Consider the following 230,686-nt stretch of genomic DNA (forward strand, 5'->3'; position numbering starts at 1 on the left):
AACGCTGGCCGCGATGGCCTGGATGCCGGTGGTGATCTCCACGGCCCCCAAAAGCGCCGGGCGCATGAGGGGCAGCTCAAAGGGCAGGTTTGCCAGGTACATGGCCAGGATGGAGAACAGCATGATGTAGCCGCCGATCTTCACCATGGTCTCAAAACAGCCCATCATGTGTACGTCAAATGAGAAGGGCGCGGCGGATGTTCCGGCTGCGGCCGGGGTGGGATCCTCCTCGCCGTGATAGCCGTAGATACGCCGTGCCAGCCGGGCGACGGGAATCACGGGCAGGTACAGGGCCAGGGCGACGGCCCAGAGGGGACAGCCGGAGCCGCCCTGGACCAGGGCCAGGCGGTCCGCCACGTAGCCCAGCACGAACATGGGGCTGGGATGGTTGACGATGGCCAGGAGATAGCGGGCCTGGGCCGGCGAGATGCGCCTGCTGTCTAAAAATTCGCTGTCGGTTTTGGCACCCATGGGATAACCGCAGAGAAGGCCGCTCATGAGCACGAAGCAGCCGTTTGGGGAGAGCTTCAGCAGTCCGCTGAAAAAAGGGGCGAAGGGCCTGGTGAGGAGGCCCACGCCGTCCAGGGCCACGATCACGCCGGAGCAGATCATGAAGGGCAGCAGGGTGGGCAGCACCACGGTTGCCCAGAGCACGAGCCCGTCCCGGGCGCCGGTGAATGCCAGGGCGGGGCGGGCTAGAAGCAGTATGAGGCAGAGGACGGGCAGCAGCCGTCCGATGGATTTTTTCATAGACACCTGAATACAATGGTTTATACAATATATTGTAGAGGCGGTGCCTGTATGATTTTGTTTCTCATTTTACTGCTCGCCGTGTTTCAGTGCACCATCACCCAGTACCTGGTGGAGAACCCGGATTATTACCAGCTGGGGGCTTATACCTGCGAGACTGAGGATTTCCGCTCCATGCGCCTGGGACAGCTGATCGCCGGGGAGAAGGAGCTGGATTTTGATATGCTCACCGCGCTGATGATCCAGAACGACTACGATTTGCGGGAGCTGAAATCCACGGACTACAGCTCCCGCCTGCTGCAGGCCAGACGGCCCGCGGACTACCGGAAGCTCAAACAGGCCTACGAGACGGTGTTGGGAGATTTACAGTATTTCCCAGTCCCCCGAAGCGGCGACCCTTCGGTGCCGGACGTGCAGTTTGAGGACGGCTGGATGGACAAACGGACCTATAAGAGCGGGACCGGGCAAAGCGGTTCGGGCGGCGCAGACGGGACCGGGGCGGCGGACGGACGGGAGAACAAGGGCCGGGGCCACGAGGGCTGCGACATTATGGGGGCGAAGGAGCCAAGGGGATTTTATCCCGTGGTCAGCATGAGCGACGGGGTGGTGGAGAAGGTGGGATGGCTGGAACTCGGCGGCTGGCGGCTGGGAATCCGCTCGCCCAGGGGCGCTTATCTGTATTACGCCCATCTGTACGGCTACAGCCGGGACTGGAAGGAAGGGGATGTGGTGAAGGCGGGGGAACTGCTGGGGTATATGGGAGATACCGGATACAGCAAAGTGGAGGGGACGACCGGGAATTTCGACGTCCACCTCCACGTGGGAATTTACTTTAAGACGGACCATTTCGACGAGCTGAGCGTGGATCCGTACTGGATTTTAAAATATCTGGAAAAATACCGCTTTACATACCGCTATTGAGCGCTGCCTGCCCGGGAACTCAGTGGGAGCGCTCTCCCATGAGAAATGTGATCACCGCTCCGGCGACGGCCGCTCCAACGCCCAGAATCACGGTCAGGGGCGTCAGGCTGCCGAGCTGGGCGAACAGCCCGGTGTTGTAGAAGATCGCAAAGGGCGAGGCCGCGATCAGGCCCAGGATGGCGCAGTAGGTGTGGATGGCGTAGCGCTTAAAAAGGAAGGTGATCAGCTTGGCGATGAGAAAGATCCCAAGCAGCACGCCAAAGCCAAAGGGGGTCAGCAGGAGCACGCCGTGGAGTACGCCCGGCATGTCCAGGACCTTTAGGGCGTCCAGGAAATTTTTGATGGTTTCGATGATGCCGTAGTAGTAGCCAAGAATCATCATCACCAGGGAGCCGCTGACCCCGGGCACCACCATGGTGGCGGAGGCGATCACGCCCACCAGAAACAGGGAGATCAACGTTCCAGGGGTGGGGGAAAATATCTTTAACACTTCCTCGCCGGAGCTCAACATGGGCAGGAAGGCCGCCAGCGCAAACAGCGCGAGAAAGGCAATAATTCCGCCGAAGCCGATGGAACGGCGGCGGTGGCGCAGTTCCCGGCGCAGGGTGCCCACCAGCACGGGGACGCCGCCCAGAATCAGTCCTACAAAGGCCATGCAGGTCACAAAGGTGTGTTTGCTGAGCAGGTACTCGATGGCGTAGGTGAAGCCCACGATGCCGATTCCACAGCCCAGGATGATGGGCAGCAGGGTGAGAAGGCTTTTCTTCCAGTTGGAGAGCAGGCTTGAGACCGCCCCGATCAGCTTATCGTAGATTCCCAGGGAGACCGCCATGGTCCCTCCGCTGACGCCGGGGATGATGTTGGCGATGCCGATGAAAATCCCCTTGATCATATCCATAACAAATGTCATAATGTCCATTCCTCTTTTCTACTATATTGCGGCAGAGTCTGCAAGGTTTATTATAGGAGAGCGGGACATGCCTGTCAAGAAAACTTTCATCGTGGTAATTTTGGGCGTTTTTGAAAAAATATCTGTAATTTTTGGCGGAAGTATGCTAAACTGAACCGAACGTTAAATACCCTGCGGGCCTTTGCGGGGCCGGGTCTGACCGGCCTGTTGCACGCCGCCGGGGAATTGATATGGTACTGCCGGACGGTACGGACCGGCTGGGGAAAGGAACATTCAGAACCATGAGATCAGAACTGCTGCCGGCAGCCTTCGCGGATTCCATGCGGGCGCTGCTGGGCGACGAGGAATATACATCTTATATCAGGAGCTTTGGGGAGGACTGGAAGCCGGGGCTGCGGGCCAACGGGCTGAAAATCCGGCCGGAGCAGTTAAAGGCTATGCTTCCCTGGCAGCTGGAGCCGGTGCCCTGGGTGGAAACGGGATTCTACTATGACGCAGATCAGGCCAGGCCCTCCAGGCATCCGGCCTACTATGCGGGCCTCTACTATCTCCAGGAGCCCAGCGCCATGACGCCCGGGGAGCTGCTGCCCGTGAAGCCGGGGGACCGGGTGCTGGACCTGTGCGCAGCTCCGGGGGGCAAGAGTACCCAGCTGGGAGCCAGACTTTTGGGGGAAGGACTGCTGGTGTCCAACGATATCAGCAATTCCCGGGCCAGGGCGCTGCTTAAGAATCTGGAGCTGGCCGGGATCCCCAATATCTGCGTGACCAGCGAGAGCCCGGAACGGCTCTCACAGGTGTTTCCGCTGTTTTTTGACAAGATTCTGGTGGACGCGCCTTGCTCCGGCGAGGGGATGTTCCGCCGGGACGGCGAGATGGTGAAGGACTGGGCTCTAAAAGGACCGGCTTACTATGCGCCCCTGCAGCGGGAGATTTTAGCCGCCGCCGTGACCATGCTGCGGCCCGGGGGAACTATTCTGTACTCCACCTGCACCTTCTCGCGGGAGGAGGACGAGGGAACCGTGGAGTACGTGTTGAGCCGCTTCCCGGACCTGGAGCTTAAGCCCCTTGATACTAGGCTGGTGCCCGGGGCCTGCGGGGGGATCGGGCTGGACGGCTGCATGAGGCTGTTTCCACATAGAATCAAGGGGGAAGGGCATTTTCTTGCGCTGTTGCGGAAGAAGAGCAGTGGAGAAAGCGGGACAGCCGGGGATGGCGGCCTGGAGGCGGGCAGCGCGGGCAAGGTTGCCGGGGACAACGTCCGGACGGGAACCGAGGACCTTCGCGGGCGCCGCAGGGAGAAGGCGGAAGCGCGGGAGACGGCGAAGGGCAGAGGCGCGGTCCGCAATTTTCCGGGGCAGGCAAAAAAGGGGCGGAACACTCCTGCGGCGGCGTATACCGGAGAGCTGGAGGCATTTTTGGAACAGCTCTCCCTTCCGGTCCCACGGGAGCGCCTGTCGGTGCGGCCGGAGGGTGTGTACCTTCTGCCCGCCGGAATGGAACAACCGCCGTCCCTGCGTTTTCTGCGGACGGGCCTGTTGCTAGGGGAGCTGAAAAAGGGGCGGTTTGAGCCTTCCCAGGCCCTGGCAATGGTTTTGAAAAAAGAACAATATCCGGTCACGGTGGATTTTCCCATGGAGGATGAGCGGGCGGTCCGCTATCTCAAGGGGGAGACCATAGCCCTGGCCGAGGGGGAGGGACCGGTGAAGGGCTGGTGCCTGGTCTGCGCCGGCGGTTATCCGCTGGGCTGGGCCAAGGGCGCCGGTCCGGTCCTGAAAAATAAATACTATCCGGGATGGCGGTGGATGTAGAATTACCGCGCCGGGAAAGGAGCGAATTCAGATGGCGGAGCGCAAGAAGGCAATGATCCGGCTTGATAAATTTTTGACGGAAATGGGGCAGGGCACCCGCAGCCAGGTCAAGGAGATGGCCCGTAAGGGCAGAATAATGGTGAATGGTCAGGTGGCCCGCCAGGCGGATTTGAAAATCAACCCCGAGGCGGACCAAATCTGCCTGGACGGGGTGGAGGTAGCTTACGCCCGCACGGAGTATTACATGCTCAACAAACCCCAGGGAGTGGTTTCCGCCACCGAGGACGGGCGCTACCAGACCGTGACCCAGCTGATCACCGGGGCGCTGCGGGGAGACTTATTCCCGGTGGGGCGGCTGGATATCGACACCGAGGGGCTGCTGCTTCTGACCAATGACGGGGCCCTGGCCCACAATCTGCTGTCACCCAGGAAGCATGTGGACAAGGTGTATTTTGCCCGCATTGAGGGGAAGCTTCCAGGGGACGCCGTCGGGCGGGCGGCAGCCGGCCTGGTGCTGGAGGACGGCACGAAAACCCTTCCGGCCCGTCTGGAAATCCTGGAGCCCGGCCAGGTGCGCCTGACCATACGGGAGGGTAAATTCCATCAGGTCAAGCGCATGTTCGAAGCCATGGGCTGCCGCGTGACCTATCTAAAACGTTTGTCCATGGGGCCGCTGGTTCTGGACCCGGCGCTGGCTCCGGGGGAGTACCGGCCGCTTACAGAGCAGGAAATCCAGGATCTTCAGGGTTGTCAGACGGGGCAAAAGCAAGTATAACAATAGAGAGGGCGGTTTTGCCCCTGAAACAGACGGACAGAATAAAAAGGATGAGGACAAATGGGATTAAAACATAAAAAAGCGGTTATCTTTGATTTAGACGGAACTCTGGTGGACTCCATGTGGATGTGGAAGAGCATCGACGTCGAATACCTGGACCGCTACGGGTACGACTGCCCGGAGGACCTGCAGAAGTCCATCGAGGGCATGAGCTTTTCGGAGACAGCCGCCTATTTCAAGGAGCGGTTTGAGCTGCCGGATTCCCTGGAGGAAATCAAAGCGGCCTGGACGGAAATGTCCATTGAAAAATACCGGAACGAAGTGCCCTTGAAACCGGGGGTTCGGGATTTCCTGGACCGCACGGCGGGTCTGGGCATGAAGGCGGGCATCGCCACCAGCAACGGCCGGGCGATGGTGGATGCGGTGCTGGATTCCCTGGGAATCCGGCGGTATTTTCAGGTGGTGGCAACGGCCTGCGAGGTGGCGGCCGGCAAGCCTGCGCCCGATATCTATTTGAATGTGGCCGGGCGGCTGGGCGTAAGCCCGGAGGAATGTCTGGTGTTCGAGGACATTCCGGCGGGCATCCAGGCCGGAAAACGGGCAGGTATGACCGTGTTCGCGGTGGAGGACGAGTTTTCCCGGCATATGCGGGAGGAGAAGGCCGCGTTGGCGGATTATTATATCAATGATTATTATGAGATGCTGGATTATCTGAAGGAAGCATAAGGAGGCGTTTTTAATGAAGATTGCGGTGATTACGGGCGCGTCCTCAGGCATGGGGCGCGAGACGGTGCTGCAGCTGTCGGACCATTTTCCGGGCTTTGACGAGATGTGGGTCATTGCCAGGCGGGAGGAGCGGCTGAAGGAGCTTGCCGCCCAGTGCCCGGTACGGCTGAGATGTTTTGAGCTGGATTTGTCGGAGGCGGGGGATTTGGGCGTGTTGGAGTCCGCGCTGAGGGCCTGCTCGCCGGATGTGAAGTACCTGGTAAATGCAGCCGGTTTCGGCAAGATCGGCCCGGTTGGCTCCATCGCGTCCGGCGATGAGACGGGGATGGTGCGGGTAAACTGCGAGGCCCTGGTGGCCGTGACCCATCTGGTGCTGCCCTACATGACCCACAACAGCCGGATCCTCATGTTCGCCTCTGCGGCGTCTTTCTTGCCCCAGCCGGATTTCGCCGTGTACGCAGCCACCAAATCCTTTGTGCTCAGCTACTCCCGGGCATTAAACGAGGAGCTTAAAGACCGGGATATTGCGGTCACGGCGGTGTGCCCCGGGCCGGTCAGGACGGAGTTTTTCGACATTGCGGAGACCACGGGTCAGATTCCGCTTTACAAGATGCTGGTGATGGCCAATCCCCGGCATGTGGTCCGCAAGGCCATAAAGGACAGCATTGTGAAGCGGGACGTGTCGGTGTACGGCCTGACCATGAAGGTGTTTCACCTCCTGACCAAGGTTGTGCCTCACCGGCTGCTTTTGTACGTGATGAGAAAATTTTGAGAGACAGGAGATAAAAGGGCCTATGCAGACTCTGATTGTCACCCCCAACGAAGCCGGACAGCGTCTGGACAAGCTGTTGGCAAAATATATGAATCAGGCCGGAAAAGGTTTCCTGTACAAGATGATGCGCAAGAAGAACATCACTCTGAACGGAAAAAAATGCGACGGCTCGGAGCGACTGGGCGAGGGCGATGAGATCCGGCTGTTTCTGGCCGACGAGACCATCGCGAAATTCACCGACGGCGGGGCGGCCAAGCCAACTTCCGGATATTATCCAAAACCGGATATTATTTATGAGGACAGCCACATTTTGGTGGTGAACAAACCGGCCGGGCTTTTGAGCCAGAAGGCGCGGGAGGACGACACTTCCCTGAACGAGGCGATCCTGAATTACCTCATCGATTCCGGCCACATGCCGGTGGAGCAGCTGCGCACCTTCCGCCCGTCCATCTGCAACCGGCTGGACCGCAACACCAGCGGGCTGGTGGTGGCGGGGCGGTCTTTAGCCGGGCTTCAGGTCATGAACGCGGTGTTCAAGGACCGGAGCATCCACAAATACTACCAGTGTATTGTGAAGGGCAGACTGAAGGAGAAGCAGCTGATCGCCGGGTTCCTGCGCAAGGATGAGGCCACCAACACGGTGGACATCTACCCGCTAGAGGTGGAGAACAGCGTTCCCATCATGACCGAATACCTTCCGCTGGCCTGGGGCGGCGGCTTTACCCTGCTTCAGGTGACGCTGATCACCGGGCGCAGCCATCAGATCCGCGCCCATTTAGCCTCCATCGGCCACCCCATTCTGGGAGATTTCAAGTACGGGGACCGGTCCGTGAATGAGGAGATGAAAAAGCGCTACGGGTTGCGGGCCCAGCTTTTGCATTCCTGGAAGCTGGTGATGCCGGAGGATTTGGCCGCCCCGCTTGATTACCTGGCCGGGCGGGAGTTTTTCGCCCCGCTGCCTGAGAAGTTCAGCCGGGTGCTGGAGGGGGAAGGGATACATTCGTTATAACATTTCCCAGGAAATTCCACCGGTTCTTGACAGACCGGCGGTTTGCGGGTTATGATAATACAAGCTGACAAAAGGGCGTAAGCGGCAGGACCGCGGCGCCTGAGAAGATAGAGAGGGCATGATAGATATGGGAAAAATCATACTGACAGGTGACCGCCCAACGGGACGGCTTCACGTAGGACATTATGTGGGTTCTTTGAAGCGCAGAGTGGAGCTTCAGAACTCGGGAGAATTCGATGAGATTTACATCATGATCGCGGATGCGCAGGCCCTGACGGACAATGCGGACAACCCCGAGAAGGTGCGCCAGAATATCATCGAGGTGGCGCTGGATTACCTGGCCTGCGGCCTGGACCCGGAGAAATCCGTGCTGTTTATCCAGTCCCAGATTCCCGAGCTCTGTGAGATGACGTTCTACTATATGGACCTGGTGACGGTTTCACGCCTGCAGCGCAACCCTACCGTAAAGTCCGAGATTCAGATGCGCAATTTTGAGGCCAGCATCCCGGTGGGCTTCTTCACATACCCCATCAGCCAGGCGGCGGATATCACGGCTTTTAAGGCCACCACCGTGCCGGTGGGAGAGGATCAGGCGCCCATGATCGAGCAGACCCGCGAGATCGTCCATAAGTTTAACAGCGTGTACGGCGAGACTCTGGTGGAGCCGGACATCCTGCTGCCGGACAACAAGGCCTGCCTGCGCCTGCCCGGAATCGACGGCAAGGCCAAGATGAGTAAGTCCTTAGGCAACTGCATTTACCTGTCTGACACGGAGGACGAGGTGAAGAAAAAGATCATGTCCATGTTCACAGACCCCAACCACCTGCGGGTGGAGGATCCCGGGCGTGTAGAGGGCAATCCGGTGTTTATTTATCTGGATGCGTTCTGCCGCGATGAACATTTTGCCAAGTATCTGCCGGATTACCGGAATCTGGACGAGCTGAAGGCGCATTACACCAGAGGCGGTCTGGGCGATGTAAAGGTGAAGCGTTTCTTAAACAGCGTTCTCCAGGAGGAGCTGGAGCCGATCCGTCAGCGCCGCAAGGAGATCGCCAAGGATATTCCGGCGGTATACCGGATTCTCGAGGAGGGCAGCAAGAAGGCGCGGGCCAAGGCCTCCGAGACTCTGGCGGATATGAAGCGCGCTATGAAGATCAACTATTTCGAAGATATGGAGCTGATCGAGGAGCAGGCCAGGCGGTTTAACGCCGAAGCCTGAGAGGGATTGGCACAGGAGGGCGATAAGTCCGGCCGGCGAGCATGAAAATGACGCCGGCCGTTTTTTGGATGCGGTGGGGCGCGCGCCTGGCCTGTGAGCAATTTTATCAAATACCGCTTGACTCTTCCCTAAGGGCAGAGCCTATACTTTCAATAGATTCGAATCGGAAATGACTGTGACGGAGGTAAGGATACTATGTTAAGCATCGGACAGATGTCAAAGACCTGTGGGGTCAGCGTCAAGACCTTGCGACATTATGACAAAATCGGGCTGCTGCGGCCGGAACAGACGGATGTGTTCACCGGCTACCGCTACTACGATGAGTCCCAAATCGGGATTATGCTGCTGATCGCCCGCTACAAGCGGTACGGCCTTTCTCTGTCACAGATCCAGGAGCTTCTGGGGATTGAAGACCAGCACATTTTAATGAAAAAGCTGAGGCAGCAGCGCTTCCGCCTGGAGCGGGAGATGGAACATATTTCCATCACCATCCGGGAGATGGAGCAGCACCTCGGCCAGTTTGAAAGGACAGGCGATATTATGAGTTATCAGAATAATTATGAGGTTGAGATCGTTGACAGCAGGGAGCAGGTGCTTCTGACCTGCCGCGCGACCATGTCGGTGGAGGATTTTGGGCGCTATTACGGGAAAATTTATGAGAAGGTGGCCAGGGAGCATCTGGAAGTGAACGGGGTGGTGCTGGCGATCTATCACGACAAGGAGTTCGATCCGGCTTTCAGCGACATTGAGCTGGGGGTGGGAATCTGCGACCGGGATCAGGCGAACTGTGTGCTGCCGGTGCAGACCTGCGCGAAAACGACACATGTGGGACCTTATTCTGGGCTGCCGGATGCGTATGGGGCGATTGTGAGCTGGATTAACGCCAATGGGTATGAGATGAATGGGATGCCCTATGAGATTTATGTTAAGACGCAGTTTGATAAGGTGGCGGCGGAGGAGTGGGTGACGGATATTTATTTTCCGGTGAAGAGACAGGGATAAAAGGGGGGGCGGACGTGGGGGATGCATCCGTTCGTGAGCGTCAGGGGCGCGGGGCTTGAGGTTCCGGTCTCCGCGGTTTGAGGGACTAAGATCCCAGAACCCGGAAAAGCCGGGCACTGCTCCGAGCTCCGGCGCCGGCCTGATGCCGGCCCCTCCGCCTCCGCTTTCTCCGGGCGTTGAACGCCCTGCGAAATCCCGGCTTTTCCGGGTCCTGGGACCTAAGTCCCTCTAAACCGCTCCGAAGTCACCTCAATCCCCGCGCCCCTGACGCTCACCCGCTGCCTGGTTGGGGCGGCCGCTGGATTTTATGGGGAGAGAGTAGAAAAAAGATGGGTGGAGAAATGTTTTTTATGCAGACAGAGTGAAATATGGAGATCGTTGCGAGGGCGCCGGAAGGCGCCCTTTGGTGGTTGCGGGGGTTGTGATTCAGGGGGGAATCTGGTATACTGGTTTTCAGCGAATGAACGGGATGAAAGGATGATGTGGGTATGGGAACCTGGAATAGCAGGGGGTTGAGAGGATCTACGCTGGAGGATTTGATCAATCATACCAATGAGAGCTACCGGGAAAAGGGATTGGCGTTGATTCAGAAGATTCCGACGCCCATTACGCCCATTGAGATTGATAAACAGAACCGGCATATTACCCTGGCTTATTTTGATCAGAAGAGTACGGTGGATTATATTGGGGCGGTTCAGGGGATTCCGGTGTGTTTTGACGCTAAGGAGTGCGCGGCGTCTACATTTCCGTTGCAGAATATACATCCTCACCAGATGCAGTTTATGAGGGAGTTTGAGAGGCAGGGGGGGATCTCCTTTATTATTTTGTCGTATACGGCCAGGGATGAGATTTTTTATCTGCCGCTGGCGGAGGTGGAAGCGTTTTGGAAGCGGATGGAGGATGGGGGGCGTAAGAGCTTTACCTACGACGAGGTGGACAAGCGGTTCCGCGTCAGAGGGTGCCGGGATATGCTGGTCCATTATCTGGAACAGATTCAGATGGACCTGGATGGCCGGGAAGAGGCGGATGGGAGCAAAAATGATTGACAAGCGCGGGATTGTCCCCTATAATGAAACGCATACGTTATTGAATTATCACTTTACCATGTGAAAGCAGCGGGGTGAGAGAGATCGGGAGAGATTATGGCGGAGAAAAATTATTTGATTCATACACCGGAGGGTGTCCGGGACATTTATGGGGCGGAGTGCAGGCGCAAGCTGGCGGTGCAGGAGAAGATTCTGCAGGTGCTCTATTCCTACGGATACGAACATATTCAGACGCCCAGCTTTGAGTATTTTGATATTTTCAGCAAGGACCGGGGCAGCGTGGGGCAGAGGGAACTGTTCAAGTTTTTTGACCGGGACAACGAGACGCTGGTGCTGCGTCCGGATATGACCCCGGCGGTGGCGCGGTTTGTGGCAAAGTATCACTGTGACGACCCCATGCCTCTGAGGCTGTGTTATCTGGAGCGGACGTTTAAGAATAATTCCAGCTACCAGGGACGGCTTAAGGAGCGGACGGAGACCGGGGCGGAGATGATCGGGGACGACTGCGCGGACGCGGATGCGGAGATGATCGCCATGGTCATTGACAGCCTGAGGGCCGCGGGGCTGAAGGAGTTTCAGGTGGAGCTGGGCCAGGTGGAGTTTTACCGCAGCCTGGTGGACGAGGCGGGGCTGGACGAGGAGACCCAGGAGGCCTTAAACCACCTGATCGAGAACAAAAACAATTTCGGCGTGGAGGAGCTTTTGAAGGATATTCCCATGGACGAGGGCTTGAAGGAGCTGTTTTTGCGGCTTCCGGGGTTGTTCGGCTCCGTGGAGCAGATTCGCGGGGCGGCGGAGCTCACCGGCAATCCCCGGGCCTTAAATGCCATCGGGCGGCTGGAGGAGGTTCACGCCATTCTGGCGGAGCGGGGGCTGGCGGACTATGTGACCTATGACCTGGGGATGCTCAGCAATTACCGGTATTACACGGGGATCATTTTCAAGGCGTATACTTACGGGACCGGGGATTATATTGTCACAGGAGGGCGCTATGACAAGCTGCTCATGCAGTTCGGCAAGGACGCCCCTGCGGTGGGATTTGTGATCGTGGTGGACCAGCTGATGGCGGCCCTGTCCAGACAGCAGATCGACGTGCCGGTGGTACTGCCGGGCACCGTGATTTTATATGAGCAGGAGGCCAGAACCGGGGCCCTGTGGCTGGCGGAGCATTTCCGGCGGCAGAATCTGGCGGTGCAGTCCATGAAACGGAAGGCGGACCGGGCGTTGGAGGATTACCAGGATATGGTGAGGCGGCGCGGACAGCGCAATCTTTTGTACCTGGAAGGGGACGGCCGGACGGTGCGGGTCATGGACATGGTGAAGGGCAGCGAGGACATAATTCCGCTGTCGGAATATGAGTGAGGAGCAGGGGGCGGGCGCTTGCTGCCCCGCGATCATAGAGAGATAGGACGGTTGAGATCATGAGATATCTGACAGTAGCGCTGGCCAAGGGACGGCTGGCGAACAAGGCCATGGAGCTGTTCGGCCGCATCGGCATCTCCTGCGAGGAGATGAAGGACAAGGGCTCCCGCAAGCTGATTTTTGTCAACGAGGAGCTGGGAATCCGCTTTTTCCTGGCAAAAGCCAGCGACGTGCCCACCTATGTGGAGTACGGGGCCGCGGACATCGGCATCGTGGGCAAGGACACGATCCTGGAGGAGGGGCGCAAGCTCTACGAGGTCATGGACCTGGGAATCGGAAAATGCCGCATGTGCGTGTGCGGGCCGGAGTCGGCCAGAGAGCGCTTAAACCACCACGAACTGATCCGGGTGGCCACCAAGTACCCGGGCATCGCTAAGGACTATTTTTACAACCGGAAATACCAGACCGTGGAGATCATCAAGCTCAACGGTTCCATCGAGCTGGCGCCCATTGTGGGCCTGTCCGAGGTGATCGTGGACATTGTGGAGACCGGTTCCACCCTGCGGGAAAACGGACTTCTGGTGCTGGAGGAGATCTGCACCCTGTCCGCCAGGATGGTGGTGAACCAGGTGAGCATGAAGACGGAAAATGAGCGCATCACGTCCATTATCCGGGGATTCCAGGACTTGCTTCGGGAGGAGAATTCCCAGGGACAGCAGGCGTAAATACAGGAGGGTAAAGACCATGAGAATCGTAAAGCTGGACGAGAAGTCCATGGAAAATATTCTGGCGGACATGTTAAAGCGTGACCCCAACAACTATGACAGCTATACCGAGACCGTCCAGGCCATTGTGGAGGACGTGAAGGAGCGGGGAGACGAGGCGCTGTTTGAGTATACCCGCAGGTTCGACGGGGCAGAGCTTGACGCGGACAATGTCCGGGTGACGGAGGCGGAGATTCGGGAAGCCATGGAGCAGGTGGAGCCGGGGCTTTTAGCGGTGATGAAAACGTCCATGGAGAACATCCGCCGCTACCATGAGAAGCAGTGCCGCAACAGCTGGTTCGACGCCCAGCCGGACGGCACCATCCTGGGCCAGAAGGTGACGGCTCTGGAGAGCGTGGGCGTGTACGTGCCGGGCGGGAAGGCTGCCTACCCCTCCTCCGTGCTGATGAATATTGTGCCCGCCGAAGTGGCGGGGGTGAAGCGCATCGTGATGGTGACGCCGCCCGGAAAGGACGGAAAGGTGAACCCGGTGACCCTGACCGCGGCCTATCTGGCGGGAGCCACGGAGGTCTACAAGGCGGGCGGCGCCCAGGCGGTGGCGGCCCTGGCCTTCGGCACCCGGTCCATTCCAAGGGTGAACAAGATCGTGGGCCCGGGAAATATTTTCGTGGCCCTGGCGAAAAAGGCCGTGTACGGCCATGTGAGCATCGACAGTATCGCGGGGCCAAGTGAGATTCTGGTGATCGCGGATGAGGGGGACAACGCCCGGTTTGTGGCGGCCGACCTGTTGAGCCAGGCGGAGCACGACGAGCTGGCCAGCGCGATTTTAGTGACCACCAGCATGGAGCTGGCAGAGCAGGTGTCCCGGGAGGTGGACGGCTTTGTGCGGGAGCTTTCCAGAGGGGAGATCATTCAGAAATCCCTGGACAATTACGGTTACATTCTGGTGGTGGACACCCTGGAGGAAGCGGTGAAAACGGCCAATTCCATTGCGCCGGAGCATTTGGAGATCGTCACGGCCAATCCTTTTGAGGTGATGACAAAGATTCAGAACGCCGGGGCCATTTTCATTGGGGAATACAGCTCCGAGCCGCTGGGGGACTATTACGCGGGACCCAACCACATTCTGCCAACCAACGGCACGGCCAAATTCTTCTCTCCCCTGGGCGTGGACGATTTTATCAAGAAGTCCAGCATCATCTACTATTCCCGGGAAGCTCTGGAGAAGGCCCACAGGGACATCGAGGCCTTCGCGGAGTCCGAGCATCTGACGGCCCACGCCAATTCCATCCGCGTGCGGTTTGAGTAAACAGTAGGAGGGAGCCATAGAATGGAACGAATTGCCACAATCGAGCGCTATACCAGCGAGACGAAGATCAAATGCACCCTGAACCTGGACGGGAGCGGAAAGGCCGATATCCACACGGGAATCGGATTTTTCGATCACATGATGAACAGCTTTGCCCGCCACGGCTTTTTTGATCTGAGCCTTCAGGTGGAGGGGGATCTGGAGGTGGACACCCACCACACCGTGGAGGACACAGGCATCGTATTGGGCCAGGCCATCGCTCAGGCGGTAGGGGACAAGAAGGGGATCACCCGCTATGGCAGCCAGATTCTGCCCATGGACGAGGCTCTGGTGATGTGCGCCCTGGATCTCTGCGGACGTCCCTACCTGGTCTGCGACCTGACCCTGGACCGGGAGAAGGTGGGGGACCTGGAGACGGAGATGGTGCGGGAGTTCTTTTACGCCGTGTCCTACGGCGCGGCCATGAATTTGCATATCCGCCAGATGTCCGGCGCCAACAACCACCATATTATCGAGGCGGCCTTCAAGGCCTTTGCCAGAGCGCTGGACGCCGCCTGCGCAATGGACCCCAGAGTGAGCGGCGTGCTGTCCACCAAGGGCGCGCTGTAAGGGGACCCGGCCATGAAATATACGTGTTCAAATAAGATGAAACGATTGCAGAAGCGGGAGCTCAGCCTGTATGTGGCGGTGGGGCTGATTGGTGCGGCCTGCCTTCTGTTTTTAGGTACGCCCGCCCTGGTGTCCGCCGTGGGCGGAGTGACCGGGGCTGCGGCCTCGGCGGCCTACTATCTGCCGAGGCTGGTGCTTGCCGCTGGATTGATGGCGCTGTTTTTCTTCATCCGCCGGGTGGCGGAGCGCAGGGCCAGGCTGGAGGGCCTGGACGAGGAGCGGCTGCGCCGGGCGGACGAGGAGCTGGCCGGGGCAGAGCCCTTTGCGCCGGGGACCGCGGTCTATCTGACGGAGCATTTTCTGATCACCGGGGATTACCAGTTCGACGTGGTGCCCTGGGAGGACATTGAGCGCACCTACTACGCGGGCGATCTGCTGGCGGTGGCCACCACCGGCCAGAAGGCCCATGTGATTGCGGCCCACGCGGAGCAGAAAGCCTGGGTGAAGGAGCTGGAGGCGGAGATTGAGTCCAGGATCGCCCGGGCTGCTGCTGATCGCACCCGGAACAAGAAGGCTGCTTCGGGAAAAGCCGGGGCAGGCAAGTCCGGGGACAAGGCGGAGTCTTTAAGCGATTCCAAAAAGCGGAAGGAACGCCGGCAGAATCTTAAAAAACTTCCGAAGCCCAGCACAGGGGAAGCGCTGGCAGGCAGCCTGGTGCTGGCCGTGCCGGGCATCGCCATCTGGATGCTGTTCAGCGGGTTTGCCGTATGGGGACCGCTTTTGGGCGCTATGGCTATGTTTTACCTGATCTCCATCGGTTACGGCTTTGGAATCAGGGGATTGTTCACGCGGCATAAGGATTTAAGCCAGTGGAACCCGGAACAGGAGGTGCGGCCGGTGCTGGGAGTGTCCCTGGTCCTGCTTCTGGTCTCGGTGGTGGCTTACCACGTGATTTTACTGGCGACGGGATACCGGGAGTTCGGCTATACCTTCGGGTACGCGGCCGCCCATCTGGTGACGCTTTTGAAAACCCACAATCTGTGGCGGCTGTTCTGCAGCAGGGCTGTTTTGGGCCTGCTTATGATGGTGGTTCTGGGCCTGCGATATGGAGCGGCCAGGGGAGAGGCCGCCGGATCCGGCAGCAGGGGCAAAAGGCGGTAACAGGTAATACCCTGTGATTTCATTTTCTAAGGAGGAACCTATGCAGTTATATCCGGCAATCGACATCAAGGGTGGGCAGTGCGTCCGCCTGACCCAGGGACTTTTTGACAATGTGAAGGTGTATTCAGACACTCCGGCGGACATGGCGCGGATGTGGCGGGATCAGGGAGCCACCTTTCTGCACCTGGTGGACTTAGACGGAGCCCTGGCCGGGCGTTCCGTAAACGAGGCGGTGATCCGCTCCATCGTGGAGGCGGTAGACATTCCCGTGGAGATCGGCGGCGGCATCCGCACAGCGGAGGCGGTCCGAAACATGCTGGACCTGGGCGTGGCCCGGGTGATCATCGGAACCAAGGCCGTGGAACGGCCGGAGTTTATGGGCGAGCTGGTTGCGGCCTTCGGGCCAGAGCGCATCGTGGCCGGGGTGGACGCCCGGGACGGCCTGGTGGCGATCCAGGGCTGGGAGGAGTTGAGCTCTGTGACGGCCCGGGAGCTGTGCCTGAAAATGAAGGAACTGGGTGTCCTGCATATTGTATACACAGATATCGCCCGGGACGGGATGTTGAACGGGCCGAATGTGGAGGCAACCAGAGAGCTGACAATGGACACGGGTCTGGATATTATCGCCTCCGGCGGCGTTTCCTCCATGGAGGATCTGCGACGGCTTTACGACGCCGGAATTCAGGGCGCGATTATCGGCAAGGCGCTGTACGAGAATCGGGTGGACCTGCGGGAAGCGGTCCGGGCATTTCAGACAGATAGGACGGGGAATGGATTATGACGGAATATAAAAAGCTGATTGTTGGATTTCAGGTGAAGGAGGGCCGTGCAGGGGCTGCGGACGGGAGCGGTCTCTACGGTGGAACGCTCACAGCGCTTGCCGCGGCGGCCTGCGACAATGGGGCGGACGAGGTGTGGATCCGGGACTGCTCAGAGACGGATGACGACCACGAGGCGGTGATCGGCCTGATCAAGGAGACGGCACGGGCGGTGGATGCGCCCATTCTGGCGGGCGGACGGGTCCATCGTCTCGAGGATGTGAAGAAGTATCTTTACGCCGGAGCCAGCGCCGTATGTTTGGATGTGGGCGTGCAGGAGAACGTGGACCTGATGAAGGAAGCGGCCGACCGTTTCGGCCATGAGAAGATTTACGCGTTCCTGCCCGACGCCGGTTATCTGGACAGGGCGGAGGAGTACGCCCAGCTGGGAGCCAGCGCCCTGGCGCTGGAATATGGGGGCGGGGATATTTCAGGCGCCCTGAAGGCACGTCTGGAACGCGCGTGTCTGCCCTGCCTGCTGCTGTCCGGAACCGCCCCGGAAGACAGTCTGGCTCCAAACTTGTCCATCCCGACTGTTTCCGGCGCGGTTTTGTCGCCGGCGGAGCCGGATATGGATCTCTTTATGGAGCTGAAACAGCAGCTGAAGGGCAGAGGTCTCCCAATGGACACCTTTGAGAGCGCCGTGGCCTGGGAGGATTTCAAGCTGAACGGCGACGGCCTGGTGCCGGTGATTGTGCAGGACTACAAGACATCCCAGGTGCTGATGCTGGCCTACATGAACGAGGAGGCATTTGCGTGCACGCTGCGCACCGGAAAGATGACCTATTACAGCAGGAGCCGGAAATGCCTGTGGCTTAAAGGCGAGACCAGCGGCCATTTCCAGTATGTGAAGTCCCTTCGCCTGGACTGCGACAACGACACGGTGCTGGCCCTGGTCCATCAGATTGGAGCAGCCTGCCACACCGGCAGCCGGACCTGCTTCTTCCAGACCCTGGCTGAGAAGGAGTATAAGGAGACCAATCCCCTGAAGGTGTTCGAGGATGTGTATGGTGTGATTCTTGACCGCAAGGAGCACCCCAAGGAGGGTTCCTACACCAACTACCTGTTCGACAAGGGGATTGACAAGATATTAAAGAAGCTGGGCGAGGAGGCCACGGAGATCGTGATCGCGGCCAAGAATCCCAACCCGGAGGAAGTGAAGTATGAGATTTCCGATTTCCTGTACCACATGATGGTGCTGATGGCCGAGAAGGGCGTCACCTGGGAGGAAATCACCGAGGAGCTGGCCAACCGCTGAGCAACCGCCTGACGGCCATGCCAGGAGTCTATTACAGTTGTCAAAAAAGGACGGCGCACGCCGGGATACGCGGTTTTGCAGGTTATGGCAGAACCGGGATCGCGGCGTAGGGCCGTTTTTTGTTGAATGCATGGGCCGCGGACCGCCGAAGGGCGAAAGCGGGTCCAGGGCACAGCTGTGGTAGCAGTTTCCAAAGAAAGGTTGACAAAGGCGGAATTCTGCGGTACTATGTTATTAACAATATGATAATAACTAAATGATATTAACAATTAGGGAGGCAGGATGATGAGATACAACCGCAGCGATCTGATCGCGGAGACAAAGCGTGGGAAACGGTATAAATATATATTTTTCTGGGGGCATACCCCGGCTGCGGACGGACAGATCGGGCCGTCCTGCCTGAGCCAGTGGTGGAGCTGCCGTTTTGCGGTAGATGGGGTGGAATACTCCTGTGCCGAGCAGTATATGATGGCGGAGAAGGCCCGGATGTTCGGGGACAGGGAGATGCTTGCAAGGATTCTGGAGGCGGGTCACCCCAAGGAGATGAAAGCCTATGGCCGGGCGGTCCGAAACTTCGACCCGGACCGGTGGGATGCAGCCTGCTACGATATCGTGAAGGCGGGCAATCTGGCGAAATTTTCCCAGAACCCGGAGCTGTGGGATTACCTTAAGTCCACCGGGACCAGGATTCTGGTGGAGGCCAGCCCCCGGGACCGCATCTGGGGCATCGGTATGGGAAAGAGCAATCCCGACGCCGCAGACCCGGCCAAGTGGCGGGGCACCAACCTGTTGGGCTTTGCCCTCACCGAGGTGCGCGACATTCTGTTGGAGAAGGAGAGCGGAGGGAGCGGGAGATGAGGAACCTTGAGCTGCGGGATAAAAGCGGTCTGACGGAGGCGGAATTTCTCGCCCGGTACAACGCGGGGGATTACGAGCGCCCCTCCGTGGCTGCGGATATGGTGATTTTTACGGTGCTGGAGGAGGAAGAGGAGAATTACCGGAAGCTGCCGGAGTGCTCCCTGTGCCTGCTCCTCATCCAGCGGGGCGGCCACCCCTATCTGGGGGACTGGGCGCTGCCCGGAGGTTTTGTGCGGCCAGGTGAGACCACAAAGGCCGCTGCCAAGCGGGAGCTGCGGGAGGAGACCGGCCTGGATCAGGTGTATCTGGAACAGCTTTACACCTTCAGCGATCCCGGACGCGATCCGCGCACCTGGGTTATGAGCTGCGCCCACATGGCGCTGATCGACGGTACCAAGATCCGCCTGAAGGCGGGGGACGACGCGGACAACGCCCAGTGGTTCAAGGTTTCCCTGCGGCTTCTGGACGAGCACGTGGAATACTGCAGGGACGCGGGTTTTGGCCAGGTGAAACTGATCCGAACCCAGCATCTGGAACTGGAGCTGGTCCGGGGGGAGATCCGGCTTAAGTGCAGGCTTGAGAAGCGGATCCGCAAGTCGGAATACGAGGAGGCGGCGGAGTGCCGGATTTGTGAGAACGACGGTCTGGCCTTTGATCACGCCAAAATTATCGTGGCCGCGCTGGAACGGCTGCGCGGCAAACTGGAATATACGGACCTTGCGCTGCATCTCATGCCGGAGGAATTTACCCTCACGCAGCTGCAGCAGGTCTACGAGGTGATTTGGGATAAGAGCCTGTTAAAGGCGGCCTTCCGCCGCAAGGTGGCTTCCATGGTGCAGGAGACGGATTCCTACACCAAAAACGAGGGGCACAGGCCGTCCAGGCTCTACCGGAGAAGATGGGAGGAATAGAAATGGACCGAAAAGCGGTTGCGCGGCAAACGCTGGAGATTTTAAAGAGAGGGAGCTATGAACAGGGAGGCCGGACGGTGGAGCTTGCGGCCGTCCACAAGCGCTCCGTGGAGGGCAGCCGCCTGTTTACACCCGAGGAGGGGGAGCGGATTCTGCGCTCCTTTGAGGGACGGCAGGTGCAGCAGATTCCCACCTGGGGATACAAGAACTGTTCCACCGTGGATGCGGTGCTGGAATTTGCCCGGCGGGGCGACCGGCACATCGGCGTGCTGAATTTTGCCAGCGCCAAGAATCCGGGCGGCGGGTTCTTAAACGGGGCCATGGCCCAGGAGGAGAGCCTGGCAGCTTCCAGCGGCCTGTATGAGACCCTGGTGGCTAACGAGCGCTATTACCAGGTGAACCGTGGCTGCCAGACCATGATGTACACGGACCACGCCATCTACTCGCCGGACGTGGTATTCTTCCGGGACGGCCGCTTTGAGCTGCTGGCTGAGCCTGTGACCGCCTCGGTGCTGACGCTGCCCGCGGTCAATATGGGGCAGGTTGTGCTGAAGGGCGAGGACGTCCGGGAGGCGGAGCAGGTGATGCGGCATCGGATGAAACTGGCCCTGGCGCTGTTTGCCAACCAGGGCGACCGGAGCCTGATTCTGGGCGCTTACGGCTGCGGTGTGTTCCGCAACGATCCGGTCAGGATCGCCGGATGGTGGAAAGAGCTTCTGAGCGGCGGTTTTGGGGGCTGCTTTGACCAGGTATTGTTCGCGGTTCTGGACCGGTCCGCCGGGCAGGCCTGCATCCGGGCATTTGAGGCGGTATTTTAGTGAAACGGCCACGGCCGGTATAAGAACAGGTATGCGGCGCGGCGCTCTTCGGGGCAGCCGCGCCGTTTTTGAATAGGGTGCCTCATTTGTTTGCTGGAAAATGGGAAAAGCACGGATACGGCCTTGGATTTATTTCCTGATTATGGTATACTAAGGAAACGTATTACTTGTCATCAGCCCTGGGGCTGGCGACAGGATCTACTGGACCCATTGAGTCTAAAAACAGGAGGGATTTTGTATGTCTGAAGTGATTGACCGTTTTATGCGCTATATTTCCGTTGATACCATGTCCGCGGAGGACGCGGATCAGGTTCCCAGCACGCCGGGTCAGATGACGTTGGCCGGACAGCTGGCAGACGATCTTAGATCCATCGGAGCCCAGGACGTAAGCCTCAGCGAGCACGGCTACGTGTTCGCCGTCATTCCCGCCACCGCGGGCTGTGAGAATGCCCCGGCCCTGGGGCTGATCGCCCATATGGACACCTCGCCCGCCATTTCCGGGGCGGACATCCATCCCCAGCTGGTGAAGGACTACGACGGAACGGACATCTGCCTGAACCGGGAGCTGGATATCTGGCTGCGCGTCTCGGAGTTCCCGGACCTGGCCCGCTACAAAGGGCAGGACCTGATCACAACGGACGGCACCACCCTGTTGGGGGCCGACGACAAGGCCGGAGTGGCGGAGATCATGACCGCGGCGGCCTGGCTGACTGCCCATCCGGAGGTGGCTCACGGAAAGATCTGCATCGGCTTCACCCCCGACGAGGAGGTGGGCTGCGGCACCAAATGCTTCGATCTGAAGGCCTTCGGCGCGGATATCGCTTACACGGTGGACGGCGGCAGCCTGGGAGAGCTGGAGTATGAGAATTTTAACGCCGCTTCCGGCAAGGTTTCCATCCACGGAGCCAGCATTCACCCCGGCACCGCCAAGGGAAAGATGAAAAACGCCCTGCTTTTGGGTATGGAGTTCCAGTCGCTCCTGCCCGTATTTGACAACCCCATGTACACGGAAGGCTACGAGGGCTTTATCCATCTGGATCAGATGTCCGGCACCGTGGAGGAAGCGGCCCTGGATTACATCATCCGGGATCACGACCGCGCCAAATTTGAGGAGAAGAAGAAAACTTTTGCGCTCTGCGCCGACTTCATGAACCGGAAATACGGCGAGGGCACGGTGGAGTACACGGTAAAGGATTCCTATTTCAATATGCGCGAGGTGATCGAGTCCCACATGTACCTGATCGACAACGCCAGGGAGGCCATGGAGGAGCTGGGCATCACCCCCATCATCACCCCCATCCGGGGCGGCACCGATGGAGCCAGACTGTCCTTTATGGGGCTGCCCTGCCCGAATCTGTGCACCGGCGGACACAATTTCCACGGTAAATATGAATTTACCTGCGTTCAGTCCATGGAGAAGATTGCGGAGCTTTTGGTGCAGATTGTCCGGAAATATGCAAATTGAGCATGAATTTGAAGAAAAGTATTCCTTGGTCCCCAATAGGCCGGGGAATGCTTTTCCCTTATTGAATGCAATGGTGCAGTCCTGAGGTGAGTGTTTTTACAAAAAAACCCAAAGGTTGCATAATGAGCTTGAATCTACACGGAAAATTCATTATAATAACTAGCATAGATAAAATTTTAAAAAAAATTATTAAAAAAATAAAACCAAAGGCCGACGAAGGGCGTCTTATCAGTATAGCACCTAAAAAATGTGCTTGCGGGAGGCCCGGATTCATAGGATAAAAGGAAGAAATGTACGGGATATCCTGGGTTTTACAGAGGGAGGCGAGGAATCGCCCCGCTTATGTTAAATAAATCAATGAATGTGAAACTGGAGGAGTAGGAGATGAAGTGTAAGAATTGTATGGCTGAACTGGAGGAAGGAACGCTGTTCTGCCCGGAATGCGGGGCGAGGGTCGACAACGATTCGGATAAAACGGTTGTTCTGCAGGAGGATCTGGATGCCGCGGAGGAAGCTGTCAACGAGCAGCCGGCAGCCGGACACAAAATTTATGAAGATCCGGTCCGCCAGGGTCAGGCGGATCAGGCGCAGCAGCCGGTTTACGAGCAGCCGGTGAGCCGGGAAGAGCCGGTCAGGCAGGAGGAGCCGGTGCAGGAACCGGTTCAGGAGAGCGCGCCGGCGGGCGGCAGTGAGGAGCCTGAGCTCTGTTTCTGCCCCAACTGCGGCAACAAGATTGAGAGCAGTTCCGTATTCTGCGAGTTCTGCGGTTACCGCATGGACGGTTCCCAGGAGGCGCCCCAAAGTTATGCGGAGGAGGAGGCTCCTGCCGGAAAGAAGAAATCCAAGCTCCCGCTGGTCATCGGCGGGGTTGCGGCGGTTGCGGTGGTGGCCGCGGCCGGCATTTTCGCACTGCCCAAGGTCATGGACATGGTGGGCGGCAAAGGAAAATCCGATATTCCCACCGAGCTGATGTACATAAAGGACAAGGGAATCTACGGCGTGAGCCTGAAAAACTCCAAGAAAAAGCCGGTGGAGTACACCGACAAGTTTACGGATTCCGATTCCCTGTACAACGCAATCGATGATTTCGACACTGGCTTCAAACTGATCAGCGACGACGGGAAGTACCACTTCATCATCGAGGATGTGGACTACAGCGGCACGCCCACCTATACCTTGTCCTATAAGAAGGGCAAAAAGGAGTCGGTGAAAATCGACAGCGGCATCCAGGGCTATTACCGGGTGACGGAGGACAACAAGATCGTTTATATGAAGAACGATAACCTCTACGTCAGCGATCTCAAGGATAAGACCAAGCTGGCTTCCGATATCGACTATTTCTATTTAGATAAGGCCGGCAAGAACGTGATGTGGGAAGTGAGCAACAGCGACGGCACCGATGATATTTATTATCAGGATTTGGCACAGAAAAAGGATAAGATCAAGATTGACAGCGATTCCAGCGTAATCGGAATGTCCGATGATTTGAGCAAGATCATGCTGCGCAAGGAGGATTCCATCTATCTGGTGAAGAATCAGGGGGATAAGGAAAAGCTGGTAGGCGATGTGGATGACGTCATGGCGCTGGATATCGAGAAGGGAACCTTCTTCTACACCGCGTCCGTTGACAGCAAGGTGAAGGCTATGGACTTTGTGGACGACGATATGGCGGCAGCCGACGCGCAGCTCAAAGAGCCGGTGCGTTCCGACTACGAGCGCACGGAGACCGTAGGCAGCGGATATTTCACCTATGAGAGAACCGTTGTGGACGACAAATATTACGAGGATATGAGCAAGTACCAGGAAAAGCAGGAGCGCGACCGCCTGCGCGAACAGCTGAAGGAAGAGGAGATCGCTTCCCCTTACACAGAGCTGTACTATTACGCTAACGGTGAGAAAAACCTGGTGACCAGCGAGTTTATGAACTCTATCTCCTATTTTTACATCACGCAGGCAGACCGGGAAGCCAATAAGGATTTTGGTTCCTACCTGATGTATACAAAGACAAACTCTGAGGAGATGAAAAAAGTAAAGCTGTCCGAGATCAACTATGCCAGCGATGTCTCTTATCTGTTGAGCGAATCCAGAGACAAGTCCGTCACCTACTGCGTATACGCCGCAGGCAAGGAAGCGGAGATCGATCTGGACGGCAAGCGCGTGGGCAGTACCATGAAGGACGCCAAGAACAATCTGGTGTATATGCTGCTGAGAGACGAGGATGCCGACTACGACGACAGCGGCGATCTGTACTCTATGAGCCTTAACGCCTCCGATCTGGGCAAGATGGAGGAGCGCGACAGCGATGTGGACTATCTGGAACTGGTTTCCAAGGGGAATGTGTACTATCTGAAGGATACCAACGACAAGAACGTGGGAGATCTGTACTGCAACGGTGATTCCATTCTGTCCGACGTCTCCGTTTACAGCGTGCAGTCTGTGCCGGGCAGCAGCGCGGTGATCTGTATTTCCGATCCCAACCGGGATAAGGACCGCGGCACCCTGACCATGATCAAGGGCAAAAAGGCTGAGAAACTGAGCGATGATGTAAACGACTACTATGCTTTCGGGGAGAACTCCGTGGCTATGCTGACCGAGTACAACTACGACCGGATGAAGGGCGATCTGAGATACTATAACGGCAAGGAAACCTATATGGTTGACACGGATGTCCGCAACTTCTTCCGCACCTATTAATAGCGGAAAAACGGACCAGAACGGGAGGGACGAGAGTTTATGAATTGTCCATCGTGTGGAGCAAACGTATCAGATGGGGCGAAATTCTGCCCCAAGTGCGGAACCAGGATCAACGTCGCCGGACCCCCCGGCGGCCCGGCCGGCCGGAAGCAGCCGCCGAAGCCGGTTCCCACAAAGCAGCCGCCGAAGCCGGCCCCTCAGGGAAAGCCGCCGAAGCAGAAAAAATCGAAAAACGGCCTGATCGCTGTCCTGGTGACCGTTCTGGTGTTGGCGCTCTGCGCCTGCGGCGGTTACGTCGGCTACCGGCTGTATCAGAAGCTTGCAGGCCAGACCACCATGAGCCGGAATGAGGACCGGGAGGATAAGGACTGGGAAGAGGATGAGAAGCCCCGGGAGAAGAAAACCACTGAGGAGGAGACGGCTGAGGAAGAAACCACGGCTGAGGAGACTTCGGCGGAGGAAACGCTTCCGGCCCAGACCACGTCCGCAGCGCCGGAATCGACCGCCTACGGCGAGGGGGCGGCCGCCACGACGGCCTGGAATGCGAATGAGAGCCAAACTACAGCGGCCTGGGATATCAATGCGGCGCAAACCACCGCGGCCTGGGATATCAATCAGGCGCAGACCACCGCAGCCTGGGACATCAACAGCGCCTCCCCCACTGCGGACGAGTACATCCTTCCGGACAGCAGTACCCGGTATCTGACCGGCACGGATATCGCCGGTCTCACCTCCGAGGAACTGCGCCTGGCGCGCAACGAGATTTACGCCAGACACGGCAGAAAGTTCAAGGACGAGGCGCTGCAGGCCTATTTCAACAGCAAGTCCTGGTACGCGGGTACGATTGAACCGGAACGGTTTAGCGACGACGCGCTGCTCAATGATGTGGAGCGGAAGAACCTGGAGTTAATCAAGGCCCGGGAGGCGGTTTTAAACTGACCGGAATTACGAAAGAATACGACAGATGTGGAGGGTAAAATCATGGCGGATATCAAGGGATCATTTTCAAAGGGTCTTACCGCAATCAATGTTAAAACTTCTTCCTTTCTGGAAGCCAAGAAAATTCAGACATACATTGCGACGCTGAATGCGGAGATCGAGGCGCTGCAGAAGGAGATCGGCACCATTGTCTATGAGCAGTGGAACGCCACCGGGGATGTGCCCCTTCAGCTGATCGGCGAACAGCTGCTGAGCATCAGCCAGAAAAAGCAGATCATTCAGGAGCAGACGAAGGCGGCCGAGGAGCTGGCGAGAAAAGAAAAAGAAATTCTGGGCACCGGGGACAGCGTGAAGCCGGAGCGGATTTTTTGCCCCAACTGCGGCCAGCCTTACGATACGCCGGTGAAGTTCTGCAAAAAGTGCGGGACAAAGTTACAGTAAGAGAAACAGCAGAATCCGCGGTGTCCGGCCGGTGGCCGCAGCCCGCGGTTGGGGGAAATGCGTATGAAGTGCAGATATTGCGGCGCAGATTTAAAGGAAAACAGCAAATTCTGTCCAAAATGCGGCAAGATGGCGGCCCAGGGCGGTTCCGGTCCGGCCGGGCGGCCTTCCCCGGCCAGCCCGGCCCACGGTTCGGGGCAGCGTCCCGGTCAGGAGGAAAAGCCCAGGAAAAAGGGGTGCCTCACCGCTGCGATTCTCTTTCTGATCGTGGTCCTGGCCGGCGGGGCTGTGGGCGGCTTCGCCTACTATAAGCTGGTATGGCAGAGGGACCATAAGGAGGCCCCGGCGCGGGATGAGGACAGCTGGGACGGCGGTCGGTCCGGGGAGGACGAGCGCTCAAAACAGGACGGGGATGAGGACGGAGAGGACGAAAAAGACCGGAACACGGCTGACAAGACAGTCAGGGAGACTATGGCGGAATCCATTCCGGAGTCCGGTTCAGGGGAATTCCAGGCGGATCAGGAGACCACCGGGGCGCAGAGCACGGACAATGAGACGGAGCCGGCCACCGAGACCGCTGTGGCTCCCCAGCGCGATGATACGCCCCACCGCTATGAAATCATCCTGAAGGACTGTACCTGGACGGAAGCCTTTGAGGAGGCCAAGGCAAACGGCGGCTATCTGGTTCACATCGACAGCATGGAGGAGTACGATTACATCCGCTCCAATCTGCTGAATACGGAGGCCAGCCGGAAACTGAAGCTATGGATCGGCGGCGCCCGGGTGGCGGGTTCCTACGAATACCACTGGGCCAATGTGGACGGTACTCTGGGCCAGGAAGTCTTAAACAGCGACGCCTATCCCGGCGTGTGGATGGCCGGAGAGCCAAGCTTCCGCGACGACAGCATCAGCCAGGATGAGTTTTACCTGAATCTGTTCTATTACAACAAGGAAAACCGCTGGGTGTGGAACGATGTGCCAAACGACATAATCGCCGTGGTGGACAGCTACAAGGGGTCGGTGGGTTACATCTGCGAGTACGACCAGTGACAGGAAATGCGGTATTTTGCAGCGGAATGCAAAGCCGGTATCAAAATAAGCTGTAGGCGGCGGAGACGGATCTTCGCCGCCCCGGCGAAAATAATGTGAAGTAAGGGTAACTCAGGTGGAAAATAGAGGGCGTTCAAGAAAAAGGCAGAGAAAATATCACAGAAGAAAGCCTGTCTGGCTGATGGGCATAGCGCTGGTGGCAGTAGCTGTTTTGGCAGGGACCGGCATCTATGCGCTGGCCGGCAGGCTTTCCTTAAATATGGAAAAAAATGGGAACAAAGCCGGGGTTTCGGGGCAGGAATCGCCGCCCGCAGCGGCCTCAGCCCGGGAAGAACGGCCTCAGGTGACGGAGACGCCGCCAAAGCCGCCTGTCCCAGCGGGAGAACCATCTGCGGATGCTGCACAGAAAGCGGCGGGATCCGGTCCGTCCGTTTCGGAATCTGCCTCCCCTGCCGGGGACAATCTGCTGGAGGAACGGCTGGACCGGATTCTGGACGGTATGACAACGGAGGAGAAGGTGGCCCAGCTGTTTATCGTGACGCCGGAAGCGCTCACGGGTGTGGATTCGGTGACGCAGGCCGGGGATAGCACGCGGAAAGCTCTGGAGAGCCGTCCGGTGGGGGGCCTGATCTATTTCCGCAACAATCTGCAGAATCCGGAGCAGGTGAGGGCTCTCACGGAGAATACCGCCTACATCGGCCGTGAGGTATGCAGTCTGCCGTTAATCCTGTCCGTGGACGAGGAGGGAGGTAAGGTTACCCGCATCGGCGGACGTCCCGGGTTCGATGTGCCGGTGTTTCCCAACATGTGGGAGATCGGTGCGCAGAATGACCCCGGAAAGGCTTATGAGGTGGGCAGCGCCATCGGCTCCTACCTTTCTAGGTACGGCTTTAACCTGGATTTCGCTCCGAACGCGGACGTGCTGACCAACCCCGACAACCAGGTGATCGGGAACCGTTCCTTCGGGTCGGACCCGGAGCTGGTCTGGTCCATGGCCAGCCAGGTGGCGAAGGGCTTGAAGGATCAGGGAATCCAGCCGGTATACAAGCATTTTCCCGATCACGGCGCAACGCTGGGCGATATCCACGACGGCTTTTCCTACACGGAAAAGACACTGGATCAGTTGTTGGAAGCCGAGCTGGTTCCCTTTGCCAATGCGGTGAAAAACGGGGAGAGCTGCATCATGGCCGCCCACATCGCGGCCCCCGGCGTGACCGGGGACGAGACTCCGGCCTCCCTGTCCCACGCCCTGATCACCGGGGTTTTGCGGGAAAAACTGGGATTTGACGGCGTGGTGGTGACGGATGCGCTGAATATGGGTGCGATCCAGAATCTGTATTCCTCGGGCGAAGCGGCTGTGGCGGCCGTGGAGGCAGGGGTGGACCTGCTTCTGATGCCTGCCGATTTTAACGCGGCCTATGAGGCGGTGCTCGCGGCCGTGAAGGACGGCACGATCACCCAGGAGCGGCTGGACCTTTCAGTCCGGCGGATCGGCCGGATGAAGCTTGCATGGGATCAACAATAACAGGAGGAAGGGTATGAACAAAATTCACGTGGTAATCGGAGAGCAGGACGAACAGTTCCTGGTTCATCTGGTCAATATTATGGAAAACGGCTTCAAAGAGTACATTGAGGCCCACTGCTTCTCAAAGCCGGAGTTTTATCTCAAATACGTGCGGAACAACGGCGGGGATGTGTTTTTGGTGGATGAAAATTTCGGTGTGGGCGCAGGGGAGCTGGGGCAGGAAAACTGCGGTTATCTCTGTGACAGCAACGATGAGCCGGTGCTGAAGGGCTATAAGACGGTGGGGAAATACCAGCGTCCCGACGCCATCTATGCCCAGATCATGGACATCTACGCCAACGGCGGACTCGCTCCGGTGCCGGAGACGGAGCCGGAACCGGAATTTCAGCCGGAGCCCGCGGGGCCCTGCGAGGTGATTCTGGTTCAGAGCTTTTCCGGCGGCACAGGGGCTTCCACCTTCGCAGCGGCGGCTTCCATGTACAGCGCTTCCCAGGAAACGCGCACATTCTACCTGAACCTGGAAGATTCCGGAAGTTCTGAGGACTTTTTCACCGCCCAGGGATCGGAGCGGATTGACGGCGTGCTGGCTGAGATGCAGAAGGGAACCGGGAACTTTGCCGGTTTTGCGGCCAGCCACGCGCAAACGGATGCCGGAACCGGCGTGTCCTATTTTCTGCCCAGCACCAACGCGCTGGCCATGGCGCGGCTGACGGCGGAGGACTGGCTGCGGCTTCTGAACGCGTTAAAGCAGTCCGGCTCCTATGAGCGCATCTTTGTGGACTGCGGCTTCGGCCTGGACGAGCGCCATCTGGCGATGATGGATGCGGCGGACAAGATCGTGGTGGTGACGGACGGAAGCGAGCCGGCCAACACCAAATTTTACCGCGCCTTCGACGCGGTGCTGGAGCTTCAGGAACAGAATCAGATGAACCTGACCGCCAGGATGGTTCTGCTCTACAACTGCTTCAGCAGCAGCAAATCCAGCAGCCGCCTGGAGTACGTGGAGCTCCCCGTGGTGGGCACCATTCCTCCGGTCAAGCACGCGCTGGTGCGGGAGATCATCCAGGTGATGCTGGAGCGGCAGAATATATTTGAGCGGATGCTGCAGTTGTAGTCCGGGGGAGACAAAGGATGAGTGAGATAGAGATGAGCTGCTACTGCCTGACCAACAAGGGCGGGCGGGAAGTGAATGAGGATTCCACCGCGGTGGCCAGAACGCCGGAGGGCGCCTGCTGCATCCTGGCGGACGGGCTGGGCGGCCACGGTATGGGCGAGGTGGCTTCCCGTCTGGTCTGCGACGAGGCGGCCCGCATTTTCAGGGAGCGAAGCGGCGGGACCGTGGAGGAGTATCTGCGGACCGCCTTTGAGACCGCCCAGGCCAGCCTGATGGCCGCCCAGGAGGAGCGGGGGGCCCAGGATAAGATGAAAACCACCATGGTGGTGCTGGCAACCGACGAATCCACAGTCCAGTGGGGGCACATCGGGGACTCCAGGCTGTACTATTTTAAAAATAACCGCCTGGTTTCCAGAACCCTGGACCACAGCGTGCCGCAGATGCTGGTGGCCTCCGGTGAGATCCGGGAGAAGGACATCCGGCATCACGAGGACCGCAACCGCCTGCTGCGGGTGATGGGAATCCCTTGGCGCAAAAAAAACTACGAGATCGCTCCGCCGATCCCATTCGACGAGAATCAGGCGTTTCTGCTCTGCTCCGACGGCTTTTGGGAGTACATCGAGGAGGAGGAGATGGCCGCGTTTCTCGCCCGTTCCGCAACCCCAAGGCAGTGGCTGGAACGCATGGAGCAGGAAGTGCAGAAAAACGGCATCGGAAAGAATATGGACAATTATTCCGCCGTCGGGCTGTTTACGGGAGGAACGAGACAGCCGAAAAAATGGTTTGAATTCTGGAAATAAAGGGGAGCAGCTATGAAAGTCCGTTGTATGAACTGCATGAAGGAGTATGAGGAGGGACAGGCCAAATGCCCCAGATGCGGCTATGTCCGGGGCACGCGGCCCAGAGAGATCTATCACCTGTATCCGGAGATGGAGCTGGCGGACCGGTACATCATCGGCACGGTGGTGGGCTTCGGCGGCTTCGGCGTGCTGTACCGGGCCTGGGACCGGAAGCTGGAGCACATGGTGGCGATCAAGGAGTATTATCCCGCCGGCATGGTGACCCGCATCCCTGGGCAGAAGGAGGTCATTCTCTATACCGGCAAGAAACATGACGAGTACAAGAACGGCCTGACCCGTTTCCTGGACGAAGCCAGGAACACGGCCAGGTTCAGCAGCAACCCCAATATTGTCAATGTGTTCGACTTTTTTGAGGAGAACGGCACCGCCTACATGGTGATGGAGTTTTTGGAAGGTGTTTCCCTGAAGGAATACATTTCAAGAGCAGGCGGCAGATTACCCTGGCAGCAGGCGGTGGAGATTGGCCTGCGCATCATCGACGCGCTGAAGGATGTGCATGGGGCGAAAATCCTTCACCGGGACTTAAGCCCGGACAACGTGTTCATGTGCGACGACGGCAAGATCAAGCTTCTGGACTTCGGTGCGGCCCGGTTTACGGGGCTGGACGACGAGAAAACCAGGACTATTGTGCTCAAGATGGGCTTTGCGCCGCCGGAGCAGTACCGCAGCAAAAGCCAGCAGGGCCCTTACACCGATATTTACGCCCTGGGCGCCACCCTGTACCGGGCGATCACCGGTCAGACGCCGGACGAGTCGGTCAACCGCCAGGATTCCATAAACCACAACGAGGGGGACACGCTAAAGCCCATGTCCCAATTTGTGGAGGGAATTCCCGGCTATCTGGATAACGCGGTGCTCAGAGCCATGGCGCTGGAGCCAACCCTGCGATTCCAGAATGTCCAGCAGATGGCGGACGCCCTGCAGAACAAAAAGAGCTACGCGGACCTTGCCAGAGAGATCCGGCGCAGAAAGCGCAGACGGGCGGTGGGAATCGCCGCTTCCCTGGTGATCCTTGCGGCCGGCGCTGCGGCGGGACTTCTGTATTCCCGGCAGCAGAAGCTTATCCGGGATCTGGACCAGGTGGAGCTGTCGGTCTGGATGCCGGTGAAGGACGGTATGGATTCCAGCCAGACAGAACAGCTGTTTTTGGATATGTCGGCGGAATTTCTGGAACATTATCCCGGCGTGCAGCTGGATATCACCTGCATTTCCCGGGAAAATTACCGCGACCGGCTTGAGGAAGCGGCCGGCACGGAGGAGTTTCCGGCCCTTTTTGAGAGCACCGGTCTGGAGGACGAGCTGGGCGGCCGGATGGCCAGCCTGGAACAGGAGGTCTATGAGCGCCTGGAACAGGATGGGGCGGCGGCTCCGGTCGCGGGAGTGCTGGACCGGGAGTCCAGGGAGGTTCTGAACCCGAATCAGGTACCGCTGGGATTTAAAGCTTCCGTGCTCTATGTGAATACGGAGCTCGAGAAGTCCGGCGCGGAATTTGAGGCGGACAACAGCGGCCAGGACTTCCTGGAAGCCGGTTCCAGGGCCTGGGTGTCCGATACCGGTGAATTTACGCAGGTGCAGGCCCACATTGCCGGCCGTTACGCCGTGCGCCCCCTGGAGAGCGGGGAGGTTCCGGCGGGATACACCGATGTATGGTCCGTGGACAGTGAGGCCGGGACGGTGGAGCGGGCTGCCGCGGGACGGCTGCTGTATTTCCTGCTGCGCCAGCCGGCCCAGGATATCCTGCATCTGCGCCACGACACGGCGCTGCCGGTGAACGAACAGGTCTACCGCATTTACCTGGAGGTCAACCGGGAGCTGGAGTTTGTGGACGGCCAGCTGGGAGAACTGGAATTTATGAGCGATCAGGGCGCGGAAAAAGCCCGGGCGCGGATCTATCAGGAAATAGCACAGCAAGAGCAATGAGGAGGTGACGGCCATGGAACGCCGCTGTATGGGTTGTATGGAACTTTATGAGGAGACCCTGGAGAGCTGCCCGCACTGCGGGTACGTGCACGGGACTCCGGCAAAGGAGGCGTACCACATTCTGCCCGGGTCGCTCCTTGCCGGGCGCTATATTGTGGGTCAGGTCCTGGGCTTCGGCGGGTTCGGCGTGACTTATATCGGTTACGACCAGGTGCTGCAGCAGAAGGTGGCCATCAAGGAATATCTGCCCAGCGATTTCGCCACCCGGATGCCGAAACAGGAGGATGTGACCATCTATTCCGGCGAGAAGGAGGAGCAGTTTCTGGCCGGCAGGGAGAAGTTCGTGGAGGAGGCCAGACGTCTGGCCAAGTTCCAGTCCCAGCCGGGCATCGTGCAGATTTACGACTGCTTTGAGACCAACCGGACGGCATATATTATCATGGAATACCTGGACGGTATTTCCCTGAAGGAAAAACTGGAGCGGGACGGCGCCATGACCGTGGAGGAGTCTATGCCCGTAATTATGGCGGTGATCGGGGCGTTAAAGTCCGTCCACGCCGCGGGTATCCTGCACCGGGACATCTCGCCGGACAATATTTATCTGTTGAAAAACGGCCGGACCAAGCTGCTGGATTTTGGCGCGGCCCGTTTCGCCACCACCAAACACAGCCGCAGCCTGTCCGTGATCATCAAGCCGGGCTTTGCTCCGGTGGAGCAGTACCGCAGCCGCGGGGATCAGGGGCCGTGGACCGACGTCTACGCGCTGGCGGCCACATTTTACAACATGCTGACCGGGCAGGTGCCAGAGGACGCCATGGAGCGGGCGGCCCAGGATACCTTGAAGGAGCCGTCTAAGCTGGGGGTGAAGATTTCTCCCAGCCTGGAGGCGGCTCTGATGAATGCTTTAAATGTGCAGATTGAGAACAGAACCAAGACCATCAACCGGTTTGAGCAGGACCTGGCCGCCTCCAACGTCAAGCGGGTGGCTGAGAAAAAGCGCAGGGAGGACCTGGGAAAATGGCCGGTTTGGGTCAAGGTGCTCATCGGAGTGGGGATTGCCGCGGTCACGGGCCTTGCGGTGGCCCTGGTGGCGCTGCCCCAGCGGGTCCTGACCCCTTCGGCTCCCACCACCGAGGCGGGCAAGTCGCGGGTTCCCAATCTGGTGAATTTAAGCTTTGACGATGCCAGGAAGCTGGCGGAGGAGGCCGGTCTGGCGGTGCTCATCGGGGATAAGGACTACGACGACCAGGTCCCGGAGAACAAGGTGCTGCGCCAGGAGATCAAGCACGGGGAGCTGGCGGAGGCGGGAACCACGGTTCATCTGACCATCAGCGCGGGTATCCGGAAAACTTACGTGCCCAACGTGATCGGAATGGAGGCCGGGGCGGCGAAGGCGCTGTTGGACGAGGCCGGACTGATCCCGGTGGAGGAGGAGCAGGAATACCGGGCGGCCCCGGGAACGGTGGCGGAACAGTCCATGGAGCCGGAGACGGAGTGCACCACCGGCACGGAGATCAAAATTCTCATCTCCAAGGGCATTGGGGGCGGGGACGCTTCCAAAACGGTGGCGATGGCGGACCTGACGGGCAGGGATTACGAAGAGGCGGCCCAGCTGCTGTTGCAGGATTATCTATATCTTGTCAAGGGGGAAGCGCGCTACGACGACAGCGTGCCCGAGGGCGGTATCATCAGCCAGGAGATTCCCGCAGGCGCCATGGTGAATCAGAATTCCAACGTCCGGGTGGCGGTCAGCCTCGGCAAAGAACTGATCCGCGTTCCGGATTTACAGTATAAAACCGAGGCGGAGGCTATGGAGCTGCTGAGCGCGGCCGGGCTGCAGGGAAGCGCGGTCCGGGAAACCAGCAGGGACGTGGCGGCGGGCAGCGTGATCCGGCAGGAACAGGAGGCCGGAAGCCAGGTGGAAAAAGGATCAGCGGTAGCGTTTGTGGTCAGCACCGGTGCGCCTAAGGAGACACAGTCTGCAACCACGGCTGCCAGACAGACTCCGGCCAGACCGCCCGAAACCGCTGCGCAGACCCCGGCAGCCACGGCGGCTCCGGTTGAAACCACGGCGGCGCCCACGACGACCGCTGCGCAGACGACCACGGCGGACAACGGAAATGATGATTTGCTGCGGCTGCTGGAGGAGCACGACCAGCACAACCGCTGATGATAAACATTTAAGGAGGGTAAAGCAATGAGAAAAAGCGTAGGAATTGCATTATTGTCACTGATGATCTCCGCTGCGGGGGCTGCCACGGTTTACGCGGCCGGGTGGCAGCAGGGAGCGGGCGGCTGGTGGTATGAGTACGAGGACGGCAGCTACGCCAAGTCCGGAATCCGCCAGATCGGAGACCAGCAGTATGCATTTGACCAGAACGGTTACATGCTGCAGGGCTGGCAGTACATCGGCTTTAAATGGTACTATTTCGAGCCGGAGGGCGGAGCCATGGCCATGGGTTGGAAGCAGGTGGGAGACAAATGGTATTATCTGGATCCCAATGACAACGGAGCCATGTACACCTATTGGCTGGACATTGGGAAGGACCGCTATTATCTGGATGAAAACGGCGTGCTGCAGACCGGCCTGTTCTATTTGAGCGACTCCACCTCGGGGTCCAAGTACGCTTATCAGGCGGACGCCAACGGCGTGCTGATCCGCAACAAGACCGTGGAGCTGGGGGACCGCACCGTGCGGTATGATTCCAACGGCATCATGATGTACAAGAGCGAGGCCACCAAGCTGAAAGCCAAAATCGACGGATCCGACCCGTGGCAGTACGTGCTCAGCGAGAAAGAGCTGAAGGAGGAGAGCACGGACAACACGATCTCCGAGGCGGTGGACGATCTGAAGTCGGATCTGTCCGACGAGTACCGGGAGAAGATCCGCGGTTTGTCCAGGGGCACGACAAAGGACCGCAAGGTCGCCAGCTGGGAGAGCAAGGTGAGAAAGAAACTGGGCGACTACCTGGTGGACAGCTGGGAGATCGAGGAGTTTATTTACGATGTGGAGCACGGCACCTACTATTGACGGACCGGTGCCGGACGGACAGGGCGGGCAGCCGTGGTACGGCGTCCCGCCCGCGGTCTGTTTGCGGAGAGTGAAAAGAAGTTTTGATGGAGCGGAGGAAAAGGATCATGAAATACTGTAAGAAATGCGGCGCCCAGATGAAGGACAATGCCAAATTCTGCCCGTCCTGCGGGGCGGCTGGCGAGGCCGGATGGACGGCGGGGCAGGCGCCGCAGGGGGCGGCAGGGCAGCGGCCGCAGAAGCCGGTGGGGCAGCGGCCGCCAAAACCGGCGGCACAGCCCGGCGGCGCGTCCCCTGTGGAGAAGAAAAAGAAGAGCGCGGCGCCCTTTATTATCATCTGTCTGCTGCTGGTGGCAGCCATGGCCGGAGGAACCGCTTATTTTGTGTGGAGCAAGGGTAAGGACAAGGGCGCAGCGGCCCAGGTTGCGGACGGCGGCAGCGACGGATGGGGTTCTTCGGACGGCGACCGGAAGAAGCAGACGGAGGAGGAAGCGGACGGGAAGGAAACAACCGCCGCGGAGCAGGAAACCTCGGCGGCGGAGGCTGAAACGGAGCCGGAAACCACCGCGGCTGCTGTGGAGACCACGGTTTCCGATCAGACTCAGCCCGCGTCCACGGAGCAGCCGGAAGAAAATTCCCAGACAGCGCCGGAAACTCAGAGCACGGTCCCGGCCCAGGATCCGGGCGGCAATGGGGCGACGTATAAGACGATGTATGTGGTGAACTGCAACGAGTTTATCACCCTGCGGCCCGGCGATTTCACCACCTCCGGGGAAATCTGCAAAATTCCACTTGGAGCCAGCGTGAGCTATGTATCCACTGCCGGAAACGGATTTTATCAGGTGATTTACAACGGCCAGACCGGGTATGCCCTCGCCTCCTACCTCAGCGAGACTCCGGGAAGCGCTGTCGCCGGAGAAGCAGTGTATGACACGATGTATGTGGTAAACTGCAACGAGTTCATCACCCTGCGGACCAGCGATTCCACCAGCGCCGGTGAGATCTGCAAGATCCCCCTTGGAGCTGCCGTGAGCTACGTGTCCACAGCCGGAAACGGATTTTACAAGATCACCTATAACGGTTACACGGGTTATGCCCTGGCTTCATACTTAAGTTACTAGGAGGAAGCCATGTCTAAAACCGTATGGATCGCAGGAATCACCGCCGTCGTCCTGACAGCGGCGGTCTGCGCAGGAATCATTTTCGCAGCCTCCGCCGAATCTTCCGGCCGGACGGCGGTTTCCGGAGGGGAAGGGAAGGTGGAAATGGAGACGGAAATTCAACTGGCTGCCGCGGACCGGGAAACCCTGCAGGCCAGTGCGCCCGGGGAGAAGGCGGAGGGCCGGGCCGGGAATGCCGGACAAACGCCGGTCGAAGGCCAGAATGGGGGTATGGGACAGACAGACGGTGTAAACCAGGCCGGGAGCGCGGACCAAATGTCCGGCGCGGCCCAGACCGGAAACACCGGTCTGCCGGAAGGAATTTCGCAGGCCGGAGCAGAACAGGAGAGCGCCACGGCGCAGTCTGCCCCCGGTCCGGAAAATCAGGCGGAGCCGCCCGCGAAGTCGGCCCGGCCACAGGAGCTGATCGTGGATTCCGATCCGCAGATGTACACTTATGACCAGATGACCCGGGACCTTCAGGCCATGGAGGCCGGTTATCCGGACCTGGTCACACTGGAATCCCTGACGGATACGCCGGACGGGCGTTCTCTGTGGCATCTGGTGATCGGGGACCCGGAGAAGGCCGGACGGCACATTCTGGTGACAGCTTCCATCCATGCGCGGGAATACATGACCACCCAGCTGGTGATGAAGCAGACGTCCCAATTTCTGGGAAATATTCAGAATTACCCGGGGATCACGGAGGGAACCACAGCGTTCCATGTGGTGCCCATGATCAACCCGGACGGCGTGTCCATCAGCCAGATGGGGCTGGACGGCTGTCTGACGGAAGAAACCCGGGAACGGGTGCTGGAGATCAGCCGCCTGGACGGCGCCCAGGATATGAACGCTTACCTGCGGCGCTGGAAATCCAACTCCCGCGGCGTGGATTTGAACCGTAACTTCGATGCCCTCTGGGAGAGCTACAACGACGGCCTGGGACGGCCCAGCGCGGACCATTACAAGGGAACCGCTCCCGGAAGCGAGCCGGAAGCGGCAGCCCTGATCGCCCTGACGGAGCGCTATCCATTTGCGCGCACGGTCAGCTATCACACGCAGGGAAATGTGATCTACTGGTATTTCGGCCAGACCGGGGAGTTAAAGGAGGCGACCAGGGCGCTGGCCAATCAGGTGGGCGCGCTGACCGGTTACCCCACGGATGCCAACTACGAGAAGCTGGACCCCGCCGGTTACAAGGATTGGGCGATCTCCAAGAAGGGGATTCCCAGCCTGACCATCGAGGTGGGAACGGAAACGTCGCCGGTGCCGCCATCCCAGTTTCAGGCGGTCTGGCGGGCCAATATAGGTGTGTGGGACGTGCTTCTGCAGGAGTGAGGACCGCGTTATAACACGCCGCAGCGTTTTTTTACGGAAACGGGTGAACCGGCGGCGTAAGCCGCAGGTGGCCATACCATCAGAAAAAGGAGAAAACAGGAATGTTTTGTAAAAATTGCGGAACTCCAATGAAGGACGGAGCGAAATTCTGTCCCAAGTGCGGGGCGAGACAGGAGGCTGCGAACCAGGGGAGAATGGAGCAGGCATCCACAGCGGCTCCTTCCCCCAAAAAGCCGGATAAGCCCAAAAAGAAATTCCCCATTTGGCTGCTAATTATCCCCATCTGCCTTGTGATTGGCATCCTGGCCGCGTTTATGGCGCCGAAGGTGTTGGACGCCATTTCCGGCAAGGGTGGGACCGAGACTGAAATTGCCGAAGATGAGGACAAGAACTGGGATTCCGGCAAGAAGGAGGACGACGAGCCGGAGAAAAAGGAGGAGACCGAAGCCTCTGAGACGGAGACAAGCGCCGAAGAGACGACGCCCGCGCAGACCGAGGAGGAAACCACGGCCGCACAGACCACGGCCGCCGCTCCCGAAACCACCTCAGCGTGGCTGCTGGACGGTTCCCCGGACCTGACCGGTTACGCCAGAGTCGGCATCATCCAGTCCGGCTCCACCTCCAACATTGAGCAGGAGAATAATCAGAACGGGCCGGAGATGGCCGTGGACGGGGATGAGGTCACCTCCTGGCAGGAAGGGGTGGAAGGCCCGGGCATCGGCGAGACGATCTACTACAAGCTGGATCAGGAGCAGCCCATCACCTACCTCACATTTAAGCTGGGCAACTGGCGCAATGACAAGTATTTTTACGGGAACAACCGCCCCAGAACCCTGACCATCACGCTGGACGACTATTCCTTCCAGATTACCTTCCCGGCGGAACAGCGGGAGTATGTGGTGCAGGTGGACCCGCCCTATCCGGCCAGCTATATCGAGTATCGGATCGACGATGTCTACAAGGGTTCCTCCTACGACGATACCTGTATCGCGGAGCTGGGGATGTACTGTAAGGTAGGGGAGTGACCATGAGACAGAGCAGAAGAAGAAACCGGAACCATTTGGTTTCGGGACTCATCGGGGCCGCAGGGGTCGGCCTCCTGGTTTCCGCGATCTTTTTGGGAGCCAGGGTGTCCGCTCTGAACGGACAGATGGAACGTATGAGCGCGGAAAACGCCAGTCTCATGGAAGTCTCCCGGGAGGCGGACGGCATGAGAGCGGAAATGGAATCCAGCCTGGAGGCTGAGCGCCTGGCCGCGGCCAGGGCGTCCTCGGAGGCGGAGACATCGGAGCCGGAGACCACGCAGCCGCCGGAAACCGAGCCGCCCAAGTGGGAGACTCTGGACGGGGTGGCGGCCGGAACTGTGGTGACCAGCCGGGAACTGGACATGGACCATCTGGAGAAATATTTCCAGGCCTATGAGATTAAGACAGAGGGCGCCGTTTACGGCAGGATCAACGGGAAGTCCTACCGGGACAACCCGGATGTGGCTCTGAGCGACCTGCGGTATTTAAAGGTGCTGCATTACAACTTTAACCATGAACTCCAGGTGGGCGAGATCATTGTGAACAAAGGGCTGGCTGACGAGGTGCTGGAGATTTTCCGGGAGTTCTACGACGCGGAGTACGAGATTCAGTCCATGCATCTGGTGGACAACTACTGGACCGGCGACGGGGAGAGCTCCGACTCGGCCTCCATCGACAAGAACAACACCTCGTGCTTCAATTACCGCCCGGTGACGGGAGGAGGGAAGCTCTCCAACCACGCCTACGGCTTTGCCATCGATATCAACCCGCAGCAAAATCCCTACGTCTCCTACCGGGACGGAAAAGCCCGCTGGTCCCACGAGAACGCCAACGATTACATTGACCGGAGCACCGGCCTGCCCCACGTGATTACCCACGAGGACCTGGCCTTCAAGGTCTTTTCGGCCCACGGTTTTTCCTGGGGAGGGGATTGGAACAATCCCAAGGATTACCAGCATTTTGAGAAGAAATTGTACTAAATTAAATTCCGGAAATTTGCCTTTAAAGCCCGGGACATGTGTTGGAATATGCCCCGGGTTGTAATATCGGATGAAATGTTGTATACTGGGACCGTTAAACTCAGTGTGAAAGGAAGAACATTTTGGAGATTATTTTAATTAAGCTTGCGATTATTATCGCGCTCTGGTTTGTGGGCATGCTGGTGCTGAATAAGACGTTCAGCATGATTTTAAAGCGCAACGAGCAGATCCATATCAAATTTCTGCGCAGCATCTCCAAGGCCATCCTGACCATCATCGCGTTTATCTGTGCCAGCGGCCTGTTCAACACCACCAAGACCCTCAGCGCCACCCTGCTGACCAGTTCCTCGCTGCTGGTGGCCATCGTCGGTTTTGCGGCCCAGCAGGTTCTGGCCGACGTGGTAAGCGGCGTCATGCTCAGCTGGTCGCGGCCCTTCAACCTGGGGGAGAAGGTGAACATCAGCAGCCTGGGAATTTCCGGTATCGTGGAGGATATGACGGTGCGCCACACCGTGATCCGCACCTACCACAACAGCCGTATGATCATCCCCAACAGCGTGATCAACAAGGCCATTGTGGAGAACAGCAATTATAATAACGATTACATCGGCAATTACATGGAGATTTCCGTGAGTTACGAGAGCGATCTGGAAAAAGCCATTGAGATTATGCAGCGCACCATCTCCGAACATCCGCTGGTGATGGACGTTCGGGCCAACAAGGAGGAGGGGGATAAAGTCAAGGTGTCCGTGAAGGAACTGGGGGAGGACGGAATCATCCTCAAGTCCACGGTGTGGACCCAGAACATCGACGACAACTTCGCGGCCTGCAGCGACATCCGCAGGCTGATCAAGCAGCACTTTGACGCGGCGGGAATCCAGATCCCCTACCGGCATCTGCAGGTGGTGATGGACCAGACTGCGGAGAACACATCCGGCGAACCATCAGAAGAGGCAGGTCATTGAGACCTGCCTCCGGCTATTTATTGTAGGATCCGCTGTCACCCGCCGTCACCGCTTCAGTTTTAATTTCTCTTCCTCGATGGTGAGGCGGGATTCCTCCAAAGACGTGCCGATCACCTTCATCAGCACATCCTGGTTCATGGTGGGAGCGTAGTAGAAGCCCTGCTGGTATTCGCAGCCGAACTTGTTCAGGGCGTTTAACTGGTTCTCCGTCTCCACGCCCTCTGCGATGATATGCAGTCCAAGATCCCTGGCGATCTGAATCAGTCCGCCGAAAATGCTGGCGGAGCGCGGTTCCGTCTCCAGCTGCCACACGAACATGCGCTCCAGCTTCAGCGTCTGCACCGGCAGGTCCAGGATGCTGGAGATGGGGGTATATCCGGAGCCGAAGCCGTTGAGCACCAGCTCCACGCCCATATCGGAGAGCTCCTGCATGATGATGTTGATATTTAAGTAAGCGGAGCCAAGGGCGCTCTCGTCCAGCTCCAGGGCCAGCTTCCCGGCCGGTATGTGATAGCTCTCCATGATGCGGGACACCTCGTCCAGGAAATTCTCCTGGAGGAACAGAATGGGCGACACCGGCATGCAGATGGAGTCAAATTCCTTTCCGGCTTCCATCAGCTCCGCGATGCAGCGTCCTACCTGCTCCAGGCCGTAATAGCCGATGGCGCGGATCTGCCCGGAGTCCTCCGCGATGGGCAGGAACTCGCCGGCGCCGATGAGACCGATTCCCTGGATGAATACGCGCATGTAAAAGTCCGCTCTGGTAAAGCGGCCGGTATTCAGATTGTAGGTGGGACGGTAGCGCACCTCGATCTCGTGGTTTTCCAGGGCCGTCTGCAGATAATGCGCAATGGCCTGTTTGCGCATGAACTGCGTGTGCAGCACGCTGTCGTAGACCGCCAGCTGGTTGGGGCCGGACTCAGAGGCGCTGGACACCGCGAGATCCAGGCGCTTTAACAGCTCATCCGTCGTCTGAGCGTGTCCCGGATAGGAACAGAGTCCGATCTGAGCGGAGCAGAGGCAGTCGATCCCATTGATGGTCCAGACGTGATCAAAACGTTCCAGAATCTCGTCGCCAAGCTCAGAAGCGCGTCCCTCTGAGAACTGTTCCAACACGAGTATGAACTCCACGCCGATGTGGCGGTAAACATTGCCGCCCGCAGTCCCGCTTAAATAGGCGGTGATTTGACCGAGCAGCTCCTCGCAGTAATCGTATCCGAAAATCTTGTTCAGATGTTTGAAATTTTCCAGATAGAGCTTCATGACGACGCCTTTGGAAGCAGGACCCGCCGACATGATCTCATCCAGCTTGCCGCGGACTCCCCCGGCGGCCTCAGTCCGGGGAACGGCCGCCTCTACCTCCGGCTGTTCAACCGCCTTCTTTTTTTTATTCTGAAACCAATCCACGGAAAATCCTCCTTTGTCTGTTTTGTCTATTAGCCCTATTATATTACATATCTCCCCAAATCTCAAAGAGAAATTGTAAAATGTTTCGACAAATATGAAAAAATAACAGAAAACAATTAAAAGTTTTCTTTTTCTTTGCAAAATGAGGGAGATATGGTATAATGTCCACAGGCATTATACCGCCCAAATCGTGTGCATGACGGCACACGTCTTAAAAACTCAATTACAAGGGAGATTCACATCAGTATGAAAATGAATCGCGTATTTTTGAAATTAAGCGGCGAGGCGCTCGCCGGTCCCAAACACACGGGATTTGACGAGGACACGGTAAAGGAAGTGGCCCGTCAGGTAAAGCTTTCCGTGGACGCGGGCGTACAGGTGGGCATCGTCATCGGCGGAGGCAATTTCTGGCGCGGGCGCACCAGCGAGGCCATCGACCGCACCAAGGCGGACCAGATCGGCATGCTGGCCACGGTGATGAACTGCATCTATGTGTCCGAGATTTTCCGCAATGCGGGGATGAAAACCCAGATTCTGACGCCCTTTGAGTGCGGCTCCATGACCAAGCTGTTCTCCAAGGACCGGGCCAACAAATACTTTGAGCACGGTATGGTCGTGTTCTTTGCCGGGGGCACCGGACATCCCTATTTCTCCACGGATACCGGAATCGCTCTGCGGGCCATTGAGATGGACGCGGACTGTATTCTGTTAGCCAAGGCCATCGACGGCGTTTACGACAGCGATCCCAAGGTAAATCCGGCTGCGAAGAAATACGACACCATCACAATTCAGGAAGTCATCGACAAGCAGCTGGCAGTGGTGGATCTGACCGCCTCCATCATGTGCATGGAGCATCGGATGCCAATGGCGGTGTTCAGTTTAAATGAGCCGGACGGCATCGCCAACGCCATGCAGGGCCGGATTAACGGCACCATCGTGACCGCGTAAATGCAATTTTAAACATCCGAACTTAAACTTAATTCGCGGCTAATACCGCATGAAATCAGGAGGAGCGTATGGAAGAATTAAAAAAATATGAGGAAAAGATGAACAAGACACTGGTCGTGCTGGAAGAAGAGTTCGGCGCCATCCGCGCAGGACGGGCCAACCCCCATGTGCTGGACAAGATCAAGGTGGACTACTACGGCACCCCCACGCCCCTTCAGCAAGTAGGCAATATTTCCGTGCCCGAGGCCAGAATGATTGTGATTCAGCCCTGGGAGAAGAGCCTGATCAAACCCATCGAGAAGGCGATCCTCACCTCTGAGCTGGGAATTAACCCCAACAACGACGGCAACGCGATCCGTCTGATTTTCCCGGAGCTGACCGAGGACCGCAGAAAAGAGCTGGCTAAGGACGTCAAGAAAAAAGGCGACCAGGCCAAGGTAGCCATCCGCAACATCCGCCGGGATGCCATGGACGCGTTCAAGAAGATGGAGAAGAGCGGCGACATGAGCGAGGACGACCGCGATCTGGCGGAGGAGAAGATGCAGAAGCTCACCGACAAGATGGTCGAGAAGGTCGACAAAGCGGTGGAGACAAAAACCAAGGAGATCATGACCGTTTAAGGCGGTCAGGGGACCGATTTCAATCATACAAAAGCGGGGGGCAGGCGGACACCTGCTCCCTTATTGAATGTGATGAGCCGCGGGCGCGGCCCGTGGGTGATCGCGGAATGTGATGAGCTTCGGGTATGGCCCGTGGGTGATCGCGGAATGTGATGAGCTTCGGGCGCGGCCCGTGGGTGATCGCAGAATCTGGCGGGCCGCCGGGGCGGCCTGATAGAAAGGTGAACAGAAGATATGGCATTGGATGAACAAATGGTAATTCCGCAGCATGTGGCCCTGATTCTGGACGGAAATGGTCGCTGGGCAAAAAAACGCGGACTGCCCAGAACCATGGGACACAAGGAGGGCTGCGTTACCGTAGAGAAAACGGTGGAGATCGCGGCCCGAATGGGAATCCGCTATCTGACCGTGTACGGCTTTTCCACAGAGAACTGGAAGCGCTCCTCCGACGAGGTGGGCGCCCTGATGCAGCTGTTTCGTTTTTATATGGTGCGTCTGCTGAAAATTGCCTCCGCCAACAATGTGCGGGTGAAAATGATCGGCGACCGCACCCGTTTTGACCGGGATATCATCGAAGGGATCAACCGCCTGGAGTCCGAGACAAAGGACAATACGGGCCTGACCTTTGTGATCGCGGTCAATTACGGCGGCCGGGACGAGATACGCAGGGCGGCGAAGCGGCTGGCCCAGGACTGCGCGGCCGGGAAGGTGGACGCGGATCAGATCGACGAGGCCACATTTGCTTCCTATTTAGATACGGCGGACATGCCGGACCCGGATCTGCTCATCCGCACCAGCGGCGAGCTGCGCCTGTCCAACTATCTGCTGTGGCAGCTGGCCTACACCGAGATCGTGGTGACCGATTGCCTGTGGCCGGATTTCAATAAAGAGGAATTGGAAAAGGCTATTGTGCAATATAATAGGAGAGAACGGCGGTTCGGCGGCGTAAAGGGCTGACAAGAGATAAAATGGAGGATGCGGAAAGGAGAACACCATGTTTACAACACGGTTAATCAGTGGAATCATACTGGTGGCCATCGCCATCGTGGTGGTGGGGCAGGGCGGCGCGCTGCTCTTTGCCGTCACGGCAGCCATATCCCTGGTAGGACTCTTCGAACTGTACCGCGTACTGGATATACACAAAAAGCCCCTGGCCCTTATCGGCTACGGAACTGCGGTTTCCTACTATGGAATTCTGTGGTTTGAGGGGCAGCAGTACATTACGCTGATGATCATTGCCTCCCTGATGCTATTGATGGCGGTGTATGTGTTTACATTTCCCAAGTACCGGACAGAGGAGATCACAGGCGCGTTTTTCGGCGTCTGTTATGTGCCGGTGATGCTCAGCTTCCTGTATCAGACCCGGGTGATGGACGACGGCGCGTTTCTGGTGTGGCTGATTTTTTTAAGCTCCTGGGGCTGCGATACCTGCGCTTACTGCAGCGGCATGCTTTTGGGAAAACACAAGCTGGCTCCGGTGCTGAGCCCGAAGAAATCCGTGGAGGGAGCGGTGGGCGGCACGCTGGGAGCGGCGGCCCTGGGCCTCATTTTCTCCACCGTATTCGGCGGCCACATGGCGCAGATCGAGAATCCGCAGCTGGCCTGCACGCTGGCCTGCGCCATTGCGGCCGTGATCTCACAGGTTGGGGACCTGGCGGCTTCGGCTGTCAAGCGAAACCACAATGTGAAGGATTACGGGCATCTCATACCGGGCCACGGCGGAATCATGGACCGGTTCGACAGCATGATTTTTACGGCTCCGGCGATCTATTTCGCGCTCACTTTCTTAAAGTGAACGGGAAATGGATTGCCCGGACTTTTTGCGTTTAAGATACCGTTATAACAGGAGATAATAAAACATATGAAGAAGATTGCGATACTGGGTTCCACCGGCTCCATCGGTACCCAGACTCTGGAAATTGTGCGGTACAACCGCGATATTCAGGTGACGGCGCTGGCAGCTGGCAGCAACATCGGCCTGCTGGAAGAGCAGATACGGGAATTTGCGCCCAAGGTGGCCTGCGTTTGGGATGAAGCCAGGGCGGCTGAGCTGCGGGTAAAGGTGGCGGATCTGGAGGTTAAAGTGGTTTCCGGAATGGACGGACTGATCCAGGCGGCCACGGAGCCGGAGGCGGAGATCGTGGTGACGGCCGTGGTGGGTATGATCGGTATCCGCCCCACCATCGCGGCCATGGAGGCGGGCAAGGACATTGCCCTGGCCAACAAGGAGACCCTGGTGACGGCAGGTCATATTATCATGCCCTTAGCTAAGGAAAAAAATGTAAAAATACTGCCGGTGGACTCTGAGCACTCTGCGATTTTTCAGAGTCTCCAGGGGGCGGCGGGCAACCCGGTGGCAAAGATCCTTTTGACCGCCTCCGGCGGCCCCTTCCGGGGGCGCACCAGGGCGGAGCTGGCCGATGTGAAGGTGGAGGACGCCTTAAAGCATCCCAACTGGTCCATGGGCCACAAGATCACCATCGATTCCTCCACCATGGTCAACAAGGGCCTGGAGGTGATGGAGGCCAGATGGCTGTTCGGCGTGGAAATGGATCAGGTACAGGTGGTGATCCAGCCCCAGAGCGTGATTCACTCCATGGTGGAATTTGCGGACGGGGCGGTGATCGCCCAGCTTGGCACGCCGGACATGAAGCTCCCCATCCAGTACGCGCTGTATTATCCTGAACGGCGGTATTTGCCCGGAGGGCGCTTAAACTTCTGGGAGCTGTCTGAGATTACCTTTGAGAAACCGGATTTCGAGAATTTCCGCGGCCTTTCCCTGGCCTTCGAGGCGGGAACCGCGGGCGGATCCCTGCCCACCGTGTTCAACGCGGCCAACGAGCTGGCGGTGAGCCTGTTTCTGGACCGCAGGATCGGTTATCTGACCATCACAGACATGATCGAGAGCGCCATGAGATACCACAAGACGGTGCAGAATCCGGATGTGGACCAGATTCTGGCCGCAGAGCGGGAAACATATGAGTATATCAAAGCGAAGTGGGCTTTAAATTGAAGGAAAGAAAACAGGTGAAAGCAGAATGAGTTTTGTTGCAGCGGTGCTGATATTTGGTATCATCATAATGATTCATGAGTTCGGACATTTTTTGTTCGCCAAGCTGAACGGAATCGGCGTGATTGAGTTCTCCCTGGGCATGGGCCCCAGACTGTACAGTTTTGAGAAGGGCGGAACGCGCTATTCCATCAAAATACTCCCCTTTGGGGGCTCCTGCATGATGCTGGGAGAAGATGAGGAGAATTCGGACCAGTCTGCATTTAATAATAAATCCGTTTGGGCCAGGATTTCCGTGGTGGCCGCCGGTCCTATTTTCAATTTCCTGATGGCCTTTCTTCTGTCCATGGTGATCGTGGGTCTGACCGGCTACCAGCCGGCCACGGTGATGGAGGTGATGGACGGATATCCGGCCAAGGAAGCGGGGCTTTTACCCGGAGATTTGATCACGGAGATCAACGGCCGTAATATACACTCCAAGGATGACATCACGCTCTACATTCAGACGCACGCGGGCAAGACCATAACGGTGGAATACAAGCGCGCGGACGGAAACGGCGGAGTGGAGCGCCGCAGCGCGGTGATCGTTCCCCAATATTCTGAGGAGGACGGGGGATACCTTATGGGCGTGCGCTTCGACGGCGTAGCCAAGCCGGTCAGCGGCCTGGGCCAGCTGCTGGTGCACAGCGCGTATGAGGTAAAATATTGGATTCAGTACGTGTTTGACGCTTTTTATATGATGTTCCACGGGGAGGTGTCACTGAACGACCTCAGCGGACCGGTGGGAATCGTGACCACCATCGACGACACAGTGGACCAGGTGATCCCATACGGGAGAACCGTAGTGATTTTGACGCTGATCAATTTCTGCATCCTGCTCAGCGCTAACTTAGGCGTCATGAACCTGCTGCCCATCCCGGCACTGGACGGAGGACGCCTGGTGTTCCTGTTCATCGAGGCAGTGCGCGGAAAACCCATCGACAAGGAGAAAGAGGGCATGGTTCATATGGCGGGGATGATGCTTCTCATGGCGCTGATGGTGTTGGTTCTGTTCAATGATGTGAGAAAGCTGTTTTAGACCTTGTCCTAAGGGGTACCGGGCAGAGCCCGGTGGATTCCTTAGGACGGCCAGCGAATCCCTGGAAGTTTGAGAATAAAGGGGTACCAGGCAGAGCCTGGTGGATTCCTTAGGACGGCCAGCGAATCCCAGCAATTAGAATGTCAGGGGTACCAGACAAATCCTGCCAGGAACTTCACCGTTTCCAGATCAATTCGAAACAAGGAGACTACAACATGACAAGAGAACACACAAAGACTGTAAAAATCGGTAACCGCCTCATCGGTGGCGGCAACCCGGTGCTGATCCAGTCCATGTGCAATACAAAGACGGAGGATGTAAAGGCCACGGTCGCCCAGATCCTGCGCCTGGAACAGGCGGGCTGCGAGATCATCCGGGTGGCGGTGCCCACCATGGAGGCTGCGGCCGCGCTGAAGGAGATCAAGGAGCAGATCCACATCCCGCTGGTGGCGGATATCCATTTCGACTACCGGCTGGCTGTGGCCGCCATTGAGAACGGCGCGGATAAAATCCGCATCAACCCCGGAAATATCGGCTCCAGAGAGCGCATCAAAGCCGTGGTCGATAAAGCCGCGGAGCGGGGAATCCCTATCCGGGTGGGCGTGAACTCCGGCTCTCTCGAAAAGGAGATTCTGGCCAAATACGGCGGCGTCACCGCCGAGGGCCTGGTGGAAAGCGCCCTTGACAAGGTCGCCGTCATCGAGGACCTGGGATACCGCAATCTGGTGATCAGCATCAAGTCCTCAGATGTGATAATGTGCGTGAAAGCCCACGAACTGATCGCCCAAAAGACCGATTATCCCCTCCACGTGGGCATCACCGAGGCGGGCACTCTGACCAGCGGGAATATCAAGTCCTCCGTGGGCCTGGGGATCATTCTCTACCAGGGCATAGGCGACACCATCCGCGTGTCCCTCACCGGGGATCCGGTGGAGGAGGTGAAATCCGCCAAACTGATTTTAAAGACCCTTGGGCTGAGAACGGGCGGCATCGAGGTGGTGTCCTGTCCCACCTGCGGCCGCACCCGCATCGACTTGATCTCACTGGCAAACCAGGTAGAGACCATGGCGGCGGAATTTGACGAGTTAAACATCAAGCTGGCGGTTATGGGCTGCGTGGTCAACGGGCCGGGCGAGGCCAGAGAAGCGGATCTGGGCATCGCGGGCGGCGTGGGCGAGGGCCTTTTGATCCGCAGGGGCGAGATTATCCGCAAAGTGCCGGAGAACGAGCTTTTAAACGCCTTGCGGGCGGAGCTTTGCGCTCTTGCCGGGCGGAACGTCAACGAATAGGAGGAATATACAGATGTTGTTGATCGAATATCCCAAGTGCTCCACCTGCCAGAAGGCGAAGAAGTGGCTGGACGCCAAAGGCGCGGTATATGAGGACCGCCACATTGTGGAGCAGAACCCCACGGCTGAGGAACTGGCCCGCTGGTCCAAAGAGGGCGGTCTGCCTTTAAAGAAATTTTTCAATACCAGCGGTTTGAAATATAAGTCCCTGGGCCTTAAGGACAAGCTGGCGGACATGAGCGAGGAGGAGCAGTTAAAGCTGCTGGCCTCCGACGGGATGCTGGTAAAGCGCCCGATCCTGGTGGATGGGACCAGGGTGATTACCGGATTTAAGCCCGAGGCCTGGGAAGAATTTTTGGGTTGACGGAACGGACCGGATATAACAGGAGACGAGCGCAACAGACCGCCCGGGCATCGGCAGGCGACCCGTATTTACGACGGGACGGCAACCCGGACCGGACGGCTGTTTTGACTGAATAGAAAGAAGCATAAGCATGGCAAAACCGTTTTTTGAAGTATTTCCGGAGTTAAAGGTAACGGATCAGCTGCGCGGGCTCCTGAATCTGGTGCAGGTGGACAAAGTGACCAGCACCAGGGACAGAAGTCAGATCCGCGTGTATTTGAAGAGCCCCCGTCTGATTCACAAGAAAAATATCTACGATCTGGAAAAAGGTATCAAGGACCAGCTTTTTCCGGACAAACAGCTGGAGATCAAGGTCCTGGAAAAATATAATCTGTCGGAACAGTATACCCCCAGAAAGCTGCTGGAGATATACAAGGACAGCCTGCTTCTGGAGCTGAAGCACTACAGCATTGTGGAGTACAACATTTTCCGCAAGGCGGAGATTGAGTTCGAGGGCCAGGACCGGATGACGCTGACGGTGGAGGACACCATGGTGAACCGGGACCGGATCGGCGAATTAAAGCGCGTGCTGGAAAAGGTTTTCGCCGAGCGCTGCGGCCTGCCCATGGAGGTGAGCTACCGCTATGTGCCCGCCCAGGGCAGCAAGCTGCGAAAGCAGCTGGAAGAGCGGATGGAGGAGGAAGCCAGGGCCATTTACTGGAAGAACCACCGGGACGAGCTGGAAGCCATGGGCGAAGGCGGCCAGGCAGGCGCGCCCGCCGCTGTGGCGCTGGCTCAGTCCCCCACCGGCGGAGGCCAGGACTTTGTGGGCGGCGGCAACGATGCGGCTCCCTGGGACATGCTGCTCCAGCAGGCTGCCTCCGGCGATGTTGGCGGAGAGGGCTTAGAGACCATGGGCGCCAACCTGCCGGGCGTGCCGGGCGCTTCGCCCGCAGCGGCAGGCTCCGGGGCGGCGCCGGGGAATGCCAAGGCGGGAAATGGAAACGGCGGCATCTCCCAGGGCAAGGGCCGGGAGGGCCAGCTAAACAAAGGAGGACGCCAGCAGAAGGGCAGTTGGGGAAAGGACCGTGGAGGCTTCGGGGACCGGGGCTTTACGGTCAAAAAATCCAACAACCCGGAGGTGCTCTACGGCCGCGATTTCGAGGACGACTTCCTGGATATCGAGAAGATCGACGGGGAGATGGGCGAGGTGACCCTGCGGGGCAAGATCCTCACCTGCGAGAGCCGGGAGCTGCGCAGCGGCAAATTCATCCTGACCTTCGACATCTCGGACTTCACGGACACCATCAGCGTGAAAATGTTTGTGCGGCCGGAGCTGTTCGAGGAGGTCAAGGGCGTGATCAACGTGGGCTCCTTCATCCGCATCAAGGGCGTGACCACCATTGACAAGTTCGACGGAGAGCTGACCCTCGGCTCCATCGTGGGCATCAAGAAGTGCGATGATTTCACCAGCAAGCGCATGGACGGAAGTCTGGAGAAGCGGGTGGAGCTGCACTGCCATACCAAGATGAGCGACATGGACGGCGTCTCCGAGGTGAAGGATATCATCAAGCGGGCCAAGAAATGGGGAATGTCTGCCATCGCGGTGACGGACCACGGTTGTGTGCAGTCCTTTCCGGACGCCAACCACGCCCTGGACAAGGGAGATACCTTCAAGGTCATCTACGGCGTGGAGGGGTATCTGGTGGACGATACCAAGCAGCTGGTGGAGAATTCCAGGAACCAGAGTTTCGCCGATACATATGTGGTTTTTGACATCGAGACCACGGGCTTCAGCCCGGAGAAGAACCGGATCATTGAGATCGGGGCGGTGAAGGTGACGGACGGGAAGATCACGGATAAATTTTCAACCTTTGTGAACCCGGACGTGCCCATTCCATTTGACATTGAGAAACTGACCAGCATCAACGACGCCATGGTGCTGCCGTACCCCAAGATCGACGTGATTCTTCCCCAGTTTCTGGAATTTGTTGGGGACGCGGCGCTGGTGGCCCACAACGCCTCCTTTGACGTGGGATTTATCGGCCATTATGCGGAGAAGCAGGGCCTTGCGTTTAACCCCACGGTGCTTGACACTGTGACTATGGCCAGGCTGCTGCTGCCCAATTTAAACCGTTTTAAGCTGGACACGGTGGCGAAGGCCCTGAACATTTCCCTGGCCAACCATCACCGGGCGGTGGACGACGCTGGGTGTACGGCGGAAATATTCGCGGCTTTTGTGAAGATGCTGCGGGACCGGGACGTGGAGACCCTGGACCAGTTAAACTCCTTAAACGCCATGAACGAGGACACCATCCGCAAGCTGCCGACCTACCACGTGATCATTTTGGCGAAAAATGACATTGGCCGCATCAATCTCTACCGGCTGGTGAGCTGGTCCCACCTGACCTATTACGCCAGGCGGCCCAGGATTCCCAAGAGCGTGTTAAGCCAGTACCGGGAAGGGCTTCTCATCGGCTCGGCCTGCGAGGCGGGAGAACTGTACCAGGCCATGCTGCGGGGCGCTCCGGCCTCGGAGGTGGCGAGACTGGTGCATTTTTACGACTATCTGGAGATTCAGCCTCTGGGGAACAACTCCTTTATGCTGCGGGATGAGAAGAGTACGGTGAAAACCGAGGAGGATTTAAAAGAAATCAACCGCCGCATCGTGAACCTGGGGGAGCATTTCGGAAAGCCGGTCTGCGCCACCTGCGACGTGCATTTCCTGGATCCCCAGGACGAGGTGTACCGCCGGATTATCATGGCGGGACAGGGGTTTAAGGACTCCGACGACCAGGCGCCCCTTTACCTGCGCACCACCGAGGAGATGCTGGCGGAGTTCGACTACCTGGGACCGGATAAGGCCCAGGAGGTGGTGGTGACCAATACCCGGAAGATCGCGGATATGTGCGAGAAGATTTCCCCGGTGCGGCCGGACAAATGCCCGCCTGTGATCCCGGACTCGGACAAGACGCTGACCAAGATCTGCTACGACAGGGCCCACGAGATGTACGGCGAGGACCTGCCGAAGATCGTGGTGGACCGGCTGGAGCGGGAATTGCACTCCATCATCACCAACGGCTTCGCGGTTATGTACATTATCGCCCAGAAGCTGGTGTGGAAGTCCAACGAGGACGGTTACCTGGTGGGTTCCCGGGGATCGGTGGGCTCCTCCTTTGTGGCCACCATGTCCGGCATCACGGAGGTAAACCCTTTAAGCCCCCATTACCACTGTCCCAAATGCCGGTACTATGACTTTGACTCTGAGGAAGTGAAGAAGTTCTCCGGTATGGCCGGCTGCGATATGCCAGACAAGGCCTGCCCGGTGTGCGGGACGCCTCTTGAGAAGGACGGGTTCGATATTCCCTTTGAGACCTTCCTGGGATTCAAGGGGGACAAGGAGCCGGATATCGACTTAAACTTCTCCGGTGAGTATCAGAGTAAGGCCCACGACTACACGGAGGTTATTTTCGGCAAGGGCCAGACCTTCCGGGCGGGCACCATCGGCACCCTGGCGGACAAGACGGCCTACGGTTACGTGAAGAAATATTACGAGGAGCGGGGCAGCCGCAAGCGCAACTGCGAGATCAACCGCATCGTCCAGGGCTGTGTGGGCGTGCGCAGGACCACGGGACAGCACCCGGGCGGAATCATCGTGCTTCCCCTGGGGGAGGAGATCTACTCCTTCACGCCGGTCCAGCACCCGGCCAACGACATGACCACCTCCACGGTTACGACGCACTTTGACTATCACTCCATTGACCACAACCTGCTGAAGCTGGACATCCTGGGACACGATGATCCCACCATGATCCGAATGTTACAGGACCTGACGGGCATCGACCCGGTTAAGGATATCCCTCTGGACAGCCGGGAGGTCATGAGCCTGTTCCAGAGCACCGCGGCCCTGGGAATCACGCCGGACGACATCGGCGGGTGTCCCTTGGGAGCCCTTGGCGTGCCGGAGTTCGGTACGGATTTCGCCATGCAGATGCTCATCGACACCAAGCCAAAGTATTTCTCCGACCTGGTGCGGATCGCTGGACTGGCCCACGGAACAGACGTGTGGCTGGGAAATGCCCAGACTTTGATTCAGGAGGGCAAGGCCACCATTCAGACCGCTATCTGTACCCGAGACGACATCATGATCTATCTGATCGCCCAGGGGATGGACGAGGGCCTTTCCTTCACCATCATGGAGAGCGTGCGTAAGGGTAAGGGCTTAAAGGACGACTGGATCACCGAGATGACGGCCCACGGGGTGCCGGAATGGTATATCTGGTCCTGTAAAAAGATCAAATACATGTTCCCCAAGGCCCACGCGGCGGCCTATGTTATGATGGCCTGGCGTATCGCCTACTGCAAGATATTTTATCCCCTGGCCTACTACGCGGCATTTTTCAGCATCCGCGCCAGCGCATTTTCCTACGAGATTATGTGCCAGGGACGGGATAAGCTGGAATATTATCTGGCGGACTACAAGAAGCGGGCCGACACCCTGTCCAAGAAGGAGCAGGATACCCTGCGCGACATGAGGATCGTACAGGAAATGTACGCCCGCGGGTTCGATTTCATGCCCCTGGATATCTACCGGGCCAAGGCCAGGGATTTCCAGGTCATCGACGGCAAGATCATGCCCTCCTTAAGCAGCATCGACGGTCTTGGCGACAAGGCGGCGGAGGCGGTGGTGGACGCGGTGAAGGACGGAGCGTTCCTTTCCATCGAGGATTTCAGCAACCGCAGCAAGGTCAACGGCACCATCTGTACGCTGATGGCGGATCTGGGTTTGCTGCCGGACCTGCCCAAATCCAACCAGCTGTCCCTGTTCGACCTATAAAGGCCATGTACATTTATAGACAATTCTGGCAAAATATACGAAAATTCGGCTTATAGGTTGTAATAAAGTGGAATTTGTGGTAAATTAAAACCGTACTTACAACAGTATTTTAACAATCCAAAAGGAGGAAACGAGCTTATGAAGAAAACAGTATTGGCTCTGGCACTGGCAGCAGCAATGGTCGGTTCTCTGACTGCCTGCGGCGGCGGATCGAAGACGGAGTCCACGGCAGCCCCCACGGAGGCGCAGACCACCGCGGCTGAGAGCAAGGCAGAGGAGGCTACGACCGAGGCGGCCGCTTCGGAGCCTGCATCCGGCGGCTACGAGCTGGCGCTGGTGACGGACCTGGGAACCATCGACGACAAGTCGTTCAACCAGGGCGCCTGGGAGGGCTTAAAGAAATACGCGGAGGAGAACGGAATCTCCTATAAATATTACCAGCCCCAGGAGGGCACTACGGACTCTTACTTAGAGACCATCGGCCTGGCCATCGAGGGCGGAGCGAAGTTAGTAGTTTGTCCTGGATTCCTGTTTGAGGAGCCCATTTATATGGCCCAGGACAAGTATCCGGACGTGCACTTTATCCTGCTGGACGGCGAGCCCCACGACGCGGCCTACACCTACAAGACAAACGACAATGTGATGCCCATCCTGTTCCAGGAGGACCAGGCCGGTTTCCTGGCCGGATATGCGGCGGTAAAGGACGGTTATACCAAGCTGGGATTCATGGGCGGTATGGCGGTTCCGGCGGTTATCCGCTACGGTTACGGCTTTGTGCAGGGCGCGGAGTACGCGGCTGTTGAGGACGGCGTCACCGGCATAGAGATTATCTACAACTACACCGGCGCGTTTGCGGCTACCCCGGAGGCTCAGTCCATGGCGGCTTCCTGGTACCAGAACGGCACACAGGTGGTATTCGGCTGCGGCGGCGCGGTAGGCAACTCCGTGATGGCGGCTGCCCAGGAGAAGGGGGCCAAGGTGATCGGCGTGGACGTGGATCAGAGCAGTGAGTCCGATACTGTGATCACCTCCGCTATGAAGCTGCTCTCCAACTCTGTTTACGACGGCGTGAAGGATTTCTATGACGGCAGCTTCCCGGGCGGCAAGACCTCCGTGTTTACGGTAGCCAACAGCGGCGTGGGACTTCCGATGGAAACCTCCAAGTTTGAGAAGTTCAATCAGGAACAGTATGACGCCATCTACAAGAAGCTGGCGGACGGCGAGATCACGCTGATTCAGTTCTCCGAGGACAACAATGATCCCACCAAGGATCTGACGGAGCTGGCCAACACAAAGGTGACCTTTGTAGAGTAATCACTTCAATTTCATAATTTGCGGCAGAGATTTAGCAAGTCACACACAGGGTGCCGGCGCGTCCGGCACCCTGTGGTATTTCAGGCGATTTGTCCGGGCGCGGCCCGGGACCGCTCGCCTGCACCCTTCATCCCGCCGGGCGGTGGAGGACAGACAACCGGTTTTACACGAGAGGGGAACCGTATGGACAATTATATTATTGAGATGTTGGGCATCACGAAGGAATTTCCCGGTATCATTGCCAACGACAACATTACTCTTCAGTTAAAAAAAGGGGAGATACACGCGCTGTTGGGAGAAAACGGCGCAGGCAAATCCACCCTGATGAGCGTTCTGTTCGGCCTTTACCAGCCGGAGAAGGGCGTGATCCGGGTGAAGGGACAGGAAGTAAAGATCAAAGGGCCGCTGGACGCCAACGCCCTGGGAATCGGCATGGTTCACCAGCATTTTAAGCTGGTGCACAATTTTACCGTTTTGCAGAACATTGTTCTGGGGATGGAGACCGTAAAGCACGGTCTGCTGAAAATGGACGATGCCCGCAAAAAAGTGATGGAGCTCAGCGAGCGCTACGGGCTTTACATTGATCCGGATGCCCTGATTGAGGACATCACGGTGGGCATGCAGCAGCGGGTGGAGATCTTAAAGATGCTCTACCGCGACAATGAAATCATGATATTCGATGAGCCGACCGCGGTGCTGACGCCCCAGGAGATCGACGAGCTCATGCAGATCATGAGAAATCTGGTGGAGGAAGGGAAATCCATCCTTTTCATCACCCATAAGTTAGACGAAATCAAGGCGGTGGCGGACCGGTGTTCGGTTTTGCGCCGCGGTAAATATATCGGCACCGTGGATGTGGCTTCGGTGAGCAAGGAGGAAATGTCGGAGATGATGGTGGGCCGCAAGGTGAGCCTGACCGTGGAAAAGACTCCGGCGTCCCCCGGCAAGACCATCCTGGAGGTGGATCACATTTCCGTCAAGTCCCATCTGGAGGGACATACCAAGCTTCTGGTCAACGACGTGAGCTTTCAGGTGCGCAGCGGCGAGATTGTCTGCATCGCCGGGATCGACGGCAACGGCCAGACAGAGCTGGTCCACGCCATCACCGGTCTGGGCGCGATGAGCAGCGGTTCCGTCGCGCTGAACGGGGAGGATGTGACGAAAAAGACCATCCGCCACCGCAACACCCACGGCCTCAGCCATGTGCCGGAGGACCGCCACAAGCACGGGCTGGTGCTGGACTATAATCTGGCGTACAATCTGGTGCTGCAGCAGTATTTCGAGCCCAGATTCCAGAAGGCCAGTTTTCTGAAAAACGAAGAGATTTACAAGTACGCGGACCAGCTGATCGAACAGTACGATATCCGCAGCGGAGAGGGCGCGGACACGGTGGTCCGCAGCATGTCCGGCGGTAACCAGCAAAAGGCCATCGTGGCCCGGGAGATTGCCAGGGAGCATGACATTCTGCTGGCGGTCCAGCCGACCCGCGGTCTGGATGTGGGCGCGATTGAGTATATTCACCGGGAGCTGGTGAAGCAGCGGGACGCCGGGGCGGCGATTCTTCTGATTTCCCTGGAGCTGGACGAGGTGATGAATCTCAGCGACCGGATCCTGGTGATGTTTGAGGGCTCCATTGTGGCGGAGCTGGATCCCCAGGAGGTGACTGTCCAGGAGCTGGGACTCTACATGGCCGGATCCAAGCGGCAGGATATGGCGGGAAAGGCAGGTGAGGCTTGATGAGCGGACCAAAAAAGCGGGGTAAGCAAAACTATGTGGGCGTGCTGTCCTCCGTATTTGCCATTGTCATCGGACTTCTGGTGGGACTGGTGATTTTGGTAATCTGTAATCCGGCCCAGGCCCTGCCGGGTTTTGTCACCATTTTGACCGGAGCCCTGACCCACGGCCTCAAGGGAGTGGGGCAGGTGTTCTATTACGCAACCCCCATTATCCTCACCGGTCTGTCGGTCGGGTTTGCCTTCAAGACCGGACTGTTTAACATCGGCACTCCGGGCCAGTTTATTGTGGGAGCCTTTGCCGCCGTCTACGTGGGAATCATGTGGGATGGCCTGGGCAGCGTCCACTGGGCGGTCGCCCTGTTGGCTGCAGTGCTGGGCGGCGCCCTGTGGGGGCTGGTGCCGGGACTTCTGAAGGCGTATTTTAACGTGAACGAGGTGATTGCCTCCATCATGATGAACTACATCGGTATGTACCTGGTCAACTGGATCGTGAAAAGCTATAAACCCATGTTCAACAACATGCGCAATGAGTCGAAAAACGTGGCCGTCACCGCGCAGATTCCCAAGATGGGGATGGACAAGCTGTTCCCCGAATCCAGCGTGAACGGGGGTATCCTGATTGCCATTGTGACAGTGCTTCTGATCTGGGTGATCCTCAATAAGACCACCTTCGGCTATGAGCTGAAAGCCGTGGGACTCAACCGGGACGCCAGCAAATACGCGGGAATCAATGAGAAAAAGAGCATCGTGATGAGTATGGTGATCGCGGGCGCCATCGCGGGAATGGCCGGAGGGCTTTTGTACCTGGCGGGTACCGGAAAGCACATTGAGATCAAGGATGTGCTGGCCAGCGAAGGATTCACGGGAATCTCGGTGGCGCTTTTGGGACTGAGCCATCCCATCGGCGTGCTGTTCTCCGGACTGTTTATCGCTTACCTGACAGCAGGCGGATTTTATCTGCAGCTGTTTGAATTTTCCACGGAAATTATTGATATCATCGTGGCTGTGATTATCTACTTCAGCGCCTTTGCGCTGATTGTAAAGACCATCCTGACCCGGATCCGCAAGAACCGGGAGAAAGGAGGCGGACAGACATGAGTGTGATTTATTTCATATTCCAGCAGACGATGCTGTTCACCATCCCGCTGATGGTGGTGGCTCTTGGCGGCATGTTCTCCGAGCGCAGCGGCGTGGTCAATATCGCGCTGGAGGGAATCATGACCATGGGAGCATTTACGGGTATTCTGTTCCTCAACATGACAGGGGGCAGGATGAGCGGCCAGACCCAGCTGTTTCTGGCTATCCTGATTTCGGCGGCCACGGGCGCGGCCTTCGCCTTTTTCCACGCCTACGCGGCCATCAACATGAAGGCGGACCAGACCATCAGCGGCACGGCCCTCAACATGTTCGCCCCGGCCTTTGCGATCTTTGTGGCCCGTGTGATCCAGGGCGTGCAGCAGATTCAGTTTAACAACACCTTCCGCATTGAGTCGGTGCCGGTTTTGGGGCGGATTCCATTTCTGGGGCCGCTGCTGTTCCAGAACACCTACGTCACCACCTATCTGGGAATTTTGATTCTGATTGTATCCACGGTGGTGCTGTACCGGACCAGATTCGGACTGCGCCTGCGCTCCTGCGGCGAACATCCCCAGGCGGCGGACGCGGCGGGCATCAACGTGTACCGCATGCAGTACGCCGGGGTGCTGATTTCCGGGGTGTTGGGAGGTTTGGGCGGCCTGGTGTTTGTGGTTCCCACCTCCACTAATTTTAACGCGGATGTGGCCGGATACGGCTTCCTGGCCCTGGCGGTGCTGATCTTCGGACAGTGGAAGCCGGTGCGGATCATGTGGGCCTCCCTGTTTTTTGGGCTGATGAAGGCGGTGGCCGCTGCCTACTCCGGGATTCCGTTCCTGGCGGCCACGGGGATTCCCAGCTATGTGTACAAGATGATTCCTTATATTGCAACTTTGATTGTTTTGATCTTTACATCCAAAAATTCCCAGGCGCCCAGGGCGTCGGGCGTACCCTACGACAAGGGGCAGAGATAGGAGAGATCAAGCCGGATCGCAGCGCGCCCGAAGGAGGGCGCGGGGCGATCCGCTTTTTGCGGTCTGTAGGCCGGGGAGTGTGGGCGATCTGCTTTTTACAGCCCGCAGGCCGGAGTGTACGCGGGATTCGCTATTTGAAGCCCGCATACCCGGCAGCGCGCGGCGCAGTTTTTTTGAACTGCCCGGGTCCGCGAAAGGAAGAGAAAGAGGAGGAAAAGAAAATGGATCGGGTTAAAATACGCCCTGCGGTGGCAGCGGACGCTGCGGCGCTTCTGGAAATCTACGCGCCTTACGTCGTAAAAACGACCGTTACATTTGAGTACGAGGTGCCCGGGACGGATACATTTGCCGGGCGTATTGAGGCCATCGCGGCCGAGTATCCTTACCTGGTGTGCGAGATCGACGGCCGCATCGCGGCCTACGCTTACGGCCACCGCCATATGGAGCGGGCAGCTTACCAGTGGAACGCGGAACTCTCCGTGTACGTGGACCAGGGACAGTTCCGGCGGGGCATCGGCCGGGCGCTCTACCAGGCGGTGATGGAGATTTTAAAGCTCCAGAACATTCAAACGGTTTACGGCATCGTTACCTCGCCCAACGAAAACAGCGAGCGGCTCCACGCGGCTATGGGCTTTACAAAGCGCGCCCTGTTCCCGCAAATGGGCTACAAGTTTGGCTGGTGGCTGGACGTAGCCTGGTTTGAAAAGAACCTGGGCGGCCACGGGGAAGAGATGGAGCCTTTTAAGGCCATCGGCCTGGTTGATCCCGAAAACCTCACCCGGATTATGGAAAAATATGCCGGGGAGATCGCAAAATCGCTCTGAGAGCGGAATGGAAAACCGACGCGAAATTTGTCGTCCGGTGATTGACGTTTTCTGCTTTCCGTTATAGAATAACTGTAACTGTTCAGTAGGTCTGCGCACTTGCTGCGCTGACCGTACGAAAAACTAAGCTTGCAGGCAAAAATCCCATCGACGAAGTCGATTTTAAATGGATTTTTGCTCGTATCTGCGAAGGTACTGAACAGATACGAATAACGATAAAAAAAGAACAATGGGGGTTTATGAGTCCAATGGAACGAGAAAAATTTTCATCCAGGCTGGGATTTATTCTGATCTCGGCCGGCTGTGCGATTGGTTTGGGAAACGTGTGGCGTTTCCCATATATTGTGGGTAAATACGGCGGAGCGGCCTTTGTGCTGATCTATCTGCTGTTTCTCGTGGTGCTGGGCCTTCCCATCGTGGTCATGGAGTTCTCCGTGGGCCGGGCCAGCCGCAAAAGCGCGGCACTGTCCTTTGACGTGCTGGAGCCCAAAGGCAGCAAGTGGCATCTCGGGAAGGGAATCGCCATTGCCGGAAACTACATTCTGATGATGTTCTACACCACGGTGGGCGGCTGGATGATCCTGTATTTCTTCAAGATGATCAAGGGCGACTTTACCGGCTTGAGCGCGGAGGCCGTGGCCGGAGAGTTCGGCGGCATGCTGGCCAATCCGGGCCTTATGATGGTGTTTATGGTGATCACCGTGCTGATCTGCTTCGGCGTGTGCGCCCTGGGCCTGCAAAAAGGCGTGGAGCGGATCACCAAGGCTATGATGCTCTGCCTGCTGTGCCTGATGGTGGTATTGGCCGTGCATTCCGTGCTGTTAGAGGGCGGAAGCGAGGGCCTGAAGTTCTATCTGATGCCGGATTTTGGAAAAATGGTGGAGACCGGAATCGGCGAGGCGGTGTTCGCGGCTCTGGGACAATCCTTTTTTACCCTGAGCATCGGCATCGGCGCGCTGGCAATTTTTGGAAGTTATATTGGCAAGGAGCAGCGCCTGACCGGCGAGGCGGTCAATGTGACGGTTCTGGACACGCTGGTGGCGTTTATGGCGGGACTGATCATTTTTCCGGCCTGCTCCGCCTACAACATTGAACCCCAGGCGGGGCCGTCCCTGATTTTTATCACGCTGCCCAATGTGTTCAACCACATGGTCGGCGGCAGACTCTGGGGCACGCTGTTTTTCATGTTTATGTCCTTTGCCGCGTTCTCCACGGTGATTGCGGTGTTCCAGAACATCATTTCCTTTGCCACGGATCTCACCGGCTGCACCATCAAAAAAGCGGTGCTGGTGAACATTGTGCTGATTACCATCCTGTCCATCCCCTGCGTGCTGGGCTTTAACCTGTGGAGCGGTTTTATGCCGCTGGGGCCGGAAAGCACGGTGCTGGACCTGGAGGATTTTGTCCTCAGCAACAACCTGCTGCCCATTGGAAGTATGGTATACCTGGTATTCTGCACCAGCCGTTACGGTTGGGGCTTTAAGAATTTCCTGGCGGAAGCCAACGAGGGTAAGGGCTTAAAATTCCCGGCCTGGGCCAGGATTTATGTGAGCTATATCCTTCCCCTGATCGTGCTTCTGATCTTTATTCAGGGCTATTGGTCAAAATTTGCCGGATAATTGAATTGACTTTTTTGAAGCGATCCCGCTGCCTGCCGTCCAAAAACGGACAGGCCCGGGATCGCTTTTTGCTTGAATGCAATGGGCCGCTGGCGCAGACTCCGGGCGATTGTTGCAAAATGCCGCATCAGCAGACTGGGGATCATTGTTGTGGTGCGGCGCTGATAAAAAGCTCTGTTTCCGGGAATATTACTGACAAAACGGATTGCCGGGAGCAGAAATGCCCCGGAACCGGTTTGCGGGCGTCGATTCCGCAGGTACGCGAAAGGAGCGAAGCACATGACAACACAGCAGTATCACATAGACGGCATGACCTGCGCGGCCTGCAGCAGCGCGGTGGAGCGCGTGACGCGCAAGCTGGCCGGGGTGGAGCGCAGCGACGTCAATCTGACCACCGGCCGGATGACCATCACCTACGACGAGGGCAGGGTGAACCCGGAACTGATTCAGGACCGGGTGTCCAAAGCGGGATTTTCGGCCAGTCTTGTGGAGGAAGTGGGGGAGCAGGAGTCCAGGGCCCGGGACGAGGAGGAGTGGAGACGCCAGGGGGAAGAGTTGGACGAGGTAAAGCGCCGGGTGATCACGGCGGTCCTCTTTGCCTTGCCTCTGCTCTATATTTCCATGGGGCACATGGTTCCCTTTCCCCTGCCCCTTCCGTCTCTGATCGACATGTATGAGAGCCCGCTGGGGTTTGCGCTGGCCCAGTTGATCCTGACGGTGCCCATCCTGATCTTCGGGCGTAAGTTCTACATCGTGGGCCTGCGGACGCTATTTAAGGGACATCCCAACATGGATTCCCTGGTAGCCATCGGTACTGGCAGCGCTTTTATCTACAGCCTGGTGATGACGGCCCGGATTCCTCAAAATCCCATGAACGCCCACCATCTGTACTATGAGTCCGCAGCCGTGGTGGTGACCCTGGTGATGCTGGGGAAATATATGGAGAGCCGCAGTAAGGGTAAGACCTCAGAGGCTATCCGCAAGCTGATGGAGCTGGCGCCGGATACGGCGGTGCTCTATGAAGATGGGATGGAGCGGGAGGTGGAGACGTCCTCCGTGACCCTTGGGCAGCACATTCTGATAAAACCGGGCAGCCGGATTCCGCTGGACGGCATCCTGGTGCAGGGCAGCAGCAGTGTGGACGAATCCATGCTGACCGGGGAGAGCGTACCGGTGGAGAAACAGGTGGGAGACCGGGTGATCGGCGGCAGTATGAACTACAATGGAGCCATGGAGGTGGAGGTCACCCACGTGGGGAGCGATACCATGCTCTCCAAAATTATCCATCTGATCGAGGACGCCCAGGGCCGGAAAGCGCCCATCTCCAAGCTGGCGGATCAGGTGGCGGGTTATTTCGTGCCTGCGGTGATGGCGATCGCTCTGGTGTCAGCCCTGGCCTGGTGGATATTCGGCGGCCGGGACCTGACCTTTGTGCTGACGATTTTCGTTGCGGTGCTGGTGATTGCCTGTCCCTGCGCGCTGGGGCTTGCTACGCCCACCGCCATCATGGTGGGAACCGGCGTGGGGGCCGGCCACGGTATCCTGATCAAGAGCGGCGAGGCATTGGAAATCTGCCACAAGGTGGACGCGGTGATCCTGGACAAGACCGGAACCATCACCGAGGGCAAACCCAGGGTCACGGATGTGGAGGCTGTGGGAAAATGCCCTGAGGGCAGGGAGGAGGAGCTGCTGAAAATGGCGGGCGCATGCGAGCAGATGTCCGAACATCCCCTGGGGCAGGCCATCGTGAATTTTGCCCGGGAAAAGCAGATGGAGCTCCCCATGCCGTCCTCCTTTGAGAGCATCACTGGCGCGGGGATTCTCACCCAGTGGGAGGGCCGGCGCGTAGCGGTGGGAAACAGCCGCCTGCTGGAACAGCTTCACGTCACCGCGTCGGATGAGACCAGAGAGCAGGCGGCCCGGTTTGCCAATGAGGGAAAGACGCCCATGTACGTGGTGGAGGACGGCCGCCTGGCCGGGATAATCTGCGTGGCGGATACCATCAAGGAGACCAGCCTGGAGGCGGTAAAACAGATCCGGGGTCTGGGAATTGCCGTGTATATGGTGACGGGGGACAACCGGAAGACTGCCGAATACATCGGCAGGCAGGCCCACGTGGACCAGGTGGTGGCGGAGGTTCTGCCCGGGGATAAGGCCGACGTGGTCAGCCGTCTCCAGCGGGAGGGAAAGACTGTGATGATGGTGGGAGACGGGATCAACGACGCCCCGGCCCTGGTCCAGGCGGATGTGGGCTGCGCCGTGGGATCAGGCAGCGACATCGCCCTGGAGTCCGGAGATATCGTGCTGATGAAGTCGGATCTGATGGATGTGTACCGGGCTATCCGGCTCAGCAAGGCCACCATCCGCAACATCCGCCAGAACCTGTTCTGGGCCTTTTTCTACAATGTCCTGGGAATACCTGTGGCCGCGGGCGCTCTGTATCTGTTGGGAGGGCCGCTGTTAAGCCCCATGATCGGGGGCCTGGCCATGTCCTTAAGCTCCGTCTGCGTGGTGGGAAACGCGCTGCGGCTGAAAACATTAAAACTGTGAGAAAGAGAGGAACAAGATGAAAACATTTTACTGTGAAGAGATTGCATGCGGGGGCTGCGCGGCCCGGATCGACCGGGCGCTGGACGCGGCCGGAATCCGGCACAGCGTGGATCTGGAGAATAAAACAGTGACGGTGGAGGAAACCGCAGGCGTGGCGCCGGAAATTCTGTCCGACCTGGGATTTACGCCGGTGGAACGATAAAAAAATAAAATTTGTTGCCCAGGGCGCCGGTGGATGATATACTGTGTGAAAGCATTTCTGTGCTCTTAAACACGGGATGAACGGAGAACGTTGGTATGGAGAAAACAAAGGACCAGGGCGGTCATGCACCGGCACAGCCTGCGGCGGCGGAGATTCCCGCTTTTCTGATCAATGGAAAGCGGGTGATTCGGATTGCGACAACGCTATTTTTGATCGCAATCCTGTTTGTGTTTCCCATCTATTATCGGGACTATTATTTCGATATTCCCAAAGTGAAGTACCAGTTCTATTATAGCAGCGTGCTGGCTTTGTTTGCCGGAGTGGCGGTAACGGCGCTGGTAATGATGATTGTGGATTTGACTCGGTATGAGGGGCGCCATACGGCAGCGTTTTTTGAACGTTTCAGCCTCAAAAAGATAGGGCGCACTTTGACGGTTCCGGATGTGGCGCTGATCTGTTTTCTGGCCGTGGCGGCGTTGTCAACCGCGCTGTCGGACTATGTGTTCGAATCTTTTTGGGGAAATGAGGGGCGCTTTTCGGGGCTGTTCCTGCTTCTCCTCTACGGCGTTTCGTTTTGGATAATCAGCAGGCTGTCAGACTTTCGGAATTGGTATCTGGAGCTTTTTCTGGTTTCATCGGTTCTGGTCTGCGCTTTTGGAATTACAGATTATTTTAATCTGAACCTTCTGCATTTTAAGGATCATATCGATCCTAAGCAATACAATATCTTCATGTCGTTTATGGGAAATATCAATACCTATACGGCCTATCTCAGCCTGATGCTGGGCGTGTCCGGTCTGCTGTTCGCCTCCGACCGCAGGAGAGGGAGGTGTGTCTGGCATTATCTATGCCTGGTGCTGGCCTTCTTCGCTATGATCACCGGGCAGAGCGACAACGCTTATCTAGCGATACTGGCGCTGTTTGCGGCGCTCCCTTTTTACATGTTCAAAAGCCGGACCGGAATCAGACGGTACGCGGTGGTGCTGGCAAGCTTTTTCACGGTGGTGCAGCTGGTTGGAGTGATCGGCCGGGCCATGCCGGGGCAGGTTTTGGAAATTCAGGGAATCTTCAGCGTTCTGGCGGATTTTAAGGGGCTGGCATATCTTCTGGCCGCACTGTGGGCTTGGGCTGGTTTCTTATACGCGCAGGCGTATTTGCGGAGCGGGAAGGAAGAAGATCCGTGTGTGTGGCCGCGCCGGATCTGGGGGATTGCCGTCGCGGTCGGAGTTCTGGCGCTGTTATGTGTGCTTTGCGATGCCAATATAGCCGGAAACGGCCAGCGCTACGGGGCGTTGCGAAATTATGTAGTGATTGACGACGACTGGGGAACGCACAGGGGCTATATCTGGCGTCTGGCCATCCGAAATTACAGGGAGTTTACTCCGGTGCAGAAGTGGATCGGCTACGGGCCGGACACCTTTGGCATTCTGACCGTTCAAAACAATTACAGCGAAATGGCGCGGCGTTACGGCGAGACCTTTGACAGCGCACACAATGAGTATCTGCAATATTTTGTCACCATCGGCCCCCTGGGGCTGGCGGCGTATCTGGGCCTGCTGATCTCATCCGCAGTGCGGATGGTGAGGCGTGGATCCGGAAATCCCTACGTGATGGCCGCGCTGTTCGCAATGCTGTGCTACGGCGCCCAGGCCTTTGTCAATATCAATCTGCCCATTGTGACGCCGGTTATGTGGACCCTGATGATAGTGGGGCTGTCGGGTTGTCAGGGGAGCCGCCCGTTTACAGGCGGGGTCTGACCTGCAAAGAGGAGCCAAAAACAACGCAGTTTCAAGGCTTCCCGAAATTGGCAAAATTATTTCAAAAAATTTGAATATTTTCGTTGACAAGTGGTGTTTTTTGTATTATACTACCAAAGGTATCGAGGCGTGGCTCAGTTTGGTAGAGCGCTGCGTTCGGGACGCAGAGGCCGCGTGTTCGAATCACGTCGCCTCGATTCACCTATGGCCTGATGGTCAAGCGGCTAAGACGACGCCCTCTCACGGCGTAAACCCGGGTTCGATTCCCGGTCAGGTCATTGATGAAAAGGCTGTTGCATAAGCGGCAGCCTTTTTCATCCAAAGGTGCCACTGTAGCGCAGTTGGTAGCGCAACGCATTCGTAATGCGTGGGTCGCCGGTTCGAGTCCGGCCAGTGGCTTTACAGAAAATCCCTTGTGTTTACAAGGGATTTTTTGCTGTAAAATGGACAAAAGAAGGAGAAATTGTGAGATGAAAAAGTTGAGAAACCTGCTAGTAGTTGGCATGCTGCTGGCGGCCGCCGCGCTGGGCGGCTGTGGCAGTAAGGATCCGGGAACACCGCCGGAGGTGCTTCTGGACGGCACCCAGGTGGTGGTGGGACAGACCAAACCCTCTGACCTGGCGGGAGAGAACTGGGAACTGGACGATTTGGGGAAGATGATTTTCGAGCTGCCGGACCGGTCCTGGACCTCTTCGATTTTTCTGGGGAAGGATGGGACAAATTACGCCATGCTGGTGCTGGTGAACGACAGCAAGGAGGCGAAACCTGCCAAGAACTGCGTGATCGAGGAGTTGGGTTTCTATGCCCTCGACGGCGCGAACCAGGATTTGAACATCTCCATCAACGGCGTCAATCCCATTGGAAAAACCCAGGAGGAGCTTAAGGAGTTGTTTCCTGATCTGGAGATGGATGAGGACGAGGGCGATTATCTGTTCCACTATCTGAAATCCGGGGATTACACCGTGCGGTTTGAGTACAGCAAGGGCGTGCTGTCGGATGTCGATGTGATGCACAAGTTCGACAAGAGCTACCAGACCAAGTGAGGATTCGGGCTGAGGGCGTGATTCGGATTATGACGGATATCCGCAGGGATGAGGGCATGAAGTATCCGGAGGAAGAGACGTAAACGGAAACGGATACAGAGACGGACGGGAAACAGGAGACCGGAAGGGGAGAAGATCCACCTTCGGCCTCCTGTTTCTGCATCATGAGCGGCCTGCAGGAGCCACGGAACCCATCACAGCCGCAGCCCCTTAATATCCTTAATCCGCGAGAGTATCATATTGCAGCTGCAGTTGATCACCCCCGGCAGGGGATCAATCAGATCGCGGATCAATGCCTCCATTTCCTCGCCCGAGGAGGCCACCGCGTGGACGTGCAGCTTGTGGCGGCCGGTGACCCGGTAGATCTGGGTCACGGTCTCATGTTCCAGGAGAAGTCCGGTTACCTGGGAAAATGTGTCCGGGGCCGTCTCGATCTCAAAATAGCAGGATACCGCGCCGTTTATCTTCTGGGGGTTGATAATTGTGGTGTACTCCTCGATGACACCCTGCTTTTCAAGAGACTGAATCCGCGTTTTCACCGCCACCCGGGATATACCTACCTCCTTGCCGATGTCCGAGTAGGACATGCGGGCGTTCTGGATCAGCAGCCGGACGATTTTCTGATCCAGCTCGTCAAGTCCGTCAAGAAACATGATCGGCGCCTCCTTTTCTGAAATATGTTCATTTCTTTGATTATAGCGGATTTGTATAACAAACGCAATCTGTTAATTGACTTGTGTGGGTTTTCTTGATAAAATGATTACGAAACGTAAGATAAATATTTCGATTCGAAAGTAAAAGGCGAGATGCGGGGAGATTTGACTCAGGGGAATGTGATGAAAACCATGCTGCGGTTTGCGGTTCCGATGATTTTGGGGAACCTTCTGCAGCAGTGCTATAATGTGGCGGATACGCTGATCGTGGGCCGTTTTCTGGGCGCGGGAGCGCTGGCTGCGGTGGGGTCCTCCTTCACGCTGATGACCTTTCTGACCTCCATACTGCTGGGACTCTGTATGGGCAGCGGTGCGGTATTTTCCATCCGGTTCGGGCAGCAGAACCACGAGGGCTTAAAGGAGTGCATGTGCGCCTCCTTTGCCCTGATCGCCGCTCTGACCGTGGCGCTGAACCTGCTGGCATTTGCCGGCACGGACGCCGTCATCGCTTTTTTGAAGGTGCCACAGGAGATTCAGGGGATGATGCGGGAGTATCTGTTGGTGATTTTCTGCGGCATCGCAGCGACCTTTCTGTACAACTATTTTGCTTCCCTGCTGCGGGCGGTGGGCAATTCCCTGGCTCCGCTGATCTTTCTGGCCGTCTCGGCGGTGTTAAACATCGTGCTGGACCTCTGGTTTGTGCTGGGCCTGGGCCACGGTGTGGCGGGGGCGGCTCTGGCGACGGTGATCGCCCAGTATGTCTCAGGCATCGGGATCGCGCTGTACACATGGCGTTTCTGTCCATATCTTCGGGTGAGCCGCAGGCACTGCCGGGTGAAGTGGCGCAGCGTCCGGGAGATTGCCGGATTTTCCATTCTCACCTGCCTTCAGCAGTCGGTGATGAATTTCGGGATCCTGATGGTCCAGGGGCTGGTGAACAGCTTCGGCACCACGGTGATGGCCGCCTTCGCGGCCGCGGTAAAGATCGATTCCTTCGCCTATATGCCGGTGCAGGATTTCGGCAACGCCTTCTCCACCTTTATCGCCCAAAACTACGGAGCCAGGCGGGAGGACCGCATCCGCGCGGGGTTAAAGGGAGCGGTGATCACCGCCTTCGCCTTCTGTTCGCTGGTATCCCTGCTGGTCTGGATCTTCGCCCGTCCGCTTATGCTGCTGTTTGTCCGGGCAGAGGAGACCGCCATCATCGCCGAGGGGGTGCGTTACCTGCGCATCGAGGGCGCGTTTTACTGTGGCATAGGCTGTTTGTTTCTGCTCTACGGCCTGTACCGGGCCCTTGGGAGACCGGGGATGTCGGTGGTGCTCACCATCGCCTCCCTGGGGACCCGGGTGGTCCTGGCTTACGCGCTGTCGGCAGTTCCGGCACTGGGCGTCACCGGAATCTGGTGGTCCGTGCCCATCGGCTGGGCGCTGGCGGATGCAATCGGCCTTCTATATTACCAAAAGCGGAAGAAAATGCTGTTTGACTACTGAGGTCACTCTTTAAACGGCAGCAGGAATTGGGGCATCCCGGTGGAGTAGGGCGCGATGTCGTACTGCTGATAATAGATAACCAGGCCCTCGGGGGTCAGGTAAAAGCTCTCAGCGTTAAAGGTAGTTCGCAGCAGCTCCGGATAATCCTCAAAGTAGGTGGAGGGTTCCTGCTCCAGGCGGCGTCCGATTCCGGACTGGATCTGGTTCTGGATTTCCTCGCGGTAGGAGGGATTGTGGGGGTAAAAATCGGAAAGCTGCATTCGTTTTCCGGTGGAGAAATCCCAGGTCTGTGAAGTGCGCTGGGTGGAGCCGTGGGCGCCGCCCTCAAATTCATACTGGTCCATATACAGGCTGACGACGCATCCGGAATTGTAGGTCACCTGAAAGGTGACAAGAAATTCAAAGCCCAACAGCGGATCCCGGTCTTCCTGAAGCTGTTTTAAGTCCGTTACCGCCTGGGGATACAGGGTGAAGCGGCAGTATGTCTCCAGGGATTTTGCCCGCAGGCGGTAAAAACTGTTGACAGCCGCCGCGGCCCTGCGGCTGCAGGTGCTGGTAAATTGCGGATAGTCGATTTTGTAGTTCAACGCGGGCGTATTTTGAAAATACATGGTATCGGACAGGGTGAGTTTGGAAATAGTTTGCATGGTAAACCTCAAAACGGTATTTTTACAATATATGGCCTGCCTGCCCGGGGTATGATCTCCGTTATGATTCACAGCCCCGCATAAAAGCGCGGTTTTGCGAACCGTAACTGTTTTCCCGCCGTTTTCTGCCCGTAAACGCTTTTAAGCTTTCGGAATATCTGAAAATCGTATATAATAGATGAAAATGAGTCGATTGCTCGCAGGAGGAACCATATGGACACCATGGGGCGGCCCGGTTTGGGACGGTTTAAAAACCGCTTTCCCGGTCTTTCACTAAAACAGAAAATGCGATGGATTTCCGGTCTGGCGGCCGCGGTGGTGGTCCTGTCCATCGCCGGCACGCTGGCGGTATCCAGTTTCGGCCTGTTGGGGTTTGAAAAAATTCTGGACAACAATTCCCGGGGATTGAACCTTTGGAAGGCGGCCGGCGAGGAGATGCGCACCTTTGAGACCTACGCCGCCGACCGCACGGAGCAATCCCGGGCGGCGTACGAGGCGGCCAGGGACCGCACGGAAGAGGCCGTGGCGCAGCTGCCCTTCGACTATCAGAAAATCGGTCCTAAGCGGTACGCCAGGACCTGGTCCATCCGCAACCTGTATGAAAACTACCGGGAACGCCGCGACCGTTTCCTGGCCGCGCCCCGAGGGGGAGAGGGATATTTTGAAGAGCTCTACGCCCTGAACCGGGCCCAGACCTACCTTCAGTCCTACGCCGGAGATTTGGAATTTCTGACGGTTGAGGACGGCACCAGGCGCTACGAGACATTGCGCCCTCTGTTTGCGCTGATCCCTGGGGCGGCCGTCCTGTTCGGGGCGGCCGCCGTGGCCGGGGTGCGCCGCTTAAACCGCACGGCGGACCAAAACCTGGTGCGGCCGGTGGTGGAGCTGGCCCGGGATTCGGCCCGCATCGCGGCGGGCGACTTCGACGGCCCAATGGTTAAGGCTCTGGGCGAGGATGAGATCGCCCAGTTGATCCGGGCTTTCTACCACATGAAGGGCGCCACCAGAGGTTATATCGCCGCGCTCAAGGATAAGCACGAGGCGGAGAAGCAGCTGGATGCGGTCCGCCTGCAGATGTTGAAAAATCAGATCAACCCCCACTTCCTGTTCAACACCCTGAACATGATCGCCTCCATGGCCCAGGTGGAGGATGCCGCAACCACGGAGCAGATGATCACGGCCATGAGCCGCCTGTTCCGCTATAATTTAAAGTCCACGGACAGCGTGATGCCGCTGGAGCGGGAGTTGAAGGTGGTATCCGATTACATGTATCTCCAGCAGATGCGCTTTGGAAAACGCCTGCGCTTTACCTCGGACTGCCCGGCCGATACCCTGGATTACCTGGTTCCGTCGTTTGCGCTTCAGCCCCTGGTGGAGAACGCCATTGTCCACGGCATCTCGGCGCAGAAGGAGGGCGGGAAAATCCACATCCGGGCCAGGCGCGCGGACGGGCGGCTGTGGCTTTGGGTGTCCGACACGGGCTGTGGAATGGCAGAAGAGCGCCTGGTGCAGATTCGCGGCGCGCTGGCCGCAGGGGATGAGAAGGCCACCGGAGTCGGCCTTGGAAATATTTACCGCAGAATCCACGCCATGTACCCGGACGGGGAGATGGAGGTGTTCAGCCGGGCCGGGTGCGGGACGGTGATCCGGCTGGCAGTAGGCGTGGGCCGGTGACACGTTCACTGGCGGTAGGCGTGGGCCGGTGACACGTTCACCGACGGTAGGCGTGGGCCGGTGACCCGTTCACCGGCGGTAGGCGTGGGCCGGTGACACGTTCACTGGCGGTAGGCGTGGGCCGGTGACCCGTTCACCGGCGGCAGGAATAGGTCAGCGACTTGCCCGGTGGCAGGCGTGAGCCGGTGTTCTGCCGGGCGGCAGGCGCGGATCGGTGATCCGGCCAAATGCCCCCGGCCTCGCCCCTGCCTGAAACCGCAAACTCATGATAAGGAGGAGAAAAGTCTATGATTCGTGTTTTGATCGCGGATGACGAGGAAATTGAGCGTATGGCGCTGTGCAGAAGGCTGGAAAAGCATTTCGGCGACACCCTGTGCATCTGCCAGGCGGAGGACGGCGCCGAGGCGGTGGAGCTGTTTAAACGGGAGAAGAGCCAGATCACGATCATGGATATCGCCATGCCGGTACTAAACGGCGTGGAGGCGGCGGAGCAGATCCGCAGGCTGGACGAGGGCTGCGTGATCATTTTCCTCACCGCCTACGACGAGTTCTCCTACGCTAAGCGGGCCCTGGTGATCCGCGCCCTGGATTACCTGCTAAAACCCTGTGAGGAGGACGAGCTGGTGGCGGTCATGGAGGAAGCCGTGCGCCTGGCCGGGCTTTACGCCCAGGGACGGACAGCCGGCTATTTCCGCCCGGCCGGACCGGAAAACGCCCCGGTGCGCGACGGGGAGGAGCGGGGAGAGAGCGGGGAAAACCGGATGACCCAGGTGGCCGCCTCCATTCTGGATTACATCCGCCGCAATTACATGAAAGAAATTTCCATGCAGGACGCCGCCAGAGCCATGAATTACTCGGACGCCTATTTCTGCAAGCTGTTCAAACAGTGTTTTGACCAGAACTTTACCACCTATCTCACGCATTTCCGCATGAACGAGGCCAAACGGCTGCTGCAAAACCAGGAGATGAACGTGAAGGACGTGAGCGCCCTGGTGGGATACTCCGACTCCAACTATTTTTCAAAAGTGTTCAAACGGATCACAGGTATGATTCCGTCCGAGTTTCGGGACAGTCAATTCGCACAAAAATAGCACATCAAAATTGTGCATATTCACATGTCGAACAAACAAATACCGTTTATGTCAAAATCTTCTTCCCGGATGTCAAAATTTTACGGTACACATTTTCATCCCCCCGCTTTATAATTAACATGTTGTTAAGAACGTGACAATAAATCTTAACAGCTCCGGAGCGATTATAGGGCCCGGGGATTTTTTTGCGCAAAAAAGGGAAAACTTCACAAACAGCAATCGCGAGCTGTTGGTGGAATAGGAACGCTGCAAATATGGAACGCTGTAAGGGAAAGGATTGGTTTACATTGAATAATATGTTGAAAAGACTGGCTGTGGCCGCGCTGGCGGCTGTGACGGCGGCAGGTCTTTCCGGCTGTGGGGCGGTGACGTCGGGGAAACGTATCATCCGTATATCCCATGCCCAGTCGGAAACACACCCGGAGCATCTGGGACTGCTGGCATTTAAAGATTACGTGGAGGAGCGCCTGGGGGACAAGTACGAGGTGCAGATTTTCCCCAACGAGATTCTCGGCTCCGCTCAGAAAGCCATTGAGCTGACCCAGACGGGAGCCATCGATTTTGTGGTGGCGGGAACCGCCAACCTGGAAAATTTCGCCGGCGTATACGAAATTTTCAGTATGCCCTACCTCTTTGATTCCGAGGACGTTTACAAATCGGTGATGGAGGACACGGACTACATGGAGAAGATCTATGAGTCCACCGACGAGGCCGGATTCCGGGTGGTGACCTGGTACAACGCGGGAACCCGCAATTTCTACGCCAAAACCCCGATCCGCACCCCTGAGGATTTAAAGGGCAAAAAGATCCGCGTGCAGCAGAGCCCGGCCAGCGTGGCTATGGTTAATGCCTTCGGCGCGGCTGCTGCCCCCATGGGCTTCGGCGAGGTCTACACTGCGATCCAGCAGGGCGTGATCGACGGCGCTGAGAACAATGAGCTGGCGCTGACCAACAACAAGCACGGCGAGGTAGCCAAGTATTATTGTTACAACAAGCACCAGATGGTCCCGGATATGCTGGTGGCCAACCTGAAGTTCTTAAACGGCTTAAGCCCGGAGGAATATCAGATTTTCAAGGACGCGGCGGCCCTTTCCACCCAGGTGGAGATGGAAGAGTGGGACAAGAGCATCGAGGAGGCCAAGCAGATCGCAGCGGATAACATGGGCGTGGAGTTCATCGACGTGGATGTGGACGCCTTCAAGGAGAAGGTGCTGCCCCTTCACCAGCAGATGCTGGACAGTAACCCCAAGATCCGTGATCTCTACGAGCACATCCGCAAGGCTAACGAAAACGCGAAGGGAGGACAGACAAATGCAGACGCTTCATAAGATCCGCACGGGAATCATGAAGGTGCTGGGAGTCCTGATCGTGGCTCTGTTCATCCTGATGACCGTGATCGGCACCTACCAGATTGTAACCCGCTATTTCTTCAAACGGCCCAGCACGGTGTCCGAGGAGCTTTTGACCTACTCCTTCACCTGGATGGCTCTGCTGGCCTCTGCTTACGTGTTCGGCAAGCGCGACCACATGCGCATGGGCTTTTTGGCCGACAAGATCACCGGCAGCGCCCGGAAATGCCTGGAAATCGCCATCGACCTCCTCACCTTCACCTTTGCGGGTGTTGTGATGGTCTACGGCGGCGTCTCCATCACCCGGCTGACCATGATCCAGAACACGGCTTCCCTCCGTGTGCCCATGGGTTACATCTACGTGATCGTGCCGGTGACCGGGGCGTTAATCATGATCTTCAGCCTGATCAACGCCATGGATATGCTGCACAAGGATTTTAATGAGAGAGGGGAGGCCGGATTATGAATATAGCAGTTGTCTGCGGACTGATTATTTTAGTATTGCTGCTGGTGATGCTGCTGGCGGGCGTGCCCATCTCGGTGGCCCTTGCGGTGTCCTCTATCTGCGCCATTCTGCCCGTGCTGGATGTAGGGCGCGGCGTACTGACCGGGGCACAGCGTATTTTCTCCGGAATTTCCGTGTTCAGCCTGCTTGCCATCCCGTTCTTTATTCTGGCCGGAAATATCATGAACAAGGGCGGAATCGCCATCCGGCTGATCAACTTTGCCAAGCTGTTCACCGGGAATATCCCCGGCGCTCTGGCGCACACCAACGCGGTTGCCAACATGCTCTTCGGCGCAATCTCCGGCTCCGGCACGGCGGCCGCCTCGGCCATGGGCTCCATCATCGGACCCATTGAGGAGGAAGAGGGGTATGACCGGGATTTCTCCGCGGCGGCCAATATCGCCACGGCCCCGACGGGACTTCTGATCCCGCCCAGCAATGTGATGATTACTTACTCCCTGGTCAGCGGAGGCACCTCGGTGGCGGCCCTGTTTATGGCCGGATACATCCCGGGCATCCTCTGGGGTCTGGCCTGCATGCTGGTGATCTATTACTTTGCTAAGAAAAAGGGCTACCGCAGCGCCAAAAAGTACGAAAAGAGCGAGCGGGTCAAGGTGTTTTTCCAGGCCATCCCCTGCCTGATGATGATCGTGATCGTAATCGGCGGCATCATCTCCGGTATCTTCACGGCCACCGAGGGCAGCGTGGTGGCGGTGGTGTACAGCCTGATTTTGTCCCTGTTTTTCTACAAGTCCATCAAATTTTCCGAGCTGCCCCGCATTTTCTTGGACAGCGCGGAGATGACGGGAATCATTATTTTCCTCATCGGCGTGTCCAGCATCATGAGCTGGGTGATGGCCTTTACCGGGATTCCCACCGCGGTGTCGGAGGCTATGCTCTCCATCAGCAACAACCGCTATGTGATCCTGTTTATTATCAACATTCTGCTGCTGATCATCGGAACGTTTATGGATATGACGCCGGCCTGCCTGATCTTCACGCCCATTTTTCTGCCCATCTGCCAGGCTTTGGGCATGAACACCGTGCATTTCGGAATCATGATGATTTTCAACCTGTGTATCGGAACCATCACGCCTCCGGTGGGCACTACGCTGTTTGTTGGCGTCAAGGTGGGCAAGACAAAAATCGAGAACGTGATCAAACCTTTGCTGGTATATTTTGCGGCGATTTTCATCGTGCTGCTGCTGGTTTCCTACGTTCCCATTCTCTCTATGTGGCTGCCCGGACTGCTGGGATATGTATAAAATCTGTGATATTAGCAGAAACTGGATAATATCCAGAGGATTGACGGCCTGAACAATTTCCCGTATAATGAACCGGTGTGAGACAAGTGGAAAATTGAGCACAGAGGAAGAGGTTATACGAGCGAGATGAACACCGGACAGTGGAAGATTGGCCTCATAGAGCATATGATCAATTTACGGATAAGGCATGACCTGCGATCCTTTCGGATGGCAGGCACTGCCTTATTTTTGAATGCAATAGTCCGTTAACACAGCCTCTTCAAAAAACACAAGGGAGAAATAAGATGGGAATTGAAGTGATTCTGAGCCTGCTGGGCGGCCTGGCGCTGTTCATGTACGGCATGCAGATGATGAGCAACAATCTGGAAGCGGTGGCAGGCAACCGGATGAAACAGATTTTGGAGCGCCTGACCGCCAACCGTTTTCTGGGCGTGCTGGTGGGAGCGGGCATCACGGCCCTGATCCAGTCCTCCTCCGCAACCACAGTGATGACGGTGGGATTTGTAAACTCCGGACTGATGACCTTAAAGCAGGCCGTGTGGATCATTATGGGCGCCAATGTGGGTACCACCATCACGGGCCAGCTGATCGCCCTGGATATCGGGGCACTGGCGCCGTTAATCGCCTTTGTGGGCGTGATGCTGCTGATTTTTGTGAAGAGCAAGAAGGTGCAGCACGTGGGTGGAATCGTGGCCGGAATCGGCGTGCTGTTCATCGGAATGGGGATGATGAGCGACGCCATGGTGCCGCTGCGGGACAACGAAGCCTTCATCCATCTGATGACCAAGTTCTCCAACCCGGTGATCGGAATCCTGGCGGGCGCGGTGTTTACGGCCATTATCCAGTCCTCCTCCGCCTCTGTGGGTATTTTACAGGCCCTGGCCATGGGCGGGGTAATCGGACTGCACAGCGCGGTGTTCGTGCTGTTCGGCCAGAACATCGGAACCTGTATCACAGCGCTTTTGGCCTCCGTGGGAACGAACCGCAACGCCAAGCGGACCACCATGATCCACCTGATGTTCAACGTCATCGGCACGGTGCTGTTCGTCTCCCTCTGTCTGGTGACGCCGTTCACGGACTGGATGATCGCGCTGACCCCGGATAACCCGGTGGCCCAGATCGCCAACGTGCACACGGTGTTCAACCTGACTACCACATTGCTGCTGTTGCCATTCGGCAGCCTGCTGGTGAAGCTGGCTGTGAAGCTGCTTCCCGACCGGGAAACCCAGGTTATGGATGCGGATCAGTGGTTTGAGGGCCTGATGGCCTCCAAGCATGTGCTGGGCGTCTCCACCCTGGCCATCGCCCAGATAAGCGGGGACATCCGCCAGATGCTGGAGACCGCCGCCCACAACGTGGGAGACAGCTTCCAGGCGGTGGAGGGCAGGCAGAGCGGCATCGAGAAGATCGAGGCCCGGGAGGACGAGCTGGATCTCTGGAATGTGCGGCTGTCCCAGAAGATTTCCAAGGTGCTGGTGCTGGATCAGACGCCTCGGGATATTCTGACCCTCAACAACATGTTCTCCATCATCGGCAACATCGAGCGGATCGGCGACCACGCAATGAACCTGGCGGAGTACGCCCAGACCATCAAGGAAAAGAATCTGGGCTTCTCGGACACGGCCAGGGACGAGATAAAAACCATGGAAGGGATCTGCGGGGAAGCCATGGATATTTTGCTGGCCGCTTCCCGCGGGGAACATATTGACCTCGCCCGGGCGGAGGAGCTGGAGCAGACCATGGACGACACCACCGTGCAGTTCCGGCAGAACCAGATCGCCCGCATGCGGGTGGGACACTGCAATGTGGAGTCCTCCATTCTCTATTCGGAAATGCTCACCGACTACGAGCGTATCGGCGACCATGTGCTCAACATCGCCCAGGCCTTCGCAGCCATCGAGGGCGCTCCGGTGGAGGAGACGGCCGCAGCCGCGCAGGCATAAAAACAGAATATTTGAGCTCCAGGCCCTTTTTGTACACGGAAAAGGACTTGGAGCTTTTTGCATCCCTGTGTTATAGTAGATTTACAGTGAGTATTGAATGGACAGTAAAAAACAGGGAGGAACGAAATGCGGGATTTGGAAACAAGGTATCTGGAACGGCTGGCGGAGCTTTATCCCACCATCGCGGCCGCGTCCACGGAGGTCATCAACCTGGAGGCAATTCTGAACCTGCCCAAGGGCACGGAGCATTTTCTCACGGACATTCACGGGGAGTATGAGGCCTTTGCCCATGTGCTGAAAAACGGCTCCGGCGCGGTGCGGCGCAAGGTGGCCGACGTGTTCGGCAACACGCTGAGCAACCGCGACAAACAGTCTCTGGCCACGCTGATCTACTACCCAAGGGAGAAGATGGCCCAGATTTTAAAGACTGCGAAGAACCCGGAGGACTGGTACAAGATCACTCTTTACCGGCTGATTGAGATCAGCAAACGGGCTTCCAGCAAATACACCCGCTCCAAGGTGCGGAAGGCCCTGCCGCCTGAGTTTGCCTACGTGATCGAGGAGCTGATCACCGAGAAAGTGGATGTCAGGGACAAGGAATCCTACTACAACGCCATCGTGAACACCATCATCCGGGTGGACCGGGCCAGGGAGTGTATTATCGCCATGTGCGAGCTGATCCAGCGCCTGACCGTGGACCATCTGCACATTCTGGGGGATATCTACGACCGGGGGCCGGGCCCCCACATCATTATGGATAAGCTGATGACCTACCACTCCATCGACATCCAGTGGGGGAATCACGATATCCTCTGGATGGGAGCCGCCGCCGGCCAGCGCGGGTGTATCGCCAATGTGATCCGCATCTGCGCCCGGTACGGCAATCTGGATATCCTGGAGGACGGCTACGGGATCAATCTGCTGCCCCTGGCCACCTTTGCCCTGGATACCTACGGGGACGATCCCTGCGCCTGTTTCATATTAAAGGGCGCGGGTGCTGCGGAGGGAGGCGAGGCGGAGCTGAACATGCGCATGCACAAGGCCATTTCCGTGATCCAGTTCAAGGTGGAAGGGCAGCTGATCCGGCGGTACCCGGAGTTCGGCCTGGAATCCCGCATGCTTCTGCACCACATCGATTTTGAACGGGGGGTGTTGGAGTTAGATGGGAAGGAGTATCCGATGCTGGACTGCAATTTCCCGACCGTGGACCCGGCTGATCCCTACCGGCTAAGCGACCAGGAGCAGGAGATTATGGACCGGCTGGAGCGGGCGTTCTGCAACTGTGAGAAGCTACAGCAGCACATGCGTTTTCTGCTGGCAAAGGGCAGCCTTTACAAAGTGTACAACGGAAATCTGCTGTACCACGGCTGCATTCCCTTAAACGAGGACGGGACCTTCCGGAACGTGACGCTCTGGGGCAGAACCTACTGCGGAAAGGAACTATACGAGGTCTTGGACAGCTATGTGCGCAAGGGTTTTGTGGCGGTGGACGAGGCGGAGCGGGAGCGGGGCCGCGTCACCATGTGGTATATCTGGCTCCATGAGAATTCCCCGCTGTTCGGCAAAGACAAGATGGCCACCTTTGAGCGGTATTTCCTGTCCGACCCGGAGACCCACCGGGAGCGAAAAAATCCCTACTACCGGCTTTTGGAGGACGAACAGGTGGCGGACCGCATCCTGGCGGAGTTTGGGCTGCCCTCCCAGGGGAGCCACATTGTCAACGGCCATGTGCCAGTCCGGCAGGGAAGCGGGGAGAGCCCGGTGAAGTGCGGGGGGAAGGTCCTGGTCATCGACGGCGGTTTTTCCAAGGCCTACCAGGGAGAGACGGGCATCGCCGGTTACACGCTGATCTACAACTCCTACGGCCTGATCCTGGCGGCCCACGAGCCCTTTGAGTCCACGGAGGCGGCCATCGAGAAGGAGAGCGATATCCACTCCGACAGCATCGTGGTCAAGCGCGTGGCCGAGCGCAAGCTGGTGGGTGACACGGACGTCGGACGGGAGATCAAAGAGAAAATACAGGATTTGGAAAAGCTGCTGGGCGCATACCGGTCCGGCGCCATCGTAGAACGTTTTCCAATAAAAGGGAAATAACAGAAGTTTCCAGAACTGTCACAATTTTTATGTTGTTGCCTCCACAACTACTTGACTTTAGCTTGATGCTGTGCTATAGTGTAGCAAGTGATTGCGAGGCAGCAACACGATGTCAAGGGGGACGTTAAGTTTATTAAGTCACCCCTATTTTTTATGTTCAGAGGAGGATAAGAATTATGAAAAAGTTCATGGCATTATCACTGGCGGCGATGACGGCATTGGCTCTGGCGGGCTGCGGCTCCGGCACAAGCGCTACCACGGCTGCGGCTACGGAGGCTGCCACAGAGGCGAAGGATACCACGGCGGCGGATACCACGGCAGCGGACACGGCAGCGGCGGACACCACCGCGGCTGAGAAGACGGCTTCCGACAAGACTTACATTATTAACACGGATACAACCTTTGCCCCCTTTGAGTTTGAGAATGAAAAGGGCGATCTGGTGGGAATCGATATGGATATCTTAAAAGCGGTTGCTGAGGATCAGGGCTTTTCCTATGAGGTAGTTCCGGTGGGCTTCTCCGCAGCCACCACGGCTCTGGAGGCGGGCGAGTGCGACGGCGTGATCGCCGGAATGTCCATTACCGACCAGCGCAAGGAAAAATATGATTTCTCCGATCCCTACTTTGATTCCGGCGTAGGTATGGCGGTGCTGGCGGATTCCGACATCGACTCCTACGAAAAGCTGAACGGACAGAATGTGGCTGCCAAGATCGGCACCGAGGGCTGCAAGTTTGCAGAGTCCATCGCAGACAAGTACGGCTTCACCGTAACCCAGTACGAGGACTCCGCCACCATGTACCAGGCGGTTCTGGCCGGGGAGGCAGTGGCCTGCTTCGAGGACTACCCGGTAGTAGGTTACGAGATCAGCCGCGGGCTGGGACTGAAGCTTCTTCCCACCATTGAGGCCGGTAACTCCTACGGTTTCGCAACCATGAAGGGCGAGAACCCCGAGCTGGTGGAGATGTTCAACAAGGGTCTTGCCAACATTAAGGCGAACGGCAAGTATCAGGAGATCCTGGACACCTATATTGCGAAATAATATAACAAAAGAACAAACTGTGCGGCGGCGCTCCACCACAAGGTCAAAGCGCCGCCAGGTCAAAACCCCGCAGCGAGCTACGGGGTATTTTGCCCGCGAAGGAGCCGCCCGGCGTCTATGCCCTCATGGATCGTTACGGTGCGCGGCCCTGGCGAGAATAATGATTAGGTTGGGATGAGCGTATGCAGGTTATTAATGTTTTAGTTCAGTATTATCCGTTGTTTTTCCAGGCTCTGGGTGTGACCCTCAAGATGACCGTGGTATCCTTGATCGCCGCGACGGTTCTCGGTACCATTTTCGGCCTTTTTAAAGTGTCCGGAATGGGGATTCTCAAGGTGATTGCGGATATCTATATCGATATTATCCGCGGAACGCCCCTGATGGTGCAGGTATTCATCATCTACTACGGCCTTGGTTCCGTCTTAAAACCCTACGGCTTCTCCTGGAACGCCATCGGCGGGGCTTCCACCGCGGGTATGGTGGCCCTGAGCTTAAACGCGGGCGCCTACATGGCGGAGATTATCCGCGGCGGCATTGAGGCGGTGGATAAGGGACAGATGGAGGCGGCGCGCAGCCTGGGGCTTCCCTACGGCAAAGCCATGCGCAAGATCATACTGCCTCAGGCGTTCAGAACCATGATGCCCTCTATTATCAACCAGTTTATCATTACGCTCAAGGATACCTCCCTCGTGTCCGTGATCGGCCCCAGGGAGCTGACCCAGAACGGCAAGATCATAGCGGCCAACTCGGCCTCCCTGGTGATGCCCATCTGGCTTTCCGTTGCCCTGTTTTATCTGGTGGTGTGCACCATTCTGTCCAGAGTGGCAAAGATCGTAGAGAGGAAGGTGTCCTATGGAAAGTAAAATCGTTGTCCGGAATCTGAAGAAAAGCTTTGGCAGGCTGGAGGTCCTTAAGGATATCAGCGTGGAGATTGCCGAGGGAGAGGTGGTCTGCATGATCGGTCCCTCCGGCTCGGGAAAGAGCACGTTTCTGCGCTGTCTGAACCGGCTTGAGAGCATCACCGCCGGGGATGTGGTGGTGGACGGACATCCCATGAACGATCCCAATACCAACCTCAACAAGGTGCGGGAGAACATCGGCATGGTGTTCCAGCATTTCAACCTGTTCCCCCATCTGACGGTGCGGGAGAACGTCACCCTGGCCCCGGTGGAGTTGAAGATCCTGGATAAGGAAACGGCCAACCGGAGAGCGGAGGAGCTGCTGGCGCGGGTGGGCCTGGCCGACAAGGCGGACGTGTACCCGGGACAGCTCTCCGGCGGGCAGAAGCAGCGCGTGGCCATCGCCAGGTCCCTGGCAATGAACCCGGATATTATGCTCTTTGACGAGCCCACCTCGGCTCTGGACCCCGAGATGGTGGGGGAGGTGCTGGAGGTTATGAAGCAGCTGGCCGCTGATGGGATGACCATGGTGGTGGTGACCCACGAGATGGGGTTTGCCAGGGAAGTGGCGGACCGGGTGATTTTTATGGACGAGGGATACATTGTGGAGCAGGGAACGCCCCAGGAGGTGTTCGGAAATCCCAAGGAAGAGCGGACCAGAAGCTTTTTGGATAAGGTGCTGTGATTCCCGGCGCGGGGAAGCGCCGCCCTGGTTGCTGGCGGAATGTAACAGTTCAGACGGCTCATCTTCTTGACCGGAAAAGAACGGTCAAGAAGCATCGGATGTCCATCCGATGTGAAAATTGACACGAAAATCCGCTTACAAGCGAGCTTGACGCGGCCTATCGCGCCAATTTTCCCGCCGTCTGAACTGTTACGCCGGAATAAATATACCGGAATAAATTGTAAAAAACCTCTTGATTAATTTTAAAAATATGATATAATATCAGTGTTGTGCAGATGTAGTTCATCGGTAGAATATCAGCTTCCCAAGCTGAGGAGGCGGGTTCGATTCCCGTCATCTGCTTAGACGCGGCCCCTGAGTTTCAGGGGCTTTTTTAATACGCGGCCACTGTCTCAGGGGTTAACGCCCGCAGGTTGTGCCGGGCAGTTTATATGATCCCAAAAAGAAAGAGTCCGGCAAAGCCGGGCTCTTGGGCCGGAATCAGTTGAACAGAGCTTCCACCAGGAGTTCGATCATGGACTGATGGGTGAAGATGTGCAGTTCGTTGCTTCCCACGCAGCGGACGGATGTCTTTAACAAATCTTCCTTGGGAGTGGAGGCGTCGAAAATGGTGACCAGGTTGGCGCTGGACTCCACGATGGCGTCCAGGCAGCCTGCCCGCTCGATGAGGGCGGCGATGTGGGAGTCGTTCAGCTTCAGGCGGATCTCCAGATCCGGGGTGCCGGACAGCTTCTTGTAGTCTGCCTGGTCAAAGGAATATTTTGTTTTAAGTTTACTTAATAAAGTTTCTAGTTCCATACCATTCTCCTTTTGTCGAAAATCAGTTAATAATATATGGCAAAATGGAAAATTTTTCAAGTGAAAAAATAGACAAAATTAAAAGCTCCCCCTTCCCGCGGGAAAAACGCGGTGAAAGCGGAGCTGGAAAACGGAGGGTATACAGATGGTCTATGAATTGACGCTCACATCGGTGCAGCTGAAAACCGGAATTTTTAATCCCCCGGCCAAGCTGATCAACAACAAAGAGCTGACCTGTGCGGCGGGAATGGCTTACCGGAAGGCCGGGCTCCCCATGCCTGCGGTGGAGGTGGGGGAAAACATCGACGTGTTTCGGAAACGCTGCCTGGAGGAATGTGGGGAGATCGATGAGAATCTCCACTATGTTTTGGCGGGCTACACGGCTCCGCCGGACGAGGCGGTCACCGAGGACGCGTTGATCACGCTGAAGCTGGGCTACGAGGCGTGAGGCGTCCCGCCGGAGGGAGCGCCGCTCACATTTCCAGAGTCACCAGAGTCCACCGCTCGTTCTGACGCATGATAAAACAGGGGCGTCCCACCTTGCGGCGGTAGTAGAATTCCGCCAGAGACTGGATTTGTTTGTATTTCATCAGGTTGGTACAGAACGGGTGAATATTCATGATATGGGATCTCCTTTCCGATGGCTTGTATTATATATTTATGCGGCCCGGGAGGAAATTATGAACGTGAAAACGCCGGAAGCTTCTGCATGTGATTTGTGCAGGCTTCCGGCGTTTTTCTTATTGAATGCAATGGTCCTCTGGCGCAGCCTGCGGGTGGTTGCTGGGGGCCACCGCCCCGGCCTCATCCCCCCAGCGTCACGTCCTGCCCGGAGTACCACTCCAGGGCCTGGGTGATGTGGTCGGGGGTGAAGTCCGGCCAGTAATCGTCCACCACGTAAAAATCCGCGTACACGGACTGGACCGGCAGAAAGCCGGAGAGGCGGCGGCGTCCGCCCCAGCGGATGATCAGGTCGATGCGGGAGACGTCCTCCGTTTTGAGGCAGGGCCCCACGGCGCCTTTCTGAAATCCCAGATCCCACTCCCAGCTGTAATTGACCAGAAAATTGATTTTCATGCCTCCGGAGCCGAAGTCGTGGCGCCGGGTGTAGGGCAGGAGCTCGGGCGGGAACATGGGGGACTCGGTGTTTCCCAGCACCAGCAGGCTGGCGTCCTCCCGGGAGATGGCCTCCACGGCGTCCACGCAGGCCGCGGTGAAGGCGTGCCTCTGGGTTCTGGCCCGCTTGGTGTTGTCCACGGTAAAGCCGTAGAAGGACATCTCACGGATTCCCAGATCCCGGCAGGTGCGGTAGAGGGAGAGCCCGGGGGAGATGCCGTGCCGGTAGCCGTCCTGCTTCTCCATGCCATTTTGAACCGCCCAGCGGCGGTTGCCGTCGGGAATGATGCCGATGTGTTGCGGTATTCTCATAATAATCCTCCGTTTGCGTCCGCTGGCATCGGGACGCTTCATTTGATCCATAAAATACAGCGGGCCGCGGTCACGGCTGCAGGCGATTGCGTCATACAGCCGTTTCGTTGCCCGCCGTTTGGAAATTTAAGGATATTATGGACCGCTTTGGCGGGATTATTCAGTTCGGATGGTATTTTCCGGCGTGCCGGCGTGAAGCCGCAGGGTAGCCTCAGTGCTGCGGGCTTCCGGCTCGGTCGTGTAGAGAAAGAGGCGAAACTGCTTTTTGTCCTTCATCGTCAGCGTGAGCACAAAGCAGTTCCCGTAATCCGCCGGATCCGGTTCCAGGCTCACCTGGGCCACCTCGGTCAGTGGATAGAAATACCAAACCACGGTGCGGCGGCGTCCGGCTTGCTCATTGAGCATCAGACAGCGGCGTCCCACAAACTGGGTGAAGGAGGAGTAGATGGGGTGCTTCCAGTCCTCCAGAATCTGCCGCTTTAGGTCCTCAAAAGGTCCGAAGGCGGCGATTCGCCTGCCGATTTTCGTATGTCTCTGGATCAGACTGAAGCCGGGCAGCACCAATATCCAGAACAGCATGACCACAAGAAAGGCCAGGTAGACCGCGTATTTCAGCCAGATTGGCCGGGTATGGGGGCTCATGCGGAAAAAATGGATCTCAAGCGCCTCCTGATCCTCCGGCGGCACGTTTCGCAGAAAGGAATCCGTCAGCTCGCGGCTGAATTTCTCCACATTCACGTACTCGGTTGTGACCGGCTCCTCCGACGGCCCGGCTAAAACCACCAGGGTATCCCTTGCGCCGCTTTCACCGGGGAAATACCGGTAGTAGAGCTGATAGACCCTGTCGTTGGACGAGGTGCCCGCCGGGCCAACGGCCCCGCCGATGGAGATCAGGGTAGTGGAGCTGGTGGTCACCGTGACGGTCTCCCCGAAGGTCTCAAGCTCCCCGGCCTCCATCAGCGCTGTTTTCCCACGGCTGTTGTCAAATACCGCTATCTGCTCCGGGCCGTCCGCGTGATAGTAGGGCATCACCACGGACCAGTCCGTGCGCAGCATGACAAACAGCACAAGCCCGGCCATAAAACCCAGGCTGAAAATCAAAAAGGTGGGGATGATCCCCACCTCCGTGCGCGCTGCCGCTGTGACAGGATCGCCTTTGATCAATGTTTTCATAACTCAATTCCTCCAAAAGACAGTCAGGAGTGGAATTGCGGCAGCCCGGGCAACCGCCTTCCGGCCGGAACAGCCGGCCGGGAAGCGGTTAAACTGCCGCGCGGTATTACTTCGTGTAATTGTCGAAATAGCCCTGAACGTAGATCACGGGGGTGCCCTTGTCGCCGGAGCCGGAGGTCAGGTCGCAGAGGGAACCGATCAGGTCGGTCAGGCGGCGGGGCGTGGTGCCCTGGGAAACCATGCTGCCTACCAGGTTGGCATCCTTGGTGCGGATGCGCTCGGAGATGGCTTCCTTCAGCGCGTCGCCGCTTAAATCCGCAAAATCGTTGTCCGCCAGGTATTTTAACTTGATCTCATTGGGCTGGCCCTCCAGTCCGGAGGTGTAGGCGGGGGATACCACCGGGTCCGCCAGCTCCCAGATCTTTCCAACCGGATCCTTGAAAGCGCCGTCGCCGTAGACCATGACTTCCACATGTCTGCCGGTGCGCTCCAGCATCATGTTCTGGATGCGGTCCACGAAAGGCTGGCAGTCTCTGGGGAACAGCTTTACGCTGTCCTCTGTGGCCTTGTTGGAGCCGAGCAGGCCGTAATTTTCATTGAAGCCGCTTCCGTCCACGGACTGGGTGAGAATCTCGTCCAGGCAGACCACCTTCTTCGCGCCGGCGGCCAGCAGGCGGCGTTTGTTTCTGGCACGGGTATGGATGTCACAGCAGATCACCTGATCGGCGTAATCAAGGATGCTGCGGCAGTCGTTGGCCAGAATGATCTCCACCTCGGCGCCCTCTGCGGTTACCAGCTCCTTGTAGTACTCTACGTAATCCACTCCGGTGAAGGGGTGTTTGGTGTAGCCGAACAGCTGGCGGTATTTCTCCTCGGACAGCACGTCGGTCCAGGGATTCACGCCCTTGGCGTCCAGCTCGTCCTCGTCGATCAGGTGGTTGCCGACCTCATCGGCAGGGAAGGAGAGCATGAGCACCATTTTCTTCACGCCCTTGGCGATGCCCTTTAAGCAGATGGAAAAGCGGTTGCGGCTTAAAATCGGGAAAATTACACCTACGGTTGCATCGCCGAATTTCTCTTTCACGTCCGCAGCGATCTGATCCGTTGTGGCGTAGTTGCCCTGGGCTCTGGCCACCACCGCCTCGGTCACGGCGATCACGTCATGGTCCAGGATGGGGAAGCCGTAGTCCTTACCTGCGGCCGCAGCCAGGACGGAGTCCACCACGATCTGTGGCAGATCGTCACCCTGACGGATGATGGGGCAGCGGATGCCTCGGGATATTGTGCCTACTAAACGTTCTTCCATAATAAAACACTCCTTTACATTTATGGTTCATTTGCAAAATTCTTCTATCAGAACACGCAACTTCTATTATAAGAGAAAACTTCGCAATATACAAATAGATTTTGTAAAGAATTTATAAGATATGGGCGTAAAATGTTTCCCGCGGGCCGCAAAAGCGGGCATGGCCGGGCTCCAGGCGAAATTTGCCTTGCAAAAAGGCGGTTGTGTTGTGTATAATATGCACGACGGGCATATGAAGCGGACATTATCAGGCACAGGTTTCCGGGCGGACGAGGGCAAAGGTTACCTGTGTCTGATAATGTCTGTCAAAACGCGGGCGCCGAGGCTGGCGCTTTTGCCCGCCGACATCAGAACATATCATTGGAGGGAACATTCATCATGGCAAATCAAACATACAATGCCGAGAGCATCACCGTGCTGGAGGGGCTGGAGGCAGTCCGCAAGCGACCGGGCATGTACATCGGCAGCGTGGGAACCAAGGGCTTAAACCACCTGATCTACGAGATCGTGGACAACGCGGTGGACGAGCATCTGGCCGGCTTCTGCAGCAAGGTGTGGGTGACCCTGGAGGCGGACGGCTCCTGCACGGTTCGGGACAACGGCCGCGGTATCCCGGTGGAACTGCATAAAAAGGGCGTTTCCGCGGAGCGGGTGGTGCTTGCCACCCTGCACGCAGGCGGAAAATTCGACAATGAGGCGTACAAGACCAGCGGCGGCCTGCACGGCGTGGGCTCCTCGGTGGTCAACGCGCTCTCCAGCCACATGGACGTGAAGGTGTACCGGGACGGCTGCATCTACCACGACGCCTACGAGAAGGGACTGCCGGTGATTCCGCTGGAAAACGGACTGCTGCCGGTGATCGGCAAGACCCGGGAGACGGGCACCCAGATCAATTTTCTGCCGGACGACGAGATCTTTGAGCGCACCCGCTTCAAGGCCGACTGGCTCAAGAGCCGTCTGCATGAAACCGCCTACTTAAACCCCAACCTGATGATTTTCTACGCCAACAAGCGGTCCGGGGAGTCTGAGCAGATCACCTACCACGAGCCGGAGGGCATCGTGTCCTACGTGAAGGAATTGAACACAGGCAAAACTGCGGTCCACGATCCCATCTATTTCAAGGGTACGGTGGACAAGGTGGAAGTGGAGGTGGCCCTGCAGTTTGTGGACACCTTTGAGGAAAATATTCTTGGCTTCTGCAACAACATTTTCACCCAGGAGGGCGGCACCCACTTGGCCGGCTTCAAGACGAAGTTCACGGCCATGATCAACAGCTATGCCAGGGAGCTTGGCATTTTAAAGGAAAAGGACGCCAACTTTACCGGAGCCGACACCCGCAACGGCATGACCGCCGTGGTGGCCGTCAAGCATCCGGATCCCATATTTGAAGGCCAGACCAAGACCAAGCTGGCCAGCGCAGACGCCACCAAGGCCGTGTTCGCCGTGGCCGGGGACGAGCTGCAGCGGTATTTCGACCGCAACCTGGAGGTTTTAAAGGGCGTGATCGGCTGCGCCGAGAAGTCGGCCAAGATCCGCCGGGCCGAGGAGAAGGCCAAGACCAACATGCTGACCAGGTCCAAATTCTCCTTTGACAGCAACGGCAAGCTTGCCAACTGCGAGAGCCGCGACGCTGAGAAGTGCGAGATCTTCATCGTGGAGGGAGATTCCGCCGGCGGCTCCGCCAAGACCGCGAGAAACCGCATGTACCAGGCCATTCTGCCCATCCGCGGAAAGATCCTCAACGTGGAGAAGGCTTCCATGGACAAAGTGCTGGCAAACGCGGAGATCAAGACCATGATTAACGCCTTCGGCTGCGGCTTTTCCGAGGGTTACGGAAATGATTTTGACATCACAAAGCTGCGCTACAACAAGATCATACTGATGACGGATGCCGACGTGGACGGAAGCCATATCGACACCCTGCTTTTGACGTTTTTGTACCGCTTTATGCCGGAACTGATCTACGACGGCCACGTGTACATCGCCATGCCGCCTCTGTTTAAGGTGATCCCCAAGAAGGGGGAAGAGCAGTACCTCTACGACGAGAAGGAGCTGGAGCGCTACCGCAGAACCCACACCGGGTATTTCACCCTTCAGCGATACAAAGGTCTGGGCGAGATGGACGCCGGACAGCTGTGGGAGACGACCCTGGACCCGGAGCGCCGGGTGCTCAAGCAGGTGGAGATCGAGGACGCCAGAATGGCCTCTGAGATCACGGAGATGCTCATGGGCAGCGAGGTTGCGCCCAGGAGAGAGTTTATCTACGAGCACGCCGACGAGGCGGAGATCGACGCCTAGTCTGCGGGAGGCGGGCGCGTCCGCCGGCGGAGCAGAAGGCCGGTGACGGCGCAGGAGCCGATGATGGCCGCGCGTGGCGTAAACATTTGAGAATGAACAAACCAGGAGATTGTGAGCGATATGGCAGAAAAGATACTGAAAACCGAATACAGCGAGGAAATGCAGCGCAGCTACATGAACTATTCCATGAGCGTTATCACGGCGAGGGCCATCCCGGACGCCCGGGACGGCTTAAAGCCGGTGCAGCGCCGGGTCCTCTACGATATGAGCGAGCTGCGCTTAAACCACGATAAGCCCCACCGGAAGTCGGCGCGTATCGTGGGCGATACCATGGGTAAATACCACCCCCACGGCGACAGCTCCATCTACGAAACCCTGGTGGTGTTGAGCCAGGAATTCAAGAAGGGCATGACCCTGGTGGACGGACACGGGAACTTCGGCTCCATCGAGGGGGATGGGGCGGCCGCCATGCGATACACCGAGGCAAGGCTGGAAAAGTTTGCGGAGGAGGTCTACTTAAAGGACCTGGACAAGACCGTGAATTTTGTGCCCAACTATGATGAGACGGAGAAGGAGCCGGAGGTGCTGCCCGTGCGGGTGCCCAACCTGCTGATCAACGGCGCGGAGGGTATTGCCGTGGGCATGAGCACCAGCATCCCGCCCCACAACCTGGGCGAGGTGGTGGACGCGGTGGACGCATACATCGACGACCCGGACATCAGCACACAGAAGCTGATGGAACTCATGCCCGGGCCGGATTTTCCCACCGGCGGCATTATCGCCAACAAGAGCGATTTGCCGGCCATCTATGAGACCGGCTGCGGCAAGATCAAGCTGCGGGGTAAAATGGAGGTGGAGCTGGGCAAGCGCAAGGCCGACAAGGACAAACTGGTGATCACCGAGATCCCCTACACCATGATCGGAGCGGGCATCAACAAGTTTCTGATGGACGTTGCCGACCTGGTGGAGAGCAAGAAGCTCACCGATGTGGTGGACATTTCCAACCAGTCCAATAAAGAGGGCATCCGCATCGTGCTGGAGCTGCGCAAGGACGCGGACATTGAGAAAATCCGCAACATTCTCTATAAAAAGACGAAGCTGGAGGACACCTTCGGCGTGAACATGCTGGCCATCGCCGGCGGCCGCCCCGAAACCTTAAGCCTGCGCGGCATCCTGAAGAATTTCCTGGATTTCCAGTACCAGAACACGGAGAAAAAATACCAGGTTCTGCTGCAGAAGGAGCGGGAGCGGCAGGAGGTCCAGGAGGGACTGATCGCGGCCTGCGACTGCATCGATCTGATCATCGCCGTGCTCAGAGGGTCAAAGAACTTAAAGGACGCCCGGGCCTGCCTGACCACGGGGGACATCTCCAATATCAAGTTTAAGACGCCCGGCTTTGAGGCGGACGCAAAGAAGCTGCATTTCACCGAGCGGCAGGCCTCCGCGATTCTGGAGATGCGCCTGTACAAGCTGATCGGCCTGGAAATTCTGGCCCTGGAAAAGGAACACAAGGAGACGCTGCGCAAGATCGCGCGCTACGAAAAAATCCTTGGCAGCCGCGCCACCATGAACCAGGTGATCAAGGACGATCTGGAAGCCATCAAAAAGGAGTTCGCCCTGCCCAGGAAAACCCAGATCGAGGACGGGCCGGAGGCGGTCTACGACGAGACCGCGGTGCAGGTGCAGGAGGTGGTCTTCGTCATGGACCGGTTCGGATACTGCAAGCTGTTAGACAAGGCTACCTACGAGCGCAACCGGGAGACGGTGGACACGGAGCAGGTTCACGTGGTGCGCTGTCTGAATACGGACAAGATTCTGCTGTTCACGGACACGGGCAACCTGCATCAGCTGAAGGTGATGGACGTGCCGGCCGGAAAGCTGCGGGACAAGGGCACGCCCATCGACAATCTGAGCAAATTTGACGGAGGGAAGGAGACCATTGTCTATCTGGCTGGCTCCCGGGAGCTCAAGGGTAAGATTCTGGTGTTTGCCACCAAGACGGCCATGGTGAAGCAGGTACCGGCGGAGGAGTTTGAGACCAATAACCGCACAGTGGCTGCCACCAAGCTTCAGGACGGGGATGCGCTGGTGTCCGTTACCCCGGTGGAGGGGCAGACCGAGGTGGTGCTCAGGACAAGCAACGGCGTGTTCCTGCGCTTTATGCTGGAGGAGATTTCCGTGATGAAGAAAAATGCCCGTGGCGTCCGCGGTATCAAGCTGGCCCGGGGCGAGGAACTGGAGGCGCTCTACCTGCTGGGCGAGGACCCGGTTGTGGACTACAAGGGCAAGGAGGTCCACATGAACCGCCTGAAGCTGGCCAAACGGGACGGCAAAGGCAGCAAGGTGAGACTGTAAGGGGCTGTTCAAAGCAGGCCGGATATGGTACAATAATGTGAGCAATGGTAATTGTTCAGTAGGTCTGCGCACTTGCTGCGCTGACCGTATGAAAACCTAAGCTTGCAGGCAAAAATCCCATCGACGAAGTCGATTTTAAATGGATTTTTGCCCGTATCTGTGAAGGTACTGAACAGATACGAGCAATGGTAACTGTTCAGTAGGTCTGCGCACTTGCTGCGCTGACCGTATGAAAACCTAAGCTTGCAGGCAAAAATCCCATCGACGAAGTCGATTTTAAATGGATTTTTTCCCGTATCTGTGAAGGTACTGAACAGATACGAGCAATGTAACTACTGTCAATAACCGCTGCAGATGTGGCGGCGCGGGGTCTGCCGTCGGCAGGCCCCGTTGTGCAATAGAAAGGAGAATTCACTATGGCAACATCCAACACACCCACACCGCACATTGAGGCCAGGGAGGGCGAGATCGCCCGGACCATTCTGCTGCCCGGAGACCCGCTGCGGGCCAAGTATATTGCGGACAACTTTATGGAGGACGTGAAGCAGTTTAACGGCACCCGGAACATGCTGGGCTACACGGGGACCTATCAGGGACGCCCGGTGTCCGTCATGGGAACCGGGATGGGCTGTCCGTCCATCGGAATCTATTCCTACGAGCTGATCCATTTCTACGGTTGCAAAAACCTGATCCGCGTGGGGACGGCGGGGGCGCTTTTGGAATCCGTTCACGTGCGGGACCTGGTATTTGCCATGGGAGCCTGCACCACCAGCAATTTTGTGCGCCTGATGGGGCTGCCCGGGGACTACGCGCCGGTCTGCAGCTTTGAGCTGCTTGAGAAGGCCGTGGCCGCGGCACGGGAGAAGGGCCTGAACTTCCACGTGGGTAATGTGCTCAGCTCTGACATGTTCTACGCGCCGGAAAAACAGGTTAAGGGTGGCATGACATGGGCCGACATGGGCGTGCTGGCCGTGGAGATGGAGGCGGCCGCCCTGTACGCCAACGCGGCCGCCGCAGGGGCCAACGCGCTGACGATCCTGACCATATCGGACTCCATGGTCACAGGGGAGGCCACGGGCGCCCAGGAGCGGCAGACCTCCTTCACCCAGATGATGGAGGTGGCGCTGTCCCTGGCATAGGGCGCGTTTCGGCACGAAAAAATGCCGGTTTCACAAACAAAAAAACGGGACTGTTTGTGTGACACGTACAAATGTATTTTTCTCGCGAATAAACCTTGATTTTTTCCTGACTTTGGTATAGGATAGGGAAAGATTCGCCGCTGTACCGCAGAAAAGCGGATGTCCCGGCGGAACAAAATAGGACGATGAGGAGAATGATGTTATGGAAAAGAAGTTAAAGGTCGGCGTTTTAGGCGCAACGGGCATGGTAGGCCAGCGCTTTATTTCCCTGTTGGAGAATCATCCCTGGTTCGAGGTAGTAACTGTGGCTGCCAGCCCCCGTTCCGCCGGAAAAACCTACGAGGAAGCGGTGGGAGGACGCTGGAAGATGTCCGCCCCCATGCCCGAGGCGGTGAAGCAGATGGTGGTGATGAACGTAAACGAGGTGGAGAAGGTGGCCGCGGGCGTGGACTTCGTGTTCAGCGCGGTGGATATGACCAAGGACGAGATCAAGGCCATCGAGGAAGCCTACGCCAGGACGGAGACGCCGGTGGTTTCCAACAACAGCGCTCACCGCTGGACTTCCGACGTGCCCATGGTGGTGCCGGAGATCAACCCCGAACACTTTGAGGTGATCCGCTACCAGAGAGAGCGGCTTGGCACAAAGCGCGGATTTATCGCGGTGAAGCCCAACTGCTCCATCCAGAGCTACGCCCCGGTGTTGACCGCCTGGAAGGAATTCGAACCCTACGAGGTGGTGGCAACTACATATCAGGCGATTTCCGGAGCCGGAAAGACCTTTAAGGACTGGCCGGAGATGGTGGAGAACATCATTCCCTACATCGGCGGCGAGGAGGAGAAGAGCGAGCAGGAACCCTTGCGGCTGTGGGGCAAGGTGGAGGACGGCCGGATCGTCAAGGCCGAGAGCCCGGTGATCACCTGCCAGTGCATCCGCGTGCCCGTGCTGGACGGCCACACGGCGGCCGTGTTCGTGAAGTTTAGAAAGAAGCCCACCAAGGAACAGCTGATCGAAAAGCTGGTGAGCTTTAAGGGCCTTCCCCAGGAGCTTGAGCTGCCCAGCGCGCCGAAGCAGTTTATCCAGTATCTGGAAGAAGATAATCGTCCCCAGGTCTCCCTGGACGTGAATTTTGAGCGGGGTATGGGTATTTCCGTGGGCCGTCTGAGAGAGGATACGGTTTACGATTTCAAGTTCGTGGGACTGTCCCACAATACGCTGCGCGGCGCTGCGGGAGGCGCTCTGCTCTGTGCGGAGCTGCTCACCGCAAAGGGGTACATCCAGGCTAAGTAAATACGCAGCCGCCCCTCTTTGAGGGCGCGGATCAGAGAGAATATCGGAGAAGGAGCGTTTACCGCTATGGCAATTTTAAAGGAATTATTCGGGAATATGCCCGATAAAACGGAAGTGTACAAGTATACTTTGACCAACGGTCACGGGGTTTCGGCATCCTTTATCACCCTGGGCGCGGTGTGGGTTTCCATGCTGGTGCCCGGCCGGGACGGACAGATGGCGGACGTGGTGCTGGGCTATGACGATCTGGACAGCTACCTTAAAAATCCGCCCCATTTCGGAGCGCCCATCGGCCGCAACGCCAACCGCATCGGCGGAGCGGTGATCACCATCGACGGGAAGGATTATCCTCTGGAGGCCAACAACGGCCCCAACAATCTTCACAGCGGCCCGGATTTCTACCACAGCCGCCTGTGGGACTGTCAGGCGTCTGAGACGGTCGAGGGGAGCCGCCTGGACTTTTCTCTGGAAAGCCCGGACGGGGACCAGGGATACCCGGGAAACGCCAGGATCACGGTGAGCTACCTCCTGACGGAGGACGACAGTTTGAAGCTGGAGTACCGCATGGTCAGCGACGCGGACACGGTGGCCAATTTTACCAACCACAGCTACTTCAACCTTGCGGGGCACGGCCGCCCGGACATTTTAAAGCAGCAGGTCTGGATTAACGCCTCCCACTACACCCCGGCGGACGAGGTTTCCATTCCCACCGGAGAGATCGCGCCGGTGGCCGGAACGCCCATGGACTTCACGGAGATGAAGGAGATCGGAAGGGACATCGGCGAGCCCTTTGAGGCGTTGGTGCTGGGAAAGGGTTATGACCACAACTGGGTTCTGGACCACCCGGAGGGGGAACTGTCCCTGGCCGCGAAGGCCTATGACCCGGAGAGCGGCCGGATGATGGAGGTCTACACGGATCTGCCGGGAATGCAGTTCTACACGGCCAACTTCCTCACGGACGAGCTGCCCGGAAAGGGCGGCGCGGTCTACGGTTACCGCCATGCGTACTGTTTTGAGACGCAGTATTATCCGGATGCGGTGCACAAGCCCCAGTTTCCGTCCCCGCTGCTGAAAGCGGGCGATACCTGCCACACGGTGACGGTATATAAATTTACCATAGAATAACGTTCGGGAAAGGTCCCGCCTGCGCGGCTTAAAAGCCGCGGGGCGGGACCTTTGCGCCGTGGTTCAGACAATCGTAAAACAATTTTTCGTTGTCAGCCGGGAGGTTTGATGGTATACTGATAGATACGTGTCCGGCCTTCGGGGGCCGGAACCTGCAGAAAATGAGGGATTCGATGTCAAAAGCATTATACATAGCGGAAAAACCCAGCGTAGCCCAGCAGTTTGCGGAAGCCCTAAAGATCCGCGGACGGCGGGGCGACGGCTATATTGAGTCGGAGGAGGCCATCGTCACCTGGTGCGTGGGCCACTTGGTAACCATGAGTTACCCGGAGGCCTATGATCCCAAGTACAAGCGGTGGAGCATCGGCACGCTGCCGTTTTTGCCCAGGGAATTCAAGTATGAGGTGATCGGAAACGTCTCCAAACAGTTTCAGATCGTCAAAGGGTTATTAAACCGGCCGGATGTGGATACAATCTATGTATGTACGGACTCCGGGCGGGAGGGAGAATACATCTACCGGCTGGTGGCCCAGTTAGCCGGGGTAAAGGATAAGAAACAGAAGCGGGTGTGGATCGACTCCCAGACCGAGGAGGAGATTCTGCGGGGAATCCGGGAGGCAAAGGACGAGGCAGAGTACGACAACCTGTCCGCCTCCGCCTATCTGCGGGCCAAGGAGGACTACCTGATGGGGATCAATTTCTCACGGGCCCTCACCCTGAAATACGGCCCGGTTATGGCCAATTATTTGCGGGAGCGCTACACCGTGCTGTCCGTGGGCCGGGTGATGACCTGCGTGCTGGGCATGGTGGTGCGGCGGGAGCGGGAGATTCGCGATTTCGTGAAAACGCCGTTTTACCGGGTGATCGGAGCCTTTGAGGCCCCCGCCCAGCCGGAGCCGGTGCCCTTTGAGGCGGAGTGGAAGGCGGTGGAGGGATCAGCCTACTTCGGCACGCCCTTCCTCTACAAGGAGAACGGCTTCAAGGAGCGGAAAACCGCTGAGGAGCTGATCGCCAAACTGAGAGCCAACCCGCCCATGACAGCCGCGGTGGCCGCCAAGGAGAAAAAGAAGGAAAACAAGAACCCGCCCCTGCTCTACAACCTGGCGGAGCTGCAGAACGACTGCTCCAAGATGTTCAAGATTAGCCCGGACGAGGCTTTGAAGGTGGTTCAGGAGCTCTACGAGCGCAAGATGGTGACCTACCCCAGAACCGACGCCAGGGTGCTATCCACGGCCGTGGCCAAGGAGATCCACAAGAACATCGGGGGCCTGAAAAATTACGGACCCATGGCGGAATACGCGGCCGAGATACTGGCTTCGGGCAGCTATAAGGGCATCGCAAAGACCCGCTATGTCAACGATAAACAGATCACGGACCATTATGCCATCGTGCCCACCGGGCAGGGACTCGGCAATTTGAGAAGTCTGCCGCCGCTGTCGGAGAAGGTCTATCAGGTGATCTGCCGCCGCTTTTTGAGTATCTTTTACCCTGCGGCCATTTACCAGAAGTACAGCCTGGAGCTGGAGCGGGAGAAGGAGCATTTCTTCGCCAACTTTAAGGTTTTAGACCAGCCCGGATATCTGAAGGTGGCGGATGTGAATCTGGCCAAAAAGTCCGCCGTGGAGGAGACTCTGGCCGAGGAGCCTCCGGCAGGAGAGAAGGATAGCGGGGAGGGCGGGGGAGAACCCGGCGGACCGGCCGTAGGTAACGCGCCCAAAAAGGCGGTCAGCCAGGAAGCGCTGCTTCAGATGCTTGCGAAATTGAAAAAAGGTGATATACTAACCTTGGCGGATTTGTTCATCAAAGAGGGCGAGACCTCGCCGCCCAAGCGCTACACCTCCGGTTCCATGATTCTGGCCATGGAGAACGCGGGCCAGCTGATCGAGGACGAGGAGCTGCGGGCCCAGATCAAGGGCAGCGGCATCGGCACCAGCGCTACCAGGGCGGAGATTTTGAAAAAGCTGTTCAACATCAACTACCTGTCCCTGAACAAGAAAACCCAGGTAATCACGCCCGCGCTGCTGGGCGAGATGGTTTTCGACGTGGTGGACAATTCCATCCGCCAGCTGCTGAACCCGGATTTGACGGCCAGCTGGGAGAAGGGCCTGACCTACGTGGCGGAGGGGACCATCACCCCGGACGAGTACATGCAGAAGCTGGAACGCTTTGTGGCGGGGCGAACCGTCAATGTGATCCGGATGGATAATCAGTACCATATGCGTCAGTTTTTTGACCGGGCGGCGGCCTACTACAATCCCAAAGCCGGAAAGTCCAGGACAAGTACCTCAAAACAGGAATAACAGCGGCGCGGTTATCCGCCCGCCAGTATTTATAAAAAAGGAGAACCATCATGAAATTAGAAGAGATGAAGATTACAGAGCTGTTTGATACCAGCCACACCATTGCGGCCCGTCTGTTTGAGGGCAAAACCTATCCGTGGGAAGTTCTGGCCGACTTAGGCAGCTTTATCGAGCAGCTGGGCGCCACCCTGCCGGAGAAGGAGTACCGCAAGATCGGAAAGAATATCTGGGTACACAGAACCGCCAGAATGGCTCCCACCATCGCGCTGGGCGGACCGGCCATCATCTGCGCCGGAGCCGACATCCGTCAGGCGGCGTTCCTGCGCGGCCGCATCATCGTGGGCGAGCGCTGCGTTGTGGGCAACTCCTGCGAGTTAAAGAACGTGATTCTCTTTGACGGCGTTCAGGTTCCCCACTACAACTACGTGGGCGACTCCATTCTGGGCTACAAGGCTCACATGGGAGCCGGTTCCATCACGTCCAACGTGAAGTCCGACAAGACCCTGGTGATGGTTCACGCCGAGGAAGGCGACCAGGAGACCGGCTTGAAGAAGTTCGGCGCCATGCTGGGCGACGGCGTGGAGGTGGGCTGCAACAGCGTGCTCAATCCCGGCACCGTGATCGGCCGCAACACCAATGTATATCCCTTATCCAGCGTGCGCGGCTGCGTTCCGGCGAATTCCATTTATAAGGCCAAGGACGACATCGTGACCAAGGAAGTGCGCGAGGTGGAGGAAGCTCCTGCTCCGGAGATTCCGGAGGCTGAGAAGGGCAAGAAGGGCTTAAAGGTTGTAAAGTAAAATGTGATAAAATCCCCCGGGAGCGGCCGTGTCAGGCGGTTCCCGGGGGATTTTGACTTGTATATAAGTTTGCCGGATAAAGCGGGCCGCGGGTACATCCCGCGGCCCGATGGCTGTATGCCCGGCTTTTGACAGCCTGGGCTTCAATTTATTTCGTGCCGAAAATGCGGTCGCCGGCATCGCCCAGACCAGGGCAGATGTAAGCGTTCTCGTTCAGGCAGCGGTCCAGATGGCCGATGTAAATCTGCACGTCCGGATGAGCCTCGTGGAGCCGTTTTAAGCCTTCGGGAGCAGCGATGATGGACATGAACTTGATCCGCTTACCGCCGTGCTCCTTGATGAAATCCACGGCAGCCACGCCGGACCCGCCCGTAGCCAGCATGGGATCGGTGACGATGATGGTGCGCTGCTCGATGGGATTGGGAAGCTTGCAGTAATACTCGTGGGGCTCGTGGGTTACCTCATCGCGGTAAAGTCCGATGTGTCCGACCTTGGCGCTGGGAACCAGGGCCAGGATACCGTTCACCATGCCCAGGCCTGCGCGGAGGATGGGCACCACGGCAAGCTTGCGGCCGGCGATCATGGGAGTCTCACAGGTCTCAATGGGGGTTTCCACGGTTACGTCCTCCACCGGGAGATCGCGCAGGGCCTCGTAGCCCATCAGCATGGCGATCTCCTCGATCAGGGCGCGGAACTCGTTGGTGCCGGTGTTCTTGTTGCGCAGAATGGAAATCTTGTGCTGGATTAACGGGTGGTCAAAGATCATTACGTTTTCCATGATAATAACTGCTCCTTTGTCTGTTAGAATTATAACTATTATAGCTCAGGCATAATCAGATGGCAACCTATTTGGTGGAAGGATCAAAGGTTACAATGACATAATCGCCCAGGGCGTGGGGAACCGGGAGAGAAAAGCAGACGGTTCCGCGCTTTTCATAGCTGAAGGACTCCGGCCACTTGTCCGCCGAGGCCAGGGGGAAGTCCGCGTTGTTGAAGATTTCGGTCAGCTGTTCCAGGGTCAGGGTGCTGCGGTACTCCAGCACCGCCTTGGCCTCCTCGGCCGACAGCCCGGCGAACTCCACGTCGTCGCTAAGCACGTAACCCGCCATGGTGTAGGCGTCGGTGAAATCACTGAAGCCCAGATCCAGCGCCTGGCTCAAATTCACGGTGTTGGCGTAAAACACGTTCACGGGGTGGGCCGCTCCCTCCGCCGAATAGGTTCCGGTGTAGGTGGCGGTCAGACGCTTGCGGTCTACTGAGATAACCTCGCACTTGACGGACAGAGCATCCTTGCTCTCGTCCACACCCACGGCCTTGATATAGGAGAGGGCGTTGTTTTTGAGAAGCTCGTTGACCTTGGCCTGCATATTGGCATCGTCCATCTTATCCACGACCGGATATTGGATCGACACCTTGCCGTTTGTGTAGGTCTCCAGGGTGGCCGTCACGCTGGTGGCGGTTCCCGCGTCGTCGGGCGCTTTTTCCGCCGCAGTGGGGGCCTCGGTGGTGACCGCCTGGGTGGTGGGAGCCATGGTCTCAGTGGGGGCTTCCGTGTGAATGGTGGAGATATCCAGCTTGTCCGGGGTTTTCTGCAAGGTCAGGCCGATGGCCACGCCTCCGATGACAATGGCAGCCGCAGCTGCTCCGATCAAAACTTTCTGGGGTGTATTCATATGTAATCCTCCTTTTCTTTCGCAGGGCCTGACGCGTACGGCGCAGGGTTTGACTCTATTATTCTATAGTATATTAAACATTCATGGACGGATTTTGAAGAAAAACTTACAAATTCTCTAAGATGTTTTGCCGTCCCCTGTAAGATGATATCATTGTTCCGCCGGAAGATCAAGGAGAACGGCGGACCGGCCTATAAGTTTTCTCCTATGATTTACATAAACATATTTGTAATTGCAATCAATTTGCCCTTATGTTATGATCCCATTAACGGAATATTCACGGCGAATTTACAAAAAATATATAATCTTTATACATATTTTATATTCGCCTGCTATTCTGAACTGCATCTAACGAAAATTATATTTATGGAGGGGAAATTTATGTCTGAAGAAACAAAAGTAGTAAAACCCTATGGACTCCAGTGGTGGCTTTGCGGCGCGATCATGCTCATTGTCATTGCGGCGGCGGCGACCGGCGCACTGTCAACGGATCTGGCCGGTTCCTTTGCACTGATGCTGTCCATCGGTATCCTTTGCAATGAGATCGGCGAGCGCATTCCGTTCTGGAACAGCTATGTGGGCGGCGGCCTGGTGCTGGCATTCCTGGTATCCGCGTTCCTGTTCACCTACAACATAATTCCGCAGAAATACGCGGACGCCATGGTCATGGTGATGGACGAGGCGGACTTCCTGTCCTTCTTTATCATCTTCCTGATCACCGGTTCCATTCTGGCTCTGGACCGCAAGCTCCTGATCCGTTCCTTCGCAGGTTACATCCCCGCGATCTTCGGCGGCCTGCTGGGCGCCGGCGTGTTGGGAATCCTGGCCGGACTGATCTTTGGGGTTTCCCCCACCAACGTTATGTTAAAGTATGTGCTTCCCGTTATGGGCGGCGGAAATGGCGCAGGCGCGGTGCCGTTAAGCCAGATTTATGAGACCGTCACCGGCGACGCGGCGGCCAACTACTATTCCTTTGCCATCACGATTCTGACCATCGCCAACATTTTCGCCATCCTGACCGCCGCTATCCTGCGCAAGGTTGGCGAGATGAAGCCCAGCTGGACCGGCAACGGTACCAATCTGATCCGCAAGGGCGGCGATTTTGCCACTGAGGACAAGAAGGTAAAAGTTTCCATGAAGGATTTGGGCGGCGCATTCTTCCTGGCCGTAGGTTTCTACGCTCTGGGCAGACTGTTTGCCAAGGCTCTGCTTCCCACCATCGGCGGCGTTGCCATCCATCAGTTCGCTTACATGATCATTTTCGTGGCCATCGTTGCTGCTGCCGGCATTGTGCCGGACAACATCCGCGCTGCCGCCAAGAAGCTGCAGTCCTTCTTCACCGCAAACCTGATCCTGATCATCATGGTAGGCGTGGGCGTTGACACCAACATCATTGAGCTGGCCAAGGCCATCACCCCCGGCAACGTGGTTATCGCTCTGGCGATCGTAATCGGCGCCATCATCGGCTCCGCAATCGTAGGTTACCTGGTAGGATTCTTCCCCATCGACTCCGCCATCACCGCAGGCCTCTGCATGGCCAACCGCGGTGGCTCCGGCGACCTGGCTGTTCTGGGCGCTGCCAAGAGAATGGGCCTGATCGCATACGCACAGCTTTCCTCCCGTCTGGGCGGCGGTATCGTGCTGATCATCGGAAGTATCCTCTTTGGGGCTTTCCTGAAATAATAAGACTGAATCATGTTGTAAAAGGCGCTCTGCGGCGGTTATATGCCCCGCGGGGCGCTTCTTTATAGAAGCGGAAGGTGATGCAGGGGGACTGCACTGGAATAAAACCATTGACGAACCGCCCATCTTGTAGTATGCTGATTACCGGAAAATAAAAGGGGTGCTGGAGCGATCCGGCTGAGACGAGGCGAGTCCCCGAACCCTGGAAGCTGATCTGGATAATGCCAGCGTAGTCACTGTTAAGGCCCTGCCTGTAACCGCCTGCCCGGAGATTTATCCGGGCAGGCTTTTTACATTACAATCATCTGAAATAGAAGAGGAGAGTCAACCATGAATGCAAGCGTAGCGATCCAGTCTCTGCCGAAGGCGGACAATAACGAGGAACTGATCCGTATTGTGGACGAGGTCATTGCCTATATTAAGAGTACGGGCCTCAATTATTACGTGGGACCCTTTGAGACCACCATTGAAGGCGATTACGACGAACTGATGGACATTGTGAAGGAATGCCAGCACATTGCCGTGCGGGCTGGCGCGCCGTCCGTGGCCGCCTACATCAAGGTTTCCTATCATCCGGAGGGAGATGTGCTGACCATTGAAAAGAAAGTCACCAAACATCACAAGTAAACTGTGGTCCTGCTCCGCGGTCCTGGCCGTTCTGATTCTGTGGCAGGCCCTGACAGGTTTTGGAATTGTGGAAGGCTTTATGCTGCCCTCGCCGAACGCCGTGGCGAGGGCCTTTGTGCAGGAATTTCCCGCTCTCATGGGACACGCCAGGATCACTCTGTCGGAGGCATTTCTGGGCCTGGCGCTGGGAATTCTGACCGGATTTGTGATGGCGGTGCTGATGGACCGGTTTGACCGGCTCTATCAGGCATTCTATCCGTTAATCGTGCTGACCCAGACCGTCCCGGCGGTGGCTATCGCGCCCCTTCTGGTGCTGTGGTTCGGCTACGAGATGGCCCCAAAGGTGATCCTGATCGTGATCACCACCTTTTTCCCGATCACCGTGGGCCTGCTCACCGGTTTCCGGTCCGCTGACCCGGACGCGGTGAACCTGCTGCGGGCCATGGGGGCGGGGCGGGGACAGATTTTCTTCTACATCAAGCTCCCCGGCGCCCTGGGACAGTTCTTTTCAAGCCTGCGAATCTCCGCCTCCTACGCGGTGGTGGGTGCCGTGATCGCGGAGTGGCTGGGAGGCTTCGGCGGGCTGGGCGTCTACATGACGCGGGTGAAAAAGGCCTTTGCCTTCGATAAAATGTTTGCCGTGATTATTTTGATCTCGGCCATCAGCCTGCTGCTCATGTGGGCGGTGGAGCGTTTACAGAAAAAATGCATGCCCTGGGAGAATTCCAATCGGGATTGACGGCCTGGGACATGGGACTGAGGAGGAAGCAGATGATAAGACAGCGTTGGATTGCCGCCGCTGTGGCCGCTGCGGTCATAGGTATGAACCTGACCGGCTGCAGCGCGGGCGGCAGAGCGAAACAGGATGAGACACAGCCAGGCGGGACAGGTTTAGCCGGCTCTGAGACGGACATGGAGTCCGGAAGCTTAAAGGAGATCACATTTGTGCTGGACTGGACTCCAAATACCAATCACACCGGACTTTATGTGGCCCGGGAGAAGGGGTATTTTAAAGAAGAAGGACTGGATGTGAAGATTGTCCAGCCGCCGGAGGACGGGGCAGTGGTGTTGGTGGCCTCGGGAAAGGCGCAGTTTGGAATGTCCTTCCAGGACAGTCTGGCCCCCGCAGTGGCCGGGGAGAGTGCTATGCCGGTGACTGCGGTAGCCGCCGTGATCCAGCACAATACCTCAGGCATCGTTTCCCGCAAGGGGGAGGGCATGGACCGGCCGAAAGGCATGGAGGGAAAGACCTACGCCACCTGGGAGATGCCCATCGAGAAGGCCATGGTGAAAAATGTGGTGGAGTCCGACGGAGGAGATTTCGGCAAGGTGAAACTGGTGCCCAGCACGGTGACGGACGAGGTCTCCGCCCTGAGAACGAAATCCGTGGATTCCATCTGGATTTTTTATGCCTGGGCCGGCGTGAAGATGGAGCTGGAAGGGCTGGACACCGACTATTTTGCATTTGCGGACTTAAACCCGGCGTTCGACTATTATACGCCGGTGATCATTGCAAACAATCCGTTTTTGGAAACCGACGGCGAAACGGCCAGAGCCTTTTTGCGTGCCGTGAGCCGGGGGTATGAGGATGCGGTCAAAAATCCCCGGGAGGCCGCAGAAATTCTCTTCGCGGCGGCCCCTGAGCTGGATCCCGAGCTGGTGGCGGCCAGCCAGGAATACCTGGCGGACAAGTATCAGGCGGATGCGGCACAGTGGGGTTACATCGATCCGGCCCGCTGGAACGCGTTCTACGGCTGGCTGAATGAGAATCAACTGTTGGATACGCAGATTCCGGAAAACGCCGGTTTTTCCAACGACTATCTGCCGCAGTGAGGGAGGAAACCCAATGGAGAAGCTGAAGGTTCTGGGCGTGAGCAAATCCTTTGACGGAGAGAGCGTGATACAGGACATCCATATAGAACTTCAGGAGGGGGAGCTCGTCTCCCTCCTGGGGATCAGCGGCGGCGGAAAGACCACACTGTTCAATGTAATCGCAGGCTTAAGCCTGCCCGATCAGGGGCAGGTGCTTTTGGACGGAAGGGATATCACCGGCCGCCCGGGAAATGTGAGTTACATGCTTCAGAAGGATCTGCTGCTGCCGTACCGGACCATCGTGGACAATGTGGCCCTTCCACTGCTCATCAAGGGCGCGGGCAAGAAGGAGGCGCGTGAGAAGGCGTCCGCCTATTTCAGTCAGTTTGGACTGGAGGGAACGGAGATGAAGTATCCGGGCCAGCTCTCCGGCGGTATGCGCCAGCGGGCGGCCCTGCTGCGGACTTATCTGTTTTCCGCGGACGTGGCGCTGTTGGACGAGCCATTTTCGGCGCTGGACATGCTGACCAAGGGGGCGGTGCACAGCTGGTATCTGGATGTGATGGAGCGCATCCGCCTGTCCACCCTGTTTATCACCCACGACATTGACGAGGCCATATTGCTGTCGGACCGGATCTATCTGCTCACCGGCAAGCCGGGACGGATCACCGGGGAGCTGGTGATTAAAGAGCCGCGCCCGCGCCGGAAGGATTTCAATTTGACGGAGGAATTTCTCGGTTACAAGCGGGAGATTCTGCGCCGGTTAGGAGGAGAAGATGGGATATCGTAATTTAAAGAGCCTCAGCGTATTTATCAGCCTGGTATTGCGGCACAAGCCCGAGGCGGCCGGGATCAGCCTGGACGAACACGGCTGGGCCGATATTGAGAAGCTGCTGGCGGGAATGAACGCCTCCGGTCACAGAATTGACTGGGAAATGCTGGAGGAGATCGTGAGAACCGACGAAAAGGGCCGCTACAGCCTGAGCGAGGACGGCGCGAAGATCCGGGCCAACCAGGGCCACAGCGTCCCGGTGGACGTGGAGCTAAGCCCCGCCCAGCCGCCGGAGATTCTCTATCACGGGACCGCGGAGCGCTTTGCGTATGCGATCCGCGAGGGCGGCCTGCTGCCCATGGGCCGGCTGTACGTCCACCTCTCAAAGGATGTGGAAACGGCGGTAAAAGTGGGAAGCCGCCACGGAAAGCCGGTGGTGTTCGAGGTGGAATCCGGGCGGATGTACCGGGACGGGATACCGTTTTACCTCTCGTGCAACGGCGTGTGGCTGACGAAGGCCGTGAAGCCGGGGTATTTGAAGGGGCGGGAGTGAGGGGAGCAGTATAAAATACGGAGGCGGCAAAATGCTGAAAACAAAAAAAGATCTGATCGCCCACTGCCTGACGTACCCCGATGTATATGAGGATTACCCCTTCCACGATCACGAGTGGGCGGTGATCCGGCATCGGTCAAACCGGCGGGTGTTCGCCTGGATTTACCGCCGGGAGGGGCAGGTCTGCGTCAATGTGAAGTGCGACCCCCAGTGGGTGGAATTCTGGCGCAAGGCTTATCCGGGCGTGCTTCCGGGCTATCATTTAAACAAGAAATACTGGAACACCGTGCTTCTGGACGGCACGGTGCCGGACAAGGAGATCCGCCGGATGATCGCGGAGAGCTACGATCTGACCCGCTGATCCCATTAAGAAAACGTTAATGGACATTGCTAAGACTGTAAAAGAATGTTAGAATAGAGATGTTTCTTAATTTTGGAAAACAGAGGATAAAGCAATGTCTGGTTTGAATGATGAACTGTGGATGAAGGAACGGTATGAGCAGGTATGCAGAAAGAATCCTGAGGAGTACGCCCTTATCAGCCTGAAAATAAAACGTTTCCGCATTTTCAATCGCCTGTTCGGACGGGAAGCGGGTGACTGGTTGGTCGGACAAGTCTATGAGGCCATCCGCACCTGGATCGGGGAGGCTGAATATGTGGCCCATATTCAGCTGGGGTATTTTAATCTGCTGGTTCATATGCCGGAGGACTACGAGGAGATATTCCAGTACGTCATTAAACTAAACGCCAGGATCAGAGATTGGCCCTACGGCGACGAATATGGGAAGGTTTACAGCGGGATGGGCGTTTACCGCCTGACGGACCGGCCGAAGGACTTTTACACCGCTCAGTACAATGCGGACATCTGCCGGGTGGAGAGCCCGGAGAGCGTGCTGCGCAATTCCCACTTTGAAGTGTACGGTGAAACCCATCACGATACGAACCTGGGCAGTTATAACATGGAGCAGAATATCCGTCCGGCTATGGATCACGGGGATATCAAGCTCTATCTGCAGCCGAAGGTGGATTTAAAAACCGGCGAGGTCACCCAGGCGGAGGCCCTGGTGCGCTGGATCGATCCAAAAAAGGGATTGATCCCGGTGGCGGATTTTCTGCCCGAGTTGGAAAAAAATGGATTGATCGGCGACCTGGATCTGTTTTTGTTTGAGCGGGTCTGTAAGAATATCAGGCGCTGGCTGGAACTGTACGGAAAAAAGATCCGCATTAGCGTGAACCTTTCCAGCGATATGTTTAATTACCGGTATTTTCTCAAGGAATATGCGGCTGTCTATGAAAAGTATCCCTGTCCGAAAGACTGCATTGAGTTTGAACTCCTGGAGAGCATCGTGCTGAATCAGGTGGATCAGGTGCAAAACGTGGTTGGACAGCTTAAAAATTTTGGATTTTCCTGTTCTCTTGACGATTTTGGCAGCGGATACTCCTCTTTCAGCGTACTGACGAACACCGATCTGGTATCTCTGAAGATCGACCGCTCCCTGTTTCAAAATGAGAGCGATCCCAGAGAGCGTGTCCTTGTCCGCCATATTCTGGAATCCGCTAAGGAACTGGGGCTGAAGACCGTGGCAGAGGGCGTGGAGACCAGGGGTTATGTGGAATACCTGAAAAGTCTGGGCTGCGATTATATACAGGGCTATGTGTTTTATCGGCCAATGCCTGTGGAGGAATTTGAGGAACGTTTCTTGAAAAATGGAGAGCGTGCCCAGGTGTGACACTCATCCCGGATGTCTGAAATCACAGGATAACAATGCCGCCGGATAGCGGGCTGCCTGGCATGACTTTAGAAAAAGAGAGTAAAATATTACAAAATTACAGGTTGATAATTGAATAGACTTAATACCCGGATTATGGTATAATCGACCCATATCAATTCTGACTCGGGAAGGTGGTGATAGAATGACGGATAGCGAAAAACTTGATTTATTGATTGTTCAAATGCAGGCTATGAACGGGCAGATGGGCAACCTGGAAAAGCAGATGGGCAACCTGGAAAAGCAAGTGGGCGGCCTGGAAAAGCGCATGGACGGCATGGAAATGCGCATGGGCAGCATGGAAAAGCGTATGGACGGCATGGAAATGCACATGGGCAGCATGGAAAAGCGCATGGATGGCATGGAAAAGCGCATGGATAGCATGGAAATTCGCATGGACGGCATGGAATTACAGATCCGGTCCACAGAACGCAATCTGAAAAATCAGATCATGAGATCGGAATCGCTTATTTTGGACGAGGTAGAACGGGTTCACGTGATTCTTGACGACCACATTCACGACACCAAAAGGCATACCGCATAAGTACATACTACACCACAGGGAGTGTAAAACCGATTGAATGATCAAGGGTTTTACACTCTTTCCTGTTATACAAAAAATGCCCCAAAAGTAACGCAAATACGTCACCTTTCAGGACATTCTTTAAAAATAACGAGTGCCGGCAGTGGGACTTGAACCCACACGGCGTTGCCGCCAACGGATTTTGAGTCCGCATCGTCTGCCATTCCGACATGCCGGCCGGAAATCGTTTACAACGCTAATTATTCTATCACAGGATAATCACTTTGGCAAGTATTTTTTGCATTGAAAAAGAAGATAATTTATTGTATGATGGAGGGAGATTTGAGACAGAGCGAGGAGGAAGGCTTATGACCTGCAGAGAGGCGGAGCGCCTGGTGATGCCCTATATCAATGGGGAACTCACCGACGCAGAGCTGGCGGAATTTTTAAAGCATATCGATACCTGTGAAGACTGCAGGGAAGAGCTGGAGATCTATTTTACCGTGGATGTGGGCATCCGGCAGCTGGACGAGGGCACCGGCACCTACAACATCAAAGGGGCCCTGGAGACGGCCCTGGAGATCTCACGACAGCGGATTCACACCCTCTATCTGCTGCAGACGGCCAGGTACGCGGTGAATACCCTGTGCTTCTGGGCGGTGTTGGTGGTGCTCATATTACAGCTGCGCATCTGGGGACAGCTGGGCTTTTTAGGCTTATAATCTGCGGGCCCGCCCCGCACAAGGCAGAAAGGAAATCAAGATGGACAAACTTGTTTTAATCGACGGACACAGTATCTTAAACCGCGCATTTTACGGGGTACCGGACCTGACCAACTCGGAGGGTCTGCATACCAACGCAGTGTACGGTTTTTTAAATATCATGTTTAAAATTCTCGAGGAGGAGAAAGCGGACCACCTGGCGGTGGCCTTTGACCTGAAGGAGCCCACCTTCCGCCATCAGATGTACGAAGCCTACAAGGGCACGCGTAAGCCCATGCCCGAGGAGCTCCACGAGCAGGTGGCGCTGATGAAGGAGGTGCTTACAGCCATGGGCGTGCCGATTCTGACGCTGCCGGGTTATGAGGCGGACGACATTCTGGGCACCGTGGCCAAGCGCAGCCAGAAGGAGGGCATCGAGGTGTCCGTTGTCTCCGGAGACCGGGACCTGCTGCAGCTGGCGGACGAGCACATCAAAATCCGCATCCCCAAGACCAGCAGGGGCGGCACGGAGGTCCACGACTATTACCCGGAGGACGTGAAACGGGAGTACCAGGTGACGCCCGCAGAGTTCATCGACGTGAAAGCTCTGATGGGGGATTCCTCGGACAATATTCCCGGCGTCCCGTCCATCGGCGAGAAGACGGCCACGGCCATCATAAGCGCTTACGGCAGCATTGAAAATGCTTACGCGCATCTGGAGGAGATCCGTCCGCCCAGGGCGAAAAAGGCTCTGGAGGAGCACTACGACATGGCGCAGATGAGCAAGGAGCTGGCCACCATCTGCCTGGACTGCCCGGTGGAGTTCGAATACGGGAAAACGCAGATCGAAAACCTCTACACGCCGGAGGCGTACCAGTACATGAAGCGGCTGGAGTTTAAGTCCATTCTCACCCGCTTTGACGCCGCTTCCCTGGGCGGCGGGGAGACCTCCAGCCTTGAGGACGGTTTCCGTCTGGTGACGGAGAAGGCGGAGGCGGAAACGCTGTTCGCAAAGGCCGCAAAGCAGCCGGTGGTGGGCGTGCAGCTGATCACCGCCAGCCGCAGCGCAGCCAGGGCGGCGGGAGAGATGGAGCAGCTCTCGTTCTCCTTTGACGAGGGCGGGACGCTGCAGTCCGGTGAAAAGGCAAAGGAAGGTCTTTTACCCGTGGCCGCCGCAGCGCTGTGCGCAGGGGAGGAGGATATCTGCTGTATTGTCACCGGCGGGGAACTGACTGAGGTGTGGCTGTTGGAACGGATATCCGCGCTGCTGCGGGGGAGGAATGGAGGAGCGGGCGCCTGGGTGCTGGATTTAAAGGAACAGCTGCCCTATCTGGATATCCCCTACGACGGCCCGGTGTTTGACGCAGGGGTAGCCGGATACCTGTTAAATCCCCTGAAGGACTCCTACGGGTACGACGATCTTGCAAGGGACTTCCTTGGACTTACCGTGCCCTCCAAGGCGGATCTGTTGGGCAAACAGTCCTTAGGCGACGCCCTGTGGATGAAGGCCCCCAAGGCCGTCAGCTGCGCCTGCTATATGGGATATGTGGCTATGAAGGCGGCCGCGCCTCTGACTGAGCGCCTGAAACAGACCGGCATGTACCAGCTGTTCATCGAGATCGAGATGCCGCTGATTTACAGCCTTTCCAGTATGGAACAGGCCGGTGTGAAGGTGGAGCGGGAGGAGTTAAAGGAGTACGGTAGCCGCCTGAAGGTGCAGATCGACGTGCTGGAGCAGGAGATCTACCGCGACACGGGCAAGGAATTCAACATCAATTCCCCCAAGCAGCTGGGCGAAATCCTATTCGGAGATATGGCGCTGCCCGGCGGCAAAAAGACCAAGACCGGCTATTCCACCGCTGCGGACGTGCTGGAGAAGCTGGCTCCGGACTATCCGGTGGTTCAGAAGATTCTGGACTACCGTCAGCTGACCAAGCTCTACTCCACCTACGCGGAAGGGCTGGCGGCGTTTATCGGCTCGGATGGCCGCATCCACGGCAAATTCAACCAGACCATCACGGCCACCGGCCGCATCAGCAGCACGGAGCCGAATTTACAGAATATTCCAGTGCGTATGGAGCTGGGGCGGGAGATTCGCAAGGTCTTTGTGCCCAGGGAGGGAAGCGTGTTTGTGGACGCGGACTACTCCCAGATCGAGCTGCGCATCCTGGCCCACATGTCGGGGGACGACCGGCTGATCGGGGCCTACCGCTCCGCCCAGGACATCCACGCCATCACGGCTTCGGAGGTGTTCCATATCCCCTTAGACCAGGTGACGCCCCTGCAGCGGCGCAACGCCAAGGCCGTGAACTTCGGTATCGTTTACGGCATCAGCGCCTTCGGACTCAGCGAGGATTTGAGCATTTCCCGCAAGGAGGCAGTGGAGTATATCAACAAATATTTTGAGACCTATCCGGGCGTCAAGACCTTTCTGGACGGACTGGTGACTCAGGGCAAGGAACAGGGGTACGTGACCACACTCTATGGCCGCAGGCGTCCCATTCCGGAACTGAAATCCGCCAACTTCATGCAGCGCCAGTTCGGCGAGCGCGTGGCGATGAATTCCCCCATCCAGGGAACTGCGGCGGACGTGATGAAGATCGCCATGATCCGGGTGGACCGGGAGTTAAAGAAGCGGAACATGAAGTCCAGAATCGTGCTGCAGATCCACGATGAGCTTTTGGTGGAGACCGAGCGCAGCGAGGTGGAGGCTGTGAAAGCCCTGCTGGAGGAACAGATGAAGGGGGCCGCGGATTTGAAGGTGGCCCTGGAGGTGGACGCCAAGGTGGGCGATTCCTGGTTTGCAGCTAAATAAAAATACAGTGAACGCAGGGCCGCAGCCGACAGCTGGGGCCCTGCAAACAGACAGGTGAGCGATATGGAAAAACGGATCATCGGCGTGACCGGGGGCGTGGGCGCCGGCAAGAGCCGGGTGTTAAAAATTCTGGCCGGGGATTTTGGCGCCCATGTTATCCAGGCCGACGAGGTAGCCAAGGCTCTGATGGAGCCGGGGCAGGAGTGCTACCGGCGGGTGGTGGAGTACCTGGGGGATTCCATTCTGGCGGAGGACGGGACCATCGACCGGCAGGCCATGGCCGCCCTGATCTTTGGGGACGGGGAAAAACGGCGTCAGGTGGACCGGCTGACTCACCCCGCGGTGTGGCAGGAGGTATGGCGGGAGGCGGAGACCTCCCCCAACCGCCTGGTGGTGATCGAGGCGGCGATTTTAGGTCAAGAATTTCGTGACAACTGCCAGGAAATGTGGTATGTTTATACATCGAGGGAGAACCGGCTGCTGCGCCTGGCAAAAAACAGGGGCTACAGCGAGGAGAAATCCCGGGCGATTATGGAGAGCCAGGCCGGGGAGGCGGAATTTGAGGCGTTCTGTGACCGCAGGATCGACAACAACGGTACTTTGGAGGAGACCAGGCGGCAGATCGACGGCCTTCTCACGGAAAGAAAAGCAGAGGAACCTACAATATGAGAATGGTAAGCATTGCGAGCGGCAGCAGCGGCAACTGCATTTACATAGGGTCTGACAAGACCCATATTCTGGTGGACGCGGGAATCAGCAACAAGCGCATCCAGCAGGGACTGAACGATATCGGCCTGAAGGGCGGGGATGTGGACGGCATCCTGATCACCCACGAGCATTCGGACCACATCAAGGGCCTGGGCGTGCTGGCCCGCAAGTACCAGGTGCCCATCTACGCCACCCGGGAGACCCTGGACGAGATCCGTTCCAAGAGCAGCCTTGGGGACTATGACAGGGAGCTTTTACACCCCGTGTGCCCGGATGTGGATTTTGTGGTGGGGGATCTGACGGTCAAGCCCTTCAGCATCGACCACGACGCGGCAAACCCGGTGGCCTACCGGGTGCAGTGCGGGGAGCGCTCCGTGGCGGTGGCGACGGACATGGGACATTACGACCAGTATATCATCGACCATTTGCGGGATTTGGACGCTCTGCTGCTGGAATCCAACCACGACGTGCGGATGCTGGAGAGCGGCCCGTATCCCTACTATCTGAAGCGCAGGATTCTGGGGGATCACGGCCATCTGTCCAATGAGAACGCGGGCAGGCTGTTAAACTGCATCCTCCACGACCGCATGAAAAAGATTCTCCTGGGCCATCTGAGCAAGGAAAACAACTATGCGGAGCTGGCCTACGAGACGGTGCGCCTGGAGATCGACGAGGGCGACTGCCCTTACGGCGCGGCGGATTTCTCCATCACCGTGGCGGGCCGGGACCAGATGAGCGAGATTGTCAATCTGTAAGCTGAGACAGCGTTTACATAGATCATACGTATCTGTTCAGTACCTTCACGGATACGAGCAAAAATCCATTTAAAATCGACTTCGTCGATGGGATTTTTGCCAGCAAGCTTAGATTTTCATACGGTCAGCGCAGCAAGCGCGCAGACCTGCTGAACAGTTACGATCATACTATAAAGTAAAAAGAGGAGAGCTGGAATGAGCAAAGCAATTATTACCGTAGTAGGAAAAGACACCGTAGGAATTATCGCAAAAGTATGTACCTATCTGGCGGAAAACCGGATCAACATCCTGGACATTTCCCAGACCATCGTGCAGGACTATTTCAACATGATGATGATCGTGGACGTGACCGCCATTTCCCAGTCCTTCGGCGATGTTGCGGAGGAGCTGGAGCAGGTGGGAGAGGCCATCGGCGTGAAGGTAAAGATTCAGAGAGAGGACATTTTCACCAAAATGCACCGGATCTGATCTCCGGCGGCCCGCCGGGAACCGGCCCGGACAGCGGATGAATCCGCGGGAACCGGCCGCGAAGCGCAACACTGCCTAAACTCAGGACAGAAAGGGACATATGAGCATGATAAACATATACGAGGTAAATGAGACCAACAACATGATTGAGCACGAGAAGCTGGACGTGCGCACCATCACGCTGGGCATCAGCCTGCTTGACTGCGTGGACGGCGATCTGGACGCGGTCAACGAGAAAATCTACCGGAAAATCACCACCATGGCAAAGGATCTGGTGGCCACGGGAAATGATATTGAGCGGGATTTCGGCATCCCTATTGTGAACAAGCGCATTTCCGTTACCCCCATCGCCCTGGTGGGCGGCGCGGCCTGCAAAAAGCCGGAGGACTTTGTGACCATCGCACGGACGCTGGACCGGGCGGCCAAGGAGGTGGGCGTGAACTTCATCGGCGGATACTCCGCCCTGGTGAGCAAGGGTATGACAACGGCGGACCAAAACCTGATCCGTTCCATTCCCCAGGCTCTTGCGCAGACGGAGCGGGTTTGCAGCTCCATAAACGTGGGCTCCACCAAAACCGGCCTGAATATGGACGCGGTGGAGATCATGGGCCACATTGTAAAGGAGACAGCCGAGGCCACGAAGGACAACGACAGTCTGGGCTGCGCCAAGCTGGTGATATTCTGCAATGCCCCGGACGACAATCCCTTCATGGCGGGCGCTTTCCACGGCGTCACCGAGGCGGATGCCGTGATCAACGTGGGCGTCAGCGGCCCCGGAGTGGTGAAGGTGGCGTTGGAGAAGGCCAGAGGAGCCAACTTTGAGGTGCTCTGCGAGACCATCAAGAAAACGGCCTTCAAGATCACCCGCGTGGGCCAGCTGGTAGCCCAGGAGGCTTCCAAGCGCCTGGGGATTCCCTTCGGAATCATCGATCTGTCCCTGGCACCCACCCCGGCGGTGGGCGACAGCGTGGCGGAGATTCTGGAGGAGATCGGCCTGGAGCGGGTGGGAGCCCCCGGAACCACGGCGGCCCTGGCCATGCTCAACGATCAGGTAAAAAAGGGCGGCGTTATGGCTTCCTCCTATGTGGGCGGCTTAAGCGGCGCGTTTATCCCGGTCAGCGAGGACCAGGGGATGATCGACGCGGTGAGCCTGGGAGCGCTCACCATGGAGAAACTGGAGGCTATGACCTGCGTCTGCTCCGTGGGCCTGGATATGATCGCCATCCCCGGCGACACGCCGGCGTCCACCATTTCCGGAATCATTGCCGACGAGGCGGCCATCGGTATGGTGAACCAGAAGACCACGGCGGTGCGCCTGATCCCGGTGATCGGAAAGAGCGTGGGCGACACGGCCCAGTTCGGCGGCCTTTTGGGCTACGCGCCCATTATCCCGGTGAACACCTTCTCCTGCGAGAAGTTTGTCACCCGGGGCGGACGTATCCCGGCGCCGATTCACAGTTTTAAGAACTAGGGGAGAGTGCCATGAAGTTATATCTGATCCGCCATGGGCGGCAGAGCAGCAAGCTCTGCAACGTGGACGTGGATTTGAGCGAGGCGGGCTTTCGGCAGGCGGCCCTGGTGGGGGAGCGGCTGGTGCCGGCGAAGATCGACGCCGTGTATTCCAGCGACCTGCTGCGCGCCGTACAGACCGCCCAGTCGGCCAATATTTACTGGAACGTGGAACATTTCGTGCGCCCGGGCCTTCGGGAGATTTCCTTCGGTGACATGGAGGGAATGACCGACGCGGCCATAGCGGAACAATACAGGGATTTCAAGCGGGAACAGCAGAAGATGGAACGGGATCTGGCCTACCCGGGCGGCGAGTGTGCCGGGGATGTGGTGGCCCGCGCCCTGCCTGTGTTCGAAGAGATGGCGCGCAGCGGCTACCGGCGGGTCGCCGTTGTGACCCACGGCGGCGTGATCCGTTCCCTGATCGCCCATTTTCTGGGTATGGATCTGGCAAAATGGCGGATGCTGGCCGTGGACCTGGAGAACTGCAGCATTTCCGAGCTGGACTACCACGAGGACACGGGGCGGTTTTATGTGGAGCGCTTAAACGACTATGCACACCTGGAGCGTTATCCCGAACTCCTTCGGAGCGGCTGGGTGGATGAGGAGAATTAGATGAAAAAGGGAATTCTGTTTGACGTGGATGGAACCCTGTGGGACTCAGCTCCCCAAGTGACGGAGGCCTGGAACGATATCCTGGCCTCCTGCCCGGATGCAGGGAGAACCATCACGGTGGAGGATATGTACCAATATATGGGGCGGCCTATGGATGAGATCAGCCACATGATGCTGCCTCACCTAGAGGAAAAGCGGCGCTGGGAGATCATGGAGCGCTGTATGGAACATGAGAACGAGTATCTCCTGACCCATCCGGGAGTCCTTTACCCGGGCGTCCGGGAGGCTCTTTGCCGGCTGGCCGGGGAGTACGAGCTGTACATTGTCAGCAACTGCCAGGACGGCTACATCCAGGTGCTGATGAAGGTCTGCGGCCTGGAAGAGCTGATCCGGGATATGGAGTGCTTCGGCCGCACCGGCCGTCCCAAGGGGGACAATATCCGCCTGGTGACAGAGCGAAACCACCTGGACCGGGCGCTCTACGTGGGCGATACGGCCATGGATCAGGAGGCGGCTGACAAGGCGGGGCTCCCCTTCGTGCACGCGTCCTACGGGTTTGGGCAGGCGGTGGAGCCGGCCGGCGTGATCGGGGAGATGGGGGAGTTAACAGAGCTGGCAAAGCGTATTTTGGCGTGACGGCGCAGGCCGGTCCGCTGTGGTGATTGTGTGAGGGCGCGGAACTTTCCGGCGGCATTTACTGCGGCCGGATAGGGGGCCGCGCCTGATGAATGAAACGAGTCAGGAGAATGATCCATGAATCAGACAGAGCGCGAGGAGACCACCCGGGCGGTGGAACAGTTTTTAAATGAATCCCTGGAGCGGATTCTGCTCAGCAATCCGGTCAATCCGCAGCAGCTCTCCCGGGCCAGGCTGCGCCCCCTGCTGATAAAAGGGGAACTGCGTTTCCAGGTGGAGGAGCAGGCGGGAAAACAGGCGTTTCACCGCAATCTGGACGCCGAAGAGGCGGCAGCTTATGTGACGGATCGCCTGGACGGACAGTTCCGGCAGGCGGAGATGACCTCTGCCCTGGGCAGCGGATTGATTCTGGTCAGCAAAAAGGGAAAGGTGACGGTCAAGGTCAAAGGCCGCAGAAAAACCCAGGCCGCGCCCGCGCGGATCACCCCCATGTCCCATAACCGGCAGAAGCGGTATATTCTGGAAGAAGGGATTGCGGTGCCGTTTCTGGTCGATCTTGGCGTGATGACAAAGGAGGGCAGGGTGGTGAACAGCCGGTACGACAAATTCCGGCAGATCAACCGCTTTTTGGAGATGGTCGAGGATGTGCTGCCCGGCCTGGACAAGGGACGGGAGAACACAATCATCGATTTCGGCTGTGGAAAGTCCTACCTGACCTTTGCCATGTACTATTATCTGCGGGAGCTGAGAGGGTATCAGGTGCGGATCATCGGCCTGGATTTAAAGGAGGATGTGATCGCCCACTGTGAGAAGCTGGCGCGGGCCTACGGCTACGAGGGGCTGAGCTTTACCTGCGGGGATATCGCGGGCTACGAGGGCGTGGATCAGGTGGACATGGTGGTGACCCTGCACGCCTGCGATACGGCCACGGATTACGCCCTGGCCAAGGCCGTGGGTTGGGGCGCAAAGGTGATTTTGTCGGTGCCCTGCTGCCAGCACGAGCTGAACGGACAGATGGAGAACCAGTTGATGGGGCCAGTGTTCCAGTATGGGCTGATCAAGGAGCGGATGGCCGCGCTGTACACGGACGCGATCCGGGCCCAGGTGCTGGAGCATATGGGCTATAGGACCCAGATTCTGGAATTTATCGATATGGAACATACGCCTAAGAATATTTTAATCCGGGCGGTGAAGCAGGGGAAGCGCAAGGACAACGAGGCGGAGATCCGGGAACTTGTGAAGTTCCTGAACGTGAGCCCAACCATCGTGCGGGAGCTGATGGGAGAAAACGATGCGGAGTGAGAGGCGGGAGGCTAAAAAGCCTTTTTTGAAAAATGTAAGTATTTGGAAAATGAGTCCGGGCTGCCGGGCTCATTTTTCGGTTCTGCGTTGTGTGGGGGGAAGGGCAAGCGCCTCCGGTGCGGCAAAGGGTTCCGGCCCGGGCGTGGAAACCCGCAGAGAGGCTTCCACGTCAGAGGATGGTCAGTTTCTGTGTGAATTCATTGGGCAGGGAACAGCCGTATTTCGTGCAGTAGACGGACTGCCAGAGGTGGGAGGCGTGGAAGTCCTGGTTCAAAAGCTCCAGCGGGGTGCCGGTGAGCTGCTTTCGGGCATCGGCGGTTTTGGTGATCAGCGGGATGGAGGTCTTTTGCTTGACGGCGGCTAACAGAGGAGCTGCCGAGCGGTTAAATCCCAGCACCCGGGCGTAAGGGGCGTAACCGCAGGTCCGGGCCTTTGCGGTGAGCCGGGCGTCGGCGCCCAGGAGCAGGTGGCAGAGCGCGCGGCTCACCCGGGTGTAGGTGTACTGACGGGTCTTTAACTGGCGGATGCGGCCTTCCCAGCCGGCGGGAGTTAAAGCCATGCGGGCGAGGCGGCGCGCCAGATCATCGCTGATTCCCTCAAAACGGTCAAAAGGGATGCCCTCGTGGATACAGCCGGAGATGGCGAAATTTAAAAGGGCGGAAAAGTCCCCGGCAAAAAGCGGGGCGGAGCCGGCAAATATCTCCCGGGCTTCTTGGGGAATATGGGGTGCAACAGCCGGGTCTGCGAGCCCCAGAGGGGATTGGGACAGGACTTTTCGGAGTGCGGAGGCGGAAGCCTGTCCGTTTTCCAGTCCCTGATCATGGTATGCATTTCCGCGGCGCAGGACAGCCAAAGGCGTGAGAGCGCTGTTTTGGGCCAGAAGGGCGCGGCAGTATTCCAGGCCCAGAAGGTTGTTGGGGCTTTCGAGGAGGCTTATGGTGTCCGGGTCCAGAACGCCCAGAACTTTCAGGGCGCGGCTGCGGGCCGCGGGCCAGGTGAGACCGCTTTTGATGCCCTCCCGCAGCAAATCCTCGTATTCCGCGGAACCGCCGGTCAGATACCGGGCCGCCCTGAGAAGGGGGGCGGTGTCGCCGCACTCGCTGCCGAAACAGAGGGTGTCCACCGCACCCAGGCCGGAGAACAGGGCCACGCCGCAGGAGGCGAAGTCCTCGGCGCTGCCCGTGGCAAACAGGGACGGGATTTCCAGCACCAGATCTGCGCCGCAGGCCAGGGCGGCCCGTGCACGCAGATACTTGGAGTAGACGGCCGGTTCGCCCCGCTGTACAAAGTCGCCGCTCATGGCGACCACGCAGTAATCCGCGCCGGACAGCTCCTTTGCCCGGGCGATCTGATACTGGTGGCCGCCGTGAAATGGATTGTATTCTGCAATGATGCCCGTCACCCTCATGGCAGGCCCTCCTTTTTTCTTTAAGCATTTTGTGATTCTTTGATATTATACCCGCAAACGGACGGCGCGTCCAGACGGGGCCGGGTTTATTTTTATCGTTTGCCGTCATCCTCTCCCAATTTAAAGAGTAAGCCTGATTTTATAGTGCTCCATCCAAAAATTAACCTGCAAAATATACGCCAGCATCTGCGGCCCGGCCATCAGCTGTCCGTACCAGGGCCTCCCGTAATCTGAGGGGCTGAGGAGAAAACGCTCCAGCTTCTTCCGGTCCAGGAACTGCATGACCGGGGCGCAGGAGTCGGCTGCCATTTCACGCACGCGCTCCACCAGCAGGGCCTCGTAGTTGGTGTCGTAGGTCTTGGGATAGGGGGATTTGCGGCGGAAGAGAATCTCGTCCGGCAGATGGCCCCGGCCCGCCTGGCGCAGCAGGTTTTTCACCACGCCGCCCCTGGTTTTCATATCCCAGGGCACGTTCCACACATACTCGATGATCCGGTGGTCGGCAAAGGGCACCCGGGCTTCCAGGCCGGAGTACATGCTGTCCCGGTCCATTCGGTTTAACAGGGTCTGCATGAACCAGCGCAGGTTTAAGTAGGCGATCTCACGCCTGCGGGCCTCCTCGGGGGTGTCCCCGTCCAGCCGGGGCGTCTCGGCCACGGAGCGCTCGTAGGTTTCCCGCACATAGTCCTCCATCCCCAGAAACTGGATAAAATCATCGCTGAGCAGCACCTTGCGGGCGTTCAAATCCATGGTCCAGGGGAAGGTGTGGGCCTCAAAGCACTCCTTGCGGTGAAACCAGGGATATCCCCCGAAAATCTCGTCCGCGCACTCGCCGGTCAGAGCCACCTTATTGTGTTCCTTCACCATGGAACAGAACTGAAGCATGGAGGAATCGATGTCCCCCATGGCGGGCAGATCGTGGGCCAGCACCGAGTCATAGAGCCGGTCCGCCTGGGTGAGATTGTCGCATTCCAGATAGTGGTGGCTGCTGCCCAGAAATTCCACCATTTTGTCCACAAAGGGACGGTCCTGGGAGGGCTGGAAGGAGTTGGCCTTAAAATAGCGGTCATTGTCCACGAAATCAAAGGAAAAGGTGTTGAGCCTCTCCCCGCGCTTCTTTAATTCCGCCGCACAGACCGCGGAGACCAGGCTGGAGTCCACCCCGCCGGACAAAAAGGTGCAGATGGGCACATCGGAAACCATCTGGCGGCGGATGGCATCCGTCACCAGGAAGGAAGTCTGTTCCACCGTGCGCTCATAGCTGTCCGTGTGGGGACGGCTTTCAAGCCGCCAATAGCAGTGGTTTGAGACCCCTTCCGGGGAGCAGCAGAGAAAATGCCCCGGCAGCACCTCCTCCATGCCCTTGAATACGCCGCAGCCCGACGTTCTGGCCGGACCGACGGAGAACACTTCGTTCAATCCCCTGCGGTCCAGCTCCGGTTCCATGCCCGGAAACGCGAAAATCCCCTTCAACTCAGACGAGAATACCACCTCCCCGTCCCGTACTGTGTAGAACAGAGGTTTGACCCCGCTGCGGTCCCGGAACAAAAACAGGCTGTCCTTCACCGGGTCCAGTATGGCGAAGGCAAAGATGCCGTTCAGGCGCTTGACAAACTCCGGCCCGTACTCCATGTAGCCGGCGAGAATGACCTCCGTGTCGCTGGAGGTGAGAAAGGTGTGGCTGCAGTCCCGCAGCTCCTTCCGTAACTCGCCGGTGTTGTACAATTCGCCGTTGTAGACGATGGCAAAGGTCTGACCGGCGTCGGTTTTAGTCATCGGCTGTCTGCCGCCCGCCAGATCGATAATGGACAGGCGGGCGTGGGAAAGTCCCGCGTGCTCCCACAGCCAGATTCCCTCATCGTCCGGCCCCCGGTGGCGTTGCACCGAGGCCATGGACGACAGGATGGACTCATAGCGGGCAGGTTCTTTCAGGTAATGTTTTTTCGCACAGTAAAAGCCAGCGATTCCGCACATGGCAAATCCTCCTTGTCAAGAAACAGTTTACAGCAACAGGCAGGCGGTGAAAAAGGCGCAGATAAAGCCGATCAGCACCGGCAGCAGGTTCTTCCGGGCCAACTCCAGAGGGCTCACGTCGCAGATGGCCGCCACGGGAATCAGCCCCCAGGGGACGATGGTCCCACCGCCCACAAAGATCGCGGTGATCTGTCCCAGAGACGCCAGCACGGGAACCGATGCGCCCACCGCCAGGCCGAAGGTGCGGGCCAGGGAGCCGGTCAGGGGGAGTCCGGAAAAACCGGAGCCGTCTAAGCCGGTCAGAGCGCCTACAACCATCTGAATCAGCGCGGCCATATATTTGTTTAAGGGCGCGTTGTGGGCCAGCCAGACCGCCCAGTCGTTCATGATCCCGCTCTGGAACTGATCGCCCATAATGGTGGTGATCCCGCTGCCGCCCAAAAAGAAAAACGCGCCGATGATAATCACCGGTGCAAAGATGCGGATGGCGAACAGAAAGCCGTCGGTCACATAGTCCGTGACTTTCTCCAGGAAACGCCCCTTAAACCCCAGCGCCGCCCCGGCGCACATCACAAGGGCCGCGGTTCCGGAGACCAGGCTGGTGGCATCCCCGCCTTTTAAATTGAACGCAAACATCATCAGAATATCGGCCAGAAAGGCAAGGGGCGTGAGAATTGCCAGAGTCATGGCCGCTTTGCGGGAAGCTGCGGGTTTGCGGGAGAGACCGCCAGTCCCGGAAACGCCGCCGTCCCCGCCGGACGGCAATTCGCCGGAGTCAGCCCCTTCCCCGCCGCCAAAGAGGTGCGGACCTGCCGGAACAACCGACTGTATCCCCATGGTGCGACGGTTTAAGAGAAAGGCGCTTACCACGGTGGCGATGCCCATGACCCAGAATACCGGAGCGGCCTGGGTGAGAATATCGGCGGAGCTCACCCCTGCGGCTCCAGCCGAGACTCCGGGCGCTCCCTGGATCACAAAGTCGTAGCTCAGAGCAAAGCCGTGGCCGAACAGGTTCATGGCCATGGCCGCAGCCAGAGGGTTTAGGCCGGCCTTCACGGCAAAGGGAAGCATGATGGCTCCCACCAGAGCCACGGAGGGCGACGGCCACAGGAACAGGGAGAACAAGAACATGGTCAGGCCCAGAATCCACCAGGTGAGAGAGGGCGTTTTCATCACCCTGGACATGGGAACCATCATCAGGTAATCGCTGCCCAAATCCTTCAGACATTTGGAGAGCGCCGTGACCAGCGCAATGGTGGCGATCACCTCCATAAATTCCCGCGCCGCGTACAGTACGGCGTTAAATACGGTCATGATGCCTCCGGCCACAGAGCCCAGGCCGATGACTCCCAGTATAAACAGAAAGGCGATGCAGACCGCCGGGGTATCGCGCCGCCGGACCATGACCGCCAGAATCGCGATCACTCCGATCAGATAGGCGTAATGCAGCGGAGTCAGCATTACCGGTGTATCGAACATAAGAATCACTCCTCCTAATTGAACTATAATCTATGGTATGCATCGCTTGCGGGCCAGTGTGAAGAATCTTAATTCGAACACAAATTTTCCATAAACGCTTCACAATTCCACCACAATTCCCGGGTATATTGTTAAATATCAAAAGGAAAGCGAGCCGAAAGGCGAAACTAAATAGAAGAAAAGCGAAAGGAGATCACAATTATGTATGAAAATGGGATGAACAATTTTGAACATATGGAGCAGGGAAATTTAAATGGAAATGGAAACGGCGGCGGGATGAACAACAATCCGTACCGTCCGGGAGTACCTTCAGGAGAACCCCAGAAACCGGGCAAGAAAGGGAAAATGGCCAAGAAGGTGGCCGGAATCACAGCGGCGGCCGTACTCTTTGGCACCGTGTCCGGCGGAGTGATGACCGGCGTGAGCCTGATCGGCAGCCGGGTCACAGGACTCTACGCGGCGAACAATACCCAGAGCGCACCGGCCGAAACCCAGGCGCCCGCACCGGCGCTGACCACTGCCAACAACAATTCCGACCAGACGGCCGCCACGCCGGTCTCCTCGGTAAACGACGTATCGGGAATCGTTGAGAACGCAATGCCCTCCGTGGTGGCGATCAACGATACCATGACGGTTCAGCAGCGGGATTTCTTCGGTATGCCCCAGACCTTTGAGGCCAAATCCAGCGGCTCCGGCATCATCGTAGCCAAGAGCGACAGCGAGCTGCTGATCGCCACCAACAACCACGTGGTAGAGGGAGCCAGCGACTTAAAGGTGACCTTTGTGGACAACAAGGATGTGAGCGCTGCGGTGAAGGGCACCGACTCCGCAACCGATCTGGCCATCGTGGCGGTTCAGCTCTCCGACATCCCGGCGGACACCATGAGCAAGATCAAGGTTGCCACCATGGGCGACTCCGACCAGATCAAGGTAGGGCAGCAGGTCATCGCCATCGGCAACGCGCTGGGCTACGGACAGTCCGTGACCGTGGGTTATGTCAGCGCTCTGGACCGTGAGATCGAGGATGAGAAGGGCATCAGCCGCACCTTTATCCAGACCGACGCGGCCATCAACCCCGGCAACAGCGGCGGCGCTCTGCTGGATTTAAACGGAAATGTAATCGGCATCAACGCGGCCAAGACCGCCTCCACCGAGGTGGAAGGCATGGGCTTTGCGATTCCCATCTCCAAGGCTCAGGATATCTTAAATACCCTGATGACCAAAAAGACCCGGGTAGCCGTGTCTGAGGACGCCCAGGGAACCCTGGGAATCCGCGTGACCAACGTGGACCCCGCCACCTCAAAAGAGCTTGGAATGCCGGTGGGCGTTTACGTGTATCAGATCATGGAGAACGGCGCTGCGGCCAATTCCGAACTGAAAGAAAAGGACATTATCACCAAGTTTGACGGTCAGTCCGTCACCAGCATGGAGGAGCTGACCCGGATGCTGACCTATTACGAGAGCGGTTCCACCGTCACCCTGACCGTCCAGTCCCTGGTAAACGGCACTTACGTGGAGCACGAGGTTCCCATCACCCTTGGCCAGAGACAGAGCGCGGAGTGACCGTTTAAGGGGCTGCGGATGTCCATCCGATGAGAAAATTAATGCAGCACAAATTCATAAATTGTAAATCTTTAAGAAAAATTAACACTTTATTCTCTGAATTGTGGTATAATATATTTCAATCAGAGAGTAGAGGAGGTCATCGATATGAAATTAGTATACGCGATCGTGAGAAATGACAACGAGGACGATGTTGTCAGCCAGCTGACTCAGCACCACTACAGCATCACCCGCCTTTCCACCACCGGCGGATTCCTGAAGAAGGGGAACACCACCCTGATGATCGGCGCTGAAGATGACAAGGTTCAGGAAGTGATCGATATCATCAAACAGGAGTGTGGACAGCACCAGAAGATCACCGTGAACATGCCCTATATTTCCGGTACCACCATGGTCAACTACGCTACCATGCCCATGACGGTGGAGGTGGGCGGCGCCACCATTTTCGTGATCAATGTGGACCGCTACGAGAAGATTTGACCTTTCAAGTAAATCATGTGCGCCGCGGGGCCTTTGGGTTCCCGCGGGCGGGTTCGGAAGCTGCCCCTGGGACAGCTTCCGTTTTTTAGGATGCACCGGAACGCCGGCGATTATGCCCATGGGGCGGGCCGCCGGCCTGTACGGAGCGCGGTTGCCGCAGAAAAAACAGCGATTTTACCGCTATTTGCCAGCGTATTAAAAAAAATGCAAGATATTTCCCGGCGGGGGCTTGCAAAATTTGGGACAAACCAATAGAATAGTATACAGAATACAGAGCTGCGCTTTTTTGCGGGAACTGTGAGTCATTTTAAAATTTACAAGGATAAAAGGAGAGCGTTAATTATGAAATTTTTAGTTGAGACATCCGCACGTCACGTACATCTGAGCCAGGAACATCTGGAGATCCTCTTCGGCGCCGGTTATGAGCTGACCAAGAAGAAAGATCTTTCCCAGCCCGGCCAGTATGCCTGCGAGGAGAGAGTCACCATCGTGGGCGGCAAGAAGGAAATGCCCGGCGTATCCATTTTAGGTCCGGTCAGAAAAGCCACCCAGGTTGAGCTGTCCCTGACCGACGCACGCTCCATCGGCGTAGCGGCTCCCGTCAGAGAGTCCGGCGACATCGCGGGAAGCGGCGCATGCAAGATCATCGGACCCAAGGGCGAGATCGAGATCACCGAGGGCGTGATCGCGGCCAAACGCCACATCCATGCAACCCCCGCCGATGCTGAGGCCCTGGGCGTTGAGAACGGCCAGATCGTAAACGTAAAGATCGACACCGACGGCAGAAGCCTGGTATTCGGCGACGTGGTGCTCCGCGTCAGCGACACCTACGCCCTGGCCATGCACATTGACACCGACGAGTCCAACGCGGCAGGCTGCGGAAGAGAAGTATACGGCGAGATCGTGAAATAAGAAGATTTGAAGGAGAAGGACAAATTATGAAGATTTTAGTTATCAACTGCGGAAGTTCCTCTTTAAAATATCAGCTGATCGATATGGACAATGAGAGCGTGCTGGCCAAGGGCCTGTGCGAGCGCATCGGCATCGAAGGTTCCAAGCTGACCCACCAGCCGGCCGGCAAGGACAAGTATGTGATCGAGAACCCCATGCCCACCCACAAGACTGCCATCGAGATGGTTATGGCAGCTCTGCAGGATCCGGAGCACGGCGTGATCAAGGACACCTCCGAAATCTCCGCCATCGGACACCGCGTGCTGCACGGCGGCACGGTTTACAGCGATTCCATCGTTGTGAACGAGGATGTGAAGCGCGTGATCCGCGAGTGCTTTGACTTAGGCCCGCTGCACAACCCGGCGAACCTGATGGGAATCGAAGCCTGCGAGGCTGCGATGCCCGGCACCCCCAACGTAGCCGTGTTCGACACCGCCTTCGGTATGTCCATGCCGGAGAAAGCGTATACTTACGCCATTCCTCACGAATACTATGAGAAGTACGGCATCCGCCGCTACGGCTTCCACGGAACCAGCCACAAGTTCGTGTCCGCCGAGGCGATCCGGTTCGGCGGCCTGGATCCTGAGACCGCTAAGGTGATCGTCTGCCACCTGGGCAACGGCGCCAGCGTATCCGCCTCCATCGGCGGCAAGTGCGTGGACACCAGCATGGGCCTGACCCCGCTTGAGGGCCTGATCATGGGCACCAGAAGCGGCGATGTGGACCCGGCCGTGCTGCAGTTCATCATGAACAAAGAGGGCCTGGACATCAACCAGATGCTGGATATCCTGAACAAGAAGTCCGGCGTTTACGGCATGACAAACGGTATCTCCAGCGACTTCCGCGATATCGAGAACGCCAAGGCCGACGGCAACCACCTGGCTGAGGTCGCTCTGGATGCCTTTATCTACCGCGTGACGAAGTACATCGGCGCTTACGCGGCAGCCATGAACGGCGTGGACGCCATCGCGTTCACCGCAGGCGTGGGTGAGAACGACAAGACCGGAAGAAAGAACATCTGCTCCAGCCTGGCGTTCATGGGCGTTGAGATCGACGACGAGGCCAACAACGTGCGCGGCGAGGAGCGCGTGATTTCCTCCCCCAACTCCAAGGTTAAGGTGATGTTGATCCCCACCAACGAGGAGCTGGCTATCGCAAGAGAGACCCTGGCGCTGGTTTAATGCGAAACTTGGCGTAATTGCCGGAAAAGTTCGTTAAACTGGAAAAATTATGTTGACAAACCACATGCCTCTATGTATAATGTTATAGGTGCATATGGAGGAATAATCGTATGCTGATTAATTTAACAGAACTGTTTTCCGTAGAAGGTAAAGTGAAGCATTACATCTGTGAACTGGAATTTTCCGAGTTCCGCGTGCCGGAAGGCACCTATGCGGTTGTGGAGAAAACGCCGGTGAATCTGGATATCACCAACAAGGGGAATAAGGTATTTTCTGTGACGGGCTCTGTGGATGTCTCCCTGGAGATGCCGTGCAGCCGCTGCCTGGACCCGGTGAAGGTGGATTTCCATCTGGAGATTGACGACGAGATCGACATGAAGCAGACGGACAAGGAGCGGATGGAAGCGCTTGACGAGCAGTTCTATGTAAATGGTTACAATCTGGATGTAGACCAAATGGTTCGCAATGAGTTGACCTTGAGCCTGCCTATGAAAGTTCTCTGCGACGAAGATTGCAAGGGAATCTGTAATAGATGTGGTACAAATCTCAACCGTGGGACTTGTGACTGCGATACCAGGTCACTTGACCCGAGAATGTCAGTTATCCAGGATATTTTTAAACAGTTGAAGGAGGTGTAAACCATGTCTATCTGTCCTAAGAATAAATCTTCCAAAGCGAGAAGAGACAGCCGCAGAGCAAACTGGAAGATGAGCGCTCCCAACCTGGTAAAGTGCTCCAAGTGCGGTGCTTTAATGATGCCCCACAGAGTGTGCAAGGCTTGCGGATCTTATAACAAGAAAGAAATCATCAGCGTTGAGGACTAATTTCTGATCTGTCGAATAAGAGCAAAAAGTCCGTCATGTTTATCATGGCGGTCTTTTTTTGATGCTGACTCCGGAGAATGAACTGTGTATCCCGGTGATATGGACTATTTTTTGTCCCGGCCGCTTATTCGCAATGAATCGGCGTTTTTTGTGCATATAGCTCAGTTGGAAGAGCAGCCGGCTCTTAACCGGCAGGTTCCGGGTTCGAGGCCCGGTGTGCGCAGTATGCACCGTGCCGGGCGGCGCGGGGCGAACTGGAGTTCGACGCTCCCTGGGATCATACAGACAAATGATTCAGGAAGAGGAGGGAAATTTGATTGTATATCACTGTATTACACCCGCCTTACAAACTCCCCGGCCGCGTTTCCCGCCATGGTTCCCACCTCGTTGTAAGCCGCCTGATAGTAGTGGAAGTCATCCTTCATCAGACCGCGGGCGCGCATGGTGTGGAACGCGTCGCAGACCAGAACCACATCCGGCAGCTCCTTTGGAAGTTCCAGCTGCGTCCGGCGGATGTCTGAGTAGTCAAATCCTTTCTGGCCGTTGTATTCCCCGATGGCAATCAGGAAGCAGGTCTCAATCCCTTTTTCCCTGAGCTGGGAAAACATGTTTGTGAATCGGGCTTTGTAATCCTCAGGAGACGTTCCAAGGTCCCCGTCCGTCTCACCCTGGCACCAGAGCATATAGCGGTGGCGGACAGTGATTTCCTGCTCTTTCAGGAATCTCTCCGTCCGTTCCAGGCGCATGAGCGCATCGGATAAATAGTCCCCGTCCCCCTGCCACTGGCCGATGGCGGAACCGCCCTTGCTCGCCGAGACCCCGATCACCGGGATTTTGGTCCTTGCGTAGTACGCGTTGATGAAAGCGGTGACCATGGAACCGGTTTTCATTCCGGGTTCGCAGATGCCGTCCGGGTTGTTTTCATGGACGCCAAAAGGTTCGCTGGCCGGATACAGCCGCCCCGGATCGGAAACAGCCCGGTATTCATACCCGGCTCCGGGCGTGAGCGCAGGCGCAGTCTCGGGCCATTGAGGGGACGTTACGCCCCTCCCCGCCATATTCGATTGGCCGAGGAACAGAAACAGGTCATATTCTTTTTCCATAGTTACCTCCGTGTATCCATTATTTTCCATTCATTGTTTGTATCGGGAATTAAAATGTTTCCGGCTTCCCGGATTCCCAGCCCCAGCAGCACCTCCACGGCTCTGCGCAGCTCGTGGATCAGCAGGAATTCCAGGGTGTAGGAGAAAACGGCTGTCTCCCGGCGCTCCAGCGAGGCGGTCATACGTTCTAAGCTGGAGACAAAAAACAGTGGATCATTCTCCAGTTTCCCCATCAGCGCCTCAATGGGATTTCCCCAAAAGAGCAGCTGCAGCAGCTCCGAATAGATCGTGCGCAGGGTTTGAGAGGGGGCATCCCGGGAAATCAAGAACAGAGAAGCGTATATCACCCGCTGGCTAAGTCCACGTCTCTTCAAATCCATCAGATATTGTTTCCAGCTGAGCAGCGAGGCCTCGTCCAGGGAGGACAGAGTCAGCTCCGACACGTCCTTTCCCGACAATGCAAATATCTGCAGGCTTTCCGCCACATCCAGCAGACGCCTGCGAAGGTCTGGCTGGGTAAAGTCGCAGTGGTCCGCGCTCTGGGAGGGCGGGAGAACGCGGGCACCCAGCGGCCGGGAGGATTTCACCGCTCCGACGCTGTTGAGCAGGCTGACCGCCCGGCGCACGGTGCTGACAGAAACGCCTTTTTCTGCGGATAGCCGCTCGGCGGAGGGCAGATAGCTCCCAACCGGGTACACGCCGCGTCCGATTTCGGTCAGGAGCTCCATTGCCAGGGAGTAGCGCAGCTGAGAGGATTTTTTGTAGGCATCCCAGGAAAAAGCCACCTGCCGGCAGGCCGGTTCCGGGGGGATATTCTCCCTGTAAAACAAACAAAGGGAGCGGTAAAACTCATCCTGGATCACGCGCAGGACGTCCGGAAGTTCGTCCCACCGCTCTTCCCGGCAGAGGTCCGCGGCGGCCTTAAGCTGCCTGACCGTGATCGCGTGCAGGCGTTCATCCTTTGCCACTCCCCAGAAGGAACCGTAGAAATACAGATACAGGTAACGGATCAGCCGCATGAGGAGTTCATTTCCCAGATCATTGTATTTGTGGTCCAGAACCCTCCAGACCGCCAGGATGGCCGAATGGCTCCCGGCGTCCACAAATTGTTCCAGGTCCGCGGCTTTCAAGGGACCGGTTTTCAGGGCCAAACACTGCGCCTGACCCAGCAACGGCCATATGCAGCGGCTTAGGTCGGTCAGGGATTCCCTGCGCTCGGCGTAAAATGTCTGGATATGCCGCCGGACCTGCTCCGGCCCATAGCGGATGGCTACTTTCGCGCCGGACTTTTTGGAGATCGCAATGTAGCCCTCCTGGCGCAGGCGGTGATACGCGGGGTTCACCGTGTCCAGGGATGTATGAAACCGTTTGCAAGTCTCCTCCAGGGATGGCAGCTTTTCGCCGTACTGGTAAAGACCGAATTGAATCTGAGTCCGGTAAAACTGATAAATCGCCTGATGCAGTTCCATGCCGCTGTCCACTGTCATTTTCTCCCCTTTCACGTGTCTCTGAACACTATACCATCTTACGCGCCTGTTTTCTACAAAATACTCCATTTTGTTGCTATTTTTGCCAACCTTTGCTATACTCTTAATAATATTGGATGTGAACGAATAGAAGCAGTTCGATCGCTCTGAGTGAAACGATACAGGAGATGTGAGTTAACATTATGGAGACAATCTTTTCAGGACAGGAATGTCCAAACCGCGCGGCTGCTACATGCCCGGCGGCAATCAACACGCTGCGCACCAGCGTCATCAGCTGCCGTCTGGATGAGGGGCTGACTTTTTTGTGGGGAAATGCCAGCTTTTTTAAGGCCATCCACTGTCCGGCACAGGATTACCACCGCCTTTACGCGGATCTGAAGCAGTATTATGCCGGATACCCGGAGGACTTCGAGCGGATACGACGGGCCCTGTCAGAGGTTCAGGACGAGACGGAGGCTCAGATCAATCTGACGGTACGGCTGCCTATGAAGGAGGGCGGTTTTTTCTGGGCCCAGCTTTCCGGTTCGGTTTTTGAGGACCGGGATGCAGGCTGCCGCCTGTTCCAGGGGGAGTTTACGGATGTGGACACGCTTGTGGCGGAGAAAGAAGAGCTGGACCGGCTCTACCGTCAGCGGCAGCAGTATTTTAACTGGATGCTTGACACCTATATTGGCAATGTCTACATCAGCGATATGGATACCTATGAGCTATTATATTTAAATGAGAATTCCTGCAAAACGCTGGGAAAAACCTCTGCTCAGGTGTTGGGGCGCAAATGTTATGAAGTCATTCAGGGCAGAACCACTCCCTGTCCCTTCTGTACCAACGACAGGCTGAGGCAGGATGCGGATTATGATTGGGAATTTTACAATCCGCTTATGCAGAAAAACTTCATGATCAAGAACCGGGAGATCAACTGGGCCGGGCGCCGGGCGCGCGTCGAGCTGTCCCACGACGGCCAGAGTCCGGAGTATAAGCTGGCTAAAAAGGACCAGGAGATGAACGCCATTGTCCGGGCCATTCCCGGCGGGTTCGCGCGGGTGGATGCCCAGGATATGAGGACGGTTCTCTGGTACGGCGGCGATTTCCTGAATCTGATCGGTTATACCAAAGAGGAATTTGAGCAGGAGCTCCACGGCAAATGTACCTATGTGCATCCGGACGATATTGAGCGGGCTGCCAAAATTATGGCCGACTCCAGGGAAACCGGCAAAAAAACCGTGGTGGAGGGACGTATTCTCACCCGGGACGGAACCGTAAAGATATTGACCATGACCTACACCTATGTCAGCGCAGAGGACAGCTGGGACGGCATCGCCTCCTTCTACAGTGCCGGTATCGATGTGACCAGGGAGCGGGCGGAGCAGGACCGCCAGCGCCGGGCGCTGGAGGACGCCTATCAGGCGGCCCGGGTGGCAAACGACGCCAAAACCAACTTTCTTTCCTCCATGTCCCACGATATCCGCACCCCCATGAACGCCATCATGGGTATGTCGGTTATCGCCCAGGCGAACCTTGGAAATCCCGAGAAGCTGACGGACTGTCTGGGCAAGATCAGCACTTCCAGCCGGCATCTGCTGGGGCTGATCAACGAGGTTCTCGATATGTCCAGGATTGAGAGCGGGAAAATCGACCTGTCCTCTGAACTGGTCTCCCTGCCGGAGCTGATGGATGAGGTGATCGGCATATGCCGCCCTCTGGCCAGCCAGAAGTGTCACCATCTGTTCATCAGCGCGGACCATGTGCGCCATGAGAAGGTGGTGACGGATCAGAACCGCCTGCAGCAGGTTCTGATGAATCTTTTATCCAATGCGGTGAAATACACTCCGGACGGCGGTACCGTCAGCCTGCGTCTCCGGGAACTCCCGTCCATTGTGCCGGGGCGGGGACAGTATGAATTTATCGTTTCTGACAACGGAATCGGAATGACGGAGGAGTTTGTAGCGCACATCTTTGAGCCTTTTACGCGGGCTGAGGATTCCCGCATCAGCAAAATCCAGGGCACGGGCCTGGGCATGACCATCACGGAGAACATTGTGCGCATGATGAACGGTACCATCGAGGTGAAGAGCCGGTTGGGGGAGGGGAGTCAGTTTATTTTTGCCGTTTCCTTTGAAGTCTGCGAGGAGGAACCGAGCAGCCAGGAGCTGGCGGGGCTTCCGGTATTGGTGGTTGACGATGACCCGGTGGTGTGCGAGAGTGCGGCCGAGTTATTAAAGGATCTGGGCATGCGCGGCGACTGGGTTCTGTCCGGCAGAGAAGCCGTAGTCCGGATTGAAGCCGCCCACAACCGGCGTGAGGATTATTATTTTGTGATCCTGGACTGGCAGATGCCGGATATGGACGGGCTGGATACCGTCCGGGCGATCCGTGAGAAGTTGGGCAGTGATGTGCCCATCATTATCATTTCCGCCTATGATTACTCGGAGATTGAGGAGGAGTTTTTGAAAGCGGGAGCGGATGCGTTTATCGCGAAGCCGCTGTTTAAATCCAGGATGGCGTGCGCCTTCCACAAATTCCGCCGGGACAATCCGGTGGAGCTGTCTTCTCAGAATGAGCAAACGCCATCTGTCCTGGCCGGCAAGCGCATCCTGCTGGTGGAAGACAACGAGCTGAATCTTGAGATTGCGGCCGAGCTGCTTCAGATGCAGGGGATTTTGGTGGACACGGCGGAGAACGGACAGGAGGCGCTGGAGAAGTTTAAGGCCTCCGGCATCCGGGAGTACAGCGGTATCCTGATGGATATCCAGATGCCGGTTATGGACGGCTACCAGGCCACGAAGGCCATCCGGGCTCTTCCGCGTGTGGATGCGCGGGAGATTCCGATCATAGCGCTGACGGCCAATGCCTTTGCGGCGGACCTGGGCAAAGCCCACAGCTCCGGAATGAACCACCATATTGCAAAGCCCATCGATATGCAGGTCCTGCTGGAAGCGCTGGGCCGGTTGATGGCGTGATACGTGCCCGCAGGAGAAGAAGGGGAAAACGATGGATGTCAGGAGGAATGGAGATGCAGGGTGCCATTGATGAACTGAAAGCGTTGGGCCGGATGCCGGACTCGACGGACTGTGAACCGCCGGGAGAAATCGTCGGGCGGTTTGAGGAACTGCTGGCAAAGGTAAAACTTCCGCTTACGGCGGAAGAGGTCGGGGTACTGATGCGGACGTTTCCTGAAAGCACCATGTATGAGGTCGAGTGGGGGCTCCTGCGCTTGGTGGAATCCTACGCTGTTTCAAATCCGGGCTACCGGCAGCTGATTGACATCTGCCCCAGCGGGGAGTGGCGTGAAACAATGACGGTCCGTTTTGAGAATTGGGAGACGAAGAAGTTAATTTAAGTCAAAAAAATTTGATAAATTATTGACTATTTCGATTGAATGTACTAAAGTTAGAACTGACATTCAAATTTTTAAGAAAAGAGAGGTTGAATCAAAGATGGCAAAAATCGATTTAAGTCAGTACGGCATCACCGGAACCACAGAAATTGTCTACAATCCTTCTTATGAGACATTGTTCGAGGAGGAGACCAAACCTACCCTGGAAGGCTATGAAAAGGGACAGGTGAGTGAGCTTGGCGCGGTTAATGTTATGACCGGTATCTATACGGGGCGTTCTCCCAAGGATAAATTCATCGTTATGGACGAGAATTCCAAGGATACCGTATGGTGGACCTCTGATGAATATAAGAACGATAACCACCCGGCCAGTCAGGAAGCATGGGATGCCGTGAAGAAAATCGCGTTGGAAGAGCTTTCCAACAAGAGACTTTTTGTCGTAGATGCGTTCTGTGGGGCCAACAAGGATACCCGCATGGCGATCCGTTTCATCGTTGAAGTGGCTTGGCAGGCCCACTTCGTTAAGAACATGTTTATACAGCCCACCGATGAGGAGCTTGAGAGCTTTACTCCTGATTTTGTTGTATACAACGCTTCCAAGGCGAAGGTTGAAAACTACAAAGAGCTGGGCCTGAATTCCGAGACTGCCGCTATGTTCAACATTACCAGCCGCGAGCAGGTAATCGTGAACACCTGGTACGGCGGTGAGATGAAGAAGGGTATGTTCTCCATGATGAACTACTACCTGCCGCTCAAGGGCATCGCTTCCATGCACTGCTCCGCCAACACCGATATGAACGGCGAGAACACCGCTATCTTCTTCGGCCTTTCCGGAACCGGCAAGACCACTCTGTCCACCGACCCCAAGCGTCTGCTGATCGGCGACGACGAGCACGGCTGGGACGACAACGGCGTGTTCAACTTCGAGGGCGGCTGCTACGCGAAGGTGATCAACCTGGACAAGGAGTCCGAGCCGGATATCTACAACGCTATCAAGCGCGACGCTCTGCTGGAGAACGTTACCCTGGATGCGGACGGCAAGATCGATTTCGATGACAAGAGCGTGACCGAGAACACCCGCGTGTCCTATCCGATCGACCACATCGAGAAGATCGTGCGCCCGGTTTCCGCTGCTCCTGCGGCTAAGGATGTAATTTTCCTGTCCGCGGACGCATTCGGCGTTCTTCCTCCCGTGTCCATCCTGACTCCGGAGCAGACCCAGTATTACTTCCTGTCCGGATTTACGGCAAAGCTGGCTGGTACCGAGCGCGGAATCACCGAGCCCACCCCCACCTTCTCCGCCTGCTTCGGCCAGGCCTTCTTAGAGCTGCATCCGACCAAGTACGCGGAAGAGCTGGTTAAGAGAATGGAGAAGAGCGGCGCCAAGGCATACCTTGTGAACACCGGTTGGAACGGAACCGGCAAGCGTATCTCCATCAAGGACACCCGCGGCATCATCGACGCGATCCTGGACGGCTCCATCGCAAAGGCTCCGACCAAGCAGCTGCCGTTCTTCAACTTTGAGATTCCTACCGAGCTGCCGGGCGTGGATCCCAAGATTCTGGATCCCCGCGATACCTACGCCACCGCTGAGGACTGGGAGGCAAAGGCCAAGGATCTGGCACAGCGCTTCGTGAAGAACTTCTCCAAATATGAGGGCAACGAGGCTGGAAAAGCGTTAGTTTCCGCTGGCCCGCAGTTATAAGTTCCACAGAAATTACATAGAGGGCGCCCCAAACGTCGGAAACCGGCGTGAGGGGCGCCTTTTTGGCTGAATGCAATGGGACGCCGGTGTAGCCTGCGGGCGATTGTTTAGTCGCATTTTGCCGGCGGGGGGAATTTTTTGCGAAGAAATTGTAATTTCCGCGTAGATTTGCTATACTGTCATTATATGGTATCTGAGCACAGAAAATAAAACAGATGCCGTACAATATATTGCCCGGATATTGGCAGGGGGAGAGGTGAGGGTTTGTTATGAACGAACTGGAATACTATAAAATGATGCTTGACGGGACGCCATGCGGCCTTTGCCATGTGGCGTTAGATGAAAAGCTCACCATTCTGTATGCAAATCAATCGTATTACCAGATCTATGGTTATACCGCCGAGAACGCGGAGGCACAGGGGTTTACAAATGCGAAGTTTATTCTGCCGGAGGACGACTATCAATCCATTATGGATACCGTACAAAGCCATATCCGTCGAAAGGACCGGTATTTCCAGCTGGAATTCCGAGCGATTCACAGCTCGGGAAAGCTGATGTGGCTTCTGGTACGGTGCGCGTACGACCCGGACAGGCCGGGAAGCCTGCTCTGTGCGCTGTTTGATATCGCAGACCGCAAACAGATGGAGGAGCAGCTTCGGATGAGCATGCAGGAGAGTAAAATCGCATTTCAGCTCACGGATAAAATGATGTATATTTATGAGCCGGCTTCCCGGCGGCTTAAGCAGCCCAAATCGGCTGCCGATGAATTCGGACTGCCTCCGGTGATGGATGATGTGCCCTACAGCGTTATACGCTCAGGGGCCATCGATGAGGCGTGTGTGAACGACTATGTGGCATTTTACGAATCCATCATCCGCGGAGAGAAGAGCGGCCATTCCGTGGTCAGAAAGCGGCGCAGGGACGGCTCATTCGGCTGGTATGAGGCCAAGTATAGCTCCATCTTCGATGAATATGGGGCCGTAAAACGTGCGGTTATTTCCTGTGAAGACATCACGGAGCAGCGGGAGAAGGAGCTGTCCTACCAGAAATGGAGCAATTACTTCAAGGCCAGGGAAGAAAAGACCTTCGGCGTCTATGAGTACAATCTGACCAAGGACTTGTATGATGATACAAAGGGGGATGTCAAGCCGGATTGTCTGCGTTCTCAGAAAACGTATACCGGCACCGTGCGTTACATTGCCGAGAATTTTGTATATGAGCACGACCTTGAAAAGTTTAATAAATTTTTTGAACGAGATTCGCTTCTGGGCCGCTACTATCACGGACAGACTACCGGGGTTCTCGATTATCGGAGAAAGTGTATAGACGGTGCTTGTGTTGGCACGGATGGTGTTGATGATATAGGTTTTTTTTTTGGTGGGGGGGGGTATTATTTGGGTCCGTGCAGTCCTTCTTTTGCTGGCGGACCCTTACAGCAGCGATGTGAGGCTGTTTATGATGACCCTGGATATTGACCAGGAGAAGAGGACGGAGTTGAAGGTGCGCAGCCGGATGGAACACGACGGGATGACCGGGCTCCTCAACCGGGAGACGTTTATTGCCAGAGTTTCCAGGATTCTAAAAAACAGCACACCACCGAAACGCCATGCTCTGATTATGCTCGATATCGACGAGTTCAAAAAGCACAATGATCAGTATGGGCACCCCTACGGCGATCAGGTTATCCGTGAGACTGCCAGGTTCATAAAGGGATTTCTGCGGAAAACGGATCTTTGCGGCAGAATGGGCGGAGATGAGTTCATGGTCTTTCTGAACGATATCTCCTCAGAGGAGGAAATGATTCCCAGAATTGACATGTTTTGCCAGATTTTGAAGCACCCGGACGGGGAGAATGGAGAGATCACGTGCAGCCTCGGGGTGGTGTTCTATCCCCGGGACGGGCGGACCTTCCAGGAGCTGTATCAGAAGGCCGACACCGCCCTGTATGACGTCAAACGCACCGGGCGCGGCAATTACCGGATCTACAGCCCGGATCTGAAGCGGAAAGGGGAGGAGGAGACCGGCGCCTTTTAGTGGCACCGGTCCTGATACTCCGACGGCGACATGCCCGCCAGTTTCTTAAAGGTGCTGCCGAAATAGGCCACGTCCCGATAGCCCACCATCTCCGCCACCTCGTATACCTTGTACCGGCAGTCCTGCAGAAGCTTCATTGCCATGTGGATGCGGTACTGGGTGAGGTAATTGACGATAGTATAGCTGGTTTCCTTCTTGAATACATGGCTCAGATGGCTCTCGCTGACGCCCAGGGAGCGGGCGATGGGCGTGATGCTGATGTCGCTGTCGCTGTAATGCTCCGCGATATAATTCATGGCCTCCAGCACGTACTTGCTCTTGTCCCCCTTGGCGAGGCTCAGCATGTCCTGGGGGGCCAGGGAGGTCTGCATCTGCTCCCGTTCCCGGACCCGGCCGATGGCGGCCACCAGCTCCTGGTCCCGGAATGGTTTTAACAGATAATCCGCGGCCCCGAACTGGAGCGCGCTGCGGGCGTAGGAAAAATCGCTGTAAGCGGTCAGGAGGATGACGTGAGCCCGGCAGCCCCGGCGGCGCAGCTCCGTCATCATCTCGATGCCGTCCATGTGGGGCATGCGGATGTCGGTGATGATCAGGTTGGGGTTGTACCGCTCCACGGCCGCGATGCCCTCCTCGCCGTTGGTGGCTTCCCCCACCACCACACAGCCCATGGAGGCCCAGTCCACGCCCAGGACAATTCCCCTGCGGACCACGGATTCGTCGTCTACTACGAGCACTTTAAGCATTGTTGTTCTCCTTCTTCTGTATCGGTAAGAGCAGCCGCACACAGCTGCCGTCTCCCGGCGTAGTTTCCGCCGAAATACCATATTTTTCTCCAAAATGCAGCCGGATGATGCTGCTCACATTAAACAGTCCCAAATGTTCGCCCGGAATTTTCTGATCCTTGCTGTTGAGGCGGGCCAGAACATCCGGCGGAATGCCGCAGCCGTTGTCGTAAACGGAGAGCAGGAGATCGCCCTCCTGTTCCTCGGCCTGCAGCTTGATATAGCCGTCCTCCCGGTCCACGACCCCGTGGATAATGGCGTTTTCCACCAGGGGCTGCAAGACCAGCTTGGGCACAAGACAGCTCTGCAGCCGGTCCGGCACGTCGATCTCACAGGTGAAGCGGTCCTCAAACCGGAGAGACTGGATATCGATGTAGCGGTCCACCAGCTCCAGCTCGTCCTCCAGCGTGATAAACTCGCTGCCGGAGATTCCGGCCCGGAGGATGACGGCCAGGTCCGTTGCCAGGGTGGCCACCTGGGGCACGTGGTGGGTTACGCCCAGCCACTTCATGGAATCCAGGGTATTATATAGGAAATGTGGGTTCAGCTGGGCCTGCATCATCCGCAGCTGCGTCTCGTTGAGTTCCCTCTGGCGGGCCACGGAGCGCACCAGGTTCTGCCGGTATTCCTCTGTCATGCGGTTAAAGCTTTCCGTAAGACGCCCCAGCTCGTCCTCACGGTCCGTTTCCATATGGATCTCCAGATTTCCCTTCTTGATCTCCCCCATGGCCTCGTCCAGCTGGTGAACCGGCTGGGACAGGTGGCGGCTCAAGAGCCAGGCGCACCAGAGGCAGAGCAGCAGGCACATAAGCCCCATCAGGATGCTGACCGTGTAGAAGGTATCCATGACCTGGGAGCTGAAGGTTTTCGGCTGCTGTAGAATCAGGGAAAGGCCGGTGCCCTCATTGCGGGTCAAAAAGTAGTAGTATTCCCCGTCCGCCCCGGTGAGCGGTTTGCCTGCGAGGAGCTGGCTCCTCAGCGCAGCCGTGGAGGACTCCGCCTGGGCCGGCTGGGTGTGGTAGATGGTCTGCCAGGTGGGATCCAACAGGATCACCACATGGGTGGCACTGTAAAGCCCGTCAAAGAGACGTTCGAAGTCGGTGCTGGTCATGGTGATCACCACATAGCCCAGGATGCGGCCGCCGTAGCCGCGGACCGCCTGGGCCGCGGTCATGGCCGTCTGGCCGGTCCCCTTGCCGAAGGCCAGCCCGTCGGTCTGCCCCGCGGCGTAGAGAACACCCCAGCGCGGATTGCGCTCCTCCTCCGGCAGGGGGCTGACCGTGCTGTAAAGGCATTTGCCCTCGGAACTGAAGATGTCGAAGCGGGCGTGCTCACGCAGCCGGTCCGTCTCCATGAACAGCAGCTGGTAGACCACCCGGGAATTGGCGGTTTTGCGGTTTAAGGCGTTGCGGATCATAGTGCTGCCGCAGAGCCGTTTGGCCGCCTGGCGGTAGGAGAGGCAGGTGGTGTCCAGAGCCTGCTCCAACCCGTTTAACTGAGCCTGGGCCTGGGTGGCCAGGCTGCTCTCGCTTCTGGCCCTCTGAACCTGCATCACCAGCACGTCGCAGAACAGCAGGGGCAGCAGCGTCACCAGCAGAACCGTGACGAATATCCGGTTTTTGAAGGAATGGCGGATCCAGGATCTCATGGCTGCACCTCCTCCCGCAGACTGTGCCACAGCGCCAGGTAGTCCTCCTGCCGGCTTCCGGCCAGGCCCACATCGTAAGGGAAGGTCAAAAGCTCCCCGGTGACTCCCTCCGGCTGAGGCACGTCGCTTCTCACGGCCCGGAGATTGGAGGAGCGGGAGAGATAGGTCTGCACGTCCCGACTCAGGGCGAAGTCCACAAACAGCCGTGCGTTCTCCTCGTGAGGACAGCCTGCGATCACGGCCAGCCCATCGGGGATGGCGCTGGTGCCCTCCTTCGGGTAGACCATGGCGATGTCGTACCCCTTCTTGATGCTGCGAAGCGCGTTTTCCTCCAGGGTAACTCCGATGTAGCAGCTCCCGTTGGCCACCTCGCCGACCACCTGTCCGGCCCGGTCTATGGTTCGGCCCTCCAGGTTCTCGTAAAACCTGCGGATCAGGTCCTCATCCCTGCCGGGGAGAATCTGCACCATGGTGGACAGCGCCGTGTAGCTGGACCCGGAGGTTTCCGGATCGGCGAAGGCGATTTTCCCTTTCCAGGCCGGGTCCAGAAGGCTGTCCCAGCCTGTGGGCGGATTGGTGCGCACCAGCTTTGGGTTATAGATCAGGACTACGGGAGGGATGGAGAAGGGCGTCCAGAGTCCGTTGGTCTGCACGTATTCAGTGGGCAGACTTTCGGCCTCCGCGCTTTTATAAGGAGAAAAATAGTTTCGGAAGGAATACAGGCTTTCCACGCTGCCGCCCAATATCACGTCGCAGCGGGGATTTTCCGACTCCTCGGCGATCTGTTTTAAAAGGGCGATGGAGCCGCCGTTTTCCACCTGGACCCAGATGCCGGTCCGCTCCTCAAATTCCCGGATAATCGGGGTGTAGACCTCCTCCAGATTGGAGGTGTATATGGTCAGGCGCTTGTCCTCTGCGGGAGCGAAGGCGGAATAGTCCGTCTGCTCCGCGCGGATACAGCCGGACAGGCACAGGCCGCCGGCCAAGGGCAGCAGCGCAAGCATCAGGCAAAGCCGCGCCCTTATGGCACTCAGGTTCATCTCATTTCCTCCCCCATGGACAAAATTCATATCAATGCAACCATTTTACCATAAACAGGGTGGTTTTGTCATCCTAAGTACAGAATCGGTTCCGAATGGCGGATTTGTCTATTATTTTGTAACGTCGGGTCCTTGTCGGAGCAAAAATGTTAAAAATGCATGATTATCGGACGATGCCGCTGGATGAATTATGAAAAATGGCAGAATATTGGGAATTATTGCAGTTTTGTCGGGTTCCTATCCGGGGGCAGAGCCTATATAATAATTGTTATAAGATACTTGGTAACAAAATCTTAGAAAAGGAGAGGTAATATGAAAAAGACATTAGCTGTACTGCTTTCCCTGTCAATGGCCGCCACCGCGCTGGCAGGCTGCGGAAAGAAAGAAGCCCCTGCGGCTCCGGCATCGGAGGCTCAGAAGACGGAGACAAGCGCTGCCGCCGGCACGGAGGCACCGAAGGAAGAGGAGAAGGCGGAAGATAAGGATTATTCCGATTACACCATCCGCATTTATTCCAACTCCAACTCCACCGAGCGCACCACCTGGCTGATCAATGCGGCAAAGGATGCCGGATTCAGCATTTCCATCGATGACAACAGCGTTATTTCCGGCGACACGGCCGCAATTCAGGCCGCCAACGAGAACAAGGACGGCGACATCCTGTTCGGCCTCAACGAGACCCGCTGGAGCCAGCTGGTAAATGGAAAATATGAGAACCTGTCCGTGATCGACTGGACTCCTTCCTGGTCCGGCGAGGTAGGCGAATACGCTTATCCGGGTAAGGCTTACGGCCTGGTAATCCAGAACGTTCTGATGCTTTACCGGAACGACGAGCTGGGGACCAACGGTCAGGAGCTTCACTTCAAACACTGGTCCGATCTGGTTGACTGCGGCTACACCTGGTACCGTCAGAACAAGGTCGGCGGAACCACCAACGCGAATATCAACTCCGCGATGCTTTACTCCTTCATCGATCCGTCTTCACCGGCGGGCGGCGTTTCCGTAGACGGCTGGAAGATGCTGTGGAAATACTGCGAAGAGGGCAAGAGCGGCGGCGACGACTATAAGTACGGCTTTGACCCGTTAAACAAGGGCGAAGTTCAGGTTTCCACCTTCTACTCCTCCTCCCTGTACGGCAAGATCGATGCCGCTGCGGAGAGCTCCGACAAACCGCTGTTAGGAACCATGCAGCCGGAGAACTGGGCGTTAGTGGACATTGACGACGGCACCTATTACATTGCCGAGTACATCGGCATTCTGGATAAAGCGGACCGTACCGAGGAGCAGACCGAGGCGGTTAAGGCATTCGCAGAGTGGTTCGGATCTGCAGACGTTCAGGCGGCATGGGGCGAGGAATTCGACTCCTATCCCTGCAACCAGGCAGCAGCAGCGATTCTGTATCCGGACGGCATTCCGGAAATCTATACCCTGAAAAACTTTGCCCTGTCCAAGGTAGAGGGAACCGATATGACTTACGCTGAGTATGTGGCGGAGCACTCCGGCGAGTGGACCAACATCATGACCAACCTGGGCTTCTACTGGGCCGATGCCAATGGCGCGGCAGCAGAGCCTCAGTGGGACAGCCTCGACTGGGCTACCCTGACACAGGCCGCAGCGCAGTAAGAACGGATAACTGTTACCAGATGACAAATCAGATGGCGAGCCGGGCAACCGGTTCGCTATCCTTCTATCACGAGAAAAGGAGTTGCCACTTATGATCAGGCTCAATGATATCGTAGTCAAGTTTGGGGATTTCACGGCCCTGCACAATATTAATGTACATGTGAAAGAGGGGGAATTCTTCACCTTCCTTGGACCTTCCGGTTGCGGCAAAACCACAACGCTTAGAACTCTGACCGGTTTCATTGAGCCGGTGGAGGGGTCTGTGCTGGCCAACGGGAAGGACATCACCCACGTGCCCATCGAGGAGCGCAACATCGGCATCGTGTTCCAGAGTTACGCCCTGTTCCCGACCATGACCGTGTACGACAACATCGCCTTCGGCCTGAAGGTGAAAAAGATGAAAAAGCCGGAGATCGACAAGAAGGTCCGCAGCATTGCCCAAAAGGTGGATCTGACCGACGAACAGCTGATGAAAGCCGTCTCCCAGCTCTCCGGCGGACAGCAGCAGCGCGTGGCCATCGCCCGGGCGCTGGTGACGGACCCGGCCATCATCTGCATGGATGAACCGTTAAGCAACCTGGACGCCAAGCTTCGCGTCCAGCTGAGAAACGAACTCAAGAAGATGCAGAAGGAGTTCGGAATCACGACCATTTACGTGACCCATGACCAGGAGGAGGCGCTGACGCTGTCCGATCGGATCGCCGTGTTCAACAAGGGCTGCATCGAGCAGATCGGCACCCCCAACGAAATCTACAATCACTCGGACACGGAGTTTGTCTGCAACTTCATTGGGGATATCAACCGCCTGTCGGACGAGGTGGTGAACGAGATGATCGCCCATGGGGCGGATTTAAGCCCGGCCAACCACAACTACATCCGCCTGGAGCGCATCCATGTGAACGTTCCTCCCAAGGCCGGCGACATGACCTTTGAGGGCGTGGTGGAGCAGATGGAATACTACGGCCTGTATATCAAATATTACATCAACCTGGGCTCGGAAGTGATCAAGGTCATTGAGAAAAACGACGGCGTGAATATTTACGAGGCGGGCGAGACCGTGACGGCGGTTATGAATCCGAAGGATATCATGGCGTATCCCGCGGACGGGAAAGAGTAGGGGGTGTGGCTATGAAAAAGAAAGGTTCCAAGGGGTTTGGGCCGGAGACGATCTTCCGGCTGGTGGGCTTTGCATTTTTCGCCTATCTGTTCTTTGGCTTTATGCTCCTGCCCTGTTTAAACACCCTGACCAGCATTTTTACCACCAAAAACGCTGCCGGGGAGATCGATCCCTGGGCGGTGGTCCGGTTTTTCTTTGCCGGTAATATGAGCAAGTATGTGTGGAATTCCCTGAAGCTGGCCGTGCTGCTGGTGATCACGGTCAACGTGGTGGGCGTTTCCATCGTGCTGCTGACCGAATACTTTGATATCAAAGGCGCCAAAATCCTGCGCCTGGGTTATATGACCACGCTGATCTACAGCGGCGTTGCCCTGGTTACCGGCTATCTGTTCCTGTACGACCGGAACGGAATCATCACCAGCGCGCTGGTCAACGCGTTTCCCGGCATTAATCCCAACTGGTTTTCCGGCTTCAACGCGGTGCTGTTCACCATGACCTTTGCCTGTACCAGCAACCACGTGCTGTTCCTCAGAAACGCCATCCGGGGAATCGACTACAACACGGTGGAGGCGGCCCGGAACATGGGCGCGAAGCCCTTTGCGGTGCTGTGGAAGGTGGTTTTCCCCACCCTGATCCCCACCATGTTTTCCCTGACGGTTATGACCTTTATCACCGGTCTGTGCGCTATGTCGGCTCCGACCCTGTTGGGATATGACTCCATCAACCCGGAGATCGTCCGTCTGGCCGGTTCCTCCATCGCCGACGAGGCGTTTCCCCAGGCCCGCGCGGCTCTGCTTTCCATCATTCTGGCCATGTTCACCATCGTGCTGCTGGCTGTTCTGTCAGCCTACGAGCGGAAGGGGCACTACCTGTCCGTTTCCAAGACCAAGGCGAAGCTCCAGAAGCAGAAGATCAGCAGTCCGGTGGGTAATATACTGGCCCATATTTACGCCTATGTGTTGTTCATCATCTACATGACGCCGGTGGTGATGATCGTGGTGTTCGCGTTCCAGACCTACGGGGCGATTCGGATGAAACGCCTGGATCTGTCGGACTGGACGCTGATCAACTTCTTTGGCACCCAGGACTACGAGTATCTGACCTCCCGGGGGACCTACAAGGTGAGAAAGGGATCCATCTCAGGACTGTTCTCCAACGAGGCGACCCTTGGCGGTATCAAACTCAGCTTTATCATGTCCGCCATCGCGGCCCTTCTGGCCTGCCTGATCGTGGTTCTGGCCTGCAACTATATCTTTAAGAACCGGAACAAAAAACGCGGAGTGATCGTGGAATACTGCCTGCTGTTCCCGTGGCTGCTGCCCACCATCCTGATCTGTTATTCCTACCGCACCTTCTTCAACAGCGATACTGTGTGGTATGTGGGAAATAACAACCTGTATTATGCGGACCGGGTCAGGCTGCTGATTATTCTGGCCTACACGGTGGTGAAGCTGCCGTTCTCCATCCGTATGATTAAGGCGGCCTTTTATGCCATCGACGAGGAGTTGGAGGACGCGGCCAAGAATCTTGGCGCCAGCAGTGTTCTGACTTTCTTAAAGGTGAAACTGCCCATTATCCTGCCCAGCGTTCTGGCGGTGTTCGCCCTGAACTTCAACGCTCTGTTTACAGAGTACGACATGTCCGCAACCTTTGCCAGCTCCCACGGCACCACCTATGCCATGATCATCCAGAGCATGTGCGAGGAGGAAGGGCTGTACGGCTATAATGTCAACGCTTCGGGACGCCGCTGCGCTTCCACGGTATTCATCATGCTGGTTTCCGGCCTGATCCTGTATCTGGTTTACGGCGTGGGCGGCCGAGACTTAGGCGAACGGCTGGAACTGAAGGAGAAACGGAAAAAACGGAGGGATAAGCTCCTGAGCCATTTTCACAAAGATTCAGCGGTGAAGGCGGCGGCAGAGTAGCCGCATCAGATATGAGAGCGCGGAGCAGGGCCCGCCCGTCGGGGCGGGCTTTCTCCGGAGAGGATGAAAGGATTGTGAGCGTATGATAAAATTTGGAACCGGTGGCTGGAGAGCTATCATCGGTGATGATTTCACCAGGGAAAATATCTGCATTCTGGCAAAAGCCATGGCAGACAAAATGAAAGCGGAGCAGGTTGCGGACCAGGGGCTGGTGATCGGTTATGACCGCCGTTTCCTGTCCAAGGAAGCGGTGATGTGGAGCTGCGAGGTGTTGACGGCGGAGGGGATCGTCTGCCACTTTGTCAACCGCTCCGTACCCACCCCGCTGATCATGTACTATGTGATGAAGCACGGTTACCCCTACGGCATGATGGTGACGGCCAGCCACAACCCCGCCCTTTATAACGGCATCAAGGTGTTTACCTCCGGGGGCCGGGATGCGGACGAGGTGCAGACTGCGGATATCGAGCGATTTATCGGGCAGGTAAAGCCGGAGGATATTCGGAAGATCGAGTATGGGGAGGCGGTGAGCCGCGGCCTTGTCCGCGAGTTCTATCCCATGAACGAGTATCTGGACGATATCATGGAGAAAATCGACATGGAGGCCATCAAACAGGCCCATCTGCGGATCGCACTGGATCCCATGTACGGAGTCAGCGAGACGGCCCTCAGCACCATCCTGATTTCCGGCCGCTGCGATTTCAACGTGATCCATCAGGAGCACGACACGCTGTTTGGCGGCAGGATGCCCGCTCCGGCGCGGGACACTCTGGGCCTTCTGCAGAATTTCGTGGTGGACAAGTATTGTGACCTGGGAATCGCCACCGACGGAGACGCGGACCGCCTGGGCGTGATCGACGACAAGGGCGAGTTCCTCCATCCCAACGACATTCTGGTGCTGCTCTATTATTACCTGAAGGAATATAAGAAATGGAACGGGCCGGTGGTCCGCAACCTTTCCACCACCCACCGCCTGGACGCCATCGCTAAGCGTTACGGGGAAATCTGTTATGAGGTGCCGGTGGGCTTTAAGTATATTTCCGCCAAAATGTCCGAGACCGGGGCCATCCTGGGCGGTGAGTCCTCCGGCGGACTGACGGTGGCCGGACACATCAACGGCAAGGACGGCGTTTACGCCGCCTCCCTGCTGGTGGAGATGGTGGCCGTCACCGGGAAAAAGCTGTCGGAGCTGATCAAGATTGCCAACGGGCTCTGCGGCGAGCGGTACATGGAGGAGCGGTCCTTCCGGTTTGCCGAGAAGGACCGGGAGCGGATGCTGCGCCTTCTCTTTGAGGAGAAGGGCCTTCCCGACATGGCCGGTTTCCAGGTGGACCACGTGTCCTATGAGGACGGCTGCAAGGTTTATTTTGCGGACGACGGCTGGGTCAGCGCCAGATTCTCCGGCACGGAGCCTTTGCTGAGAATCTTCTGCGAGATGCGGACCCAGGAGGAGGCCGTGGGGATGTGCAACCGCTGGAAGGCGTATTTGGGACTGTAACGATTCATTACCCCGGGAGACGGCGACTTATCCGTTTCTCGGGGTAATTTTGTAAAAAATTGAGAATTTCTGCACAAATTGTATTTGCAAATATGCAATATCTATAAATAGTTTTTGACATATATGTCCCGCCGGAATATAATAAAATTAATAAAAATTGTGAAGGAGGGGCTTATGGACTTAAAATCAATGAAACTTACCAATGAAGCCGGAGCGCCTGTGGCGGAGAACGAGCATTCTCTGACTGCCGGTCCGAGAGGTCCTGTGATGATGCAGGATGTGTGGCTCATGGAAAAGCTGGCGCACTTTGACCGGGAAGTGATTCCGGAGAGACGTATGCACGCCAAGGGCTGGGGAGCTTACGGCACGTTTGAATGTACGGACGATATCTCCCAGTGGACAAAAGCAAAAGTGCTGCAAAAGGGAGCCAAAACAGACCTTTTTGTCAGATTCTCCACTGTGGCCGGTGAACGGGGAGCCGCCGACGCTGAACGTGATATCCGGGGCGTGGCGATCAAATTTTATACCGACGAAGGAAACTGGGACCTGGTTGGAAATAATACCCCGACCTTCTTTTTACGGGACGTACATAATTTCCCGGATTTGAACCGCGCGGTGAAACGCGATCCGAGAACCGGGCTGCGCTCCGCCCAGAATAACTGGGACTTCTGGACGCTGCTGCCGGAGACCTTCCACCAAACGACCATCGTCATGTCCGACCGCGGGATTCCCGCATCCTTCCGCCATATGAATCTGTATGGGGAGCATACATTCAGCTTTTACAATCAGGATAACCAGCGCTTCTGGTGTAAATTCCATTTTATCACCCAACAGGGTATTAAAAACCTTACGGACCAGGAAGCGGAGGAGTTGATCGCCAAGGACCGGGAAAGCCATGGTCGGGACCTGTACGAGTCGATTGAAAAGGGAGATTATCCGCGCTGGACCATGTACGTCCAGATTATGACGGAAGAGCAGGCCAGAAACCACTATGAAAACCCATTTGATATCACAAAAATCTGGCGCCATAAGGAGTTTCCGCTTCACAAGGTGGGCGTGCTGGAACTGAACCGCAATCCGGAAAACTACTTTGCGGAGGTTGAACAGTCTGCGTTTACGCCGGCCCACGTGGTTCCCGGAATCGGTTTCTCACCGGATAAGTTTCTTCAGGGCAGACTGTTTGTGTATGGCGATGCACAGAGATATCGTTTGGGTGTCAACTATAATCAGATACCGGTCAACCGGGCAAAAGTCGAAGTCCACGATTACCACCGGGACGGTTTTATGCGGACCGACGGCAATTACGGAGGCGCTCCGGCCTATTCGCCCAACAGCATGGGAGACTGGGCGGCTCAGCCGGATGTCATGGAACCGCCTCTGGATTTATCGGGCGCCATGTACGCTTACGATCCCCAGGATGACCCAACGGACGATTGTTTCCGGGCCGGCGGTGATTTGTGGAGAATCATGACGGAGGACAAGCGGGAGCTGCTGATTGAGAATACGGCCCGCAATATCGCTCCCGTCACAGACAATATCAAATACCGTCACGCGGTACACTGTTTCTGGGCGGACGAGGAGTACGGGACGCGGATCACCAGGGCCATGGGACTTGATTTGGACCGTGTCAAGGAGCTGGCAAAGTCGGGGAGCCATAAGGAATTAATCCAGGCGACTCTGAAGTAGGAGCCGGTGTTCGCTAAAAACCGGATCGTTTTATTTTGTGCCGTCGAATGCCGCTGGGGTGTTTGACGGCACCTTTTTGCGCGGAGAGGAAACGTGCGGACAGATTCCGGCCATGATGGAATTGTAAAGACGGAACGGATACGGTATAATAGGGAAAGCAAAAAAGCACGTGCAGAGCCTGCGAGAGCGCTCTCTGTGGAAAACGGAGGAGGATTCCGATGAAAAGCAATAAAAACATGGTGTTGGACCTGCTGCGCCAGTGTGCGGGGGAGGAGAATGGGGGCGTGACCACCCAGTATCTCTCAAAGCGCCTGGATATGCAGCGGACCAACCTCAGCGCGATTTTAAACGCTCTGGTGCGGGAGGGCCTGGTGGAGAAGAGCGCCGGGCGGCCGGTGCTCTACCGCCTGGCCGGGGGACAGGCCAAGACGGGGGACGAGTCCTGCTTTTCCGAGCTTGTTGGGTATGACGGAAGCCTGCGCCAGAGCGTCCAGCTGGCCAAGGCGGCCATGCTCTACCCGCAGCACAGCCTGCACTGCCTTCTCACCGGACCGGGCGGAAGTGGAAAGAGCTGTTTTGCGCAGATGATCCATCGCTTTGCCACGGAGAATTACGCGCTGGAGCCGGAAGCGCCCTTTGTAAAGATCAACTGCGCCCATTTTGCGGACCGGCCGGAGCAGCTGACCGTTGAGATCTTCGGCGGGATCGAGGGAAAGACCTCGTTCCTGGAACAGGCGGAGGATGGGATTCTGTTTATCGACCACGGGGAAATGCTGCCCCCGGCGGCCAAGAGCGGTCTTTTGTCCCTGGTGGAGAACAATTACCGGATCTGGCAGGGGCGCAGATGCAACCTTCGGACCACCGTGGTCTGCGCGGTGGAGGAGACGGCGGCCGGCGAGCTTTTGGAACCCTTCAAGAGCCGGTTTTCGGTGACCATTTCCCTGCCGCCTCTGGAGGAACGGCCGCCGGCCGAGCGCTTTGGCCTGATCCGCCGTTTTCTGACCAGGGAGGCGGCCGGGAGCGGTCACGCCCTGAGCCTGACGTCGGAGATTCTGGTCGCCCTGCTTTTATACCGCTGTCCCCGGCAGGTCAAGCAGCTGCGCAACGATATCCGGATCGCCTGCGCCAACGCCTATGTCAGGGGGCTGAAGGCGGATCAGAAGGAAATCCGCCTCGCTATGTCGGATTTCCCCAACGAGGTGCGCTCGGGGCTTTTGGAGTACAAGCGGCGCAAGGCGGATTTAAAGGAGCTGATCAAGGAGAACGTCCGCTATGTGTTCTCGGAAAACCAGGACGTGCACACCAGGGCGGAGGAGGTCCGCAGGCTGGGCGGTTTCTCGATCTATGAGTGGATTGAGGAGCGGATGCAGGAATTGAAGGAGAGAGGGCTGGCCTGGGAAGATATTAACACCATCATTGGTATTGATATCGAAAATGAGTTTAAGAAGTACAACAACAGCCTGGTTTCAAAGGTGGCGGACAAGGAGCAGCTCTCCAAGATGGTAAACCCCAGGATCATGGAGCTGGTGACGGAGTTTCTGGACCAGGCGGCCCGGGATTTCAACCGGGTGTACCCGGTGTCCGTGTTCTACGGCCTGTGCCTGCACCTGAATGCGGCTCTGTGCGAGGGGGAGAAGCGGCGGGAGCTGTCCTCCGACCGGATCATGGAGATGATCGGAAAGTACAAGGAGGAGTACGCTTTGGCGGTGAAATTCGCCGGACGTCTGGAGAAGGAGTTTTCCACCCGCCTTCCCATCGACGAGGTGGTGTTCCTGACCATGTTTATCTGCGACCGGGGCGGCATGGCGGGGGCGCAGCCCCATCCGCTCCTGTTCATCGCCATGCACGGGGAACACGTGGCTTCGTCCATGGCCCAGGTGATCCAGAGCCTCAGCGGAACGGAGGTGGGGTATTACGATCTGCCCTTGAGCAAGAGCACCCGGGAGGCGTATCCCGAGCTGAAACAGGCCCTGTCGGACTGGAACCGCGGCGCAGGAATCCTGGCGCTCTATGACATGGGGTCCATGAGGCAGATGATTGAGATGGTCTGCGCGGAGACGAAGATTCCCATCCGCGCCATCGCCTTCCCCTTTACGGCTCTGGCCCTGGACTGCTGCCGCAAGGTGATGCTAGAGCCGGATCTGGACGCCGCCTACTCGTCCCTGTTGGAGCGCTACCACACGCTGCCCATGCTGCGGGACGACGCCTATTACCGCCCCCGGTCCGGGAACGTGATCATCACCCTGTGCATGAGCGGAGAGGGCGGGGCGGTCCAGATCAAGCGGTATCTGGAAAAGAAGGTTCATTGGGACAATGTGTCCTTTATCCCGCTGGCCATTTCTGGGCGGGAGGAGCTGTTAAATGAGATCAACCGAATCCATGAAAAGCACCACATACTCTGCACCGTGGGCGCATTTGACCCGCAGCTGCTGGATATTCCCTTCATTCCGGTCACGAAAGTGCTGGAATGTCCCCAGGAAAAGCTGAAGCTTCTGCTGCGGGCGGATATTCCCGGGGAGGCGGAGGAAGAGGAAAACGACCGGATTATCATGGAATTGGCGGAGGGCTTACAGTATTTCGGGCCGGATCAGGTCAAGCGCTGGGTCCCGTCCCTGGTGTCGGAGATGGAGGAGGTTCTGGGAAGCCCGCTGCCGCCGGAAAAACGGGTGGGCTTAAGCGTCCATCTGGCCTGCGGGATCAACCGGATGATCGGCGGGGAGGAGACGCCGGTGAACCTTCACAAGGCGGAGCTGCTCAAGGAAAACCGGGAGCTGTACGGAAAGCTGAGGGCATGTATGGTGCCACTGGAGGAGGCCTTCCACATTCGGGTGGATGACAATGAGTACGCCCACATCCTGTATATTCTGAGGGGCAGAAAAAGCGAAAATTGAATGGTTTTTGGACAGCGGACAGAGGTGCACTCCTTTGTCCGCTATTTTTGTATGATACGGCATTATTTATAAGAAAAATTAATAAATAATCTTTGCGTATAAATTTGGAGGCAGAGTTTCTTTTGTGTATCGGTTTTTAGGCAGTTCATCATACACTTCCCATTGAAATGAATGAATATGTATTTAGTGTATTAGTGTATAAGACGGCTATTTCGAAAACCATGCAATACACAGGGGAAACCACCGTATACACAGCGGAAAAATGGCAATTTTTCGAAGGATTGACTTTGTTTTTCCAATGTGGTAAGGTTTGCTTATGAAAAATATAGTATAAAAATTATACAGTATTGAAAGGAGCGGGAGCGCATGAGTATGGAGGAAACCATCATGACTCTGGTCGTGAAATCGGGGCAGGCCCGCAGCGCGGCTTACGAGGCGCTGGGGGAGGCGAAGCAGGGACGGTTCGAGGAAGCCCAGAAAAAGATGCAGGAGTCGGCCCAGTGGGTGATGGAGGCCCATGACATCCAGACGGAGCTTTTGGTGATGGAGGCCCGGGGGGAGATGAATCAGATCTCCCTGATCGGAGTCCATGCCCAGGACCACCTGATGGATTGCATGCTGGCAAGGGAACTGATCACGGAGATGATTGAGCTTTACAGAGCGTTATCTCATAAAAAAGACAAGGAGGACGGACAATGAATATTTTACTAATGTGTATGGCGGGCGCCTCGACCAGCCTGGTAATGAACAAGATGAAGGCGGCGCTCACGGAGGATCAAAAGGACTGGAAGATCGAAGCACATCCCTTTGACCGCATGGACGAGGTGGTGGAGAATTTCGACGTGATCCTGATCGGGCCGCAGATCGCCTACAAGAAAAAGGAGCTGCTGCGCAAGGCTGCGGAGATCGGCAAGCCCCTGGATTCCATCGCGCCGGTGGATTACGCCATGGGCAACGGAGCTAAGATCTTAAAGCAGGCACAGGCGCTCTACGAGGGCCGGGACAAATAGAATCGGGGAGGGACTTAAGTATGGCAAAGCAGGGGGTAATGCAAAAATTTATGGACTGGATGCAGGAGCACATTATGCCTGTGGCCGGTAAAATCGCGGAGGAGAAGCACATTACCGCGATCACCAAGGGAATGATGGCGACCATTCCCCTGACAATTATCGGAGGAATTTCTCTGATCCTGGCGTATCCGCCGGTGGATGCGTCAACCCTTGAGGCGACCAGCGGCATTTTAAAATCGTTTCTCACCGCCTGGTACAACTGGGCGGGCAAATACGCAGCGATTCTGGAGCTGCCCAACAATGTGACGCTGGGGCTTTTGGGAATCTATGTGGTGATTGCGATTACATACCATCTCTGTAAAAATTACAAGATGGAACCGCTGTCCTGTATGATCACATCGGCCATGTCGTTTCTGATCATCGCCGCCCCTCCGGCAGCAGTGGAGGGAGCCAGCGGATTGTTCTTAAACAGCCGTTACCTGGGTTCCAGAGGCCTGTTTGCCGCCATGGTGGTGGCGATTGTGACCGTGGAACTGACCCGGTTCCTGTTGGATAAGAACATCAAGATCAAGCTTCCGGATACGGTTCCGCCCATGGTGACGGCGCCCTTTGAAGCGCTGATCCCGTCGATTGTGGTATTAGTGGCTTTCCTGGTTGTGGATCAGGGCGTGACAGCCGCTTTCGGCGTCAACCTTCCCCAGGCGATCATGAACCTGTTCACGCCCTTTGCCAAAGCGGTCGACAGCGTGGGCGGCATGATGGCAATTCAGTTTTTGATTAACTTCCTCTGGTTTTTTGGAATTTACGGAAGCGCGGTTCCGGACAGCGTTACATCGGGATTTTTTATGACCAACATTACGGCCAACGCAGCGGCTTATGCGGCAGGAGAGCCCCTTCCGGCTATCGCCACGGCTCCGTTCCGCACTGCCTTCGGCAACATTGGCGGATGTGGCTCTGCCTTTGCATTAGCGATCTGCATTTTGCTGGTAGCAAAGTCGACTCAGTTGAAAACGGTAGGCAAAATAGGAATTGTTCCATCTATTTTTGGAATTGCGGAGCCTCTGACCTTCGGCGTACCGCTGGTATTTAATCCTATTTTGATGGTGCCCATGATTCTTGGTTCCGTACTGAATACCATGATCACGTTCCTGCTTATGCAGTGGAATATCATCGGCAGGATTTTTGTCAACATACCGTGGACTACTCCCAGAGTGCTGGATGCGATTCTGTGTACGATGGATGTTAAGGCGGGTCTGCTGGTCATTGCGCTGGTCGTGATGGACGTGCTCATCTACATGCCCTTCGTAAAGGTGTACGACAAGTCTCTTCTGGAAAAAGAAAAACTTGGGGTGGAGTAAATTGGAGAGAGCGAACAAACCGAATTTTGTTTTTTTCATAGCGGACCAGCTCCGCGCCGACGCCCTGGGGCACTTAAATCCCCAGGGCGCGGCAAGTCCCAACATCGAAAAGCTGGCCGGGGACGGCGTTTCCTTTCAGAACGCTTACTGCCAGAACCCGGTCTGCGTACCCAGCCGGTGCAGCATGCTGACCGGCTGGTATCCCCACACCAAGGGACATAGGACCATGCATTTTCTGCTGGACGAGGACGACCCCACCATGTTGGAGCAGCTGAAAATGAACGGCTACGAGGTGATTTGGGCGGGGAAGGACGAGGTCATTCCCTTAAACCGGGATTTCAGCAAATACTGCGACCGTTATTATCCGGGGGCCTATCCCTGGGACCGGGAGAAAAGCAAGGCGTTTGAAAAGCAGTTTCGCGGGGAACCTTCCGGGGACAATTTCTATTCCTTTTACGCTGGCAAGGTGAGCCCTGAACAGATGGACGACAATGACCGCAGCTGCCTGGATTATTCCATCCAATACCTGAGGGAGCGGCGTGAGGCGGGGAGAGAGGATAAGCCCTTCTGTCTGTTTCTCTGCCTGAGTAATCCCCATCCGCCCTACGGCTGCAGTCCGCCCTGGTACGGGCGAACCGACCGCAGCCATATTCCCGCCCGAAGGCCCACTCCGGAAAATTGGGAGGGCATGCCCTCTATGCTGAAGGGAATTTACGAAAAGCAGGGGCTTCAGGGGTGGAGCGAGGAGCGGTTCGCGGAGCTCAAAGGGACCTATTACGACATGATCAGCCAGCTGGACGAGCGGTTGGGCGAACTGATGGCGGTGATGAAGGAGACGGGAGTCTACGACGGCACCGCGCTGTTTTTCTTCAGCGACCACGGGGATTTTACCGGGGACTACGGGTTGGTGGAGAAGGCGCAGAATACCTTCTACGACTGCCAGTGTAATGTTCCGCTGATCATCAAGCCGCCGGCCGGCACGGACTGCCGCCCCAGAGTCAGCGGGGCTCTGGCGGAGCTGGTGGACATTCCGGCCACGGTGGCGGAGCTTGGGGGCTTTTCGCTAAATTACACACAGTTCGGCCGTTCCCTCTGTCCGGTGCTTGCGGGCGTGGAAACCCACCGGGACGCCGTGTTCTGCGAGGGCGGAAGGATTCACGGCGAGCTTCAGGCCATGGAGCGGGGGCATGGGCCGGATTCACTCTACTGGCCGCGGCTCAGCACCCAGTGTGAGGAGGGACCGGAGCACACGAAAGCCATTATGGTCCGGGAACAACGCTACAAATATGTGTACCGGCTCTATGAACGGGGCCAGCTCTTCGACCTGGAAGAAGATCCTCAGGAACTGGTGAATCTGGCGGGCCGGGCGGAGTACGGGGAGATCGAAGGACGGCTTCAGGCGAGAATCCTGCGCTTCCTGGTGGAGACCGGGGATTTCGTGCCAAACCGAAAGGACAAGGGCTATTGACAGGAGGGGGTATCGATGGATTTTGGTGAAAAATTCCTGTGGGGAGGCAGCATCGCGGCCCATCAGTGCGAGGGCGCATGGAATCAGGGCGGTAAAGGGCCGGGAATCATGGATCTGGTCACCGCCGGAGCCTGCGGCCGGCCCCGGGAGATATGCAGCGGTATTGTGGAGGGAAAACACTATCCGTCCCATGAGGGGATTGATTTTTACCACCGGTACAGGGAAGATATCAAGCTGTTCGCCGAGATGGGATTTACGGGCCTGCGTTTTTCCGTGGACTGGTCCCGCGTCTATCCGAATGGGGACGATGAGGAGCCCAATGAGGAGGGAATCGCCTATTACCGGAGTGTGGCGGAGGAATTGCTAAACCATGGGATCGAACCCATTGTGACGCTCTATCACTTCGAGCTGCCCTTCCGTCTGTTGGAACGGTACGGCGGATGGAGCAGCCGGAAGGTGGTGGATCTCTACCTGCGATACTGCGGGACCATGTTCCGGGCTCTGAAGGGCAAGGTGAGACTGTGGGTCACCTTCAATGAAATGAACCATCTGGATCCCCAGACTGAGGCATCGGACATCTTTACCTATATGATTTCCGGCGTTAAGTACAGCGGCATGGAAAACCCGGCCCGGGAACTGGCGCAGATCGGCTATCTTATGACGCTGGCCGGGGTGAAGGCGGCCCGGCTGGCACGGGAGATCGATCCGGAGAACCGGGTGGGCTGTGTGTTTGGCCTGACGCCGGTCTATCCGGTGGATTGCGCGCCGGACCATGTGATGGACGCGTTCCTGGAGATGGAGCGTCAGTTCTACCAGGTGGACGCCATGTGCAGAGGCGCCTTTCCGGCCTACCGGGAGCAGGAATACCGGAATGCGGGAATTCTGCTGGAGAAGGAGGACGGGGACGAAGAGGACTTCCGGCAGGGAGTGCTGGATTTTATCGGGGTGAATTATTACAGCTCCAGTGTAGCCCATCATGAGGGGGATGAGGGGGCGGAGGAAACGCTGTTCGGCGGCGTTCAGAATCCTTATCTGGAACAGAGTAAGTGGGGCTGGGCCATCGATCCGGTGGGTCTGCGCTACACACTGAATTATGTATACAAGCGCTACGGGCTGCCGGTCCTGGTGACCGAGAACGGACTGGGGGCGGTGGACCGGGTGGAGGCGGACGGAACGATCCGGGACGACTACCGGATCGCCTACCTGGAACGCCATATCGGGGAATTGAAAAAGGCGGTGCGCCTTGACGGGGTGGAATGCCTGGGATATCTGACCTGGGCGCCCATCGATCTGGTCAGCGCCACCACGGGGGAAATGAAAAAGCGGTACGGATTTATCTATGTGGACCGGCAGGACGATGGAAGCGGAAGTCTTGCCCGGACCCGGAAAAAATCCTTTGAGTGGTTCCAAAAGGTGATAGAAGAAGGAATTTAGTAAAAGCGGCGCCTGCCGGATCAGTGGGCGCCGTTTTGGCGTTTTCATCTTTCCCGATTGAATTCAAATATCGGTTATGTTAAACTATACCTATCATGTATCAGCTTGGCACAGAGCGCCGGCCCGTCCCGATAGCCGCCGCCGCTTTTGCAGGAGAGTACGGCGTGGGCGAAAAGGGGAACAACTATGTTGCAGAGAAAAATTCTGATCGTGGAAGACAATGAATTAAACCGGGCGCTGCTGGGCAATATCCTGGAAGAAAATTATGAAATTCTGGAGGCGGAAAACGGGCAGATCGCACTGGATGTGCTGGAGGACCACCGGGACGACGTTGCGCTGATTCTGCTGGATATCAATATGCCTGTGATGGACGGATACACCTTTTTAAGCCGCATCCAGTCGGATGCTTCCTTTTCCTCCATACCGGTGATCGTGACCACCCAGTCCGACAGCGTGGCGGACGAGGTGGAAGCGCTGTCCCACGGAGCGACAGACTTTGTGACCAAGCCCTACAATTCCCAGGTGATTCTGCACCGTGTGGCCAGCCAGATCAAGCTCCGGGAGTCCTCCGCCATGCTGAGCCTGGCCCAGTACGACCAGCTGACCGGCCTTTACACGAAAACTTTCTTCTATCAGCGGGTGAAGGAAACCCTGGCCCTGCACCCGGATCAGCCCTACGATCTCCTCTACTCCAATATTGAAAATTTCAAGCTGGTGAACGATATTTCCGGCATTCCGGCCGGGGATATGCTTCTGCGCAAGATCGCGCAGATGCTGTCCGAGCGGGTGAACCCGTGGGGCATCTGCGGGCGGATCGACGCCGATCATTTCGCCTGTCTGTTAGAGCGGCGCTGGGAGTACAGCCAGGCCCTGTTCCAGAGAGCGGAGGCGGAGATTCGCGAAGTCACCAACATGAAAAATGTGGTGATCCGCTGGGGAGTCTACGCCATCGACGACCGCAGCATATCGGTGGAGCAGATGTGCGACCGGGCGCTTCTGGCCGCCAACCGAATCAAGGGCCGGTACGGCAAATATTACACTGCCTACGACGAGGCGCTGCGCAGCAAGCTGCTGCGGGAGCAGGCGATCACGGACGGCATGGAGGCGGCTTTGGCGGGAGAGCAGTTCGTGTTGTATGTCCAGCCTAAATACAGGGTCAGGGACGAGTCTCTCTCCGGGGCCGAGGCCCTGGTCCGCTGGATTCACCCGGAGCTGGGATTTCTTCCGCCGGGGGAGTTTATCGCCCTGTTTGAGAAGAACGGATTTATCACCCGTCTGGACCAGTATGTGTGGGAACACACCTGCGCGGTTCTGCACGACTGGGACCTGCGGGGCTATCCGCAAATCCCCGTGTCGGTCAACGTCTCCCGGGCGGATATCTACAATATCGACCTGGCGGCGGTGCTGGTAAAATTAGTAAATCAATATGAGCTGGAGCCGTCCAGGCTTCATCTGGAGATCACGGAGAGTTCCTACACGGAAAATCCGCGGCAGATCATTGACACGGTGGATGAGATGAGGCGCCTGGGATTTATCATCGAGATGGACGATTTCGGGAGCGGCTACTCCTCCCTCAACATGCTCAACAAGATGCCGCTGGACGTGCTGAAGCTGGATATGAAGTTTTTTCAGAATGAGTCGGAACAGTCCGTGAACCGGGGCATCCTGCTGTTTATCATGCAGCTGGCCAGATGGATGCAGGTGGATGTGGTGGCTGAGGGCGTGGAGACTCGGGAGCAGGTGGAACTGCTGCGGGAAATCGGCTGCGATTTCGTGCAGGGATACTATTACGCAAAGCCTATGCCCTGCGAAGAATTCGAGGCGCTTTTTCATAAATCCGCAGCCAGCACATCCGGGGAGAGCGCCGGCAGCGGACCGTCCGGCGGGAGTAATGCGTCCGATTTGGAGCAGGAGCCGCGTTACGACCGGTACCGGGAGCTTCTGCTGCGCCATTACCACAGGGGCGACCCCGGCGTGCTGCTGGTGGGGCACTATGGCGCAAAAAACGGCCGGATTCTGGATCTGATCGATCACACGGGTTCCGGGCTCCGGCAGAGATTCGGCACAGACCGAAACACTTTCTTTCGGGGACTGGCCGCCTTTGTCGCAGACGAGGCCGAGCGCAGGGCGCTGCTGGGCTTGTGCCTGGATTTGCCCATTGCCGGAGATGTCCCGGAACGGGATGCCGAGCGTTCCGTTCGGTGTTTCATACACCTGCCCGGGGAGGAGACGGGGCGGTATATACAGTTTGCCATAAATTGGCTGTCGGTTCCCGGGGAGCAGGATGTCACCGTTATCTTCAATATGACGGATATCACGGAGCAGGTGATGGCGGAGTACATTCCGCGCCGCCTGTCCATTGCGGGCTGCGATCTGGTGATGGATGTGGACCTCTTTAAGGGAACTTACCGGGTGCTCAATTTCGGCAGCAGTAAAAAAATGGAAGATACTGAACTGCACGAGGGCAGCTATGAAAAGCAGGCGGCACAGGTTCTGCGGACCCAGGTTGTGCCCAGGGACCAGGAGCGGGTGGCAAATCTGATGGACCCGGAGTACATACTGGAACGGCTGGGGCGGGAGGATTCCTATTGGTTTCATTTCTCCATGTTCGGGGAGCAGCAGGAGATTCTGACCAAGAACATGTCCATTTCCTCCATCGATCTCAGGCTGGGGCGCGTCTGCATGGCCCGTTCCGATATCACGGATTCCGTCCGGGAGCAGCAGGCCATGCTCAACGTGCTGGCTCTGACCTTTGACCTGGTCAGCTTTATCGATATCAAGAGCGGCGGCATGACCATGTTTACCCGACGGACCGTGCAGGAAAATCTGTCTCCATACTATTTTGTCGACTACCGGTCGACCGTGGAGTCTATCGCCTCATTCTATATGGACCGGGAGGGCGAGACCCGCGTGAAGGAACAGTTCCGCTTAGAGACCATGCTGCTGCGGCTGAGGGAGGAACCGGCGGGTTACGATTTCGTGGCGCCCTATCAGACGGACGGCAAAGTTCTCTATAAGCAGATCAGCGTCATGTGGGGTGACCGGAACCGCAAGACGGTTTGCCTGGTGCGGGCCGATGTGACGGATATGCTGGCCCAGGAGCGCCGGAAGAAGGAAGAGCTGGAGGCAGCGCTGGCGCTGGCCGAGGAGGCCAGCCGGGCGAAAAGCGATTTCCTTTCCGCCATGAGCCACGATATCCGCACGCCGTTGAACGCGGTGATTGGTATGACGGAGCTGGCGTTCGCCCATATCGGGGACCGGGAGCGGGTGGAGGACTGCCTGCAGACGATCTCCCTCTCTTCCAGGCATCTGCTCAGCCTGATCAACAATGTGCTGGACATGGCTAAAATCGAGCGTTCCAGCCTGGTGTTCAACCGGATGAAAATTGCGCTGCCGGAGTTAGTGGAGCAGGTTTCTTCCATCATCGCGCTGCAGGCGCAGAATTCGGGAATCCGCTTCAGCACAGATGTAAACCATATCCGCCATGAAACCATTTTCGGGGACCCGCTTCGTCTCAACCAGATTCTGCTGAATATTCTGGGAAATGCCGTCAAATTCACCCCGAAAGGGGGCAGTGTGGAGTTTCGGATGGGTGAGCTGCCCGCCAGCAGCGCCCCCGGGATGGCGCGCTACCGGTTTGTGGTGCAGGATACGGGAATCGGCATGGGCGCTGAATTTGCGGAACATATTTTTGAACCCTTCAGCCGCGGCGGGGATTCCGGCCGCGCAGAGGGCGGAGGGCTGGGCTTAAGCATCACCAAGGGCCTGATCGACCTTATGGGCGGTGAGATTTCCGTGGAGACCAGGGAACACATGGGCAGCACGTTCCGGGTGGAGTTGGAATTTGAACCGGCTGACGCCGGACCTGGACCGGAATATGGGGGAGACCCGGAGGATTCAGGGCAGGAGCGCGCGCTTTCCGGCCGCCGTTTTCTGGTGGCTGAGGACAATGCGATCAATGCGGAAATCCTCTGCGAGCTGCTTCAGATGCAGGGAGCGCTGTCCGTGGTCCGCTCAGACGGCGCGCAGGCGCTGGCTGCGTTTCAGGAGGCGGCGGTGGGGACCTACGACGCCATCCTCATGGATATCCAGATGCCCAATATGAACGGCTACGAGGCGGCGCGGGCGATCCGCAGCCTGGACCGGAAGGACGCCGGGAACATCCCCATTATCGCCATGACGGCAAACGCATTTGCAGAGGATGTGCAGGCGGCTTTGGCGGCCGGTATGACCGCACATATCGCAAAACCCATCGATCTGGGAATTCTGCTGTTTGAACTCAACCGGATCCTGCGCTGATGTTTTTGTACTGATTTTTTTAAAAGTGGGAAAATTTGGTTACGAAACGGCCATAGAATGTGTTATACTGTCAGGATATGTGGTTGTAAAAACTGTGATTGCGGAGATTGGACGTATGATGGGACACAAAACGATAAAAGGGAGAAAGGGCTTCACGCTGGCGGAGCTGTTGATTGTGGTGGCGATTGTAGCGGTGCTGGTAGCCATATCCGTCCCGATTTTCACCAGCCGGATGGACCGAACCAAGGCCACGGTCTGCGAGGCCAACCGGAAAATCGTGTTGAGGCAGATTCTTCTGGAGCAGATGGAGGACGACGGCTTTACCCGGGATGGCGCGGAGGCGATTCTGGAAAAATCAGATGCGCGCTGCCCGGCCGGTGGGACGTTTTCGGTGGAATGGGAGGAATCCTACGTGAAGGTTAACTGTGACCGGCATGGGGCGTCTATCGGGGGTGGGGAGGATACGGATATAAAGGTATCCCAGACCTTTACCGAGGATTACCGGCAGTTCACGGTGGATTTTTTAAAGAAGAATCCCACCAAAAGCAACAATCAGATCCGGGAAGCATTTCTTGAAAAATATAACGGAAAATGGCCTACGCTGACCGTCCGGGGAGAAAGCTATTCCATTCAGCCTTATTACCAGGGAAAGGATAGGACCCGGCCGGTAGAGGAGTGTGTGTGGCTCTTCGCCAGATCGGACTCCAGCGCGGCGGCGGGATGGAGCGTGCCTTATGTCTACAACATTGTGGACGACAAATGGTATGAAGCCACCAAATGGGACGGGACGCCGGGAGGCGCTGCCAATATCACCTACAGCGACGTCAACGCCCTCGACGAGGCGGTCAAAACCGCCACTCACTCCAATGGAAAGCTGCAATGGATTGAGGTGACGGACTATCAGGAGTCCAAATAGACAAATAAAAATCCGACCCGATCAAAATAAGGAGCTTTTGCAAATTGAACCTGCAAAAGCTCCTTATTTAGACAAATGCGTTATATTTTTCCAAAAACCGGTAATCCGGCTATCAGCCGAACAGCCCGCGAATGACCGTGAGAATCCCGGCCGACTGTAAAAACAGCACCGTCATCATCACCGGCGTCACGTAGCGGATCATAAACGCATACATTTTTTTCCGTTTAAATACCGTTCCATTCAGCTCCATCTCTTCATCAATCCAGGAAGGCCCGATCACCCAGCCCACGAAAATACAGGTCAGTAAGGAGATGAAGGGCATGAGGAAGCTGTTGCTGATGTAGTCCATCAGGTCCAAAAGCTGCGCGGTCTGGCCATTGGGCAGGGGCAGCTCAAAGTAGAGGAGATTGTAGCCCATGCAGATTACGGCTGCAGCTCCGGCGAAGATCAGGCCGATGATCAGGCTCATTTTCTGCCTGGAGGTGTGGAACAGTTCCATGCAGTTGGCCACCAGAGTCTCCATGATGGAGATGCAGGAGGTCAGCGCCGCAAAGGCCACCATGATGAAAAATACCAGACCGATCAGGGAACCGGCCCGCCCCATGGCGTCAAATACTTTGGGCAGGGACACGAACATCAGGCTGGGGCCGGAGGCCATACCTTCGGTGCCAGAAAACCCAAACACGGCGGGGATGATCATCATTCCGGCCAAAAAGGCCACGCCGGTGTCGAAAAATTCAATCTGGCTTAAGGAGCGGTTGAGATCCACATCTTTTTTCACATAGGAACCGTAGGTGATCATGATTCCCATGGAAACGCTCAGGGAAAAGAACAGCTGGCTCATGGCGTCCAGAAGGATTTCCAGAAATCGCTTGCCGGTGATTCCGTCCAGGTTCGGGATTATATACACGCCCAACCCCTGCAGTCCCGTGCGGGTGACTCCGTCTGCATCCGTGTATTTCAGGGTGAGGGAAAACAGCGCGATCCCCACGATCATAAAGATCAGGCCGGGCATGATGATTTTCGAAAATTTTTCGATTCCTTTCTCCACGCCGCGGTACACGATAAATGCCGTGGCGGCCAGAAACGCCAGCATGAAGAAGATGGGCGAGACCTTGGAAGTGATAAAGGCGGTGAAATATCCGTCCCGGGCCGCATCCGCCCCGCGTGCCGTCAGGTAGGTGACAATGTATTTTGTGACCCAGCCTCCGATTACCGAGTAGTAGGTCATGATCAGAGCCGGGACCAGGAAAGTCAGATATCCCAGAAATTTCCATTTGCGATTGATCACACCGAAGGCTTTCAGGGCGTTCTGCTTTGTCTTTCTGCCGATGGCCACGTCTGTGGTCAGGAGCGTGAAGCCGAAGGTCAGCACCAGCAGCAGGTAGATGATCAGAAACAGGCCGCCGCCGTCTTTAGCCGCCAGATACGGAAAACGCCATATATTTCCCACGCCCACGGCGCTGCCCGCCGCAGACAGTACAAATCCGATTGATCCGCTGAAACTGCTTTTCTTTTTGGTATCCATAAAAATCCCCCATTTTTCATAAGCTGGCCGGTTCTGCCAAGGGTAAAACCTCAAATAGTTTAGCAGAAATATGTCATAAAGCAAATGAAGAGAAGTTTCGTTAAAATAAACTTTTCTCAAAAAAGTTTATTCACAGTAGAAAAATATCCCCGGATCGTGTATGATAGGTAACGGACCGGACGAAATGTGCGGGAGGGTATATTTTAACGAAACTTTAGGAGGACTTATGAGCAAGGTGAACGAACACATCGGCGGGCGGATCCGCATGTACCGGAAGGCCAGGGGAATGACGTTGCAGCAGCTTGCGGACTCGATCCACAAGAGCCGCGCCAGCGTCAGCAAATACGAAAACGGCGAGATCACGCTGGATGTGGAGACACTGTTTGAAATCGCCCAGGTGCTGATGGTCAGCCCCAGCCAGCTGATGGATGTCCGGCCGCCGATGCCCAAAAGCGCGGAAATATCCCCGAACCACTCTGCCAAAAGCCCGTTCTTTCAAGCGAAACGTTTGTATTTCTATTTTTATGACGGGCGCTATAAGCGGCTGAAGGACGGGATCATCGATATCTATGAGCAGGAAAATGCCCCGGGCAACTACGAGGCCACCCTATCCATCAGCGCCGTGACGCCCACGGGCAGGAGCAGCGAGATCTATTACACCGGAAAGGTGGTTTACAGCGACATGCTGATCCGATTCTCCTTTGTCAACCAGTGCAACGCCCTGGAGGAGGATTTGCTCTACATCTTCAACCCACTGGAAATCCGGGATTCCACGGACGGACTTTTGTGCGGTATCTCCAGCGCTGATCTGATGCCCTGCGCCTTTAAGTGCCTGGTGACCCTGACGCCCCAGGAGCACACGGAACACTTCAAACAGCAGCTTCTGATCACGAAAAAGGAGCTGCAGAAGTGGCAGAAATTGAATATGCTGATTGTGGATAACAGAGGGTTGTGAGCCCTCTGTTTTTCGATGATCCGGGCACCGGAATTTGTGGACAAAGGATTGATTTTTGTATCATAAAACCTGACTTATTTCACAGAATACCCTATTATGTCGAATTATTTGATATATTCATAGAGTGAGTTTGGATAATTAAAGGAGGTTTTAGTGTATGCGAAAATTACATAAAGGCATGAAGCGGATCAAACGTTTTAAGACGAAGGCCGCGGCCTACGCAGTTGCGATCTGCCTGGCTGCAAGCGGAGCCCCGCTTACCGTCCTGGCGGCGGGCGTTGAGGGACAGACGGAGCAATCCGCAGGCAACGAAAGCAATGGCGGCCAGGGACAGAACACCGGAGATGAAAGTCAGAATACGGGAGGCGGCCAGACGGATCAGGGCGGCGGAAGCGGCGCGGAGACCGGGAGCGGAGAAACGGACGGCGGCAGTGGAAGTACCAACCCGGACAGCCAGGATTCCACAGGCGACAAAGATCCTGATGGCGACAAGACCGAGGAGGGCGGAAGCGGTGAGAGCACCGATCCCAGCGACAAGGATCCTTCAGGCAGCGGGACGGAAGAAGGCGGAAGCGGAAACGACGGTGAGAGTACCGGTCAAGACGACAAGGATCCCACGGGCGGCGAGTCCGAAGAGGGGACCGGCGGCAACGGCGGTGAAAACACCGGCAAGGACGACGAGAATCCCTCAGGCGGCGGGACAGAAGAAGGCGGAAGCGGAAACGATGGTGAAAACACCGATCCGGGTGATAAGGATCCCGAGGACGGCGGAAATACCGACCCGGGTGACAAGGATCCCGAGGACAGTGGAAATACCGACCCGGGTGACAAGGATCCCGAAGGCGGCGGAAATACCGACCCGGACGGCCAGGATCCCTCAGGCGATGGGACGGCCGAGGGCGACGGCGGTGAGAATGCCGGCCCGGACAGCCAGGAGCCCACAGACGGCGGAGTAACCGATGAGGGCAATCAGGAAGAAAACGCAGACGGCGACCAGAAGGATGAGAACATTCCGGACAAAGATCTGATCGACGAGGCCCAGAATAACGAAATCCTGACCCCGGAAGTTCCCCTCGAGCCGGAACTGATACAGCCTGCGCTTTTGACGGCGGCTTCCCTTCCGAAAGAGGTTCCGGATGTGGAAATGGAGCCGTTGGTTATAGCGGATGAGGATGACCACATGGCCTATGACCTGCACGATTATGGTAATCGTTATGATGTGTCGGGCATAGTAGGATCGGATACAATCAAAAGCAGCTTTAGCGGATACAGTACAGCATTAAAGGGGGAAGATTATCTTTCTTTCGATGATGAGAGGAAAGCAACCACCGAAAATCTTGAGATCTCTCTGCGGGCAAAAATTATCCAGATTGAAGGAATCTCTTATGTTCGGATGATCTATTATGTCACAAACACAAGTGTTGACAAGAGTGTTGAGTTTTCGTTTGGCACATATGCAGATACATGCGTAGGGAGTGATGACTCTGCTTTAGTGAAACGAAAAGATGACGGCGTACTGATGTTGGGTCGCGATACATTTTCCATGGATCAGGATTATCTCTATGCCTTCTCTGTCAGGGACGACGACGAGAGCGACGTTCCGGTTGACCGGTGGTGGTTTGGAAGACATGGAGAGGAATATAATAAGGTGTTTCCAACAGATAAAGATGAAGAACTGTTGGATGAAATATCCGGCGTAGACAGCGCCATGGCCTTTTCATGGCTGGATCAGGAATTGGATGCCGGCGAGACCCTAAAATATTCGGTCCTGTTTGGAATCGGCACAGTGGAGGATTACGGAGGAGACGATAAACCTGAGGAACCAGCGCCTGATGATCCTGATCAGCCTGATCAGCCGGCGCCGCCCGTCGTAAATGATCACAAGGACAGCGATAGCGACGATGATCACGACGACACCCAATACTGGAGTAACACGGACGGCAAGTGGAGCTTTGGCAGAAACGGTTCCTCCTACCGTGATGAATGGGGATACCTGTATTACAATGGAAGCTACAACTGGTATTTCTTCGATCAGGACGGAACCATGGAAACCGGATGGGTCACAGCGCCAGACGGGCAGAAGTATTACCTCAACACTGCTTCCGACGGGAAGCAGGGAGCAATGTGCACCGGCTGGAAGCTGATCGACGGCAAATGGTACTACTTTAACCAGGAGCAGGGTGCCTCTCAGGGCAGGTTGCTGGTGGGAACCACGACGCCGGACGGCTACAAGGTGGATGAGAACGGCGTGTGGCAGCCAAACTAAATCTTTACCCCTGAAACGGGGAGTAAAAAAGAGCTGGGAGATGATTCCAGCTCTTTTAAACGTTTAAAGCTGCTGCCAAAGGACTACGGAGACCACAAATTCCTGTTCCCCGGGCGTCAGGAAAAACTGACCGCCGCACTTGTCCACCAGCGCGCGGACACTGGATATACCGATGCCTGTGCCCTCATGTTTGGTGGAAGCGATTTTCTCACCCGAGGCCATAAACTGCCCGTCCCAGGCATTTTTGACTGTCAGAAGCAGGTTCCCGCCTGCGATTCTGGAGTACACCTTGACGGATTGCTGGTCCTTTGGCACTTTTTCCGAGGCCTCCACCGCATTTTCCAGCAGATTCCCGAACAGCAGACCCAGATTCCAGTCCTCCAGCTTCAGCTCAGGCGGGAGCGCAACCTTCAGCTCCAGCGGAATCCCTTTTTGACCGCACTGCTGTATATAATAGTTGAGAACCGCGTTAACCGCGTGATTTTCACAGAGTGCCGGCTGCACGGCCTGATTGGCGCTGACCTCGCAGCCGCTTATATAATGCTCCAGTTCCTCGTACTGATGCTGCCGGGCAAGCTCCATCACCGCGTTTAAATGGTGGCGCAGATCATGGCGCATACGCCGGATTTCCGCGAAATTCTCAGAGACGATGCGGTAATTTTCCTCCTGAAGGGAAAACTGTTTTTTCATCAACCGGGTATTTTCAGTTAAAGCCGCCCGATCCGCAAAGGCTTTGACAGTGCCGAACCAGAGGACTCCGGCCAGCAGAAGGATCAGCAAAAACCCCGCATTTTCAGTCATCCAGCCGGTACGCACCGGCTCAAAAACAGGGACGACCGTTTGAAACATCATGGAAACGGCAATGGCGCACAATCCGGCCAGCAGCGGACCGTCCGTGTCCCCGCCCTTTTGCCTGTTAAAGAGAGCGGTAACAATCAGCCAGCCAAAGAGCAGAAGCTTGTAGCAGTCCAGAAACCGGGAATATGCCATCATGGCGGATAATCCCCGTCCCGCCAGTAGCACAGGGACCACTAAGGCCAGAAGGGCCACACCGCTTCCAACTCCCCGGACAATTCTGCGCGGACGGCCGTCAATCCCGCACAAGCTGCAGTGCAGAGCGGTGAGCATCAGGAGAAAGAGATAAAAACTGACGTCCTCCAGACGGTATGACCAAATGCCCGCCCCGAACTGATGGAACAGCGGATACACCGCATAGAGGGAAAATGCCAGGCAGGACAGCGCGAACAGGGTCATTCTCTGCCGTTCCTCTCCGGTTTTTACACCGATGGTGAGATACAGGATCCCAATGGTAAGCGCCGCCACTGTCACGATACAGGTGCGCAGCAGGCGCGAGGTGAGCAGATCCGACACGGCCAGAACAGAGCCGAAGGCGGGGGGATAGACCATCCCGCTGTAATAGTGGCTGTAATCCGCAGCCTGTACGACAATTTCCGCCTGCCCGGCGGCCTGAAAGGTGACCATGCCGGTGCGCGTGGAGGGCTTCCCCCGCACATCGGATACGTCCCCCAGACTCTGCACCGGAGCTCCGTTGATCCAGACCCGGGAGGAAGTATAGATTTCCGGGAGTTCCAGGGCGTACTCCTTCGACTGATCCGGCAGCAGGATTGTCAGCCGGTAGGTGGCGCAGCCGTGAGGTGATCCAGACCCGTTTGCGCCTTCAAAACCGCCATACTGTCCCAGGTAGACAAAAAGCGGTTCAAGGCCGTCAAATTCCCCGGGAGCCAGAAGAAGTTGGGGATAAAGCTCCCAGCCGTAGGCCAGAATGGAAAACGGCTGATCCCCCGCATGTTGGCTGAGGTCCAGCACGCCCTCCCTGGCCCTGGGTCCGGGGAAGTTGTATTTGTTATCATACCGGTACTGAAAAAAGCAGGTGGCCAGGGCAATGAGGGCGCCGCACAGCAGCCAGATCACCCGCTTTCGGTTGTAGCACATTTTGATCTCATCGCCTCCTTATCATCCAGAGACCGGCCAAACCTCCCGCAATGACGGCGGCAGCTCCGGCGGCGATCCGGGAAAGCCCCCGGCGGAACGTCTGACCGGCAGCGGGGGAACCGTTGACGCCGGTAGTTCCAATCTTTTCAGCGTCCGCCCCGTTAATGGCGGCCGCAGCGGCGTTTGCATCGCCCGCGGCAGAATCCGGTTCGTCTGTAACCGTCTCAGCCCCGTCTCCGGCGGCGTTTGTACCGTCTCCGTCCACCGGAACCACAGAGGTGTCGGAATCGGACTTGTCCGACTGGCCGGATTCATATTCCGGTCCCGACCTTGCGGCTTCCGGCGAAACGTCCTGGCCGGACCGTGTCCCTGCGGCAGCCGGTTCGATTTGCGGGGGATGTTCTGCTCCGGCGTACAGGGCGGGAGCTGCGGTTTGCGTTAACTCCGGTCCGCCGATGGAGCTTGTCTCCGACGGGGCCGCAGCGGAGGTAGAAGAGGAGCTATGCCCGCCGGAGGAGCTGCCGCCGTTTCCACCGCCGTCCGGCCGGTCCGTCTCCCCGTTTCCGGGTGACGTGGACGGTTCCGGTGCAGGTTCTTCCGGGGATTCCTCCGTTGGCAGCTCCTGCGTGGGGGCCTCCGTTGGTGGTTCCGGCGTAGGTTCTTCCGTTGGCGGTTCCGGGCTGTCCGGCTGATCCGGCTCATCGTTGTTTCCTCCGCCTGAAAGATCAAACAAACCTTCCGGCGGTTTTTCCTGCCGTTTTCCGCCTCCCCGTTCTCCGCTTATGTCCGGGCCAAATTTCAGTCCGCTCGTGTTGTGGATCACGTACAGGCCGGTGGAATAGGTCTCCGTATCCGTCAGAACATCCTGCTCCACCTGGATCGTATATCCCTTGGCTCTGAGATACTCCGGCTTCAGGCCGGACACGGAGAGAGTATCGCCGTACAGCTCCACATTGGGTTCGTCCGTGATATTGTACCACGTTTCACTGCCGTCCACCGAGCACCAGACCGTCAGCCGGGAGGTGTCCTCAAAAATCAGGGGTTCGTCGTATTCCGTACAGAATTCGAATTTTGCTGTTTGGTTTTCATACAGAATTTCCTCCACCGGATACAGCATAAAGGAGTTCACCAAGTCGCGGATTGATATGGTAAAGGAGAGCTCCGGCATATGCTCAAAATCCAGCATACCGCTGTTCTCCGCGATCGCAGACTCGGGAAAGGCGCCGTAAACCACCGTGTCCCCAGTCTGATTCCAGTCGAGGTTGTCCACAGGCGTCCAATCCCAATTCACGTCCAGCACAGTGTAATTCTGCCAGGGCTTTTCCGATGAATTTCCATAATAGACCCTTATTTTGTTGTAAAAATCCCGGTTCAGCCGTTCGTCATCTCCGGTAACGACCTGCAGGTCCAGATCCATGGAATACCAGGAGTTGGTCTTATACCCTAAAATGGGGTAGAGACCTTCCACAACCGGCTCGTCATTCCATGCGCTTCCCTGATCCGGCCCCCAACTGTCCCCGCCTTGCCTGCCGCCGCTTGGAATCACATTCGCTTTTAAACCCTCTCCATCCGCAGCGACCGCCACAATATCCGAATTTTCAGAACAGAAATTATAACTGTAAAATTCTGTAAGCTGGTACATGCAGCCGGGGTTAGCGCCGGTGATGGAGGCCTGCTGCTCCGTGATCCGCACCCGCATGCTTTCACTGATATTGTTCCAGGTTGCACCATTGTCCCGGCTTTCGCAGAGGGAGAAGGAGTACATCGGGAGCGGGACAGAAGCGCCGTCCCTGAGATAATTGAGAATTAATTTATTTCCGTCCATCCTGGGCTGGAACGAAATTGTCCAATGGCGGACAATTCTCAGCGTGAAGGAGGGCGGTTCCAGGTTATCCCAGTCCAACTCGTAAGGGCAGGGAGCCGTGTCCAATACTCCGGACACCGTATATTCCCCTTCCCTGTCAAAATCCACGGCTGTGTAATCCCATTCCACGTCCAGGCGCATCGGCTCGCTCACGTGTCCGTCAGGACCGTCCACGTAAAGCTCTACCGTATCGCCTAACCTGCCGGAGAGATCGTCAAACGCGCCCATTTCCAGCTCTATAACCCCGTCGTAAGGAAAAAAGTCATAACCGCAGAACGTATAGTCCCCCTCAGCCTGCTCCGGAACGGAAATCAGAGAAAGCTCCGGAACGCGGTTTTCCATAGATTCCGGAAGCCTGTCAGCCTGAGAAGGGCTGCCGGTGGGGTGGACGGCCGGAAAATCCGGCTCCGTTTCCCATGGCTTATCGGCGGAGGTCTCATTCGGCGCAGTCCCATCGGCAGAGGTTTCATCCGGCCCGGTCCCCTCGGCAGAGGTCTCATCCGCCGCAGTCCCCTCCGCCGAAGTCTCATCCGTCCCCGTCTCCCCCACAGAGGTCTCCACGGTTTCCCCGTCCGTTCTGTCTGCATTTTCCGGCCCGTCCCCGGTTTCCCGATCCGCCTCGTCTGGGGTGGCGGGATGGCGCTCCGCCGCCTGGGCCAGACAGCTTCCGGCCTGAAGGCCGGCGGATACGCCGCCTACGGCAAGGCTGGCGGCGGAGATGGAAATAACAGCGGGCAGTATAAGATAGTATTTTTTCACAAATGATCACCTGTCATGGACGAGGTCAAATACCGCCCATACTCCCTCTCGAAATTTTTTTCACAGGTCCGGCTGAGCGGAACTTTTTCCCCTGTGTTTAACATGATATCATTTCCGCATTTCGCGGCCACATAGTCCATATTCAGGAGGAAACTTCGATGGGTGCGGATGAAACGCGGATCAGAGAGCTGGTTCATGACTGTCTCCAGCGTGCAGCGGATGGAGAGCTCGCCGTCCGCGTGAATGACGGTTTGATTCCGGAACACCTCCACAAATCGAATCTGCCGGAACGGAACCCGGAATTCATGGCCGCCGGAGAAAAAAGAGGCGTAGCGGGCGGCGGATACAAGTAAAGCCTCACAACGGTTCAGGGCTGTTTCGACCCGGCTGTATGTAATCGGCTTAACCAGGTAGTGCTCGGCGTTCACCTCGTAGCTCCTGGCGTAATGGTCGGTGCTGATGGTAACGAAAATAATTGCACAATCATTTCCCTCCGCCCGGAGCGTTTCCGCCAAATCTATCCCGGAGAGAGGGGACATGTAGATGTCCAAAAATAAAATCCGAATATCCGGGTTCCTGCGGACCGCTTCCAACAGCCGTTCGCTCTGATCGAATTCCAGAATGGTATAATCAAGCATGCGCTGGGCCGCATACTGCCGGATAAAACCGCACAGCTGTTCCAGCACCGCCTTGTCGTCGTCGCAAATTGCGATCTTCATGAAATTCCCCCTAAAAGGCAAAGTATAATATCTATTTAATCATACAAAAAGCGCTGTTGCAAGATTTATAGCAGCCGCTTGTCCCGCATTCCGGCCGTTCGTCCCACAGGACTTCCAAAAACAGGGGTTTTCAGCTATGTTTATTTTTGAGTACAATCGGTATGGATTGGGGAGGGGTTTTTCATGTTGGTAGCTATCTGTGACGACGAAAAAGCAGAATGCGAGAAGGTTACCGGGATTCTGGCGCAGAAAATGAGAAAGCGGCGGGAACCTTTGCAGATCGTCTGTTTTCAGCAGGGGGAGGATCTGATCGAACCATATGAGGACGGCCGGAAGCCGGGTTATGATCTCATTTTCATGGATATTTTTCTGCAAAAAGAAAACGGGATGGAGATTGTCCGCAGGCTGCGCGGTTATGACCGGGATGTGTCGGTGGTTTTTCTGACCAGCAGCCCGGATTACGCGGTGGAGAGCTATGAGGTCTGGGCCGACGGATATCTGCTGAAGCCGGTGTCTCAGGATAAACTGGAAAACCTGTTGAACCGTTTTATGGAAAAACGCTATCCGCGGCTCAAAAGGAGCCTGCTCATGGTAGGCGGCACAAGCGGGAGAAGAATCGCTTACGATGATATTCTGTATGTGGAGAGCCAGAGAATGAATCTGCGCATCGTATGCAGTGGCGGCGAGGTACACCGGATCCGGAAAAAGCTCGACGAGGTCCAGGCGGAACTGACGCAGTCCCGATTTCTGCGCTGCAATCAGAGCTATATTGTGAATATGGACTACATCACCAGCGCGGACACCAATTTCACCATGGAAAACGGCGACAAGATCCCAATTAAAGTGCGGGAGCGGAAAAAAATCCGGGAACAGTATTTTTCCTACCTCCTGAAGCTGGGATGGGGCTGCGTGGACTGCGACGGCATGGTGGAAAACGAAAAAAATAACGCAGTGTGAGACATTCACTGTATTGGCAGTCCTTTTGGTATTACAACAAGGCGTCCAGGTCTTTCGGCCGGGACGCCTTTTTTCGCGCGCCCTGGCACGTCCGTTTCCAGCACATTCCCAATTCCCGCCGCAATCCGAACAATCGGTTGGTATTCTCCGGGGAATATGGTAAAATCAATCTATCAATATACGGCAAAGGCCGCCGGATTCAGGCGGCGGCCTATCTTCTGAAAGGGTAAAAACGTATGGTAAACTTCAAACTCATGGCATTATTGGCCGGGCTTTTGATATCCGGCGTTTACAGCGCCGGCGGGACCGGCGGAAACGACCCGGGCAGTCAGACGGAACCGGCACAGAATCCCCAGACTGCCTATTACGATCTCCTGGACGACGGCGCATACGGGCTGAATGTCGAAGGCCTGTGGACCATCGGCCCCGGGCCGGATGCCATTCCCTGGGCCATCTGGTTTGAAGACTCCGAAGCGTTTTTACTGGCGGATGTACAGCCCACGGACGAGGACAGCGCGGGCTTCCATGAAACCTGGGAGAGCGGGACCTCCTCCCTGTTGGGACAGCTGGCAGAAGAGAATCTTGGGGAGGAACTGGCCGGCTTTACGCCATTTACCGAGGACACCGGGTCCGGCGGGCCCATCTACGGAATGGAATACACCTACAGCCGTGGAGACACCACCTTCTATGTGACGGTCTGTTACCGATTCTGTGACGCCTACACCCTGGAGCTGATCAGCATCGATCCCGATTCCCAGGCACAGTCCCGCAGGGTGGCGGTGAACACGGCGGACTCCTTCACGGATCTGGGCGGCCCGCGCCACATCGCCACGGCGCGCCCGGAGGTGATGCTGGGCGGAGAGAACTGGCCCTGGAAATACCTGCACAACCCCTTCGCCGTATCGGCCTATTACATGGACATCGAGTCCCCTCCGCCGCCCTCAGAGGAGCGGAAGCTGATGGACTATGAGATTCGCTGGATCGACGCCGGGATGGAAATCCTGGTCCGGGCGGTGATCGACAAGCCGGAGGGAACGGTGATGTCCAGCGATCTGGACCGCATCGAGGAATTTGCCGTGATCGGCTGGCTGGGCGACTTTTACCGCGTGCGCACCAATGACCGGATGGTGGAGCTTCCCAGAGAGGGGATTACGGTACGGTCCATCGAAGATCTCCTGGAATTCCAAAACCTCAGGGTCCTGGACGTGGAGCTGACGGAGCTGGAGGACGTGAGACCCATCGCCTCCATGACCGGACTGGAAAGCCTGTCTCTGATGGTAAGCCCCGAGCTCAAAGATCTGGAATTCCTGCGCCCCCTGGAGCGCCTAAAAACGCTCATGATGTGGGGAGGCGCTTATCCAAACGTGACGGACATCAGCGTCTTTCAGAACTTGACGCAGCTAAAGAGCGTCATGATCATTCTTCCGGAAATCCGGGACCTCTCGGTGTTTGCAGCGCTGCCCAATCTGGAACAGCTCTGGATCAACTGCCACGAGGACGTGAATCTGGACGCGGTGATCCAGGCAAAACAGATTCGGGATCTGATGGTGAACGCTCAGACCATCCGCTGAGAAGCGCGTGTTTTCGCCCTCCCTTTGGTTCGGTCAAACCGGCCGGTCCGCCCCGATGCAGCGGTAGAACTCCCCGGCCTCGATGGGGCGGTAGAAATAAAAGCCCTGAATCATGTCGCAGTCGGTCTGGCGCACCGCGGCCAACTCATCCTCCGTCTCCACCCCTTCCACGCACACCTGCTTGCCGGAGCGGTGGCAGGCGTAGACGATGCTCATAATGAAGTCCAGGTTTTCCGGGGAGTGGGTGATCTGGTTCATCAGCGTGCGGTCCAGCTTGATTACATTGACCGGATATTTAAACAGCATCTGCAGGGAGGAGAAGCCGTTTCCGAAATCGTCCAGGGCGAATTTGATGCCCATCTCGTGGCATTGGTTCACAAACTCGTGAAGGCGTTTTGGCATCTCGTCGAAGTGGGTTTCCGTCAGCTCCAGCATCAGGTGGCGTCCGGGAAGCCCGCTTTCTTTTAACGTCTGCTGCATAAAGGGCAGGAAGCTGTCGTCCAGAACCTGCAAATAACTGACGTTAAAGGACAGAAGGAAATCCGGCCGGCAGGGGATCACGCGGCTGCAGATGCGCACTGCCTGCTCAAATACCCATTTTCCCACCACCTTGATCATCTGCGTCTCCTCCAACAGGGGAATGAACACGGCGGGAGAGACGTCCTGATCCAGATACCTCCAGCGCAGCAGCGTTTCGCCGCCGATGATCTCGCCGCTGTCCCGGGAGACGATGGGCTGCACCACCACGCGGAAACCCTCGCAGCCCTTTTCCACGCTTTCGCTTAAGACCAGCGCCATGTTGGAGCGCTCCCGCTGCCTGGCGATCAGGTCCGAGGAAAACTCGCTGTACTCCAGGTCCTGGTTGAGCTTCGCCACGTTGATCAATGTGATGGCATTTTCCAAAATCTCCTGGGGCAGGCGGCCGCCCTGCGGAAAGGACTGCACGCCGAAGGAGGCGGCCCGTTTGGCGGTAATCCGCTCCCTGGAATAAACCAGGTTGATGATTCTGCGGATCCCGGCCACCGCCTCGCCGGGATCCCAGCCGTTTGTGCGTCTGGAGATCGCCATGAAACGGATGCCGTCCAGGCGGTAGAAAGTGAACATGGTGCCAAGCTCCTCCTCCAGCGTGTTGGCGATATCCCGCAGGATCCGGTCGCCCTCCATCCGTCCCTTGGATTCGTTGATGTAGGTGAAATGGTTCAGGCCGAAGCTGATCACCAGAGCGGGGGTATTTCTGGAGCTCAAGGTCACCAGCTCGTTTAACGCCGCCCGCTCCCGCAGAAATCCGGTGGTCGCATCCATGGCAAAGTTGCTCTCCAGCCGCGAGACGCAGCCGGAAAAGAACAGGGGAGTGGTCCGGTCCTCCGACCACCGGATGATGCCGCGGCAGTGAACCCAGACGGAGTACCCCCGCCTGTCCGTGACGCGGTAGCGCAGGCTGTGAATGTCCTTCTTGTGCTCCAGCATCTGGCGCAGGTCCTGCTGGTACAGAATCCGGTCCTGGGGATCCCCGATCATGGCCCCCCATTTTTCAATGAGATCGTAGACCACATTGCTGGGAAAACCGAAATCGTCCCGCATATTGTCGGAGATGTAATATAGGTTGTTCTGAAGATCGCCGAAATACAGGTAGTAGGGCGCCTCGGGGATGGCCACCGACTGAAAAAACGCCTCGGCGTCGTAATAATTGTTGTGGATGAACGCCTGAAAGGGCGTCTCGGGGTCCCGTTCCGGCTGCTTTGTTCTGGCGCAGCCCGGTCCGGGACAGGGCGCATTCTGCGGCTGCTGCCGGCTGAGATAGTATTGCTGCTTGTTGCAGTACATCTCGTTTTCCGCCTGCCGGGCCAGCTCTTTGATTTTGGTACTCCCGTCCTCAGACCAGACGGCGCCCACCGCCAGATGGGCGTTGTTTTTTTGCAGCTGCTCCAAAAGCCGGTCCACCTGCCCCTGAAAGCTCTCCCGGCTGTCGTCAAAGCAGACTGCCAGGAATTCGTCTCCGCCGATGCGGTAGACCAGCCCGGCGGGGAAGTGCTCCGCCAAAAGCTGGCTGGCGCTTAAGATCATCTGGTCGCCCTGGGCATGCCCCTGGCTGTCGTTGATTGTTTTCAGGCCGGAGATATCGCAGTAGACCACCCCGAGCGGGCGGGTCCCGGTCTGGCTGGCGATCATTTCCTCCATGGCATAGCGGTTCAGCACGCCGGTGAGCGGGTCGTGAAAGCTCATATGGCGCAGGCGGCGGACCTTATCCCGCCGTTTCATGAGGACGACAATAAAATGACGGATGACCTGGAGCATGGCGGAGATATGCCGGACCCGCTCCCTGGGCGGGTTGTCCACCCCGCAGAACCCCATCAGCTTTCCGCCGTCAAACAGCGGGCAGACGACTGCTGTTTTCGTATCCTGGGCTTTGAGCCAGTTATATTCCAGGGGATTGATGTCCTTTAGTTCCTCCACATCCTCCACCACAACGCACTGATCCCGCTCAAAGACGGGCAGCCACGGCTCCACGGTATTCCAGGTGGCATACTGAAAGCTGGCCTTTTCGGAGGAGGCGGACGGAGCGCACCACTCGTAGGTGTTGCAGATGCGTCCGGCCCTGAGCTCCTCAAAGATGTAAGCCCGGTCACATTCCAGCCTGTCCCCCAGATAGGAGATCAGCTCTTCTAACGCTTCCCCCGTATCTTCATCCGCCAGCGTGCGCCGCAGGCACTCGTTGACAATGGCCTCATTTTCCAAAAGGAGGAAAAGACTGCGTTCTGCTTCTTCCTGCCCTGCGATATCCACCGCCGTCTCAAGGCGGTAGGTCCGGCCATCCTGTTCGATCAGGGTTTCCTTCAGGGCATAGGTGCCCTTACCGCGGGCATCGCTGCAAAATCTGCAGGGCTCAGGCAGTCCCTGCAGAAGCTCATAGCATTTCCGCCCGCGGTAATCCTCGGTCCGCGGACAGTTAAACGTGCTTCTGGCAAGCTGGTTCATATAAACCAGATCATATTCTTTGGCATCTACCACATAAACAATTTCCTGGAGATTTTCAAACGCTTCCCAAATTTTGTTCATATCGACCGTCTTTTCCCATGGAGGAACAAACGCCGTCAAGCGGACCGTTCGATCCGCCTGCGGAAAATCCCGCTTATTCCTGGTCCATGCCGTATGTAATATAGTCCATTCTACCACATGTTTTCGGAATTGACCAATGGATTTACGGCATAAACGGAAAATCCCCCTGCCACAGAGCGCTTCAGAGAGCGGGGCGGAACATCGGCGGTAATTTAAGCGGAATCACAAAATTCCTTGTCAATTTCCGCCATATGCGTTAATATAGTCTTAACAGCGCACCGGATGTCGATACGGTTTCCGGTGCGTTTTCTTTGTCACAAACCGCAGCTGCGGTATTACTAAGGAGATCGAATATGAAGATCTGGCTCCATTCGATGGCGCATCGTTTCACGGCCGCAGTTCTGGCCGTTTTATTGATAATGTCCCTGGCCGTCCCCGGCCTCACCGCGGCGGGGGAGGAGATCCCGGTATCCGACAACGGGGAGGGGCGTCTGATCCGCGTGGCGTTTCCGGAAATACCGGGAATCAGCGAGGTGGACCGTTACGGACGCCATACCGGGTTATTGATGGATTATCTGAACGAGATTGCCAAATACACCAACTGGGAATACGAATACATACCGGTGGACTCGGATCAGCTGGTGGACGAGTTTTTGGAGGGACGTTTCGACCTGATGGGCGGAGCTTACTATTCCCCTGAGTTTGAACAGTTTTTTGCCTATCCCGATTACAGCATGGGCAACAGCGTCGCGATCCTGCAGTGCCGCAGCGGCGATAACCGCTTCAAAAGTTACGATCTGAGAAGCCTTAACGGCATGACCATCGGCGCCTACGGGATGGCTGCGGAAAAAATCCGGCGTCTGGAGGAATTTTTATCCATAAACGGCCTGAACTGTACCATCAAACAGTACAGCAACGAGGAGTTTACCGCAAGCAATGAAATGTACGATTACCTGGAAAACGGCGACGTGGATCTGCTGCTCGGCAACAGCGCGGAGAATGACAGCCGTTACCGCGTGGTCGCCACCTTTGATGCGCAGCCCTACTACCTGGTTACGGTGCCGGGCAGCACGGAGATTCTGGACGGCCTGAACATGGCCCTTGGCAATATCATGGAATCGGAGCCGGATTTCGCCCGGCAGCACATGACCAGCCGTTCCCTCAATGTCCAGCTCCAGAATCCCCGGCTGGAGGACCAGGAACTGGCTTATATACGCAATAAGCAGACCCTCCGGGTGGCCGCGTTTGAGTGCTATCCGTTCTATATGGCCCCTGCGGACGGCCCTGCCGAGGGACTGCTGGTGGACTTGTCCCAGCGCCTGTCGGACTACACCGGTCTGGATTTCCAGCTGATCCCCGCGGCCTCCTATGAGGAGGCGATCTGCATGGTACAGGGGGGGACGGCGGATGTATTGGGCTTTTATCCGGATTCGGACGAAGATGCCTACGCCTCCGGTCTGGTGACCACCCGCGCTTATATCCGCTTAAACAGCGGTATTTTCAAGAACAAATCGGCCAATTTCCCGGACAGCGACCTGGTGGCAGCGGCCCTTAAGGGACGCCATGTTCCCGCGGACGTGGAGTGCAGGGAGGTGCGCTACTATACCACGGTGCCGGAAGCTTTAAAGGCTGTGGACCGCGGGGAGGCGGATTTCTTTTACGGCATCATGGCTCCGGCTAACCAGGAGCTGCAGCGCCACCGCTATGCCAACGTTACCCAGGTGTCCCTGTGGGATATGAGCGCGGAAATCAAGTTTGCCCTGGACCGCCCGGCCGATATCCGGCTTCTCACCACGTTAAACAAGGCGATTCGGAATCTGTCGTCCGAGGACATGGACAGCATGCTCAGCCGCAGCCTGGTGTCCAGGGCCTACGCCATGACCACCGTGGATATGATTTACGCCAATCCCATGGCGTTTGTGGCGGTTGTCGGCGTAATCCTGATTCTGGTGATGGCTATGGTGCTTCTGACCGCCCGTGCCCGGATGCGCAGCGCCATCATGCAGGCGGAGCTGGAAAAGGCCGAGGCCAGGAGTACGGCCAAGAGCGATTTTCTCTCCAAGATGAGCCACGAGATCCGCACGCCCATGAACGCCATCGTGGGGATGACGGAGCTGGTTTCCATGGAGAGCGGTCTCTCCCCGGAAACCCGGGATAAACTGGAAAAGATCCGGTCCTCGTCCCGCTACCTGCTCTCCCTGATCAACGACATTCTGGATATGTCCCGGATTGAGAGCGGAAATCTCTCCATCAACGAGGAGCCGTTCTCCCTGCGGGAAATACTGGAGGAGGTGGAGAGCATCATCAGCGGACAGGCGCAGCAGAAAGGGCTGGTCCTGGAGTGCGTTCGCGAGATCGACAGCGACTGGCTGACCGGAGATCCGATCCGCCTGCGCCAGGTGCTCTTAAACCTGCTGGGGAACTCCGTGAAGTTTACGCCTCCGGGTGGCCTCCTGCAGCTGAGCGTGCAGGCCTGCGGGCTGGAAGGGCAGGACGCGGTGTACGATTTTTCCGTCCGGGACACGGGCGTGGGCATATCCCCTGTGGATCAGGAGCGGATTTTCCGCCCCTTTGAACAGCTGGGCGGAAATGAACTCAGAAGTCTCGGCACCGGACTGGGGCTTCCCATCAGCCGCAATCTGGTGCAGTCCATGGGCGGCGAGCTCGTGCTTGAGAGCGATACCGGCAAGGGAGCGGTATTCTCCTTCCGCCTGCGCTTTAAGCCGGCCGGCGAAGCGCCTGCCCATAAGAACCGGGAAATTCTGTCCGCCACCGGCAGCCTGAAGGGTATGCGGATTCTGGTGACGGAGGACAACGACTTAAACGCTGAGATCGCCCAGGAACTGCTGGAGCTCCAGGGAGCGGTAACCGAGCGGGCGAAGGACGGCAGCGAGGCCTTGGAGCTCTTTCAACGGAATCCCCCGGGCCGGTACCAGATGATTCTCATGGACATCCGGATGCCGGTGATGGACGGGCTGGCCGCCACCCGGGCGATCCGGGTCCTGAAGCGGCCGGATGCGGCCGTGATCCCCATTGTGGCCATGACGGCCAACTCCTTCAAGGAGGACGAGGAGGCGGCCATGTCCGCCGGGATGAACGGCTTTATCCCCAAACCGGTGAATGTACAGCAGCTCTTTGAGGTGCTGGAAGAACTGCTGGCAACATCATAACGGACCCGTCCGGGGTAAATCGCAAAAGCGGCGTGGAAGCCTGAGCCTCCACGCCGCAAATGTTCTATATCACTATATCATAGGAAGGAATTACCGCTCCCCGCTGTTTTTAAAGCGAAACACCTCTTCCAGGCGCTCCTTCGCCGTAGCCTCGGCTCCGTTCTCCGTGGGCAGATAGTAGCGCTTCCCCTTCAGGGACTCCGGCAGGCATTCCATGTGCGCGATCTTTTCCTCCGTGTCGTGGGCGTACACATAACCCTCGCCGTAGCGCAGCTGTTTCATCAGCCCGGTGGGAGCGTTGCGGATCACCAGGGGCACTGGCTCGGACAGCATGTTTAAGGCGTCGGCCTTGGCGTGCTCATAGGCCATGTAGACGGAGTTGGACCGCGGCGCCAGGGACAGATAGATCACCGTCTGGGCCAGATTCAGATTGCACTCAGGCATTCCCAGAAAATGGCAGGCCTGATAGGCGGAGACGGCCAGGGACAGGGCGCTGTTGTCCGCCAGACCCACGTCCTCGCTGGCAAAGCGGATCAGCCGCCTGGCGATGTAGAGCGGATCCTCGCCCGCCTCCAGCATCCGGGACAGCCAGTAGACCGCCGCATCCGGATCGCTGTTGCGCATGGATTTGTGCAGGGCGGAGATCAGATTGTAGTGCTCCTCGCCGTTCTTGTCGTAGAGCAGGGATTTGCGGCTCATACACTGCTCCAGAATCTCCGGCGTCACAGTGGTCTTTTCCGCGCTGATCTCGCCGTTGGACACCGCCATCTCCAGAATGTTCAGGGCGGTGCGGGCATCCCCGCCGGAGAATCTGGCGATAGCCCCCAGCATGGCGTCGGAGATATCGACATTCAAGTAGCCGAAGCCCCTGGGACTTTGGAGGGCGTTTTTCAGAAGTCTGGTCAGGTCCTCCTCCCCAAGGCCCTGGAGCACAAAGACGCGGCAGCGGGAGAGCAGAGCGGCGTTGATCTCAAAGGAGGGATTCTCCGTGGTGGCGCCGATGAGAATGATGCTCCCCTTCTCCACATAGGGGAGAAAGGCATCCTGCTGGGCCTTGTTGAAGCGGTGGATCTCGTCCACAAATACCACGGTCCGCTTGCCCATGCGGCGCCCCTGTTCGGCCCGGGCCATCACCTCCTTGATTTCCTTGATTCCGCTGGTGACGGCGCTGAAATTGATAAATTCCGCGTGGGTACGCTTGGCGATGATGCTGGCGAGGGTGGTTTTCCCCACCCCGGGAGGGCCCCAGAAAATCATGGAGGGGATGTTATCCTGATCGATGATCTGACGCAGGATCTTCCCCTCCCCCAGAAGCTGGTTCTGGCCCACGAACTCGTCCAGCGTTTCCGGGCGCAGACGGCTGGCCAGGGGGGCTGTGGTGGTTCGGTCGTCAAAAAGGGAGAGTTGTTCCATTTCCATATAATCCGCCATTCCTTTCATGGTAAAATTTCGATATACCGGCTGCTTTCCAGTTTACCACGGCGTAGGCGGAGCTTCAACTGTTTTGGCCCTGTTTTCCCCGCGCGGAGAGCACATTTTAAGGCAGCTGGAAAGATATACAAAAACTATTGATTTATAGATTGATATCTAGTATATTATATTTTGGACGCGGGGGAAATCCCGGTCCGGAAGGAGAACGCTATGATTAAGGTAGCAGTGGATGCCATGGGCGGCGACAACGCTCCCGGTGAAATTGTCGCAGGAGCCGTGGAGGCAGTCAGGGAGAAATCCGGAATCCAGGTCGCATTGATCGGGCGTGAGGAATTGGTGAAGGCTGAATTAGCCAAATACACCTACAATCAGGAGCAGATCCAGGTGGTGAACGCCACCGAGGCGATCGCCACCGAGGAGCCGCCGGTGAACGCGATCCGCCGGAAAAAAGATTCCTCTATTGTAATCGGAATGAACATGGTCAAGAAAAAGGAGGCCGATGCCTTTGTTTCCGCCGGAAGCTCAGGCGCGATCCTGGTGGGCGGCCAGGTGATCGTGGGCCGGATCAAGGGAGTGGAACGCCCCCCGCTGGCGCCGCTCATCCCCACGGAGCGCGGAGTGTCCCTGCTGATCGACTGCGGGGCCAATGTGGACGCGCGCTCGTCCCATCTCGTCCAGTTTGCACAGATGGGTTCCATCTACATGGAGCACGTGCTGGGCATCAAGAACCCCACGGTGGCCATCGTCAATATCGGCGCTGAGGAGGAGAAGGGCAACGCCCTGGTGAAGGAAACCTTTCCGCTTTTAAAGGAGTGTCCGGGGATCAATTTTATCGGAAGCATCGAGGCCCGTGAGATTCCCCACGGCGGAGCGGACGTGATCGTCAGCGAAGCATTTGTGGGCAACGTGATCCTCAAACTGTACGAGGGTCTGGGCGACACGCTGATCAAGAAGGTAAAGAGCGGCATGATGATGAATCTGCGCAGCAAGATCGGGGCGCTTTTAGTCAAGCCGGCCATCAAGGAGACCCTGAAGTCCTTTGACGCAAGCAAGTACGGCGGGGCGCCGCTTCTGGGCTTAAACGGCCTGGTGGTGAAGACCCACGGCAACGCCAAACGCACGGAGGTGCGCAATTCGATCATTCAGTGCGTGACGTTCAAGGAGCAGGCCATCAACGAGAAGATCCGCGAAAGCCTTGGCGCACAGAAAGATATACCGCAGTAAAAGCGGAGCATAAATTTTAATAAAAGCAATCACAATCAAAGAAAGAAATCAAAAAGAGGAGTGTAAAAAAACGATGGAATTTGAAAAGTTGCAGGCAATCATTGCGGAGGTACTGAACATTGAGCCGGAGGAAGTAACCATGCAGTCCACCTTTGTGGATGATTTAGGCGCTGATTCCCTGGACATTTTCCAGATCATCATGGGAATCGAGGAAGAGTTCGACATCGAGATCCCCAACGAGGCCGCCGAGCAGATCGTGACCGTAGGGGACGCCATCGAGCAGATCAAGAACGCGTTAAACTGATGGGGTCAATGCCCATTACATTCAAGCTAGAAGGGGCTGTCGGACGCAGCTCCTTTGTGCGTTAGTCAGAAAGTGAGAGTGAATACCATGAATCGAAATCTGCAGGAACTGGAGCGGACCATCTGCTATCAGTTTAAGGAGCACGGATTATTTGTCCAGGCGCTGACCCACAGCTCCTACGCCAATGAGCATCGCTGGAACCACAGCCGCTGCAACGAACGTCTGGAATTTCTGGGAGATGCAGTGCTGGAGATTGTGACCAGCGACTTTTTATACCACAAATACGAGGACCTGCCCGAGGGAGATCTGACCAAGATTCGCGCCAGCATTGTGTGCGAGCCGACTCTGGCCTACTGCGCCGGCGACATCAGCCTGGGGGAATACCTGCTGCTGGGCAAGGGCGAGGAGGCGACCGGAGGGCGCAGCCGCAACTCCGTTGTCAGCGACGCCATGGAAGCCCTGATCGGCGCGATTTACCTGGACGGTGGTTTTGCTAATGCAAAAGAGTTTATACATCGTTTTATCCTGAACGATATTGAACACAAGCAGCTCTTTTATGATAGCAAGACTATCTTACAGGAGATGGTGCAGAGCCGCTCCTCGGAAGGGCTCAGCTATGAGATCCTCCGGGAGGAGGGGCCGGACCACAACAAGAGCTTCGAGGTCTGCGCCCGCATCGGCGGCGCTGAGATCGGCCGAGGCACGGGCCGGACCAAAAAGGCGGCGGAACAGGTGGCCGCGTACAACGGAATTTTAAAGCTCAAGGCGGAAGAAGAAAAACAGTAAAGCGACGGTGAATTATGTATTTAAAAAGTATCGAAATCCAGGGTTTTAAATCCTTTGCGAACAAGCTGGTGTTTGAGTTCCACAACGGAATCACCGGCATTGTGGGCCCCAACGGCAGCGGAAAAAGCAATGTGGCCGACGCGGTGCGCTGGGTGCTCGGCGAACAGCGCATCAAGCAGCTGCGCGGCGCCAGCATGCAGGACGTGATCTTTTCCGGCACGGAGCTGCGCAAGCCCCAGGGGTTCGCCTATGTGGCCATCACCCTGGATAACGGGGACCATCAGCTGGCCATCGACTACGACCAGGTGACGGTTTCCCGCCGCCTGTACCGCTCCGGCGAGAGCGAATATATGATCAACGGCAGCGCCTGCCGTTTAAAGGATATCAACGAGCTGTTTTACGACACCGGCATCGGCAAGGAGGGCTACTCCATCATCGGCCAGGGCCAGATCGACAAAATCTTAAGCGGCAAGCCGGAGGAGCGCCGGGAGCTGTTCGACGAGGCGGCGGGCATTGTGAAGTTCAAACGGCGCAAGGCCATCGCCCAGAAGAAGCTGGAGGACGAACAGGCCAGCCTGATCCGCGTAAACGACATTCTGACCGAGTTGGAGAAGCAGGTAGGGCCCCTGGAGCGCCAGTCCAAAGCCGCCAGGGAGTATCTGCAGCTGAAAGAGACCTTAAAGGTCTGCGATGCCAACCAATTCCTGATGGAGACGGAGGGGATCCGCAGACAGCTGGCCGAGGTGGCGGAGAAGGAGAACATTCTCACTGGAGATATGGAGCACACCCGCCGGGAATCCGACACCCTGAAGGAAGAGTACGACCGCCTGGAAGCCGCCCTGGCTCAGGAGGACGCCCTCATGGCAGGAAACCGGGACGAGCTGAACCGCTGCACGGTGGAGAACAGCAGCCTGGAAGGCCGCATCGGCGTGTTGAACGAGCAGATCCGCACCGAGGAGATGAACGAAGCCCATATCAATAGCCGCCGGGAGGCCATTTCCGGGGATCTGGAGTCCCGGAAAACCCAGCTGGCCGGATATGAAGAGCAGAAGGAGCAGATGGACGTCCATGCCGAGGCCATGGCCGGGCGGCTGGACGAGGCGGCCCGCCTCCTGGAGTCCCGGGACGAACTGATCCACCGCCTGGAGCAGGAGATCGAGTCGGAGAAATCGGCCATCATAAACGCCTTAAACGAGCGGGCCGGCCTGACCGCCCGCAGCCAGCGCTACGAGACCATGATGGAGCAGGTGGATCTGCGGCGCAGCGAGGTGACCCAGAAGCTTCTGAAATTCAAGAGCGACGAGTCCGTTCAGGAGGAACAGATCCGTCAGGAGGAGGACGCCTTAAACGCGGTGGAGCGGCGCATCGCCGAGAGCCAGGAGAAATCCGCCCAGACCGAGGAGGAGTTAAACCAGGCCGACCAGGAGCTTCGCCGTCTGAACCGCAATTTAAACGACACTCAGCAGCAATACCACATGTCCTACACCAAGCTGGAAAGCCTGCGCAACCTGGCCGAGCGCTACGACGGCTACGGCGGCAGCATCCGGCGGGTCATGGAGGTGCGGGACCGCATCCGCGGGATCCACGGCGTGGTAGCGGACTTAATCCATGTGCCCCAGAAGTACGAGGTAGCCATTGAGACCGCTCTTGGCGGCAGCATCCAGAATATCGTCACGGATTCCGAGGAGACGGCCAAGCGCCTGATCGAATACTTAAAAAAGAACAAATACGGCCGGGCAACCTTTCTGCCCCTGACCGCCATCGGCGGCCGGCAGACCTTTTCACAGGAGAGCGCCTTAAAGGAACCTGGCGTGCTGGGACTGGCCAGCCAGCTGGTGGAGGCGGAAAAACAGTACGACGGCCTGGTCCGCTATCTCTTGGGGCGGGTGGTGGTGACGGATACCATTGAGCACGCCATCGCTCTGGCCAGAAAGTACAAATACAGCCTGCGCATCGTCACCCTGGAGGGCGAACTTTTGAGCGCGGGCGGCTCCATGACGGGAGGCGCATTCAAGAACACCAGCAACCTGCTGGGACGGCGTCGCGAGATCGAGGAGCTGGAGGAAGCGTGCAAAAAAGCCCTCACCCAGGTGGAATCGATCCAGGGCGACTTAAACATCCAGGAGGGGATTCTACAGGAGAAGAAGGAGGAGCTGGAAGCGGTCCGAAGCGCCATCCAGAAGCTGTACCTGGAACAGAACACCCTGCGCATGAACCTGGCCCAGCTGGAAGAGAAGAAAGCGGAGATCGCCGGTTCCTACGTGGATTTGGAGCGGGAGCGGGGACAGCTTGACGAGCAGGTCCGGGAAATCTCCGGCAGTCAGGCGGCCCTGAAGCAGGAAACTGCCGCCCTGGAGGAGAAAAACACCCTCTCCGGCCAGGCGGTGGAGGAAAAGACCGCCGCCCTGGAGGAGGCCAAGAGTTCCCGTGAAACCTGCGCCGCAGAGCTGGCGCAGATCCAGGTGGAGGCCGCGGAGCTGAAGCAGAAGCTGGACTTCCTTCAGGAAAATGTGGACCGCGTCCGCGCGGAGATGCGAAAGCTGACAGCCGAGTACCGGGACCTGGAAGCCGGGGACCGGAATGCCCAGGGAATCATCGAGGCGCGCCGGCAGGAGATCGTCTCCCTGAAGGAGAAGATCGCCGGGATCGCCGTACATACAAAGGAGCTGGAGGAGCGGCTGACCGCCCAGACCGCAAAAAAGGAGGAGATGGCCGGGCGCCAGAAGGGATTTTTCATCCGGCGCGAGGAACTGTCCGCCCGCATGTCCGATCTGGACAAGGACATGTTCCGGCTGCAGGCCCAGCAGGAAAAGCTGGAGGAACGGCTGGAGCACTCCACCACCTACATGTGGAACGAGTATGAGATGACCTTTTCCAGCGCCGAGGCCCTGCGGGACGAGGCATACGGCTCTCTGACCGAGGTCCGCAGGCAGATCGACGACCTCAAGGGCAGGATCAAGGCCCTGGGCAATGTAAATGTAAACGCCATCGAGGACTACCGGGAGGTGTCCGAGCGCTACGAGTTCATGAAAACCCAGCACGAGGATCTGGTGGCCGCTCAGGCGGAGCTGGAAAAAATCATCGTGGAGCTGGACACCGGCATGCGCCGCCAGTTCCAGGAGAAATTCGGTGAGATCCGGGCCGAGTTCGACAAGGTGTTCAAGGAGCTCTTCGGCGGCGGCCGCGGCACCCTGGAGCTGATGGAGGACGAGGACATCCTGGAGGCGGGGATTCAGATCATCGCCCAGCCCCCGGGCAAAAAGCTGCAGAACATGATGCAGCTGTCCGGCGGCGAGAAGGCCCTGACCGCCATCTCCCTGCTGTTCGCCATCCAGAACTTAAAGCCCTCGCCCTTCTGTCTCCTGGACGAGATCGAGGCGGCGCTGGACGACTCCAACGTGGACCGTTTCGCGGGCTATCTGCACAAGCTGACGCGCAACACCCAGTTCATCGTGATCACCCACCGTCGCGGCACCATGGTCAGCGCCGACCGGCTATACGGAATCACCATGCAGGAGAAGGGCGTGTCCACGCTGGTGAGCGTAAACCTGATCGAGGATGATCTGGACAAATAAATGGCATTTGTGCTATGATAAGAAGAAAACCGGCCTGTCTTAATCAGGTTTAAGAGGAGAAAAAGTTTATGTCAGAAGGAAAGAAGGGGTTTTTCGGGCGCCTGGTGGAGGGCCTGACCAAGACCCGCAACAATATCGTCTCCGGCATCGACTCCATTTTCAGCGGCTTCTCCGCCATTGACGACGATTTCTATGAGGAGATCGAGGAGACGCTGATCATGGGCGACATCGGCATCCAGACCACCATGTCCATTGTGGAGGATCTGCGCCGGAAGGTGAAGGAGCTGCACATCAAGGAGCCGGAGGAATGCAAGGAGCTGCTGATCAACAGCATCAAGGCCCAGATGGATCTGGGGGAGAACGCCTACGAGTTCGAGCACAAAAAGTCCGTAGTGCTGGTGATCGGCGTCAACGGCGTGGGCAAAACCACCTCCGTGGGCAAGCTGGCCGGGCAGTTGAAGGACCAGGGGCGCAAGGTGATTTTAGCCGCGGCGGACACCTTCCGGGCGGCGGCCATCGAGCAGCTGACCGAGTGGTCCAACCGTGCGGGAGTGGAGATCATCGCCCAGCAGGAAGGTTCCGACCCGGCGGCCGTGATCTATGACGCGGTGGCAGCCGCCAAGTCCCGCCACGCGGACGTGCTGATCTGCGACACCGCCGGGCGGCTTCACAACAAGAAGAACCTGATGGAGGAGCTGCGCAAGATCAACCGGATCATTGACAAAGAGTATGCGGACGCCTACCGCGAGACCCTGGTGGTGTTGGATGGCACCACGGGACAGAACGCCCTTGCCCAGGCCAGGCAGTTTATGGAGGTGGCGGACATCACCGGCATCATCCTGACCAAGCTGGACGGCACCGCCAAGGGCGGCATCGCCGTGGCGATCCAGTCCGAGCTGGGCCTTCCGGTTAAATATATCGGCATCGGCGAGAAGATCGACGATCTGCAGAAATTCAATGCGGACGATTTTGTGAACGCGCTGTTCAACGTGCGCAAATCCGAAGCAGAGTAACACGCCCGGCCTTTTAAGCCCCGCGAGTCAAACAGAAAGAAGGATAGGGTATTATGGAAGAATTAACATTGGAACAATTTGAGGAGGCCTCTGACCTGGTCAAGGAAGTGACTCTGGAGACCAAGCTGGTGTACAGCGAATATTTTTCAGCCCAGACGGGAAACAAGGTGTATTTCAAGCCGGAGAATCTGCAGTATACCGGCGCTTACAAGGTGAGAGGCGCCTACTATAAGATCAGCACCCTGACCGAGGACGAGAAGGCCAAGGGCCTGATCACCGCCTCCGCGGGCAACCACGCCCAGGGCGTGGCCTACGCCGCCAAGCTGGCCGGTGTGAAGGCTGTGGTCGTGATGCCCACCACCACGCCGCTCATGAAGGTAAACCGCACCAAGGGCTACGGCGCCGAGGTGGTTCTGGCCGGAGACGTGTTCGACGAGGCCTGCGATTACGCGTACAAGCTGGCGGAGGAGAAGGGTTACACCTTTGTCCATCCCTTCAACGACCTGGCGGTGGCCACCGGACAGGGCACCATCTCCATGGAGATCATCAAGGAGCTGCCCACTGTGGACTACATTCTGGTTCCCATCGGCGGCGGCGGACTGGCCACCGGCGTGTCCACCCTGGCCAAGCTGCTCAACCCCAAAATTAAAGTGATCGGCGTGGAGCCGGCCGGAGCCAACTGCATGCAGGAATCCCTGCGCCAGGGCGAGGTCGTCACTCTGCCGAATATCAATACCATCGCCGACGGCACGGCGGTTAAACGCCCGGGAGAGCTGTTATTTCCCTATATCCAGCAGAACATCGACGACATCATCACCATCGAGGACAGCGAGCTGATCGTGGCCTTCCTGGACATGGTGGAGAATCACAAGATGATCGTGGAGAATTCCGGCCTTCTGACCGTGGCGGCCTTAAAGCACATGAACGTGCAGAAGAAGAAAATCGTCTCCATCTTAAGCGGCGGCAACATGGATGTGATCACCATGTCCTCCATCGTGCAGCACGGCCTGATCCAGAGAGACCGCGTGTTCACGGTGTCCGTCCTGCTCCCGGATAAGCCCGGCGAGCTGGCGAAGATTTCCGCCCTGCTGGCCGAGGAGCACGGCAACATCATCAAGCTGGAGCACAACCAGTTCATCAGCATCAACCGCAACGCCGCGGTGGAGCTGCGCATCACCCTGGAAGCCTACGGCACCGACCACAAGAATCAGATCGTATCCGCCCTCACAGGCGCCGGCTACCGTCCCAAGCTGGTTAAATTCAAGGGGACCTACAGCGATTCATAGAGCGGGTCCGCTCACTGCTTTCTGCCTGCCGTGACCGACGGCAGGCGCTTTACATATAGACCTTAAGAGATGACATTACAGGGGGAATAAAGAGTATGAAACCGGAAGAACGTACGGTTCGCAACACAATCATCCGTTACCGGAGTTTTCGTTATGCGCTCGTGCTGGAGGGAATTGCGGTGGGAGCGATCTCCGGGGCGGTGGTGGTGGCGTTCCGCTATCTGATCGGGTGCACGGACACGCTGTTACACCGGATTCTGGCTTACGGCCAGGCCAACCACTGGTTTATCCCGGTGTGGTTCGCCATTCTGGCTGTGGCCGCGCTTATCGTCACGCTGCTGTTAAAGTGGGACCCGCTGATTTCGGGCAGCGGTATCCCTCAGATTGAGGGCGAGATCATGGGCGAGCTGGACCAGCGCTGGTGGCGGGTGCTGGCGGCTAAGCTGGGCGGAGGTATCCTGTCCCTGGGCTGCGGCCTGTCCCTGGGGCGGGAGGGTCCCAGCATCCAGCTGGGAGCCATGGCCGCCAAGGGATTTTCAAGGCTGACCAAGCGGGTCAAGACCGAGGAGAAGGTGCTGATCACCTGCGGCGCCAGCGCCGGCCTGTCGGCCGCCTTCAACGCCCCCATCGCGGGCATCCTGTTCTCCCTGGAGGAGGTGCACAAGCACATTTCCCCGGAGCTGGTGCTCTCGTCCATGGCCGCCTCCATCACCTCGGACTTTGTCTCCCGGAATGTGTTCGGTTTAAAGCCGGTGTTCACCTTCCACATCACCCATATGATGCCCCTGTCCACCTACGGACACGTGCTCATTCTGGGCGCGCTCATCGGACTGATGGGCGTCCTGTACAACACCTGCATCGGCAAATCCCAGGACCTCTACGGGATGATCCCCAGGCAGTTCGTCCGCATCCTGATTCCCTTTCTGATGGCGGGCGCGTTCGGGTTCCTGTACCCGGCGGTTCTGGGCGGCGGCCACTCCCTGGTGGAGGAGCTGACGGCGGGTCAGCTGATGCTCGGAGGGCTGTTCCTGCTCTTTGCGCTGAAATTCGCATTTTCCATGATCAGCTTCGGCTCCGGGGCGCCGGGCGGAATCTTTCTCCCGCTTCTGGTGTTGGGAGCCATCATCGGCAGTATCTACTACAACCTGGCATCCGCTGTCAGCCCGGACATCAGCGGACTTTTGAGCAACTTTATCATTCTCGGCATGGCGGGTTATTTCTCCGCCATCGTCCGTGCGCCCATCACGGGTATCATCCTCATCAGCGAGATGACCGGCTCCTTCTCCCATCTGCTGACCTTATCCATGGTGTCCCTGGCCGCCTACATCGTGCCGGACATCCTGCACTGCGCGCCGGTTTACGACCAGCTGCTCCACCGCCTGCTGGCAAAGCAGAATCCGGATAAGCAGGTGACCCTGACCGGTGAAAAGGTTCTGGTGGAGGGGATGATCTACCACGGAAGCGCGGCCGAAGGGCAGAAGATCGCCGCCATCGCCTGGCCGCCCACCTGTCTGGTGGTGTCCCTGATGCGCGGCGAGGCGGAGTTTGTGCCCAGAGGCGACACAGTCCTCATGGCGGGAGACCGGATTGTGACCCTTTGTGACGAGACGGCCGAAGGGGAGCTGCACCGGACGCTGCAGGAATACTGCGAGACGGTGACCAGCCCGCGTTAGAGGCCCCAGACAGAAAGAGAGGCAGACTATGAACGATTCCAACAGAATAAAACATGAACCGGCAGGTTTTGACCGCGCATCGCGGCGGTTTTTGCCGCTGGCGGCCGCCATTGCCCTGAGCGCATCGGCGCTCGCCGGGTGTTCGGGCGGCGGGGCAGTGGATGCCACGGCAACGGCCCAGGCGTCCACAGCCACTGAGCCGGAAACCACAACCGCTGCCGCGCTTCCCAACCCTATGCGGGAAGTCACGGACGTGCTGGCCTTTGAGACTCTGGGCGTCCACATGGTAGCGCCCGCAAAAGGAGAAAATGTCAGGTTTTTCATCATCAACGACGAGGTTGCGGATATGGAATTCCAGCTGGACGGCGTGAGCTATACCTGGCGGGCCTCCAACACGGCCGCTGATTTTGCCGGGATTTTCGAGCGTTTCCGGGAGGGATCGGACATCACCGTAGCCTACGACGCCCCCGACGCCAGCTCGGAGGCCGTGATCCGCACCACGGAGAGCGGCGGACGGCTGTCGCAGTGGAAGTGGGGAAAAACCAATTACACGCTGCACACGGCCTCGGAGGTCGACGACAGCGCCATCACCGATATCACAAAGCAGCTCATGGAGCTGAGCCTTCACGAAAACTAGAAAAGGGGCGTAAGCGTTGCTGGAACTGAAAGACTTTATGCCGGTCAATTACCTGAAAAAGGAACGTTTCACCGGCAGCTATAATGGGATGCGCTTCTGTATGGAGAAGGCCGAGCACGAAGGTTCGGACACCATGCTGGCCGTGGTCGTATGGCCTGAGCCTTACGGGTATGATGCGACTTCAGAAGAGCAGAAGACGAGAATCGAGTATACATTCGACGCGGACGGCATCGCAAAAGGGGTGGACTGGCTCAACGAACAGTACGCCTCCCAGGCGGAGCGCTGGAAAAAATCCAGCCTGCGGTGAGTACCGCGGCCGGATTTCAGCCGTTCACAGGCAGGCCGGACCCGCTGGGAATTCGAAAAAGGATTCCCGGCGGTCCGGCCTGCTTTTTTGCGCCCAAGGGCCTGCTGGCCATGTTTGGGGTATGCTGTCAGACGCAGAAGAGCAGCTTCTCATAGCTGGGGTACGGGAGCAGATTTTCCGGCAGATACCGCTCTGCGTCATCCGCCGTGGCTCTCAGCGCTTCCATACGGGGGATGAGAGTGCTGCGGCAGAAGAAAGCCGCCTCCTGCATGTCGTCGATTCCCTCCGCGTTTTTTGTGTCAGCTTCCAGATGTTCCTCCGCATCGCAGATGCGCTCGTAGGAATCGCAGAGCACTGCCAGAAGCTTTTCCGAAGCTGCGCTGGGCAGCGCAGCCGACACTGCCTTTATGCCCCGGATGGAGCCGGTTATCTGATCGATATAGCACCTCAGCGCGGGGAGGAACTGGCTGCGCACCATGTCCTGCATGGTCTTTGCCTCAATGTGGATGGTCTTGCAGTAATTTTCCAGTAAAATCTCATAGCGGGAGATGATCTCCTGTTCCGTGAAGATGTGGTGCCTGGTGAACAGCTCCAGGTTTTTCCGGCTGGTAAAGCAGGCCAGGGCCTCCGGCGTGGAGCGCAGATTGTAGAGTCCCCGCTTTTTGGCTTCCTGTACCCATTCGTCCGTATAACCGTTGCCGTTGAAAATGATCCGGCGGTGTTTGGCAATGGCCCGCTTCACCAGGGTGTGGACCGCCTCCTCCATCCGGCTTTCCGGAATGTCCTTCAACTCTTCGTAGAACTGTCTCAAAGCCTCGGCCACCGCCGTATTGAGCACGATGTTTGGCCCGGCCACGGACAGGGAGGAACCGGGCATACGGAACTCGAACTTATTGCCCGTAAACGCGAAGGGCGAGGTGCGGTTGCGGTCCGTGTTGTCTTTGAAGAAGTGAGGCAGAACCGTAGCGCCCGTCTCCATCTGCACCTTCTGCTGTTTGCCGAAAAAGGTGTCGTTTTCGATGGAGTCCAGCACCGCGGTCAACTCGTCGCCCAGGAAAATGGACACAATGGCCGGCGGAGCCTCGTTGGCGCCCAGCCGGTGATCGTTTCCGGCGCTGGCCACGGAGATGCGCATGAGGTCCGCGTACTCGTCCACCGCCTTGATCACCGCCATGAGAAAAACCAGAAACTGGGTGTTGGCCGCGGGGGTACGGCCGGGATTCAGCAGGTTTACGCCGGTGTTGGTGATCAGGGACCAGTTGTTGTGCTTTCCGGAACCGTTGATTCCCTCAAAAGGCTTCTCGTGGAGCAGGCAGGTGAGGCCGTGCTTGTCGGCCACCTTTTTCATCATCTCCATGGTGAGCTGGTTGTGGTCCACCGCCACATTGGCCGTGTCGAATACCGGAGCCAGCTCGTGCTGGGCCGGGGCCACCTCGTTGTGTTTGGTTTTGGCCGGGATCCCAAGTTTCCAGAGCGCTTCGTCCAGATCGTGCATGAAGGCGGAAACACGGGGTTTTAAAGCGCCGAAATAGTGGTCCTCCATCTCCTGGCCCTTGGGAGGCATGGCGCCTAACAGCGTCCTTCCGGTAAAAATCAGATCCTTGCGCTGTTTATAAATCTCTTTGTCCACCAGGAAATACTCCTGTTCCGGCCCGATGGTGGCGGAGACGCCTTCCACGTCGCTCTGGCCCAGCAGGTGAAGGATCTTCACCGCCTCCCGGTCCAGGGTCTCCATGGAGCGAAGCAGGGGCGTTTTCTTGTCCAGCGCTTCCCCGCTGTAGGAGCAGAAGGCGGTGGGAATGTACAGGGTGCGGTCCTTGATAAATGCGGGGGATGTGGGGTCCCACGCGGTGTAGCCCCTGGCCTCAAAGGTGGCCCTCAGGCCGCCGGAGGGAAAGCTGGAGGCATCCGGCTCGCCCTTCACCAGCTCCTTGCCGGAAAAGTCCATGACCACCTGTCCGCCGCCGATGGGGGAGATGAAGCTGTCGTGCTTCTCGGCGGTGAAACCGGTCATGGGCTGGAACCAGTGGGTAAAATGGGTGGCGCCGTTCTCCACGGCCCACTCCTTCATGGCCACCGCCACGGAATTGGCCACATCCAGTTCCAGGTGGGTGTGGTTTTCGATGGTCTTTCTCAGTGCCTGGTAGACGTCTTTGGGCAGTTTGTCGCGCATCACGCTGTCGTTAAACACAAGGCTGCCATACAGTTCGGGGATACCACTTGCCATCATTCATTTCTCCTTTCGATTGTGCTGCTTCCAAAAAAGAAGAGGCGCCCTGGAAGTTGGACTTCCAAAGCGCCTTCGCTTTTCATGGCACATAGTATACACACATTTTCCGGAAAATGTCAACCAAAATTTTCAAAAAACTCTTTACAAATCTGCGGACATCGTATATATTTTAACGCAAAAGAAATATTGCGGTCAGGTTTGACAAGGGCGTCAGGGAAGGCTTGCTTCTAAGAGCATACTCCATCTTTGGCGCTCTTTTTGCGTGGAATGATCAGCCGGTCCTGCCCGCACCATCACAGAAATGAGGAGGAACAGGCATGAGTCAGAGCCGGAGACAGCAGGGGTTATACAGTCCCGCTTTTGAACACGACAACTGTGGAATCGGAGCCGTGGTCAATATAAAGGGGGAAAAGAGCCACCAGATCGTGGCGGACGCGCTGAGAATCGTGGAGCATTTGGAGCACCGGGCCGGAAAGGACGCCGAGGGCAGAACCGGAGACGGAGTGGGCATCCTGACCCAGATCAGCCACCGCTTCTTCTCGCGGGTCTGTCACGAATCCGGCATCCGCATCGGCGGAGAGCGGGAATACGGCGTGGGTATGTTCTTTTTCCCACAGAACGAGCTGAAACGCAGCCGGGCTAAAAAGATGTTTGAGATCATTGTGGAGAAGGAAGGCATGGAGTTCCTCGGCTGGCGGCAGGTGCCCACTGCGCCGGAAGTGCTGGGCCACAAGGCCAGGGAGTGTATGCCGGTGATCTGTCAGGGTTTTGTGAAGAAACCCGGGCGGATCCTCACGGGCCTGGACTTTGACCGCAGACTCTACGTGGTGCGCCGGGTCTTTGAACAGAGCAACGATAACACCTACGTGCCCTCCCTGTCCAGCCGGACCATTGTCTACAAGGGGATGTTTCTGGTGGGGCAGCTGCGGACATTTTTTAAGGACCTTCAGGACGCGGACTACCAGTCGGCCATCGCGGTGGTGCACTCCCGTTTTTCCACCAACACCAATCCCAGCTGGGAGAGGGCCCATCCCAACCGTCTCATCGTCCACAACGGCGAGATCAATACCATCCGGGGCAACGCGGATAAGATGCTGGCCAGAGAGGAGACCATGCGCGCCCTGAAATTCCCGGCGGACGACTTAACCAAGGTGCTTCCGGTGATCAATGTGGCCGGATCCGACTCTGCGATGCTGGACAATACTCTGGAATTTCTGGAGATGAGCGGGATGGACCTGCCGTTGGCCGTCATGGCCGCCATACCGGAGCCCTGGACAAGCAACGCAACCCTGCCCCGGCAGGTGCGGGATTTCTATCAATATTACGCCACCATGATGGAGCCCTGGGACGGGCCGGCCGCTATCGTATTTTCCGACGGCGACCAGATCGGCGCGGTGCTGGACCGCAACGGCCTGAGGCCCTCCCGCTATTATATCACGGACGACGGACGTCTGATTCTGTCCTCCGAGGTGGGAGTGCTGGATATCCCGGCCGAACATATTCTGAAAAAAGAGCGCCTTCACCCGGGTAAAATGCTGCTGGTGGACACGGTGGCGGGCCGTGTGTTCGACGATGAGGAGATCAAAGCCCATTATGCCGGGCAGGAGCCCTACGGGGAGTGGCTGGACAGCAATCTGGTCAATTTAAGCGATCTGAATATCCCCAACGAAAAGATTCCGGCTTACGGCAGAGAAGAGCGGGCGCGGCTCCAGAAGGCCTTCGGATACACTTACGAGGAATACCGCGAGAGCATCTGCTCCATGGCCTTAAACGGGGCGGAACGCATCGGAGCCATGGGAGTGGACACGCCGCTGGCCGTGTTATCCCGGGAATATCAACCCCTGTTCTACTACTTTAAGCAGCTGTTCGCCCAGGTCACCAATCCGCCCATCGACGCGGTTCGGGAAAAAATCGTCACCGCCACCGCAGTGTACGTGGGCAAAAACGGTAACCTGCTGGAGGAGAAGCCGGAAAACTGCCAAATGTTAAAGATCGACAATCCAATTCTGTCGGATCTGGATCTGCTGCGGATCAAGGCCATCAATAAGCCCGGGTTCAAGGTGGCCGTTGTGCCTATTCTGTTCTACAAGAGCACGCCCATGGAGCGGGTGCTGGAGCACCTGTTTGTGGAAGTGGATAAGGCTTACCGCGAGGGAGCCGATATTCTGATCCTGTCGGACCGCGGGGTGGACGAAAACCACGTGGCGATCCCTTCGCTGCTGGCGGTATCCGCCGTACACAAGCACCTGGTCAAGACCAAAAAATGCACGGCGCTCTCGATTATCCTGGAATCCGGCGAACCCCGGGAGGTTCACGACTTTGCGGCGCTTTTGGGCTATGGCGCCAGCGCCGTCAACCCATATCTGGCCCACGCCACCATCGCCGGGCTGGTGGAGGACGGAATACTGGAAAAAGACTACTACGCGGCCGTTGCGGACTATGGCCAGGCGGTGCTGCAGGGCATCGTCAAAATCGCCTCCAAAATGGGTATCTCCACCATCCAGTCCTACCAGGGCAGCCAAATCTTCGAGGCCATCGGCCTGTCACAGGATGTGGTCGACCGATATTTTACCGGAACGGTCAGCCGGGTGGGCGGCATCACCCTGGAGGATATCGCGGAACAGACCGACGCCCAGCACTCCCGGGCCTTTGATCCCCTGGGGCTTCAAACGGACTTAACCCTGTCCTCCATGGGGCGGCACAAGATGCGCAGCCAGGGCGAGGTCCACCGCTACAATCCCCAGACCATCCATCTGCTTCAACAGTCCACCCGCGAGGACAGCTATGAAAAATTCTGCCAATACACCCGGCTGGCGGACAGCGAACGTAACGGCTGCCTGCGCTGTCTGATGGACTTCAACTACCCCGATCAGCCCGTGCCCATCGAGGAGGTGGAGAGCGTGGAATCCATTGTGAAACGCTTTAAGACCGGCGCCATGTCCTATGGGTCCATTTCCCAGGAGGCCCACGAGGCGCTGGCAATCGCCATGAACCGCCTTCACGGCAAATCCAACAGCGGAGAGGGAGGTGAGAGCGATGAGCGCCTGGATTCCGCCGGCACGGACCAGGATCGGAGCAGTGCGATCAAACAGGTGGCCAGCGGCCGCTTCGGAGTGACCAGCCGTTATCTGGTCAGCGCAAAGGAGATTCAGATCAAGATGGCCCAGGGCGCAAAACCCGGGGAAGGCGGACATCTTCCAGCCAAAAAGGTATATCCCTGGGTGGCGAAAACCCGCCATTCCACCCCGGGTGTGAGTCTGATCTCTCCGCCTCCCCACCACGATATTTACTCCATCGAGGACCTGGCCCAGTTGATCTACGATTTGAAAAACGCCAACAAATACGCCCGCATCTCCGTCAAGCTGGTGTCCGAGGCAGGCGTTGGCACCGTGGCCGCGGGCGTTGCCAAGGCGGGGGCCCAGGTGATCCTGATCTCCGGCTACGACGGCGGCACGGGAGCCGCTCCGGTCAGCTCCATCCATAACGCGGGACTGCCCTGGGAGCTTGGCCTGGCGGAAACCCACCAGACGCTGCTGAAAAACGGGCTGAGGAACCAGGTGGTGCTGGAGACCGACGGCAAGCTGATGACCGGCCGGGACGTGGCGGTGGCCGCGCTGCTGGGCGCCGAGGAGTTCGGTTTCGCCACCGCTCCCCTGGTGACCCTGGGCTGCGTGATGATGCGGGTCTGCAATCTGGATACCTGTCCCATGGGCATCGCCACCCAGAATCCCAAGCTGCGCAGGCGATTTGAGGGGAAACCGGAGTACGTGATGAATTTTATGGTCTTTATAGCCCGGCAGCTGAGGGAGTATATGGCGAAGCTGGGGCTTCGCACCGTGGATGAGATGGTGGGACGCACCGATCTCTTGAAGAAAAAGGAACATCTGTCCGGCCGCCAAAGTAAGGTGGATTTAAGCTGTATCTTAGCCGGAGCTCCAAACGCGGACCGTGGGGACTGCGTCTTTGATCCCACACGGGCCTACGATTTCAAACTGGAGCAGACCAAGGACGAGGCGGTCCTGCTGAAGAAACAGGAACTCAGGACCGCCATCGCGTCGGGCACGAAATGGAGCGGCAGGATCAGACTCACCAACACCGACCGGACCTTCGGCACCCTTCTGGGCGCTGAGATCACCCGGCAGAATCCGGAAGGGCTTGCGGAGGACACCATCACCATCCACTGCGAGGGGGCGGGCGGCCAGAGCTTCGGGGCGTTTCTGCCCGGAGGTCTCACCCTGTCCCTGTGCGGCGACAGCAACGACTACTTCGGCAAGGGCCTCTCCGGCGGAAAGCTGGCCGTCTATGCGCCGGATAAGGCCAGGTTCGTGCCGGAGGAAAACATTATCATCGGAAATGTGGCCCTCTACGGCGCTACCGGCGGCCAGGCTTACATTGCCGGTGTGGCGGGAGAGCGCTTCTGCGTCCGCAATTCCGGCGCTGTAGCGGTGGTAGAAGGCGTGGGCGAGCACGGATGCGAGTACATGACCGGCGGCCGGGTGGCCGTTTTAGGCCCTACAGGCAAAAACTTCGCGGCCGGCATGAGCGGCGGCATCGTCTATGTGCTGGATGAGGAAAACCGGCTGTACCAGAACTTAAACCGGGGAATGGTGTCCATGGAAAAGGTTGAATCCCGCTTTGACCGCGAGGAGTTGATGGAAATGCTTCAGGCCCACGTGAAGCACACCAATTCCCACAAGGGCCGGGAGATTCTGGAGCGGTTCGACGAGTACCTGCCCAAATTCAAAAAGATCATACCCGGCGACTACAAGCGCCTGACCCAGATGGCCGCGCAGTTTGAGGAGCAGGGGATGAGCCGGCAGGAAGCGCAGATCGAGGCATTTTACGCCAGCATCGGCGGCAGATAGAGGAGGAACGTTATGGGAAAACCAACAGGTTTTTTAGAATATGAGCGCAGAAATGGGCAGATTACGGCGCCCGCGGACCGGATTCAGAATTTTCGGGAGTTTCACGGGATGCTCTCCTGGGAGGAACAGCGCCTGCAGGGCGCGCGGTGTATGGACTGCGGCGTGCCCTTCTGCCAGGCAGGGGTGACGATTGGCGGCATGGTTTCCGGCTGTCCCCTGCACAACCTGGTGCCGGAGATCAACGATATGGTTTATCGCGGGAACTGGGAACAGGCCTACATCCGGCTGTCCAGGACCCACTGCCTGCCGGAATTCACATCCCGGGTATGTCCGGCCCTGTGCGAGAGTGCCTGCACCTGCGGCCTGCACGCGGACCCGGTGTCGACCAGGGAAAATGAACGGGCGGTGATCGAGTACGCCTTCGCCCATGGCCTTGTGGACGCCCGGCCGCCTAAGGTGCGCACCGGTAAACGCGTGGCCGTGGTGGGAAGCGGTCCGGCGGGGCTGGCGGCGGCCATCCAGCTGAACCGCAGGGGCCACAGCGTGACCATTTACGAGCGGAGCGACCGCCCCGGCGGCCTGCTGCGCTATGGCATTCCCAATATGAAGCTGGAAAAGGACGTCGTCGACCGCCGGGTCCGTTTGATGGAGGAATCCGGTATCCGCTTTGTCTGCAACACGGACATTGGAAAGGACGTAAGCGGGCGGGAGCTTCTCAAACAATACGACCGGGTGCTGCTGGCCTGCGGGGCAGGAACACCCCGGGATATCGCGGTCCCCGGCCGGGACGCCCTGGGGATCTGGTTTGCCGTGGATTTTCTCACCATGGTCACCAGACGGCTTTTAAACAGCAATTTCTCCGGGACGCCGGACGAACCGGTCCGGGGCAGGCGGGCCCTGGTTATCGGCGGTGGGGATACCGGAAATGACTGCGTGGGGACGGTGATCCGCCTGGGCGCCTCGTCGGTCACCCAGCTGGAGATGATGCCCAAGGCTCCGGAAAAACGCGCCCAGAACAATCCCTGGCCTGAGTGGCCCCGGGTGTTAAAGACCGACTACGGCCAGGAGGAGGCCGCAAGCGTGTTTGGCTGCGATCCGCGGATCTATCAGACCACCGTGACCGGCTTTAAAAAGGATCAGAAGGGAAATGTCTGCGGCGCCAGGCTGGTAACGCTGAAACCGGAGAAGGACGAAACCACGGGGCGCGTGAACATGGTTCCGGTGGAGGGCAGCGAGAAGGAAATTCCTGCGGACCTGGTATTGATCGCGGCCGGATTTCTTGGCAGCGAGCCCTATGTGGCGGAGGCCTTCGGCTTAAAGCTGGACGGCCGTATGAACGTGGCCACCCAGGCGGACGGCTACCGGACCGGCAATGACCGCGTTTTCGCGGCCGGGGACATGCGCCGCGGCCAGTCCCTGGTGGTCTGGGCCATCGCGGAGGGCCGGGAGGCAGCCCGGGAGCTGGATGAATCCCTTATGGGTTACAGCAATCCGGTTTAAGGTGCAATCCTACGGAATCAGCCGCGCCGCCTCCTTCTGCCGGCGCAGCTCCTCCACCACAATGTCCGAGAACGCTGCGGCGGCTTTGGAGACATAACCGCTGGGGACATAACCCAGCACCAGCTGACGGGACATTCCCTGACGCCCCAGGGAAAAATGGCGCAGCCCCTCTCTGGGTTCCAAATAGGTCTCAGGCAGAAAGGTGACGCCCATCCCGGCCTCGGCCAGGCGGATCAGGGTCTCAAAGCTGTTGTGGGACTGGATGATGCGCGGGTTTAACTGATGGTCGCGAAACAGCGTTTCCGCAAAGCTTCTCAGCCGGTGGTTGATGCTGTACATGAGGAAATTCTGGCCGGACAAATCCTCCACCGCCAGCCAGGCCCGCCCGGTGGGGCCTGGCTCATGGGCCTTTGCGCAGAGCGGATGGCCTGCGGGCACGGCCAGCAGAATCTCCTCGTTGGTGGCAGGGCGGTAGGGGAGCTGCTCATTGTCCATGGGCAGCGTCAAAAATCCCATGTCGATCTCGCACTGTGCCAGCATCTCCTCCTGCTCTTTCATGCTGCCCTCATGGATGGTCAGCCGGATGTCCGGATAGGCCTTTGTGAAGACCGGGATCACCCGGGGCAGGAGATAGGGTGCCCGGAAGGGCGAGATAGAGAAATTGACCGATCCGATTTTCAGATTCTGGAGATCGGATATTTTGTTGAAGAAATCCCGCCGCATGGCCAGGATCTGCTTGCCGGACTCCACAAACAGCTTTCCCTCCTCCGTCAGGAACAGCCCGCGGTTCGTGCGGATAAACAGCGGAAATCCGAGGGAATTCTCATAATTTTTTAAAAACTGGCTGAGGGAGGACTGGGCGATGAACAGCTCCGAGGCCGCCGTCGATACCTTTCCGTATTTTGCGATTGTCAAAATGTATAGAAGATCCTTGAATTCCATCTGTTTCCATCTCCATTTCTGATATAGGTCAAACCGATTGCCGCCCCAATATAATACATATTTTACAAATATACCACCACATATTACAATAGGATCATCAAGAAGTCAATGGAGGGGAGATTGAAATGGCAAGCCACCTTAACTATATCGGTGATCTGCAAAAGGGCTGCCTGACCGTGCTGATGATTCCAGGCGGAATGGCCACGTCGCCGGCGGTTTACGAGGGCATCGGCGAAACGCTGGCCTGCCAGTCGGCGGTGATCGACTGGAGCAGGTCGCCCGGTCCCTGGGACGTGCTGGACATCGGAGACCGGACGCTGGAGCTGGTAAAAGAGCTGGAGCTTGGGCCGGTGATCCTGGCCGGCTACTCGGCCGGCGGCGTCATCGCCATGGAGGCGGCGATACAGGACCGCGAAAACCGCATTTCCGGGCTGCTTTTGTCCAACACCGGTCCCTGCACCGTGGGGCACGGGGACCCGGACCTGCCGAAACGGATTCTGGGGCACTGGTTTTCCATGGAACTGTTTGAACCGTTTCTGGACCGGTGTTTTGCATTTCCCGTCGATCCGGCGCTTCGGGAAAAGCTGTTGGATTACGCGCGGCAGATTCCGGTGAACGTGGTCTATGAGGCGGCGAAAACGCTGCGGGAACACGACCTGCGGCCCCGGCTCGGAAAAATCACCTGCCCGGTGGTGGTCGCCCACGGCATACTGGACCGGACCAGGACGCTGGAGCACGTGCGCATGATCACGGACGGGGTGAAAGACACCCAGGTTCATCTGCTGGACGGCGGTCACACGATCATGGTGGAGGACCGGGACGAGTGGGTGGCGATTTTGAACTGTTTGATCACACAGATTGCATCGCAGACAAAGGAGAGGGCATATGGACAGAGATAACTTTTTTCAGACATCGGACGGCGCCATGCTTTATTACGAGGACAGGGGACGGGGGACGCCGCTGATCCTGGTGCCGGGTTTTATGTGCACCACCCGCTTTTATGAGCGGAATGTTGGGGAACTGAGTAAAAAATACCGGGTGATCACCTTCGATCCCAGGGGATACGGACTTTCCTCCAAAACCCTTCAGGGCAACACCTTAAAGGGCCATGCCAGGGATATAAAGGAGCTCATCGATTTTCTGAATCTGGACAGTGTTGTGCTCATGGGCTGGTCCCTTGGGACTTCCGCCGTGGCGGTCTACGCCCACGAGTACCGGGAGTACCGCCTTTCGGGAATCGGCTTCATCGACGCCTTCCTGTCGCCGTTCGCCCACGGGGAGTGGAACAAATACAAATTTTCCGGCTACAAGGTGGGAGAGTACATCAGCGGAAGAAGCCTCTGGTTCACAGACCCGGACAAGTACCACCGGTATTTTTTCGACACCGTAGATTGTAAGGAGCTGACCCCGGAGGATGAAAAATGGATCACTGAGGAGATCAGCCTGACCATGCCCTGGACCGGCATCGAGCTGCACCTGGACACCTGCCACACGGACACCATGAGCTATGTGGAGCAGTTTACGGTCCCGACCGTGGTGTTTGCGGGTAATTCCAAAGGCGTGCCGGCCTGCGTGTCCGAGGAAGCCTGCCGCAGGATGAAATGCCCGCACCGCTATCACTATTACGACCACGGCGGCCACATGTTTTTCTATACGGATCCGGAAACCTTCAACCGGCAGGTTGACGCGTTTATACAGGAAGAGATTATTACAGCAAAAAGAGGAGGGGAACGCTCATGACCAGAGAAGAGTATGACGACCGGAACTACAGGTTCGAGGATATCCCGGAGGACCCGCGATTTAAGACATGCAAGAAGGAAGCCCTGACCGTAATCGGCTTCTGGAGCCTGTTTGTGGCGCTGACGCTGATCATCATGTACACCATCGGCGTGAAGGATCCCACGGAGTACACCTATGTCTGCGGGCTTCCGCTGTGGTTTTTCCTGGTGTGCCTGCTGATTCTGGGCTGCATCGGGGCGGTGTTCTTCATTGTGAAACGGGTATTCCAGGATTTTTCACTGGACGACGAGCTGTAATGGCTGCCAAAGAATAGGGGGAAAATGATATGCAGATTAATGCGAGCACGCGTATGCTTACGCTGGTGATCTTCATTATTTACAGTGTACTGTTGCTGGGGGTTGGTTTTTACTACCGCCAGAAATCCAAAAAGGAAACCTCGGGCGATTTTTCGAAAAACTTTTTCTCCGGCGGCCGCGCAATGGGACCGCTGGTAGTGGGCATGATGTTGGGCGCCTCGGTGTGCAGCTCCGGCACCTTCATCGGCGGCCCGGCCACGGGCACAAAGGAAGGCCTGGTCTGGACCGTTTGTATTTACGCCTCCGTGTTTATGAACTTTGTCATCCTGGGCATCGCGGGAAAGAAGATCGGCATCATCGCCCGCAGGACCAACGCGGTGTCCTATGTGTCCCTGCTCAAAAACCGCTACAATGACAACAAGGGCGTCACCATTCTGGGCGCTCTGGCCATCATCGGATTTCTGATTCCTTACTGTTCCTCCCAGCTGGTGGGCGGAGCCAGGCTGATCGAGACCATGATCGGCATCCCCTATCTCTGGGGCCTGGGAATCTTTGCCCTGATCATCCTGATCTACACCATTTTCGGCGGCATCAAGGGCGTTTCCGTCAGCACCGTGATCCAGGGCTTTATCATGACCTTTGCAACCTTACTTCTGATCTTCGGCGTGGTGGGTTACATCCGCAGTGACTCCGGTTCCATGGCCGCGGCCTGGCAGAACCTGGCGGCCTCGGACCACAAGATGATCATGTCGCCCAAACAGTGGTCCATTCCGGTGATGTTCTCCTACATCTGGCTGGTGGGCATCACCTATGTGGGCCTGCCCCACGCGGTGCAGGGCGCTCTCACCTACAAAGATACCAAGTCCCTGCACGGGGCCATTCTGGTGGGCGTTGTGTTCGTCACCTTCTGGCAGGGCATCATGACCTTTATGGGTCCGGCCGCCCGGCTGATGAACATTGTGCCCGAGGTGGCCGACCAGACCACCCCTGTGATCGCAATGACCGTGCTTCCCCCGTGGCTGGCGGGCGTGATCATCGCCGGAGCTGTGGGCGCGATCCAGTCCACCATCGCCGCTATGCTGATCGTCATCTCCTCCAGCGCGGTGAACGACATTTACTCCAACTATGTCCGCCCGGAAGCGGGGCCGGATCAGATGAAGAAGATGACGCAGATCATCACCATCCTGGTACTGCTGGCTATTTTCCTGTTCTCCATCAAACCGCCTGCGTTCCTGCAGATGCTCATCAACTTCGCAGTGGGCGGTATGGAGACCATTTTCTTCGGGCCTATGCTTTTGGGGCTGTTCTGGAAACGGGCCAATGAGCAGGGCGCGCTGTCCGGCATGGTTGTGGGAGCGGTCTGTTATTACCTGTTCTCGTACCCGCTCAAAGCCATGATCTCTGGTATGCAGCCGGTGCTCCCGGCCAGCCTGATCGCTCTGGCGGTGATGGCCGCCGTGAGCCTGGCCACCCCAAAGCCGCCCAAGGGCGTGATCATGACCTGGTTTGGCCGGAAATACCCCAAAGACGGGATGGCCAGCTGATAAAGCACTTCCTATATAATAATTGCAGTTTTAAATGATCGGCAGACAGAAGAGAGTCCGCGGGCGCAAAGGTTCAAAGCGTTCCCGCGGGCTTTTTACGCGGCGGATCGCCGTCGGAAGTCCACAGCCCCGCTTTTCTGATTTTTTTAATATGTCAAGAACTTTTACTTGACAACCTTATTTCTTTCGTGTATGATAACACAGGTGGTTGAAATGGAAAAGATTGTGGAACAAGGTCTGTTGTATGATTTTTACGGAGAGCTGCTGACCGACCATCAGCGGAGCGTTTATGAGGACGTGGTGTTCAATGACCTGTCGCCCAGCGAGATCGCGAAGGAACAGGGCATCAGCCGTCAGGGCGTACACGATCTGATCCGTCGCTGCAACAAAATACTGGAAGAATACGAGGCCAAGCTTCATCTGGTGGCCAAATTTGTGAAGATCCGCGAGATGGTGGGAGAGATCCAGAGCCAGGCGGACGAATACATGGAGACGAGGGATCTGGAACGGATCGAGCAGATTCGCAGGCTCTCGGGCGAGATCACCAGCACCCTATAGGTGCATGGCAGGAGGTTAGCCGATGGCTTTTGAAAGTTTAACCGATAAATTACAGAATGTGTTCAAGGGCCTTCGCAGCAAGGGAAAGCTGTCCGAAGCGGAGGTCAAGGCCGCGCTTAAGGAAGTGAAGATGGCTCTCCTGGAGGCGGACGTCAGCTTCAAGGTGGTAAAGCAGTTTATCAATTCCATCCAGGAGCAGGCGGTGGGCGCCGAGGTGTTCGGCAAGCTGGACGCCGGACAGACGGTGATCAAGATCGTCAACGAAGAGCTGGTAAAGCTCATGGGGTCCGAGACTACGGAAGTGGATTTAAAGCCGGGGAATGAGATTACGGTCATCATGATGACCGGTCTGCAGGGCGCCGGAAAGACCACGACCACAGCCAAGCTGGCCGCGCAGTTAAAGGCCAAAAAGGGCCGCAAGCCCCTGCTGGTAGCCTGCGACGTTTACCGGCCCGCAGCCATCAAGCAGCTGCAGATCAACGGCGAAAAGGTAGGCGTTCCCGTGTTCGCCATGGGAGACAAGCACAAACCGGTGGACATCGCCAAGGCGGCCATGGAGCATGCGGCGAAAAACGGCATGAACCTGGTGATCCTGGACACCGCCGGACGGCTTCACATCGACGAGGCCATGATGGATGAGTTGGTGGAGATCAAGGATCAGCTGGACGTCCATCAGACCATTTTGGTGGTAGACGCCATGACAGGCCAGGATGCGGTCAACGTATCCGAAACCTTTAACAATAAAATCGGAATCGACGGAGTCGTCCTGACCAAGCTGGACGGCGACACCAGAGGCGGCGCGGCCCTTTCCATCCGGGCGGTGACCGGCAAACCCATCCTCTATGTGGGTATGGGAGAGAAGCTCTCCGATCTGGAACAGTTCTATCCGGACCGCATGGCTTCCAGAATTCTGGGAATGGGCGATATCATGAGCCTGATCGAGAAGGCTACGGCCGAGATCGACGAGGAGCAGGCCCGGGAGATGACCCAGAAGCTGCGCAAGGCGGAATTCGACTACAACGATTTCCTGGCTCAGATGCAGCAGATCAAAAAGATCGGCGGCATGGGCAGTATCCTCTCCATGCTTCCCGGCGTGGGCAACCAGCTCTCCGGCGTGGATATGGACGAGGGCGAAAAGTCCATGAAACGGGTGGAATCCATTATCCTCTCCATGACCAAAGATGAGCGGGCTAATCCGGGCCTGATCAATCCCTCCCGCAAGAAGCGCATCGCCAGAGGCGCGGGCGTGGACATCAGCGAGGTCAACCGTCTGGTCAAGCAGTTCGACCAGATGAAGAAGATGATGAAGCAGATGCCGGGAATGGCCGGAGGCAAAAAGCGGGGCGGTTTCGGCGGCCTGGGCGGCCTCATGGGCGGAAACAAGTTCAAGATGCCCTTTTAAGATACGCTAGTCAAACAGGGTTATCCTGTATGTCTAATAAATGTACCGCTCAGGCGGTGGAATGAAGGTATAAGGAGGTGAAATGACATGGCAGTAAAGATGAGACTGAGAAGAATGGGACAGAAGAAGGCTCCTTTCTATAGAATTGTGGTTGCTGATTCCAGATCTCCCAGAGATGGTAGATTCATCGAAGAAATTGGTTACTATGATCCCACCAAGGAACCCAGCGTAATCAAGTTCGACGAGGAAGCAGCAAAGAAGTGGTTAGCGACAGGCGCCCAGCCTACCGAGACCGTAGGAAAGCTGTTAAAGACCGCCGGCATTCAGTAATCATGTAGATTGAGGTGGACATATGAAAGAATTGGTTGAAGTGATTGCGAAAGCACTGGTGGACAATCCCGATGATGTGGTGGTGACGGAATCCATGAAGGGTGAGGACATCCTGATTGAGCTCACGGTAGCCGCCGCCGATATGGGCAAGGTGATCGGTAAACAGGGCCGGATCGCGAAAGCAATTCGTTCTGTCGTGAAAGCTGCTGCATCGAAGGAAGACAAAAAAGTAATCGTTGAGATTCAGTAAGACGGATGACCGCCGACCTTTTGGGGAGGCGGTTCATTTTCTATCTGCCACATTTTTTGGAAAGGTGTCTGTGTTATGGAAGATATGCTGAGAGTCGGTGTGATTACCTCCCCCCACGGCGTGAGGGGCGAAGTCAAGGTATTTCCCACCACGGACGACGCTGCCCGCTTCAAAACGTTGAAGCAGGTGGTGCTGGATACGGGAAAAGAGACGATTTCGCTTGAGATTGAACATGTGAAGTTTTTCAAGAACATGGTGATTCTGAAATTCAAGGGTTACGACAATATCAACGACATCGAAAAATATAGATCAAAAGACCTGCTGATCCGCCGGGAACAGGCGGTGGAGCTTGAGGAGGACGAGTATTTCATCGCGGACCTGATCGGCCTTGCGGTGGTGACGGACGCCGGGGAGGCGTTGGGGACCGTGAAGGACGTGATGGAAACCGGCGCCAACGACGTGTACATCGTGGAGATGAAGGACGGCCGCGAGCTCCTGCTGCCCGCCATCGGGGACTGCATCCTGGATGTGAACCTGGATGATGGAAGGATGACGGTGCACGTTCTGGACGGCCTGATGGATCTATGAAAGCCGGAGAGGGGCTGACCGGGCGTTACTGTCTGCTCCAGGGCAGTTATTACGGGGTCAACTGCGCCGTGATCGGCTACGCCTCCGTCTTTCTGTTGGAGCGGGGGATGAGCCCCGCAGGAATCGGAGCGCTGATCGCGGCGGGAAACGTTCTGTCCGCAGTGCTCCAGCCCATGGCCGCCGGCATCGCCGACCGGTCCGGGCGCGTCACGTTAAAACAAATGATCAGGCTGGCAGCCGCAGCGGGGGCAATCTTGTCCCTGCTTGTTGGCGTTTTCGGGAGCCTGAAGCTGATCGCCCCGCTGTATATGGCGCTGGCGATGATCGCCAACCTGGAGATGCCTCTGGTCAACGCGGTCAGCGTGTATTTCAGCAACCGCGGATACCGGATCAACTTCGGCCCGGCCCGCGGCATCGGCTCCCTGACCTACGCAGCATTTTCCTACGGCCTGGGGCTTCTGGCCGGAATGTTCGGCGCGGGCCTGATCCCCTGGGCCTCCATGGCGCTCTACGCCGCCGTGTTCGCCTGCTGCGGGCTGTTCTCCATGAAACCGGGAACAACGAAGGTGGAAGAGCAGGCAGGGGGCGGCGGGAATGCAGCCGCCGTTCAAGATGGGGGCGCCGGATTAATAGCCACCCCCCATGATGGAGCTGCCGGCCCCATGGCCGCCCCTGGCGATAGGCCCGCCGCTCCTGCGGACACAACCGCCCCCTGCGCCCCCTGCGCCGCCCAACCCAGACGGCGGGAACCCAATTTCTTTTCCCGCTACCGCACCTTCACCCTGACGCTGGCCGGGGTGGTGATGCTTTTTGCCTTTCACAATATCACCTGCACCTACATGATCCGCATGATGGAGCGGTTCGGCGGGGGCAGCGAGGAGATGGGGCTGGCCCTGGCGGTAGCCGCGGTCTGCGAGCTGCCCACCATGCTGCTGTTTTCCCGCCTCGCCCGGTCTTTCAGGGTATCCACCCTTCTGGCGGCCTCAGCCGTTGGTTTCGTGGTGAAATCCCTGCTGCTTTTGGCGGCATGGGATGTGAATATGATCCTGGCCGCCCAGGTCTTCCAGGCATTTTCCTTCGCCCTGTTTATCCCGGCCTCCGTGGCCTTCACGGACCAGGTGATGAGAGCGGGCGACAAAATCAAGGGCCAGGCATACATGACCGCGGCCAGCACCTTAGGCAGCGTGGCCGGAAACTTAAGCGGCGGAATCGTCTTAGACGCGTCCGGAGTGAGCGCCATGCTGGTTCTGGCATGCGCCTTCGCCCTGGGCGGCCTGCTGACCGTAGGAGCCGCAGCAGCGGGAGAACGCCGCAAATGACCGACAAAGGAGAGAAATTCCATGGCTAACATAACGGTACTTGACCAGAATACCATCAATAAAATCGCCGCGGGCGAGGTGATCGAGCGCCCGGCCTCCGTGGTGAAGGAACTGCTGGAAAACGCCATCGACGCCCAGGCCACAGCCGTGACCATTGAAATCAAGGAGGGCGGAACCACCCTGATCCGGGTGACGGACAACGGCTGCGGCATTCCCAAAGACCAGATCAGCCTGGCCTTCCTGCGCCACGCCACCAGCAAGATCAAATCCGTGGAGGACTTGTTCACCGTGTCCTCCCTTGGGTTTCGGGGCGAGGCCCTGGCCAGCATCGCGGCCGTGGCCCAGGTGGAGCTGATCACCAAAACCGGAGACAGCCTGACCGGCTTCCGCTATCAGATCGAGGGCGGAGCGGAGCGGGGCCTGGAGGAGGTGGGCGCGCCGGACGGCACCACCTTTATCGCCAGGAATCTGTTCTACAACACGCCCGCCCGCAAAAAATTCCTCAAGCGCCCTGTGACCGAGGGAGCCTACGTGGCGGACCTGGTGGAGAAGATCGCCCTGTCCCACCCGGAAATCTCCATACGCTTTATCCAAAATAACCAGAACAAACTCTATACCTCGGGAAACCACAATCTGCGGGATCTGGTGTATACGGTTTACGGCCGGGAGGTAACCGCCAACCTGCTGCCCATCGACGTCCAGGCGCAGGATATCAAGGTATCCGGTTTTATCGGCAAACCCCTGATCGCCCGCGGCAACCGGAATTATGAAAACTATTTCATCAACGGACGGTATATCAAGAGCAGCATCATTTCCAAAGCCATCGAGGAAGCGTACAAGCCCTACATGATGCAGCACAAATACCCCTTCACCCTGCTGCATTTTTCCATAGAACCGGAGTTTTTGGATGTGAACGTCCACCCCACCAAAATGGAGCTGCGCTTCAGGGACGGCGAGCTGATGTTCAAAACCGTGTTGAACGCGGTTGGGGAGGCCCTTTCCCACCGGGAACTGATTCCCCTGGTGAGTCTGGAGGAGAAACGCGCCCGTGAGGAGGCCCAGCAGAAGGAACGCCTGACTCCCAGGCCGGAGCCTTTTGAGGTCCGGAGACGCCAGACGCTGGAGAACGGAGGGACAACGGATCGCAAGAGCGAATCCATCTCCCCACTTTCGTCAAATAATTCCGGTTTTGATGCACATACGCCTCCACAAGCAGTGCAAAACCCCCCGATTGATTACCGCTTGATCCCACATAAATCTCAAAACCAGCTGCGTGAGACAAGCTGGAGCTGGAACGGCAGCGCCGCAGCGCCGGGCAAAGCCGCCCGTCCCGCCTCCCACGCCGCCGATCTGGAGCGGGAGCTGTTCGGCGGCGCGCAGGAGCCGGAAAACCAGCCGGTGGACTGCAAGCTACCGGCGGACCTGGCACAGGCGGTCCTGAGCGGCTCCGGCACCGATTTCGCGGCCATGCCCGGCACCGATTTCGCAGACAAGCCCGGCACCGATTTCGCAGACAAGCCCGGCACCGGTTTCCCGGCCACGCCCGGCGGCGTCACCGCAGACGGTCATGAGGCCACAACTGAGGATCATCCTGCCGCCTCCCACAGCGCCGGTCCTCAGCCGGAACGCGCCCCCAGGGCAGCTTCCCAAGGCGAGGAAACCTCCGGCACCGCAGACGCCTCCCCGGAACAGCTGGACCTGTTCGACACCAAATTTCTGGACCCCAAGTCCAGGCTGCGGCACAAACTGATCGGGCAGCTGTTCGACACCTACTGGTTGGTGGAGTACGACGGAATGCTGGTGATCATCGACCAGCACGCGGCACACGAGAAAATTCTCTATGAGAACACCATGAAATCCTTAAAGACCCGGCAGTACGACACCCAGATGGTCAATCCTCCCATCATTCTGACGCTGAGCATGAACGAGGAGCTGCTGCTGAACAAATACATGGACTATTTCACCAACCTGGGCTTTGAGATCGAGAACTTCGGCGGCCGGGAGTACGCGGTGCGGGGCGTTCCCGCCAACCTGTTCTCCATCGCCAAGCGGGAGCTTTTAATCGAGATGATCGACGGCCTCTCCGACGAGGCCGCGGTCCGAAATCCGGATATCATCTACGAAAAAGTGGCTTCCATGTCCTGCAAGGCCGCGGTGAAGGGCCACATGTCCATGTCCGCCATGGAGGCTAACGAGCTGATCGACCAGCTGCTGCACCTGGACAATCCCTATAATTGTCCCCACGGCAGGCCGGTGATCATTTCCATGACAAAATACGAGCTGGAAAAGAAATTCAAACGCATTGTGTAAAAGGAGTTTTAAAATCATGAAACAGCCGCTGATCATTCTCACAGGCCCCACCGCAGTGGGGAAAACGGCCCTCTCCATCCGTCTGGCCAAGGCCATCGGCGGGGAGATCATCAGCGCCGACTCCATGCAGGTCTACCGCCACATGGACATCGGGTCCGCCAAGGTGACAAAGGAGGAGATGGACGGAGTGCCCCATCACCTGATCGATGTGCTGGAACCCGAGGAAGAGTTCAACGTGGTGGTGTTTAAGCAGATGGCAACGGAAGCCCTGGCAGGCATCTACAGCCGCGGCAACATCCCCATCGTGGCCGGCGGAACCGGATTTTACATCCAGGCCCTGCTGTACGACATCGACTTCAAGGAAAATGAGGAGGGCAGTGCGATCCGCGCGGAGCTGGAAGCCCTGGCCCAGAGCGGGGGTAATCTCCGGGTGCACGCCATGCTTCAGGAGATCGATCCCAAAGCGGCCGGGCAGATCCACCCCAACAATATCAAGCGGGTGATCCGCGCCATCGAGTATTTCCGGCAGACCGGGGAGCAGATTTCCGTTCACAACGAGGCGGAGAGGGGAAAGCAGTCCCCCTACCATTTCCTATACTATGCCGTCACCACGGACCGCAGCCTGCTGTACCGGCGCATCGACAGCCGGGTGGATCAGATGATGGAAAACGGTTTGGTGGAGGAGGTCCGCCGCCTGAAGGAGCGGGGCTGCCATCGGGGCCTGACCTCCATGCAGGGGCTTGGCTACAAGGAAATTCTGGACTATTTAAACGGAGCCTGCACCCTTGAGGAGGCGGTCTACGTGCTCAAGCGCGACACGCGGCACTTTGCCAAGCGCCAGCTGACCTGGTTCAAACGCGAGCGGGACGTGCGTTTCCTGAACCTGCCCGACTTTGAAAATGATCCGGACCGGGTGCTTCGCGCCATAATAGAGGATTGCGTGGCGGAAAAAATTGTGCTACAATAACGATCACGCATACAGAAATAAAGGGAGAATCAACCGAATTATGGATACACAGACTGAAATGAATCAAATGTACGGCCAGTTGGGCATAAGCGCCCAGGTGCTGGAATACGGACGCCGGGTGGAGGAAACGTTAAAGGAACGCTTTGAGGCCATCGACCGGACGGCGGAGTACAACCAGATGAAGGTGATAAAAGGCATGCAGGACAACCGGGTCAGCGACATCCACTTTGCCGCCACCACCGGTTACGGTTACAACGATCTGGGCCGGGACACCCTGGAGGACGTTTACGCCAGCGTATTTCACGGCGAGAGCGCCCTGGTGCGCCCTCAGCTGATCAGCGGCACCCACGCCCTGCACGTGGCCCTTTCCGGCAACCTCCGCCCCGGCGACGAGCTGCTTTCCCCGGTGGGAAAACCCTACGACACTCTGGAGGAGGTGATCGGCATCCGCGATTCCGTGGGCTCCTTAAAAGAGTATGGCGTCGTTTACCGCCAGGTGGATTTAAAGCCCGACGGCACCTTTGACTACGACAATATCGCCAGGGCCATCAACGAGAGGACCAAGCTGGTCACCATCCAGCGCTCCAAGGGCTACGACCCAAGACCCACCTTTTCCGTCAAACAGATCGGCGAGCTGATCGCCTTCGTCAAGCAGATCAAGCCGGAAGTCATCTGCATGGTGGACAACTGCTACGGCGAGTTTGTGGAGACCATCGAGCCCACGGACGTGGGAGCGGATATGATCGTGGGTTCCCTGATCAAGAACCCCGGCGGCGGATTGGCCCCCATCGGCGGCTATATCGTGGGCCGTAAAGACTGCGTGGACCGCGCATCCTACCGCTTAAGCGCCCCGGGCCTGGGCAAGGAGGTGGGCGCCAGCCTGGGGATCAACCAGCAGCTTTACCAGGGACTGTTTCTTTCCCCCACGGTGGTTGCAGGCGCGTTAAAGGGAGCCATCTTCGCGGCCAACGTTTACGAGCGCCTGGGCTTTTCCGTGGTTCCAAACAGCACGGAAAGCCGCCACGACATCATCCAGGCCATCACCTTTGGAACCCCGGAGGGTGTGATCGGCTTCTGCAAGGGTATCCAGGCGGCGGCGCCGGTGGACAGCTACGTCACCCCCGAGCCCTGGGATATGCCCGGCTACGACAGCCAGGTGATCATGGCGGCGGGCGCCTTTGTGCAGGGCTCCTCCATCGAGCTCTCAGCCGACGGCCCCATCAAGCCGCCCTACGCCGTATACTTCCAGGGAGGCCTCACCTGGTACCACGCCAAGCTGGGAATCCTCAAATCCCTCCAGGAGCTGGTGAATGACGGCGTGGTAAAAAATCTGCAGTAAATCCTGCATTTTTGTATACACAGCTAGAAGATTATGGTAATATGTATGAGAGTTTGCCGGTTCACGGCGGCGGTTTTGCGCGGATCCTGCCGGGTTGGCGCGGGACATGCTTCCCTTAAAAGACCGGACGGACTGAAGGAGAATTGCCACATATGCGCAACAAGAATTTCTGGATTTTACTTATCATGCTGCTGACCGGCATCGTGCTGGGCGGCTTTATGGGCCAGCTGGCGGAGGGGGTGTCCTGGCTGTCCTGGCTGAATTTCGGACAGTCCTTTGGCCTGGATTCCCCCCTTGTGGTCAATTTCGGAATACTGGTCGTCACCTTTGGCCTGACCATCAAGATCACAATGGCCAGCATCATCGGAGTCGCAGTGGCTCTGATCATTTACCGCTGGATCTAAATTCCGGCAAGGAAACGATATCCCTTAACAATGTGCTTGGAGAGGTGCGTAGTTAGGAGAGATATGGAAAGAATAAGAATGAAAGATCTGCCCACCGAACAGCGTCCCTACGAGAAATGCCGGAAAAATGGCCCGGAGACTTTAAGCGACGGAGAACTTTTGTCCGTCATCATCCGCACCGGCAGCAGAGAGGAGAGTTCTCTGAAGCTGGCCGAGCGGATACTGGAGCTGGGCGGGCCCGGGGACGGGCTGGTAGGGCTTTTGCACCATTCCCTGCCCGATCTCATGAAGGTGAAGGGCATCGGTGTGGTGAAGGGCGTACAGCTGGCCTGCGTGGCTGAGCTGTCCAGACGAATCTGGAAGCGGAAAACCCTGACCTGCCGGACGCTGTTTTCCTGCCCGGATGAAATTGCGGATTATTATATGGAAGATATGCGCCACCTGGAGAAGGAGGAGATCCGCGCCATGTTCCTGGACACCAAGCAGGCACTGTTAAAGGACGTGCTGCTGTCCCGTGGGACCGTGAACGCGTCGGTGCTCTCGCCCCGGGAAGTTCTGATCGAAGCCCTGCGCTGCCGGGCCGTCACCATGGTGCTGGTGCACAACCATCCCAGCGGAGACCCCACCCCCAGCCGCGAAGATATCAACCTGACCAGGCGGATCAGCGAGGCCGGCGGCCTGGTGGGCATCCCACTGATCGACCACATCGTCATCGGAGACCTGCGCTACTTAAGTTTCCGTGAACAGAATTTATTATAGAGGAAGATGATACATGGAGTCCAAATACAGTAAATATATCTTGATCGTGCTCACGGCCCTGTGCGTGCTGCTCATCGGCATCACCTCCCTGCGGGACGGGGTGATGGACCCGCTTCGCACCGGCGTAGGGTACTTTCTGATCCCCATCCAGTCCGGCGTGAATAAGGTGGGCACCGGCATCTACAACGAGCTGACGGATTTCACCAGGTTGAAGGGCGCTCTGGCGGAAAACGAAAAACTGAAGGATGAGATCGCCCGCCTGACCGAGGACAACAGCCGCCTCCAGGCCGAGCGCTCGGAGCTGGAACGGCTGCGCAGCCTTTACCAGCTGGACCAGGACTACATGCAGTACGACAAGATCGGCGCCCGCGTGATCGCCCGGGACTCCGAGAAGTGGTTTCAGGTCTTCCGCATCAACAAGGGCTCCGCAGACGGCGTGCGGGTAGATATGAACGTGATGGCCGACGGCGGCCTGGTGGGCATTGTCACCGACGTGGGCGCCAACTACGCCACGGTGCGCTCCATCATCGACGACTCCAGCCGCGTTTCCGCAATGCCTGTGGATTCCGAATACAGCTGCATCGTGGCGGGCGATCTGACCCAGTATGAGCAGGGACGCCTGCGCATCACCGATTTTTCCAAGGACGAGGTGGTGCAGGACGGTGACCAGATCGTCACCTCCAACATCAGCACCAAATTCCTGCCCGGCATCCTGATCGGCTACGCGGTGGACGTCACGGTGGACTCCGAGCATCTGACCCAGTCCGGCTATCTGATTCCGGTGGTGGATTTCGACAATCTCCAGGAAGTATTTGTGATCACGGATGTCAAGGAGATGGAGGAGGCGACCCCACAGTAGATGAATATTCACACCAACGCCAAAATCAAGCAGTTCCTGTTAAACGTGGTGCTGATCCTTCTGGCCTTCACCATCCAGAACTGTGTGTTTCCGCTGCTGCCATTTCTGGCGGCCACGCCCAACCTGCTGCTGATCCTGACCTTTTCCTTCGGCTTCATCCACGGAAAAGGGGCGGGGATGCTCTACGGCGTGTTGTCCGGCCTGCTGCTGGACTTATTCTACAGCGGCCCTTTCGGCTTTTACACCCTGGCCTACATCTATATCGGCTACATCAACGGGATTTTTACCCGCTACTACTATGAAGACTACATTACCCTGCCGCTGATTCTCAGCGTGTTCAACGAGCTGGCCTACAGCATGTACGTGTACGTGTTCCGGTTTTTGATCCGCGGGCGGCTGGACCTGCCGTATTACTTCCGCAACATCATGCTGCCGGAGATCATATTTACAGTGGTGACCACCCTTTTGGTCTACCGGCTGTTCTTATCCGCCAGCAGACGTCTGGAAGATATGGGAAAAAGGAGAGACTCGACGATTGTTTAGCGAACTGATAGAAATAGTGCAGGAATTCTTTAAGCGGCTGTTCACCTCCCGCCTGTTTGCCCTTGCGCTGATATTCACCCTGATGTTTTCCGGCCTGGTGGTGAAGCTGTTCCACATGCAGATTTTAAACGGCGCTGATTACCAGGACAAGTATCTGCAGAAGACGGAGCGCAGCGTGACTACCCCGGGAACCCGCGGGATCATCTACGACGTAAACGGCAACATACTGGCCTACAACAAGCTGGCCTACTCCGTGACCATCCGCGACATCGGCGCTTACTCCAAGACCGCCGACCGCAACGCCATGCTGTACCGCCTGGTCAAAATCCTGGAGCGCCGTGGTGAGACCGTGGAGGGCAAATTTGAGGTGGCGCTGGACGCGGACGGGGACATGGTGTTCACCTCCACGTCGGATTCCGCAAAGACCCGCTTTATGCTGAACTTTTACGGCCAGCCCTCCTCCGACAAGCTGGATGACCCGGCCGGGAAATACCCCACCAACATCACGGCCAGAGAGGCCTTTGAGAAAAAGAAACGGGATTACGGCCTGGACCAGATGAAGGACGACAAGGGAAATGCGCTGATTATTCCGGATCAGACGGCCCTGTCCATGGTCAATATCATTTTCACCATGGAGCTGACCCGGTACCAGAAGTACGAGACCACCACCGTGGCCTCCAACATCAGCCTGGAGACCATGGCGGAGATCAACGAGAACATCGCGGATCTCCAGGGCGTGGAGGTGGAGCGCTCCTCCGTGCGCGTCTACAACGACAGCCTGTACTTCGCCCCCATCATCGGGTACACCGGCAAGGTCCAGGAGGACCAGCTGGCGGAGCTCAACGAGGAGTGGCGCCAGTCCGAGGAGGCGAAGGACCTGCCGCCGGATGCCGAGGACAAATACGACTTAAACGACGTGGTTGGCCGGACCGGCATCGAGAAATCCCTGGAGCTGGAGCTGCAGGGCGAGAAGGGCTTTGCCCGGATGTACGTGGACAACATGGGACGCCCAAGGGAGGTCATCGAGCAGACGGACCCCAAGGCCGGAAACGATATCTATCTGACCATAGACCGGGACCTGCAGATCGGTATCTACAAGTTGATCGAGCAGCAGCTGGCGGGTATTCTGACTGCAAAGCTGGTCAACGAGGATCTGGACCCCAACGTCCGGGTGGACTCCTCCAAGCGGATGATCCCCATCAAGGACGCCTACTACCAGCTGATCAACAACAACGTGCTCTCCCTGCAGGCTATGGCGGAGGAGGATGCCGAGCCCATTGAGAAAGAGATCTACAGCATTTACCAGTCCTCCAAGAACCAGATCATGGAGAACATCCGCAACCAGCTGATGAGCAGCCATCCCCAGCCCATGTCCGACCTGCCCGAGGACATGACCACCTACATGAATTACATCTACACCTATCTGGCGGATACCGCGGGCATCATCCAGAAGGACAAGATCGATCCCAACAGCGAGAGCTACAAAAAATGGGCGGAGGACAGCATCAGCCTGCGGGAGTATATCTACAGCGGCATTGCGGACAACTGGGTGGACACCACCAAGCTGAACGTGACCACCAAATACTCCGACGCGGACGACATTTTCGCCCAGCTGGTGGATTATATCATCGAGAGCCTGGAAAACGACGGCAAATTCACCAAGCGGATGTTCCGCTACCTGGTAAACAGCGGCACCATCACCGGCCGCCAGCTGTGTCTGGCGCTGTACGCCCAGGGCGTTCTGGAGAACGACCCGGAGGAGATCGCCAGCCTGACGGTAGGAGGGGAGGATTACGCCTTCACCTTCCTGCGCAAAAAGATCTCCCAGATCGAGATCACGCCGGCCCAGCTGGCTTTGGACCCCTGTACCGCGGGCGTGGTGGTGACCGACGTCAACACCGGCGAGGTGAGGGCACTGGTCACTTACCCCAGCTACGACAACAACCGGATGTCCGGTTATGTGGACGCCACCTATTTCGCCCAGCTCAACGACGACATGTCCAAGCCGCTCTACAACAACGCCACCCAGGCCCGAAAAGCCCCCGGCTCCACCTTCAAGCCCATCACGGCGGTGGCGGCCCTGGAGACCGGAGTTTTAAGTCCCACCGATACCATCACCTGCACGGGCCTTTACGACGAGATCGCCCAGCCCATCAAGTGCTGGATCTGGCCGGGGCGCCACAATGCCCAGACCATCGAGGAGGGTATCCAGAACTCCTGCAACTATTTCTTCGCCGAGCTGGCCCACCGGATGAGCATGAAGCCGGACGGCACCTACTCGCCGGACCAGGGTCTGACCACGATCCGCGAGTACGCCAGTATGTTCGGCCTGGACCACACCTCCGGGGTGGAGATACCGGAGAACGATCCCCAGCTCTCGGACACAGACCCCGAGCGATCCGCAATGGGACAGGGCACGCACCAGTTTACCAACGTACAGCTTTCCCGGTACGTGGCCGCCCTGGCCAACCGGGGAACCGTGTTCGAGCTGAGTATCCTGGATAAGCGGACGGATTCCGACGGCAACCTGATCGAGGACTACACGCCGGCCGTGCACTCCAAAATCGAGATCCAGGACAGCACCTGGGATGCGGTGCAGAACGGTATGCGCCGGGTGATCACCGACAGCTCCGCCAAGTCCATTTTCGCCGACCTGCCCGTGGCGGTGGCCGGCAAGACGGGTACCGCCCAGGAGAACCTAAACCGGGCGAACCATGGCTTTTTTATTTCCTTCGCGCCCTTCGGAAACCCGGAAGTCTGCGTGACCGTAAACATTCCCTACGGTTATGCCGGTACCAACGCGGCGATCCTGGGCAAGCGGGTTTATCAATATTATTACAAATACACCACTCTGGAACAGATTGAGAACTCCGGAGCACTGGGCGTATCCAATGTAACGATTAACGACTGATAGTTGAGGAATGAGGTGATTGTATGCGCAATGCAGTGGTAATCAAGAGCAGCAAGGCTGGTATGACGGTAATTCTGGACGACAGCCTTCCCTTTGACGAGCTGCTGGCCGCCATCGGAACAAAATTCCGGGAGAGCGCCCGTTTCTGGGGCTCGGTTCAGATGACCCTGACCCTGGAGGGCAGGGAGCTGACTCCCGAGGAAGAGTTCCTGATTGTTGATACGATTACGAGAAATTCACAGGTTGAGATTCTCTGTCTCCTGGATACGGATGCGGAGCGGATCGAGCGATGTGAAAAAGCACTGAACGATAAACTGATGGAACTGAATTCCCAGACCGGCCAGTTCTACCGGGGCAGCCTGAAAAAGGGCGACAGCCTGGAGTCCGAGGCCAGCATCGTGGTCATCGGAGACGTGGACCACGGTGCCCGCATCATCGCCAAGGGCAACATCATCGTCCTTGGCGAGTTAAAGGGCACCGCGGCGGCCGGAATGGCCGGCAACCGGGAGGCGGTGGTGGTGGCGCTGGAAATGGCCCCCACCCAGATCCGCATCTCCGACGCCACCAGCCGCTTCAACGAGAAGAACAAACGGCTGGGAAGAGGCCCCATGATCGCTTCGGTGGAGCAGGATGAGGTCCAGATCCGGCCAATTAAAAAAACATTTCTTAACAATATGTTAAATTTCACATAAAACCAAAAAAATACTGGTAAATTCATGAAATTTAATGTACAATAATATGGTGGTATAATGCCATCGGTATGATACCGCTTATTATAATATCATTTTTCAGGAGGATTTCAACATGAGTGAAGTCATTGTGATTACTTCTGGAAAAGGCGGGGTAGGCAAGACGACTACTTCTGCCAATGTGGGAACCGGCCTGGCCATCCTTGGCAAGCGCGTGGTGCTGATTGATACAGACATCGGCCTGCGCAACCTGGATGTGGTCATGGGACTGGAGAACCGCATTGTCTACAATCTTGTGGACGTGGTGGAAGGCAACTGCCGTATGAAGCAGGCCCTGATAAGAGACAAAAGATATCCCAATCTTTATCTGCTGCCCTCAGCGCAGACCCGGGATAAGACAAGCGTAACACCGGAACAGATGGTCAAGCTGGTAGATGATTTGCGCTCCGACTTTGACTACATACTGCTCGATTGCCCGGCCGGCATCGAACAGGGCTTCCGCAACGCCATTGCAGGCGCGGACCGGGCCCTGGTCGTGACGACCCCGGAGGTATCCGCCATCCGCGACGCGGACCGTATCATCGGCCTGCTGGAACACGCGGAGATGGAGGAGATCGACCTGATCGTCAACCGCATCCGCATGGATATGGTGCGCCGGGGCGATATGATGTCTCTCAGCGATGTGTCGGACATTTTGGCAGTAAACATTATCGGCGCCGTGCCGGACGATGAAAACATCGTCGTATCCACCAATCAGGGCGAACCTCTGGTTGGAATGGGATCCCAGTCCGGATCCGCTTATCTGGACATCTGCCGGCGGATTCTGGGAGAGAACATTCCCGTAGTCGGACCGGAGCAGCCCAAGCGGTTCCTCGCCAGACTGTGCGGCATCTTAAAGCGCGCTTAGAGGGGACGGTGTAAATGTGGGATGGTTAAGCGGTTTTCAGGCAAAGCGCTCCGGGGACATCGCCAAAGCCCGACTGAAGCTTTTGCTGGTGTCGGATAAGGCGGGCTGTTCGCCGGAGATGATACGAATGATTAAAAATGACATGATTTTCGTCATTTCCAAATACATGGAGATCGAAAAAGACAAGGTCCAGATCCGTATGGATACTCCAGGCGGTCTGGAGGGGGCGGACAGGCCCCCGACCATGCTCTGTGCCAATATACCCATTCGTTCCATACCGAATAAGGGGCTGTACTGATTATGTTCTATGATTATGAGTTTAAACACTATAATATTCGCCTGATTTTGTATATGACGGCGCTCAACATTCTGGGGATCCTGGTGATCCGCAGCGCCACCAACTTAAATGAGACCATGGTGAGCAAGCAGATTCTCGGCGTGCTCATCGGCATGGCGGTGGCGGTTGGGCTGTCCCTGGTGGACTACCACCGGATTTTGAACCTCAGCGCGGTGATCTACATCATCTGCTTTTTGAGCCTGGTGGCGGTGCTGGTCTGGGGTAAGGAAGTCAACAATGCGAAGCGTTGGATTGAAGTGCCGGTGATCGGCCAGCTTCAGCCATCGGAATTTGTCAAAATCGGCCTGATTGTTTTCTTCTCCTGGTATTTTATGAAATACCAGGAGCGGATCAACCAGCCGTCGGTGATCGGAGCGGCGGCGCTGCTGTTTGCGCTGCCCGCCTACCTGGTTTTCGACCAGCCAAACCTATCCACCAGCCTGGTGATGGTGATTATGGTTGCCGGCATCGTGTTCGCCAGCGGCATCAGTTACCGCTGGATCGCGGGCACCCTGGCAGTGGTGCTGCCGGTGACGGGGACCTTCATCTATTTGCTGCTAAACGGGTTGATCCCATTTATCCGCGAATATCAGGCCGGACGGATCCTGGCGTGGTTTAACCCGGAAAAATACGGGCAGGCTTACTATCAACAGGCCAACTCCATCATCGCCATCGGTTCCGGCCAGCTAAACGGCAAAGGGTTGTACAACACCACCATCGCTTCCGTTAAAAACGGCAATTTTCTGTCAGAGGAGCAGACGGATTTCATTTTCGCCGTGATCGGTGAAGAATTGGGATTCATAGGCTGCATGGCAGTTATCATATTATTTTTATTGATCATATACGAATGCCTGATTATGGCGGCCCGGGCAAGGGACTTAGGCGGACGTCTGATCTGCGCCGGAATGGCCACGCTGATTGCGTTCCAGGCATTTGCCAACATCGCCGTCGCCACGGCAATTTTCCCCAACACGGGCCTGCCGCTGCCGTTTATCAGTTTTGGCAGCAGTTCCCTCATCAGTATCTTCATCGGGATGGGGCTGGTTCTAAACGTTGGATTGCAGCGCGAAACACGACATTAACCACTGTGCACAAGCAAGTGCTAAAATATTAAGGAGGGTATAATAATGAATGTAGGATTGGTAGCCCATGATTCCAAGAAAAAGCTGATGCAGAACTTCTGTATTGCATACAGAGGCATTCTGAATAAACATGAACTGTACGCCACAGGCACCACCGGACGTCTGATCGAGGAGGTGGCCAACTTGAATATCCACAAGTATCTGGCCGGACACCTGGGAGGCATGCAGCAGATGGCCGCTCAGATTGAGCACAATGAGATGGACCTGGTGATTTTCCTCCGGGATCCCTTCACCCCCAAGACCCACGAGCCGGATGTCAACAACGTGATCCGCCTGTGCGACAGCTACAACATTCCCCTGGCCTCCAATCTGGCCACCGCGGAACTGCTGATCAAGGCTCTGGACCGCGGAGATCTGGAGTGGAGAGAGGCCTACAAATAATGCGATCCAAATTACTCGGCACTGGGGCGGCCTTATTTCTGGCTGTCTCGCTGGCGGGCTGTTCCGCCGGTCTGTCCGGGAGCTATTCCCTGGAAGAGCGTATGCCCGTTTTGAGCGCGCCCACAGTGCTCTCAGAAGAGGAACTGTATGCCCCCGCCTTTGCCCGGGATCTCTGCGTGGTCGGCGACGAACAGTCCTATGCGGACGACTCCGTCACCTCCGAAGCGGCGGCGGTCTTTGACCTGGACAACTGCAGCGCGATCTACAGCAAGAACGCCTTTGAGCGCCTGTATCCGGCCAGCACCACCAAGGTGATGACGGCCCTTATCGCGATCAAGTACGGCAATCTGGCCGATGAGGTGACGGTGACGGAAGATGCGGTGATCACGGAAGCAGGGGCCACCCTGGCCGGGATCAAACCCGGGGACAAACTGACCATGGAGCAGCTCCTGTACGGGCTGATGCTCCCCTCCGGAAACGATGCCGGGGCGGCCATCGCCGTCCACATGGCGGGCAGCATCGAAAAATTCGCGGATATGATGAACGAGGAGGCCAGACGTCTGGGCGCCACGGGCACTCATTTCATGAATCCCCACGGCTTAAACGATCCCAACCATTACACCACGGCCTACGACCTTTACCTGATCTTCAACGAGGCGCTGAAACAGCCCATGTTCCGCAAGATCACCGGCTCCACCGCCTACACGGCCAATTACCGCGGCGCCGACGGCAAGACGGTCTCCAAGACCTGGAAGGGCGGCAACTGGTTTATGACCGGCGAGCGCAAGACTCCGGACGGACTCACCGTTTTCGGCGGAAAGACCGGCACCACCAAGGCCGCAGGTTACTGTCTGGTCATGGCGAGCCGCGACGACGAGGACCGCGAATACATATCCGTCGTGATGAAAGCGGACAGCCGTCCGGGCCTATATGACAATATGACAAATATAATTTCAAAAATAGTCAAATAAGTGATTGCGTTTTATATATATTTATACTATAATTAGATTAATCTCATTTGATTTTTTATACAACATATATAACTCAAGGAGGAGATAGCTATGGTTCAGATTATTGCAGGAAGGAAAGGAAAAGGCAAGACGAAACATCTGCTGGATATGGCGAATTCGGCCATCAAGGGTGCCAAGGGCACAGTGGTTTATCTCGATAAAAGTTCTCAGCACATGTATGAGCTGAACAATAAAATCCGTCTGATTACTGTTCAGAATTTCCCCATTACAACCAGTGAAGCATTTGTAGGATTTATCTGCGGTATCATCTCTCAGGATCACGATCTGGAGACGATGTATCTGGATAGCTTTTTAAAGCTGGCCGTTCTGGAAGGTGAGGATATTTCCGACACCTACATAACTTTGAAAAAAATCAGTGAAGTGTATCATGTAAACTTCGTGCTGAGCATCTCGCTGGATGCCACTGAGCTTCCGGAGTGCGCCAAGGGCGATGTAGTGATTTCCCTGTAATAAATAGACGTTACTGTTCACAGGCAATATCCCGCGAGGCGTTTTTTGCCGTTTCTGTGCATCGCGAAGCGTGTTACTGGGAACGGAGTGTACAGTAATAAATAGACCGCTGTCCTGCCTGATTTTGCGGTCAGGAGTGATGGACAGATGGACGAACCTATGATAAAATGACTGACAGGAGTGATAGGCTGCCTGCCGTGCTGTGGCGTAAGTATGCCGGGCCGGGAGGCAGCTTTTCATGTGAAGAATTTTCCGGAAAGGAGTTGGTCCGGCCTCATGGCGCAACGAAAGCCAAAAAAGCTCGTCCGGTACCGCAGGCCCTTAAACTTAAACGTGGGCATGATCATATTTGCGATCATCTTCGTGTACCTTACATTCTCCGTGTCCGCCTACCTGCGCAGGGAAAAGGTTCAGTTCTACGAGGTGGTGGAAGGCGGCATCGTCAACGACAAGAGCTATACGGGACTGATCCTGCGGGAGGAGGCGATCCGCTACACCGACCGCCCCGGCTATATCAATTTCTACCTGCGGGAAGGCAAGCGCGCCTCTGTTGGCACGCGCATCTACTCCCTGGATGAAACCGGCGGGTTAAAGGATCTGTTAAAGGATTCCCCGGAGGGAGAGAAGGCGATCTCCTCCGAGAACCTGGCGGATTTGAAAAAGCAGTTGAATTCCTTTGTCCTTTCCTTTAAGGACGATAATTTTTCCACCCTTTACGACAGCCGCTACAATCTGGAGGCGGCGGTGATGGAGTACGCCAGCTTCAGCGCCCTGGACCAACTGGACAAGCTGGCCAGCCAGGCGGGGTTAAGCTTCGAGCAGGTGACCTCGGACATCTCCGGGGTGGTCTCCTACGGATTTGACGGATACGAGGGCAAAAAGCCCGAGGATGTGGAGGAGAAGGACTTCGACCGCACCAATTACTCCAAAAAGATCAACCAGTCCGGGGCCCGCATCGACAGCAACAAGGAGGCTTACAAGATCATTACCTCGGAAAACTGGTCCATCGTATTTCCGCTCAGCGACGAGGACCGGGAGCTCTACAACGGAAAAAATACTCTGAAGGTCCGCTTTACCGACTATTCCATGACCGTGCCGGGCAGCTATTCCACCTACACCGGCAAGGACGGCAAGACCTACGGACGGCTGGACTTTTCAAAATACCTGGAACAGTTCATTTCCGACCGGTTTGTGAATTTTGAGATCGTGACCGACCAGACCACGGGGCTCAAGATTCCTATCAACGCGGTGACGGAAAAGAGCTTTTACCTGATTCCCGTGGAATATATGACCCAGGGCGGAGACAGCTCGGACCCGGGCTTTAATAAGGAAGTGTATGACGCCAACGGCACCTCCGTGGTATTTGTCCCCACCACCATCTACTCGTCGGACGACGAATATTACTATGTGGACCTGGGGGACAGCGCGGAGTTCAAAGCCGGGGACTACGTGGTGAAGCCCCAGTCCACGGAGCGCTATCAGATCGGGCGGACCGCTTCCTTAAAGGGAGTTTACAATATCAATAAGGGCTATACCGTGTTTAAGCAGATCGAGATCAAGGATTCCAACAACGAGTATTACACCGTGACCCGGGGCATGAAATACGGCCTGTCCGTGTACGACCACATCGTATTGGATGCGTCGCTGGTGCACGAGGGTCAGATCCTTTATCAGTAACGGTTTGAAACGGCCTGCCAAACAAGATTGGAGGAAGATCATGATGATAAAAGAACAGCTGGAAGAAGTGAGAGAGCGGGTGAACGCGGCCTGTCTCAGAGCCGGCAGGGATCCGAAGAGCGTCACCCTGATCGCGGTGAGCAAGACCAAACCCGCCCAGGCGGTGCAGGAGGCCTACGAGGCCGGCGCCCGGGATTTCGGTGAAAATAAAGTGCAGGAGATTCTTCAGAAACAGCCGGCCCTGCCCCAGGATATCCGCTGGCATATGATCGGCCATCTGCAGCGCAACAAGGTGCACCAGGTGATCGGCAAGGCGGTTCTGATCCACGCGGTGGATTCCCTGCGCTTAGCGGAGCAGATCGAGCAGGAGGCTGCCAAGCGAAATCTGGATGTGGACGTGCTTTTGGAGATCAACGTGGCGAAAGAGGAGAGCAAGTACGGTTTCTTCCTGGAAGATGCCGAGGAGGCCATCCGCCGGATTAGCGCCCTCCCCCATGTGCACATCAAGGGGCTCATGACAATTGCGCCTTTTGTAGAAAATCCTGAGGAAAATCGCGGAATTTTTCAAAAATTATATCAATTTTCTGTTGACATCAATGACAAAAACATCGATAATGTTACTATGGGTGTGCTCTCAATGGGAATGAGCGGTGACTTTGAAGTGGCCATTGAGGAAGGCGCAACCATGGTGAGAGTCGGCACCAGTATTTTCGGTGCACGATAAGGGCGCATCAAATTGCCGGAGCGCCCGGATATAGGATTGGAGAGTGTAAAATGAGTCTGTTGGGCAAGTTAATGGATACCATGAGATTAAATGGTGACGAAGAGGATGACGACTACTACCTGGATGAAGACTTTGAGGATGAAGCTCCTAAAAAGGGATTGTTCTCCAAGCGGAATACCGATTACGAAGATGAAGACGAACCGGAAGGAAAAACTAGGTTTTTAGGCAGGCCAAACCCCAAAGTGGTACCTATGAGACGGAGCATGGAAGTGACCATGATCAAGCCTACCTCCATGGAGGATTCCCGTGATATCTGCGACTACCTGCTGGCAGGAAAGGCAGTGGTTCTGAATATGGAGGGAATACATACGGAGACTGCGCAGCGGATCATTGACTTTACGTCGGGAGCGACCTACTCCATGAACGGGAACCTGCAGAAGATATCCAATTATATCTTCATTGCAACGCCTGATTGCGTGGAATTGTCCGGTGATTTTCAGGACATCCTGGCAGCCGGAGGAGCGATTGACAACATCTCCGGGCTGAATATCCGGTTATAAACAGAACATGATGGACAAGCAGACTGTTTTTTAGCTGTGCGGGCCCGCTCCCGCCAAGCCCTGACAGGCGGGCGGCGGATTGGCCGGCAAAGAGATGGTCTGTTTCTTCGTGGTTCAATTTTGGGAGGGCAGACGAATCCGGTCTGCCCATTCTGGTTTTCAAAGGAGGAAATGTGATGGCACAGAGATTGACCGTCCACCGGGACGGGGAAGCGATTTACGACATTGTGATGGAGCCGGATTTTAACGGCCTTGGCCCGGAGGTGGAAAAGCTGGGGCTCTCAGAGCGCAAGATCTGCCTGGTGACGGACTCCAACGTGGCGGCGCTCTATCTGGACGAGGTGGCAACGATTCTGTCCAAATGCTGCAAAACGGTTCTCACCTTCGTATTTCCGGCGGGAGAGGAGCACAAGAATCTGGACACGGTGCGCAGTCTGTACGAGCATCTGATCCTGAATCATTTTGACCGCAAGGACCTGATGGCGGCCCTGGGCGGAGGGGTGGTGGGAGACTTATGCGGCTTCGCCGCGGCCACCTATCTGCGGGGCGTGGACTTTATCCAGATTCCCACCACGCTGCTGTCACAGGTGGATTCCAGCGTGGGCGGCAAGACCGGCGTGGACTTTGACGCCTACAAGAACATGGTGGGAGCCTTTCACATGCCCAGACTGGTCTACACCAATCTGGCAACCTTAAAAACCCTGGACGGGGAGCAGTTCTCCTCCGGAATGGGCGAGGTGATCAAGCATGGGCTGATCAAGAACCTGGAATACTATGGCTGGCTGAAGGAGAACCGGGACCGGATCCTGGCCCGTGATCCGTCTGTCTGCGAGGAGATGGTTCTGGAGAGCAACCGCATCAAGCGGGACGTGGTGGAGAAGGATCCCACGGAGCAGGGGGAGAGGGCGCTGTTAAACTTCGGCCATACCCTGGGCCACGCGGTGGAGAAGCTGAAGGATTTCTCCATGTTCCACGGGCACTGCGTGGGCGCGGGCTGCGTAGCAGCCGCTAAGATCAGCGCGCAAAGGGGCCTGATTTCAGAGGGAGAGGTGCGGGATATCCGGGATACCATGCTGCAATTCTCCATCCCGGTGGCCGTGGACGGCCTTGAAACCGGAGAAGTGATACGCGCCACCCTAAACGATAAGAAAATGGATGCCGGAGTGGTGAAATTTGTTCTGCTGAATGAGATTGGAAAAGCCTACGTGGACCGCACGGTGACGGAAGCTGAGATGAAGGCCGGCCTGGAATACATCATGGAGACAAAGGAGTAATCGACATATGAAACAAAAACGTTCGTTTTTCACCAGTTTTCTCATCGGGTTTGTGATCCTGGTGGGCCTGGACCAGTGGACCAAAGGTCTGGCCGTCAAGCACCTGATGGACCAGCCGCCCTTTGTGATATGGGACGGTGTGTTTGAGCTGCTGTACTCGGAGAACCGGGGCGCGGCCTTCGGCATGATGCAGGGCAAACAGTTTTTCTTTTTCCTCATCGCGCTGGTCGTGCTGGCGGCGGTGGTTTATCTGCTCTGGAAAATGCCGGTCACGGAGCGCTACATGCCTATGGCCGTCTGCCTGATGATGGTTTCCGCGGGCGCGGTGGGAAATATGATCGACCGCATCGGACAGGGTTACGTGGTGGACTTTCTCTACTTTAAGCTGATCAATTTCCCGATCTTCAACGTGGCGGACTGCTATGTGACCATCTCCGCC

The 230,686-nt window shown here is 57.1% G+C and carries 189 protein-coding genes, 6 tRNA genes and 1 riboswitch (2 of these 196 running past the window's edge); of the genes, 166 read left to right on the forward strand and 29 right to left on the reverse strand.

Annotated features, from left to right (window positions below; translation table 11 throughout):
- A protein-coding gene (locus tag ACK2JC_RS27675) for a nucleoside recognition protein (RefSeq protein ID WP_368271816.1) crosses the window boundary here: on the reverse strand, positions 1–750 show its 5' portion. Its footprint begins 195 nt before the window's first position; only the first 750 of its 945 coding nucleotides appear in the window; its start codon is at positions 748–750; its stop codon lies off the left edge, out of view.
- A gap of 51 nt (positions 751–801) precedes the next feature.
- Here ACK2JC_RS27675 and ACK2JC_RS27680 point away from each other — a divergent pair, with 51 nt between their 5' ends.
- Entirely contained in the window at positions 802–1,671 is an 870-nt protein-coding gene (locus tag ACK2JC_RS27680) for a M23 family metallopeptidase (RefSeq protein WP_107434745.1), read from the forward strand.
- Between the two features lie 19 nt (positions 1,672–1,690).
- Here the strand turns inward: ACK2JC_RS27680 and ACK2JC_RS27685 are convergent, their stop codons facing one another.
- Positions 1,691–2,581, reverse strand: a complete 891-nt coding sequence (locus tag ACK2JC_RS27685) for a DUF368 domain-containing protein (RefSeq protein ID WP_368271818.1) — start codon at positions 2,579–2,581, stop codon at positions 1,691–1,693.
- 281 nt (positions 2,582–2,862) lie between these two features.
- Between ACK2JC_RS27685 and ACK2JC_RS27690 the strand changes: the two genes are divergently transcribed.
- The 34 genes from ACK2JC_RS27690 (at position 2,863) to ACK2JC_RS27855 (ending at position 41,274) form a co-directional block, all read left to right on the forward strand.
- Positions 2,863–4,389, forward strand: coding sequence for an RsmF rRNA methyltransferase first C-terminal domain-containing protein (locus ACK2JC_RS27690; protein ID WP_368271820.1), 1,527 nt, complete (start codon positions 2,863–2,865; stop codon positions 4,387–4,389).
- Positions 4,390–4,420: 31 nt separating this feature from the next.
- On the forward strand, positions 4,421–5,164 hold the full coding sequence (locus tag ACK2JC_RS27695) for a pseudouridine synthase (protein WP_368271822.1): 744 nt from the start codon (positions 4,421–4,423) through the stop codon (positions 5,162–5,164).
- A gap of 60 nt (positions 5,165–5,224) precedes the next feature.
- Positions 5,225–5,890, forward strand: coding sequence for an HAD family hydrolase (locus ACK2JC_RS27700; RefSeq protein WP_227167450.1), 666 nt, complete (start codon positions 5,225–5,227; stop codon positions 5,888–5,890).
- 13 nt (positions 5,891–5,903) lie between these two features.
- Complete coding sequence (locus tag ACK2JC_RS27705; protein ID WP_320937043.1) at positions 5,904–6,662, forward strand: SDR family NAD(P)-dependent oxidoreductase; 759 nt, start codon at positions 5,904–5,906, stop codon at positions 6,660–6,662.
- Positions 6,663–6,684: 22 nt separating this feature from the next.
- On the forward strand, positions 6,685–7,671 hold the full coding sequence (locus ACK2JC_RS27710; protein ID WP_320937044.1) for an RluA family pseudouridine synthase: 987 nt from the start codon (positions 6,685–6,687) through the stop codon (positions 7,669–7,671).
- 127 nt (positions 7,672–7,798) lie between these two features.
- The gene (trpS, locus tag ACK2JC_RS27715) at positions 7,799–8,890 is read left to right on the forward strand and encodes a tryptophan--tRNA ligase (RefSeq protein ID WP_092360976.1); all 1,092 of its coding nucleotides are present in this window, start codon (positions 7,799–7,801) and stop codon (positions 8,888–8,890) included.
- 195 nt (positions 8,891–9,085) lie between these two features.
- Positions 9,086–9,892: a MerR family transcriptional regulator gene (locus ACK2JC_RS27720; RefSeq protein ID WP_320937045.1), complete on the forward strand. Its 807-nt coding sequence runs from the start codon at positions 9,086–9,088 to the stop codon at positions 9,890–9,892.
- Between the two features lie 488 nt (positions 9,893–10,380).
- On the forward strand, positions 10,381–10,938 hold the full coding sequence (locus ACK2JC_RS27725; protein WP_024734750.1) for a Holliday junction resolvase RecU: 558 nt from the start codon (positions 10,381–10,383) through the stop codon (positions 10,936–10,938).
- Positions 10,939–11,034: 96 nt separating this feature from the next.
- A complete protein-coding gene (hisZ, locus tag ACK2JC_RS27730; RefSeq protein WP_320937046.1) occupies positions 11,035–12,300 on the forward strand; it encodes an ATP phosphoribosyltransferase regulatory subunit in 1,266 nt (421 codons plus the stop codon).
- A gap of 59 nt (positions 12,301–12,359) precedes the next feature.
- On the forward strand, positions 12,360–13,025 hold the full coding sequence (hisG, locus tag ACK2JC_RS27735) for an ATP phosphoribosyltransferase (RefSeq protein WP_007711393.1): 666 nt from the start codon (positions 12,360–12,362) through the stop codon (positions 13,023–13,025).
- Positions 13,026–13,044: 19 nt separating this feature from the next.
- Positions 13,045–14,334, forward strand: coding sequence for a histidinol dehydrogenase (gene hisD, locus ACK2JC_RS27740; RefSeq protein WP_368271826.1), 1,290 nt, complete (start codon positions 13,045–13,047; stop codon positions 14,332–14,334).
- A gap of 21 nt (positions 14,335–14,355) precedes the next feature.
- Positions 14,356–14,943, forward strand: coding sequence for an imidazoleglycerol-phosphate dehydratase HisB (gene hisB / locus ACK2JC_RS27745; RefSeq protein WP_092360756.1), 588 nt, complete (start codon positions 14,356–14,358; stop codon positions 14,941–14,943).
- 12 nt (positions 14,944–14,955) lie between these two features.
- Positions 14,956–16,104 (forward strand): hypothetical protein, encoded by a 1,149-nt coding sequence (locus ACK2JC_RS27750; protein WP_320937049.1) that lies wholly within the window; start codon positions 14,956–14,958, stop codon positions 16,102–16,104.
- A gap of 40 nt (positions 16,105–16,144) precedes the next feature.
- Positions 16,145–16,885, forward strand: coding sequence for a 1-(5-phosphoribosyl)-5-[(5-phosphoribosylamino)methylideneamino]imidazole-4-carboxamide isomerase (gene hisA / locus ACK2JC_RS27755; RefSeq protein WP_092360754.1), 741 nt, complete (start codon positions 16,145–16,147; stop codon positions 16,883–16,885).
- Positions 16,882–18,180 carry a bifunctional phosphoribosyl-AMP cyclohydrolase/phosphoribosyl-ATP diphosphatase HisIE gene (gene hisIE, locus ACK2JC_RS27760; RefSeq protein ID WP_320937050.1) on the forward strand — a complete coding sequence of 433 codons (1,299 nt, stop codon included), beginning with the start codon at positions 16,882–16,884 and terminating at the stop codon, positions 18,178–18,180. Before hisA ends, hisIE begins: the two co-directional genes overlap by 4 nt.
- Before the next feature lie 285 nt (positions 18,181–18,465).
- Positions 18,466–19,038, forward strand: a complete 573-nt coding sequence (locus ACK2JC_RS27765; protein WP_092360752.1) for an NADAR family protein — start codon at positions 18,466–18,468, stop codon at positions 19,036–19,038.
- A complete protein-coding gene (locus tag ACK2JC_RS27770; RefSeq protein WP_368272033.1) occupies positions 19,035–19,949 on the forward strand; it encodes an NrtR DNA-binding winged helix domain-containing protein in 915 nt (304 codons plus the stop codon). Before ACK2JC_RS27765 ends, ACK2JC_RS27770 begins: the two co-directional genes overlap by 4 nt.
- A gap of 2 nt (positions 19,950–19,951) precedes the next feature.
- Positions 19,952–20,767, forward strand: a complete 816-nt coding sequence (locus ACK2JC_RS27775) for a TIGR02452 family protein (RefSeq protein WP_320937051.1) — start codon at positions 19,952–19,954, stop codon at positions 20,765–20,767.
- 238 nt (positions 20,768–21,005) lie between these two features.
- Complete coding sequence (gene pepT, locus ACK2JC_RS27780; protein WP_320937052.1) at positions 21,006–22,232, forward strand: peptidase T; 1,227 nt, start codon at positions 21,006–21,008, stop codon at positions 22,230–22,232.
- 384 nt (positions 22,233–22,616) lie between these two features.
- The gene (locus ACK2JC_RS27785) at positions 22,617–24,926 is read left to right on the forward strand and encodes a zinc ribbon domain-containing protein (protein ID WP_320937053.1); all 2,310 of its coding nucleotides are present in this window, start codon (positions 22,617–22,619) and stop codon (positions 24,924–24,926) included.
- A 39-nt stretch (positions 24,927–24,965) separates the two neighbouring features.
- Positions 24,966–25,865, forward strand: coding sequence for a YARHG domain-containing protein (locus tag ACK2JC_RS27790; protein ID WP_320937054.1), 900 nt, complete (start codon positions 24,966–24,968; stop codon positions 25,863–25,865).
- Between the two features lie 42 nt (positions 25,866–25,907).
- Positions 25,908–26,306: a zinc-ribbon domain-containing protein gene (locus ACK2JC_RS27795; RefSeq protein WP_320937055.1), complete on the forward strand. Its 399-nt coding sequence runs from the start codon at positions 25,908–25,910 to the stop codon at positions 26,304–26,306.
- 63 nt (positions 26,307–26,369) lie between these two features.
- Positions 26,370–27,356, forward strand: a complete 987-nt coding sequence (locus ACK2JC_RS27800; protein WP_320937056.1) for a C-type lectin domain-containing protein — start codon at positions 26,370–26,372, stop codon at positions 27,354–27,356.
- Between the two features lie 181 nt (positions 27,357–27,537).
- On the forward strand, positions 27,538–28,881 hold the full coding sequence (locus ACK2JC_RS27805; protein ID WP_368272032.1) for a glycoside hydrolase family 3 N-terminal domain-containing protein: 1,344 nt from the start codon (positions 27,538–27,540) through the stop codon (positions 28,879–28,881).
- A 13-nt stretch (positions 28,882–28,894) separates the two neighbouring features.
- Positions 28,895–29,995: a hypothetical protein gene (locus ACK2JC_RS27810; RefSeq protein ID WP_320937058.1), complete on the forward strand. Its 1,101-nt coding sequence runs from the start codon at positions 28,895–28,897 to the stop codon at positions 29,993–29,995.
- A 17-nt stretch (positions 29,996–30,012) separates the two neighbouring features.
- The gene (locus tag ACK2JC_RS27815) at positions 30,013–30,795 is read left to right on the forward strand and encodes a PP2C family protein-serine/threonine phosphatase (RefSeq protein ID WP_320937059.1); all 783 of its coding nucleotides are present in this window, start codon (positions 30,013–30,015) and stop codon (positions 30,793–30,795) included.
- A 12-nt stretch (positions 30,796–30,807) separates the two neighbouring features.
- Positions 30,808–32,775: a serine/threonine protein kinase gene (locus ACK2JC_RS27820; protein WP_320937060.1), complete on the forward strand. Its 1,968-nt coding sequence runs from the start codon at positions 30,808–30,810 to the stop codon at positions 32,773–32,775.
- A 13-nt stretch (positions 32,776–32,788) separates the two neighbouring features.
- Positions 32,789–34,945, forward strand: a complete 2,157-nt coding sequence (locus ACK2JC_RS27825) for a PASTA domain-containing protein (protein WP_368272031.1) — start codon at positions 32,789–32,791, stop codon at positions 34,943–34,945.
- A 27-nt stretch (positions 34,946–34,972) separates the two neighbouring features.
- Positions 34,973–35,806 (forward strand): hypothetical protein, encoded by an 834-nt coding sequence (locus tag ACK2JC_RS27830; protein ID WP_092360739.1) that lies wholly within the window; start codon positions 34,973–34,975, stop codon positions 35,804–35,806.
- 107 nt (positions 35,807–35,913) lie between these two features.
- On the forward strand, positions 35,914–36,927 hold the full coding sequence (locus ACK2JC_RS27835) for an SH3 domain-containing protein (protein WP_320937735.1): 1,014 nt from the start codon (positions 35,914–35,916) through the stop codon (positions 36,925–36,927).
- Positions 36,928–36,936: 9 nt separating this feature from the next.
- Positions 36,937–38,304, forward strand: coding sequence for a M14 family zinc carboxypeptidase (locus ACK2JC_RS27840; RefSeq protein ID WP_276850946.1), 1,368 nt, complete (start codon positions 36,937–36,939; stop codon positions 38,302–38,304).
- 101 nt (positions 38,305–38,405) lie between these two features.
- Entirely contained in the window at positions 38,406–39,329 is a 924-nt protein-coding gene (locus tag ACK2JC_RS27845) for a zinc ribbon domain-containing protein (RefSeq protein ID WP_276850944.1), read from the forward strand.
- Between the two features lie 2 nt (positions 39,330–39,331).
- The gene (locus tag ACK2JC_RS27850) at positions 39,332–40,309 is read left to right on the forward strand and encodes a M15 family metallopeptidase (protein WP_118753961.1); all 978 of its coding nucleotides are present in this window, start codon (positions 39,332–39,334) and stop codon (positions 40,307–40,309) included.
- 122 nt (positions 40,310–40,431) lie between these two features.
- Positions 40,432–41,274 carry a mechanosensitive ion channel family protein gene (locus tag ACK2JC_RS27855; protein ID WP_320937736.1) on the forward strand — a complete coding sequence of 281 codons (843 nt, stop codon included), beginning with the start codon at positions 40,432–40,434 and terminating at the stop codon, positions 41,272–41,274.
- 45 nt (positions 41,275–41,319) lie between these two features.
- Here ACK2JC_RS27855 and ACK2JC_RS27860 read toward each other — a convergent pair whose 3' ends face one another.
- Entirely contained in the window at positions 41,320–42,681 is a 1,362-nt protein-coding gene (locus ACK2JC_RS27860; protein WP_309471377.1) for a GGDEF domain-containing phosphodiesterase, read from the reverse strand.
- Positions 42,682–42,927: 246 nt separating this feature from the next.
- Here ACK2JC_RS27860 and pyrH point away from each other — a divergent pair, with 246 nt between their 5' ends.
- The 22 genes from pyrH to ACK2JC_RS27970 all read left to right on the forward strand — a co-directional run bounded on the left by pyrH (position 42,928) and on the right by ACK2JC_RS27970 (position 67,899).
- The gene (gene pyrH, locus ACK2JC_RS27865) at positions 42,928–43,629 is read left to right on the forward strand and encodes a UMP kinase (RefSeq protein ID WP_107434720.1); all 702 of its coding nucleotides are present in this window, start codon (positions 42,928–42,930) and stop codon (positions 43,627–43,629) included.
- Between the two features lie 68 nt (positions 43,630–43,697).
- Positions 43,698–44,249, forward strand: a complete 552-nt coding sequence (frr, locus tag ACK2JC_RS27870; RefSeq protein WP_092360731.1) for a ribosome recycling factor — start codon at positions 43,698–43,700, stop codon at positions 44,247–44,249.
- A 234-nt stretch (positions 44,250–44,483) separates the two neighbouring features.
- The gene (locus ACK2JC_RS27875) at positions 44,484–45,206 is read left to right on the forward strand and encodes an isoprenyl transferase (protein ID WP_092360730.1); all 723 of its coding nucleotides are present in this window, start codon (positions 44,484–44,486) and stop codon (positions 45,204–45,206) included.
- Positions 45,207–45,243: 37 nt separating this feature from the next.
- Positions 45,244–46,044 carry a phosphatidate cytidylyltransferase gene (locus tag ACK2JC_RS27880; protein WP_092360729.1) on the forward strand — a complete coding sequence of 267 codons (801 nt, stop codon included), beginning with the start codon at positions 45,244–45,246 and terminating at the stop codon, positions 46,042–46,044.
- Positions 46,045–46,110: 66 nt separating this feature from the next.
- Positions 46,111–47,262 carry a 1-deoxy-D-xylulose-5-phosphate reductoisomerase gene (locus tag ACK2JC_RS27885; protein ID WP_320937737.1) on the forward strand — a complete coding sequence of 384 codons (1,152 nt, stop codon included), beginning with the start codon at positions 46,111–46,113 and terminating at the stop codon, positions 47,260–47,262.
- Between the two features lie 25 nt (positions 47,263–47,287).
- Positions 47,288–48,337 carry an RIP metalloprotease RseP gene (gene rseP / locus ACK2JC_RS27890; RefSeq protein WP_320937738.1) on the forward strand — a complete coding sequence of 350 codons (1,050 nt, stop codon included), beginning with the start codon at positions 47,288–47,290 and terminating at the stop codon, positions 48,335–48,337.
- Positions 48,338–48,477: 140 nt separating this feature from the next.
- A complete protein-coding gene (ispG, locus tag ACK2JC_RS27895) occupies positions 48,478–49,626 on the forward strand; it encodes a flavodoxin-dependent (E)-4-hydroxy-3-methylbut-2-enyl-diphosphate synthase (protein WP_320938272.1) in 1,149 nt (382 codons plus the stop codon).
- Positions 49,627–49,639: 13 nt separating this feature from the next.
- Positions 49,640–49,990: an arsenate reductase family protein gene (locus ACK2JC_RS27900; RefSeq protein WP_118753956.1), complete on the forward strand. Its 351-nt coding sequence runs from the start codon at positions 49,640–49,642 to the stop codon at positions 49,988–49,990.
- A gap of 130 nt (positions 49,991–50,120) precedes the next feature.
- Positions 50,121–54,806: a PolC-type DNA polymerase III gene (locus ACK2JC_RS27905; protein WP_276850934.1), complete on the forward strand. Its 4,686-nt coding sequence runs from the start codon at positions 50,121–50,123 to the stop codon at positions 54,804–54,806.
- A gap of 138 nt (positions 54,807–54,944) precedes the next feature.
- Positions 54,945–56,120 carry a BMP family protein gene (locus tag ACK2JC_RS27910; RefSeq protein ID WP_092360723.1) on the forward strand — a complete coding sequence of 392 codons (1,176 nt, stop codon included), beginning with the start codon at positions 54,945–54,947 and terminating at the stop codon, positions 56,118–56,120.
- Positions 56,121–56,303: 183 nt separating this feature from the next.
- Complete coding sequence (locus tag ACK2JC_RS27915) at positions 56,304–57,857, forward strand: ABC transporter ATP-binding protein (protein WP_276953378.1); 1,554 nt, start codon at positions 56,304–56,306, stop codon at positions 57,855–57,857.
- Positions 57,857–58,954, forward strand: coding sequence for an ABC transporter permease (locus ACK2JC_RS27920; RefSeq protein WP_092360721.1), 1,098 nt, complete (start codon positions 57,857–57,859; stop codon positions 58,952–58,954). Before ACK2JC_RS27915 ends, ACK2JC_RS27920 begins: the two co-directional genes overlap by 1 nt.
- Positions 58,951–59,904 carry an ABC transporter permease gene (locus ACK2JC_RS27925; protein ID WP_007711277.1) on the forward strand — a complete coding sequence of 318 codons (954 nt, stop codon included), beginning with the start codon at positions 58,951–58,953 and terminating at the stop codon, positions 59,902–59,904. Before ACK2JC_RS27920 ends, ACK2JC_RS27925 begins: the two co-directional genes overlap by 4 nt.
- Positions 59,905–60,125: 221 nt before the next feature.
- Positions 60,126–60,728: an N-acetyltransferase family protein gene (locus ACK2JC_RS27930; protein WP_368271272.1), complete on the forward strand. Its 603-nt coding sequence runs from the start codon at positions 60,126–60,128 to the stop codon at positions 60,726–60,728.
- A 248-nt stretch (positions 60,729–60,976) separates the two neighbouring features.
- Positions 60,977–62,347, forward strand: a complete 1,371-nt coding sequence (locus tag ACK2JC_RS27935) for a sodium-dependent transporter (protein WP_368271270.1) — start codon at positions 60,977–60,979, stop codon at positions 62,345–62,347.
- A 279-nt stretch (positions 62,348–62,626) separates the two neighbouring features.
- Entirely contained in the window at positions 62,627–64,897 is a 2,271-nt protein-coding gene (locus ACK2JC_RS27940; protein WP_368271269.1) for a heavy metal translocating P-type ATPase, read from the forward strand.
- Positions 64,898–64,913: 16 nt separating this feature from the next.
- Complete coding sequence (locus ACK2JC_RS27945; protein ID WP_092360718.1) at positions 64,914–65,099, forward strand: heavy-metal-associated domain-containing protein; 186 nt, start codon at positions 64,914–64,916, stop codon at positions 65,097–65,099.
- A 95-nt stretch (positions 65,100–65,194) separates the two neighbouring features.
- The gene (locus ACK2JC_RS27950) at positions 65,195–66,856 is read left to right on the forward strand and encodes an O-antigen ligase family protein (RefSeq protein ID WP_368271268.1); all 1,662 of its coding nucleotides are present in this window, start codon (positions 65,195–65,197) and stop codon (positions 66,854–66,856) included.
- 123 nt (positions 66,857–66,979) lie between these two features.
- A tRNA-Pro gene (locus ACK2JC_RS27955) sits at positions 66,980–67,053 on the forward strand.
- Between the two features lie 9 nt (positions 67,054–67,062).
- Positions 67,063–67,134, forward strand: a tRNA-Glu gene (locus ACK2JC_RS27960).
- A 48-nt stretch (positions 67,135–67,182) separates the two neighbouring features.
- Positions 67,183–67,255: transfer RNA gene (locus ACK2JC_RS27965), tRNA-Thr, on the forward strand.
- A gap of 71 nt (positions 67,256–67,326) precedes the next feature.
- The gene (locus ACK2JC_RS27970; protein WP_227167424.1) at positions 67,327–67,899 is read left to right on the forward strand and encodes a hypothetical protein; all 573 of its coding nucleotides are present in this window, start codon (positions 67,327–67,329) and stop codon (positions 67,897–67,899) included.
- Positions 67,900–68,093: 194 nt separating this feature from the next.
- On the opposite strand, the gene ACK2JC_RS27975 is transcribed toward ACK2JC_RS27970, so the two are convergent.
- Positions 68,094–68,552 (reverse strand): Lrp/AsnC family transcriptional regulator, encoded by a 459-nt coding sequence (locus ACK2JC_RS27975; RefSeq protein WP_320936776.1) that lies wholly within the window; start codon positions 68,550–68,552, stop codon positions 68,094–68,096.
- 153 nt (positions 68,553–68,705) lie between these two features.
- Here ACK2JC_RS27975 and ACK2JC_RS27980 point away from each other — a divergent pair, with 153 nt between their 5' ends.
- Positions 68,706–70,043 carry an MATE family efflux transporter gene (locus tag ACK2JC_RS27980; RefSeq protein WP_276954462.1) on the forward strand — a complete coding sequence of 446 codons (1,338 nt, stop codon included), beginning with the start codon at positions 68,706–68,708 and terminating at the stop codon, positions 70,041–70,043.
- 2 nt (positions 70,044–70,045) lie between these two features.
- Here the strand turns inward: ACK2JC_RS27980 and ACK2JC_RS27985 are convergent, their stop codons facing one another.
- Positions 70,046–70,690 carry a DUF3298 and DUF4163 domain-containing protein gene (locus ACK2JC_RS27985; RefSeq protein ID WP_320936775.1) on the reverse strand — a complete coding sequence of 215 codons (645 nt, stop codon included), beginning with the start codon at positions 70,688–70,690 and terminating at the stop codon, positions 70,046–70,048.
- Positions 70,691–70,903: 213 nt separating this feature from the next.
- Here ACK2JC_RS27985 and ACK2JC_RS27990 point away from each other — a divergent pair, with 213 nt between their 5' ends.
- The 11 genes from ACK2JC_RS27990 to ACK2JC_RS28040 all read left to right on the forward strand — a co-directional run bounded on the left by ACK2JC_RS27990 (position 70,904) and on the right by ACK2JC_RS28040 (position 83,577).
- Positions 70,904–72,364: a histidine kinase gene (locus ACK2JC_RS27990; RefSeq protein WP_320936774.1), complete on the forward strand. Its 1,461-nt coding sequence runs from the start codon at positions 70,904–70,906 to the stop codon at positions 72,362–72,364.
- A 287-nt stretch (positions 72,365–72,651) separates the two neighbouring features.
- A complete protein-coding gene (locus ACK2JC_RS27995; RefSeq protein WP_320936773.1) occupies positions 72,652–73,455 on the forward strand; it encodes a response regulator in 804 nt (267 codons plus the stop codon).
- A gap of 296 nt (positions 73,456–73,751) precedes the next feature.
- Positions 73,752–74,783, forward strand: coding sequence for a TRAP transporter substrate-binding protein (locus tag ACK2JC_RS28000; protein ID WP_118754216.1), 1,032 nt, complete (start codon positions 73,752–73,754; stop codon positions 74,781–74,783).
- Positions 74,767–75,270: a TRAP transporter small permease gene (locus tag ACK2JC_RS28005; RefSeq protein WP_007711223.1), complete on the forward strand. Its 504-nt coding sequence runs from the start codon at positions 74,767–74,769 to the stop codon at positions 75,268–75,270. The genes ACK2JC_RS28000 and ACK2JC_RS28005 overlap by 17 nt, the downstream gene beginning before the upstream one ends.
- Positions 75,267–76,574 carry a TRAP transporter large permease gene (locus tag ACK2JC_RS28010; protein ID WP_092360702.1) on the forward strand — a complete coding sequence of 436 codons (1,308 nt, stop codon included), beginning with the start codon at positions 75,267–75,269 and terminating at the stop codon, positions 76,572–76,574. Before ACK2JC_RS28005 ends, ACK2JC_RS28010 begins: the two co-directional genes overlap by 4 nt.
- A gap of 284 nt (positions 76,575–76,858) precedes the next feature.
- Complete coding sequence (locus ACK2JC_RS28015; RefSeq protein WP_368271267.1) at positions 76,859–78,517, forward strand: Na/Pi cotransporter family protein; 1,659 nt, start codon at positions 76,859–76,861, stop codon at positions 78,515–78,517.
- A gap of 126 nt (positions 78,518–78,643) precedes the next feature.
- Positions 78,644–80,611 carry a fructose-1,6-bisphosphatase gene (locus tag ACK2JC_RS28020; protein WP_092360700.1) on the forward strand — a complete coding sequence of 656 codons (1,968 nt, stop codon included), beginning with the start codon at positions 78,644–78,646 and terminating at the stop codon, positions 80,609–80,611.
- A gap of 176 nt (positions 80,612–80,787) precedes the next feature.
- Positions 80,788–81,651, forward strand: a complete 864-nt coding sequence (locus ACK2JC_RS28025; protein WP_024734668.1) for a transporter substrate-binding domain-containing protein — start codon at positions 80,788–80,790, stop codon at positions 81,649–81,651.
- Between the two features lie 182 nt (positions 81,652–81,833).
- Positions 81,834–82,514 (forward strand): amino acid ABC transporter permease, encoded by a 681-nt coding sequence (locus ACK2JC_RS28030; protein ID WP_007711200.1) that lies wholly within the window; start codon positions 81,834–81,836, stop codon positions 82,512–82,514.
- The gene (locus ACK2JC_RS28035; protein WP_107435368.1) at positions 82,504–83,235 is read left to right on the forward strand and encodes an amino acid ABC transporter ATP-binding protein; all 732 of its coding nucleotides are present in this window, start codon (positions 82,504–82,506) and stop codon (positions 83,233–83,235) included. Before ACK2JC_RS28030 ends, ACK2JC_RS28035 begins: the two co-directional genes overlap by 11 nt.
- 271 nt (positions 83,236–83,506) lie before the next feature.
- A tRNA-Gly gene (locus ACK2JC_RS28040) sits at positions 83,507–83,577 on the forward strand.
- 138 nt (positions 83,578–83,715) lie between these two features.
- Here the strand turns inward: ACK2JC_RS28040 and ACK2JC_RS28045 are convergent.
- Positions 83,716–84,033, reverse strand: a complete 318-nt coding sequence (locus tag ACK2JC_RS28045) for a hypothetical protein (protein ID WP_368271266.1) — start codon at positions 84,031–84,033, stop codon at positions 83,716–83,718.
- 145 nt (positions 84,034–84,178) lie between these two features.
- On the opposite strand from ACK2JC_RS28045, the gene ACK2JC_RS28050 reads away from it, so the two are divergent.
- The gene (locus tag ACK2JC_RS28050; protein ID WP_320937208.1) at positions 84,179–84,481 is read left to right on the forward strand and encodes a DUF3837 family protein; all 303 of its coding nucleotides are present in this window, start codon (positions 84,179–84,181) and stop codon (positions 84,479–84,481) included.
- Positions 84,482–84,506: 25 nt separating this feature from the next.
- On the opposite strand, the gene ACK2JC_RS28055 is transcribed toward ACK2JC_RS28050, so the two are convergent.
- From ACK2JC_RS28055 to ACK2JC_RS28070, 4 genes are all read right to left on the reverse strand, one after another.
- On the reverse strand, positions 84,507–84,653 hold the full coding sequence (locus ACK2JC_RS28055; protein ID WP_166434529.1) for a hypothetical protein: 147 nt from the start codon (positions 84,651–84,653) through the stop codon (positions 84,507–84,509).
- A gap of 184 nt (positions 84,654–84,837) precedes the next feature.
- The gene (locus ACK2JC_RS28060; RefSeq protein ID WP_092360695.1) at positions 84,838–85,461 is read right to left on the reverse strand and encodes an undecaprenyl diphosphate synthase family protein; all 624 of its coding nucleotides are present in this window, start codon (positions 85,459–85,461) and stop codon (positions 84,838–84,840) included.
- A gap of 156 nt (positions 85,462–85,617) precedes the next feature.
- Positions 85,618–86,634 (reverse strand): hypothetical protein, encoded by a 1,017-nt coding sequence (locus tag ACK2JC_RS28065; RefSeq protein ID WP_320937207.1) that lies wholly within the window; start codon positions 86,632–86,634, stop codon positions 85,618–85,620.
- Between the two features lie 106 nt (positions 86,635–86,740).
- Positions 86,741–87,940: a coenzyme F420-0:L-glutamate ligase gene (locus ACK2JC_RS28070; RefSeq protein WP_092360693.1), complete on the reverse strand. Its 1,200-nt coding sequence runs from the start codon at positions 87,938–87,940 to the stop codon at positions 86,741–86,743.
- 378 nt (positions 87,941–88,318) lie between these two features.
- Between ACK2JC_RS28070 and ACK2JC_RS28075 the strand changes: the two genes are divergently transcribed.
- The 7 genes from ACK2JC_RS28075 (at position 88,319) to ACK2JC_RS28105 (ending at position 99,245) form a co-directional block, all read left to right on the forward strand.
- Positions 88,319–90,238, forward strand: a complete 1,920-nt coding sequence (locus ACK2JC_RS28075) for a DNA gyrase subunit B (RefSeq protein WP_333684110.1) — start codon at positions 88,319–88,321, stop codon at positions 90,236–90,238.
- 120 nt (positions 90,239–90,358) lie between these two features.
- Positions 90,359–92,593 carry a DNA topoisomerase (ATP-hydrolyzing) gene (locus tag ACK2JC_RS28080; RefSeq protein WP_320937206.1) on the forward strand — a complete coding sequence of 745 codons (2,235 nt, stop codon included), beginning with the start codon at positions 90,359–90,361 and terminating at the stop codon, positions 92,591–92,593.
- A 416-nt stretch (positions 92,594–93,009) separates the two neighbouring features.
- Complete coding sequence (gene deoD / locus ACK2JC_RS28085; RefSeq protein WP_320937205.1) at positions 93,010–93,732, forward strand: purine-nucleoside phosphorylase; 723 nt, start codon at positions 93,010–93,012, stop codon at positions 93,730–93,732.
- Positions 93,733–93,934: 202 nt separating this feature from the next.
- The gene (gene asd / locus ACK2JC_RS28090) at positions 93,935–95,020 is read left to right on the forward strand and encodes an aspartate-semialdehyde dehydrogenase (RefSeq protein WP_368270688.1); all 1,086 of its coding nucleotides are present in this window, start codon (positions 93,935–93,937) and stop codon (positions 95,018–95,020) included.
- Positions 95,021–95,086: 66 nt separating this feature from the next.
- A complete protein-coding gene (locus tag ACK2JC_RS28095; protein ID WP_320937203.1) occupies positions 95,087–96,145 on the forward strand; it encodes an aldose epimerase family protein in 1,059 nt (352 codons plus the stop codon).
- A gap of 173 nt (positions 96,146–96,318) precedes the next feature.
- On the forward strand, positions 96,319–98,445 hold the full coding sequence (locus tag ACK2JC_RS28100) for a DNA topoisomerase (protein WP_368270685.1): 2,127 nt from the start codon (positions 96,319–96,321) through the stop codon (positions 98,443–98,445).
- Positions 98,446–98,495: 50 nt separating this feature from the next.
- Positions 98,496–99,245: a UDP-N-acetylglucosamine pyrophosphorylase gene (locus ACK2JC_RS28105; RefSeq protein WP_092360686.1), complete on the forward strand. Its 750-nt coding sequence runs from the start codon at positions 98,496–98,498 to the stop codon at positions 99,243–99,245.
- A gap of 148 nt (positions 99,246–99,393) precedes the next feature.
- Here ACK2JC_RS28105 and upp read toward each other — a convergent pair whose 3' ends face one another.
- Both upp and ACK2JC_RS28115 read right to left on the reverse strand, forming a co-directional pair.
- A complete protein-coding gene (gene upp, locus ACK2JC_RS28110; RefSeq protein ID WP_024734660.1) occupies positions 99,394–100,023 on the reverse strand; it encodes a uracil phosphoribosyltransferase in 630 nt (209 codons plus the stop codon).
- A gap of 67 nt (positions 100,024–100,090) precedes the next feature.
- Complete coding sequence (locus ACK2JC_RS28115; RefSeq protein ID WP_092360685.1) at positions 100,091–100,918, reverse strand: hypothetical protein; 828 nt, start codon at positions 100,916–100,918, stop codon at positions 100,091–100,093.
- A 381-nt stretch (positions 100,919–101,299) separates the two neighbouring features.
- Here ACK2JC_RS28115 and ACK2JC_RS28120 point away from each other — a divergent pair, with 381 nt between their 5' ends.
- The 9 genes from ACK2JC_RS28120 (at position 101,300) to ACK2JC_RS28160 (ending at position 108,678) form a co-directional block, all read left to right on the forward strand.
- Positions 101,300–102,601: a 2-hydroxycarboxylate transporter family protein gene (locus ACK2JC_RS28120; RefSeq protein ID WP_092360972.1), complete on the forward strand. Its 1,302-nt coding sequence runs from the start codon at positions 101,300–101,302 to the stop codon at positions 102,599–102,601.
- A gap of 147 nt (positions 102,602–102,748) precedes the next feature.
- Positions 102,749–102,855: riboswitch (TPP riboswitch) on the forward strand.
- A gap of 76 nt (positions 102,856–102,931) precedes the next feature.
- Entirely contained in the window at positions 102,932–103,228 is a 297-nt protein-coding gene (locus ACK2JC_RS28125; RefSeq protein WP_007711146.1) for an MTH1187 family thiamine-binding protein, read from the forward strand.
- Positions 103,197–103,967: an ABC transporter permease gene (locus ACK2JC_RS28130; protein ID WP_092360684.1), complete on the forward strand. Its 771-nt coding sequence runs from the start codon at positions 103,197–103,199 to the stop codon at positions 103,965–103,967. The genes ACK2JC_RS28125 and ACK2JC_RS28130 overlap by 32 nt, the downstream gene beginning before the upstream one ends.
- Positions 103,968–104,140: 173 nt before the next feature.
- The gene (locus ACK2JC_RS28135; RefSeq protein WP_411338536.1) at positions 104,141–105,061 is read left to right on the forward strand and encodes an ABC transporter substrate-binding protein; all 921 of its coding nucleotides are present in this window, start codon (positions 104,141–104,143) and stop codon (positions 105,059–105,061) included.
- A gap of 13 nt (positions 105,062–105,074) precedes the next feature.
- Positions 105,075–105,830: an ABC transporter ATP-binding protein gene (locus ACK2JC_RS28140; protein WP_092360682.1), complete on the forward strand. Its 756-nt coding sequence runs from the start codon at positions 105,075–105,077 to the stop codon at positions 105,828–105,830.
- Positions 105,817–106,365 (forward strand): RNA 2'-phosphotransferase, encoded by a 549-nt coding sequence (locus ACK2JC_RS28145; protein WP_368270677.1) that lies wholly within the window; start codon positions 105,817–105,819, stop codon positions 106,363–106,365. Before ACK2JC_RS28140 ends, ACK2JC_RS28145 begins: the two co-directional genes overlap by 14 nt.
- Positions 106,366–106,399: 34 nt before the next feature.
- The gene (locus ACK2JC_RS28150; protein ID WP_024734656.1) at positions 106,400–106,726 is read left to right on the forward strand and encodes an MmcQ/YjbR family DNA-binding protein; all 327 of its coding nucleotides are present in this window, start codon (positions 106,400–106,402) and stop codon (positions 106,724–106,726) included.
- Between the two features lie 94 nt (positions 106,727–106,820).
- Positions 106,821–108,095 carry an EAL domain-containing protein gene (locus tag ACK2JC_RS28155; RefSeq protein ID WP_368270674.1) on the forward strand — a complete coding sequence of 425 codons (1,275 nt, stop codon included), beginning with the start codon at positions 106,821–106,823 and terminating at the stop codon, positions 108,093–108,095.
- Between the two features lie 184 nt (positions 108,096–108,279).
- Positions 108,280–108,678 (forward strand): hypothetical protein, encoded by a 399-nt coding sequence (locus ACK2JC_RS28160; protein WP_320937888.1) that lies wholly within the window; start codon positions 108,280–108,282, stop codon positions 108,676–108,678.
- A gap of 134 nt (positions 108,679–108,812) precedes the next feature.
- Here ACK2JC_RS28160 and ACK2JC_RS28165 read toward each other — a convergent pair.
- Positions 108,813–108,895: transfer RNA gene (locus tag ACK2JC_RS28165), tRNA-Leu, on the reverse strand.
- A 130-nt stretch (positions 108,896–109,025) separates the two neighbouring features.
- On the opposite strand from ACK2JC_RS28165, the gene ACK2JC_RS28170 reads away from it, so the two are divergent.
- From ACK2JC_RS28170 to ACK2JC_RS28210, 9 genes are all read left to right on the forward strand, one after another.
- Positions 109,026–109,379 carry an anti-sigma factor family protein gene (locus ACK2JC_RS28170; RefSeq protein WP_007711132.1) on the forward strand — a complete coding sequence of 118 codons (354 nt, stop codon included), beginning with the start codon at positions 109,026–109,028 and terminating at the stop codon, positions 109,377–109,379.
- Between the two features lie 40 nt (positions 109,380–109,419).
- The gene (gene polA, locus ACK2JC_RS28175) at positions 109,420–112,173 is read left to right on the forward strand and encodes a DNA polymerase I (RefSeq protein ID WP_368270670.1); all 2,754 of its coding nucleotides are present in this window, start codon (positions 109,420–109,422) and stop codon (positions 112,171–112,173) included.
- 63 nt (positions 112,174–112,236) lie between these two features.
- Complete coding sequence (coaE, locus tag ACK2JC_RS28180; RefSeq protein WP_092360676.1) at positions 112,237–112,842, forward strand: dephospho-CoA kinase; 606 nt, start codon at positions 112,237–112,239, stop codon at positions 112,840–112,842.
- The gene (locus ACK2JC_RS28185) at positions 112,839–113,636 is read left to right on the forward strand and encodes an MBL fold metallo-hydrolase (RefSeq protein WP_024734653.1); all 798 of its coding nucleotides are present in this window, start codon (positions 112,839–112,841) and stop codon (positions 113,634–113,636) included. Before coaE ends, ACK2JC_RS28185 begins: the two co-directional genes overlap by 4 nt.
- 195 nt (positions 113,637–113,831) lie before the next feature.
- Positions 113,832–114,104 carry an ACT domain-containing protein gene (locus tag ACK2JC_RS28190; RefSeq protein ID WP_092360675.1) on the forward strand — a complete coding sequence of 91 codons (273 nt, stop codon included), beginning with the start codon at positions 113,832–113,834 and terminating at the stop codon, positions 114,102–114,104.
- A 106-nt stretch (positions 114,105–114,210) separates the two neighbouring features.
- The gene (locus ACK2JC_RS28195) at positions 114,211–115,575 is read left to right on the forward strand and encodes a PFL family protein (protein ID WP_107435461.1); all 1,365 of its coding nucleotides are present in this window, start codon (positions 114,211–114,213) and stop codon (positions 115,573–115,575) included.
- 11 nt (positions 115,576–115,586) lie between these two features.
- Entirely contained in the window at positions 115,587–116,228 is a 642-nt protein-coding gene (locus tag ACK2JC_RS28200) for a histidine phosphatase family protein (protein ID WP_107435432.1), read from the forward strand.
- Positions 116,229–116,864: an HAD family hydrolase gene (locus ACK2JC_RS28205; protein WP_320937300.1), complete on the forward strand. Its 636-nt coding sequence runs from the start codon at positions 116,229–116,231 to the stop codon at positions 116,862–116,864.
- Between the two features lie 117 nt (positions 116,865–116,981).
- Positions 116,982–118,166 carry an SAM-dependent methyltransferase gene (locus ACK2JC_RS28210; RefSeq protein WP_320937299.1) on the forward strand — a complete coding sequence of 395 codons (1,185 nt, stop codon included), beginning with the start codon at positions 116,982–116,984 and terminating at the stop codon, positions 118,164–118,166.
- A 169-nt stretch (positions 118,167–118,335) separates the two neighbouring features.
- Here ACK2JC_RS28210 and ACK2JC_RS28215 read toward each other — a convergent pair whose 3' ends face one another.
- The 3 genes from ACK2JC_RS28215 to ACK2JC_RS28225 form a co-directional block, all read right to left on the reverse strand.
- Positions 118,336–119,574 carry a nucleotidyltransferase family protein gene (locus ACK2JC_RS28215; RefSeq protein ID WP_320937298.1) on the reverse strand — a complete coding sequence of 413 codons (1,239 nt, stop codon included), beginning with the start codon at positions 119,572–119,574 and terminating at the stop codon, positions 118,336–118,338.
- 120 nt (positions 119,575–119,694) lie between these two features.
- A complete protein-coding gene (asnB, locus tag ACK2JC_RS28220; protein ID WP_320937297.1) occupies positions 119,695–121,548 on the reverse strand; it encodes an asparagine synthase (glutamine-hydrolyzing) in 1,854 nt (617 codons plus the stop codon).
- A gap of 27 nt (positions 121,549–121,575) precedes the next feature.
- Positions 121,576–123,027 carry a citrate transporter gene (locus ACK2JC_RS28225; protein WP_320937296.1) on the reverse strand — a complete coding sequence of 484 codons (1,452 nt, stop codon included), beginning with the start codon at positions 123,025–123,027 and terminating at the stop codon, positions 121,576–121,578.
- A 276-nt stretch (positions 123,028–123,303) separates the two neighbouring features.
- Here ACK2JC_RS28225 and ACK2JC_RS28230 point away from each other — a divergent pair, with 276 nt between their 5' ends.
- From ACK2JC_RS28230 to ACK2JC_RS28260, 7 genes are all read left to right on the forward strand, one after another.
- Positions 123,304–124,590 carry a S1C family serine protease gene (locus ACK2JC_RS28230; RefSeq protein WP_227167637.1) on the forward strand — a complete coding sequence of 429 codons (1,287 nt, stop codon included), beginning with the start codon at positions 123,304–123,306 and terminating at the stop codon, positions 124,588–124,590.
- 147 nt (positions 124,591–124,737) lie between these two features.
- Entirely contained in the window at positions 124,738–125,070 is a 333-nt protein-coding gene (locus ACK2JC_RS28235; RefSeq protein ID WP_007711114.1) for a cyclic-di-AMP receptor, read from the forward strand.
- Positions 125,071–125,412: 342 nt separating this feature from the next.
- The gene (gene pduL / locus ACK2JC_RS28240; protein ID WP_320937295.1) at positions 125,413–125,982 is read left to right on the forward strand and encodes a phosphate propanoyltransferase; all 570 of its coding nucleotides are present in this window, start codon (positions 125,413–125,415) and stop codon (positions 125,980–125,982) included.
- Positions 125,983–126,008: 26 nt separating this feature from the next.
- Positions 126,009–127,202: an acetate/propionate family kinase gene (locus tag ACK2JC_RS28245; RefSeq protein WP_092360668.1), complete on the forward strand. Its 1,194-nt coding sequence runs from the start codon at positions 126,009–126,011 to the stop codon at positions 127,200–127,202.
- A 110-nt stretch (positions 127,203–127,312) separates the two neighbouring features.
- On the forward strand, positions 127,313–127,840 hold the full coding sequence (locus ACK2JC_RS28250; RefSeq protein ID WP_092360667.1) for a YceD family protein: 528 nt from the start codon (positions 127,313–127,315) through the stop codon (positions 127,838–127,840).
- 3 nt (positions 127,841–127,843) lie between these two features.
- Positions 127,844–128,026, forward strand: a complete 183-nt coding sequence (rpmF, locus tag ACK2JC_RS28255; protein ID WP_007711104.1) for a 50S ribosomal protein L32 — start codon at positions 127,844–127,846, stop codon at positions 128,024–128,026.
- A 150-nt stretch (positions 128,027–128,176) separates the two neighbouring features.
- Positions 128,177–128,249: transfer RNA gene (locus tag ACK2JC_RS28260), tRNA-Lys, on the forward strand.
- Between the two features lie 109 nt (positions 128,250–128,358).
- On the opposite strand, the gene ACK2JC_RS28265 is transcribed toward ACK2JC_RS28260, so the two are convergent.
- Together ACK2JC_RS28265 and ACK2JC_RS28270 are read right to left on the reverse strand one after the other, a co-directional pair.
- Positions 128,359–129,129, reverse strand: coding sequence for a sialate O-acetylesterase (locus tag ACK2JC_RS28265; RefSeq protein WP_320937294.1), 771 nt, complete (start codon positions 129,127–129,129; stop codon positions 128,359–128,361).
- Between the two features lie 2 nt (positions 129,130–129,131).
- A complete protein-coding gene (locus tag ACK2JC_RS28270; protein ID WP_320937293.1) occupies positions 129,132–130,616 on the reverse strand; it encodes a GntR family transcriptional regulator in 1,485 nt (494 codons plus the stop codon).
- Between the two features lie 182 nt (positions 130,617–130,798).
- Between ACK2JC_RS28270 and ACK2JC_RS28275 the strand changes: the two genes are divergently transcribed.
- The 5 genes from ACK2JC_RS28275 (at position 130,799) to ACK2JC_RS28295 (ending at position 137,689) form a co-directional block, all read left to right on the forward strand.
- On the forward strand, positions 130,799–133,573 hold the full coding sequence (locus ACK2JC_RS28275; protein ID WP_320937292.1) for a response regulator: 2,775 nt from the start codon (positions 130,799–130,801) through the stop codon (positions 133,571–133,573).
- Positions 133,574–133,626: 53 nt separating this feature from the next.
- Entirely contained in the window at positions 133,627–133,953 is a 327-nt protein-coding gene (locus ACK2JC_RS28280; protein ID WP_107435446.1) for a hypothetical protein, read from the forward strand.
- Positions 133,954–134,050: 97 nt separating this feature from the next.
- Entirely contained in the window at positions 134,051–135,655 is a 1,605-nt protein-coding gene (gene pckA, locus ACK2JC_RS28285) for a phosphoenolpyruvate carboxykinase (ATP) (protein WP_092360662.1), read from the forward strand.
- A gap of 269 nt (positions 135,656–135,924) precedes the next feature.
- Positions 135,925–137,130, forward strand: coding sequence for a PAS domain-containing protein (locus ACK2JC_RS28290; protein WP_368270659.1), 1,206 nt, complete (start codon positions 135,925–135,927; stop codon positions 137,128–137,130).
- Complete coding sequence (locus ACK2JC_RS28295) at positions 137,111–137,689, forward strand: GGDEF domain-containing protein (RefSeq protein WP_227167392.1); 579 nt, start codon at positions 137,111–137,113, stop codon at positions 137,687–137,689. Before ACK2JC_RS28290 ends, ACK2JC_RS28295 begins: the two co-directional genes overlap by 20 nt.
- On the opposite strand, the gene ACK2JC_RS28300 is transcribed toward ACK2JC_RS28295, so the two are convergent.
- The 3 genes from ACK2JC_RS28300 to ACK2JC_RS28310 are packed head-to-tail and all read right to left on the reverse strand — an operon-like array spanning position 137,686 to position 141,159.
- A complete protein-coding gene (locus ACK2JC_RS28300; protein WP_007711084.1) occupies positions 137,686–138,432 on the reverse strand; it encodes a response regulator in 747 nt (248 codons plus the stop codon). The genes ACK2JC_RS28295 and ACK2JC_RS28300 overlap by 4 nt on opposite strands.
- A complete protein-coding gene (locus ACK2JC_RS28305; protein ID WP_092360661.1) occupies positions 138,425–140,119 on the reverse strand; it encodes a sensor histidine kinase in 1,695 nt (564 codons plus the stop codon). Before ACK2JC_RS28305 ends, ACK2JC_RS28300 begins: the two co-directional genes overlap by 8 nt.
- Positions 140,116–141,159 (reverse strand): ABC transporter substrate-binding protein, encoded by a 1,044-nt coding sequence (locus tag ACK2JC_RS28310; RefSeq protein ID WP_166434533.1) that lies wholly within the window; start codon positions 141,157–141,159, stop codon positions 140,116–140,118. Before ACK2JC_RS28310 ends, ACK2JC_RS28305 begins: the two co-directional genes overlap by 4 nt.
- 312 nt (positions 141,160–141,471) lie before the next feature.
- Between ACK2JC_RS28310 and ACK2JC_RS28315 the strand changes: the two genes are divergently transcribed.
- The 13 genes from ACK2JC_RS28315 (at position 141,472) to ACK2JC_RS28375 (ending at position 162,384) form a co-directional block, all read left to right on the forward strand.
- Positions 141,472–142,782 carry an extracellular solute-binding protein gene (locus ACK2JC_RS28315; RefSeq protein ID WP_107435447.1) on the forward strand — a complete coding sequence of 437 codons (1,311 nt, stop codon included), beginning with the start codon at positions 141,472–141,474 and terminating at the stop codon, positions 142,780–142,782.
- 91 nt (positions 142,783–142,873) lie between these two features.
- A complete protein-coding gene (locus ACK2JC_RS28320; protein WP_092360658.1) occupies positions 142,874–143,899 on the forward strand; it encodes an ABC transporter ATP-binding protein in 1,026 nt (341 codons plus the stop codon).
- Positions 143,900–143,910: 11 nt separating this feature from the next.
- A complete protein-coding gene (locus tag ACK2JC_RS28325; protein WP_227167390.1) occupies positions 143,911–145,824 on the forward strand; it encodes an ABC transporter permease in 1,914 nt (637 codons plus the stop codon).
- An 82-nt stretch (positions 145,825–145,906) separates the two neighbouring features.
- Positions 145,907–147,322, forward strand: coding sequence for a phosphoglucomutase/phosphomannomutase family protein (locus ACK2JC_RS28330; protein WP_411338233.1), 1,416 nt, complete (start codon positions 145,907–145,909; stop codon positions 147,320–147,322).
- 174 nt (positions 147,323–147,496) lie between these two features.
- The gene (locus ACK2JC_RS28335; protein WP_107435449.1) at positions 147,497–149,008 is read left to right on the forward strand and encodes a catalase; all 1,512 of its coding nucleotides are present in this window, start codon (positions 147,497–147,499) and stop codon (positions 149,006–149,008) included.
- A 218-nt stretch (positions 149,009–149,226) separates the two neighbouring features.
- Positions 149,227–151,899: a PRD domain-containing protein gene (locus ACK2JC_RS28340; protein ID WP_320937289.1), complete on the forward strand. Its 2,673-nt coding sequence runs from the start codon at positions 149,227–149,229 to the stop codon at positions 151,897–151,899.
- Between the two features lie 366 nt (positions 151,900–152,265).
- On the forward strand, positions 152,266–152,598 hold the full coding sequence (locus ACK2JC_RS28345) for a PTS lactose/cellobiose transporter subunit IIA (RefSeq protein WP_276953032.1): 333 nt from the start codon (positions 152,266–152,268) through the stop codon (positions 152,596–152,598).
- Entirely contained in the window at positions 152,595–152,909 is a 315-nt protein-coding gene (locus ACK2JC_RS28350) for a PTS sugar transporter subunit IIB (protein WP_024734634.1), read from the forward strand. Before ACK2JC_RS28345 ends, ACK2JC_RS28350 begins: the two co-directional genes overlap by 4 nt.
- A gap of 20 nt (positions 152,910–152,929) precedes the next feature.
- Positions 152,930–154,267, forward strand: a complete 1,338-nt coding sequence (locus ACK2JC_RS28355; RefSeq protein WP_092360653.1) for a PTS sugar transporter subunit IIC — start codon at positions 152,930–152,932, stop codon at positions 154,265–154,267.
- Position 154,268: 1 nt separating this feature from the next.
- Positions 154,269–155,735 (forward strand): sulfatase-like hydrolase/transferase, encoded by a 1,467-nt coding sequence (locus ACK2JC_RS28360; protein WP_320937288.1) that lies wholly within the window; start codon positions 154,269–154,271, stop codon positions 155,733–155,735.
- Between the two features lie 15 nt (positions 155,736–155,750).
- Positions 155,751–157,169, forward strand: a complete 1,419-nt coding sequence (locus tag ACK2JC_RS28365; RefSeq protein ID WP_276850883.1) for a glycoside hydrolase family 1 protein — start codon at positions 155,751–155,753, stop codon at positions 157,167–157,169.
- A gap of 186 nt (positions 157,170–157,355) precedes the next feature.
- Entirely contained in the window at positions 157,356–161,468 is a 4,113-nt protein-coding gene (locus ACK2JC_RS28370) for an EAL domain-containing protein (protein ID WP_368270651.1), read from the forward strand.
- Positions 161,469–161,583: 115 nt separating this feature from the next.
- Positions 161,584–162,384, forward strand: a complete 801-nt coding sequence (locus ACK2JC_RS28375) for a prepilin-type N-terminal cleavage/methylation domain-containing protein (RefSeq protein ID WP_276850879.1) — start codon at positions 161,584–161,586, stop codon at positions 162,382–162,384.
- A gap of 112 nt (positions 162,385–162,496) precedes the next feature.
- Here the strand turns inward: ACK2JC_RS28375 and ACK2JC_RS28380 are convergent, their stop codons facing one another.
- Positions 162,497–163,912 (reverse strand): sodium-dependent transporter, encoded by a 1,416-nt coding sequence (locus ACK2JC_RS28380; protein WP_320937287.1) that lies wholly within the window; start codon positions 163,910–163,912, stop codon positions 162,497–162,499.
- A 226-nt stretch (positions 163,913–164,138) separates the two neighbouring features.
- Here ACK2JC_RS28380 and ACK2JC_RS28385 point away from each other — a divergent pair, with 226 nt between their 5' ends.
- Both ACK2JC_RS28385 and ACK2JC_RS28390 read left to right on the forward strand, forming a co-directional pair.
- Positions 164,139–164,867 carry a helix-turn-helix domain-containing protein gene (locus tag ACK2JC_RS28385; protein WP_107435458.1) on the forward strand — a complete coding sequence of 243 codons (729 nt, stop codon included), beginning with the start codon at positions 164,139–164,141 and terminating at the stop codon, positions 164,865–164,867.
- 157 nt (positions 164,868–165,024) lie between these two features.
- Positions 165,025–167,133, forward strand: coding sequence for a hypothetical protein (locus ACK2JC_RS28390; RefSeq protein ID WP_320937286.1), 2,109 nt, complete (start codon positions 165,025–165,027; stop codon positions 167,131–167,133).
- Between the two features lie 63 nt (positions 167,134–167,196).
- Here ACK2JC_RS28390 and ACK2JC_RS28395 read toward each other — a convergent pair whose 3' ends face one another.
- The 3 genes from ACK2JC_RS28395 to ACK2JC_RS28405 are packed head-to-tail and all read right to left on the reverse strand — an operon-like array spanning position 167,197 to position 172,428.
- On the reverse strand, positions 167,197–169,086 hold the full coding sequence (locus tag ACK2JC_RS28395; protein WP_320937285.1) for a sensor histidine kinase: 1,890 nt from the start codon (positions 169,084–169,086) through the stop codon (positions 167,197–167,199).
- Positions 169,087–169,093: 7 nt separating this feature from the next.
- Positions 169,094–171,709, reverse strand: a complete 2,616-nt coding sequence (locus tag ACK2JC_RS28400; protein WP_368270647.1) for a hypothetical protein — start codon at positions 171,707–171,709, stop codon at positions 169,094–169,096.
- Positions 171,706–172,428 carry a LytTR family DNA-binding domain-containing protein gene (locus tag ACK2JC_RS28405; RefSeq protein WP_320937283.1) on the reverse strand — a complete coding sequence of 241 codons (723 nt, stop codon included), beginning with the start codon at positions 172,426–172,428 and terminating at the stop codon, positions 171,706–171,708. The genes ACK2JC_RS28400 and ACK2JC_RS28405 overlap by 4 nt, the downstream gene beginning before the upstream one ends.
- Before the next feature lie 183 nt (positions 172,429–172,611).
- On the opposite strand from ACK2JC_RS28405, the gene ACK2JC_RS28410 reads away from it, so the two are divergent.
- Together ACK2JC_RS28410 and ACK2JC_RS28415 are read left to right on the forward strand one after the other, a co-directional pair.
- Complete coding sequence (locus ACK2JC_RS28410; protein WP_107435784.1) at positions 172,612–173,385, forward strand: LytR/AlgR family response regulator transcription factor; 774 nt, start codon at positions 172,612–172,614, stop codon at positions 173,383–173,385.
- 236 nt (positions 173,386–173,621) lie between these two features.
- Complete coding sequence (locus ACK2JC_RS28415; protein ID WP_320937282.1) at positions 173,622–174,956, forward strand: leucine-rich repeat domain-containing protein; 1,335 nt, start codon at positions 173,622–173,624, stop codon at positions 174,954–174,956.
- 33 nt (positions 174,957–174,989) lie between these two features.
- Here the strand turns inward: ACK2JC_RS28415 and ACK2JC_RS28420 are convergent, their stop codons facing one another.
- The gene (locus ACK2JC_RS28420) at positions 174,990–178,013 is read right to left on the reverse strand and encodes an EAL domain-containing protein (RefSeq protein ID WP_368270644.1); all 3,024 of its coding nucleotides are present in this window, start codon (positions 178,011–178,013) and stop codon (positions 174,990–174,992) included.
- A gap of 353 nt (positions 178,014–178,366) precedes the next feature.
- On the opposite strand from ACK2JC_RS28420, the gene ACK2JC_RS28425 reads away from it, so the two are divergent.
- On the forward strand, positions 178,367–181,183 hold the full coding sequence (locus ACK2JC_RS28425) for an ATP-binding protein (protein ID WP_320938274.1): 2,817 nt from the start codon (positions 178,367–178,369) through the stop codon (positions 181,181–181,183).
- Between the two features lie 90 nt (positions 181,184–181,273).
- Here the strand turns inward: ACK2JC_RS28425 and ACK2JC_RS28430 are convergent, their stop codons facing one another.
- Positions 181,274–182,596, reverse strand: a complete 1,323-nt coding sequence (locus tag ACK2JC_RS28430) for a replication-associated recombination protein A (protein ID WP_320938278.1) — start codon at positions 182,594–182,596, stop codon at positions 181,274–181,276.
- Positions 182,597–182,824: 228 nt separating this feature from the next.
- On the opposite strand from ACK2JC_RS28430, the gene plsX reads away from it, so the two are divergent.
- The 9 genes from plsX to ACK2JC_RS28475 all read left to right on the forward strand — a co-directional run bounded on the left by plsX (position 182,825) and on the right by ACK2JC_RS28475 (position 193,419).
- Positions 182,825–183,838: a phosphate acyltransferase PlsX gene (gene plsX, locus ACK2JC_RS28435; RefSeq protein ID WP_092360617.1), complete on the forward strand. Its 1,014-nt coding sequence runs from the start codon at positions 182,825–182,827 to the stop codon at positions 183,836–183,838.
- Between the two features lie 73 nt (positions 183,839–183,911).
- The gene (gene acpP / locus ACK2JC_RS28440; RefSeq protein WP_024734617.1) at positions 183,912–184,142 is read left to right on the forward strand and encodes an acyl carrier protein; all 231 of its coding nucleotides are present in this window, start codon (positions 183,912–183,914) and stop codon (positions 184,140–184,142) included.
- 87 nt (positions 184,143–184,229) lie between these two features.
- The gene (rnc, locus tag ACK2JC_RS28445; protein WP_007718463.1) at positions 184,230–184,928 is read left to right on the forward strand and encodes a ribonuclease III; all 699 of its coding nucleotides are present in this window, start codon (positions 184,230–184,232) and stop codon (positions 184,926–184,928) included.
- A gap of 14 nt (positions 184,929–184,942) precedes the next feature.
- A complete protein-coding gene (gene smc / locus ACK2JC_RS28450; RefSeq protein ID WP_320938275.1) occupies positions 184,943–188,503 on the forward strand; it encodes a chromosome segregation protein SMC in 3,561 nt (1,186 codons plus the stop codon).
- 68 nt (positions 188,504–188,571) lie between these two features.
- A complete protein-coding gene (gene ftsY / locus ACK2JC_RS28455; protein WP_092360615.1) occupies positions 188,572–189,516 on the forward strand; it encodes a signal recognition particle-docking protein FtsY in 945 nt (314 codons plus the stop codon).
- 53 nt (positions 189,517–189,569) lie between these two features.
- A complete protein-coding gene (gene ilvA, locus ACK2JC_RS28460) occupies positions 189,570–190,802 on the forward strand; it encodes a threonine ammonia-lyase (protein ID WP_092360614.1) in 1,233 nt (410 codons plus the stop codon).
- A 95-nt stretch (positions 190,803–190,897) separates the two neighbouring features.
- Entirely contained in the window at positions 190,898–192,475 is a 1,578-nt protein-coding gene (locus ACK2JC_RS28465; protein ID WP_320938276.1) for a ClC family H(+)/Cl(-) exchange transporter, read from the forward strand.
- Between the two features lie 28 nt (positions 192,476–192,503).
- A complete protein-coding gene (locus tag ACK2JC_RS28470; RefSeq protein ID WP_320938277.1) occupies positions 192,504–193,112 on the forward strand; it encodes a hypothetical protein in 609 nt (202 codons plus the stop codon).
- Between the two features lie 16 nt (positions 193,113–193,128).
- Positions 193,129–193,419 carry a hypothetical protein gene (locus ACK2JC_RS28475; RefSeq protein ID WP_092360612.1) on the forward strand — a complete coding sequence of 97 codons (291 nt, stop codon included), beginning with the start codon at positions 193,129–193,131 and terminating at the stop codon, positions 193,417–193,419.
- 127 nt (positions 193,420–193,546) lie between these two features.
- On the opposite strand, the gene ACK2JC_RS28480 is transcribed toward ACK2JC_RS28475, so the two are convergent.
- Positions 193,547–195,646 (reverse strand): glutamine synthetase III, encoded by a 2,100-nt coding sequence (locus ACK2JC_RS28480; protein ID WP_368270693.1) that lies wholly within the window; start codon positions 195,644–195,646, stop codon positions 193,547–193,549.
- Between the two features lie 320 nt (positions 195,647–195,966).
- Here ACK2JC_RS28480 and gltB point away from each other — a divergent pair, with 320 nt between their 5' ends.
- Positions 195,967–200,514: a glutamate synthase large subunit gene (gene gltB, locus ACK2JC_RS28485; RefSeq protein ID WP_368270634.1), complete on the forward strand. Its 4,548-nt coding sequence runs from the start codon at positions 195,967–195,969 to the stop codon at positions 200,512–200,514.
- A gap of 12 nt (positions 200,515–200,526) precedes the next feature.
- Positions 200,527–202,014: a glutamate synthase subunit beta gene (locus ACK2JC_RS28490; RefSeq protein ID WP_320938452.1), complete on the forward strand. Its 1,488-nt coding sequence runs from the start codon at positions 200,527–200,529 to the stop codon at positions 202,012–202,014.
- A gap of 9 nt (positions 202,015–202,023) precedes the next feature.
- Here ACK2JC_RS28490 and ACK2JC_RS28495 read toward each other — a convergent pair whose 3' ends face one another.
- The gene (locus tag ACK2JC_RS28495; RefSeq protein ID WP_092360609.1) at positions 202,024–202,956 is read right to left on the reverse strand and encodes a LysR family transcriptional regulator; all 933 of its coding nucleotides are present in this window, start codon (positions 202,954–202,956) and stop codon (positions 202,024–202,026) included.
- Between the two features lie 125 nt (positions 202,957–203,081).
- On the opposite strand from ACK2JC_RS28495, the gene ACK2JC_RS28500 reads away from it, so the two are divergent.
- The 30 genes from ACK2JC_RS28500 to lspA form a co-directional block, all read left to right on the forward strand.
- Positions 203,082–203,855: an alpha/beta fold hydrolase gene (locus tag ACK2JC_RS28500; protein WP_368270630.1), complete on the forward strand. Its 774-nt coding sequence runs from the start codon at positions 203,082–203,084 to the stop codon at positions 203,853–203,855.
- Positions 203,842–204,696 carry an alpha/beta hydrolase gene (locus ACK2JC_RS28505; RefSeq protein WP_320936183.1) on the forward strand — a complete coding sequence of 285 codons (855 nt, stop codon included), beginning with the start codon at positions 203,842–203,844 and terminating at the stop codon, positions 204,694–204,696. The genes ACK2JC_RS28500 and ACK2JC_RS28505 overlap by 14 nt, the downstream gene beginning before the upstream one ends.
- Positions 204,693–204,992 carry a YhdT family protein gene (locus ACK2JC_RS28510; RefSeq protein WP_092360606.1) on the forward strand — a complete coding sequence of 100 codons (300 nt, stop codon included), beginning with the start codon at positions 204,693–204,695 and terminating at the stop codon, positions 204,990–204,992. The genes ACK2JC_RS28505 and ACK2JC_RS28510 overlap by 4 nt, the downstream gene beginning before the upstream one ends.
- A 29-nt stretch (positions 204,993–205,021) precedes the next feature.
- Positions 205,022–206,536 carry a sodium/pantothenate symporter gene (gene panF, locus ACK2JC_RS28515; RefSeq protein WP_320936182.1) on the forward strand — a complete coding sequence of 505 codons (1,515 nt, stop codon included), beginning with the start codon at positions 205,022–205,024 and terminating at the stop codon, positions 206,534–206,536.
- A gap of 213 nt (positions 206,537–206,749) precedes the next feature.
- Positions 206,750–207,094 carry a YlxM family DNA-binding protein gene (gene ylxM, locus ACK2JC_RS28520; protein WP_024734604.1) on the forward strand — a complete coding sequence of 115 codons (345 nt, stop codon included), beginning with the start codon at positions 206,750–206,752 and terminating at the stop codon, positions 207,092–207,094.
- A 22-nt stretch (positions 207,095–207,116) separates the two neighbouring features.
- A complete protein-coding gene (ffh, locus tag ACK2JC_RS28525; protein ID WP_092360604.1) occupies positions 207,117–208,496 on the forward strand; it encodes a signal recognition particle protein in 1,380 nt (459 codons plus the stop codon).
- A gap of 87 nt (positions 208,497–208,583) precedes the next feature.
- Positions 208,584–208,826 (forward strand): 30S ribosomal protein S16, encoded by a 243-nt coding sequence (rpsP, locus tag ACK2JC_RS28530; protein WP_007718442.1) that lies wholly within the window; start codon positions 208,584–208,586, stop codon positions 208,824–208,826.
- Positions 208,827–208,848: 22 nt separating this feature from the next.
- Positions 208,849–209,076 carry a KH domain-containing protein gene (locus ACK2JC_RS28535; protein ID WP_007718441.1) on the forward strand — a complete coding sequence of 76 codons (228 nt, stop codon included), beginning with the start codon at positions 208,849–208,851 and terminating at the stop codon, positions 209,074–209,076.
- 75 nt (positions 209,077–209,151) lie between these two features.
- Positions 209,152–209,664: a ribosome maturation factor RimM gene (gene rimM, locus ACK2JC_RS28540; RefSeq protein WP_227167366.1), complete on the forward strand. Its 513-nt coding sequence runs from the start codon at positions 209,152–209,154 to the stop codon at positions 209,662–209,664.
- Positions 209,661–210,983, forward strand: coding sequence for an MFS transporter (locus ACK2JC_RS28545; RefSeq protein ID WP_368270620.1), 1,323 nt, complete (start codon positions 209,661–209,663; stop codon positions 210,981–210,983). The genes rimM and ACK2JC_RS28545 overlap by 4 nt, the downstream gene beginning before the upstream one ends.
- A gap of 21 nt (positions 210,984–211,004) precedes the next feature.
- Positions 211,005–213,293 (forward strand): DNA mismatch repair endonuclease MutL, encoded by a 2,289-nt coding sequence (gene mutL / locus ACK2JC_RS28550; RefSeq protein WP_320936180.1) that lies wholly within the window; start codon positions 211,005–211,007, stop codon positions 213,291–213,293.
- Between the two features lie 16 nt (positions 213,294–213,309).
- Positions 213,310–214,260 (forward strand): tRNA (adenosine(37)-N6)-dimethylallyltransferase MiaA, encoded by a 951-nt coding sequence (gene miaA, locus ACK2JC_RS28555; protein ID WP_320936179.1) that lies wholly within the window; start codon positions 213,310–213,312, stop codon positions 214,258–214,260.
- Positions 214,261–214,300: 40 nt separating this feature from the next.
- Entirely contained in the window at positions 214,301–215,599 is a 1,299-nt protein-coding gene (locus tag ACK2JC_RS28560; RefSeq protein WP_092360600.1) for an aminotransferase class I/II-fold pyridoxal phosphate-dependent enzyme, read from the forward strand.
- A 152-nt stretch (positions 215,600–215,751) separates the two neighbouring features.
- Positions 215,752–216,003, forward strand: coding sequence for a DUF4321 domain-containing protein (locus ACK2JC_RS28565; protein WP_007718427.1), 252 nt, complete (start codon positions 215,752–215,754; stop codon positions 216,001–216,003).
- A gap of 63 nt (positions 216,004–216,066) precedes the next feature.
- Positions 216,067–216,762 (forward strand): RadC family protein, encoded by a 696-nt coding sequence (gene radC, locus ACK2JC_RS28570; RefSeq protein ID WP_092360599.1) that lies wholly within the window; start codon positions 216,067–216,069, stop codon positions 216,760–216,762.
- A 13-nt stretch (positions 216,763–216,775) separates the two neighbouring features.
- A complete protein-coding gene (gene mreC, locus ACK2JC_RS28575) occupies positions 216,776–217,621 on the forward strand; it encodes a rod shape-determining protein MreC (RefSeq protein ID WP_092360598.1) in 846 nt (281 codons plus the stop codon).
- The gene (gene mreD / locus ACK2JC_RS28580; protein ID WP_007718419.1) at positions 217,622–218,164 is read left to right on the forward strand and encodes a rod shape-determining protein MreD; all 543 of its coding nucleotides are present in this window, start codon (positions 217,622–217,624) and stop codon (positions 218,162–218,164) included.
- Positions 218,157–221,075 (forward strand): penicillin-binding transpeptidase domain-containing protein, encoded by a 2,919-nt coding sequence (locus ACK2JC_RS28585; protein WP_118753892.1) that lies wholly within the window; start codon positions 218,157–218,159, stop codon positions 221,073–221,075. The genes mreD and ACK2JC_RS28585 overlap by 8 nt, the downstream gene beginning before the upstream one ends.
- A 23-nt stretch (positions 221,076–221,098) precedes the next feature.
- Positions 221,099–221,767: a septum site-determining protein MinC gene (gene minC / locus ACK2JC_RS28590; protein WP_092360596.1), complete on the forward strand. Its 669-nt coding sequence runs from the start codon at positions 221,099–221,101 to the stop codon at positions 221,765–221,767.
- Between the two features lie 112 nt (positions 221,768–221,879).
- Positions 221,880–222,671 carry a septum site-determining protein MinD gene (gene minD / locus ACK2JC_RS28595; protein ID WP_007718407.1) on the forward strand — a complete coding sequence of 264 codons (792 nt, stop codon included), beginning with the start codon at positions 221,880–221,882 and terminating at the stop codon, positions 222,669–222,671.
- Between the two features lie 16 nt (positions 222,672–222,687).
- Complete coding sequence (gene minE, locus ACK2JC_RS28600; protein ID WP_092360595.1) at positions 222,688–222,969, forward strand: cell division topological specificity factor MinE; 282 nt, start codon at positions 222,688–222,690, stop codon at positions 222,967–222,969.
- A 2-nt stretch (positions 222,970–222,971) separates the two neighbouring features.
- Positions 222,972–224,090, forward strand: coding sequence for an FtsW/RodA/SpoVE family cell cycle protein (locus ACK2JC_RS28605; RefSeq protein WP_092360594.1), 1,119 nt, complete (start codon positions 222,972–222,974; stop codon positions 224,088–224,090).
- Positions 224,091–224,135: 45 nt separating this feature from the next.
- Positions 224,136–224,531: a methylglyoxal synthase gene (mgsA, locus tag ACK2JC_RS28610; RefSeq protein ID WP_024734594.1), complete on the forward strand. Its 396-nt coding sequence runs from the start codon at positions 224,136–224,138 to the stop codon at positions 224,529–224,531.
- Entirely contained in the window at positions 224,531–225,502 is a 972-nt protein-coding gene (locus tag ACK2JC_RS28615; protein ID WP_092360593.1) for a D-alanyl-D-alanine carboxypeptidase family protein, read from the forward strand. Before mgsA ends, ACK2JC_RS28615 begins: the two co-directional genes overlap by 1 nt.
- A gap of 90 nt (positions 225,503–225,592) precedes the next feature.
- Positions 225,593–226,012, forward strand: coding sequence for a hypothetical protein (locus tag ACK2JC_RS28620; RefSeq protein ID WP_007718395.1), 420 nt, complete (start codon positions 225,593–225,595; stop codon positions 226,010–226,012).
- A gap of 276 nt (positions 226,013–226,288) precedes the next feature.
- The gene (locus ACK2JC_RS28625; protein ID WP_320938523.1) at positions 226,289–227,689 is read left to right on the forward strand and encodes an HlyD family efflux transporter periplasmic adaptor subunit; all 1,401 of its coding nucleotides are present in this window, start codon (positions 226,289–226,291) and stop codon (positions 227,687–227,689) included.
- Positions 227,690–227,732: 43 nt separating this feature from the next.
- Positions 227,733–228,413 (forward strand): YggS family pyridoxal phosphate-dependent enzyme, encoded by a 681-nt coding sequence (locus ACK2JC_RS28630; RefSeq protein ID WP_092360646.1) that lies wholly within the window; start codon positions 227,733–227,735, stop codon positions 228,411–228,413.
- A gap of 50 nt (positions 228,414–228,463) precedes the next feature.
- The gene (locus ACK2JC_RS28635; protein ID WP_007718386.1) at positions 228,464–228,973 is read left to right on the forward strand and encodes a cell division protein SepF; all 510 of its coding nucleotides are present in this window, start codon (positions 228,464–228,466) and stop codon (positions 228,971–228,973) included.
- Positions 228,974–229,149: 176 nt separating this feature from the next.
- Positions 229,150–230,247, forward strand: coding sequence for a 3-dehydroquinate synthase (aroB, locus tag ACK2JC_RS28640; RefSeq protein WP_320938522.1), 1,098 nt, complete (start codon positions 229,150–229,152; stop codon positions 230,245–230,247).
- Positions 230,248–230,254: 7 nt separating this feature from the next.
- Positions 230,255–230,686, forward strand: the 5' portion of a protein-coding gene (gene lspA, locus ACK2JC_RS28645; RefSeq protein WP_320938521.1) for a signal peptidase II. Its footprint extends 90 nt past the window's final position; only the first 432 of its 522 coding nucleotides appear in the window; its start codon is at positions 230,255–230,257; its stop codon lies beyond the right edge, outside the window.

This window comes from Enterocloster lavalensis (genome assembly GCF_046603895.1).
GTDB classification, from domain to species: Bacteria; Bacillota; Clostridia; order Lachnospirales; family Lachnospiraceae; genus Enterocloster; species Enterocloster lavalensis.

Coding starts and splice junctions, on each gene's coding strand:
- ACK2JC_RS27680 (WP_107434745.1), top strand. CDS start 802: ATGATTTTGTTTCTCATTTTACTGCTCGCCGTGTTTCAGTGCACCATC.
- ACK2JC_RS27685 (WP_368271818.1), bottom strand. CDS start 2,581: ATGACATTTGTTATGGATATGATCAAGGGGATTTTCATCGGCATCGCC.
- ACK2JC_RS27690 (WP_368271820.1), top strand. CDS start 2,863: ATGAGATCAGAACTGCTGCCGGCAGCCTTCGCGGATTCCATGCGGGCG.
- ACK2JC_RS27695 (WP_368271822.1), top strand. CDS start 4,421: ATGGCGGAGCGCAAGAAGGCAATGATCCGGCTTGATAAATTTTTGACG.
- ACK2JC_RS27700 (WP_227167450.1), top strand. CDS start 5,225: ATGGGATTAAAACATAAAAAAGCGGTTATCTTTGATTTAGACGGAACT.
- ACK2JC_RS27705 (WP_320937043.1), top strand. CDS start 5,904: ATGAAGATTGCGGTGATTACGGGCGCGTCCTCAGGCATGGGGCGCGAG.
- ACK2JC_RS27710 (WP_320937044.1), top strand. CDS start 6,685: ATGCAGACTCTGATTGTCACCCCCAACGAAGCCGGACAGCGTCTGGAC.
- trpS (WP_092360976.1), top strand. CDS start 7,799: ATGGGAAAAATCATACTGACAGGTGACCGCCCAACGGGACGGCTTCAC.
- ACK2JC_RS27720 (WP_320937045.1), top strand. CDS start 9,086: ATGTTAAGCATCGGACAGATGTCAAAGACCTGTGGGGTCAGCGTCAAG.
- ACK2JC_RS27725 (WP_024734750.1), top strand. CDS start 10,381: ATGGGAACCTGGAATAGCAGGGGGTTGAGAGGATCTACGCTGGAGGAT.
- hisZ (WP_320937046.1), top strand. CDS start 11,035: ATGGCGGAGAAAAATTATTTGATTCATACACCGGAGGGTGTCCGGGAC.
- hisG (WP_007711393.1), top strand. CDS start 12,360: ATGAGATATCTGACAGTAGCGCTGGCCAAGGGACGGCTGGCGAACAAG.
- hisD (WP_368271826.1), top strand. CDS start 13,045: ATGAGAATCGTAAAGCTGGACGAGAAGTCCATGGAAAATATTCTGGCG.
- hisB (WP_092360756.1), top strand. CDS start 14,356: ATGGAACGAATTGCCACAATCGAGCGCTATACCAGCGAGACGAAGATC.
- ACK2JC_RS27750 (WP_320937049.1), top strand. CDS start 14,956: ATGAAATATACGTGTTCAAATAAGATGAAACGATTGCAGAAGCGGGAG.
- hisA (WP_092360754.1), top strand. CDS start 16,145: ATGCAGTTATATCCGGCAATCGACATCAAGGGTGGGCAGTGCGTCCGC.
- hisIE (WP_320937050.1), top strand. CDS start 16,882: ATGACGGAATATAAAAAGCTGATTGTTGGATTTCAGGTGAAGGAGGGC.
- ACK2JC_RS27765 (WP_092360752.1), top strand. CDS start 18,466: ATGAGATACAACCGCAGCGATCTGATCGCGGAGACAAAGCGTGGGAAA.
- ACK2JC_RS27770 (WP_368272033.1), top strand. CDS start 19,035: ATGAGGAACCTTGAGCTGCGGGATAAAAGCGGTCTGACGGAGGCGGAA.
- ACK2JC_RS27775 (WP_320937051.1), top strand. CDS start 19,952: ATGGACCGAAAAGCGGTTGCGCGGCAAACGCTGGAGATTTTAAAGAGA.
- pepT (WP_320937052.1), top strand. CDS start 21,006: ATGTCTGAAGTGATTGACCGTTTTATGCGCTATATTTCCGTTGATACC.
- ACK2JC_RS27785 (WP_320937053.1), top strand. CDS start 22,617: ATGAAGTGTAAGAATTGTATGGCTGAACTGGAGGAAGGAACGCTGTTC.
- ACK2JC_RS27790 (WP_320937054.1), top strand. CDS start 24,966: ATGAATTGTCCATCGTGTGGAGCAAACGTATCAGATGGGGCGAAATTC.
- ACK2JC_RS27795 (WP_320937055.1), top strand. CDS start 25,908: ATGGCGGATATCAAGGGATCATTTTCAAAGGGTCTTACCGCAATCAAT.
- ACK2JC_RS27800 (WP_320937056.1), top strand. CDS start 26,370: ATGAAGTGCAGATATTGCGGCGCAGATTTAAAGGAAAACAGCAAATTC.
- ACK2JC_RS27805 (WP_368272032.1), top strand. CDS start 27,538: ATGGGCATAGCGCTGGTGGCAGTAGCTGTTTTGGCAGGGACCGGCATC.
- ACK2JC_RS27810 (WP_320937058.1), top strand. CDS start 28,895: ATGAACAAAATTCACGTGGTAATCGGAGAGCAGGACGAACAGTTCCTG.
- ACK2JC_RS27815 (WP_320937059.1), top strand. CDS start 30,013: ATGAGTGAGATAGAGATGAGCTGCTACTGCCTGACCAACAAGGGCGGG.
- ACK2JC_RS27820 (WP_320937060.1), top strand. CDS start 30,808: ATGAAAGTCCGTTGTATGAACTGCATGAAGGAGTATGAGGAGGGACAG.
- ACK2JC_RS27825 (WP_368272031.1), top strand. CDS start 32,789: ATGGAACGCCGCTGTATGGGTTGTATGGAACTTTATGAGGAGACCCTG.
- ACK2JC_RS27830 (WP_092360739.1), top strand. CDS start 34,973: ATGAGAAAAAGCGTAGGAATTGCATTATTGTCACTGATGATCTCCGCT.
- ACK2JC_RS27835 (WP_320937735.1), top strand. CDS start 35,914: ATGAAATACTGTAAGAAATGCGGCGCCCAGATGAAGGACAATGCCAAA.
- ACK2JC_RS27840 (WP_276850946.1), top strand. CDS start 36,937: ATGTCTAAAACCGTATGGATCGCAGGAATCACCGCCGTCGTCCTGACA.
- ACK2JC_RS27845 (WP_276850944.1), top strand. CDS start 38,406: ATGTTTTGTAAAAATTGCGGAACTCCAATGAAGGACGGAGCGAAATTC.
- ACK2JC_RS27850 (WP_118753961.1), top strand. CDS start 39,332: ATGAGACAGAGCAGAAGAAGAAACCGGAACCATTTGGTTTCGGGACTC.
- pyrH (WP_107434720.1), top strand. CDS start 42,928: ATGAAAATGAATCGCGTATTTTTGAAATTAAGCGGCGAGGCGCTCGCC.
- frr (WP_092360731.1), top strand. CDS start 43,698: ATGGAAGAATTAAAAAAATATGAGGAAAAGATGAACAAGACACTGGTC.
- ACK2JC_RS27875 (WP_092360730.1), top strand. CDS start 44,484: ATGGCATTGGATGAACAAATGGTAATTCCGCAGCATGTGGCCCTGATT.
- ACK2JC_RS27880 (WP_092360729.1), top strand. CDS start 45,244: ATGTTTACAACACGGTTAATCAGTGGAATCATACTGGTGGCCATCGCC.
- ACK2JC_RS27885 (WP_320937737.1), top strand. CDS start 46,111: ATGAAGAAGATTGCGATACTGGGTTCCACCGGCTCCATCGGTACCCAG.
- rseP (WP_320937738.1), top strand. CDS start 47,288: ATGAGTTTTGTTGCAGCGGTGCTGATATTTGGTATCATCATAATGATT.
- ispG (WP_320938272.1), top strand. CDS start 48,478: ATGTCAGGGGTACCAGACAAATCCTGCCAGGAACTTCACCGTTTCCAG.
- ACK2JC_RS27900 (WP_118753956.1), top strand. CDS start 49,640: ATGTTGTTGATCGAATATCCCAAGTGCTCCACCTGCCAGAAGGCGAAG.
- ACK2JC_RS27905 (WP_276850934.1), top strand. CDS start 50,121: ATGGCAAAACCGTTTTTTGAAGTATTTCCGGAGTTAAAGGTAACGGAT.
- ACK2JC_RS27910 (WP_092360723.1), top strand. CDS start 54,945: ATGAAGAAAACAGTATTGGCTCTGGCACTGGCAGCAGCAATGGTCGGT.
- ACK2JC_RS27915 (WP_276953378.1), top strand. CDS start 56,304: ATGGACAATTATATTATTGAGATGTTGGGCATCACGAAGGAATTTCCC.
- ACK2JC_RS27920 (WP_092360721.1), top strand. CDS start 57,857: ATGAGCGGACCAAAAAAGCGGGGTAAGCAAAACTATGTGGGCGTGCTG.
- ACK2JC_RS27925 (WP_007711277.1), top strand. CDS start 58,951: ATGAGTGTGATTTATTTCATATTCCAGCAGACGATGCTGTTCACCATC.
- ACK2JC_RS27930 (WP_368271272.1), top strand. CDS start 60,126: ATGGATCGGGTTAAAATACGCCCTGCGGTGGCAGCGGACGCTGCGGCG.
- ACK2JC_RS27935 (WP_368271270.1), top strand. CDS start 60,977: ATGGAACGAGAAAAATTTTCATCCAGGCTGGGATTTATTCTGATCTCG.
- ACK2JC_RS27940 (WP_368271269.1), top strand. CDS start 62,627: ATGACAACACAGCAGTATCACATAGACGGCATGACCTGCGCGGCCTGC.
- ACK2JC_RS27945 (WP_092360718.1), top strand. CDS start 64,914: ATGAAAACATTTTACTGTGAAGAGATTGCATGCGGGGGCTGCGCGGCC.
- ACK2JC_RS27950 (WP_368271268.1), top strand. CDS start 65,195: ATGGAGAAAACAAAGGACCAGGGCGGTCATGCACCGGCACAGCCTGCG.
- ACK2JC_RS27970 (WP_227167424.1), top strand. CDS start 67,327: ATGAAAAAGTTGAGAAACCTGCTAGTAGTTGGCATGCTGCTGGCGGCC.
- ACK2JC_RS27975 (WP_320936776.1), bottom strand. CDS start 68,552: ATGTTTCTTGACGGACTTGACGAGCTGGATCAGAAAATCGTCCGGCTG.
- ACK2JC_RS27980 (WP_276954462.1), top strand. CDS start 68,706: ATGCGGGGAGATTTGACTCAGGGGAATGTGATGAAAACCATGCTGCGG.
- ACK2JC_RS27985 (WP_320936775.1), bottom strand. CDS start 70,690: ATGCAAACTATTTCCAAACTCACCCTGTCCGATACCATGTATTTTCAA.
- ACK2JC_RS27990 (WP_320936774.1), top strand. CDS start 70,904: ATGGACACCATGGGGCGGCCCGGTTTGGGACGGTTTAAAAACCGCTTT.
- ACK2JC_RS27995 (WP_320936773.1), top strand. CDS start 72,652: ATGATTCGTGTTTTGATCGCGGATGACGAGGAAATTGAGCGTATGGCG.
- ACK2JC_RS28000 (WP_118754216.1), top strand. CDS start 73,752: ATGTTGAAAAGACTGGCTGTGGCCGCGCTGGCGGCTGTGACGGCGGCA.
- ACK2JC_RS28005 (WP_007711223.1), top strand. CDS start 74,767: ATGCAGACGCTTCATAAGATCCGCACGGGAATCATGAAGGTGCTGGGA.
- ACK2JC_RS28010 (WP_092360702.1), top strand. CDS start 75,267: ATGAATATAGCAGTTGTCTGCGGACTGATTATTTTAGTATTGCTGCTG.
- ACK2JC_RS28015 (WP_368271267.1), top strand. CDS start 76,859: ATGGGAATTGAAGTGATTCTGAGCCTGCTGGGCGGCCTGGCGCTGTTC.
- ACK2JC_RS28020 (WP_092360700.1), top strand. CDS start 78,644: ATGCGGGATTTGGAAACAAGGTATCTGGAACGGCTGGCGGAGCTTTAT.
- ACK2JC_RS28025 (WP_024734668.1), top strand. CDS start 80,788: ATGAAAAAGTTCATGGCATTATCACTGGCGGCGATGACGGCATTGGCT.
- ACK2JC_RS28030 (WP_007711200.1), top strand. CDS start 81,834: ATGCAGGTTATTAATGTTTTAGTTCAGTATTATCCGTTGTTTTTCCAG.
- ACK2JC_RS28035 (WP_107435368.1), top strand. CDS start 82,504: ATGGAAAGTAAAATCGTTGTCCGGAATCTGAAGAAAAGCTTTGGCAGG.
- ACK2JC_RS28045 (WP_368271266.1), bottom strand. CDS start 84,033: ATGGAACTAGAAACTTTATTAAGTAAACTTAAAACAAAATATTCCTTT.
- ACK2JC_RS28050 (WP_320937208.1), top strand. CDS start 84,179: ATGGTCTATGAATTGACGCTCACATCGGTGCAGCTGAAAACCGGAATT.
- ACK2JC_RS28055 (WP_166434529.1), bottom strand. CDS start 84,653: ATGAATATTCACCCGTTCTGTACCAACCTGATGAAATACAAACAAATC.
- ACK2JC_RS28060 (WP_092360695.1), bottom strand. CDS start 85,461: ATGAGAATACCGCAACACATCGGCATCATTCCCGACGGCAACCGCCGC.
- ACK2JC_RS28065 (WP_320937207.1), bottom strand. CDS start 86,634: ATGAAAACATTGATCAAAGGCGATCCTGTCACAGCGGCAGCGCGCACG.
- ACK2JC_RS28070 (WP_092360693.1), bottom strand. CDS start 87,940: ATGGAAGAACGTTTAGTAGGCACAATATCCCGAGGCATCCGCTGCCCC.
- ACK2JC_RS28075 (WP_333684110.1), top strand. CDS start 88,319: ATGGCAAATCAAACATACAATGCCGAGAGCATCACCGTGCTGGAGGGG.
- ACK2JC_RS28080 (WP_320937206.1), top strand. CDS start 90,359: ATGGCAGAAAAGATACTGAAAACCGAATACAGCGAGGAAATGCAGCGC.
- deoD (WP_320937205.1), top strand. CDS start 93,010: ATGGCAACATCCAACACACCCACACCGCACATTGAGGCCAGGGAGGGC.
- asd (WP_368270688.1), top strand. CDS start 93,935: ATGGAAAAGAAGTTAAAGGTCGGCGTTTTAGGCGCAACGGGCATGGTA.
- ACK2JC_RS28095 (WP_320937203.1), top strand. CDS start 95,087: ATGGCAATTTTAAAGGAATTATTCGGGAATATGCCCGATAAAACGGAA.
- ACK2JC_RS28100 (WP_368270685.1), top strand. CDS start 96,319: ATGTCAAAAGCATTATACATAGCGGAAAAACCCAGCGTAGCCCAGCAG.
- ACK2JC_RS28105 (WP_092360686.1), top strand. CDS start 98,496: ATGAAATTAGAAGAGATGAAGATTACAGAGCTGTTTGATACCAGCCAC.
- upp (WP_024734660.1), bottom strand. CDS start 100,023: ATGGAAAACGTAATGATCTTTGACCACCCGTTAATCCAGCACAAGATT.
- ACK2JC_RS28115 (WP_092360685.1), bottom strand. CDS start 100,918: ATGAATACACCCCAGAAAGTTTTGATCGGAGCAGCTGCGGCTGCCATT.
- ACK2JC_RS28120 (WP_092360972.1), top strand. CDS start 101,300: ATGTCTGAAGAAACAAAAGTAGTAAAACCCTATGGACTCCAGTGGTGG.
- ACK2JC_RS28125 (WP_007711146.1), top strand. CDS start 102,932: ATGAATGCAAGCGTAGCGATCCAGTCTCTGCCGAAGGCGGACAATAAC.
- ACK2JC_RS28135 (WP_411338536.1), top strand. CDS start 104,141: ATGGAGTCCGGAAGCTTAAAGGAGATCACATTTGTGCTGGACTGGACT.
- ACK2JC_RS28140 (WP_092360682.1), top strand. CDS start 105,075: ATGGAGAAGCTGAAGGTTCTGGGCGTGAGCAAATCCTTTGACGGAGAG.
- ACK2JC_RS28145 (WP_368270677.1), top strand. CDS start 105,817: ATGGGATATCGTAATTTAAAGAGCCTCAGCGTATTTATCAGCCTGGTA.
- ACK2JC_RS28155 (WP_368270674.1), top strand. CDS start 106,821: ATGTCTGGTTTGAATGATGAACTGTGGATGAAGGAACGGTATGAGCAG.
- ACK2JC_RS28160 (WP_320937888.1), top strand. CDS start 108,280: ATGACGGATAGCGAAAAACTTGATTTATTGATTGTTCAAATGCAGGCT.
- ACK2JC_RS28170 (WP_007711132.1), top strand. CDS start 109,026: ATGACCTGCAGAGAGGCGGAGCGCCTGGTGATGCCCTATATCAATGGG.
- polA (WP_368270670.1), top strand. CDS start 109,420: ATGGACAAACTTGTTTTAATCGACGGACACAGTATCTTAAACCGCGCA.
- coaE (WP_092360676.1), top strand. CDS start 112,237: ATGGAAAAACGGATCATCGGCGTGACCGGGGGCGTGGGCGCCGGCAAG.
- ACK2JC_RS28185 (WP_024734653.1), top strand. CDS start 112,839: ATGAGAATGGTAAGCATTGCGAGCGGCAGCAGCGGCAACTGCATTTAC.
- ACK2JC_RS28190 (WP_092360675.1), top strand. CDS start 113,832: ATGAGCAAAGCAATTATTACCGTAGTAGGAAAAGACACCGTAGGAATT.
- ACK2JC_RS28195 (WP_107435461.1), top strand. CDS start 114,211: ATGATAAACATATACGAGGTAAATGAGACCAACAACATGATTGAGCAC.
- ACK2JC_RS28200 (WP_107435432.1), top strand. CDS start 115,587: ATGAAGTTATATCTGATCCGCCATGGGCGGCAGAGCAGCAAGCTCTGC.
- ACK2JC_RS28205 (WP_320937300.1), top strand. CDS start 116,229: ATGAAAAAGGGAATTCTGTTTGACGTGGATGGAACCCTGTGGGACTCA.
- ACK2JC_RS28210 (WP_320937299.1), top strand. CDS start 116,982: ATGAATCAGACAGAGCGCGAGGAGACCACCCGGGCGGTGGAACAGTTT.
- ACK2JC_RS28215 (WP_320937298.1), bottom strand. CDS start 119,574: ATGAGGGTGACGGGCATCATTGCAGAATACAATCCATTTCACGGCGGC.
- asnB (WP_320937297.1), bottom strand. CDS start 121,548: ATGTGCGGAATCGCTGGCTTTTACTGTGCGAAAAAACATTACCTGAAA.
- ACK2JC_RS28225 (WP_320937296.1), bottom strand. CDS start 123,027: ATGTTCGATACACCGGTAATGCTGACTCCGCTGCATTACGCCTATCTG.
- ACK2JC_RS28230 (WP_227167637.1), top strand. CDS start 123,304: ATGAACAACAATCCGTACCGTCCGGGAGTACCTTCAGGAGAACCCCAG.
- ACK2JC_RS28235 (WP_007711114.1), top strand. CDS start 124,738: ATGAAATTAGTATACGCGATCGTGAGAAATGACAACGAGGACGATGTT.
- pduL (WP_320937295.1), top strand. CDS start 125,413: ATGAAATTTTTAGTTGAGACATCCGCACGTCACGTACATCTGAGCCAG.
- ACK2JC_RS28245 (WP_092360668.1), top strand. CDS start 126,009: ATGAAGATTTTAGTTATCAACTGCGGAAGTTCCTCTTTAAAATATCAG.
- ACK2JC_RS28250 (WP_092360667.1), top strand. CDS start 127,313: ATGCTGATTAATTTAACAGAACTGTTTTCCGTAGAAGGTAAAGTGAAG.
- rpmF (WP_007711104.1), top strand. CDS start 127,844: ATGTCTATCTGTCCTAAGAATAAATCTTCCAAAGCGAGAAGAGACAGC.
- ACK2JC_RS28265 (WP_320937294.1), bottom strand. CDS start 129,129: ATGGAAAAAGAATATGACCTGTTTCTGTTCCTCGGCCAATCGAATATG.
- ACK2JC_RS28270 (WP_320937293.1), bottom strand. CDS start 130,616: ATGACAGTGGACAGCGGCATGGAACTGCATCAGGCGATTTATCAGTTT.
- ACK2JC_RS28275 (WP_320937292.1), top strand. CDS start 130,799: ATGGAGACAATCTTTTCAGGACAGGAATGTCCAAACCGCGCGGCTGCT.
- ACK2JC_RS28280 (WP_107435446.1), top strand. CDS start 133,627: ATGCAGGGTGCCATTGATGAACTGAAAGCGTTGGGCCGGATGCCGGAC.
- pckA (WP_092360662.1), top strand. CDS start 134,051: ATGGCAAAAATCGATTTAAGTCAGTACGGCATCACCGGAACCACAGAA.
- ACK2JC_RS28290 (WP_368270659.1), top strand. CDS start 135,925: ATGAACGAACTGGAATACTATAAAATGATGCTTGACGGGACGCCATGC.
- ACK2JC_RS28295 (WP_227167392.1), top strand. CDS start 137,111: ATGATGACCCTGGATATTGACCAGGAGAAGAGGACGGAGTTGAAGGTG.
- ACK2JC_RS28300 (WP_007711084.1), bottom strand. CDS start 138,432: ATGCTTAAAGTGCTCGTAGTAGACGACGAATCCGTGGTCCGCAGGGGA.
- ACK2JC_RS28305 (WP_092360661.1), bottom strand. CDS start 140,119: ATGAGATCCTGGATCCGCCATTCCTTCAAAAACCGGATATTCGTCACG.
- ACK2JC_RS28310 (WP_166434533.1), bottom strand. CDS start 141,159: ATGAACCTGAGTGCCATAAGGGCGCGGCTTTGCCTGATGCTTGCGCTG.
- ACK2JC_RS28315 (WP_107435447.1), top strand. CDS start 141,472: ATGAAAAAGACATTAGCTGTACTGCTTTCCCTGTCAATGGCCGCCACC.
- ACK2JC_RS28320 (WP_092360658.1), top strand. CDS start 142,874: ATGATCAGGCTCAATGATATCGTAGTCAAGTTTGGGGATTTCACGGCC.
- ACK2JC_RS28325 (WP_227167390.1), top strand. CDS start 143,911: ATGAAAAAGAAAGGTTCCAAGGGGTTTGGGCCGGAGACGATCTTCCGG.
- ACK2JC_RS28330 (WP_411338233.1), top strand. CDS start 145,907: ATGATAAAATTTGGAACCGGTGGCTGGAGAGCTATCATCGGTGATGAT.
- ACK2JC_RS28335 (WP_107435449.1), top strand. CDS start 147,497: ATGGACTTAAAATCAATGAAACTTACCAATGAAGCCGGAGCGCCTGTG.
- ACK2JC_RS28340 (WP_320937289.1), top strand. CDS start 149,227: ATGAAAAGCAATAAAAACATGGTGTTGGACCTGCTGCGCCAGTGTGCG.
- ACK2JC_RS28345 (WP_276953032.1), top strand. CDS start 152,266: ATGAGTATGGAGGAAACCATCATGACTCTGGTCGTGAAATCGGGGCAG.
- ACK2JC_RS28350 (WP_024734634.1), top strand. CDS start 152,595: ATGAATATTTTACTAATGTGTATGGCGGGCGCCTCGACCAGCCTGGTA.
- ACK2JC_RS28355 (WP_092360653.1), top strand. CDS start 152,930: ATGGCAAAGCAGGGGGTAATGCAAAAATTTATGGACTGGATGCAGGAG.
- ACK2JC_RS28365 (WP_276850883.1), top strand. CDS start 155,751: ATGGATTTTGGTGAAAAATTCCTGTGGGGAGGCAGCATCGCGGCCCAT.
- ACK2JC_RS28370 (WP_368270651.1), top strand. CDS start 157,356: ATGTTGCAGAGAAAAATTCTGATCGTGGAAGACAATGAATTAAACCGG.
- ACK2JC_RS28375 (WP_276850879.1), top strand. CDS start 161,584: ATGATGGGACACAAAACGATAAAAGGGAGAAAGGGCTTCACGCTGGCG.
- ACK2JC_RS28380 (WP_320937287.1), bottom strand. CDS start 163,912: ATGGATACCAAAAAGAAAAGCAGTTTCAGCGGATCAATCGGATTTGTA.
- ACK2JC_RS28385 (WP_107435458.1), top strand. CDS start 164,139: ATGAGCAAGGTGAACGAACACATCGGCGGGCGGATCCGCATGTACCGG.
- ACK2JC_RS28390 (WP_320937286.1), top strand. CDS start 165,025: ATGCGAAAATTACATAAAGGCATGAAGCGGATCAAACGTTTTAAGACG.
- ACK2JC_RS28395 (WP_320937285.1), bottom strand. CDS start 169,086: ATGTGCTACAACCGAAAGCGGGTGATCTGGCTGCTGTGCGGCGCCCTC.
- ACK2JC_RS28405 (WP_320937283.1), bottom strand. CDS start 172,428: ATGAAGATCGCAATTTGCGACGACGACAAGGCGGTGCTGGAACAGCTG.
- ACK2JC_RS28410 (WP_107435784.1), top strand. CDS start 172,612: ATGTTGGTAGCTATCTGTGACGACGAAAAAGCAGAATGCGAGAAGGTT.
- ACK2JC_RS28415 (WP_320937282.1), top strand. CDS start 173,622: ATGGTAAACTTCAAACTCATGGCATTATTGGCCGGGCTTTTGATATCC.
- ACK2JC_RS28420 (WP_368270644.1), bottom strand. CDS start 178,013: ATGAACAAAATTTGGGAAGCGTTTGAAAATCTCCAGGAAATTGTTTAT.
- ACK2JC_RS28425 (WP_320938274.1), top strand. CDS start 178,367: ATGAAGATCTGGCTCCATTCGATGGCGCATCGTTTCACGGCCGCAGTT.
- ACK2JC_RS28430 (WP_320938278.1), bottom strand. CDS start 182,596: ATGGAACAACTCTCCCTTTTTGACGACCGAACCACCACAGCCCCCCTG.
- plsX (WP_092360617.1), top strand. CDS start 182,825: ATGATTAAGGTAGCAGTGGATGCCATGGGCGGCGACAACGCTCCCGGT.
- acpP (WP_024734617.1), top strand. CDS start 183,912: ATGGAATTTGAAAAGTTGCAGGCAATCATTGCGGAGGTACTGAACATT.
- rnc (WP_007718463.1), top strand. CDS start 184,230: ATGAATCGAAATCTGCAGGAACTGGAGCGGACCATCTGCTATCAGTTT.
- smc (WP_320938275.1), top strand. CDS start 184,943: ATGTATTTAAAAAGTATCGAAATCCAGGGTTTTAAATCCTTTGCGAAC.
- ftsY (WP_092360615.1), top strand. CDS start 188,572: ATGTCAGAAGGAAAGAAGGGGTTTTTCGGGCGCCTGGTGGAGGGCCTG.
- ilvA (WP_092360614.1), top strand. CDS start 189,570: ATGGAAGAATTAACATTGGAACAATTTGAGGAGGCCTCTGACCTGGTC.
- ACK2JC_RS28465 (WP_320938276.1), top strand. CDS start 190,898: ATGAAACCGGAAGAACGTACGGTTCGCAACACAATCATCCGTTACCGG.
- ACK2JC_RS28470 (WP_320938277.1), top strand. CDS start 192,504: ATGAACGATTCCAACAGAATAAAACATGAACCGGCAGGTTTTGACCGC.
- ACK2JC_RS28480 (WP_368270693.1), bottom strand. CDS start 195,646: ATGGCAAGTGGTATCCCCGAACTGTATGGCAGCCTTGTGTTTAACGAC.
- gltB (WP_368270634.1), top strand. CDS start 195,967: ATGAGTCAGAGCCGGAGACAGCAGGGGTTATACAGTCCCGCTTTTGAA.
- ACK2JC_RS28490 (WP_320938452.1), top strand. CDS start 200,527: ATGGGAAAACCAACAGGTTTTTTAGAATATGAGCGCAGAAATGGGCAG.
- ACK2JC_RS28495 (WP_092360609.1), bottom strand. CDS start 202,956: ATGGAATTCAAGGATCTTCTATACATTTTGACAATCGCAAAATACGGA.
- ACK2JC_RS28500 (WP_368270630.1), top strand. CDS start 203,082: ATGGCAAGCCACCTTAACTATATCGGTGATCTGCAAAAGGGCTGCCTG.
- ACK2JC_RS28505 (WP_320936183.1), top strand. CDS start 203,842: ATGGACAGAGATAACTTTTTTCAGACATCGGACGGCGCCATGCTTTAT.
- ACK2JC_RS28510 (WP_092360606.1), top strand. CDS start 204,693: ATGACCAGAGAAGAGTATGACGACCGGAACTACAGGTTCGAGGATATC.
- panF (WP_320936182.1), top strand. CDS start 205,022: ATGCAGATTAATGCGAGCACGCGTATGCTTACGCTGGTGATCTTCATT.
- ylxM (WP_024734604.1), top strand. CDS start 206,750: ATGGAAAAGATTGTGGAACAAGGTCTGTTGTATGATTTTTACGGAGAG.
- ffh (WP_092360604.1), top strand. CDS start 207,117: ATGGCTTTTGAAAGTTTAACCGATAAATTACAGAATGTGTTCAAGGGC.
- rpsP (WP_007718442.1), top strand. CDS start 208,584: ATGGCAGTAAAGATGAGACTGAGAAGAATGGGACAGAAGAAGGCTCCT.
- ACK2JC_RS28535 (WP_007718441.1), top strand. CDS start 208,849: ATGAAAGAATTGGTTGAAGTGATTGCGAAAGCACTGGTGGACAATCCC.
- rimM (WP_227167366.1), top strand. CDS start 209,152: ATGGAAGATATGCTGAGAGTCGGTGTGATTACCTCCCCCCACGGCGTG.
- ACK2JC_RS28545 (WP_368270620.1), top strand. CDS start 209,661: ATGAAAGCCGGAGAGGGGCTGACCGGGCGTTACTGTCTGCTCCAGGGC.
- mutL (WP_320936180.1), top strand. CDS start 211,005: ATGGCTAACATAACGGTACTTGACCAGAATACCATCAATAAAATCGCC.
- miaA (WP_320936179.1), top strand. CDS start 213,310: ATGAAACAGCCGCTGATCATTCTCACAGGCCCCACCGCAGTGGGGAAA.
- ACK2JC_RS28560 (WP_092360600.1), top strand. CDS start 214,301: ATGGATACACAGACTGAAATGAATCAAATGTACGGCCAGTTGGGCATA.
- ACK2JC_RS28565 (WP_007718427.1), top strand. CDS start 215,752: ATGCGCAACAAGAATTTCTGGATTTTACTTATCATGCTGCTGACCGGC.
- radC (WP_092360599.1), top strand. CDS start 216,067: ATGGAAAGAATAAGAATGAAAGATCTGCCCACCGAACAGCGTCCCTAC.
- mreC (WP_092360598.1), top strand. CDS start 216,776: ATGGAGTCCAAATACAGTAAATATATCTTGATCGTGCTCACGGCCCTG.
- mreD (WP_007718419.1), top strand. CDS start 217,622: ATGAATATTCACACCAACGCCAAAATCAAGCAGTTCCTGTTAAACGTG.
- minC (WP_092360596.1), top strand. CDS start 221,099: ATGCGCAATGCAGTGGTAATCAAGAGCAGCAAGGCTGGTATGACGGTA.
- minD (WP_007718407.1), top strand. CDS start 221,880: ATGAGTGAAGTCATTGTGATTACTTCTGGAAAAGGCGGGGTAGGCAAG.
- ACK2JC_RS28605 (WP_092360594.1), top strand. CDS start 222,972: ATGTTCTATGATTATGAGTTTAAACACTATAATATTCGCCTGATTTTG.
- mgsA (WP_024734594.1), top strand. CDS start 224,136: ATGAATGTAGGATTGGTAGCCCATGATTCCAAGAAAAAGCTGATGCAG.
- ACK2JC_RS28615 (WP_092360593.1), top strand. CDS start 224,531: ATGCGATCCAAATTACTCGGCACTGGGGCGGCCTTATTTCTGGCTGTC.
- ACK2JC_RS28620 (WP_007718395.1), top strand. CDS start 225,593: ATGGTTCAGATTATTGCAGGAAGGAAAGGAAAAGGCAAGACGAAACAT.
- ACK2JC_RS28625 (WP_320938523.1), top strand. CDS start 226,289: ATGGCGCAACGAAAGCCAAAAAAGCTCGTCCGGTACCGCAGGCCCTTA.
- ACK2JC_RS28630 (WP_092360646.1), top strand. CDS start 227,733: ATGATAAAAGAACAGCTGGAAGAAGTGAGAGAGCGGGTGAACGCGGCC.
- ACK2JC_RS28635 (WP_007718386.1), top strand. CDS start 228,464: ATGAGTCTGTTGGGCAAGTTAATGGATACCATGAGATTAAATGGTGAC.
- aroB (WP_320938522.1), top strand. CDS start 229,150: ATGGCACAGAGATTGACCGTCCACCGGGACGGGGAAGCGATTTACGAC.